Genomic DNA, 222,499 nt, shown 5'->3' on the forward strand with positions numbered 1-222,499 from the left:
TGGGTCGGCGGCCCCGTCATCGTCACGTTCGTGTCGACGCAGATCGGCACCGTCTGGGGCATCATGCTCTCGGTCGCCCTGCTGCTCGGCGGTGGCATCTGGTTCATCCTCTCGCCCGAGCTGGGGCGGGTGCGCATCCCCCGCAGCAAGCGTCGTTTCGGGGTGGTGCTCACGAAGCCGACCGTGCTGCTCGGCACGATCGTCGGCTTCCTGCTCGTCGGCGCCTGCGCGGCGATCGAGGCGGGTGTGGTCTCGGTGTTCGGCGACCACGGACCCGAGGCGGGCATCATCCTCGCCATCTGGTCGATCGGGTCGCTCGTCGGCGGTCTCGCCTTCGGCCACACGCCGATCGGGCCGTGGGCGCTGACCCGGAGACTGCTGCTCGTGACGGTCGGCGTCGCCCTCGCCGCCGTGATGCTCGACTTCTGGTGGCTCGCGATCACGCTCGTCATCTCGGGGCTCGGTCTCGCGCCGGCGCTCGCCGTGATCTTCGCGATGACGTCGTCGAGCGTGAAGTTCAGCGACACGGCCGAGGCGTACGGCTGGATCGGCACCGGTCAGCTGATCGGCGCCGCGATGGGATCCGCCGTCGCCGGCTTCCTGATCGACGGGCAGGGTTCGGTCGGCGCATTCTGGATCGCGATCGCGATGGCCGCCCTGGGCGTGGTCGCCGCGTTCATCGGGCGCCGGTGGACCCCCGATCTGCGGGGCCGCGACGCGAGCCCCATCCCGGACACGGAACCGATCCCGGTCCAACCGAGCTGACCCGCTCCCCCACCCGACAGCCGCCCGCTCGTTGAGCGCAGCGATATGAAGGCGCCCCGCACCGCCCACCCGTTGAGCGAGACACGGACGCACCCCACATCACCCGGGTTGCACTGACCAAATCAAGGAGATTTCGAGTCCAACGGCCTTGGATCCGCATGAACGTGTGACGACGGGCCGATTTCTCCTTGATTCGGTCAGTTCCTCGGGCACGATCGCTCGGTGGCTGACCAAATGCAGGAGATGTTGGTGCTCGAAGGCCCTCAAACCCCCGAAACGCCTCTTCCAGACCAGAATCTCCTGCATTCGGTCGGAGACCGCTGGCCCAACGGCTGAATCGAGACCAGTCGACCCGTTCGGTATCGCTGTGCGCGGCGAGCCGGAGCGCGTCAGAGCTGGGGTCGACTTGCCGAATCAAGAAGATCTCGCACGAAACGGCCCCGGATCCGCATGAACGTGTGGTTAGCGGTCGCTTTTTCCTTGATTCGGTCAGTACCCCGCGGCGTGGGCGCTGGATGGCTGACCAAATGCAGGAGATTTTGTCGCCCGAGGGTTCCTAGAGCCCCGAAACGCCTCTTCCGGAGCAGAATCTCCTGCATTCGGTCAGAGACCGCTGGTTCACCGACTGGATCAAGACCAGTCGACGCGTCTGCGAGCGCTGCGCTTAGCGAGCGCCAGCGCGCAGGGTCAGCGGGCGGCGGCGACCGAGGCGCGCAGCGGCGCGAGAGCGGCGGAGAGCTCCGCGAGTTCGCCGACGGCGCCCGAGAACCGCTCGCGCTGCGAGTCGGTCGGCCGGAAGGCGCCGTCGTCATCGAGCTGGTTGCCCGGGAAGTTGATCTCGACGTTCAGCAGGGTCGGCACCAGCCCGAGTCCTGTGACGACCGGCTTGAGCGCGACGACTCCCCTGGTGCCGGCGGAGACACCGCCGTAGCTCACGAAGGTCACGGGCTTGCGGCGCCACTCGTGGTTCAGGTAGTCGAGGGCGTTCTTCAGCGCGGGCGAGAAGCTGTGGTTGTACTCGGGCGTCACGAAGACGAAGGCGTCGGCCTGCTCGACGCGCTCGCTCCACGCGATGGTGTGATCGAACGTGTAGCGCCGCAGCACCGGGTGGTTGGGCTCGTTCATGAGCGGCAGATCGAGTTCGGCAAGGTCGACGAGGTCGATGTCGATGTCGTCGCGGAGGCCGAGTTCGTCGGTCACCCACTCGGCGATCGGCGGCCCGATCCTGCCGGGACGGACACTTCCGACGATGACCATGATGCGCACGAGTTGTCTCCTTCTTCCGGGCTCCACGGGCCCCGCGACTTCAACACCGACCGGGTTCCGGTATTCCCTCCGCCACCCGCCTCGGCCCCGCCCAGCACCGAGTGCACGGATCAGGACAATGTGCACGGATCAGGAGATCCGCCACGGATCAGGACCGTTTCGGCCGTTCGAGTCGGCGTGTCGCCGTCACAGTCCTGATCCGTGCACCGTCCTGACTCAGCACCGTCCTGATCCGTGCACACAGTCCTGATCGGTGCACACCGTCCTGATCCGTGCACACAGTCCTGATCGGCGCACATCGTCCTGATCCGTGCACACCGTCCTGATCCGTGCACACAGTCCTGATCCGCGCACACCGTCCTGATCGGTGCACATAGTCCTGGTCCGTGCACCGGCGGGATGCCGCCCGTCGGAGATGCTGGCGATAATGGCGTGTGACCTCCTCTCCTCTCCTTCCGATGAACGACGGATTCCTCATCCCGCAGGTCGGCCTCGGCGTCTACAAGGTGGCTGATGACGACGCGGCGGACGTCGTGCGGGAGGCGATCCGCGTGGGCTACCGCCACGTCGACACCGCGAAGCTGTACGACAACGAAGAGGGTGTCGGACGCGGCATCCGCGAGTCGGATGTCCCCCGCGAAGACCTGTTCGTCACGACCAAGGTCTGGAACGACGACCACGCCTACGACCGGACGCTGCGCGCCTTCGACGCGAGTCTCGAGCGGCTCGCCCTCGACTACGTCGACCTCTACCTCATTCACTGGCCGGTGCCGAGCCAGGACCTCTACGTCGAGACCTGGAAGGCCCTCGTGCAGCTGCGCGAGTCGGGGCGGGTGCGGTCCATCGGCGTCTCGAACTTCACCGAGCGCCACATCGACCGGCTCGTCGACGAGACCGGCGTCACTCCCGCCGTCAATCAGATCGAGCTGCACCCGCGGCTGCCGCAGGCGGCGGTGCGCGAGTACGACGCCGCGAACGGCGTGCTCACCGAGGCGTGGTCGCCGCTCGCCAGAGGCGGTGTGCTGACCGACCCGACCCTCATCGAGATCGCGGCGAAGCACGACCGGTCGCCCGCCCAGGTGGTCATCCGCTGGCACATCGAGCTGGGCAACGTGGTCATCCCGAAGTCGGTCACCCCCGACCGCATCGCGTCGAACTTCGACGTGTTCGACTTCGCGCTCGACTCGGACGACCTCGCGAAGATCGCCACCCTCGACTCCGCCTCACGGACCGGGCGCGACCCCGACCTCGACTGAGCGCCCTCGGTCGAGCGAACCGAACCGCGACGTCGCCGAATCCACTCCCCGGCGGCTCCGCCCCTCACCACCGGGGGTGGATGGCCGCCCGGAAGTACTCGTCGTAGATGCGCTCGACGCCCGACCGCACCCCGTCGCCGAGATCGTCGACGCTGCCGGCGACCGCGTTCGACGCCGCCTGCGCGACGTCCCGCGCACCGGGGATCACCGTGCTGACGCCCTCGAGTTGCGCGATCCACGCGATGGCGGTCTGCGCGGGCGACAGCCCCTCGGGGGCGAGAGCGGCGAACTCCTGCGCCGCGGCGACGCCCTTCTCGAACGGCACTCCTGAAAACGTCTCCCCGACGTCGAACGCGTCGCCGGACCGGTTGAAGTTGCGGTGGTCGTCGGCGGCGAACGTGGTCTGCTCGGTGTACTTGCCGCTCAGCAGCCCCGACGCGAGCGGGACCCGCGCGATGATGCCGACACCGGCGTCGAGCGCGGCGGGCAGCACATCGTCGAGCGGCTTCAGACGGAAGGCGTTGAGGATGATCTGCACCGTCGCCGTGCCCGGCCGCGCGATGGCGGTCAGCGCCTGCGCGGTCTCCTCGACGCTCACCCCGTAGTTCTGGATGACGTTCTCGGCGACGAGGGTGTTGAGCGCGTCGAAGACCTCGTCGGACTCGAAGACGGCGGTGGGTGGGCAGTGCAGCTGCACGAGGTCGAGGGTGTCGACACCCAGGTTGCGGCGCGACCGGTCGGTCCACTGCCGGAAGTTCGCGAGCGTGTAGTTGCCGAGCTCCTGGTCGACGCGGCGGCCCATCTTGGTCGCGACCGTCACCTGCGCGCCGGCGTTGTCGCGCAGCCACTCGCCGATGAGCGTCTCGCTGCGGCCGTCGCCGTAGACGTCTGCGGTGTCGAAGAAGGTGACGCCCGCCTCGGCGGAAGCGTCGAGGACGGCCCGCGCGTCGGCGGGATCGACTTCACCCCAGTCGGCGCCGAGCTGCCAGGTGCCGAGGCCGACGACCGAGACCTCGCGTCCGGTGCGTCCGAGAATCCTGTGCTGCACGAGTGCTCCTCCTTGGGCGATGCGGCGCCTCCGTCGGCGCCTTCCTCGATCCTGCCCCACCGCGCCTCTACGAGCGCCGCGAGACCGCGGTAACGATCGCACCACGAAACCCGCGATGGCCTCCGGCGCAGTCGTATCGTTCGAGCATGCGGAGACTCCTCGCAGTGCCAGTGGCGGCCGCGGCCGCGCTCCTCCTGCTCGCCGGCTGCACGAACGGCGCCACCATCTCGGGTTCCGGCGGGATCCCCGCCCCCGACCGGGCGGCCGAGCCGTTCCTGCCCGACGAGGGCGCAGCCGACGGCGGCACGGCCGACGGCGCGATCAGCGGGCGCGACGTCATCACGACCGGTCAGCTCGACATCGTCGTCGATGATCCGATCGACGTGTTCGACGACGCCTCCGACATCGTGACCGAGTCGGGAGGCCGCATCGACGCCTCCTCCACCCAGCCGGCGACGGACTACCAGTCGGCGTCGGCGAGCATCACGGCGCGCATCCCGGCCGACGAACTCGAGGCGACGATCGACGCGGTCAGCGCGCTCGGCGAGGTCCGCGCCCTGTCGACGCAGGCCAGCGACGTGACCGCGCAGACCACCGATCTCGACGCTCGGATCGAGAGCCTCACGGCGTCGGTCGCCCGCCTCCGCGATCTCCTCGCAACGGCCACGAACACCGCCGACCTGATCGCGACCGAAACGGCGCTCAGCCAGCGTGAAGCCGAACTCGAGTCCCTCACCGCGCAACGGGAGTACCTCAGCGACCAGGTCGACTACTCGACCCTGCAGATCACCCTCGCGAGCCCGCAGCCCGCATCCCAGGGCGCGCCGACGGACTTCTGGGGGGCGGTCGTCGCCGGATTCCAGGCCCTGCTCGTGAGTCTCGGAGCGATCGGGATCGCGATCGGAGCCGCGCTGCCGTGGATCGTGTTCCTCGCCGTCGTCGCCGCGATCGTGGTTCTCATCGTCCGCTTCGCGCGCCGTCGCCGCAGCCGCCGCTCGTCAGCGCGCTGACCAGCGCAGAGGCGGCGCGCCCTGCGACGCGGCGTCAGCGGCTCAGCGCGCCGAGTGACGCGGGGCGTGCAGTGCCCGGCGGCGCAGCACGAAGGCTGCGGTGCCGCACCCGACTCCGACCACCGACATGCCGACGATCGCGGCGAGCATGCCGGAGTCCTGCATCGAGGGCACCCCGGAGGAGGAGGCCGCGCCGGTGCCGGCGAGGAGCCGCGGATTCGGGGTGACCGCGACGGGCAGTGACTCGCGAGTGCTTTCGACGGCACGGGTGGCGGCCATCGTGTCGAGCTGAGCCGGAACCGCGCCGACCTCGGCGGGCGCGGTCGATGTGCTGCTCCGAGTGGACGATCGAGTCGACCCACCAGATGAGGTGGAAGCCGACGCTCCCCCAGACCCGTTCGCCGATCCGGAGGTCGTTCCGCTCGGCGCCCCGCCGCTCGGTGCGGCGCCGTTCGAAGTGCCGTTGCTGGGGGCAGAGGTGTTCGTCGGCGAGGGGCTCGGCGTCGTCGATCCGGACGGAGACGGGCTCGGCGAGGGAACGGCGGGCTGGCTCGGCGACGGCTCGGGTTCGGAGGGTTGCGGGGCCGGCTCGCTCGGCTCGGCGGGCGCCGGGGCGACGGCGGGATCGGTAGGCGTCGACGTGCACTCGGTCGTTGCCGGGTCGCACTCGACCGCCTGCACCGCCCCCGCGCCGCCCAGAAGCGCGCCGAAGGCCAGTGCCCCCGCCGCGGCAGCGACCGCGAACGAACGCACCAGAACCCGCATCAATCCCACCCGTCGAACTTCCGACCGGACGATTCACAGTCGTGAAGGCTGTCCATCTTTCCCGCTTTCGCAGGATGACACGCGGGGAGCGCGCGAATTGCCTGGTCATCTCGAGGATGCCCGCCGTGCCCGCCGCGAGACGGCATCCGCCGAAACTGACGTCGCATCGCGACCGCCGTGAACGGCCTCCTCAGCGACCGGATCCGGTCATCGAGGAGGGCCGCCAGGCCCGTCGCGAAATGACAACACCCGCAGATCCCCCACACCGGCGACCCCGCGGACCCCTGTCGCATCGCGACGACCGTGAACGGCCTCGTCAGCGACCGGATCCCACACCGGTCGGCCGTGGACGGCCTCCTCAGCGACCGGATCCTCAGCGCAGCGTCGCGGCTCCGACGACGTGGAGCAGTGCCTCGCCGTAGGCGTCGTCGGCGGTCATGCCGCCGAAGGTGGCGGACTCGCCCCGGAACTCGATGTCGACCTCGAACTGCGGATCCTCGCCGTCGCCGACCACCCGCAGCGACCGGAACGCGCCGCGCAGCAGAGCCCGCAGCTGCCCCTCGCTCGGCAGCCACAGCGCATCGTCGAGCGCCACCGAGTCGAGCGCCCACTCGGTGGTGCCGTTGAAGCCGAGGATGGTGCCCGACGGATAGGTGTGCGCCTCGATCGTCATGTCGCTGACGGTGAACACCGCCTCGCCGACCTCGGCCTCGTCGAGGGCGAACCGGTCGCCCGACTGCGGCTTCCATCGCAGACCGGCTGTCCGAAGGGCGCGCGCGAGCGGTATGGAGATCATCGCGGACATTATGCGTCGCCGAACCTGCACGCGAGCAGGTTCCAGTCCGGCAGAATCGACGCGTGGCCCCTCTCTCCGGCACCCAGACCGCCCTCTCCGCTTCCGGCTACACGGCCGACATCGCCTCCGTGGGGGCGACGTTGCGCACCCTCCGCTTCGACGGACGCGACCTCGTCGCACCGTTCGAGGCCGACGAGGTGAGGCCCGACTACTTCGGCGCGATCCTCGTGCCGTGGCCGAACCGGGTGACCGACGGGCGCTACCGCTTCGACGGCGTCGACTACGAGCTCTCGCTCACCGAGCCCGAGCGCGGTCAGGCGCTGCACGGTCTCGCCGCCTGGCTCGACTTCGCGGTCGTCGAGTCGAGCGACTCGCACGTCCTTCTTCGCGCGCGGATCCCCGCCCAGGTCGGCTACCCGTTCCCGCTCGAGGTCGACGTCCGCTACGCGCTCGACGCGGCCGGCCTGAGCACGACCGTCACCACGACGAACCTCGGCGAGCGCCGCGCGCCCTACGGCGTCGCGCCGCACCCCTACCTCGTCGCCGGAGAGGGCACGGTCGACGAGTGGACGCTCGAACTTCACGCGTCGCGGGTGCTCGAGGTCGACGAACGCCTCACTCCCGGTGATGTCGTCGATGTCGACGACCACTTCGACTTCCGCGCGCCGCGACAGATCGGCGCCCGCGAGATCGACAACGCCTACACCGGCATCGACTGGGATGCCGACGGCACCACCACCCTGAGGCTCACCGTCGACGGTCACGGCACCGCGATGACCTGGAGCCGCGACCTCGGGTGGCTGCAGATCTTCACCGGCGATCTACCCACCCCGGCCCGCCGTCGACGCGCGGTCGCGGTCGAGCCGATGACCTGCCCGCCCGACGCGTTCAACTCGGGCACCGACCTCGTCATCCTCGACCCGGGAGCCTCGCACTCCGCGACGTGGACGATCGCCGCAATCTGACGCCCGCCCGATCCGGGTAGGCGCGGACGGCCCCGATAGCCTGATCCCGTGGAATTCGGGGTCTATGCCGTCTTGGGGATCGCTGTCCTCGTCGCCGTCTCGATCTTCTCCAAGCGACTCGGCGTCGCGGCACCGATCATCCTGGTGGTCGTCGGCGTCATCCTCTCCTACCTGCCGGGCGTCCCGCTCATCGAGGTGCCGTCGGAGCTGGTGCTCGACATCGTGCTGCCGCCCATCCTGTATGCGGCGGCGGTCAACCTGCCGGTGCTGGACTTCCGCCGCAATCTCAGCACCATCTCGAGCCTCTCGGTGTTCCTGGTGCTCGTCTCGGCGTTCGGCACCGGCTTCCTCCTCTACGCCCTGCTGCCCGACCTGAACCTGGCGGCGGCGATCGCGCTCGGCGCCGTCATCAGCCCGCCCGACGCGGTGGCGGCGACCTCCGTCGGGCGCCGACTCGGCCTCCCGCCGCGGCTCGTCACCGTGCTCGAGGGCGAGGGGCTGGTCAATGACGCCACCGCGCTCGTGCTGCTGCGTTCGGCGTCGGCCGTCGCCGCGGGCGCGCTGCTGACCCCGGGCGAGGCGATCCTCGACTTCGTGCAGGCCGTCGGATTCGCCATCGTCATCGGCCTCGCCGTCGGCGCGATCACCGTCTTCGTCCGGTCGAAGCTCGACGACCCCGTGCTCGACGTCTCCGTGTCGATCGTCGTCCCCTTCATCGCCTTCCTGCCCACCGAGCAGATCGAAGCGTCCGGCGTGCTCGCCGTGGTGGTCGCGGGCCTCTACACCGGACACATGGCGCCGCGGCGGTTCTCGGCCCAGGCACGAGCGAGTGACCGGGTCAACTGGCGGACCATCCAGTTCCTGCTCGAGAACGGCGTCTTCCTGTTGATCGGGCTCGAGATCCGCGGCCTCATCGACGCGGTCGACCCCGACGTGCTGTCGCTGCCCGCGACGGTCGGCATCGGCCTGCTCGCCACCGTCGCGCTGATCGCCGTGCGATTCCTCTGGATGGTGCCGGTCATCGCCAGCCTCAAGCGCAACCTCGCGCGCGCGGAGGAGCGGCACGCGCTCATCTCCGACCGGATGCGCGACTTCGTGCGCATCAAACCCCGCGACGAACGGATGGCGCGCCGGCTCGAGAAAGCGAAGGAGGGCTTCGCGCGTCGGGAGCGCGACGTCGAGTATCAGCGACGTGAGGGCATCGACCGCCGCGGCGGCATCGTGCTCGCCTGGTCGGGGATGCGCGGTGTCGTCACCCTGGCGGCCGCGCAGTCGCTGCCCGAGAGCACGCCCTACCGGCCGCAGCTCGTGCTCATCGCCTACACCGTCGCCGTCGTGACTCTGCTGCTGCAGGGCGGCACGCTGCCCGCCCTGATCAGGGCCCTGAAGATCGAGGGAGTCGACCTGCGCGCCGATCAGCGCGAACTCGCGAAGCTGCTCGATGAGATGGGCTACGCGGGACTCGCGGTGCTCGAGAGCCCGGCGGAGGCCATCGGGTACGACGGCGACGTCGATCCCGATGTCGTCGAGCGGGCTCGACAGTCGTCGTTCCTGCGTTCGGAGTCGGCATGGGAGGGCGCGAAGGCCGGCGGCGGCGCCCAGGACGAGACGCCGCACTACGTCTACCGGCAGCTCCGGCTCGCGGTCGTCGACGCCGAGAAGCGGCGTCTGCTCGAGGCTCGCAGCTCCGGCGCGTACTCCTCGCGCGTGCTCGCCCGTGCGCAGACCATGCTCGACCTCGAAGAGACTCGGCTCCGCCCGCCCCGCACCGACCACTGACGCCCGCCCGCCCCGCCCGTTGAGCGAAGCGATACGGGGGACACAACTCGGCACGCCCGCCCGCCCCGCCCCGCGGAGCGATACGAAGGGCGTACCTCTCCGGTCTGCGCCTACTTCTGCCCGTGCAGCGGCGGCGACGCGGGCAGCCCGCGGTGTTCGGCGACAGCGTGGACCACTTCGGCGAGCGCGTCGTGGGCGCTGACCTTCGGCACCCAGCCGAGCTCGGCGCGGGCGCGCGCGGTCGACATGACGGGCACGGTGGTCGCGATGTCGATCCATCCGGGGTCCATCGCGATGATCCGCGTGCGCCAGGCGAACGCGACGAGCGCGCGCAGCACCGCGGCGCGGAACGGTACCGTGCGGGTGCCGAGCACCGAGGCCACCAGCGTCGGGTCGGCCACCGGTTCCGCGGCGAAGTTGAACGCTCCCCCGGCGCGACGGTCGATGGTGCGCCAGATGCCGTCGGCGAGGTCGTCGACGTGGATGACCTGCGACACCGTCGTCGTCGGCATCGGCAGCACGGGGAGCACCCCGTCGTCGAGCCAGCCGAGCGGCAGCCATCCCCGGGCGAACAGGCGCTTCAGCTCGGCGCCGGTGCGGCCGTTCATCACGAGTCCGGGCCGCGCCCTCGTCACCACGATCTCGGGATGCTCGCGTTCGAAGCGGTCGAGCGCGCGCTCGTCCATCGCCTTGTGCCGCGAGTAGTGCGAGCTGGGGATACCGCCGGTCGGCCATGACTCGTCGACGCGGGAACGCTTCGGGCCAGGGCTGTAGGCGCCGACCGACGAGGCGACCACGACCTGCGGCACACCCGCCCGCGCGACGGCCTCCAGCACCTGCACGGTGCCGTCGACGTTGGTGCGACGCAGCTCCGCCTCATCGCGATTGGGCTGCAGCTTCCACGCGAGGTGGATGACGGCATCGGCACCCTCGAAGGACCGCGTCAGCGCGTCGAGGCTGCCCGGCTCTCCGACGGTGATCTCGTCGAAGCGCACCCCCTCGTACTCCGCGACGTCGCGGTGGGGCGCTCTGCGGGCGATGCCGACGATCTCGTCGACTTCGCTCGCGGCGGCCAGGCGCCGCAGCACTCCGAGTCCGACATTGCCCGTCGCTCCGGTGACGATGATCTTCATGTGGACCTGCTCCTTCGCGTCGGTTCACGCTACGCGGCGGCCACCGGGAGCCCGGTGGGAGCGGACCGGACGTTTCATCACCGCCGCCCCGACGCGCTGACCCGCGGCGGACCGTGCCGTGTCGGTGGGTGCCTGCAGCATGAGCGGCGTGGCACTCTCCCGCTCGACCGGGGCGGAGAGACCATCGGAGAGACGAAACGACATGAGAAGGAGCGCATCATGGCTGAGCTCGGCTGCACCCACGACGACTCGATCGACGGCGCGGGCAACTTCCTGTCCTACGAAGACGCGTCGGCCGACTTCGGTGACGGCGCGATCGTCGTCTCCTGCCCCTGCGGAGGATGGATCGTCGAAGACGCCTCGGGAATGGTCATCGCGACCTCCGACCCCGTGGTCGTCGCCCCGGTGCTCGCCCGCGCCGCCTGACCGACGTCGAGAACGGCAGGCCGCAGCCGAGGTGCCCGGTCCTGCGGGTGCCGAAGCATGAATACCCGCAGAAGTGGGCACCTCGCCCCGCTCGCTGAAGCCCTAGTGTGTGGGACATGACGGCGACGAAGCCCGAGACGATCGACGAGTACATCGCCGCCGCGCCGGAACAGGCGCGCGACTCCCTCTCCACGCTGCGCACGATCCTGCACCGTGCCGTCCCGGGTGGAACCGAGAAGGTGCGATACGGGATGCCGGCGATCATGCTGGGCGGTCGCTACGCGATCCACTTCGCGGGGTGGAAGAAGCACATCGGCCTCTATCCGATTCCCACTCTGCCCGAGCCGCTCGAGTCGGAGATCGCGCCGTACCGTCAGGCGAAGGATTCGGTCAATTTCCCCTATTCGAAACCGATTCCGTTCGACCTGATCGAGCGGGTGGCGACGCAGATCGTCGCGTTGCGTGCCGACGCGACGGATCAGACGGAGTAGCCCGTCACGGCTCGCGTCTGCTGACGGTGACGGTGAACTTGTCGTTCCGGCCGGCCACCTCGGTGGGTCCGACGGCGCGGGCGAGCGCGGCGCGGTAGCCGAGGTGCGAGTTGAACACCGTCCATAGTTCGCCGCCCGGCCGCAGGACGCGCGCGGCGTCGCCCAGCAGCCGCAACGCCACCTCGGCGTGCACGGTCGCCCCGGAGTGGAACGGGGGATTGCAGACGATGAGGTCGGCGCTGGCAGGCGGCCGCTCGAACAGCGCGTCCTCGCGGACCGCATGGATGCGATCCGCCAGATCGTTCGCTGTCGCGGTCTCGGAGGTCGACAGCACCGCGGCGCACGACTGATCGATCGCGGTGACCTCGAGGTCGGGGCGGGCGCTCGCAAGAGCTGACGCGAGCACTCCGGTGCCGCTGCCCAGATCGATGGCGTCGCGAGCGGGGCGCATCTCGGGGAGGAAGCCGAGCAGGTAGCGGGTGCCGATGTCGAGGGAGGCGCCGGCGAAGGCGGCTCCGTGCGCGCTGACGAGCAGCTCTCCGCCCGGCAGAGCCCCGTCGCGAAGGGTCGCGATGGTCGGGAAGCGGGGATTACCCACGGGTGTGCGCGCGCCGCTGGCCTGCAAGGTTCGCGACTTCTGCCGAGCCCGGCCGATGTCGAGGCGGTCGAAGGAGCGCAGGAACACGTCGTTCATGGCGAGGGTCATGTGCTTGATGCGGCCGCCCGCGATGACGACGACGTCTGGCGAGGCGTAGCGCGCGATCGCGTCCACCCACTCCTCGAGCTCGGCGAGCGCCCGCGGAAGCTGGAGCAGCACCACGCGTGCGCCCTCGAGCAGCGACGCGCCGAGCGGATGCCACCCGTACTCCCCCGTGCCGCCGAGCGCCTGCGCATTCTGCGCGAGGGCGCGCTCGCCGAGGAGGGCGTCCTGATGCACGCGCACTCCCGACGCCCCGAGGGCGATCGCGCCGAGCGTGAGGGCTCCGTAGCGGTCGCCGATCACTGCGACGTCGGTCGGGGATGCGGCGATCGCCGAGGTGGCCTCGTCGAGGATCAGCCGGTCGCTGGCGTCGACGGCGAACAGGTTCGAGGCTTCGACGTCGGGGCGGCGGCGCAGCTGATCGAAGGGGAACTCGGGCACACTCCCAGTGTCCCAGTCCTCCGGCGCCGAGGTCGCCGCAAGTGATCGAGGCGGACTCGCCCGACGTCCAGAAGGCTTCACGCGGGCACGGCGCTCGGCGACCGAAGTGAAGATCGGCTCCCGTGTCACGTCAGCGGTAGCGACGCGGCACCCTCCAAGGTCGACCGAACTCCGCGTCGAAGCTCGCAGGCTCGAACGGGCTGTCTCCGCCCGCCGGATAGCTGGTGAGCTCGCCGAAGACGATGCGCCCCTCGAGGCTGTACAGGTCGACGCGGACGAAGTCGGTCCCCGCGCCCAACCGCGCGGCGATCGCCAGCATCTCGTCGAGGTGCGGCGGACGAGCGGGGGTCGGCGACGCCCAGCGCGGCCCGCCGCTCATGGCCAGGTGCTCCCAGCGGTCGGTGAAGAAGTCCTGCGTGCGATCGCCGAACCGGCCCCCGTCGACCTGGATGAAGCGGCACTCGCCGTCGTAGGTGAAGAACTTGTAGTCGTCCGGTACGCCGCCGTCCGTCCCGACGAGCATCTCCTCGACGATCACTCGGGGAGGGACCTGCCCGTAGGCCCACTCACGATTGGGACCCTGCCCGTAGAGCTTCGTGCACCACACCTCGGCGATTGCCGCCAACTGCTCACGATCCACGTGCTCGGGACGCACATGCCGGTACACCCACCCGTGCTCGGGTCGGGGCAGTCGCGCGTCCTCGGGCGCATCAGGTGACACGACGATCACCGCTCCGCTGCCGTGCGTCGGCTTGACCACGTACCGGTCGGGCAGATCGAGCGTCAACAGATCGGCGGCGTCGTCGAGCACGGCGATGCATCCCGGGAGCGACGCCTCGCCCACCCGAGCGGCGACGAAATCCCGGACCGCCGCCTTGTCGGCGAACGTCACCAGCAACGGCCGGTGGTCGCGCAGCATCTTGTACCGGACCTTCTGGCGGAACGTCTGCGGATTCATCGTGCGCATCAGCCGCCACCAGCGCACCAGGCGGCTGCGGTTGCGCCAACGGATGCGCGGGGTGCGGGACGGGGTGCGCAGCGAACTGCGGGACGGGGCGAGCACCGAGCGATTCTGCCAGGCGCAGGGGCTCGGATCTTGCAGGCCCACCTTCTTCGGGCTTCTCAATCCTTCAGGTCCACAAACGAGAAGAGCGCCTCCCTAGAGGGCGACGCTCTTCTCCTTGGTGGACCTGAGGGGATTCGACTCCCCACTCGCTCCCCCAACTGCCGCTTCGCGTCAGCCGGGGCCCCTCGCGAGCGTGGGCCCACCTTCTTCGGGCTTCTCAATCCTTCAGGTCCACCAACGAGAAGAGCGCCGCCCTAGAGGGCGACGCTCTTCTCCTTGGTGGACCTGAGGGGATTCGAACCCCTGACCTCTTCATTGCGAACGAAGCGCGCTACCAACTGCGCCACAGGCCCAAGTGCCCGACAACACTATCACCGCGAAGACCCCACCCATGACCACCTCGCCGCTACCGCCGAAGCCGTTCTGGACGCGGATGCGGGCAGGAGGCGACGATCAGACCGCGCGGCGACGGCGCAGCACGTCGTTGAGGTCGGTGATTCCCGGACGGGCCTCCCCGACGATGCCCATCGCCGCGTATCCGGAAGCCTTCGCCGCGGGAGCAGCCGTCTGACGCGACGGCATCGATGCGACCTCGGGCGCGTTCGCCGCCGCGCGCAGCGCCTCCTGCGCCCGTGCCGCCGCGGCGGCCAGATCGAGATCCGGAGCCACGAGGCCGGCGGTCGCCGGCGCCTCACGACGCGACAGGTACAGCGGCTTCGGCAGCGGAACCGGGGTCCACGTGGGACGAGCGGGCTCGCTGCGTTGCCAGTCGACGAAGCTCTGCACCGGGGGCGCGACCGCGACCGTGCGGTCCACCGCCTGCGTCGCCCGGCGCGCAGCGGCGACCGTCGCGACTCGCTGCAGGAAGCCGAGTGCGACGAAGGCGCCGACTGCGCCGACGACGAGCGGAATCCAGTTGCCGACCGCGAAGACCTGGCTGACACCGACCCCGGCGAGCACCACCGAGGCGATGAGCACGAGCGCGGCGATCAGACGCGAACGGCGAAGACGAGCGGCGGTCAGAGCCTGCACGGCCTCCGCCTTCTGACGCGGACCCTTCGGCGCCTCGGGCTTGCGCGCGAGCACCCGAGCGGCGGCCGCCTCGCGGGCGCGGGCGACGGCTTCGGCGCGCTGCGCCTCGATGCGCAGGATGCGGTGCTGCTCGGCGACGCTTTTCGCGGTCGCCTCGGCGCGGACCTCGGCGGGCACCTCGGCGGTCTCGGCGAGGATGCGCAGCGTCTGCTGCAGACGAACGGCGTTGCGCTCGGTCGCGATGTACTGGCGACGGCGCATCCACGTGGGCATCAGATAGACAAGCCAGAGCACTGCGGCGAGCGCAATGACGACACCCCCGCCGACGCCCTCAATACCCATGGGGACAAAAGTAGGGGCGCGCGCATCCCGCGTCCCGGAAGGGGGCGGGTGTGTCTGCCGCCGAACCGCTGAAACTTCGGTCGTGTCCCGTCAGAACGACGGGAAACGGGTCGCCGCCGCCTCGCGATCGCTCTCGGGGATCGCCGCGTTCTCCGCCGGCACCTGCCCGAGCCGCCAGCGGTCGAGCACCCCCTCGGGAACCTCTTCGGAGACCAGGGCGAAGCAGAAGTGATCGCGCCAGTCGCCGTTGATGTGGATGAAGCGACGGCGGAGGCCCTCGTAACGGAATCCGAGCTTCTCGACGACCCGCAACGACTTCGAGTTCTCGGGTCTGATGCAGATCTCGATGCGGTGCAGACCGAGCTGCTGGAAGCAGTAGTCGGTGGCCAGGGCGACCGACGTCGGTGTCGCGCCGGCGCCGGCGAAGCGCTCAGCGATCCAGTATCCGATCGACGCCGACGACGTCGACCCCCATGCGATGCCCGACACGTTGAGCTGGCCGGCGAGTTGCCCGTCGACCTCGATGATGAACGGCAGGCCCTGCCCGCTGCGCGCATGCGCCTGCAACGCGCGGATGCTCGCACGGGTGTCGAAGCTCATCGGGGCGCGGGGGCTCGTCGCCTCCCACTCGCGCAACCACGACCGGTTGTCGAGCAGCTCGCGCTCGAGCGGCCGCGCGTCCTTCAGCCGGATGGGTCGGATGGCGGTGCGCTCGTCGCGCAGCGTCGGAATGATAGCCACCGTGGGCGCCGCTTTCCGCTGATCGGTTACCGGCGGAGATCCCGTCGGGAGAGGAGTGAGACTAGTCGATCGTCTCGACGAAGTCCTTCAGCCACGGCTTCAGTTCGGGGCCGAGGTCGTCTCGTTCGCTCGCGAGCTGCACGATCGCCTTGATGTAGTCGATCTTGTCACCGGTGTCGTAGCGGCGGCCGCGGAACACGACGCCGTACACACCGCCGATGCTCTCGTCGCCGGCCATCTCCTGCAGGGCGTCGGTCAGCTGGATCTCGCCACCCTTGCCCGGCTCGGTGCGCTCGAGGATCTCGAACACCTCGGGGCGGAGCACGTAGCGGCCGATGATCGCGTAGTTGGACGGTGCGTTCTCGCGCGAGGGCTTCTCGACGAGCCCGGTGACGCGCACGACGTCCTCCTCGTCGGTCTCCTCGACGGTGGCGACACCGTAGAGGTGGATCTGCGACGGGTCGACCTCGAGCAGCGCGACGATCGTCGCGTTGCGCTTCAGCTGCTCCTCGATCATGCGGTCGAGCAGCGGGTCGCGCTCGTCGATCAGGTCGTCGCCGAGCAGCACCGCGAAGGGCTCGTCGCCGACGTGCATCTCAGCGCGCAGCACGGCGTGCCCGAGACCCTTGGGGTCGCCCTGGCGGACGTAGTGGATGTCGGCGAGGCCGGTCGACTCGTTGACGCGCTCGAGCTTGGCGAGGTCGCCCTTCGCCTCGAGGGTCGCCTCGAGCTCGGCGACACGATCGAAGTGGTTCTCGAGCGCGTTCTTGTTGCGCCCCGTCACCATGAGCACGTCGTGCAGCCCGGCGTTGACGGCCTCCTCGACGACGTACTGGATCGCCGGCTTGTCGACGACGGGCAGCATCTCCTTCGGCATCGCCTTGGTGGCGGGAAGGAAACGGGTGCCGAGACCGGCAGCGGGGATCACTGCCTTGGTGATATGCGAGGCCATTTGCACAGGTTATAGGGAGATGCCTTCTAAAATCGTCCTCATGCCGGCCGACCTGAGCCTCGAGAAGCGGGCCTTGCGCGCCGAGCTGCGCGAGCGACGACGCAACATGACCTCGACCGAACGCGCGTCGGCGACCGAGGGTCTCACCGCCCGGCTGATCTCGCTGACGGAGGCGACCGGGGCCTCTTCCGTGTCGTGCTACCTGAGCACGAACGACGAGCCGGACACCCGCCCGTTCCTCAAATGGGCTGATCAGCGAGATATTCGCATCCTCCTGCCGATCGCTCGGACCGACGGCCTGCTCGACTGGGCGACCGCCACCGACGAGGACGACGAAGAGGTCGGACTGTTCGGAATGCCCGAGCCCGCGGGAGAGCTTCTCGCCCCCACCGCCATCAACGACGTCGACCTGATCCTGGTTCCGGCGGCGTGCGTCGACCACCACGGCGTGCGCCTCGGATGGGGGCGGGGCTATTTCGACAAAACGCTCGGATCGATGGAGAACTGCCCTCCCGTGTACGCGGTAGTCTTCGACACCGAAGTGCTCGACGAGGTGCCTCGAGAGCGTCACGATCAGCCCGTCGATGGGGCCGTGACCCCGACGCGCACCCTCGATTTCCGTCCCGCGCGCTGACGGGACCGCCGCCTGATCGGCAGAGAGAGACCATGCCTACCTACTCCTACAAGTGCACGAGCTGCGGCAACGCGTTCGACATCGTTCAGTCCTTCACCGACGACGCGTTGACCACGTGCGAGGTGTGCGGCCAACCGCTGCGCAAGGTGTTCAGCCCCGTCGGCGTGACCTTCAACGGGTCCGGGTTCTACCGCACCGACTCGCGCGGCTCGAGCTCCGCGAGCTCGTCGTCGAACGGGTCGAGCTCGTCGGGGTCATCGGGGTCGTCGACGTCGACGTCGACGGGGTCGTCTTCGGGCGGCTCGGGTAGCAGCGGTTCGAGTGGTTCGGCATCGGGAGGGGCAGCGTGAGCGACGAGAAGAAGCACGGCGTGTTGAACGGGTTCAAGGAGTTCATCCTCCGCGGCAACGTCATCGACCTCGCGGTCGCGGTCGTCATCGGAACCGCGTTCACCGCCATCGTGAACACGATCGTCGCGAGCGTGTTCAATCCGGCGATCGGTGCGCTCTTCGACGCATCGACGCTGAACGAGGCGTTCCCCATCGACATCCCAACCACGTCGGGCGGCACCGCCACCCTCCAGTTCGGCGCGGTGCTGGCCGCGGTCATCCAGTTCTTGATCGTCGCGGTGGTCGTCTACTTCGTGCTCGTCGTGCCGATCAATCACCTGAAGAAGGTGGCGTTCGCGAAGCAGCAGAAGGAGGAGGAGGCCGCGACTCCGGCGAACCTCCCGCCGACCGAGGCCGAGCTGCTGACCGAGATCCGCGATCTGCTGGCCGCCCGCGCCGACGCCGAGACGGTGCCGACCACTACGGGCAAGCACGCCGTCATCCGCGGCGACGAGTCCCCCGCCAGCTGACCTCGCTCCACCCGTCGCTCGGGCACTGACCGAATCAAGGAGATCCGGGGCTGAATCGGCCCGGATCCGCATGAACGTGTGACTGACGCCCGCTTTTTCCTTGATTTGGTCAGCGGAGGAGCGGCGGGCGCCTGCTCTCTGACCAAATGCAGGAGATTCTCGCGCCGCACCTTCGATTCGGGCGGAAATCAGGCCCGCAACGCCAAAATCTCCTGCATTTGGTCCTCCACCCGGCGGCCTTCGCGGGTTGAACTGACCGAATCAAGGAGAAGTGCTGCCTCGAGGGGCCCGGATCCGCATGAACGTGTGACTCGACCCTGCTTTTTCCTTGATTCGGTCAGTGGAGCAGCGGCCGGGCATCCGGTCTCCGATCAAATGCAGGAGATTTTCGCGATGACCTGCTCCTCGAGGTCGAAAACGGGCCCTTGCGGCCAAAATCTCCTGCATTTGGTCAGCCACCGCACCCCGGCGACGGCGGTCGACTGATCAAGTCAAGGAAAAGTGCCGCCTTGAGGGGCCCGGATCCGCATGAACGTGTGACTCGACCCCGCTTCTTCCTTGATTCGGTCAGCGGCCGGTGAAGGAGCGGGTCAGTAGTGGGGCGGGACGTCGCGGCGGAGCTGCTCGTCGTTGCCGGAGTCGCGGTCGCCCCACGTCTTCTCGTCGTCTTCCGCGGCTCGCTCGACACGCTTCGGCAACTGCGGGGTGGGGTCGCTGCCGGGGACCGGCTCGGTGCGGACCCGTCGGGACTTGCGCTCGGCCATGTCAGCCGGCGATGACGGGGATCGCCTCGGTCTTCGGCGCCAGGTGGACAGCGCCGAGGGCGATCGCGATCTTGCGGGCCACCGACTCGGGGTCGGCGAACAGTTCGAAGCTGTGCACGCGCAGGTAGTGCCAGCCGAGACGCTTCAGCATGTCGGGCCGCAGGCGCAACGACTCGCGGAGGCTCATGCCGCCGACGATGCCGTCGGTCTCGATGGCGATCGCCTTGCCCTGGTACGAGGCGACGAGCGCGAGCCGTCCGCGGTAGCCGAGCGCGGTGTCGAGGCCGAGGCCTTCGAGACGACGGGACAGGTCGACGAGCATCGCGTCGCTGTCGTCCGGGATCGGCTCCTGCGCGATGCGCGCCTCCGCTTCGGCGAGGATCTCCCCGAGGGCGAGGACGCCATGCGCGACTCGCTCGGTGGCGATGTCCTCCGGCCGGAAGCACGACACGATGACGAGCGAACGACGCGCCCGCGTGACCGCGGAGGCGAGGAGCCGATCGCCGCCGGGCTCGCCGAGCGGACCGAAGTTCGACAGCATCCGCCCGTGCGGGGTGCGGCCGTAGCCGACCGAGAAGATGACGCGGTCGCGGCTGAGCGCGACGGCCTGCTCGAGCGTCACGACCATGAACGGCTCGGACTGCTCGCGCAGGAAGAAGTCGGTGACCTCGGTGCGTCGCGCGACCGCGCGGAGCACCGCCTGCTGCACACGGACGGCGTGGCGCTGGCTCGCGGTGACGACGAGCAGCGACTCCTTCGGGCGGTGGATGGCGTGGTCGAGCACGAGCTCGACGACCCGCGCCACCTCGGCGTCGACGGACTCGACGGTGCCGCTCTCGGGATCGGGCAGCGCTCCCCCGTCGCGGATGTAGTCGAGCACGAGGCTGCCGCGTCCGAGGAAGGTGCCCGCCCACGGCATCGATTGGATCTTGCCGCCGTAGAAACGCCGGTTGACCAGCTCGACGAGGTCCTGCCCGCCCGCGCGGTAGCTGCGGGTCAATTCGAGAGTCGGCAGCAGCTCGCCGAGACGCGCGAGCGCGGAGTCGTTGTGGCGGGCGTCGAGTTCGTTCTGCGCGTGCGGGTGGTGCTCGACTCCCCCGCTCAGGTCCTTCACGCCGATCTCGAAGTCGGTGGGCGTCTGCGTCACCGGGTCGCCGAAGAGCACCGTCTGACGTCCGCGGCGGATCGCGCCGAGGCTCTCGGCGACGCTGACAGCGCCCGCGTCGAGCACGAAGACGGCGTCGAACGGGATCTCGTCGGAGATGGTGTCGACGTCGTACGGGGAGACGAGCCAGACGGGTGCGACGATGCGCGAGAGGTGCGGGGCCGCACGGTGCAGCGTGTTGGCGTCGGCGTGCTCGCTCTTCAGCACCCGCTTCAACGCCTCGGCTTCCTGCGGCCAGTCGACGACGCCGATGCGCCACGCCTCGGCGAGGCTCCACGCCAGCTGCGGCGCGGCGCCGGCGGCGTGCGCCTCGTCGACGAGTCGGAAGTCGGCTTCGAGCCGGTCGAGCACCTGCGTGTTGCCGCCGAGCAGGGCGCGGTCGGTGCGGAGCATGCGCTCGAGCGCCGAGGTCCACCAGGCGAGTTCGAGCTCGATGGCGACCCGCTCCTCGGGCACGTGACGGCGCGCGAGGTCGGCGAGCAGAGGGTCGAGGTCGAGAGCCCGCAGCGTGGTCATGAGCGCGGTGCGCTCCTGCAGGTTGTCGAGCACCTCGGAGTCGGCGGCGAGGGCCTCGAGCTGCGTCTGCAGTTCAGGGATCGGCAGGGCCGCGAGCGAGCGGGGGCTGGCGGTGAGGCCCAACGGCTCGTCGATCGCGTGCAGATCCTTCGAGATGCGGTCGTAGGCGACCTGCACGTCGGCGATGCCGACCGGGATCTCAGGCGTCACTCCCGAGGTGACGAAGCGCTGGTACAGCACCCGCTGCTGCTGGATGCGCACGAGCGCCTCGTGCAGGTCGGCGACGTGGACGCCGGGTCGCACGTATTCGCGGGCGAGTTTGCGCAGGCGGCGACGGTTGCCGCCGCTCATCGCCGCCGAGTCGCGACGCGACCCGGTCGCAGCGATCAGCTCGCCGAGCGAACGGTCGAATACGACGGGCTGGAAACGGTCGAGCGTCTCGCGGATGTCGAGCAGCAGGCGCAGGTAGATGCCGAGCTCGGCGATGCTCTCGAAGGGGCGGAGGCGGGTCTTGCCGACGAGCTCGTTGGCGCGTTCGAGCAGGCGGGGCAGCTCGGTCTCGTGCAGGCGGCGGGCGATGCCGTGCGCTTCGGCGGCCGCGGCGGAGGTCGGGAACGACGCCCCGTACCAGGGCGAGTCGCCCGGACCATAGCGGAACTCGCCGAGCGCGGCGGCGCGGACGAGCGCCTGCGCGGCACCGGCGCGGTCACCGCCAAGGGCTTCGATCGCCCGGTCGGTGAGCCGCGAGTGGGTCTGCGGCGCGTCGGGCAGGAGCGCGAGGCGGGCGAGCTCGGACAGGGCGTCGAGGGCGGAGATGCCGAGCAGCGGATCCTGCTTCGACAGCGCGCCGCGGTAGTCGAGCAGCACCGAGCGCAGACGCAGCAGCGCGTCGTCGACCTCGGTCGTGTTGACCTTGCCGGCCTTCTCGTTGCGGCTGATCGCCTGGATGACGTCGCGCCGCACCGAGCGGGGAGCGATCGCGATGCCCGGCAGTCCGATCTCGGACAGCCGCGAACTGACCGCCTTCAGGGTGGCGTGACGCGCGCTCACCACGAGCACCCGCTTGTGCTGGGCGACGAGGCAGCCGAGCGCGTTGACGATCGTCTGGGTGCCGCCGGTGCCGGGGAGGGTCTTCACGACCACCGAGTTACCGGCTGCGATCTGCGCGATCGCGATCTCCTGCTCCGAGTCGGCGTCGAGCAGCAGGGTGTCGCTCGCGGGCGGCCGGTGGTCCTGATCGACCGGCTCGGCGGCCGTGTACGACTCGGAGATCGTCCAGCGCGCGGTGGGGTTGCCGGCGAGCGCGTCGATGACCGGGTGGTCGAGCTTCTGCGCGTCGGCGAGCATCCGCGGGGCCACCTCGGCGAACGAGGAGGCCACGAGGCGCGGGTGCACGCTGAACCAGCTGATATGCGAGGTGAGTCCGCGCAGACGGTCGATGACGGGCTGCGGCTTGAACTGGTCGTTCGGGCCGGCGAGCGCGACGAACGCCCACGGGTCGAGCGTGATCTGGAACTGCTCGTGCAGGGCGCGCGCCAGCGCGGGGTTGAGGAACGGCGCTCCCTTGAGGCGCAGCTCGAAGTCCTTGCCGTAGCGGCGCAGGGTCATCGGGCGCAGCAGCAGCGGCGCCCGATACTCCTTCTTCTCGAACTTCCACTCGGCGATGCCGATGGCGAGGTGGATGGAGTCGATGCCGCGGGTCGAGCTGAGCTCGATGCCCTTCGCGGTCATGTTGGACGCGGCGATGCTCGCGGTGCGGAAGGCAAGGTCGTCGCGGACGAGGCTCGACAGCAGGGTGGCCTTGCCGGTGATGAACTGAGCGAGCCCGCCGGGGTGCGTGGAGCTCAGCTCGATGCGGGTTCTCGGGGAGTCGACGAGGTGCAGCAGCGGCGAGGTGCCGCCGACCTTGCCGAGTTCGGTGCGCCACTTGTCCCACGCCGGCTCGGCGACGTTCACCGGGGTGAGTCGCGGATCACCGACGCTGAGGGTGTGCGCGGCCGTCACCGCTGCAGTGAGGGGAGCGACCGCTTCGGAGCCGAGCTCCGCGTCGTGGGTTCGCCTGTCTGCACGCCACATAGTGCCACTGTAGGTCGACACCTCGCAGAAACGCCGGAGATCAGAGGGGGTGTCCCGTCGTTTCTTGCGTCGTCATGAATGCGATTCCGCGGTCACCGGAGAAGCGCAGCACCCATTCAGCGTCTCCTCAAACTCGGATGGCTACCGTGTGAGCGTCTTCCTCGCGTTCCACCCCCATCGAAGGATCCCTCCGCATGAATGCACCTCTCTCCGACGCGCCCGCCGAGTCGATCGACCTCCTCGCGACCCAGCCCATCGACCTGTCGGAGATGCGCCAGCTGCTCGCCGACTGAGTACAGGTTCGTTCCCGGGCTTGACCTTGGCAGGACGTCCGTAGGCCCTGAGCATCCGCGCAGTATGGCCGCGAAAAGTGGACGTGCCGCGGGTCGGTGCGGAAGCGTGGCCGACCGCATGCCGTGGGCATGCCCGATGAAAGGAGAGCCATGCTGACACTCACCGACACCGCTTCGACCGTTGTCAAGACGATCGTCTCGCAGACCCCCGACACCGACACCGCGGGGATCCGCATTCAAGGAGGCGGCGACTCCGAATTCGTCCTGGGCATCGCACCCAATCCCGAGGCGTCGGACACCGTCGTCGACAGCGAGGGCGCCCGAGTCTTCCTCGACGAGGACGCAGCCCAGGTGCTCGACGACAAGATCCTCGACGCGCAGGTCGACGACGAGGGCGGAGTGCGATTCGCCATCGCCCAGCAGGCCGTCTGAACCCGGCCGATCCTCGATGAGAGCCGCCGCCCCTCGGGGTCGGCGGCTCTCATCGTCTGTTCGGCCTGCCACGCCTAGCATTCGAGCGTGACCGACGCGCAGACCCTCGAGACGACGGACGCACCCGAGCCCGCGGACGCGGTGAGGACCTTCCGGACGCCGACCGGCGTCTACCGGGCACGCGTCGCCGACGGAGTCGTCCGCGCCCTCGGCATCCGCTACGCGACGGCCGACCGCTTCGCGCCGCCGGTCCCGGTCGCTCCGAGCGACGAGCCGTTCGACGCCTTCGACCCCGCGCCCGCCTGCCCGCAGCGTGTGCCGCGCACGAACGAGGTGATGGGCGACCCGCTGCACACCATCACGTTCTCCGAGGACTGCCAGCGCGTGTCGATCACCCTGCCCGCCGACCTCGCCGAGGGCGAGCGGGTGCCGGTCATGGTGTGGATCCACGGCGGCTCCTACGTCTTCGGCGCGGGCGACCTGCCGCTGTTCGACCCCTCGACCCTGGTCCGGGAGCAGCGCGTCATCGTCGTCGCCGTCACCTACCGGCTCGGCGTGCTCGGCTTCCTCGGCAACGGCGGCGACATCCCCGCGAACCTCGGGCTGCTCGATCTGCGTGAGGCGCTGCGCTGGGTGCACGCGAACATCGACGCGTTCGGCGGCGACGCCACCTCGATCACCCTCTTCGGCCAGTCGGCGGGCGGTGACGCCGTCGCGCACCTGATGATCAGCGACGGGGTCGACGGACTCTTCCGCCGCGTCATCATCCAGAGCGCACCGTTCGGCCTCCGCTCGCGCCGCGCCCGGATGAACCGCATCATGGCGGCGGCGACCGGCCCGCTCGACGCTGACACCCCACTGCCGGTGCTGCAGGAGGCCGAGGCACGCGCCGAGAAGGCGGCGGGACGCTTCGGGCTTCGGGCCGGCATGTCGTTCGGCACCCAGTACGGTTTCGCGCCGCTTCCTCCGGAGAAGGAGGCGCTCGACGCGTGGCGAGCGGTCGCCGACCGTTACGACGTCCTCATCGGATGGACCGCCGAGGAGACGTCGCTGTTCGCCGAGATCCTCCCGCCCCTGCAGAAGCTCTTCGCCCTCCCCCGCCTCGGCCCCGTGTTGCGGTCGATGCTGCTCGACTTCACGACCGACCGCGTGTACCGCTCGTCGGGGCGCCGCTTCGCCTCGCTGCTGGCACGTGGCGGAGCGAAGGTCACCCGTTACGAGTTGGCCTGGCGGCCGCGCGGCAGCCGGATGGGCGCCACCCACACCGTCGAGCTCCCGCTCCTCTTCCCCGGGCCGCTGTGGCGACGCGCAGGCGTGCTCGGCCAGGTGAAGCCGCGGGAGCTGTCGGCGATCGGGCGCGGGTTCCGCGCACTGTGGGCGGACTTCGCGCGCACCGGCGCCCTCCCCGCCGACGCGACCGCCTCGGCCGGGGTGCCGATCACGATCGAACGCGCCCGCATCCGCTGACCCCCTCGACCCGTTCTGGGGGCTCCGAGCCTCTCGCGTCGGCCGCGTCCGGACCGATAGTTTCGCGGAATGGCTCAGGAGCTCACCGTCTCGATCGTCATCCCCGCTTACAACGAAGAGGAGACGATCCGGCACTGCCTGCTCGCGGCGATCGACCAGACCGTTTCCGCCGAGGAGATCGTCGTCGTCGACAACCGCTCGACCGACGGCACCCGCGCGGCCGTCGAGGCGATGCAGGCGGCCTTCCCCGAGGCGAACATCCGCCTCATCTCCCAGACCGAGGAGCAGGGGATCACCCCCACTCGCAACGCGGGATTCGACGCGGCGACGGGCGACATCCTCGGCCGCATCGACTCGGACTCCGCCATCGAGCCCGACTGGGTCGAGCAGGTGAAGAACGCCTTCGCGACGGGCGAGTTCGACGCGGCGAGCGGTCCGGTCGAGTACTACGACATGCCCCTGCGCAAGTTCGGTCATCAGGCCGACGACACGATGCGGCAGATCATGGTGAAGCTCGCCGGCCAGTACGTGTTCCTCTTCGGGAGCAACATGGCGCTCACGAAGAGATCGTGGCTCGCCGTCCGCGACGAGGTCTGCCTCGACCGCGAGGACCTCATGCACGAGGACCTCGACCTCTCGGTGCACCTCGCGCTTAAGGGCTTCAAGGTCGGTTATGTTCCCGCGATGGTCGCCGGGATGTCCGCGCGGCGTCTCGACTCGGCGCCGAAGGACTACCTCTTCTACGTGCAGCGCTTCGAGCGCACCTACGCCCACCACGGCATCCACGACCCCGGCCTGCTGGCTCCGATGGCGGTCTTCCTCGGCATCTATCCCGCGCTGCACCTCGAGCGCAAGGTCGAGGCGCTCCACGACGCACGAGTGTCGTCGAAGACCTCCGCCGTCGACGCGTGACCGGGCCCGCCGACGAGGATCTCGATCAGATCCGCGCCGTCGTGGCGACGAGCGACGGCCGCCGGCTCGTCTCCGCGGCGGTCCGCCTCACCGAACTCGCTCTGAGCCCGTCGAAGGCGAAGGTCGGGCCGCCGTCGCCGATCACCTCGATCTACACCTGGTACGAGGAGATCACGAACGATACCCGTCAGCGGATCCCGTTCGAGCGGCGCCTCGCAGAGCGACGCCCAGAACTGTCGCGTGAGTTCGATGACGTCGCCGACCACCCGGACTGGCCGCGGGTACGGCTTGCCGTGGCGCGCGTCATCGTCGACGGCGGCGCCGCTCAGGTGGCAGCGCTGCTCGACGACTGAGCGCTCCTCTCACTTCCCGGGGTCGGCGGGCCCCTCGAAGTCTTCGGGTTCGACGTGCTCGATGAAGTCGCGGAACTCCTCGACCGCCGAATCGTCGTCCTGCTCCGTCGCGATCAGGGAGCCGGGGATGCCGGCGTCGTCGAAGACCGCGTCCGCGACGAAGAGCGACGCACCGGTGCGCGAGGCGACGGCGATCGCATCGGACGGGCGCGCGTCGAGCACTCGCCTGCCGATCGGGGTCTGCACCGTGATCTCGGCGTAGAAGGTGCCGTCCTCGATGCGCGTCACCTCGACCCGGTCGATCTGGGCGCCGAACGCGTCGACGAGGCTGCGGATCAGGTCGTGCGACAGCGGTCGCGGCGGCACCGCGCCCTCGATGGCGATGAGGATCGAGGTCGCCTCCTGCTCACCGATCCAGATCGGGAGCAGGCGCTCCGCCTCGCCGTCGCCGTCGAGCGGCTTCAACAGGATGATGTGCTGACCGAGCGCGTCGAGGGCGACCCCGGCGATGTTGACCTGGACCATGGCGAGTCACCTTCCGACGCCGTTCGCCGCAATGGTAGAACTCGCAGATGACCGACGGCAGGGTGCGGCGCCGCCTCACTGCACCCACCCAGGGGAGGTCAGCCCGCCAGGTACTCGAAGGGCTTGTCGGTGCTGTTGTCCCACACGAGGACGTCGCCTGACTCGGGACGGATGAACTGCAGGTCCGCCCCCACGGGAGTCGACCAGAGTGCGACCATCGCCGGCTCGATCGCGACGACGGCGGCGTAGTCGAGTTCGATCAGCCTGCCCTCGTCCTCGATGTCGATGTCGCCGTCGAGCGCGCCCGAGTAGAGCCGCCAGCCGGTGTCGCCGGGACCGTCGGGCTCACGTCGGAATGCCCAGCGGATGGGGGCGCCTCCGCTCACGACGTCGGACGACACCAGTGAAGTGACCTGCTCGCTACCCGTCATGCGGCCACGCTAGTGGGCGTCGCACGGCTCGGGAAGGCGCGCACGTCGATCACGTCGAGTCGTCATCCGGAGTCCACCGCAGCACGTCGCCCGGCTGGCAGTCGAGCACGCGGCAGATGGCGTCGAGCGTCGTGAAGCGCACCGCCTTGGCGCGCCCGTTCTTCAGCACGGCGACGTTGGCGGGGGTGATGCCGATCGCGTCGGCGAAGTCGGCGACGGACATCTTGCGGCGGGCGAGCATGACGTCGATGTCGACGATGATCGCCATCAGACGACCTCGGCGAGTTCGTCGCGGAGGTTCGTCGCGCTGCGGAGCAGCCCGCGCATGACCACCATGAGCAGCACGAAGGCGGCGGCGAGGATGACCGCTCCCCCGATGATCACGATCAATCCGGGTGCGTCGAGGCGCGGCTCGACGACCAGCACGATGTGCGCGGCGACGGCGGTGAGCAGCACCGTGGCGACGACGCCGCTCCAGATGATCACGTCGACCCACCGGAAGGCGCCGTCGGTGAAGATCGCGTCGCGGCGCACGCGCGACAGTAGCGCCCACACGGCGACCAGCGCGACCTGCAGGCACACCCCGACTCCGATGCCGGCGACCGCGTAGGCGACGCCGAACTCGTCGAGACCGGCATCGCTCGTGACACCGCGCCCGATGGCGGGGATCGCGAAGACCTGCACCACCAGAATGCCGAAGACGATCGAGACGACGAGGACGCGGAGGCCGGCGATGACGAGACGACTCATCTATCGATTCTCGATAGCTAACGATCGGAAGTCAATAGCCCCTCCCCGGACTCCTCGGCGCTCACGGACCGAATCAAGGAAAAAGCACGCCTCAGTCACAACTCCATGCCGATCCGAGCTCGCGCGACCCGAAATCTCCTTGATTTGGTCAGTCACAGCCCGAGGTGCCGAACCGAATGCAGGAGATTCTCGTCAGAAGGGGCGTATTCGGGCGCGAATCGGGGCTGCTCGGCAGAATCTCCTGCATTTGGTCCGTCACACAGGCGGGAAAGGCGGAGTGCCTGCTGCGCCGGATGTCGCTTCGCGTTCACCCCGGCGTCACCGGGTGGCACTACCGTCGCCGGCATGACGAGCTGCACGCACTGCGGGGCCGGCGTCGTCTACCGCTTCCGCCGCAGCACTGCCTCGGCGACCGCGGGCTACGCGTACGTCTGCATCGCCCGCGACGACCACTTCTGGTTCGAGGCGCGCGCGGACAACGCACGCCTCAGCCGATCGGCGTGAGCACGCCGATCTTCCACTCGCCCGCGTCGCCGACGAGCTGGTAGACGAAGCGCTCCCTCGCCCGGCCGCCGCTGAACCAGGTCACGTCGGCCCAGATGCTGTGCTCGCCGCTCGCGACCACGTCGATCGTGTTCGTGGTTTCGTCGACCCCTTCGTATTGACCCCACGCCGACGCGAAGAACTGTTCGGTCTGGGTCCGATCCGTCACCGCGATCGACTGCCCGGGGAACAGGATGAGCGCCGGCACCGCGTAGAGCTCCGCGACTGCCGCCTCGTCCCGCGCGAGCAGCGCATCACCGTAGCGGCGGAAGAACTCGGACACGACATCATCGATCTCCGTCATGACCGGCAGCGTAGGAAGCGTTGAGGACGACGGCCGTCCGCTTCCGCACAGATGACCTACTTAGGCTGGAACGGTGACCGACTCGACCGCCGCGCTTTCCTCGACCTGGACAGACCGCCTCGGGAGGGTGGGCGTATGGCGGAGCACGCCGGAGATCACCCCGGCGCTCGCCGCATCGATCGAGCAGCTCGGCTACGGGACCCTCTGGTTGGGAGGCTCCCCCGCCTCGGATCTCCGAGCCGCCGAGGAGTTCCTCGACGCAACCGAGAGCCTGCAGGTCGCGACCGGCATCGTCAACATCTGGAAGTCCGACCCCGACGAGCTGGCTCGGTCGTTCCACCGGATCGAGGCGAAGCATCCCGGACGACTGGTGCTCGGCATCGGCACCGGTCACCGGGAGGCGTCGCCTGAGCGGGTGCGTCCGATCGACGCGATGAACCGCTACCTCGATGTCCTCGACCGCGAGGGCGTGCCCGCCGGCGCGCGAGTGCTGTCAGCGCTCGGCCCTCGGATGCTCGAAGTCGCCTCGGAGCGCAGCGCCGGCACCCATCCCTACCTCACCGTTCCGCAGCAGACGCGCGAGGCCCGCGACGTGTTGGGCGAGGACGCACTCGTCGCCCCCGAGCAGACCGTCGTGTTCGGCGAGGACACCGCCGAGGCTCGCATCAGCGCGCGGGCATTCCTGAAGAACTACCTGCGACTCGACAACTACACCCGCAACATGCGCCGCGCAGGCTTCACCGACGCCGATATCGTCGACGGAGGCAGCGACGAGCTCGTCGACGCCCTGGTCGTGCACGGCGACGCCGCAACGATTGCAGCATCGGTCGAGGCTCACCTCGCCGCGGGCGCCGACCACGTGTGCGTGCAGGTGCAGCCGAGCCGGGAGGACATCCTCGGAGGGCTCTCGGCGCTCGCTGACCGGCTCGGGCTGCGTCCCACCGCCTGATCGATCACCAGCCGAGCGCCGTCACGAGCCCGAGCGCAGCGGCTGCCACGAGTCCAGTCCACAGCACGATCGCGACCGCCTGCCACAGGATCACCCAGCCCTTGCTGACGCCGGACGCGACGAAGAACGCGGCGGTCAGGTGGGTCGGCAGCACCAGCGGGGCGAGGATGCTCGTGCCCGGCACTCCGAAGCGCACCATCCAGGTGCGGAGGCGCGCCCGCCCCTTGGAGCGTCGGTTCGGCTTCGCCTCGTCGCCGTCGAGCGTCTCGACGCGCGGCTCGGGCTCGGCGACACCCGCGCCGACGAGGGTCCGCGTCGGGGCGTTCGCCGAAACCTTCGCGGAGCGGCGCGTGACGACGGCGCTTCGCGCACGCGAGCCGAGCAGCACGACACCGATGACGGCGAGCAGGTTGCCGGTGGCGCCAGCGACGGCCGCCACGATCGGGTTGATGCCGGCGAGGATGCCGAGCGCCGCGGATCCTTCGCCCTCGACATACGGGATCATGCCCGCGACGGCGACCGCGAGCGGCTGGATGAACTCCGGCACCTGGTCGACGAAGCCCTGAAGGGCTTCGTAGGGGTTGGAAGCAGACATTGATTTCTTCTCTCTTTCATCGGCCCGGAACCGTCCGGGCGGGTTGACGAAAGAGAGTAGAAACCGTGTTCTCAGAACAGGGTCAAGCGGGTGGATCCGCCGTCGGCGAACGCTCCCCCGAGCTCGGGTTCGCTCCCGGATCCGACGGCGAACGACCGAGGATCTTCCACGCGATGATGCTGGCGCGGATGAGGACGTCGTACTGCGCCGGGTTGAACAGCGCCTCCGCCGCCTTCGCGATGGTGTCGCTCGTCACCTGCGGCGTCCGCGACAGGTGCGCCGTCGGGTCGAGCAGCCACGGGAACGACTCCATGTCGCGGGCGAGTGCGGGAGCGTACTGCTCGGCGAGCTGTTGGCGCGCGTCCTCGTCGGCGTCGGACGGGAGGTTCTCGAGCGCGACGCTCGCGTCGTCGGGCTCCTGCTGGATCATCGCGCGAACGTCGTCCATCGCGCGGTCGTCGTAGAGCTGCTTGTAGATCATCACGAGCGAGCGCTCGGGCTTCGACAGCCGCGACGCCACCTCTTCGAATCCGGAGGGCACCTCGGTCGCGGTCGACCCCTGCAGGATCGCGGCGATCTCGACGCGCGCCCGCTGGAGACGCTCGATGCTCGCGGTGAGCTCGGCGTCGAGCGCGCGCAGTGCCTCTGCGGGGCTCTCGCTGTCGGCGCCGACCTCGTCGATCTGGTCGAGCGGCACCCCCAGGTCGCGTAGCCGGCGGATCTGCAGCAGCCGCACGAGATGCCGCACTCCGTACTGCTTGTACCCGTTCGAGAGCCGGTCGGGCTGCTCGAGCAGGCCGGTGCGGTGGTAGTGCCGGACGGTGTTGACTGTCGTCCCGGCGAGGTCGGCGATCTGCTGAGTGCTCCACGCCATCGCTGCTCCCTGTCGTCGGTGAGACGGGCTGTCGTCGGTGAGACGAGCCTAGGGCGCGAGCGTTTCAGCGTTCGAGGCTCATGACCAGGTCCTTCGCCGTGCGGATGGCACCGCGGTACTGTCCCGCAGAGAACCCGGGACCGCCGGACACCGCGATCGTCGCCGTCTGTCCGGGCAGCAGTGTGACGAGCGCCGAGTCCGCGGTCGCCGCGGGATCGAGCGTGTCCACCAGGATCGTGAGGTCGCGCACCAGAGTGATCGCCGTCACCGTCACGCGGTCGATGTCAGCCACCCGCTCGACCTCCACGTCGAACTTCGCCCCACCGAGATCGCTGTGCCGATAGTCGGCGAAGAACCACTCCGCCCGGACATCGCCTACGGCGGCGGTCACGAGTTCGCGGCTGCCGATGCCCGGCGACGCAAGCGGCGCGGACACCTCCACTCGAGCGGTACCGCGGGGCGGCACCGACAACGCCATCCGCTCGCTAGCGAGCGATCCGCCGTCGTAGTCGACCCGCGCCAGCTCCAACTCCCCCGTCCACTCGTCGGCGGTGTCGTTCACGGCCACGACGACGAGACCGTCACTGTCGGGCTGGATGGTGAGCAGACGCTCGGCGTACGCGAGCCTCAGCGCATGCAGCAGCGGCTTGGCGCGCTCGTATCCGTCGACGGCCGCCCATGAGGTGACCGGCCAGCAGTCGTTGAGCTGCCACACGATCGTGCCGGTGCAGTGCGGAGTCAGCGAACGGAACCATTCGATGCCGGTACGGATGGCGACCGCCTGGTTGAGCGACATCGCCCAATGCCAGTCGGCCATGTCGTTCGGGAGCGGGAAGTGCGCGACGAGACCGTCGATCAGCTTGACATTGCCCTCCGCCGCCTTCTGATGCACCAGCATGCCGGGCGACTCGGGGGTGAGCGGCGAGTCGGAGATCGATGCGGTGAGCGTCGACCAGGTCGGCGGCCCCTGCCACCCGAACTCGGCGACGAAGCGCGGCCGGTGGTCGCGGTAGTGCGGATAGTCCTCGCGGTTCCACAGATCCCAGAGGTGCACCGATCCGGTCGCCGCGTCGTTCTGCGCCGCATCCCGGTCGGGCGAGAACGGGCTACCCGGCGTGTACGCGACGTGAGACGCAAGCTCGGCGACGAGCTGCGGGAAGAGCTCGTAGTAGTAATACGACCCCCACGTGCGGCCGTCGAGCCGCGGCTCCCAGCCCCACTCCTGGAAGCCCCAGATGTTCTCGTTGTTGCCGTTCAGCAGCACGAGCGACGGATGCGCGCCCAGCCGCACGATCGCCTCGCGCGCCTCGGCCTCGATCTCGGAGCGCATCGGCTCCTCCTCCGAGTAGGCGGCGCACGCGAGCAGGAAGTCCTGCCAGACGAGCACGCCCCGCTCGTCGCACTTGGCGTAGAAGTCGTCGGACTCGTAGATGCCGCCGCCCCACACGCGGAGCAGGTTGATGTTCGCGAACCGCGCCTGCTCGATGCGGCGGGCGTAACGGGCTCGGTCGACGCGATGCGGGAAGGCGTCGTCGGGGATCCAGTTCGCCCCGCGCACGAAGATCGGTTCGCCGTTGACGACGATGGTGAAGGGGGCGCCGCTCTCATCGGGTGCCGTATCGATCGTCACGGTCCGGAAGCCGACGCGCTTCGACACCCGGTCGAGCACGCTCTGTCCCGAGCGCAACTCGATCTCGAGGTCGTAGAGCGGCTGCTCACCGTGCCCGACCGGCCACCACAACTCAGCGTCGGGCACCGTGAGAGTCAGCGTGATGGAGCGGGCGTCACCCTCGAGCGTGGTGCGCACCTCCCGTGTGCCGACGGTGGCGATCACCTCGACCGCGTCGTTGCCGGTCCGATCGATCGCGACCGTCAGCTGAGCGGTGGGCACCCCGCCGACGACCGTGGCCACCACCCGCGACTCGGTGATGCGCGCCGTCGACCAGGTCTCGAGCCGCACGCCCCGCCAGAGTCCCGACGTCGAGGTGTCGATGCCCCAGTCCCAGCCGAAGCTGCAGGCCATCTTGCGCACCGCGTTGTACGGGTGGTGGTTGACGTGCGGGCGGTAACCCTGCTCGAGGCTCGCCGCGTCGGCGGCGGGCACAGGCGCCGAGAAGGCGACCTCCAACGCAGCGTCTCCGTGTCCCAGCGCACCGGTCACATCGAACCGGTACGAGCGGTGCATATTGCGGGTCTTGGCGAGCGGCCGGCCGTCGAGCGTGATGCTCGCGATCGTGTCGATGCCGTCGAAGACCAGTTCCTGGCGCTCGCTGCCGTCCGGCTGCCACGCGATCGCGCGCCGGTAGGTCCAGTCGGTGACACCGATCCACTTCTGCGCCGACTCGTTGTCATCGAGATACGGGTCGTCGATGAGGCCCGCGGCGAGCAGGTCGGTGTGCACCGACCCGGGCACCGTCGCCGTGATGGCTCCGGCATAGACGACCGCGTCCGGGGCGGCGGACCTCTCACCGGGGGCGACGGTCCAGCCGTCGTGCAGCTCGACACGCTTCATCGCGCGAGGCCTCTCTACTTCAGTTCAGCGACCGATCGTCGTGGAAAACGGTGGGGCGGAGCACGGTCGAACCCCGCCCCACCTGCTCATCCAGCCGCCGCGGCGGCTGCGTTCTCGGGAGCTCCCTCGGCTGCACCGGCACCGAGCGGCCCGCCCAGATATCCGGCCAACCACTTCGCGCTGGTCTTCGGGGTGCGCACTTGCGTGTCGTAGTCGACGTGCACGATGCCGAAGCGGCGCGAGTAGCCCCACGCCCACTCCCAGTTGTCCATCAACGACCAGACGAAGTAGCCCTGCAACGGCAGGCCGCGCTCGACCGCGTCGGCGCAGGCGGCGAGGTGCTTCTGCAGGTAGTCCGTGCGCTCCAAATCGTCGACGCTTCCGTCCTCCGACACGATGTCGGCGTAGGCCGACCCGTTCTCGGTGATGTAGATCGGCAGCTCCGGCGCGATGTCGTGCACCATCTCGACCACGTCGACGAGACCGTCGGGGTGGATCTCCCAGCCCATCAGCGTCTTGGCGGCGCCGGTGTCGACGAACTCGACGAACTCGCTGCCCGGGTAGGCGCTCGCCTCGTCACGCGGAGTGCCCGCGCGGAGGGTGTGCCGGCTGTAGAAGTTGATGCCCATGAAGTCGATCGGCGCCGAGATCAGCTCGAGATCGGCGGGCGTCGCGTTCTCGGCGAACCACTCCCCGTCACCGAGGTCGTCGAGCACGTCGGCCGGGTAGCTACCGCGCAGCACCGGGTCGAGGAAGAACCGGTTGCCGAGCCCGTCGATGCGGCGGGCCGCATCGACGTCGTCCGCGCTGTCCGTGGCGGCGCGGATCGAGTACAGGTTGAGCGTCGTGCCGACGGTCGCTTCGGGTGCGGCGCGGCGGATCTCGGGAAGGGCGAGGCCGTGGCCGAGCAGCAGGTGGTGCGCAGCGTGCGCCGCGAGCACCCCCTCCTGACGGCCGGGCGCGTGCACACCGCTCGCGTAGCCGAGGAACGACGAGCACCACGGCTCGTTGAGCGTGATCCAGTGGTCGACGACATCGCCGAGCGCCTCGACGGTGAGCGCCGAGTACTCCGCGAAGCGGTAGGCGGTGTCGCGGTTCAACCAGCCGCCCTGCTCTTCGAGCGTCTGCGGCAGATCCCAGTGGTAGAGCGTCGCCCACGGGGTGATGCCGCTCTCGCGTAGCGTCTCGGCGAGCCGGCGGTAGAAGTCGAGTCCCTTCTGGTTCGGCGCTCCAGTCCCGGTCGCCTGGATGCGCGGCCACGCGATCGAGAAGCGGTAGGCGTCGACGCCGAGGTCGGCCATCAGCGCGACGTCTTCGCCGACCCGGTGGTAGTGGTCGTCGGCGACATCACCCGTCGACCCGTCGGCGATCGCGCCGGGACGCAGGGCGAGGGTGTCCCAGATGCTCGCGCCGCGGCCGTCTTCGGTGGTCGCGCCTTCGATCTGGTACGACGCGGTGGCCGTGCCGATGACGAACGATGCGGGCAGCTCGGTGCGGTGCCGATCCGCCATGTTCAGGCCTCCTTCGAGGGAGCGAGCCAGTCGCCGTCGCCGTTCTCGCTGAGCGCGATGAGGATGTCGTCGCGCTTGATGCCGAGGGCCGCGAGGCGGTCGACGATGAGGTTCGCGCCGCGCTGCTTCACCTCGGGCGAGTAGCCGTTGTAGGCGAGGATCTGGATGAAGACGATGTCGCTGCGGTCGGCGTCCGGGAAGGTGCGGCTGTAGAACAGGTCGCCCTTCTCGTGCAGACGGAAGATCTGGAACAGGTCGTCGGCCGGCATCTCCCATCCGTCGACGAGCGCGGTGTGGATGGCTTCGCTCATCTGCGGGCGAAGGTCGGCGAGGTGGTCGTGGAGGTCCACGCGGACGAGGGGCATCGTTGCTTCGTTTCTCTTGTATCGGTTGTGATGGATCGGTCGGTGGGAACGCCGGGTCAGACGGGGTCGGTGTCGAGCCAGTTCTCGGACGCGGGCACGAGGGTTTCGAGCTCGTCCCAGAACTCCTGCGGCAGCTCGGCCGTCGCCGCCGTGACGGTGGTGGCGATGCGCGGGATCTTGCTGATGCCTACGATCGTGCTCGCGATGCGCGGCTCCCGCGTCGAGAACCGGATGGCGGCGGTCGCGAGGTCGGTGTCCCACTTCTCGCAGACCGCGCGCATGCGGGCGATCGAGTCGAGGGTCGCCGCCGACGCGGGCCGGTAGCCGTACTGCGTGTTCGTACCGGTCGTGTCGGCGAGGATCCCGCCGCCCAGCACCGCCGCGTTGACGATGCCGAGACCCATCTCGGTGGCGCGGGCGATGATGTCGCCGGCGCTGCGGTCGACGAGGGTCCACCGGTTGTGCACCAGCAGCACGTCGAAAACGCCGAGCTCGAGGTAGCGCGACATCACGCGCACGTCGCCGCCGGCGAGGCCGATGTGCCCGACCTCGCCGCGCTCGCGCGCCTCGACGAGCGCTTCGACGGCGCCGCCCCTGCCGGTCATCGCGTCGAAGTCGTGGAACTCGGGGTCGTGCAGGTGCACGACCGGCAGCGGCCCGATGCCGAGCCGCTCGCGGCTCTCGTCGAGTGAGCGCTTGACCCGCTCCCCGCTGTAGTCGCCGTCCTTCTGATCGGTCTTCGTGATGACGAGCACGTCATCGGGCAGGCCACCGTGTGCGGCGATGCCCTTACCGATGCGCTCTTCGCTGCGCCCCGCCGAGTAGCCGTTCGAGGTGTCGATCGTGCGGATGTCGCTGTCGAGCACCGCGCCGACGAGCGCGATGGCGTCGTTCTCGGCGACCTCGTAGCCGAAGTTCTCGGGCATGCTGCCGAGCGGAGCGCCGCCGAGGGTGATCGGGCTGACCGTCAGCCCGGTCGCACCGAGCGGCGTCAGCTCCCAGCGGGCCGTCATGCGCTGCGCACCGCGTGCACGAGGCCGTCGGCGTCGGTGTAGAGGTCGAGCCCGGCGGCGGTGCCGACCGGCTGCGCGAGCTCGGGCACCTCACCCTCGAACTCGACGGCGGCGAAGCCGAGCGAGCCGGTCTGCGGTTGGCGGCGGCTCTTCTCGGCGCCGTCGTAGGTGAAGATCTCGAGCGAGGTGTCGCCGTGGCGCAGGAAGTTGATCTCGAATCCGCGCGGGTCGCTCGGCTGGTGGATGCCCGACATCAGCACGTAGCCGAGGCCCGCGAAGTAGTCCTTGGTGGCTTCGATGTCGTGCACCGTCTCGGCGACGTGGTCGAAGCGGGGCCGCTCGGGGTCGCCGAGCCCCCAGTCGGCCTCGACCGCGTCACGGTCGTAGACCTCGTGGTACTGCAGCGGGCCCTCGACGAGTTCGAGCAGGGTGCCGTCGGGGTCGTAGAAAAAGGTGATGCGCACGTCGCCCTCGGCGTGGATGGGCTCGAGCTGGAAGGGGACGTTCGCCTCGTGAAGGGCATCCACTCGCGCGTCGAGGTCGGACACCTTGAAGCCGACGTGACGGAAGCCCGCCTGCAGGTCGTCGGCGATCCAGGTCGACTCGTCGGTCGCGTCGACGCGGACGAGCCGCAGCGTCGCGGTCACCGCGTCGAGCACGGCCTCGTCGTCGCTCGCCTCGACGGTCTCGGTGCCGAGGTAGCGGTTGTAGAACTCAACGGAGCGGGCGACGTCGGAGACATGGATGAGTACGGAGCGAATGGCCACGGGTGCCAGTCCTTTCTTATGGAGATGAGGGCGAAGCGCCCGGTCGCCGCGGCGTCGGTGCCGCCGGCGGAGTTTCTGGTGGTTCGAGGGGAAGGTGCGCTCAGACGCGCACCGGGATCTCGCCGCGCGCGCTCGCCCGTTCCGCCCGCGTGTGCGGGGTGAGGACGTGCTGCAGCGCGAGCGTCGCCGCGCCGACCGCCGAGGTCTCGAGCCCGGGGTCGGAGAGTTCGACGGTAACGCCGTGGATGGTCCTGGTGCGCGCCAGTCGAGTGACGGCGTCGCGGATGGCCCGCACGTAGATCGCGCCCGCATCGGCGAAGCCGGGGCCGGCGAGGTAGATGCGGTCGAGGTCGAGCAGGTTGACGGCCGACAGCATGGCCGCGGCCACGTACCGCGCCGACCGTTCGATGAGGGCGACGCATCGCTCGTCTCCGCGGACGGCGGCGCGGGCGATGGCGTCGTAGTCGGCGCGAAGCCGACCGTCGTCGCCGCCGAGTCCGAGGTCGTCGGCGAGTCCGGGCTCGGCCATCGCACGCGCGATGATGGCGCGGGGCGCGGCGAGCATTTCGAGGCACCCATTCGACCCGCACCAGCAGTCAGGTCCATCGATGTCGACGACCATGTGGCCGATCTCACCGATGTTCGACGAGGCTCCTCGATTGACGCTGCCGCCGATCATGAGGCCGAGACCGAAACCTCGCGACATGTAGAGCGTCGCGAAGTCCTGCGTGGCGGGAATGCGGCCGACCCAGAACTGGCCGAGTGCGGCGCAGGCGGCGTCGTTGTCGCGCACCACCGGAAGGCTGATCAGCGATTCGAGGGCTTCCTGCACGGCGAACGAATCCCACTCGTCGGCGGTGAGCGAGAGCCGTTCGGCGCCCGCGCCGAGGTCGAGACCGGCGCCGGCGACCCCGACACCGACGATGTCCTCAGTAGGGATGTCGAGCTGCTGGAAGACCTGCTGCAGCTCGTCGGCGATGCGCAGGATCTCGGTGCTCGGCGCCGACTGGCCGATGCCGGGCGAGACGAGCTGGCCGACCACGTTGCCGCCGACGTCGGTTACCACATAGGTGAGGCGGGTGTCTTCGAGCGAGATGCCGACCGCGTAGCGGGCCTGCGGGTTGATCTCGAGCAGGCTGCGCCGCTTGCCGCCGGTCGAATCGCCGAAGCCGGTCTCGATGACGAGACGGTCGTCGATCAGCGACTTCACGATGCGGGTGATCGAGGTCGCCGTGAGGCCGGACATCTCGGCGAGCTCGATGCGGCTGACCGTGCCGCTCGAGCGAACCAGGTCGAGGATGGCGCTCCGGGTGTTCTCGGACGACGGTCCGATGCGTCTGACGTTGCTCATGCTGTCTCCCCCACTACGACGAACGGCCTCGGCGCAGGCTCACGGGTGGCTCGTCCGCCGGCGATGGCGCCGAGCATCCGCTCGCCGAGCATCGCGCCGATCTCGCTGCCGCGCCGATCGATCGCGGTGATCGACTTGCTGGCACTCTGGCAGAGCGCGGAGTTCGTCCACGACACGATCGCCACGTCGTCGGGCACCTCGAGCCCCTTCGCGCGGAAGGTGTCGAGCGCGGCGGCGGCGTGCACGTCGCTGTCGAAGACGAGGGTTCCGGCTCCGTCGGCGACGGCGGCCTCCGCGGCGGCGATGGCGGCCTCGTCGCTGTGCTCGACGAGCACCACCTCGAACAGCCCGTCGAGGGCCGCCTTCTCGGTGGCCGCAGCTCGCAGCGAGCCGTTCGACTGCTGGTCGACCGCGCTGATGTAGACGGTGCGGCGCGGCGGACGGGTGGCGAGGAAGGTGCGGAGCACGTCGATGGACGCCTCGAAGTCGATGACCACCGCGGGGAAGTCGACTTCGACGGAGGTGTCGAGGACGGCCGCGATGGGGAAGCCGAGGGTGCGCAGCACATCGACCCGCGCATCCTCGGAGTCGACGCCGAGCAGCGCCACCCCCGACACTCCCCCGACTTCGGCCCAGTGACGGTAGAGCTCGATCTCGGTGTCCTCGTCGGGGACGACCTTGGTGACGAGGCTGACTCCGTTGCGGATCAGCGGGTCGGCCAGCGAGTGCACCAGCGCGACCACGAACCGGTCGTCGTTCCTGCTCGCCGGTATGGCGAGACCGATCGCGTTCATCTCGTCACCTCCTTCCATCGTCTTCTCCTCTATCTCTGTGTCGAGCTCGCGCTACTTGATGGCGCCGGCGGCCATGCCGCGTTCGAACTGCTTCTGCAGCAGCACGTAGGCGACGATCGTCGGGATCGCGGTGATGACCGCGGCGGCGAGGATCTTCGGGGTGTCGTCGTTGTACTGCCGCCGGAAGAACTCGGGCAGCAGGGTCACCACGCCCATGTCCTCGTTGGTGAGGAACACCTTGGGCAGCAGGTACGAGTTCCACGCGTTGATCAGCACGAGCACGATGAGCGCGACCGCCATGGGGCGGGCGAGCGGCACGAGCACCGACCAGAACATGCGCCACGTACTGGCGCCGTCGAGTCGGGCGGCCTCGAACAGGGTGTCGGGGATGCCGTCGACGTAGCCGCGGGTGATGAGCACCGTGAACGGGATCTGCAGGGCGGCGATCGGCAGGATCACCGACCAGAAGGTGCCGAGCATCCCGAGCCGCACCGCGGTGGCGTAGAGCGGGGCGATGAGCACGACCTCGGGCAGCGTGAGGGCGGCCATCATCATCCAGAAGTAGACCTCCTTGCGTCGCACGCGCAGCTTCGAGAAGCCGAACGCGGCCGCCATGGTGGCCAGGTAGATGATGATGATCGAGCCGCCGGCGACGATGGCGGTGTTGAGGAAGAACCGGGCGAAGCCGGGCACCTGGATGACGGCGAGGTAGTTGCCCCAGCCGGCGCCCGAGAACGAGCGGGACAGCATCGCGTAGATCGGGATGAGGAACGGCAGCACCGCGACGGTCACGATGATCTGCAGCAGCACCCGCGAGCGGATGGACCGAGTCTCAAACACGGGGCAGCTCCTCGTTCTTCGCGGCGCGTTCCTTGCTGCGCGACTGGATGACGACCGACGTGGTGACGGCGATGATGAGCAGGATGATCGACAGCGCGGCCGCGTAGCCGAGGTTGCGCGACGAGCCCGCTGTTTCGGCGTAGATCATGGTGCCGAGGAACTCGGACGACTGCGCGGGCCCGCCCTGGGTGATGAGCCACACGTTGTCGAACAGTTTCAGCGCGGTGATGAAGTTGAGGATCGCGAGCGAGATGGTGATGGCCCGCAGGTTGGGCAGCACGATCGAGAACAGGATCCGCAGGTTGCCGGCGCCGTCGATGCGGGCCGCTTCGACCATCTCGGGGTCGATCTGCGCCATTCCGGCGTAGTAGAGGATGAAGCCGAATCCGATCGATCCCCAGCAGCCGACGAGGATGACGACGAGCAGCGACGTGGTCGACTGCCCGAGCCAGCCTTGGGCGAGGAAGCCGAGTCCGATGGATTCGAGGATCTGGTTGAGGGTGCCGTTGGTCTGCCACACCTGGATGTGGGCGGGCGCCAGCGTTGCGGGGGCCACCACCACGGGGATGACGACGATGACCTTGTAGACGTTGGCGAGGAAGAGCTTCGAGTGCATCGCGGCGGCGAAGAGCATTCCGCCGATGACCTGCACGATGAAGACGACGATGAAGTAGACGACGGTGTTGCGCACCGCGGTCCAGAAGACCGGGTTGGTGAGGGCTTCGACGTAGTTGTCGAAGCCGACGGGGGTCATCCGGCCCCGGCCGCCGCCCCATTCGAAGAAGGAGAGGTAGCCGGAGTAGACGATGGAGTAGTAGATCAGCCCGACGGAGATGATGAAGCCGGGCAGGATCCAGACGAAGCCACCGGGGATGAGGCGGGAGGCCCGCTTGGGCCTCCCGCCCCGAGGTGTTTCCCGGGGTGACGTCGCCGGCTTGAGCTCAGGAGCAGCCGTGACGGTCATGAGGGGTTTCCGTTCTGGTGGTGCTGCAGGTCAGATCAGAGGCCGATGTCGGTCGGTTCGGCTGCGGCCTGCTGTTCTGCGGCGATCTCCTCCACGGACTTGTTGATCGTCGGGTCGAGGATCTGCTGGATGGCGAGCACGATCGTGTCGAGCGTGGTCTCGGAGGTCTGCCACTGACGTGACTGGCCCGACGAGGCGCTGTCGGCGATGAGGGCTTCGATGGCGGGGCGCTGCACGTCGGTGTTCACCAGCGTGATGTCGTCCCAGTCGGGGGTGACGCCCTGCAGGGCGGGCAGCAGGTCGAGCGCGTTGGCGACGTTCTGCTGGCCGGTCTCGCTCATGGTCATCCACTGCACGAAGGTCTTCGCGGCACCGATGTTGGGCGAGTCGGCGTTGATGGCGAGGCCGTAGTCGGCTTCACCGAAGTAGGCCGATCCGTTGCCCTTGCCGGCGACGTCGGGGAACGCGGCGGGGAGCTGCACGAAGCAGGTCGGGTCCGTCACACCGGCCGCCTCCATGGCGGTCTTGCACGACTCGGCGCCCGAGTACTGCGTGTACCAGAAGCCCATCTGCACCATGGCGGCGTCGCCCTTCATGAACTCTTCGTTCGCGAGGGGGTACTGGGTGCCGTCGAGGGCGTTGGCCGAGATGATGCCGTCGTCCTTCATGTTCTTGATGATCTGCAGGGTCTCGATGCCCGCCTCGTCATCCCAGTTCGCCTGGCCGGTGGCCGCTTCGATGAAGAAGTCGGGGTCGACCGAGTTCGCGATCGCGTGGTACATCTCGGTCGGGAACGTGTCTTCACCGCCCGCGCCCATGGTGAAGCAGGTCTTACCGATGGCCGTGATCTTCGCGCAGGCGTCGACCCACGAGTCGTAGTCGGTGGGGATCTCGGCACCCGCCTGGTCGAAGATGTCCTGGTTGTACCAGAGGAAGCCCGCCGACATTCCGCCGAGCGGAAGGGAGACGAGGCGGCCTTCGGAGTCGCGGAGCTGCTCGATGTAGCCGTCGCCGATCTTCGACTCCCAGTCGCCGCCGAGGGTCTCTTCGGCGAGCGGGGCGAGGTCGATGGCGTAGGGGCCCCACAGGTCGGGCGATCCGCCGGCGGGCGACAGGTCGTAGACGTCGGGGCCTTCACCGGAGTCGAGCGCCGGGGTGATGGTGGTGCGGAAGTCGACGTTCTCGTAGTTCTTGTAGGTGACCTTGATGTCGGGGTACTCCTCGTTGAACGCCGCGATGTAGCGCTCGGCGACGGGGGTGTCGGGAGTCCAGCCCCACCACACGACCTCACCCGAGTCGGCGGGAGCGGCGTCGGCGTCGCCGGCACCCTCCGTGCTTCCACAGGCGGCCAGTAGCAGGGTCGCGGCAGCGGCGATTCCCGCCGCCGCCATGAGCTTGGACTTCAGCATGGTGGTTCCTCTCATCACTTCATCGTGGTGTGACCCCGAGGGGTCTGCGCGGGGGGTTCGATGCCTCGGATCGACCGTGATGAGGCTTCAGGGATGCGCTGTGGGTTGCGACGCTACAACGCGATCGGGCCGCCGCGCTAGTACTTACACAACATTTGTTACTAAGTATTGTCGAAGGGAGACCCGGCCCGACATCGATTCGGCACAACGTTCCGGACACTGAATCCGGGCGTGTCAGGCCGTGGCCGATGCCGACGAGCGTGCCGAGAACGATTGTTTTCGGCTCGGGTACTGTGGCGCTCACGTCAGGTCCTCGCGGAATGCAAGGCGCTCGCGGATCGAGGGCGTGGGCGAGACGGTGAGAGTTCAGACCTCAAGGAGGCAGTTGCAATGCCGGTGGTACGCAGCCGTTTCGAGTCGAGCGATATCGCCGAGGTGACGGCGCGCTGGGATGTGACATTCCCGGGCGCGAAGCCTTTGCTCTCCGACACCGGGGACGATTTCTGGTACGGGCAGACGTTCGCCGGCGACGAGACGTTGCAGGTGATCGAGCAAGAGGTGCGCGCGAGCATCGCCACGCGGACCGATCAGCTTCCCTTCGTCACGATCGGGTGGGCGTCGCGGGGAGAGACGCAGACCTCGGATGGCCTGACGACGATGCCGATGTCGGATCCCGTGTACTGGTCGGGAGTCCGGCCCTATGACACGGTGGCGCGTCGAGCTGACGTGCACTCGGTGACGATCATGTCGGACGTCTTCGTGGATCGCTCGTCGAAGATGCTCGGGCGGGATTTCGAACTACCGCCGGCGACGATCGCCGGCTCCGGGCCGGGCACCCGTCTCGCACCGTCGCCTCGACGGCTGCTGATGCTCGCCGGGGAGGTCGTCGGTGAGCAGGCGGTCGCGTCGCCTCTGATCCGTGCCGCCGCGCTGGATACCGTCATCGCCGCGATCTTCGTGATCTTCCAGCTGGAGGAGCCGTCCGGGTCACGGCATCGCGCGCCGCGCGCGATCCGCGCCGCGTTGGACTACATGGATCAGCAATCCGGCGAGCCCATCACGGTGAACGACGTCGCCGCGCACGCGGGGCTGTCTCTTCGTTCGTTGCAGGACCAGTTCCGTTCAGTGCTCGAGACGACGCCGGGTGCGTATCTCCGCCGTCTCCGACTCGAGGGTGCGCGAGCCGACCTCCTGATCGGCGACCGCTCGTTCGAAAGCGTCGCTGCCGTGGCTCAGCGCTGGGGATTCCGACACCCTGGCCGGTTCTCCAGCGACTACAGTCGCGCGTTCGGCGAGCTCCCCCGCGAAACGCTCGGCTGACCGTACCCGAAGGGGCCGTGATCCACTGCCGCGACATCGAGTTCCTGGACGACCGGCTATTCGAACGGCACCCGAGGTCTGCAGGATTAATCTCGGACAACCATCGCTATATCGAAGTGCCGACCGGGCGCGCTCCGCTCAGCGCAACGGTGTAGCTCCGTGCACGGGCGCCGAGTCGGCGGGTTGTGGAGAGCACCTTCAGGGTTCAGAAACTGTGCCCCTGGAGGGACTCGAACCCCCAACCCTTTCCTTAGGACGGAACTGCTCTTCCATTGAGCTACAGAGGCTGACCGGTCCATCGTAGCGGCGACCGCTCCCCCGGACCGAAGCACCGGCAGCACCAGAGCGCGCCGGCCAAGCAAGACTTACGAGTCGACGCGGGCGGGTTCGCGGTCGCCGAGGATCTTGCCCGGGTTGAAGATGTTGCCCGGGTCGACCGCGCTGAACATGCCGCGCATGATGGCGACGCCCTCGGACGAGATGTCCTGCTCCATCCACGGCGCATGCTCGCGGCCCACCGCGTGGTGGTGCGACAGGGTGCCGCCGGCGTCGATGAACGCCTGCTGGATCGCCGACTTCACCACGTCGTACTCCGCGATCGGGTCATCCCCGGTCACGAATGCGAACGTGAAGTAGAGGCACGCACCCGAGTGGTACGAGTGCGACAGGTGCGCCATGATCCAGCCCGAACGCCCCAGCGACGCGTACGCGCCGTTCGCCGCGTCGATGACCGTGTCGTAGATGCCCTGCAGCTTCGACCACGGGCCCGCGGTCTCCGACACGTCGGCCGCCGCTCCGCGATCGAGCAGGAAATCGCGGATGTAGGGCGTGTCGAATTTCTTCTGGTCGTAGAGCGCCCCCGGGCCCGAGCCGACACCGAGGCCGCCGTGCTTGCGAACGATCGAGCCGACTATGCGCTTCTGGTAGCGCACGTGCGACGGCGAACCCTCGTAGCCGATGAAGGACAGGGCCAGCTGGTCGAGATCCCAGCCGCGGCGCTTCAGCACCTCGAACAGGCCCGCCTGCACCTTGCCCGAAACACCCTTGCTCTCCTTACGGGTAGCGAACGAGAAGCCCGTCTCCCGCGCATCCGAGACGCGCGTGATCGACGGCGACGCATCCGACTCCGCGATCGCCTGCATCGCCTTCAGCCCGGCCGAGAAGGTCGGGAAGAAGTAGGCCTGCACCTCGCGGCGCTTCGGCCGGCGGTGCACCTGCACGGTCACCTCGGTGATCACGCCGAGACGACCCTCGCTGCCGATGATCATCTCGCGCACGCTCGGCCCCGTGGACGCCGACGGCATCGCGCGGATCTCGGCGATGCCATCCGGGCGAACGAGGCGCATCCCGCGGGCGATATCGGCGATGTCGCCGTACTTGTCGCTCTGCATTCCGGACGACCGGGTCGCGACCCAGCCGCCAAGGGTGGAGTGGGTGAAGCTGTCGGGGAAGTGCCCGAGGGTCCAGCCCTTGGCGTTCAGCTGCGCCTCGAGGTCGGGGCCTTGAGCGCCGGCCTCGATGCGGGCGAGGCCAGAGTCCTCATCGATCGAAAGCACGCGGCGCAGCGCGCCCATGTCGACGGACAGCACCGGGCGGGTCTCTTCGACCTCGGGTTCGAGGCTGCCCGAGATGTTGGTGCCGCCACCAAAGGGGATGACCACGACCCCGCGCTCCGCGGCGAGCGCCACGATGCCCTGCACCTGCGCCTCGTCGGCGGGATAGACCACGGCGTCCGGCACGCGCGGCAGCAGGCCGGCGCGGATGCGCATCAGATCGCGGATGCTCTTGCCGTAGGTGTGCACGACCCGGTCGAGGTCGTCGGTGACCACCCGGTTGGCGCCGACCACTCCGGCGAGCGCCTCGATGAGCTCGGCGGGCGCGGTGGAGGCGGGCACGGTGAGGTCGTCGAACGACGGCGGCGACCCGGCCGGCTGCGACAGATCGAGGCCGACGGCCTTCTTCACGAACGGCGCGAACGCGGGCTTGTCCTCGTGGTGGAAGGCGACGCCCTCGACACCCCAGCCCCACCACTTCATGTGAGCGACGTCGGTCATCGGGCTTCCTCCTGGGTTGATCGTGCGTGCGACCAGGACGAGAGCCTTTCGACCTCGCTCCTCAGACGAACGGTGAAACTCTCCACGTTCTCCCCCTCCTCGGGGAGCAGTGGCGCGCCGAAGACTACCGCGACCGGCTTCCGTCCGCGCACCGGCCAGCTGCGATCGCGCGGCATCGCGACCGCCGCATCCACCAGACCGATCGGCAGCACGGGCACCCCCGACGCCATCGCGAGCGCCGCGGCGCCCGGCTTGAACTTGCGGATGCCCTGCCCCGTCTTCGCGCGACCGCCCTCGGGGAAGATCAGGATGGGCACGTCTGCGGCGAGCAGCGACTTCGACAGGCGCGGGCGCCCGCCGTTGCCGGTGCGGTCGATGGGGAACGCGTTGAAGAACAGCACGGTGAGCCAGGTGCGCCACTTCACGTCGAAGAAGTAGTCGGCGGCGGCCCCGGCGGCGAGGCGACGGGCGAGACGCCACGGCAGAGCCCCGAAGATCAGGGGCGCGTCGAGGTGGCTCGAATGGTGCGCGACGGCGACGAACGGGGCGTTCAATCCGTCGAGATGGTGCTGTCCGGTGATCGTGACGCGGGTGTTCGTCCACACCACCGGCTTCAGAAGCGCGCGCTGAGCCAGGAAGCGCGCCACAAGCATCGGGCGCGACCGGAATCGCTTGGTCGGGTCGCTCACTCGCTCTTTCGCTCCACGTTTGAAGATTCGGAGCCGGCGGTGTCAGCGGATGTCTTCGACTGCGAAGCCCCTTGTCGCGACGACGAGATGAATCCCGAGATGCGGCGGATCGCCGCGCGCGGCAGATGTCGGCAGAACCAGAGCAGCACCTGGAACTTCGCGGTCGGCACCGAGACGACCTTGCCGCGGCGCGCGTCGCGCAGGCCGACCTCGACCAGGTGGTCGACATCGATCCACAGGAAACCGGGGATCGAGCCGGTGCGTATTCCGGCGCGCTCGTGGAACTCGGTGCGCACCCATCCCGGCGTCAGCGCCGTCACCTGCACTCCGCTCCCCCGCAGCTCGACGGCGAGACCCTCGCTGTACGACGCGACCCACGCCTTGATCGCAGAATACGACCCCATCGTGATGTAGCCGGCGACGCTCGACACGTTGATGATCGTGCCGCGGCCGCGAGCCCGCATCGTGCGCGCGGCGGCTACGCCGAGCAGCAGAACGGCGCGGATCATCACGTCGATCCCCCGCTCGTGCTCCGAGGTGTCCTCGGCGGTCAGCTTGGTGTGCACGCCGAACCCGGCGTTGTTGACCAGAAGATCGATGGGATGCTCGGCGTCGGTGAGGCGGGCGGCGACCCGGTCGACCTGCGCCCGGTCGGCGAGATCGGCGGGCAGCGTCTCGACATGGATGCCGTGCTCGGCATGCAGCGATGCGGCGAACGCGTCGAGGCGTCCGACATCACGCGCGACGAGCACCAGGTCGTATCCGTCGCGGGCCAGCGCGGTGGCGAAAGCGGCACCGATGCCTGACGTACCACCGGTGATCAGTGCCATTACCATGGGCCACACCCTACGCTTCGTGCGCCTCATTGAGATGAGCTGGGAATCCGAATCCGCGGTCCGCAACGAACACGTGGATGATGAACGCAACTGGAGCCTGGTCATGACGCAATCAGAAGCGCCGCAGTCGGCCGAGCCCCGAGACGAGACGCCGGACGAACTGGTGCCCGCCGCCGAGTTCAACGTGCGCGACTTCGCCCGCACCGCCGTCGGCAGCCACCGCACCGAGATCGACGCCGCCGTCTACGTCGAGCGTCCCCTCGATCAGGAGACCCTCGACCTCGTCGCCTCCCTCGCCCGCCTCGAGCACTCCACGATGCGGCACCTGCGCAGCGTGCTCGTGACGCCCACCCACAAGGATGCGCGGGTCACCGCGTTCCTCGTCACCTGGGCGTACGAGAAGTACTGGGTCGCCGACGCGCTCGAGACGGTGCTCGCCGCGCACCCCTCCTACGTCGAAGCCGCCACCCACCGCCGTAACCCGCTCGTGCGATTCTGGCTGTCGTTCACTGAACGCGTCGAGCCGATGCACGAGTCGGTCGTCGCCAACGCCATCGGCGAAGACGTTGTCGCCGTGCACACCATGACCGGCGCCGCCGACGAGTGGGTCACCCGCGCCGCGTACGTCGCCCTCGCCGAGCGCACCGAGCATCCGGAGTTCCGTGAGCTGCTCGCCGCACTGCTCGAGGTGAAGGCCCGGCACGAGCTGTTCTGGGCGCTGCAGTCGCGCGACCGGCTGAAGCGCTCCCCCTCCGCCGCCGCGCTCACCCGCCGCCGCCTGGCCCGCGCGCATCTGCCGCTGGGCGTCATCGATGAAGCACCGGATGCCGCCGCCCGCTTCTTCGACGCCCTGATCACGGACGACGCGATCGCCGACATCGACTCCCGTATTGCGGCTCACCCCGGTCTCGACGGCCTGCGCGTGCTGCACACCGCGGCGAGCGCCGCCGGCCGCACCGCGCCCCAGCGGGTGGCGTCGTGGATCGGTCGCACCGGCGCCGACCTCACCGCTGCCCTCCGCAGCACCGGAAAGCGCGCATGAACCCCGACCTCGGCAACGCCCACATCCTGCTCACCGGCGCGACAGGATTCGTGGGGCAGGCCATCCTCGAACGGCTGCTCACCGACCACCCCGGCACCACCATCTCGGTGCTCGTGCGTGCCAAAGGATCGACCCCGGCGCAGACCCGTGTCGACAAGCTGCTGCGCAAGACGGTCTTCGGCCCGTGGCGGGAGGCGGTCGGCGACGAGGAGGCCGCGCGCATCCTCTCCGAACGGGTCCGCGTCGTCGAGGGCGACCTCGACGGCATCCCCGCGCTGCCCGACGACCTCGACATCGTGCTGCACAGCGCGTCGACGGTCAGCTTCGACCCGCCCATCGACAAGGCGTTCGACACGAACGTCGGCGGCGCGATCGGCCTCTACGGGGCGCTCGCCGCGTCGAAGTCCGACCCGCACGTCGTGCACATCTCAACCGCCTACGTGAACGGCGCCCGTAAGGGACTCGTCACCGAGAAGGCCGTCGACCACGACGTCGACTGGAAGCTCGAATACGACATCGCCAAGCAGGCCCGCGAGCGGGTCGAGTTCGACTCCCGCCAGCCCGAGGCGCTGCGCCGCTTCCTGCACACTGCCCGGCAGCAGCACGGCAAGGTCGGCCCCCGCGCCGTCGCCGAGGCCGCCGAGACCCTGCGCCGTGAGTTCGTCGACGCGCAGCTCGTCGACCACGGCCGTACCCGGGCCGAGAGCCTCGGCTGGACCGACGTCTACACGCTCACCAAGGCGCTCGCCGAGCGGGTCGCCGAAGACGAGTGGGCGGGCGGCGGACACCGGCTCTCCGTGGTGCGCCCGTCGATCATCGAGAGCGCGTTGCAGCATCCCTACCCCGGCTGGATCGACGGCTTCAAGGTCGCCGACCCGCTGATCCTCGCCTACGGTCGCGGCCAGCTGCCCGAGTTCCCGGGCGTGCCCGACAGCGTGCTCGACATCATCCCCGTCGACCACGTCGTCAACGCGATCCTCGCCGTCGCCGCGGCCCCGCAGCCTGCGGGTGATGCGCAGTATTTCCACGTCGCGTCCGGCGCCCGTAACCCGCTGCCGTTCCACCGGATGTACGAGAACGTCAACGAGTTCTTCACCGCCAACCCGATCCCCGCCGAAGACGGGCCCGTCGAGGTGCCGAGCTGGCGCTTCCCCGGCGGACGCAAGGTCGAGCGCGAGCTGACCCGACGCATCAGCCGCTCGCGGGCGGCCGAGCGGATCGTGTCACGTCTGCCCGGCGGCCCGCGCACGCGGAAGTGGCTCGACCGCATCGAATCGGGCAAGAACGAGCTCGACATTCTGCGCGGCTACTCGGACCTCTACCGCGCCTACGTGCAGACCGAGATCATCTTCGACGACACCCGCACCCGCGCCCTGCACGCGTCGGTCCCCGCCGACCTGCGCGACGACCGCGGCTTCGACATCGAGGCCGTCGACTGGGAGGCATACCTGCAGGGAGTGCACTTCCCCTCGGTCACCTCGCTGACGAAGGCGTTCGCCAACCGCAGCGCCGGCGCGAAGCGGTCGGCACGGGCACTGCCTCAGCGCACCGACGTCGTCGCGGTGTTCGACCTCGAAGGCACCGTGCTCGAGGCCAACCTCATCGAGCAGTACCTCATGCTGCGCCTCGCCGACCGCGCCGCCGTGCTCTGGCCGCGCGAGGCCGCCCGCCTGCTTGCCACCTTCCCCAAGTACCTCGCCGCCGAGCGTCGTGACCGCGGCGAATTCATCCGCACCCTGCTGCGCCTCTACAAGGGCATGAAGGTCGCCGACATCAAACGCCTCGTCGCCGGCCGGGTCGGCCGCCAGCTGCAGTCGAAGGTGCTGCCCGATGCGCTCGCCCGCGTCGCCGAGCACCGAGCCGCCGGACACCGCACCGTGCTCGTCACCGGCGGCATCGACCTGCTCACCTCCCCCATCGCCGCGCACTTCGACGAGGTCATCGCCGGCCGGATGCACAACCGCGACGGCGTGCTCACCGGCTACCTCGACCGTCCCCCACTCGTCGACGAGTCCCGCGCCGCGTGGCTGCGTCACTACGCCGACGAGCACGGGCTGAACCTCAGCCAGTCGTACGGATACGGCGACAGCATCGCCGACCGCTCCTGGTTGCAGCTCGTCGGTCACGCGACCGCGGTGAATCCGGACGCCGAGTTGTACCGATTCGCGCGCGGAAAGCGCTGGGACATCGCAGAATGGGCCCTGGGAAAGAGCAAACCCTGAGCCTCTGCACACCGAACTTCTTCGAACAGCGGCCGCGACGGAGGATCCATGGCATTCGACATCGATGAGTACACCGAGACGTCTGAGAGCGTCGGGTGGGAAGACCTCGACTTCGACGCGTTCAAGACCGACCCGCTGCCCGAGCAGACGCTGCGGAGCCTGCGCTACATGTGCGACGTCGAGTACCACACGGTCTGCTACCTCCGCGACCTGCTCGTGACGCCCTCGCACAAGGAGCGCGACGTCTCGGCGTTCATGACCATGTGGAACCGTGAGGAGTTCTGGCACGGCGAGGCCCTCGCGCACGTGCTCGGGCTGCACGGCGTCACCGTCGACTTCGACGAGCTGAAGGCCAAGCGGCTGAAGCTCGGGTGGCGCGACAAGCTCGGCCCGCTGCGCCAGTCGATCCTCGGCAACGTCGTCGGCAACGACTTCGTCGCCGTGCACATGAGCTGGGGCGCCGCCAACGAGTGGAGCGCCGTCGCCGCCTATCGCCGCCTCGCGAAGCTCGAGAAGCACCCCACCCTGTCGCCGCTGCTGCAGCGCATCGCGCAGCAGGAGACGCGACACGTCGCGTTCTACGCCTCGCAGGCCCGTGCCCGGCTCGAGAAGAGCAAGGTCGCGCAGAAGCTCACCCGCCTCGCCCTGCAGAACGCGTGGGCGCCGGTCGGCACCTCGATCTCCGACCCCGCCGACGTCACCCACGTGATGGGGCATCTCTTCGGTAGCGAAGAGGGCATGAAGGAGGTCCGCCGCATCGACGCGAATATCGCGAAGCTGCCCGGCATGGAGGGGCTGACGATCGTGGCCGACTCGCTCGCGAAGCGCGGCGTCGCCGCCTGACGCCTCACATGGTGCATCGTCTGTTCTCCTACGGCACGCTCCGGCAGCCCGAGGTGCAGCAGGCGCTGTTCGGGCGGTCGGTGCCGACGTCTGCGGATGCGGTGGTCGGCTATCGGCTGGATGTGGTGACGATCACGGATCCGGTCGTGATCGCGACGTCGGGGTCGGATCGCCACCCAATCCTGCACCGCGGTACCGAGTCCGATGCGGTCGAGGGCGCGGTGCTGGAACTCGACGACGCCGAACTGGCGGCAGCGGACGCCTACGAGGTCGACGACTACATCCGAGTGATCGCCCCTCTGCGCTCCGGCGGCGAGGCCTGGGTCTACGTGGCAGTCACCGAGTAGCCGCTCGCCCCGCGCATCGAAACGGGTCGAGTAAGCGAAGCGCACCGAGACCACGGCGCCGCGCTCTCGACACGCTCGTTCCTCGCTACTCGAGCCGTCTCGATACGGCGCTGGCGCGCCTACTCGACGACCGAATTCCCGGTCGTCGAGTAGCGACGAAGGAGCGTATCGAGACGGGTCGAGTAAGCGAAGCGCATCGAGACCACAGTGCGCATGCTCTCGATTCGCTCGTTCCTCGCTTACTCGAGCCGTCTCGATACGGCGCTGGCGCGCCTACTCGACGACCGGAGTGTGAACTGGTGCCCTCCGTATCGCTTCGCTCAACGAGCGGGCCCACAACCCGGTCGTCGAGTAGCGACGAAGGAGCGTATCGAGACGGGTCGAGTAAGCGAAGCGCACCGAGACCACAGCGCCGGGGTTACGACTGGTCCTCCGTATCGCTCCGCTCAACGGGCGGGCTTATACCCGGTCGTCGAGTAGCGACGAAGGAGCGTATCGAGACGGGTCGAGTAAGCGAAGCGCGTCGAGACCATCCCGCTCTGCTCTCGATGCGCTCGTTCCTCGCTTACTCGAGCCGTCTCGATACGGCGCTGGCGCGCCTACTCGACGAACGGGCGATGTTCGCTGTGGGAACGTCACCAGCAATGGGGGTCGATGGCGTCGGGGCGCATGCGCCAGCATGAGGTGACGGTCCGGTGAAGGATCCGCGCGGGGGCGCGGACATCGGCCGCAACTGGGGGCACAACACTCATGTCAACGACTCTGTCCGAAGAGACGCAGGAGCATCCGACCGGCGACGCCGCCGGCACGCAGCACCAGACCCGCGCAGACAAGCGCGCCGCGAAGAAGGCGAACGGCAAGCACCACACCGGCCGCTACTTCCTGCTCGGCCTCGGAATCTGGCTGGTTCTCGGACTCTTCGTCGTCGTCGGACTGCAGAACCACATCGTCATGGCCTCGTGGGCCGTCATGGGCGCGTTCCTCGTGCCCGGCACCCTCGTCTGGGCGATGGCCGGCCGTCTGCGTCCGGATGACAGCATCACCGTCACCGACCTCTTCAAGTTCATGCTCTTCGGCGGCCTGCTCGCGGTGAGCATCGGCAGCACCATCGACTCGATCATCGGCTGGCTCGCACCCGGCGCCAACGGCGAACCGAGCATGATCTCGTACGCCCTCTCGGGTATCGCCGAGGAGTTCGCGAAGGCGATCATCGTCGTCGTCCTCGCCCGCAAGATGATCAAGTCGGTGCGCAACGGTCTGTTCCTCGGTGGCGCGCTCGGCGCCGGTTTCGCCGGCTTCGAGACGCTCGGCTACATCATCTGGGAGCCGATCCGCACCGGCCAGTTCGACGGCGGACACCCGACGCAGCTCGAAGCGTTCGTCAGCCTGCTCCGCGGCGTCATCGCGCCGATCGGTCACCCGCTGTGGACCGCGCTTCTCGTCGCCGCGATCTTCGCGGCCGCTGCAGCGCACAACAACCGGTACCGCTTCACCCTCGGGGTGCTCGGCGCCTACCTCGCCGTCGCCCTGGTGCACGGACTCAACGACGTCGGCCAGACCTTCGTCGAGGAGGCGCTCGGCAACGGCACCCTCACCAACTGGGCGGGCGATGTCTACAGCGTCGTCCTCGCCATCCCGGTCGTGCTGGTGTGGCGGCACATCGCCCGCACGCACGGTGCGGCGAAGCAGGAGCTTCCGGTCACCGCGTGACCGGACACGACGTACCTTCGGGTGCGGTTGGAGCGCAGTCGGCCCTCTGCGGCTGACGCGAACGAGAAGCGCCCCTCGATCCGTGCGGATCGAGGGGCGCTTCCTCGTTGCGGCGAGTCTCAGCCCTGCGGGGTCGCGAAGCGCAGCACCCACCAGCCCAGCCCGAACGCGACCGCCGCGACCACGAGGAGACTGGCGAACAGGCCCGCCGCGCCGATCGTCGCGACCCAGGTGAAGAGTGCCGGAGCGGTGCCGGTGATCAGCAGAACCGCGATGAACGCGACGACCAGCAGCGCAACGACCGCCCATGCCCAGACCACGCCTGCCGCCCGCCAGCGCACCCAGATGCTCGCGAACAGGGCGCCGATCGCCAGCAACGCAAGCTGCACCGAGAACCAGGACAGGAACACGGCGGGCGCGTCGAGCCCGCCGAACCACATGCTACGGAAGTGCACCAACCCGATGCCGAACCCGTCGCTGACGCCTTCGACCACGTTGAGAAGGGTCCAGGCCAGCGCGAAGCCGGCGGCGACGACCACGAAGGTCAGCAGGGTGCCGATCGCGAACTCGCGACGCGTGATGCTGAATCCCAGCGCGAAGGCGAACGTCGTGCTCGCCGCCTGGATGCCGGCGACGACCAGGTACCAGAGCGGCGACACGACCGCCCAGCTGTAGCTCATCCCCTGCAACGCCTCAGCGCGGTCGCTCGGCGGAACGAAACTGGTGATGAGCAGCGCGATGGTGAGCGAGATCGCGAACGCCACCGCGGTGATGATCCATGGGATGCCGATCAGGATCCATTTGTTGACGAAGTGCAGGCGCATCACACGGGCGATGCGGGTCGCGCTGGCGACATGGAGCGGGGGCGTCGAGGCGGCGACGTCGATGGCGGACATGCTCGTTCGTTCCTTCGATTCTGTCGGATCAGCTGACGCGCTCGGCGACGGGCTGGCTGCTGACGGAGCGGCTGAGGTCGACGATGAGCTGCTGCAGCGACACCGTGGTGACTTCGAGGCCGGCGGCGCTCGCGACGCGGCGGTCCTCGGCGGTCAGCTGACCGGCGAGGGTGACGGTGGCGAGACCGCCAAGGGTGTCGCGGTGCAGCACCTCGCGCCCTTCGGCGAAGCGGTCGATCGCGCCCGCCTGACCGGCGACGGCGGTGGCCCGGCCGCGGAGACTCTCGGCGTCCTGGTCGATGAGGAGCTTGCCCTGTTCGAACACGAGGACGTGTTCGAGCAGGTTGCTCACCTCGTCGATGAGGTGCGTCGACAGCACGATGGTGCGGGGGTGCTCGGCGTAGTCGGCGAGCAGCGTGTCGTAGAAGTACTGACGCGACACCGCATCGAGACCGAGGTAGGGCTCGTCGAAGAAGGTGATCGGCGCCCGGCTCGCCAGCCCGACGGTCACTCCGAGGGCGGAGAGCTGGCCGCGCGAGAGCTTCTTGATGTCGCGCTTCAGCGGCAGCCGGAACTGGGCGACGAGCTCGTCGGCGAAGTCGGCATCCCAGCCCGAGAAGAACCACGGCGCGCTCGCCAGCACGTGGCGGGCCTGGAACGACTCGGGGTACTTCTGGCTCTCCTTGATGAAGCAGAGCTGCTGCAGCACGTCGGTGTTCTCGACCGGGTTGCGGCCGGCGACCCGGATGTCGCCCGAGCTCGGGAACTCCTGCCCGGTGAGCAGCTGCATGAGGGTCGTCTTGCCGGCGCCGTTGCGGCCGAGGAGCCCGCAGATGGTGTTCTCCGCGATCGAGAACGACACGTCGTCGAGCGCGGTGACGTCTTTGTAGGTCCGGGTGACGTGCTGGACGTCGATGACGGGACGGTCGGCGGTGGCCGTATTCATGATGTCTCCTTCTGGATGAGTCCGATGAGCTGCTGCGCGGTGATGCCGAGGCTGCGTGCTTCGACGAGCAGCGGTGCGATGTACTCCGCGACGAAACCGTCGCGGCGGCGGGCCGAGATGCGCTCCTTGGCACCGTCGGCGACGAACATCCCGATCCCGCGGCGCTTGTAGAGGATGCCTTCGTCGACGAGCAGGTTGATGCCCTTGCCCGCCGTCGCTGGGTTGATGCGGTGGAACATGGCGAGCTCGTTGGTCGACGGCACCTGGCTCTCTTCCCGGAGCGCGCCGGAGAGGATGTCGTTCTCGATGCGCTCGGCGATCTGCAGGAAGATCGGCCGTCCCTCGTCCATCGGCATCCCTTCCGCTTCAGTGGTTCGTTACTTGACTAATGAACCACAGAGCCAGACCCTCGTCAACTCACGATCCGATATTGCGGGCACAGACGCACGTTCCGGCGGGCCATTCAAGCCGGAACGTGCGTACTCGGCCAGGCCTCGCCCGTTGAGCGCAGCGATACGAGGAGACCTCCCGAGGCTCGACACTCGCGAGAGGAACGAGGTCGCAGGTATCGAGTCCGGCGACGATCAACTCCTCGCTTCGCGACGGCCCTGGCGGGCCTCCTCAGCGAGCAGGACCCGAACTTCACTCGGTCATTGAGGAGGCCGTCCACGGCCGTCGCGAAATGACATGCGTCCACACAGTGCCAAGTGCCTCGCTTCGCGACGGCCCTGGCAGGCCTCCTCAGCGAGCAGGCGCGTTCACTCGTTCCGGTCATTGAGGAGGCCGTCCACGGCCATCGCGAAATGAAACGAGCCCACACAGCGCCAAGCGCTTCGCTTCGCGACCACCCTGGCGGGCCTCCTCAGCGAGCAGGGGCGCGGAGTGCCTCCGTATCGCTGCGCTCAACGAGCGGCGGCGGGCGTCAGCGGGGAGGGGCGTAGAGAAAGAGGGCGACCGAGCTGGCCGGGATGGTGCGGATCCCGTACTTGTGGGTGCTGCCGTGGTTGTACTCCTCGATGACGACCTGGCCGTCATCGGTCACCGCCTTGACGTAGGCGACGTGGTTGCCGTTGAACCAGGCCACCGAGCCGGGAACGGGCTCAGAGCCGGTGGGCCACCCGTGCGACTTCCAGTTGGATGCCCATGCCGACGCGTTGCCGCCGTTCGGGGTGAGGTTCGACCAGACGTACTTCCACGGCGCGCTCGTCGAGCCCGCGTCGCGGTTCAGCCGCCAGGCGACGAAGTCGACGCACTCGCGGTAGTAGTAGTTGAGCGGGGACAGCCCGCCGCCCTCGTCGTCAGACGCCTCATACGGCCACGGGTAGTCGTCGCCGAGTTCGCGCGCTCCGGACGCGTCGTACTCCTCGACGCGCAGCTCGCGTGCCGGGTCGGCCTTGCGGGCCGCCATCTCCGCGTCGGAGGTCGCCGTGACACCGTCACGGCTGATCGTGGTCGACGCCGCGGTCGCGGCGACGGAAAGGCTCTGTCCGGTGGTCATCGACGACGCGGTCTGCGCGTCGCTCGAGAACGTCGAGGCATACGCGGGCAGAGCCGCGGTCGCCACCAGCCCGGGAACCACCAACACGGTGATGAGCACGCGCAGCGGGTTGACGCTCTTCTTCACCGGAGCGACGGCGGCAGCTGCGGCGACCGGCGCTTCGACAGCCCGAGGGCGGCGGAAGGACGCGCCGGTGCGAGCGTCGCGCGGGCGTGCTCGACGAGGTGAACGGCCGACGGATTCGGCCTCTCGGAGCTGTCGGCGGGTGGGGTTGGACTGGGTTGCGGGTTCGCCTGCGTCTGTCGGCTTGAAGCCCACTTCAGTCACGCGCACCACCCTGAAAAACCTTTGGAACGATCACCTTCATACGAAAGCAACCATCGAAGGGTACGCGAAGATCGTCGTTCTGTCACGGATCGGTAACGGCGAGCCGCCCCCGCCGTTCGTTCCGCGAAGCCCCCGAGCCTCACCGCGAAGCGTGCACGGATCAGGAGATCGGTCCGAAAATCGGGCACCTCGCACACCGATCAGGACCGATTCGGCCGATGTTCCTGATCCGTGCACGAACTCCTGATCCGTGCACCTCGAGTTCGGGTGCCGTCGTATCGGTTCGCTTGGCGGGGCGTGGCAGGGCAGGCGGGCGCCGAGTGGTGGACCGAGCCCGACCACGGAGCAGCCGAGGCCGCGGGTCAGGCGGCGGGGGCCAGGAACTCGGTCCAGTCGTCCTGCGGCTTCTCGACACCACGCACCAGCCACGCGGATCCGTGCGGCGGCCGTGGGGTCGTCCGCAACTGCCAGCCCATCTCGGCCGGCGTGCGGTCGCCCTTCACGTTGTTGCACCGCAGGCAGCAGGCCACGAGGTTCTCCCACGAGTCCGCACCGCCGCGCGAACGCGGCATGACATGGTCGACCGTGGTCGCACCGTGCCCGCAGTATCCGCACCGCTGACCGTCGCGACGCAGCACCCCGCGTCGCGACACCGGCATGCGCCTGCCGCCCGGGATGCGCACGTAGCGCGTCAGCAGGATGACGCTCGGCCGATCCCACTCCCCCGACGCGGCGACCACCGGATTCAGGTCGTCGGCGGCGACGACCGTCGCCTTGCCGCCCATGACGAGCATCAGGGCCCGCTTGAAGGAGATCACCGCGAGCGGTTCATATCCCGCGTTCAGCACCAGTGTGCGCATAGCCGTCCTTTCGAGCTCCCTGCACGGCTTGCAGGTCTGCGATCGCTTCCGACGGGTTCACGGGCACGAAAAAGGGCACCGTCCGAAGACGGTGCCCTTGGTCAGTGGCCGCAGAGATACGACGACCGGTTATCCGGCCGCCAGGCAGTTGTCCGGCGCGCGCGCAGACATCCGTGGAGGGGATGCGGCTGCCGGGTTGCATGACTCTCGCTCTCTGGCGTCAGTGAGGCAACCATAATGCAGGTCTACGCAGTCGTGGCCTGCGCACTCGCCGGAGAGCGCCTCGCGTAACGCGAAGTTCACACGGCGTACCGCTCGAGGATCAGATGCCGAGTCGCACGTAGTAGACGCTGGCCCAGATCGGCTGGACTCGCACCGATGCACCCTCGTAGGGAGCGTGCAGCACGTTGCCGTTGCCCGCGTAGATGCCGTCGTGGCTGCCGTCACTGAAGATGACGAGGTCGCCGGGCTGCGCGTCGGCGGCCGAGATGACGGTTCCGGACGCGGCCTGGCTGCGCACCGAGTGGGCGAGCTGGATGCCGAACTGCGCGTAGACGAACATCACGAAGCCCGAGCAGTCGAAGCCCGACGGGTCGGAGCCGCCGTAGCGGTAGGGAACGCCCTGGTACTGCAGACCCACCTGGTAGACCTGGTCGAGGCTGAAGTTGGGGTACGGCGGGTTGGCGAGGTAGTCGCCGGCGCTCGGACCGCTGTACGAGGCGTAGCTGGCTGCAGCGGCGGCCCGCGCCTCGGCAGCAGCGGCGGCTTCCTGCGCGGCGCGCAGCTCTTCGATGCTGGTCGCCGTGTAGTTGTCGCGCGCGACCGTCGTCTGGGTGGCGTCGGCGGCGACGTCGACCGTCTGCGCCTCGCTGAACTTGAGGGTCTGCAGTTCGGACGCCTCGAACTCGGGCGACGCGTTGGCCACCGGGTCGAACGCGTACGACGGGATCGCGAGCGTGGCGACGAGCCCTGCGGCCAGCGTCATCACCGCGACGCTCAAGAAGTTGCGTCCACGGCTGCGCTTCGTCGCCGCACCCACGGATGCGGCGGGGCGCGACACGGCGACGGCGCGTCCGGCCATCGCGAGACGTGAGCCCATGCCGGGCTTGGCGGCGGTGCGAGACTCCCGGCGGGTGACCGGTGCGGAAGTCGGGGTGGTTTCGGGTGTCGGGTTCGACCGGTCTTGCGACCGCTCGTTGTCACTCGTCAGGGCCAAGAGATTCCTCCTGCGTCTCTTCCCGACTGGGGTGTCGGGACCCGCCCTGTGCGCGTGTTGAACGTGAAGAAATCGCGAGACGGGGGATGGGGAGACGTCGCGACTTCCGCCCCGGGCCGCCGGCCTTTCTGGCGACTAGGGATACCCCAGGGTAGGGCAGGTGCGGGGATCTGTCACTTTCCGACTCGCCGGGAGCAACGAATCGGTAACGTTTTCCCCTGGGGAGGACATGGGAACTCCCCTACCCGGTGCGCCGGGAGTGGGGGCTCAGGGGGTTTCGATGAAGACGTGCCCGGCCACTTCGGTGGGCAACTCGATGCCCTCGCCGAAGCCCTCGACGCGCAGCGAGATGTACTGGCCGGCGTCACCGACGACCGCGACAGCACCGGGCACGACGCCCGCGTCCTTCAGCTGGCGCAGCAGTTCGGGGTCGAACTGCACTGGCTCCCCCAGGCGACGGATCGTCGCAGTGCCGGAGTTGCCGGAGCGCACGTACTCGACCAGGTTGGTGACGCCGTCGAGGAAGGCGACCGCGGGCGACGTGCCGAGGTCGTCGAGGCTGGGAATGGGGTTGCCGTAGGGGGACTCGGTGGGGTTGCCCAGCATGTCGATGAGGCGGCGTTCGACCTGTTCGCTCATGACGTGCTCCCAGCGGCAGGCCTCGTCGTGCACGAACTCCCATTCGAGTCCGATGACGTCGCTGAGGAGCCGCTCGGCGAGGCGATGCTTGCGCATCACGTGCGTCGCCTTGAGCCGGCCGACGCTGGTGAGCTCAAGGTGACGGTCGCCCGAGACGACGACGAGACCGTCCCGCTCCATGCGGGCGACGGTCTGGGACACCGTGGGTCCGGAGTGGCCGAGACGCTCCGAGATGCGCGCGCGAAGGGGGACGATGTCCTCTTCTTCGAGGTCGAGGATGGTGCGCAGATACATCTCGGTGGTGTCCACGAGATCCGTCACGGGCCCTCCCTTTCGCTCGTCATCAAGACAAATGGAAGTCTAGTCCGCGGCCGCTGAACATCGACGGGGCGCTGGGTGACGCGCTCCTAAACTGGTGCGACCATGAGCGAACTCGTCATCCCCAACGACCTCCGCCCTCTCGACGGACGTTTCGGCTGCGGCCCCTCGAAGGTGCGCGAAGAGCAGGTCGCGGCCCTGGTCGCCGCCGGCACCTCTCTCTTCGGCACCTCCCACCGGCAGAAGCCGGTCAAGAACCTCGTCGCGAGCGTGCGCTCGCAGCTGTCCGACCTCTTCTCCCTGCCCGACGGCTACGAGGTGGTCCTCGGCAACGGCGGGTCCAGCGCGTTCTGGGATGCGGCGGCGTTCAGTCTCATCGAACGACGCAGCTCGCACCTCTCCTTCGGCGAGTTCGGCGCGAAGTTCGTGAAGGCGGCGGGCGCTCCGCACCTCGAGGCGCCGGCGGTCACCAAGACCGACGCCGGCACCCGCGGCGAACTCGGTCCCCTCGAGGGCGTCGACGTCTACGCCTGGCCTCACAATGAGACCTCGACCGGAGTGCAGGCCCCCGTCCGCCGTGTGGTCGGCGACGACGGCGCTCTGACGGTGATCGATGCGACGAGCGCCGCTGGCGGCATCGCGGTCGACGCGAACGAGTTCGACGTCTACTACTTCGCCCCGCAGAAGAACTTCGCCTCCGACGGCGGGCTCTGGCTCGCCCTGATGTCCCCTGCCGCGATCGAACGCGTCGAGCGCATCGCCGCGTCGGGCCGGTACATCCCCGACTTCCTCAGCCTGCAACAGGCGGTCGACAACTCGCGTCTGCAGCAGACGCTCAACACCCCCGCGATCGCGACCCTCGTCATGCTCGACAGTCAGCTCGAGTGGATGCTCGGCCTCGGCGGACTCGCCGCCGTCGACGCCCGCACCCGCGAGTCCTCCGGCATCCTCTACGACTGGGCGGAGCGCACCGCCGTCGCGACGCCGTTCGTCGCCGATCCGGCCGACCGGTCGCAGGTGGTCGTCACCATCGACTTCGAGGAGGGCGTCGACGCCGCGGCCATCGCCGCGACGCTGCGCGCCAACGGCATCGTCGACACCGAGCCGTACCGCAAGCTCGGCCGCAATCAGCTGCGAGTCGCGACCTTCGCCGCGATCGAGCCGAGCGATGTCCGCGCGCTCACCGCGTCGATCGACTACGTGCTCGAGCGGATCTGATCGTGAAGCTCTACCTGCGCGCAGAAGACCGTCACCCCGATCCGGCTCCCGTCGAGACGGACGACCGCCGCGCGATCATCGTCGGCACCGCAATCTGGGTGGTGGCCCTCGTGGTCGCACTCGTGGTCACGCCGATGATGACCGACGACCCGTTCCTCATCGCCACCTGCGCCGTCGGGGTGGCCCTGGGGGTCGCAGGTCTCGTTTATACCCAGCTCCGCACCAAAGCGGTCCGCCGACGCTGAAGCGGCTCCCGCTTCCCCCGACGACGCGGTGACCGCGGCGCGGGAGGGAGCGGGAGCCGTTCCCGGCGGTCAGACCCGGTCGCCGCGGTTCTCGTCGTCGAAGTCGACGTCGTCGTCGATGTGCTCGCTCGCGCTGAGTTCCTCGTCGATGGTGGTGAGGCCGTCCTCGACGCCGCCGGCGCTCGAGGCCCCTGACCCGCCGAAACCGGCTCCGCTGCCGCCCTGCTCGTCGAAATCGGAGCTCTCGAAGTCGACACCGTCGATCTCGTCATCGCGATCGAGGACGTCGCTGTCGACCAGGTCGTCGTCATCGTCGTCATCGTCGTCGGAGTCGTCGTCATCCGAGTCGTCGTCCGAGACCTCGAGGTCGTCGTCATCGTCGAGGTCGTCGTCGAGGTCGGACTCGTCGTCATCATCGTCGTCGAGGTCTGCATCGTCGTCGTTCTCGCCGTCGGCGGACTCGGCCTGCGCCGCGCGGTAGTCGGCAAGACGGTCGGCCCAGGGCACCCAGTCGGGTGCGAGCAGCGCGCCGTCCCCCGGAAGGAGTTCCGCTTCGAGCACCGACGGGAACTCGTCACCGTCGATCGTGGAGACGGAGACGTTCCAGCGCCACGACGGGTAGCCCGACATGGTGGAGGCGAAGTAGACGTCGACGACGCCGTCGACCGAGTCGTCGATTCCCGCGACGGCTCCAACGGTCTCCGGGTCGGTGATCTCGAAGAGAGCCTCGCGTGCGGTGTCGATCAACGCACGGTCGGCGTCGGCCGGCTCACGCATCCATCTCGTCCGCAACACGGCGCAACATGGCCGCGATCTTCTTGGCGTGGGGGCCGTCGGGGTAGCGGCCGCGCTTCAGCGATGTGCCGACGCCGTCGAGCAGCTTGACGAGATCCTCGATGATGATCGCCATGTCGTCGGCCGGCTTGCGCTGGGCCTTGCTGAGGCTCGGCGGCGCCTGCAGCACGCGAGCCGAGAGAGCCTGCAGTCCGCGCTTGCCGTCGGCGACGCCGAACTCGAGCTTCGTACCGGGCTTCACGCTCGAGACACCGGCGGGCAGCGCGGAGACGTGCAGGAACACTTCGCTGCCGTCGTCAGCGCTGATGAACCCGAAGCCTTTCTCCTCGTCGAAGAACTTCACTTTGCCGGTGGGCATATCGCCTGCCTACTTCCTGTCGAGCGCGCCTCACGATCTGCGCGGGACGCGGCACCAATTGTAGACGGGGCGCGGTTTCCGCGCGGGTGCCGCATCGCACCGCCACGGCACCAATATCCTGATCGCATGGCCACCGCAGACACCGCGCGCTCCGAACGCATCCTCGCCTACATGGCGATCACGATCTTCGCGCTATCGGTGCTCGCGTTCCTCGCCCTCCTGCTCGCCCCGGTCTGGGGCGTCTTCGACTACACGGTGGGCGTCTGGCCGCTGGTTCTGGTGTTCCCGCTCATCGCTCTGCCGATCGCGTTCGGGCTCATCGTGGCCGTTGTCGTTCTTAATTGGCGACGTCGGCGCTGATCACGCCTCCCGCACGCCCGACTCTCAGACTGTGCCCAGGGTACGTGCAGATAATGGCCACATGGCCGACGGACCCCGCATTCTCGTCGTCGACGACGAGCCCAACATCCGCGATCTCCTGACGACCAGCCTGCGGTTCGCAGGCTTCGCCGTCCGCGCGGTGGGCAACGGCGCCGGCGCTATCTCCGCAGTGCTCGAGGAAGAGCCGGATCTCATAATCCTCGACGTGATGCTGCCCGACATGAACGGGTTCGGCGTCACCAAGCGCCTCCGCTCGTCGGGCTACACCTCCCCCATCCTGTTCCTCACCGCCAAGGACGACACCGAGGACAAGATCACCGGACTCACGGTCGGCGGCGACGACTACGTCACCAAGCCGTTCAGCCTCGACGAGATCGTCGCGCGCATCAAGGCGATCCTGCGCCGCACCATGCACGCCGAAGAGGACGCCATCATCCGCGCCGGCGAGCTCACGATGGATCAGGACACCCACGAGGTGACCATCGGTGCCGAGTCCGTCGAGCTAAGCCCGACCGAGTTCAAGCTGCTGCGCTACCTGATGCTGAACCCGAACCGCGTCCTCTCGAAGGCGCAGATCCTCGATCACGTCTGGGAGTACGACTTCAACGGCGACGCGGGCATCGTCGAGTCGTACATCTCCTACCTGCGTCGCAAGCTCGACCAGTACTCGTCCGAGCCGATGATCCAGACCAAGCGCGGCTTCGGTTATATGTTGAAGGCCAGCAAGGGCTGAGTCCGGGCGCTCGCTCGCACGGGTTCCTCACACTCCTGCATCTACACTCCTCCCCGTGCACGCATCGCTTCTGACCTGGTGGAACAGCATCTCGCTGCGCACCAAGATCACCGGCGTCACCGTGCTCCTGCTGACCTTCGGACTCGCGATCTCGGGCCTCGGCACGATGACCGTGATGCGCAGCTTCTTGTTCCAGGAGGTCGACACCCAGGTCAAGGCGGCGGCGGCGCAGGTGCAGAAGCAGCTCGCCGAGGCCGACGACCAGTCCGACTTCATGGACTACTGGCACGCCAGCCTCAGCAACTACTACCTGGCCATCATCGACACCGACGGCGGGCTGTTCACCGACAACTCCGAGAAGCTCGGATCGTTGTCGACGCCCGACTCGTCGGGGGTGACGCTCGCCTGGACCGAGCAGAACGAGGGGCGCACCTTCACCCTCGAGAGCGACGACGGCGAGAGCCAGTGGCGCACCGCGGCGTTCCCCGTCACCGTCGACGATGAGCCGCACACGCTGATCGTCGGAGTCCCGCTCGACAGCACCAACAACGCGATCGCGCGGATGTTCACGCTCTTCCTGCTGTTCGGCATCGTTGTCGTGGCGCTCGGCGCCATCATCACCCGCCTGCTCGTGACCGGGGCGTTCGGCCCGCTTCGGCGGGTGGAGAAGACCGCGGCCGCCATCGCCGAGGGCGACTTCAGCCAGCGCCTCGAGGGCGCGACCCCGAACACCGAGGTCGGTCGCCTCAACCGTTCGCTGAACCTGATGCTCAACCGCATCGACAAGGCGCTCAACGACCGGGCCCGCACCATCGACCAGATGCGCCGCTTCGTCGGCGACGCGAGCCACGAACTGCGCACCCCTCTCGTGTCTCTGCGCGGCTACGCCGAGCTCTACCGCATGGGCGCGCTGCAGAGCCGCGACGAGGTCGGTCAGGCCATGGAGCGCATCGAGAAGGAGGCGGTGCGCATGAGCGGGCTCGTCGCCGACCTGCTCGAGCTCGCCCGACTCGACGAGACGAAGCCGCTCCAGCTCACCGAGGTCGACCTGCTGCCGCTCGCGAAGGACGCCGCGCTCGACGCGATGGCCTCCTCCCCCGGCCGCGTGGTCAGCGTCGTCACCGACAACGACCTCGAAGGCGAGAGCCTCGGCACCGACGACATCATCCTCGGCTTCGAGGACGAGTTCGGCGGACCGTCCGAGCCGCTCCCCGACCAGCCGACCGCGTCGAGCACGCTTCCGCGCACGAACCTCCGCCGATCGATCCGCAACGCGACCGTCACCGGCCCGATCGCCTTCAGCCGCACCCAGCTCGCGCGCCTGCGACGCCGCGCCCGTGAGCGCGGACCGATGCAGGTCGTCGTCGTCGCCCCCGACACCGCCCCCGAGAACGCGCGAGTCCGCGCCCTCGTGATGGGGGAAGAGAACAAGATCCGTCAGGTCCTCACCAACCTGCTCGGCAACGCGACCCGCTTCACCCCCATCGAGACCCCGATCGAGATCGTCGTCCGTGCCAACGCGGCGAAGGGCACCGCGACCCTCGAGGTCGTCGACCACGGCGAGGGCATCCCGCGCCAGGTGCGGGAGAAGATCTTCCAGCGCTTCTGGCGCGCCGATTCGTCGCGCACCCGCGACACGGGTGGCAGCGGACTCGGACTCGCGATCGTCTCCGCGATCGTCGCCGCACACCGCGGCTCCGTCGAGGTCGATGAGACCCCGGGCGGCGGAGCGACCTTCCGCGTGCGGCTGCCGCTGTTCCTCCCCAGCGACGCCGACGCCACCGCAGCTCCCACGTCCGCCTGAACGCCGTCCACGGCGGGCCGACCCCGGCATAGCGTCTCGATCACACCATCGAGACAGGAGCAATCCATGCCCAAGTTCACCGTCGACAGCGAGGCCGTCTTCGCCGCCCAGGCGTCCGTCGCCGGCACCATCGCCCGCATCCAGGGCGACGCCGCCGCGCTGATGGCGCAGCTCACCGGCCTGCAGGCCTCGTGGGGCGGCGACGCCTCCGTCGCCTTCCAGACGGTCGCCGCCGACTGGCGGTCGGTGCAGCAGCGCGTCGAAGAGAGCATCACCGCCATCAACGCGGCGCTCGGCGCCGCCGGTCGTCAGTACCTCGACGTCGAGCAGGCGAACGCCCGCCTCTTCGCCATCCGCTGACCCGAAGGTCGGCAGCAGCGCCGAAAGGCCGGCTCCCCCGAAGGGGAACCGGCCTTTCGTGTGTGTCCGTCGAACCAGTCGATGGACGGGGGCAGACTCAGGTCTCGATACGCCCCGCTGAACCGCGGGTCACTCGACCTGATCGCTACTGACGCTGGCGCGTCAGTGGGCGATCAAAAGTCCATGCCGCCCGTGGGGTCGCCGACCGGAGCCGGGTTCTTCTCGGGCTTGTCGGCGACGACGGCCTCGGTGGTGAGGAAGAGGCCGGCGATCGACGCTGCGTTGACGAGCGCGGAACGCGTCACCTTGGCGGGGTCGATGATGCCCTGGGCGAAGAGGTCGCCGTACTCACCGGACGCGGCGTTGAGGCCGTGACCGACGGGGAGCGAGCGGACCTTCTCGGCCACGACGCCGGGCTCGAGACCGGCGTTCAGCGCGATCTGCTTGAGCGGGGCGTCAATGGCGACCTTGACGATGTTCGCGCCGGTCGCCTCGTCGCCCGTGAGGCCCGTGATGGCCTCGGACTCGAAGGCAATGGCGCCGGCCTGGATGAGGGCCGAGCCACCACCGGCGACGATGCCCTCTTCGACGGCAGCCTTCGCGTTGCGGACGGCGTCCTCGATGCGGTGCTTGCGCTCCTTCAGCTCGACCTCGGTCGCGGCACCCGCCTTGATGACGGCCACGCCACCGGCGAGCTTCGCGAGACGCTCCTGGAGCTTCTCGCGGTCGTAGTCGCTGTCGGTGTTCTCGATCTCGGCACGGATCTGAGCGACACGACCGGCGATCTGAGCGGCGTCGCCGGCCCCGTCGACGATGGTGGTCTCGTCCTTCGTGACGACGACCTTGCGGGCCTGACCGAGCAGGTCGAGGGTGGCGTTCTCGAGCTTGAGGCCGACCTCCTCGGAGATGACCTGTCCGCCGGTGAGGATCGCGATGTCCTGGAGCTGAGCCTTGCGACGGTCACCGAAGCCGGGAGCCTTGACGGCGACCGACTTGAAGATGCCGCGCACCTTGTTCACGACGAGGGTGGCGAGGGCTTCGCTCTCGACGTCCTCGGCGATGATGAGGAGCTGCTTGCCCGACTGGATCACCTTGTCGACGATGGGGAGCAGGTCCTTGATCGCCGAGATCTTCGAGTTGACGATCAGGATGTAGGGGTCCTCGAAGACCGCTTCCTGACGCTCGGGGTCGGTGACGAAGTACGCCGACAGGTAGCCCTTGTCGAAGCGCATGCCCTCGGTGAGCTCGAGCTCGGTGCCGAAGGTGTTCGACTCCTCGACGGTGACGACGCCTTCCTTGCCCACCTTGTCGATGGCCTCGGCGATGATCGAGCCGATCTCGGGGTCGGCGGCCGAGATCGACGCGGTCGCGGCGATCTGGTCCTTGGTCTCGATCTCCTTGGCGTTGTCGACGAGCGACTTCGAGACGGCCTCGACGGCCTTCTCGATGCCCTTCTTCAGGCTGATCGGGTCGGCACCGGCGGCCACGTTGCGGAGGCCCTCGCGGACCAGCGCCTGCGCGAGCACGGTGGCGGTGGTGGTTCCGTCGCCGGCGACGTCGTCGGTCTTCTTGGCGACCTCCTTGACGAGCTCGGCACCGATCTTCTCGTACGGGTCGTCGAGCTCGATCTCCTTGGCGATGGAGACGCCGTCGTTCGTGATGGTGGGGGCGCCCCACTTCTTCTCGAGAACGACGTTGCGGCCGCGCGGCCCGAGGGTCACCTTGACCGCGTCAGCCAGCGTGTTGAGTCCACGCTCGAGGCCGCGGCGGGCCTCTTCGTTGAAGGCGATGATCTTTGCCATGAGTTGTAGTCGTCCCTCCCGGACGTAACCGACGTGCGATTCGTTGGCACTCAGCAATACCGAGTGCTAAACAATCTTGGCAGTCGACCCTGGAGAGTGCAAGGCGAGACGAGGGGTGCCGATTACGGCGTGAGCGTAACCGCGCCGCTGTCGGGGATCAGCTCGATCCAGGTGTTGCCGGGAGCCAGTCGCACGACGACTCCGCGGTCGTCGACGAGGCGGATCGGGGCACCGCGATCGGCCTTCGACCAGGTGGCGTGCACCGTGCCGCCGCCGGTGGAGATCCAGGCCTCACCGCTGCCGACCATGACGGTCTTCGGCACGTACCCGTAGGTGTCGTCGATGGCGACCCGCATGGCGACCAGGTTCGTCGCCCCCAGCTGCACCCCGGCGGAGTCGAAGTCGGGCTCGCCCTCCTGGAAGCGCAGGTACTGCCCGCGAGCGGCGTCCCACTGCCAGTGCGGGAACCGGGAACTCGAGAACGTCGTGTCGATGCGCGAGGTCGGCGTCCCCTCTTTCGCCGCGGTCGCCGACGCGACGTCGAGCGACCACGCGAACTGCTGCGCGGGCCTGCCCAGGTCGGCGTGCTGCGCGACGACCTCCTGCGCCTTCACGACGACGTCGTGCGGCGAATCCTTCTCGTCGGTGCGGAAGAACGTCTCGTCGGTGTCGCTGTTGCCGTGGATCGCGTTGTAGACGACCGTGTCGCGCATCATGTCGACGAAGATCTCCTGACCGCCGGAGTAGGCGACGATGCCGCCGAACGGGGAGATGATGTCGGGATCCATCGGCCGGATGGAGCGGACCGGGCCGATGAGTTCGGGGACATCCGATTGCCAGACCGCAACGTATCGGGTCAGCCCGCCTTCGACGAGCTCCTCGAAGACGACGTCCGCACGGTCGAGGCCGTACTGCGGGCGCGCTTCCTCGTGGTTGTCGACCTTCGCGGCGATGGAGGGGTTCGCGGCGGTGCCGGCGGCGACCGAGGTGCCGCGCAACGGTGTGAGCTCCGTCACCGGAGCCGGCGCGAACGTCGAGGTGTAGGTGGGTGTCAGCACGGGTGCCGGCGCCGCCTCGACCCGCTCGATCGCGCATCCTCCGAGCAGCAGAGCGGACACGGGCAGCACGATCAACGCAGCCCGACGACGGGCGCCTCCCCCAGGGCGTGTCCTCACGGCCCAAACACTAACGCCGCCCGCATCGCGGACGGCGTTAGGTGTGGGCGTGGGCGGAGAATCCGCTCACGAGTCAAGCGAGCTTGACTGCCTCCGCTTGCGGACCCTTCGCTCCGGTGCCTACCTCGAAGACGACCGCCTGGCCCTCTTCGAGCGACTTGTATCCCGCCATGTCGATGGCGGAGTAGTGGACGAATACGTCCTGCCCTCCGTCGTCGACCGTGATGAAGCCGTAGCCCTTCTCAGCGTTGAACCACTTGACGGTTCCTCGCGCCATTTTCCAACTCCCGATTGCTGTGCTGACCGGGCGGCCGTGCGACCAACCCCCGGTCGGAGCAGACGGGGTGATGTTTGCTGTCCTTCCCGCTCCGTCGACGCAGTGGTGATCGCGGCGACGGGGGCGGAGGGGGACCGACCGTTCCGCGATAGTAGCGGAGCGCCCCACCCCGAAAACAAGCGTGTGGGCACGATTGCCTAAGGAGTCGTCACTTTCGATCGAACATTAAACGCAGCCGAAACATCGGCGACATTTCGCGAGCGGCCGGCACCGACAGGTCGGGGACGAGCGGTCTACTCCTCGGCCGTGTCCGCTTCGGTGTCGCCCTCGGCGGCGGCCGGGGCGCCGAAGTCGGCCCCGATCACCACGACGAGCCGCGGCACCCCTTCGATCACGAACGCGTCCGAGAGCTGGATGCGGCCGGCTCCGAGGGTCTCGACGATGCCCTTCGCCGCCCCCTCCTGCGTGGGGTCGCTGTAGTAGACGGTGGTCGCGTCGACGTCGGAATCGGCGTTGCTGCGCGTGGTGACGTTCCAGCCCGCGGCGACGAGCTGGTCGCCCACCTGGCCCGCGAGGCCGTCGGTCTGGGTCCCGTTCAGCACGACGACGGTCTGAGCGGGGTCGATCGTCGGAGCGATGGTCGGCGTCGCGCTCGGCTCGGGCGTGGGGGTCGACGCCGCGAACGGATTCTCGAAGGAGACGCGATCGTTGATCACGAACATGGCGGTGACGCCCGCCGCGACGATCAGCCCCGTCGCGAGCGCGGCCCAGGCGAAGGTGATCCAGCCGCGCCCGCGCTTCTTCGGCGCTCGGTGCGCCCCGACGCGATGCAGATCCTCGGGCACCTCATCGAAGCGGTCGGGGGCGAAAGTCGGCATGGGTCCTTCAGGGGCAACGGGAACGATCGGATAGACCCTAGCCGTCTCGCGCACCGCGCTCGGCGTGGCCCGCCGAGCGCCACGGAATAGGGTCCGGCGGCTTCCCGTTTTCCTCATAGGACGCGTGCGGTGCGCGTCCGGGGCGCGCACAGGCGCGTCGGCTTAGGATCAACGAGCCCACCACGGAGGTACACATGGCGTACAAGGTCGAGAAGAGCGACAGCGAGTGGCGCGAGAGCCTCTCCGACAACGAGTTCAAGGTTCTGCGCCAGGCGGCGACGGAACGTCCGTGGACGGGCGCGCTACTCGACGAGAAGCGTGAGGGCGTCTACGTCTGCAAGGCGTGCGGTGCCGAGCTGTTCACGAGCACCACCAAGTTCGACTCCGGATCCGGATGGCCGAGCTTCTTCGAGCCGGTCTCCGACGACGCCGTGAAGCTCGAGCGCGACGCGTCGCTCGGCATGGTCCGCACGGAGGTGTTGTGCGCCACCTGCGGCTCGCACCTCGGGCACCTGTTCGACGACGCTCCCCAGACGCCCACCGGCGACCGCTACTGCATGAACTCCATCTCGCTCGACTTCGAGGAGAAGGACTGATCGGCGACTCGCCCGTCCTCCGCGCGGCTCTCGCGCGGAGGTCTCACTCGTCGGTCACCGACTCCGCTCCGACCCGTGAGGAGCTCCTGCCCCTCGTCGCGGCGGCGTCACGCGTGGCCGACCACAGTTCCCTGCGGCCCTGGCGGCTGATCGAGATCCGCGGCAGCGCCCGCGCCAAGCTCGGCAAAGCGCTCGGCAAGGCCGACGGATCCCGCAAGCCGTCCGAGAAGCCGTTCCGCTCGTCGCTGCTCATCGCGGTGGTGGCGTCGCGCAAGAAGTCGAAGGTGCCCGCCTGGGAGCAGGACGCGACCGCCGCCGGCGTCGCCCACACGCTCTCACTCCTGCTCGACGAAGCGGGCTGGGGTGTTTTCTGGCGCACCGGCGAGCTCACTCGCACGAAGCCCGTGCGCAAGGTGCACAAGCTCAAGAAGAACGAAGAACTGCTCGGTTGGCTCTACGTCGGCGGAGTCCGCGAGAAGTATCTCGACGCGCGCGGGAAGCGTCCGGTCGATCCGAACGAGTTCCTCACCATCCTCTGACGCGCCCACTGCGCCTCAGCGGCTCTCGGTCACTGCAGCGAGGTCAGAGAGTCAGGAAGTAGGCCACGAGGCCCGCGAGCCCGGCGGCCAGCACGGCGAACGCAACCCGGTAGAAGACCATCGACGCGCGCCTGGAACGCTGGAAGGTGGTGCGGCGACGACGCGATGACGACGACCCGACTTTGGGCAGCGCGGGCGCGAATACGCTCTCGACGTTCGACTGGCCGAGCGCACTGAGCGGTGCCGCTTCGAACGAGAGAGCCTCTGGTGCCGATCCGCTTTCGACCGGCTGCTGAAGGAAATTGTCTGCGGTCATGGAAGACCCGCGATCTCGGAGGTTAGATGGTCTCCGGTTTCAATAAGGAAGCCCCGTGAGCTTGCGTCGACGAGTGGTCGCCGAGTTGTCTTCGCCCCCGAGGAGTCACATACTTCCGATGGCACACACCCTACGCGCAGGTTCGGACATCACCTAATGTCGAGCACCCGTCATCTTCCGCCGCCGCCGGAGAAGTCCATGGACGACGAATCGCCCCTCCTGGCGGACGGGTGATCCATGGTGCCGAGAGCAGTCGAGCCGACTGCGGGACTTGAACCCGCAACCCCCTAATTACAAGTTAGGTGCGCTACCAATTGCGCCAAGCCGGCCTGCGGCTGGAGCCGCGCGATCAGTCTACGGAGTCGCGGTCGGCGTCGGCGTCGGCGTCGGCGTCGAGGTGCTCGACGACTGCGCCAGCACGAAGGCCGCGAACTCTTCCGGGTCATCGATGGCGCCGGTGTAGCGGGTGCCGTTCACGATGATCGTCGGAGTGCTGCTGACGGCCTCGATGTCGCTGTCCGGGATCGGCCCCGCGAAGGCGCGCTTCGTCGCGTCGCCGACCCAGGTGCGGAACTCCTGGTCGGTGATGCACTGCGCGACGGCCGGGTCGGTGACACCCGCCTCTTCGGTGAACGCGATGATCGCGTCGTCCTCGAGACCGTTGCCCCCCTCGGCGGGCTGCCCCTCGAAAGCGATCTGGTTGAAGTCGAAGAAGTTGTCGGGCGAGTAGTTCGCGACGCAGGCGGCGGCGTTCGCGGCACGGGTCGAGTAGCGGTTGCCCGACGACTGCGCGTCGAGGAACGAGATGGGGTGCACCGCGAGGGTGACGGAGCCGTCCTCGACCCAGCCGCGCAGCTGCTCACCGTTAGCAGCCTCGAAGGCCTGGCAGAAGGGGCACTGGTAGTCCACCCAGACGCGCACGTCGACCACGCCGGGCTCGTTCTCGCTGGGGTCGGCCGGGTCTTCCCCGGGCTGCAGGGCGGGCGTCGTCTCGGCGACGAGACCGGCACCGATCTTGATGCCGTCCGAGGCCATGTTCTCGGGGCCGGGGCCCGCGGGACGGATCGACATGACGATCACGACGGCGATGATCGCGATGACCGCGAGCGCACCGACACCGATGCCGCCACCGATGAGGAAGCGGTTGCGGCGCTCCCTCTTCTTCTGCTCCTCGCGCAGCGCGCGGGCCTTCTCACGGGCAGCCTCACGCCGCTCGTTCTTCGACGGCCTAGGGCCTCCAGGTCCTCCGGTCGACATCAAACGACTCTTCTCTCTCGGCGGATCGGCGCGGTTGCAGCGCCGCGACGAGTTTACGGGGCGCCGCCGCCCATCCATCCGCACACGCTGACGGAGGCCCCGATCGCATGCGTTTTCATATGTATTGCTTATCTTCAGGTTCTCGATGCCATAATCAGCGGGCTGGCCGATGATGGCCCGCGCTTTCATTCACTACGGATCGTCCGGCACGTACCTGCCGGTGAAGGAGAAAGAACCATGGCATCAGTCACTTTCGACCAGGCCACCCGTCTCTACCCGGGATCGACCCGCCCCGCGGTCGACGCTCTGAACCTCGAAGTCGCCGACGGCGAGTTCCTGGTCCTCGTCGGCCCCTCCGGCTGCGGTAAGTCCACCTCGCTGCGCATGCTCGCCGGCCTCGAAGAGGTCAACTCCGGCCGCATCCTCATCGGCGACCGCGATGTCACCGACATCCCGCCGAAGGACCGCGACATCGCGATGGTGTTCCAGAACTACGCGCTCTACCCGCACATGACGGTCGCCGAGAACATGGGCTTCGCGCTCAAGATCGCGGGCGTCGGCAAGGAGGAGCGCGCCACCCGGGTCCTCGAGGCCGCCAAGCTGCTCGACCTCGAGCCCTACCTGAACCGCAAGCCGAAGGCCCTCTCGGGTGGTCAGCGTCAGCGTGTCGCCATGGGTCGCGCGATCGTCCGTCAGCCGCAGGTGTTCCTCATGGACGAGCCGCTGTCGAACCTCGACGCCAAGCTCCGCGTGCAGACCCGTACCCAGATCGCGTCGCTGCAGCGTCGTCTCGGTGTCACCACCGTCTACGTCACGCACGACCAGACCGAGGCCCTCACCATGGGCGACCGCATCGCGGTCCTCAAGGACGGCATCCTGCAGCAGGTCGGTACCCCGCGCGACCTCTACGAGCGTCCGAACAACGTGTTCGTCGCCGGCTTCATCGGAAGCCCCGCGATGAACCTGTTCCCGGCCGACCTCGCAGACGGCGGCGTCAAGTTCGGTTCGCAGCTTGTGAACGTCGAGCGCGACACGCTCGCCGGCACCAGCGGCGCGCAGGTCACCGTGGGCGTCCGCCCCGAGGACCTCGTCGTCTCGACGACGCAGGGCGAGGGCCTCCAGGTCACCGTCGACCTCGTCGAAGAGCTCGGCGCCGACGGCTACCTGTACGGTCACTCCGAGGTCGAGGGTCGCCGCACCGATGTCGTCGCACGCGTCGACGGCCGCACGCACCCGAACGCGGGCGACACCGTGTACCTGACCCCCCAGCCGGGTCACCTGCACGTGTTCGACGTCGAGTCGGGCGACCGCCTCGGCAACAAGGCCATCGTTCACTGATCTAGCCTGGAAGGGGCCCGCCGCGTGTGCGCGGCGGGCCCCTTTCCCATTTCCAGCGAAGGGGTTGCCTCCGATGACCATGTCGGGCTCGCTCAACATCTCCGCGGCGGTCGTCGACCCCGCTCTGCTCGACCTGCCCTGGGACCTTCCGCTCGAGGTCTGGCCCGACGACACGATCGCGGCGCTGCCGAAGGGCATCTCGCGCCACCTCGTCCGCTTCGTGCACCTCTCGGGCTACGTCATCGCGGTCAAGGAGACCACCGACGAGCTGGCTCGCCGCGAGTACGACATGCTGCGCATGCTGCAGCGCCTCGAGGTGCCCTGCGTCGACCCGGTGGCCGTCATCTCGGGCCGCACCGATGAGAACGGCGAGGCCCTCGCCCCGGTGCTCGTCACGCGGCACCTGAAGTTCTCACTCCCCTACCGCGCGCTCTTCTCCCAGGCGCTGCGACCCGACACCGCGACCCGTCTCGTCGACGCTCTCGCCCTGCTGCTCGTGCGCCTGCACATCATCGGCTTCTTCTGGGGCGACGTGTCGCTCTCGAACACCCTGTTCCGTCGCGACGCCGGCGCTTTCGCCGCGTACCTCGTCGACGCCGAGACGGGCAAGCTCTACTCCGGCGGGCTCTCGAACGGTCAGCGCGAGAACGACCTCGAGGTCGCGCGGGTCAACATCGCCGGCGAACTGATGGACCTCGCCGCCGGTGGCCGCGTCGAAGAGGATCTCGACCCGGTCGAGGTCAGCGAGCGCATTGTCGCCCAGTACCGCACGCTCTGGAAGGAGCTGACCGGCTGGGAGACCATCTCGAATCAGGAGCGCTGGCGCATCAACGAGCGGGTCAACCGGCTCAACGACCTCGGCTTCGACATCGAGGAGCTCGCGATCAAGGCGGACGAGGGCGGCACGAACGTGCGCATCCAGCCGAAGGTCGTCGACGCAGGGCACCACCAGCGGCGTCTGCTGCGCCTGACCGGCATCGACGCGCAGGAGAACCAGGCGCGTCGACTCCTCAACGACCTCGACTCCTATGTCGCGACGTTCCCGAAGGATTCGCTCGACGAGGAGGGCATGGCGCACGAGTGGGTCGCGCAGGTCTTCGAGCCGGTCGTCCGGGCAATCCCGCGCGACCTGAAGCGTCGTCTCGAGCCAGCCGAGGTGTTCCACCAGCTGCTCGAGCACCGCTGGTTCATGGCTCAGGAGGAGGGGCGCGACATCCCCCTCGCCGAGGCCCTCGGTTCGTACATCGACAACGTGCTGCGGCACCGCCGCGACGAGGCGACCGTCATCAACCCGCCGACCTCGGCGATCACCCTTCCGGTGCTGACGGATGACGAGGACGACGACTGGCGCTCCCGCGTCTGACGACTCCCGCTGCGGCGAGGTGCCCAGTTCTGCGGGTCGTCGCGCCGGAACACCCGCAGAACTCGGCACCTCGACGGCGCTGCCGTGCTGAGTCGCCCAGTTCACCCCGTCCGGACGGCCGAACACGGGGTGAAGTGGGCGAGTCACCGCTTCGGCGAGGTGCCCAGATCTGCGGGTTCTGACGTCGGAACACCCGCAGAACTGGGCACCTCGGCGGCACAGCCGTGCTGAGTCGCCCACTTCACCCCGTCCGGACGGCCGAACACGGGGTGAAGTGGGCGAGTCACCTACTTGGCGGCGCGGAGCTTCGAGATCTCGTACAGGGCGACGCTCGCGGCGATGCCCGCGTTCAGCGACTCCGTGACGGCGCTGATCGGGATCGAGACGACCGCGTCGCAGGTCTCGGTCACGAGGCGCGACAGGCCCTTGCCCTCGCTGCCGACGACGACCACCAGCGGGCGGCCCGCCAGGTCGAGGCCCGGGAGCGAGACGTCGCCGTCACCGTCGAGACCGACGACGAACAAACCGCGCTCCTTGAGCGCCTTGAGCGTCTGCGTCAGGTTCGCCGCCATCGCGACCGGGACGCGCGCCGCGGCGCCCGCCGACGTCTTCCACGCCGACGCAGTGAGGCCGACCGAACGGCGCTGCGGCACGATGACCGCCTGACCGCCGAAGGCGCCGACGGAGCGGATGATCGCTCCGAGGTTGCGGGGGTCGGTGATGCCGTCGAGCGCCACGAACAGCGGCGTCGTGCCCGCCCGCTCGACCTGGTCGAGGATCTCGAGCGGGTGCGAGTACTCGTAGGCCGGCACCTTCAAAGCAAGGCCCTGGTGCACCCCGCCTTCGCCGGCGAGCCGGTCGACCTCGGGGCGGGTGACCTCGAGCAGCGGGATGCCGCGGTTGTTCGCGATGGCGAGCACCTCGCGGACGCGCTCGTCGACGTCGATGCGGGTCGCGACGTACAGCGCGGTGGCGGGGATGCGCGCACGCAGCGCCTCGAGCACCGAGTTGCGCCCGGTGACGTACTCGGCGTCGTCGCTGCGAGGGCGACGCGGCGCCCGGGTGGGCTGGCCGCTGCCGGCCTTCGCTCCCCCGGTCTTCGCCGCGAGACGCTCGCGGGCGATCTTGCGCTTGCCGGCGGGGTGGTACTCGCGGTCCTCCGCCTTCGGGGTCGGGCCCTTGCCCTCGAGCGCACGGCGGCCGTTGCCGCCCGTGCCGACGCTCGGCCCCTTCTTCGTCTTCCGGACTGCTCCCGGACGTGGCTTACCGGCCATCGATACTCCAATGTGTCGCACCCGCCGAATCCTCGAGGGTGATGCCCGCGGCGGCGAGATCCGAACGGATCCCGTCTGCGCGCGCGAAGTCCTTCGTCGCCCTCGCCTGCTGCCGGTCGTCGATGAGCCGCTCGACGAGAGCGGTCAGCACGACGTGCACCGACGAGTGGTCGGCGCCGCGCCACTCGGCGGAGGTGGGGTCGATGCCGAGCACCGCCGTCATCGCGTGCACCGCGGCGCGGTGAGCGGCTGCCGCGGGCAGGTCTTCGGCGTCGAGCGCGGCGTTGCCCGCTCGCACCGTCTCGTGCAGCACGGCGAGGGCCTCGGGCACGGAGAGGTCGTCGTCCATCGCGGCGGCGAACGCCTCGGGCACGACCGGAGCACCGGCGCCCGCGAAGCGGGTGTCGGCGAGACGGCGTTGCACCCGCAGGAGGAACGTCTCGATGCGCTCGAGCGCGGCCTCCGCTTCGAGCAGCGCGCCGTCGTGGTAGTCGAGCACCGAACGGTAGTGGGCGGAGGCGAGGTAGTAGCGCACCACGATGGGGCGGGCGGCGCCGAGCAGGTCGGCGGCGAAGATGGAGTTGCCGAGCGACTTGGACATCTTCTGGCCCTCGACGTTGACGAGTCCGTTGTGCACCCAGTAGCTCGCGAACGGGTCGCCGGCCGCGGTGGTCTGCGCCAGCTCGTTCTCGTGGTGAGGGAAGCGCAGGTCGAGGCCGCCGCCGTGGATGTCGAACGCGGGCCCCAGATAGCGCGCCGACATCGCGGAGCATTCGATGTGCCATCCGGGGCGTCCAGCACCCCACGGGGAGTCCCATGATGCCGAGACGGGCTCGCCGTCCTTCCGCCCCTTCCAGAGCGCGAAGTCGCGGGGATCGCGCTTGCCGCGAGGGTCCGCGTCGCTCGCCGCGACCATGTCGTCGGTCTTCTGCCGGGTGAGCAGACCGTACGCGGGCCAGCTCCCGGTGTCGAAGTACACGTCGCCGGAGCCGTCGGGCGCCGGGTATGCGTGACCGCGATCGATCAGTCGGGCGATGATCTCCTGCATCTGCGCGACGCTCGCGGTGGCGCGGGGCTCGTAGGTCGGAGGCTGGATGCCGAGGGTGTTGTACGACGCGGTGAACTCGAGCTCGAACCGGTAGGCGAGCGCCCACCACTCTTCCGGCGTTCCCGCGTCGGCGGCCCGCGCGGCATTGTCGAGGATCTTGTCGTCGATGTCGGTGACGTTGCGCACCAGGGTGACGCGGTAGCCGCGGTGGGAGAACCAGCGGCGCCACAGGTCGTAGACGAGCGCCGACCGGAGGTGCCCGATGTGCGGGCTCGACTGCACCGTCGGGCCGCAGACGTAGATGCCGACCTCGCCGTCGACGAGGGGCTCGAAGTCGGTCAGCTGCGCGCTGAGCGAGTCGTACAGACGGATTCCCACTGCGACAGCCTACTGAGCGCGGGCGCCGACGGCCCTGACGAGCGCGGTTGCGAGCACGGCGACGCCTTCGTCGCGACCCGTGAAGCCCAGTCCGTCGCTGGTCGTCGCGGCGAGGCTGACGGGGACGCCGAGGATCTCCGCGAGCAGCTGCTCGGCGTCGAGGCGGCGGGCGGAGAACCGCGGACGCGCGCCGATGATCTGGACGGCCACGTTGACCGGCTCGATCCCGTTCTCGCGCAGCAGCGACAGCGTGGCGGAGAGGAACACCTCCCCCGCAGCGCCGGAGTAGCGCGGATCGGAGGTGCCGAACCGGCCGCCGATGTCGCCGAGCTTCGCCGCCGAGAGCAGCGCGTCGCAGATGGCGTGCGCGACCGCGTCCCCGTCGCTGTGCCCGTCGAGTGCGGGATAGTCGGGCCACACCAGCCCCGCGAGACGCAACTCGCGCGTGTCGCCGAAGGCGTGGACGTCGACGCCGATCCCGGTGCGCAGCGACGCCTCGCCGGCGAGCATCCGCTCGGCGCGGACGAGATCGTCGGCGGTGGTGATCTTGAACGCCGCCGGGCTGCCCGGGACGGTGATCACGGTGTGACCCGCGGCCGCGAAGACCGCGGTGTCGTCGGTGTGCTCGGACTCGACGCTGTCGTAGGCGGCACGAAGCTCGGCGAAGGGGAAGCCCTGGGGCGTCTGCACAGCGGCGAGGCTCGACCGGTCGACGGTCTCGAGGACGCGTTCCTCGTCGACCCGCTTGACGGTGTCGACGACGGGCAGCGCCGGCACCACGCCGTTACCGGTGAGCTCGACCGCGTCGACGACCGCGTCGATCAGCGAGGCGGGGGTGAGCGCACGGGCTGCGTCGTGCACGAGCACGCGACGGGTGTTCGGAGACAAGACCCCGAGTCCACGGCGCACGGACTCATGGCGCGACGCCCCGCCTGCGACCACTCGGACCGCGGGGACGGCCCCGATCATCACGCCGACACGCTCGACCAGGTCTCCGGGTACGACGAGCACGGCCTCGAACGCGCGCTCCGCCGCCGCGACGGTGTCGAACGCGCGCTGCAGCATCGTCGACCCCGCGACGGGAACGAACGCCTTGGGAAGGCCGTAACCGAGGCGGGTGCCTTCACCCGCTGCGACGATCACGACCGCGTCGGGAGAACCGAGAGCCAGCGTCATGGCGCAATCCCCTCGATCGACCTGTCCTGTCCGGCCGTATCCGCGCACCGACGAGCGATGGCGGGGCCTCGGTCAGATCAGGAGGCGAGAACCTCGTCGAGGACGGTCGACGCCTGCTCCTCGTCGGTCTTCTCGGCCAGCGCGAGTTCGGAGATGAGGATCTGGCGTGCCTTCGCGAGCATGCGCTTCTCACCGGCGGAGAGGCCACGGTCCTGGTCACGACGCCAGAGGTCGCGGACGACCTCGGAGACCTTGATGACGTCACCCGAGGCGAGCTTCTCGAGGTTCGCCTTGTACCGGCGCGACCAGTTGGTCGGCTCCTCGACGAACGGGGCTCGCAGGACCTCGAACACACGGTCGAGGCCCTCCTTGCCGATGACGTCGCGGACGCCGACGAGGTCGACGTTGTCGGCCGGGACTTCGATGGTCAGATCACCCTGGGTGACGTTGAGCTTGAGATAGACCTTCTCTTCACCTCGAACCATCCGCTTCTTCACTTCAGTGATGGTTGCTGCCCCGTGATGGGGGTAAACGACAGTCTCGCCGACCTCGAAAAGCATGGGTGATGAGTCCTTTCGACCGGCCACAAGCTTAGCACAGCGGGGCTTTCGGCTCTCCGGCCGGGGGCGCCGCCCCCGCGCGCGCACGCCGAGACAGGTATCGGGAGCATCCGTAGAATAGGGTCGGGCTCGACCCCGGACCGGCCGAGCGCGCGGCGACTGCGCCCGCACGAAAGCCGCCCGCGCTTTGATTTCTCGTGCATCGAAAGGACCCGTCGTGAAGATCCGCGCCGCCGCCTCCATCCTGCTGGCGGCCTCGCTGGCCGCCGGCCTCTCGGGGTGCAACTTCTTCAGCCCGCAGGCCACGCTCAAGAAGTACGACCCGAGCGACGGCGTGGGCGCGAACCTCGGCGACGTCGACGTGCGCAACGTGCTGCTCGTCACCGAGGACGGCTCACGGGCGACCCTCGTGATGTCGGTCGTCAACACCGGCACCGACGCGAAGTCGCTCGAGGTCGAGTACGTGAGCGAGGCCGCCGACGCGATCGCGGGCCGGGTCAGCTTCGACGTCGAGGTGCCCGGTCAGTCGATCATCACCACCAGCGCGACCGAGAACGACGAGCAGATCGTGCTCGAGGACATCGACGCCCCAGCCGGCTCGCTCTTCTCCGTCTTCCTGCAGTCCGGCACGAGCGAGGGCACCGAGCTCCGCGTGCCCGTGCTCGACGGGTCGCTCGCCGAGTACGACGGCCTCCTTCCGAGCCCGTCGCCCACGCCGACCCCCACCCCGACGGTCATCGTCGAGCCGACGCCGATCCCGACGACCACGCCGGGCACCGAACCCGAGGCGCCGCTGACCGAGCCGGAGACCGGCCCCGAGGTCGACACCGCCGAGTGATGTCCGCGCCCGACGCCGGTCGCGACTAGCTGGGTTCGACGTCCTCGATGCGATAGCCGAGGCCGCGCACCGTCACGAGCAGCGTCGGCTCCGACGGCGACTCCTCGATCTTCGCGCGGATGCGCTTGATGTGGACGTCGAGCGTCTTGGTGTCGCCGAAGTAGTCGGATCCCCACACGCGGTCGATCAGCTGACCGCGCGTCAGGACGCGTCCCGCGTTGCGCAGCAGCATCTCGAGCAGGTCGAACTCCTTGAGCGGCATCGGCGTCTCGCGACCCCCGACGAGCACGATGTGGCGCTCGACGTCCATCGTGACTGGGCCGACGCGCAGCAGCGGCTCTTCGTCGACGGGTTCCTGCTTGCGCCGCAGCACGGCGCGGACCCGGGCGATCAGCTCGCGCGTCGAATACGGCTTGGTGACGTAGTCGTCGGCGCCGAGTTCGAGGCCCACGACGATGTCGACCTCGGAGTCCTTGGCGGTGAGCATGATGATCGGCACCGACGAGCGGGTGCGCAGCTCGCGGCAGACCTCGGTGCCGGACAGGCCGGGCAGCATGAGGTCGAGGAGCACGAGGTCGGCGCCGTTCGCGTCGAACTCGGCGAGCGCCTTGCGGCCGTCGTCGGCCACGGTGACCTCGTAGCCCTCGCGCTGAAGCAGGAAGGCGAGGGGCTCGCTGAGGGCGGGCTCATCCTCGACCAGCAGGATGTGGGTCATTCTCTCTCCAATCCGAGAGCCGCCGATCGCGACTCGGACGCTTCGGGGATGCGGATGGTGAACGTCGATCCGCGTCCGCGGCGCGACCACACCTTCACCTCTCCCCCGTGGTTCTGCACGACGTGTTTGACGATGCTGAGGCCCAGCCCGGTGCCGCCGGTGTTGCGCGAACGGGCGGGGTCGACGCGGTAGAAGCGCTCGAAGACGCGACCCAGGTCGGCTTCGTCGATGCCGACGCCCTGGTCGGTGACCGCGATCTCGGCCAGCTCGTCGGCGAGACGGACCCCGACCCCCACCCGGGAGCCGTCGGGCGAGTACTGGATCGCGTTCGAGATGAGGTTGTGCACGGCGACGGTCAGCAGGGCCTGGTCGCCCAGGACCTTGACCTTCTTCGTGCCGCCCTTGGCGACCTCGATGCGGCGCGCGTCGGCGACGACGGCGCTCTGCTCGATGGCGCTCGCGATGACGTGGTCGAGGTCGACGATCTCGGGGGAGGCGATGGCGTTGCCCGCCTGCAGACGGGAGAGCTCGATGATCTCGGCGGTGATGTTGCTGAGCCGGACCGCCTCGGTCATCATCCGGCTCGCGAACCGCTCGACCTGCTCGCGGTCGTCGGCGGCCGACACGAGGGCCTCGGAGAGCAGGCCGATGGCGCCGATCGGGGTCTTCAGCTCGTGGCTGATGTTCGCCATGAAGTCGCGGCGCACGTCCTCGAGGCGGTGGGCCTCGGTGTCGTCGTCGACGAGGAGCAGCACGTAGCGCACGCCGAGGCGGGCGGCCCTGGCCGTCACCAGGAGGCTCTCGTCGCCGAACGGTCCACGTGACAGCGCGAGCTCCTGCTCGAGCGAGTCCTCCGACCGGCGGGCGTCGTCGACGAGGGTCACGAGGGACGGATGCACCAGCTGACGATCGCGGACGAGGCCGAGCGCCACGGCACTCGGCGAGTGGGTGACGACCGTGTTCGACGGGTCGATGACCATGCCGGCGGACGGGAGCACGAGGAGCGTCTCCTCGATGCCGTCGGGCACCTCCTGGTTTACGAGCGCCATCGCCCGGTCCCCGCTGCGCAGCGCGAGCACCACCGCGGTCGAGAAGGCGACGCCGACAGCCAGGCCCAACAGCATGGCCAGGAGCACCAGCCATGCCGATTCCATGTGAAATACACTAATGACCGCCATCGCGCCGACCGCACCATCGACGCTTGGATGGCCCGCTTTCGGGCGAAGTTAACCCACAGGGCACCCGATGTTCACCTGGTGTGGCAAGACTGGCTGGCCGGGTCGCGCTGAGCGTCCCGTTCCGGGTGGAAGTTCATAAGGAGTCGTACGCATATGCGCGAAGTGTTCCAGCAGGAGCTCGCCGAGGTCCGGGAGCGTCTGGTGACGATCGCCGAGCTCGTCGCGATCTCGATCGAGCACGCGACCCGCGCGTTCAACGAGTCCGACGTAGCCCTCGCCGAGTCGGTCATCGCCGATGACCACCGCATCGACGAGCAGGCCGTCAGCCTCGACGAGCTCGCCATCAACATCCTCGCCCGTCAGCAGCCGGTCGCCCGCGATCTGCGCATCGTCGTCAGCGCACTGCGCATCAGCGCGTCGCTCGAACGCATGGGCGACATGAGCTCGCACATCGCCCAGCTGGCGCGCTACCGCTACCCGGACAAGGTGATCGCGAAGGGCCTGCGCTCGACCTTCGTCGAGATGGGCCGCCTCGACGTCGAGATCGCCAGCAAGCTCGTCACGCTGCTGCGCACCGAGGACGTCGCCGTCGCCGAGGACATCCGCAACCAGGACGACGAGATCGACGAGCTGCACCTCAGCGTCTTCGACAAGGTGCTCGGCGAGACCTGGAAGGGCGCCGCGGTCGACACCGTCGACGCGACCCTCGCCAGCCGCTACCACGAGCGTTTCGCCGACCACGCGGTCTCGATCGCGAAGAAGGTCCAGTACCTCGCCACCGGCGACTGGACCGATGCGGGCAGCAGCGCCCACGTCGCGACCGCCTGACGCGCTACAGACAGAGGAAGGGCCCCGCTACCGACGGTAGCGGGGCCCTTCTCATCCGACGGGAGTCGGTGAGGACTACTTCTTGCCCTGGCTGGCGACGGCTGCGGCACCGGCGGCGGCGGCCTCGGGGTCGAGGTACTCGCCGCCCGCGACGAGGGGCGTGAGCGTCTCGTCGAGACGGTAGACGAGCGGGATGCCGGTCGGCAGATTCAGCTCGGCGATCGCCTCGTCCGAGATGCCGTCGAGGTGCTTCACCAGCGCGCGCAGCGAGTTGCCGTGCGCGACGACGATGACGGTGCGGCCGGCGCGCAGCTGCGGCTTGATCTCGATCTCCCAGTACGGGAGCATCCGCTCGATCACATTGAGGAGCGCCTCGGTCTTCGGCAGGTCGGGGCCGAGGTCGGCGTAGCGCGGGTCGTTCGCCTGCGAGTACGGGTTGTCGTCGCCGATCGGGGGCGGCGGCACGTCGAACGACCGGCGCCAGGTCATGAACTGCTCGGGGCCGTACTCCTCGAGGGTGGCCGCCTTGTCCTTGCCCTGCAGGTCGCCGTAGTGGCGCTCGTTGAGCCGCCAGGTGCGCTTGGTCTCGATCCAGAGGCGGTCGGCCTCACCGAGGGCGAGGTTCGCGGTGTCGATCGCGCGCGTCAGCAGCGAGGTGTACAGGATGTCGGGTTCGATGCCCGACTCGCGCAGGAGCTGACCCGCGCGGGTCGCTTCGGCGCGGCCCTTGTCGGTGAGGCCCGCATCGACCCAGCCGGTGAACAGTCCCTTCTCGTTCCACTCGCTGTGGCCGTGACGGACGAGGACGAGCGTGTATGGAGCAGCCATGGCATTAGCTTATTGGCCATGCCAGAAGGCCGGATCACCCGCGGGACGACGGGCACCAACCGTCTGCGGCGGGTCGACCGGTGGATCGCCGCGAGCCCGTCGTTCCTCGCCCCGCAGCGCCCCCTCGTCGTCGATCTCGGCTACGGCGCCGCGCCGTGGACCGCGTCGGAGCTGTTCGATCGTCTGCGCCGCATCCGGCCGGAGACCCGGGTGGTCGGCATCGAGATCGACCCGGAGCGCGTCGCGGCGGGAGCCTCCTACGCCCGGCCGGGACTCGAGTTCGTGCGGGGCGGATTCGAGGTTCCGCTCCCCACGGGCCGCCGGGCGGACGTCATCCGGGCGATGAACGTGCTGCGCCAGTACGACGAGGGCGAAGTCGACGCGGCGTGGGCGCTCATGCGCTCCCGTCTCGCCTCGGGCGGTGTGCTCGTCGACGGCACGAGCAACGAGGTCGGACGCGTGGCGAGCTGGGTGGCGGTCGGCTCCGCCGGCCCCCAGACCTTCACGGTGTCGCTCCGGCTGAAGGAGTTGGAGCGGCCGGGCATCGTCGAGGAGCGGCTGCCGAAGGCGCTGATCCACCGCAACGTCGACGGCGAGCGCGTGCACGACCTGCTCGTCGACCTCGACCGCTTCTGGGCGCACGCCGCGCCCTACGGTCAGTTCGGCGAGGTGCAGCGCTGGCTCAACACGGTCGAGCGGCTGGCCGACGCAGGCTGGCCGGTACGCGACGGGCGCCGACGGTGGCGTCTCGGCGAGCTCACCCTCGACTGGGCAAGCGTGGCCCCGCGCTGAGGATCAGCCCGCCGGTGGCGACAGACCGGGCAGCAGCTCACGAGCGTCGTCCTCGTCCATGCCCGCGGCGCCGAGCAGATCGACGGTGAGGGTTCGCAGCAGGATGACGATCGTCCCGTCCGCGACGCTCGCTCCCTCGGCGAGTTGCGCGGGATCGAGCCGCGGAGCCAGCACGACCAGGCGATCGCGCACCGCCTGCGCACTCGACGGATCGTCGATCGTCGCGGCGAGCAAGGCGATCGCGCTCGAGATCTCCGCCATCAGCGCTCCGAGCTCCGGGCGGCGGACACCGTCGCGGACCAGGAAGTCGACGCGGCGTGCGATGACCCGCAGGTTGCGCGAGGCGAGGTCCATGCCCCTGTGGATGCGACGCTGCTCGGCGAGCGCACGGCGGCGTCGCCAGAGGAAGGGCGAGACGCGGGAGACGGCGATCGCGGTCTCGAGCGACCCGGCCCAGGCATCGAGCAGCGGCTGGGTGGTGCGCAGCCGCTCGAGCGCCCGACCCGCGGTCGGTTCGTCGCCGGTGCGCAGTGCCGCCGCGATGTCGACCACCGCGTCGGTGCACTCGGCGAACACCCGGTGCGCTTCACGGAGTACCTCGCGCAGGGGGTCGCGCGGGACCAGAGCCGTGAACAGCAGCGCCACGACGCCACCGACGACACCGTCGATCGCTCGTCCCAACTCCTCTCCCCCGGTCGCCGGGAAGAGGGTGACGAGCGACGACTGGACCCCGGCCGCCGCGGCGAAGCCGGGACTCGCCGACAGCAGGCGCGCGACGGCGAAGGTGACGACGAGCACCACGAACAGCTGCCACCAGCCGCGGCCGATGCCGAGCAGCAGCAGGTCGGCGAGCACGATGCCGAGGGTGATGGCGAGCGCCGACTCGGCGACCCGCACCGGCCGTGCGTCACGACTGAAACCGAGCGAGTTGATGGCGACCGCCGCCGCGAAGATCGGTGCCGCGTGCCCGAGGACGGAGAACGAGAAGGCGTAGGCCGCCGTCGCGGCAGCGGCGATCTGCAGGACCGCGGGAAGCGACGCGGCGGACCGTTCGGCGGACTCGCGCAGCCGCGCGCTCACGTGCCCGACGAATCGGGCTCCGGCAGGCACCGGGGTCAGCCCCGCGAAGGCGAACCGACTCGCGGGAGACGGGGGACCTCGACGGCGCGGCCGGCGTCTGCCGCCACGATGATCTCCTGCCCGGCGGCGATCTCGATGTCCTCGGCGACGACGAGCACATCGGCGTCGCTCGGCACCGAGCGCTTGACGACCGCGAGGGCGATGGGGCCGCGCTCGTAGTGCACCGCCGACGAGGTCACCTGTCCCACCTCGACGCGCTCGCCGCGGCGCTCGGCGAAGACCGGCGATCCGGGAGCGGGGAGGACGGCGTCGGACCCGTCGAGGTCGAGCAGCACGACCCGCCGCGGCGGATGTCCGAGGTTGTGCACCTTCGCCACCGTCTCCTGGCCGCGGTAGCAGCCCTTGGCGAGGTGCACGGCGCTGCGGAGCCAGTCGAGCTCGTGCGGGATGCTGCGCTCGTCGGTCTCGGCGCCGAGCCGGGGACGCCAGGCCGCGATGCGGAGGGCGTCGACCGCGGCACTGCCCGCGATGGCGATCTCGCCTGAGCGCACCCTGTCGACGACCGACGGCAGGACGGTCGTGGAGACGATCGCCTCGTGCCAGGTCCACTCGGTTCCGGGATGCTCGGCTACGGTCGCGTAGGAGACGCCGCCGACCGCGACCGAGGTCCACGGGTCATCCCAGACTACGGCGGTGTCGATGCTCTCGAGGACCGCGCGGTCGAGTGTGCCGAGGACCGCCCAGTCGTCGCTCACGTCGGCGACCTCGACGCGCAGCATGAAGCGCATGCGGTCGAGGAACGCGGCGAGCGTCCCGCTGCTGCTGCGCTCCGTGATGATCCAGGACGTCTCGCCGTCGTCGACCACGCGCAGGTCGTGCTCGATGTGTCCGTTGGGGTCGAGCAGCAGCGACTCGGCGGAGGCGCCGACCGGGAGTCCGATCAAGCGTTGCGAGGTCAGCGAGTCGAGCCAGCTCAACCGATCCGGTCCGGTGACGGTGACGACTCCGCGCGCGAGGTGCGCGAGCGCACCGTCGTCGACGAGGCGCCGCTGTTCCGCGATCGGGTTGCCGTAGTGCGCGGGGACGCCGGCGTCAAGCCCGGCGCCGTCGACGGCGCCGGGGAGGGCGAGGAACGGGTCAGTCGACACGCGTGAGCCGCCCGGAGGAGTGGGTGCGCAGGCTCTGGCCGAGGGCGGCGATGTCCCACGCCCACAGCAGGTCGCCCTCGACGAGACCGTAGATGCGCGTCGCGGCCGAGTAGTCCTTGGCCCCCTCGGTGCGCACGACGGCGTCGGTCGACAGATCGATCCGGCCGTTCTTCACCTGACCGAGGTAGAGCTCGCTCACCCCGGTCGGGTGCACGAGCGCGACCTGCACCTCGAATCCTCCCGACGAGCTCCGCAGCGCCTCGACCGACTCGGTGGTGTTGAACGGGCGCACCGCGGTGGGCGGCAGCATCCCGGGGCCCGGATCGCCCTCGATGAACTTGCGGGCGAGGCGCCAGTAGCCGGTCTCGGCGGCGAGCGGCTGCGGAAGCTCCTCTGTCGACGCCCCCGCGGCGGGCGCGTCGTCCCCCACCGCCTCGCCGTCGGCCGACACGTCATCGGCGGACTGCGGCGAGGCCGGGATCCAGCTCTGCGACGAGTAGTTGAGATACGGCTGGTTGTCGTGACTGAAGCTCACCCGCTGCCGGAACGGCTGGCGGACCGTCTCGTCACCGACCTGGTACTCGACGAGTCCCTCGCCCTCCCACACGCCGACGAGCCACGAGAGCGGAACGAGTTCCGAGGGCAGACCGACGGGCAGATCGAGCAAGGGTTCCTCCTTGTAGGAGACGAGAAACGTCGTTCGCGCCGTCGCGAAAAGGCGGAGGCGACGTCAGCGGACCGTCAGGTCAGCGCTGGCCTCGGAACAGGTTGTAGACGACCACGAGCGACACCCAGCCGATCGCGACGGACGCGAGCGCGAGGAGTCCGAGATAGAACAGTTCCAGCGCGAGAAGCATGGGACGAGTCTAGTGCCGACCACCGCGGCCACGGCCAGGCACGACGGGCGGCCCGTCAGGGCAGGGCGAGCACCACGAGTGCCGCGACGAGCAGCACCCCGAAGGCGCCGACCAGCGAGGCCATCAGGCGCGTGACGAAGCCGTCCTTCTGCGGGAAGGCGAGCTGGATCGCGAACGTCAGCAGCGCGCATGCCGCGAGCGTGATGGAGAGGCCCCGGTAGCGCTCGTCGCCGCTCAGGACGAGGAGGGAGACGACTCCTCCGACGGCGGCGGCGATCCAGACGAGGAGGATGCCTGCATGCCGCGGTCGCATGCCCCCGATTCTCGCATCCGGCGGCGGGATGCCCCAATCGAGCCCGGAACCCGCGTTTTCAGGTGCCCGAGCGCTTCGGACTATCATTGCGGCAAGCATCGGTCGGGAGGGTCTGTGGCGCAGCTTCTGATCTTGACCCCTGCCGTCGACTCAGAGGTGCTCCCCGCTCTCGGCCTGCTCAGCCACCGCACGCGCCAGATCCCCGCCGAACCGGCCCAGCTGATCAGCGCGCCTCCGTCGGATCTGATCATGATCGACGCGCGTCAGGATCTGCAGAGCGCGAAGGCCCTCTGCAAGATCCTGCAGACGACCGGCGTCACCGTGCCGCTCGTGCTGATCCTCACCGAGGGCGGTCTCACCGCGGTCTCCGCCGACTGGGGCGCGGGAGATGTGATCCTCGAATCGGCGGGTCCCGCCGAGGTCGATGCCCGCATCCGGCTCGTCATCGGCCGGTCGGCGCAGGAGCAGTCGGCGTCGAAGATCCAGGCCTCCGGCGTCGTCATCGACGAGGCCAGCTACTCGGCGAAGGTGCACGGTCGTCCCCTCGATCTCACCTTCAAGGAGTTCGAGCTGCTGCGCTTCTTCGCAACGCACCCCTCGCGCGTCTTCACCCGCGAGCAGCTCCTCAGCGAGGTGTGGGGCTACGACTACTTCGGCGGTACCCGCACCGTCGACGTGCACGTGCGGCGCCTGCGGGCGAAGCTCGGCGACCTCGAATCGCTCATCGGCACGGTGCGCAACGTGGGGTACCGCTTCAACGTCTACGAGGACGACCCCGAGCCTCGCGTTCCGGCCGCAGCGACCTGATCCCCGCGCGGGTCCGGTCTTCCACAGGACGTGCGCGGCGGACGCCACAAATCCTGTAACTCTTTGTTCACCGACGCAATGACATCATTGTCGAATGGACAGCGAGACGCTGCTGGGTGATGCCGCTCTGGCGGCCGACGTGATCGACGAATTCGACGAGCCTTCGGTCGTCGACGACGGGACTCTGCCCCCCGATCGCTACCTCGACCGCGAGCTCAGCTGGCTCGCCTTCAACCAGCGGGTGCTCGAGCTCGCCGAAGACCCGAAGGTGCCGCTGCTCGAGCGCACCAACTTCCTCGCCATCTTCGCGAGCAACCTCGACGAGTTCTTCATGGTGCGCGTCGCCGGCCTCCAGCGCCGCATCGCGACCGGGATCGCCGTGCCGACGAACGTCGGCCGAGCCCCGATCGACGTGCTCGCCGACATCAGCGCGAAGGCGCACGAGCTGCAGGCCCGCCACGCCGCCGCCTTCCAGAACCTGATCAAGCCGGCGCTCGACGAGGCCGACATCCACATCGAGGTGTGGAGCGACCTCAACGAAGAGGACCGCGCCCGAGTCCGCGAGCTCTTCGTCAGCCGCATCTTCCCGGTGCTGATGCCCCTCGCGGTCGACCCCGCGCACCCGTTCCCCTATATCTCCGGCCTGTCGCTGAACCTGTCGGTGCGCGTGCGCAACCCGAAGACCGAGAAGGTCGAGTTCGCCCGCGTGAAGGTGCCGCCGCTGCTTTCGCGCTTCGTGCAGCTCCCCGACGACGGCAGCGGACGTCTGCGGTTCATCCCGCTCGAGGACCTCATCTCGAACCACCTCGAGCACCTCTTCCCGGGCATGGAGATCCTCGAGCACCACGAGTTCCGCCTCACCCGCAACGAAGACGTCAATATCGACGAGGACGAGTCCGAGAACCTCATCCAGGCGCTCGAGAAGGAGCTGCTGCGTCGCCGTTTCGGCCCGCCGATCCGTCTCGAGATCACGGACGACATGGACCCGGTGACCCTCGACCTGCTCGTGCGCGAGCTCGGCATCACCGAGCAGGAGGTCTACCGGCTGCCCGCGCCGCTCGACCTCGCCGGACTGTTCGAGCTCGGCAAGATCGACCGCCCCGCGCTCAAGTACCCGACGCACCTGCCGACCACGTCGGCTCGGCTGCTGCCGAGCGAGCCGAACCAGACCCCCGACATCTTCGCGTCGATCAACCGGGGCGACGTGCTGCTGCACCACCCGTACGAGTCGTTCGCGACGAGCGTCCAGGCGTTCCTCGAGCAGGCGGCGGCCGACCCGCAGGTGCTCGCCATCAAGCAGACCCTCTACCGCACCTCCGGCGACAGCCCCATCATCGAGGCGCTCATCGACGCCGCGCAGGCCGGCAAGGCCGTGCTCGCTCTCGTCGAGGTGAAGGCGCGCTTCGACGAGGAGGCGAACATCTCCTGGGCGCGCAAGCTCGAGAAGGCGGGCGTGCACGTCGTCTACGGCCTCGTCGGCCTCAAGACCCACTGCAAGCTCGCGCTCGTGGTGCGTCAGGAGAAGGACGGGTCGCTGCGCCACTACACGCACATCGGCACCGGCAACTACAACCCCAAGACCAGCCGTATCTACGAGGACTTCGGTCTGCTGACCGCCGACGCCCAGGTCGGCAAGGAGGTCACCCGGCTCTTCAACGAGTTGTCGGGATACGCGATCGAGAAGAAGTTCGACCGTCTGCTGGTCGCCCCCCGCTACCTCCGCAAGGGCCTGCTGCGTCGCATCGACGCCGAGACCCGGAACGCGCTGGCGGGCAAGCCGTCGGGCATCCGCATCAAGGTCAACTCGATCGTGGACGAGGCCGTGATCGACGCGCTCTACCGCGCCAGCAACGCCGGGGTCCCCGTCGAGGTGTGGGTGCGCGGCATCTGCGGCATCATGCCCGGCGTCCCCGGACTCAGCGAGAACATCACGGTGCGCTCCGTGCTCGGCCGTTTCCTCGAGCACTCGCGCATCTTCTGGTTCGCGAACGAGGACGACCCGCAGGTCTACATCGGCAGCGCCGACATGATGCACCGCAACCTCGACCGCCGCGTCGAGGTGCTCGTCCGCCTCACCGACCGCACCCATCTGCGCGAGATCGGCAAGCTGTTCGACACCGCCATGGCCGACACCACCCAGTCGTGGCACCTCACCGGAGAAGGCGAGTGGATCCGTCATTCGGTGTCCGACAAGGGCACCGCACTCGTCGACCTGCAGGCGAAGACCATCCGCGACACGGCCGTGCGCCGGAGAGGCCGTTGAGCACCAGCGTCACCACTCCCGTCCTCGCCGCCGGAGCCGTGTGCTGGCGCGAGGGAAGGAACGGCGTCGAGGTGCTGCTCATCGGCCGCAGTCGGCGCGGTGACGTGAGCCTGCCGAAGGGCAAGGTCGACCCCGGTGAGAGCTTCCCCGTCACCGCGGTGCGCGAGGTCAAGGAGGAGACCGGCTTCAGCGTTGCGCTCGGACTCCCCCTCGGCACCACCGAGTACTCGTTGCCCGGCGGCCGGGACAAGATCGTCTACTACTGGGCGGCCGAGGTCACCCGCGAGCAGCTGCTGCGCGGACGGTTCCGGCCGAACGACGAGGTCGACTCCGTCGACTGGGTGCCGATCGCCAAGGCCCGCAAGAAGCTGACCTACTCCCGCGACGTCGACCTGGTCGACCGCTTCGCCGAACTCGTCGATCGCGGAGAGCACAGGACGTTCGCGCTCATCGCCCTGCGTCACGCGAAGGCCGAGAGCGACTCCCCCGACGGCACCGATGCCGCCCGGCCACTCGCGCCGCGCGGCAAGCGGCAGGCCCAGGACGTCGGCAGGACCCTGCCGGCGTGGGCGCCCACCGCGATCCTCAGCAGCCCGGCGACCCGCTGCATGGACACCGTCGCCCCGCTCGCGAAGAACACCGGGCTCACTGTGAAGCCGAAGCGCTCGCTGAGCCAAGACCTGTGGGAGAGCGACCCGACCGCCGCCCCTCGCCTGCGCGAGCACCTGCAGCGCCGCATCGACCGCCGCAGCACCGTCGTCCTCTGCACCCACTCACCGGTGCTGCCACCGCTGATCGACGGAATCGCCGACATCGTCGGCGGCGAACGCGACGGTCGACTGACCCGCGCCGCGATCCTCACCACCGCCGAGTTCACGCTCGTGCACCTCTCGTCGGCCGACCCCGCACGCGGCATCCTCGCGCTCGAGTCGCACCAGCCCGTCGACTGACCGGTCGGTCTTCCGCCCTCGGCGACCGCGTTCCGTTAACGCAGTCTTACCCACTGATATCGATCCGGTCACGGGGCCGCTGAAAACGCGCTCGTTCACCTCCCGTTCACCCCTCGGCGTCACGCTCGTCACCATCGGGACTTAGCGTGCTCCAGGCGCTACGGTCCAGCGCGCACCACGCGGACGACCGGACTGCGTCACTCCTGCATTCACTACGAAGGGAAACCCCTTGATCTCGAAGCGTTACGCGGGCCTCGTCGGCCTGGCGGTCGTCGGCGCACTCGCGCTGTCCTCCTGTGCTGCGAACGAAGGCGGCACCCCCGCCGAGACCGACGGCGCCACCGAAGGCCTCTCCGGCACCCTCGTCGGCGCCGGCGCCTCCAGCCAGGGCAGCGCCCAGGAAGCCTGGATCGCCGCGTTCCAGACCGAGAACCCCGACGTCACCGTCACCTACGACCCCAGCGGTTCGGGTGCGGGCCGCGAGGCCTTCCTCGAGGGCGGCGTGAACTTCGCCGGCTCCGACCGCGCGTTCAACGATGAGGAGCTCGCCGCCGGCGGCTGGGCCGCCTGCGCCCCCGACACCGGCATCATCGAGCTGCCGCTCTACGTCTCGCCGATCGCGGTCATCTTCAACCTCGAGGGCGTCGACTCGCTGAACATGGACGCGGCCACCATCGCGGGCATCTTCCTCGGCACCATCACCAACTGGAACGACCCGGCGATCGCCGCGCTCAACGAGGGCGTCACCCTGCCCGACCTGGCGATCACCCCCGTCCACCGTTCGGACGACTCGGGCACCACCGAGAACTTCACCGAGTACCTCAACGCCGTCGCTCCCGACGTGTGGACCGCTGAGCCCGACGGCGTCTGGCCGATCGACTCCGGCGAGGCCGCCCAGGGCACCACCGGCCTGGTCGACGCCGTCACCGGCGGAAACGGAACCATCGGCTACGCCGACGCCTCGCGCGCCGGTGACCTCGGCACCGTTGCGCTCCAGGTCGGCGACGAGTTCGTCGAGTACTCGCCCGAGGCCGCTGCGGCCATCGTCGACGCCTCGCCCGAGGCCGAGGGTCGCGAGGACGGCGACATCGCCATCGAGATCGACCGCACCTCGACCGAGGCCGGCGTCTACCCGCTCGTCCTCATCAGCTACCTGATCGGCTGCGCCGAGTACCAGGACGCCGAGGTCGGCTCGCTCGTCAAGGGCTACTTCTCCTACCTCGCGAGCACCGAGGGCCAGGACGAGGCCGCTGCTGAGGCCGGCTCCGCCCCCATCTCGGACACGCTCCGCGGTGAGGTCGAGGCTGCCATCGAGCTCATCAAGTAATAACAACTGAACAAATCGGACTGGCCGCTCGCGCACTCGCGCGAGCGGCCAGACTGAGCAGGAGAGCGGATCCCTCGCCGGATCCGAGCCCCCGCTGAGTCTCGTTCCGCGAGAGAGGACTTCCCCCCGAAATGACCACCGCGTCAGCACAGCCCACCCCCATCAAGGCGAAGCAGCGACCCGGCGATCGTGCCTTCAGCGGCGGCGCCCTCTTCGCGGGGTCGCTGATCCTCGTCATCCTCGCCGCGGTCACGATCTTCCTCATCGCACAGGGCATCCCCGCGCTCACCGCGAACCCCGAGGACGTCACCATCCTCGGCGGCAAGAACTTCTGGGAGTACGTTGGCCCGCTGGTCTTCGGAACCCTCTGGGCGGCGTTCCTGGCACTGCTGATCGCCACGCCCATCTCCATCGGCATCGCGCTGTTCATCTCGCACTACGCGCCCCGCCGCCTGGCGCAGGGCCTCGGCTACATCGTCGACCTCCTCGCCGCGGTCCCCTCGGTCGTCTACGGCCTGTGGGGAGGCCTCGTGCTCGCCCGCCTCGTGCAGCCGGTGTACGCCTGGCTCGCCGAGTACCTCGGCTGGTTCCCGCTGTTCGCCTCGCCCGCGTCGGCGACCGGCCGCACCATCCTCACCGCATCGCTGGTGCTCGCCGTCATGATCCTGCCGATCATGACCGCCATCTGCCGCGAGATCTTCCTGCAGGCGCCTCGCCTGCACGAGGAGGCCGCGCTCGCGCTCGGCTCGACCCGCTGGGAGATGATCCGGATGGCGGTGCTGCCCTTCGGTCGCTCCGGCATCGTGTCCGCGATGATGCTCGGCCTCGGCCGCGCCCTCGGGGAGACGATGGCCGTCGCCATGGTGCTCTCCCCCGCCGCGGTCGTCACCTTCGCCGTGCTGCAGTCGACCAACCCGAACACCATCGCCGCGAACATCGCGCTGAGCTTCCCCGAGTCGTACGGGCTCGGCGTGAACACACTCATCGCGACCGGCCTCGTACTCTTCGTGATCACGTTCCTCGTGAACGCGCTCGCGCGCTACATCGTCAACCGTCGCAAGGACTTCTCGGGAGCCAACTGATGACCGAAGCGATCTCCGCCCCCGCCGGCGGCAATGCCCTCACCCACGGTCGGCTCCCCAAGCCGACCCCCTGGGTGCTGCTCGGAGCCTCGATGGTCGTCTCCGCGGCGATCTTCCTGCTCGTCCTCCTCGCCGGCGGCACCGCCGACTTCAACATCGCCGGCACGGTGATCGTCGGCGCCATCCTCTACGTGATCGCCATCACGGTCTTCGCGACGATCGTCGAGGGGCGCCGTCAGGCGGTCGACCGTTTCGTCACCGCGCTCGTCGTCGGCGCGTTCGTGATCGCGCTGCTGCCGCTGTTCTCGCTGATCTTCACGGTCGTCTCGAACGGCCTGGCCCGCTTCGACGTGGCCTTCTTCACCCAGTCGCAGCGCAACATCGTCGGCGCCGGTGGCGGCGCCCTGCACGCGATCGTCGGAACGCTCGAGATCACCGCGGTCGCCGCCCTCATCTCGGTGCCGATCGGACTCATGACCGCCATCTACCTCGTCGAGTACGGCCGTGGCGCCCTGGCCCGCGGAATCACCTTCCTCGTCGACGTCATGACCGGCATCCCCTCGATCGTCGCCGGCCTGTTCGCCTACTCGCTGTTCGCGATCTTCTTCGGCCCCGGCGTGCGCATGGGCTTCGCCGGCTCCGTCGCCCTGTCGGTGCTGATGATCCCCGTCGTCGTCCGCTCCTGCGAGGAGCTGCTGCGCATCGTGCCGAACGAACTCCGCGAGGCCTCGTATGCGCTCGGTGTGCCCAAGTGGCTCACCATCACGAAGGTGGTCCTGCCCACCTCGATCGCCGGCATCACGACGGGTGTCATGCTCGCCATCGCCCGTGTCATCGGTGAGACCGCGCCGCTGCTGCTCGTCGCCGGATTCGCGACCAGCATGAACTACGACCTCTTCGGCGACCGCATGCAGAGCCTGCCGGTGTTCGTCTACGACTCGTACGCGAACCAGGGCACCGACGGCGCCGCCGACATCCAGCGCGCCTGGACCGGTGCCCTCACCCTGATCCTCATCGTCATGGCGCTCAACCTCATCGCGCGCCTCATCGCCCGCTTCTTCGCCCCCAAGACCGGCCGCTGACCGGCGCCCACCGAGAAGGAACCCACGTGTCAAAGCGAATCGTCGTCAACGACCTCGACGTCTACTACGGCAAGTTCAAGGCCGTCGAGGGCGTCTCCCTCACGATCGAGCCCCGCACCGTCACCGCATTCATCGGTCCGTCCGGCTGCGGCAAGTCGACCTTCCTGCGCACCCTCAATCGCATGCACGAGGTCATCCCGGGGGCCCACGTCGACGGCGAGGTCCTGATCGACGGCAACAACCTGTACGGCCCCGGCGTCGACCCGGTGCTCGTGCGCCGCCAGGTGGGCATGGTCTTCCAGCGGCCGAACCCCTTCCCGACGATGAGCATCCGCGACAACGTGCTCGCCGGCGTAAAGCTCAACAACCGCCGCATGGCGAAGTCCGAGGCCGACGACCTTGTCGAGAAGTCGCTGCGCGGCGCGAACCTCTGGAACGAGGTCAAGGACCGCCTGAACCTCCCCGGCTCGGGCCTCTCGGGTGGTCAGCAGCAGCGTCTGTGCATCGCCCGCGCGATCGCCGTGCAGCCCGACGTGGTCCTCATGGACGAGCCCTGCTCGGCTCTCGACCCGATCTCGACGCTCGCGATCGAGGACCTCATCGAGGAGCTCAAGCAGGAGTACACGATCGTGATCGTGACCCACAACATGCAGCAGGCGAGCCGCGTCTCGGACAAGACCGCGTTCTTCAACATCGCGGGCACCGGCAAGCCCGGCAAGCTCATCGAGTACGACGAGACGTCGACGATGTTCTCGAACCCGTCCGTGCAGGCGACCGAGGACTACGTCTCCGGAAAGTTCGGTTGATCCGTCAGCCCACGTGAACGCCCGAGCCCGGTGACCTCGTTGTCGCCGGGCTCGAGTGTTCTCGGGCGAGGGTGCAACTCGCGTTGGCGATGCTAGCCCGCCTGCTGCGCTCTCGACGGGATGGAGACCGAACCGAGACCTTCCGCGCCGCGGGGCCCGGCTCACACAGCGGCGTCGGGCGCCGCGGAGGCGAAGACGAGCGGATCGGTGGTGGGCTGCGGGGATCCGCCGTCGGGTTCGCGGGTGATCGCGACGACATCGTCGGCGCCGTACTCGCCGTCGAGCATGCGGTAGTACTCCCCCGCGCCATCGAAGTCGAGCAGCCCGGCGCTGATCGCAGCACCGTCGCGCACGTACCAGGCCTGATACGTCTCATCGTCGGGGAGAGCCGCCGCGTCGTCGAGGACGATGGCCGAGGCGGCCAGTTCGGTGGACGCCACCAGCGACGCGCGCCCTCCTGCAGGGAGCTCGATCGAGATGCGCTGCACGTCGTCCGCCGCGCTGAGGGCTGCGAACTCGGCGCTGCGATCGTCGCCCACCGTGCCGATCACCCCGCCGACCAGGATGCCGCCGGTGAACACCGCGATTCCCGCCGCTGCGGCGGCCATGCCCGTGACGATGCGACGTCGGAGGGACCGCCGGCGACGGCTCACCACATGGGTGCCGGGCGGGAGGGGCGACGTCACGACAGGGACGACGGGAGGCGCAGCGACGGCGGACGCGGCGCCTTCTCGCTCACCCGAGACTTCATCTCCAGTCGCGGGGGCGTCGGCGGGGAGCTGCGGCACGGAGTCGAGCATCGCCATGATGTCGGCCTTCAACCGTGGGGGCGGCGCGACCGGCTCGGCCGTCGCCGCGAGTTCCACGGCGGTGTCTTCGAATCCGGCGACCTCTGCTCGGAGTTCTTCCGACTCGGCCAACCGCTCGCGGAACGCCGTCTCCTCGCTCGCCGACAGGGCGCCGAGCGCGTAGGCACCGCTGTCCGCCCCCGGGGTGCCCGGCTCGGCGGTCGGCTCGCCTGCGTCAGTGGGATCGTGGGGGTTGAGCGGGGTCGTGTCGTTCATGCGGATTCCGTGGCGATGCGAGGAGGCATCGGGCTACCCGGAGGATACCGCTGTTGCGCACGCTCGTGGCGCGCGGAGAGGTCGGAGAGAGATCAGTCTGCGCCGAGCAGACCGTCGACGGCACCGAGGGTTCCGTCCACGGTCCGGCCGACGCCGTCGAGGGTTCCGTCGACCGCTCCGAGCGTGTCGTCGACGACCTCACCGGTGCCGTCGGAGAGGGTCTCCACTCCGGAGACGACGCCCTCGGTCACGTCGGGCAGCCGCAACGCATCGGGCAGCGCCGCCACCCCGTCGGCGAGATCGGCGACCGCTCCCCCAAGAGATTCACCCGAACGGCTGTCCGTCGGAGAAACGGGAACGGGCGCCCCGATGCCGTGCCCGACATCGGTCGCGCCCGCGGGAGACGTGCGGTCGGCTTGGTCGGGCGGTGTCGCGGGAGCCGCGATCGACGGGGCGTCACCCGCCGCGGCGGCGGGTGACCCGGCGAAGACGATCGGGTCGGTCGTCGGCTGGGCGGATCCGCCGGCCGGCTCCACGGTGAGGGCGACGACCGCGTCGGCGTCGTAGTCGCCGTCGAGGATGCGATATCCGTCGGACGCGGCGGCGACGAGGCCCGCGCTGACCGGGCCGTCCTCGCGCACGAACCAGGCCTGGTAGACCTCGTCGTCGGGCAGCGACGCGACGTCGTGCATCACCACGGCGGAGAGCTCGAGGTCGGCGGACGCGAGCAGCGATGCGCTTCCGCCCGCGGGCAGGTCGACATCGATGCGGCGCATGTCGGAGGCCGCGCTGATCGATGCGAGCTGTTCCGCCTCGTTCGGCGCGGTGGTCGTCGCGCCGAGCGCGATGCCGCCGACGAAGAGCGCAACGGCGGCCGCTGCCGACGTCACGGCGAACATCAGGCGACCGCGGGGCCGGCGACGACGCCGCGAGGCGAGGTCGGTGACCGTCGCATCGCTCGTCGTCTCGGGGCCACGCGAGTCAGTGCGCACCGGTTCTGCCACCGCCCCGACCAGCATCGGGGAGGCGTCGTCGGCGGGGAGCTGCAGCGTGGAATCCAGGCGGTCGAGCAGTGCGCTCTTCAGGCCGACCGGCGGGGCGACCGGCGCGGTGGCCGCGGCGAGGAGCGCTGCCGTGTCGACGAAGCCGGCGACCTCGGCGCGGAGCTCCTCGGATCCGCGGAGCTGCTCTTCGAACGCCAGCCGTTCGAGTTCGGAGAGGGCATCGAGGGCGTAGGCGCCGCTGAGGTTCTCGTGAGCGTGCGAGCCGAAGCGCGTGGTCATGACGTCACCCCCATTGCGTCGCGCAGACGGATCATGCCGTCGCGGAGGCGCGTCTTCACGGTTCCGATCGGAATGTGCAGGATCTCGGCGACCTCGCTGTGGGTGTGGCCGCCGTAGTAGGCGAGAGTGATGGCTTCACGCTGCAGGTCGGTGAGCTGTCGCATCGCCTGACGGACGCGTTCACCCTCGAGCGTGACCTCGACGTGCTCGGAGACGGAGTCGAATTCGCGCTCGTAGTCGCGGATGCCGATCTTCATGTCCCGGTCGCGGCCGGACTGCGAGGCGCGGATGCGGTCGACGGCGCGACGGTGGGTCATGGTGAGGATCCACGTCATCGCGGAGCCCTTGTCGGCGGAGTACCGCGAGGCGGTCTGCCAGATCTCGAGGAAGATCTCCTGCGTGACCTCTTCCGACTGGGCGTCGTCGATGAGGATGCGGCGGACGAGTCCGAAGACGCGGGCGGCGACCTGATCGTAAAGGTCCGCGAACGCGGCGCGATCGCCCGTTCCGATCCGGGTCAAGAGATCTTCGCGGGCGACGACGGCATCAGGTGTCGAGCCTTCGTCGCGTTCGGTCACGAGCATCAGCATTACAGATCACCACCTGACTTCTCCTGAGAGGCGCCCCGTCGGGAAGCGCCTTCTGACAGGTGGTTCGGTCTCGCCATTACTTCGGATTGGAGCGCGCGACGGCGGCGGCGGCGACGACGACGACGAGCGCATCGACATCGGTCGCCGAATGGCTGACGAGCATCCTTTGAGAGAGGCCGGAACAGGCCACCGCTGAGAAGGATGGCGCCGGACCGCAGTTAACGCCTCTCGGCGCGAGGCCGCTCGGAGCGGCGAATATTGGAGCCCGGGGTTACTGCGGCCCGGCATGGCTCCGAAGAGCCGCGACTAGTCTAAGCCGCCCGAGCGCCACAGTGTGGAGGAGGCACTCAGGTCGGCCGCGATCTCGGTGAGCCTCAGGGCGCGGGCCGTCAGGGCGGTGGATCGTTCCGGCTCGGTGCCTTCGAGGTCGTCGGCCACAGACGTCGAACCGGCGGCGGAGACGCGACAGAACGCGGCGGCCCGATCGAGCGCGATCGCCAGGTCGCCCGAGAAGACACCGCGGAGGATCTGGTCGGCCAGGTCGAGCACCTCATCGGGTCCCGCAGGGTCGGGCGCGCCGGCCACGACCGGGTCGATGGTCCGCGAGACCTCGATGCCGCGCTGGAAGTAGAGGCTGCCGGACACGGCATCCGCCCGGATCATGGTGCGCAGCAGGTAAATGCGCCACAGAGTGCCGGGCAGGCTGCGGGCGGTGGCGCGCGACCATAGTTCGGCGATCGCGTCGATGCCGTTCTCGTCGGTGAAGCGCACGAGCCGGTCGACGATCTCGGGGTCGGGTTCGGCGCGCACGCGGGCGAGGAGCGCGTTCGCCGTCTCGTGGGCGAGGCGCGAGATGGCGGCCGGATCTTGTCCGCCCTGCATTGCCTCGAACTGGTAGCCGGCGAACTTCACGGGTCGCGGGTGCCGATCGGTCATCGATCAAGGCTACGCCGCGCCGCGGTGTCCCCCACTGTCTGACGTTTTGCCGACAATCAGGCTTCGCCCATGTTGCTCACAGTTACGGTTGTGGTGTGGGTCTACTAGTTGCATTGCTCGTGGTGTGGGTCGCCCTCGCGATCCTCGGACTGCTGATCGACGCCATCAAGTGGCTGCTGTGGATCGCGATCATCCTGATCGTGATCACACTGGCGGTCGGCGCCGTCAGACGGTTCGGCAAGGGGCGCTCTTCGCGGTCCTGACTCCATCGTTTCGAGCTCTGCACGATGAAAGGAATGTGTCAATGAACCTCGTCTTCATCATCATCGTCGTCGTCGCCATCGTTCTCGCGATCGTCGGCGGATTGAACACCGCGCTCAACTGGCTGCTCTGGGTCGGCATCATCATCGCCGTTCTCGCGCTCATCGCCTTCCTGCTGCGCACGATCAGCGGTCGCAAGCGGGTCTGACCCGCTGACCCCTAGAGGCCCGTCACACCGGAGCGTTCACGCTAATCTGGTGCGGCGGGCCTCTAGCTCAGTTGGCAGAGCAGCGGACTTTTAATCCGCGGGTCGTGGGTTCGAGCCCCACGGGGCCCACAAGAAAGATGGCGGCCCCAGGCCGCCATTTTGCTTGTGGGCCCCGTGTAGAAGAACTCACTCCTGTGGTGGGCCCCTGCCGCCGGTACCGGCGCGACGCGAAGCGGCGTGACGGCCGAGCGGGAGGGATCGAGCCACACGGGGCCCACAAGAAAGATGGCGGCCCCAGGCCGCCACTTCACTTGGGGGCAGGCCGCCACTTTACTTGGGGGCCACGTGTAGAAGAACGCGCTCCCGTCGCGGTGCTCCGAGTCAGCCCCGATGCTGTCGCGAACCATGATCACGACCACTGCGGCAGCCGCGGCGACAGCGATCGCCCCGGCCACGATGTAGAACAGACGCTCCCCCGCCGCTGCCGTCATCGGGAGCGAAACTCGCCGCGCTCGCCCCTTCCGCACTGGTTGAGGGGTGCTCAGAGACGGTGGGGCCGAGACGGAGGGAGCCTGTCCGGTCTGATAGATCCGTCGTGCTTCTCGACGTTGATCCGCGTCGACCAGTTCTGGTTCAGCAGTCACGATGCCTGCATTCCGGGGTCGGCGATCGGCCCCCGTCGACAGACCGAGTTCGCAGCCCACCGGCATCGACCGAGTAGCCGATTCATCCAAGGAGCAGCGTGTTTGATCCCGCTCTGTTCGAGAAAGGTATCCACCGATTCGCGGGGTGTCGAATGAACAGCAGCTGTGACACTCAGTCCTCGTGCCGGGGATCCACCGCGAAGTCCGGCCCCGAGAGTGATTGGAACACCGCGAGCGGCATGTGATCGGGCCCGATCATGCGGGCACTGATCGAGTGTCCGGCGGACGGCTCCTCCTTGTCGAGCCTCTCCGCTCCACCTTCTTCGAGCGCGGCGATGGTGGACTTCACATCCTGGGTCTGGAACACCAGCCGCACCTTCGGTGCCGGAGGATCGGACAACGCCCCGCTTCCATCCAGTTCGGGGTGGACGAGCTCGATCGTCGCTCGTCCGACATCGAGCACGAGCTGCGCTCCATTCGCGTTCCGGTAGCCCATGAGCTGATCGAGCCCCAGCGCGTCACGGTAGAACGCGGTTGCGGCGTCGAAATCGGGAGCCTCGATCACGACCCTCAGCTGCGAGACGTGCGGCGCATCGCTCTGATCGTTCGATTCGATGGGTCGTTGGGAGGTTTCTGTCATCGCGTCACCGTATCCGCCGGGACCATGGGGAACCGGGGCTTCGGGCGGATTGACAGCGAGGAATACTCAATAACCCGCCGAGGTCACTTTACGATGGGCGGCGCGACGCCGAGCCGGAGGCCGACGCAGTGCGGTGCCGATCACCCGGTGCGACTGTCCCCCAAGGCGCCGACACGGCGCGTCCCGCGAACGGGCACTGTCAGGGAGAAGCGTCCGACGTTCAAATATCCATAGCTCGGGATTCACTCTTCCCGGCTCGGACCGCCCATCAGGCGCGCTCGAAACTCAGGGCACGCCACACGCGAGCCCGTGTCGCATCGAAAGCTGCACCGTGCCCGACCGTCTCAACGAAGTCTCGGATCTCACCGACCTGATCGGATCGTGGGTGCTCCACGCTTCGACCAGTGAGTTCTTCGCCGCCCATCCGCGAGTCACCCAAGGCCGCGTCACCTACGAGTCCAGCGAGCGTGAGCGCGTCGCGTTCCGAGTCGAGCTCATGATCCGGAATCGCACGCTGCGCATTCGAGGACGAGCTCGAAGCAGTCAAGTGGGGAAGGCGCACAACGGGCGCGGTCACGGTGCGCGCTTCATCGCGTCGCGGATGCAGTGGCGAATCCTCATGAGCGCCGACGGGCGGATCCTTTCAACGGGAAGCGCGGCCTCGATGATGACGAACGCAGGCACTCTGATCATGGCTCGCGACGGCGTCAGTCGAGCCGAGGTCCTCGACCACATCCATCGCCGCTACGCCGAACACGGACTCTCACAGCCCGACCTCCGCGACATGCATTGGCGGGAGCCGAGTGATCATACGACCCCCCTTCCGCCCGCCGCGCGGACGTGGCGGGGGAACCGGCTTGCGAGACACCGACCGGTGATAGATAGTTAGAACGTCTAGCGAAAGGTCGGCTCATGAATCTCTCTCCCGCCCCCCGCCCGCTCAGGGGCCAATACACCGGAGACTCGCGTCAGGGCAGCGTGATCGCCGGCTGGTTCCGCGGCGGAGAGGTGCGAGGACCGCGACGCACTCGGAAGGGCTCGCCGGTTCCGACTTCCACCTCGGGGCATGTGACAGGCCGCGCAGCCTGACCTCGACGGCAACCTCGACTCGCAGCCAGCGGCGTGCAGCTTCCCGACTCGATTCGCGTCCCGCCTGCCGGCCTCGGGCCGTGCATCTAGGTCTCCATGACTGTCAACCCTTAGCCCCCGTTCGGGGGCGGCCGTAGCCTCGACGCAGCGGTGAGAGACCACGCACCCGGGTATCGAAGACGAATCGGCGACTTGTCGATGCTCGTACTCGGGCTGCTCCCGCTCGACACCGGAGAAGTCCGACCTCCGAGATTGCGCGCGCCCCGTGACCACTGTCAGCTACCTCCGCGCGACCGTCAACGGCCGCCCCGTCGATCGCCGATTCACGCTCGCATCGCAGCTGCCCTTCACTGCGACGACCCCGGTCCTCGCCAAGGATGCGGTCGACTCCGTGTCGGAAACGCCCCTCTCTCCGACCAGCTCGCGCGCACGCCGCAGCACATACCATCGACCTCGGAAGCTGTTCGGTTTTCTGTTCTACTCGGTCACGAGTTCTGTGATCGCCGCGTCGACCATCGGCATCGTCGCCATCCTGACAGACCTGTGACGGCAGCGGTCATCGGGGCGAATCAGTCGTCGAGCCCTTGATCGAGACAACGCACTCTGATGGCGCGCAGCGCGATGGGAAACTCGCTGTAGATGTTCCAGCCGCGCCCGCCGGCGAGCCAGGTGACCCGATAGCACTCGCGTCGAGCTTCGATGAAGGCGAGCAGACGCATCGCGTCCGACGGGTCCCGCCGGGAGTCGCAGACGGTCCACGAATGGTCGTCCAACTTCGTGACTTCGAGCAGTTCCCCGGCCGGGCTCACCCGGCGCGGACGACGTGCGTGATCGACCGTCCCCATGGATCCACCGAAACACTCTGCACACGGCGCGGAAAGGGGTTGACTACTCAGCGTGCCGAGACCCCGCGCGGGGGCTCGTCCCGTTGATCACTGCGGCTGGCAGTGCGGGCACCACCAGGTGCGTCGCTGCTCCGGATCTCCGGCCACCTCGGCTTTCGCGCGGATAGGGGTTCCGCACCGCAAGCACGGCCGTCCGGCGCGACCGACTACCCAATGCCGCTCCCCGCGTCGGGTGTTGCCGGTGGTGGTCTGGAACATCCCCGACACGGTGACCGAGGAGCGCAGACCGCGCGCCGCCGTCATCACCAGACCAGGTACGTCCACGTCGCCGATCGGCCGCCACGGCCACAGCCCACGGAGGAAGCAGACCTCGTTCGCCCACAGGTTGCCGAGCCCCGCGAGAAGACGCTGATCGAGTAACGCGGCGACCACCGGTCGGGAGCCATCCGCACTGAGACGGGCGACCGCGGCCCTCTCGTCCCAGTCGCCGCGCAACGGATCGGGGCCGAGATGCCCGACAACCGTCCTCTCGTCCGGGGTGCGCACCAGATCCACGACCGGCATCTCGATACCCCAGACGGTGCGGCCGTCCTGGAGGCGCATGCGGATACGCACCAACTCCTGACGCGACCGCGGCAGGGTCCTGCCGTTCGCGGTGATCGTCCACGAGCCCTGCATCAACAGGTGCGTGTGCAGGGTCCACCCGGTGTCGAAGCGTGTGAGCAGATGCTTGCCGTGCGTGTCGTAGTCGTCAATCCGCGCGCCACCGAGGGATGCCCCCGCCGCGGGCCCCGATCGGACCTCGCCCGAGGCGACCTCGGCGCCGAGGGCAGCCGCACGCAGTCGTGCCGCGAGGCGGTAGACGCTGTCACCCTCGGGCATCGCGCCACCCTAGCCTCTCCGAGCCGAGCGACGCCCAGCGTTCTGGGGCCGGAACCCCAGACGCCGCCTCTACGGTGTCCCCGAGCCGGCCTCCCGAGTCGGACCCCACCCCGGAAGGACCTCCGCATGGCCGAGATCACCGCGCACCACGGCATCGTCAAGGACACCAATCTGCACGTCGACGACACCGGCGGCAGCGGCCGTCCCCTCGTCCTCATCCACGGCTGGCCGCTCTCGGGGGCGTCGTGGAGCGAACAGGTTCCCGCGTTCGAGGCCGCCGGCTACCGCGTGATCACCTACGACCGCCGCGGCTTCGGTCACAGCGACAAGCCGCTCACCGGATACGGCTACGACGCCCTGACCGAAGACCTGCACACCCTCCTCGAGGCCCTCGACCTGACCGACGTCACGCTCGTCGGCTTCTCGATGGGCGGCGGCGAGGTCGCCCGGTACTTCTCCGAGTACGGTGCCGAGCGGATCCGCAGCGTCGTCTTCGCGTCGGCGGTGCCACCGTTCCTGCTGCACACCCCCGGCAACCCCGAGGGACCGCTGACCGCCGGTCAGGCCGCGAAGATGGCCGCTCAGCTCACCGCGAACCAGGAGAAGTTCTACGACGGCTTCGTCACCGACTTCTTCTCGGCCAACGGAGCACTCGTCGTCACCGAGGAGCAGCGCCAGCGGGCCCTCGCGCTCACGACGCTCGCGAAGAAGGAGGCGGCCCTCGCGACCATGACCTCGTTCGGGTCGACCGACTTCCGCGACGACCTCCCGAAGGTCTCGGTTCCGACGCTCGTCATCCACGGCGACGCGGACGCCACGGTGCCCTTCGAAGGCTCCGGCAAGCGGATCCACGAGGCCATCCCCGGCAGCGAACTCCACGTGGTCGCCGGCGGGCCGCACGGCGTCAATGTGAGCCACGCGGAAGAATGGAACCGCGTCGTGCTCAACTTCGTCAGCCGCTGAGCGACCGAGAGGGGTTGGGAGCCCCCGGCCCCTCTCGATCATCCGAGATCGGATCGCCCGGTCCGATGCCCTGGGAATCCCGAAGCAACTGTGAGGCGGGTTCCCAGACTCCGTCGCGTAAGTTCGTACCGCAAGACAGGAGGGAGCCCCGGTCGACTAGCTCCCGGGGATCCCGTACCTCCTGATCGCCCGTCGAGGAGCCCCCAATGCAGGGGGCTCCTGTCGGTTAACGACGAGGCGGCGAGAAGGCGCGTCAGGGGACGCCGATCAGTTCAGCCGGCGGATTCCCCAGGTCGCGAGCCACTCCTCGCCGGGCTCGAGGAAGCGCAGGCCCTCCCCCGTGTTGAGCGCGTTCGCGGGCGCCGTCATCGGCTCGATCGCGACAGCGAGTTCCTCGCCGTCGGGGCCCGGGAAACCGGGGCGGGTGAACACCTGGGTGTACGCGAAGTCCTCCTCCGCCCACAGCTCGGTGGTCACACCGTCGGGCGCTGCGAGGCGGTGCCGGTAGCGGCCGTCGATGAGCGCGAGGTCGGTGAGGCAGACGTCGATCGCGAGGTCGCCGGCGCGCGCTCCCGACCGGAGGTCCACGTCGGTTCCGTCGACGGGGCGGGTGACGGTGGGGATGTGGCGCTCGTCCATCTCGAAGCGGGTGTCGGCCGCGACGACGATCTGCAGGTCGTCGACCGACGAGGCACCGGCCCGCAGGTAGGGGTGCGCGCCGATCGCGACCGGCGCCCGCCCGTCGCCGGCGTTGACGATGCCGTGCGTGACGGTGAGCCCCTCGTCGTCGAGCTCGTACCGCACCGACGTCTGCAGGAGGAACGGGTAGCCGTGCTGCGGGAACACCGTCGCCGACAGGGTGATCGCATGCTCTTCACGGTCGGTCACCGAGTATCCGGTGTTGCGGAGCAGACCGTGCGAGGCGTTGCCGGTCGCCGGCTCCGTCACGTCGAGGCGCTGGGTCGCGCCGTCGAGGGTCCAGGTCGCGTCGGCCACGCGATTGGGCCAGGGCACCAGCACGATCCCGGCGGCGTACGGCGCGATCCGGTCGTCGGGGTAGCGCTGCACGAGGTCGGGCCCGCCGACGCTCAATGACCGCAACCCGGCGGCCAGTTCGGCGACGACCGCCTTCACCTCGCCGAGGGCGCCGTCACGACGGAGGAGGTGCTGTTCACCGGTGGGAAGCATGCCGCCAGCCTATGACTCGACCGGTTTCGTCGGCCTCGCCCGCCCGTCGAGGCGGCAGGACGAACCGGATCGTCGTACCCCGCGCGACCCGCCGACGCAGCGGATGAAGTCCCCATTTCTTCGGACCGGATGTCGTTTTCGGGGGACATCGCGCTTGGAGAATCCTGGCTTTGTCCCCCGAAAGGGTTGACTCCGTGAAAAAAGCGGGCGTAGCGTGCTCTGCACCAACGCGCGGGGGCGCGGTGATCACCGGGGAGGGGTGAGCACGATGGACGAATCCGTCAAGACGTCGATCCCATCGTGGTTGCGCGCCGCTCTCGCGGGCACCGGTCTCGCCATCGCCGCCGTCGGTCTCGGAGTCCTGGTCGGCGGCTCTCCCGCCCAAGCGGACGACGCCTCGCTGTCCGGCGTCGTCGGCGGACTCGCCGACACCGTACAGGGCACGACCGGCGCGGTCGACGGACTCCTGGGCCAGGAGATCGTCGCTCAGACGCTCACCCCGGTCTCGAGCACGGTAGACCAGCTCGTCGGCTCGACCGTCGCGGCCGTCCCCGTACTCGGCGACGACCTTTCCGCTGCTACCGACGGGCTCGTCGGCGACATCCTGGTCCCTGTGTCGGAGTCCGCCGACTCGCTGCTCGGTGCCAGTGGCGATGTGGTCTCGTCATCCGGCGGAGTGGTCGGCGGCCTGCTCGACAGGACCGGCGGCGCGATCGACGGGGTCCTCGACTCGGTCGACCCGGCTCACGCCCTGCCGACGACTCCCGCGATCCCGGTTCCGGGTCCGGCGACGCCGCAGGCAGCCGCGGCGGCGAGCGCCTCGACCTCTCCCACCGCGCCTGCCACCGAGACGCTCTCCGACGGGATCTCGACGACCGCGCCATCGAGCGTCCTCTTCGCATCTCGCCCGGACTTGGTCATCGACGTCCCGGGGCGACCGGACGGGCGCAGCGGGCCAAGCCAGGACGGCCTCGGAACGGTGGCGCCGGCCGCCTCCGCCGCGTCAGCCCCGGCCGGCAGCGATGTGGCCGCGTACTCCGCGCTGCCCTTCCTCGACCGCGCGCTGCGCGGGCCGGGCGGGAGCTCCGTGCTGCCCGGCTCCGTCACCCACGACACCGACGCCTCGCCCGACTGAGTGGATCGCGGCCGTCCTTTCGAGGCGGCCATCTGCATCCTGCGCCATCGGCGCACCTTTTCCACTCACGTAATCAAGCGAATCAAGGAGATGTGTTCGTCATGTCACGAATCACCACGCGAGTGCTCTACGGAGTGCTCTTCGCCGGCGGCATCACGCTGCTCGGCGCGACGGCCGCCAATGCGGCCGAGACCAGCGGCGAGGACTCGATCCTCGGCGGCACGCAGGCGGTGCCCGTCATCACCGCACCCATTCAGGTCGACGGGCTCTCGCTGAGCCTGTTCGGCGACAGCGCGACCTCGGGTTCGGGGGCTACGGCCCCGGTCGAGGCGCCGGTATCGGCACCGGTGACCGGCGGAGCCGACGGCATCGCCTCCGGCAGCCAGGTCGCTCCCGTCGTCACCGTACCGGTCGACATCAGCGATGTCGCCGTCTCGGTGTTCGGCGACAGCAGCGCCTCGTCGACCGGAGCGTCGAGTACTTCCGGTGAGGCCGCATCGTCGGCCCCCACCACGGAAGGCACCGATTCGGTCGCCGGGGGCACGCAGGTCGCGCCCGTGGTGACCGCTCCGATCGACGTCAGCGGCGTGGCCGTGTCGCTTCTCGGCGACAGCAGCACCACGTCGGTCGGGAACGCCGGAGCGGTGAACGCTCCGGTCGGGGGCGCCGCGACCGCACCGTCCACCACCGGGAACGACTCGGTGGCGGGCGGATCGCAGATCGGCGGTGCCGTCACCGCCCCGATCTCGGTCGGCGGCGTCGCGCTGGCTCCGTTCGGCGACGCGACGACCACCGGCTCGACCGGCTCGGGCGCCGCGCTTCCGAGCGGCGGCTCTGCGGGTGGGGCGACCACCGAGGGTGAGGACTCTCTCGGAGGCGGCACGCAGGTCGTCCCCGTCATCACCGCACCGATCGATCTCGGCGGCATCGCCGTCTCCCTCACCGGCGACAGCGAGGTGACCGGCGGCGGCTCCGATGGCGCCACGGTTCCCGTCACCGGCGGGTCCGAGGCCACGACTTCCGGGAATGACGGCATCCTCGGCGGCACCCAGATCGCACCCATCGTGACTCTGCCGATCTCGATCGGCGACATCGCGATCAGCGTGACCGGAGACAGTGAAACCGGCACCCCGGGAGGCGGCAGCACCGACCCGGGCACCGATCCGGGTACCGAGGGTCCTGGAACGGGCGAGCAGCCCGACGACACCGTCGCTCCGGGCGCGACCGCGGTCGCCTCGGGGATCAGCCTCGCGGTCCTCGACACCCGTCCCGTCGCCGGCTCGCAGCTGGCCTGGACGGGAGCCGACGTCTCCGGCCTCCTGGCGGCAGCGGGAATGGTGCTGCTGCTCGGAGCGGCGCTGCTCGTCTCGAGGCGGCTCGCGCGGAACTCGCGAGGCTGACCTTCGAGCTGACCGAGTAGGGACGCCGTCCCTCTGCCCGTCGCACCGGGTGGAGGGACGGCGTCATGCCCGCGATGAGCGGACTCCTCCACTCACTAGGCTTGGGGCGCGATGGAACTGACATCAGGCATCACGGCGCACCGAAGCACCATGGCGGACGGGCGCGAGCTGATCTACTACGACGACGCCGACACGACCCTCGGCAGCGAGCGCGCCGCCGACGCCCGCGATCTGCCGCCCCGACCGCCGACCGCCTCGATGCGCCAGGACGTGCTCACCGGCGAGTGGATCTCGGTTGCCGCCGCCCGGCAGAATCGCGCGTTCCTGCCGCCCGCCGAACTCGACCCGCTGTCGCCGCAGACGCCGACGAACCCGTCCGAGGTCCCGAGCCTCTATGACGTCGTCGTCTTCGAGAACCGTTCGCCGTCATTCGGCCCGCTGCTCGAAGACGAGAACGCCCCGCGCGGCCTCGCCGACCTTGCCGAGATCGGGTTCGGCCGCACCCGGACCTCGGTGGGTCGCTGCGAGGTGGTCTGCTTCTCCCCCGAACACGAGGGTTCGTTCAGCGGCCTCAGCCGCGCGCGGGCGCGCACGGTCATCGAGGCGTGGGCGCATCGCACCGCCGAACTGTCGGCGCTTCCCGGCGTCGAGCAGGTCTTCCCGTTCGAGAACCGCGGCCAGGACATCGGCGTCACCCTGCATCACCCGCACGGGCAGATCTACTCCTATCCCTACGTCACCCCGCGCACCGGCCGCCTGATCCAGTCGATCGAGACCTACGGCCCCGGCCTCTTCGAGGGCATCCTCGAGACCGAGCTCGCCTCCGATCGGGTACTGCTGCGCGGCGAGCACTGGAGCGCGTTCGTGCCGTTCGCGGCGCGCTGGCCGATCGAGGTGCACATGCTCCCCCACCGTCACGTGCCCGACTTCGCCGAGACCACGGTCGAGGAGCGCGACGAGCTCTCGCACCTCTACCTGCGGCTCCTCAAGGGCATCGACGCGCTCTACCCCACCCCCACGCCGTACATCGCGGCATGGCACCAGGCGCCCGTGCACACGCATCGCGACGAGATCCGGCTCATGCTGCAGCTGACCTCACCGCGGCGCGCGGAGTCGAAACTCAAATACCTCGCCGGATCGGAGGCTGCCATGGGCGCCTGGATCGGCGACGTCCCGCCCGAGACTTCCGCGGCGATGATCAGAGAGGCGCTCGAGCGCGTATGACCGACGTCCGTTCCGACACGCTGTCCGGCTTCGCCGAGCGGTACGGCCACACCGCCCTGTCGCTCTGGTCGGGGCCCGGTCGGGTCAACCTGATCGGCGAGCACACCGACTACAACGAGGGCTTCGTCTTACCCTTCGCGATCGACCGTCGCACCTTCGTGGCGATGCGTCCGCGCCAGGACTCCCTCGCCCGCGTCGGCTCGTCCTTCGCCCCCGAGACCGTTGAGATCGACCTCGCCGACCTCCGCGCCGAGAACGTGGACGGCTGGTCCGCCTACCCGCTGGGCGTCGCCTGGGCCATCGGTCAGTTCACCGGCGGCAGTGTTCCGACGCGCGGCTTCGACCTGTACGTACACTCCGACGTCCCGGTCGGGGCCGGTCTCTCGTCATCCGCGGCGATCGAGAGCGCGACGGCCCTCGCGCTGAACGACCTGTGGGAGACCGATCTCGACCGCCGGACGCTCGCTCGCGTGGGACAGCTCGCCGAGAACAAGGCCGTCGGGGCCCCCACCGGGATCATGGACCAGTCGGCGTCGCTGCTCGGCGAGACCGACGCGGGAGTCTTCCTCGACTGCCGCTCGCTCGACGCCGAGGTCATCGGCCTCGGCTTCGAGCCGGCCGGCCTCGCCGTCGTGGTCATCGACACCCGCGTCTCGCACGCGCACGCCACCGGCGGATACGCCTCGCGTCGCGCGTCCTGCGAGGCCGGAGCCCGCACCCTCGGAGTGGAAGCCCTGCGCGATGTCGGCATCGCGAGGCTCGACGAGGCGCGCGAAATGCTCGACGACGAGACCTTCCGTCGCGTCCGCCACGTCGTCACCGAAGACCAGCGCGTGCTCGACACGGTGCGGACCCTGCGCGAGAAGGGGGCCGACGCCATCGGCGAGCTGCTCGTCGCCTCGCATGTGTCGATGCGCGACGACTTCGAGATCTCGGTGCCCGAGCTCGACCTCGCCGTGGAGTCGGCGCTGGGTGCCGGCGCGATGGGCGCCCGCATGACCGGCGGCGGCTTCGGCGGCGCCGCGATCGCGCTGACCCCGATCGACCGGGTCGAAGCGGTGCGCGCGGCCGCGACGCGCGCGTTCGCCGACGCCTCGTTCCGCGAGCCGATCAGCTTCACCGTCGTCCCCTCGGCCGGCGCCCGTCGCGAGGACTGACCAGGAGCACGCCCGATGCCGCGCGTCGACCTCAACTGCGATCTCGGTGAGGAGGTCGGCGACGACGCGGCCCTGTTCGCGGTGGTGACGAGCGCGAACGTCGCCTGCGGGTTCCACGCCGGCGACGCGGAGACGATGCGTCGTTCGTGCGAGCTCGCCGCCCGCCATGGCGTGGTGGTCGGGGCGCATCCGTCGTACCGCGACCGTGAGGGCTTCGGCCGCCGTGAGGTCGAGATCGACGCCGCTTCCCTCACCGACGAGGTGGTCGAGCAGACGACGGCGCTGCGCTCCGCCGCCCACGGCACCGACGTCGAGGTGCGTTACCTGAAGCCGCACGGGGCGCTCTACAACCGCATCGTGCACGACGAGCGTCAGGCCACCGCCGTCGCGCGGGCGGCGGCTCAGTTGGGGCTTCCGTTGCTCGGCCTCGCGGGGTCCGCGATCGAGGCGGCCGCCGCCCACACGGATGTGCCCTTCTTCCGTGAAGCCTTCGCCGACCGCGGCTACCTCCCCTCCGGCGCGCTCGCACCGCGCGGGACGCCGGGGTCACTGCTCACCGACCCGGATGTCGTGGCCGCGCGAGTGGTCCGGATGGTGACCGACGGCACCGTCCTCGCGGTCGACGGGTCGACGATCCGCGTCGAGGTCGACTCGGTCTGCCTGCATGGCGACACGCCCTCTGCTGCCGCGATGGCGGAATCCGTGCGACGCGCGCTCACTGCGCACGACGTCGAGCTGACGGCATTCCGATGAGACTCCTGCCGTTCGGCGACGCCGCCCTCCTCGTCGAGTTCGACGGGCTCGAGCAGACCCTCGCCGCCTATCGCGGTCTCGTCGTCGATCGCATCGACGGGGTCGAGGCGCTCGTCCCCGCCGCCAGGACGGTGCTCGTCCGCATCGACACCAGCGTCCTCTCCCTCACGGGGGCCGAGCGTTGGATCCGCGGCTCGTCCCCGCGCGCAGCCGATGACGGGACGGGTTCGCTGGTGCGCATCCCCGTTCGATACGACGGCGCCGACCTCGCCGACACCGCGCGACACCTCGGCCTCTCGGTCGCGGACCTCATCGCGCGGCACACCGGCCATGAATGGGTCTGCGCCTTCATCGGCTTCGCCCCCGGATTCGGCTACCTCACGAGCGACGCCGGGCTGAACGTGCCGCGCCTCGAGACCTCGCGTCCGGTCGTCCCCGCGGGCGCGGTCGGTCTCGCCGGCGAGTTCAGCGGTGTCTACCCGCGGTCCTCGCCCGGCGGCTGGCGACTCATCGGAACGACCGACGCGCGCCTGTGGGATCCGGACCGGCCCGAGCCGTCGCTGCTCGCGCCGGGAACGCGGGTGCGTTTCGAGGAGGTCCGGTCGTGAATCGGCTGACCGTTCTCGAGCCCGGCGCCCTCCTCGTGGTGCAGGACGTCGGTCGCCCCGGCCTCGCCCATCTCGGCGTCGGTACGTCGGGCGCGTTCGACCGCGCCGCGCACGCACTCGGCAACCGTCTCGTCGGCAACGCCGCCGACGCGGCGTCGCTGGAGTCGCTGCTCGGCGGGGCGGCTCTGGTCTTCGACGAGCCGACCTGGGTGGCGATCACCGGGGCCTGGGGCGAGATCACCGCGGGCGGGATGCCGGTCGAACCGCACACGGCGACGCTCATCCCCGCCCGCACTCCTCTGTCGATCGCAACGGTCGGTCAGGGCATCCGGTACACGATCGCGGTCCGCGGCGGCGTCGACGTCGCCCCGGTGCTCGGCTCGCGCTCATGGGATTCGCTCGCACAGCTCGGGCCGGCGCCTCTGGTCGCTGGACAGTCGGTTCCCGTGGGCGCAGAGCCGGCGATCCCGGTGCCGGCGGCGGACCTCATCCCGATCGACCCGCCCGGCGACGGCACCATCGAGCTCGAGCTGCGTCCGGGTCCGCGACGCGAGTGGTTCGATGACGCAGCGTGGTCGCTGCTCACTTCCGACACCTGGGAGGTGTCGCCACGATCGGATCGCACCGGCATCCGGTTGATCGGTGCGACGCTCGAACGCCGCCGGCTCGGTGAGCTGCCGAGCGAGGGCATGGTTCCCGGCGCGATCCAGGTCTCCCCCGACGGTGCGCCGACGATACTCGGTGTCGACGCTCCGGTGACCGGCGGCTACCCGGTGATCGCGGTCGTCACGGACGCGACGCTCGACCGCCTCGCTCAGCTGCGCCCGGGTCAGCGGGTTCGATTCCGCGTGGCGACGGGCCACAGCTGAGCGCTGGGTTGAGCGATCAGAGCGCGCGCTCGGCGGCCTCCACGACGTTCTGCACGAGCAGCGCGCGAGTCATCGGTCCGACTCCCCCGGGGTTCGGCGAGAGCCACCCGGCCACCTCGTCGACGCCCGGCGCGATGTCGCCCGTGAGCTTCGCCTTGCCGGTCTCGTGGTCGACGACCCGGGTCACTCCGACATCGAGTACGGCGGCACCCGGCTTCACCCAGTCGGGCTGGACCAGGTGCGGCACGCCGACCGCGGCGATGACGACGTCGGCCCGGCGCACCTCGGCGGCGAGATCGGGCGTGCGCGAGTGAGTCAACGTGACCGTCGCGTCGATGCCCTTGCGAGTCAGCAGCAGGCCGACGGGACGACCGACGGTGAGCCCTCGGCCGATCACGGTGACGTGCTTGCCGGGCAGCTCGTATCCTGCGCGGTGCAGCAGTTCGACGATGCCCGCGGGCGTGCAGGGCAGCGGCGAGTCGAGGTCGCCGTCGACGCCGAGCACGAGCCGACCGAGGTTGGTCGGGTGCAGACCGTCGGCGTCCTTCGCCGGGTCGATGAGCTCGAGCGCGGCGTTCTCGTCCATGTGCGCGGGCAGCGGCAGCTGCACGATGTACCCGGTGACGGTCGGGTCGGCGTTGAGGGCACGGATCGCGTCGTGCACGTGCTCCTCGGTGGCGTCCTCGGGCAGGTCGACGCGGATCGACTCGACTCCGACCTCGGCGCAATCGCGGTGCTTGCCCGCGACGTACGCGCGCGACGCCGGGTCGTCACCGACGAGGAGCGTGCCGAGTCCCGGCACGATCCCCTTCTCGCGGAGCACGGTCACCCGGTCGCGCAGCTCGGCCTTGATCGCCGCCGCGGTCGCGGTGCCGTCGAGACGGACCGCGCTCACGCGCCGGCCGAGATCGACGAGGGCAGCTCGGTCTGCTCGAGGGGCTGACCGCTCGGACCGAGTCCCGCGTACAGCGGGAACCGATCGGCGAGCACCGTGACGCGTTCGCGCAGCGCCGGGATGTCGGCTCCGGGCGTCAGGGCGAGGGCGATGATGTCGGACACCTCGGTGAACTCGGTGTCGCCGAAGCCGCGGGTCGCGAGTGCCGGCGTGCCGATGCGGACACCCGAGGTGACCATCGGCGGGCGCGGATCGAAGGGCACCGAGTTGCGGTTCACGGTGATGCCCGCCTGGTGCAGCAGGTCTTCGGCCTGCTTGCCGTCGATCTCGGAGTTGCGGAGGTCGGTGAGCACGAGGTGCACGTCGGTACCGCCGGTCAGCACGTCGAGTCCGGCCGCCTTCGAGTCGGCGGAGGTGAGGCGCTCGGCGAGGATGCGCGCGCCGCTCAGGGTGCGCGCCTGGCGGTCGACGAACTCGGGCTCCCCGGCCAGCTTGAACGCGGTCGCCTTCGCGGCGATGACGTGCATGAGCGGGCCGCCCTGCTGTCCCGGGAAGACGGCGGAGTTGAGCTTCTTCGCGAGGTCGGCGTCGTTGGTGAGGATGAAGCCGGAACGCGGTCCGCCGATGGTCTTGTGCACAGTGCTCGACACGACGTGCGCGTGCGGCATCGGCGAGGGGTGCAGGCCCGCCGCGACGAGTCCGGCGAAGTGCGCCATGTCGACCCACAGCTTGGCGCCGACCTCGTCGGCGATCGCGCGGAACGCGGCGAAGTCGAGCTGACGGGCGTACGCGGACCATCCGGCGATGATGACGGCGGGGCGGTGCTCGAGAGCCTTCTCGCGGACGACGTCCATGTCGACGCGGAAGGTCTCGGGGTCGACACCGTAGGCGACGGCGTTGTAGAGGCGGCCTGAGAAGTTGAGCTTCATGCCGTGGGTGAGGTGACCGCCGTGGGCGAGCTCGAGACCGAGGATGGTGTCGCCGGGAGTCGCGATGGCGTGCAGCACGGCGGCGTTCGCAGAGGCTCCCGAGTGGGGCTGGACGTTCGCGAACTCGGCGCCGAACAGCTTCTTGGCGCGGGCGATGGCGAGCTCTTCCGCGATGTCCACGAACTCGCAGCCGCCGTAGTAGCGGCGTCCCGGGTAGCCCTCGGCGTACTTGTTGGTGAGCACGGAGCCCTGCGCTTCGAGGATCGCGCGGGGCACGAAGTTCTCGCTCGCGATCATCTCGAGCGTCGACTGCTGGCGGCCGAGCTCCTTCGCGAGGACGTCGGCGATCTCGGGGTCGACGACCGAGAGCGACTCGAGGAAGGTCGAGGGCATCGACGACTGGGGGGTTGCTTGGTTGGGCACGAGGTCTCCTTCAACTGACGGCCTGGATCGACGAGGGGCCCAGGCGTACGGCCCCGTCGGTGTCAGTCGTTCCCCGGTGGTGCACCACCCTGGAGAGGCTTATGGAGCCTCCGCCACGCCAGTCGCGACGCCGGTCAGCTTAGCAAAGCGAGCCGGGAGGGGAAGCCCTCGGGCGCGTCCCTCGCGACGCTTCGACCCGGTCCCGAACTTCGCTTCAAGTATTGGTCGAAGGTTGGGCTGATCAGGGTCTCTTGCGGCCTGGCGATGTCGGTGGCTGCTGGAAGAGTTCAGTCATGGGAACGGACATGATGGCACCGCTGGCCGAGCAGGCCGCGCTGCTGTCCGCCCGCTCCCAAACCCTCAGCGCCGGTGACCCGTCCACGCTCGTCGAGTCGTTGATGGGGTCGACCGATACCGATCTGCTCGCGTTCGCCGAGCACGCCGCGCGCGTGGTGCGCCTGGCGGAGGCAGCGTTCATCGCGGCCGCCGGTGAGGTGGCTCGGCGCAGTGAGCGCTCCGTTCCCGATCCGCTGTCACGCCGGCTGGGTGAGAAGAGCGCGGCGGCGCTGCTGGCCAAGCGCACCGGTGCTGCGGAGGCCGACGTGGCGGTGCAGGCGCGGCTCGGGTTGGCCTTGTCGCCGCGGGAAGGGCTGACCGGGGAGATCCTCCCGTCCTACTACCCCGCAGTGGCTCAGGCACTGGCCGACGGCGAGTTATCGGCCCGATCGGCGGCGGTGATCGTGCGGACACTGGTCGCCATCGCCCCGAACGCCTCCCTCGATCAGCTCGAGGGTGTCGAGGGTTTCCTCGTAGAGGGCGCGTTGAACGAGTGGGACGCGGTCATGCTCGCCGATGTCTGCCGGGCGTTGCCGGGCCGTTTCGACCCCGACGGCGTCGAACCACGCGAGGCAGCCCGCCGGGCGCGCCGGTTCTGGCGGGAGCGGGAACTCGAGGACGGCAGCGTCCGGTTCACTGGCGAAGCGCCGCCCGAGCAGGCCGCGTTCGTGCGCGCCGCGCTCGATGCGCGCACCGCGCCGCGAAGGCAGGTCCGTTTCACCGAGGCGGGTGAGGAGGAGGGCGACCTCGAGAACGCGCCCGAGTACGACTCCCGCAGCTGGGAGCAGAAACGGCTCGACGCGTTCGTCGACATCATGCGCGAAAGTCTCAGCGCCGATGACGGCGAGATGGGCGGGGTGGACACCACCCTCGTCCTGCACATGACCGGTGAGGCGTATTCGACCGGGGTCGGCGAGGCGTGGGTCGAGGGCGTCGACGGTCTGATCTCCGCCCGCACCGGCCAGCACCTGGGCTCCACCGCGAACGTCGTCACCGTGGCCCTCGACTGCGAGGGCCAGCCGTTGCGGCTCGGGACCACCCGCCGGTTTTTCACGAGGGCGCAGCGGCGGGCGTTGGCCGCCCGGGACGGCGGCTGCCAATGGCCCGGCTGCACCGCCCCGCCCCGCTGGTGCGACGCCGCCCACATCATCCCCTGGTCGCACGGTGGGCGCACCGACATCGAGAACGGCATCCTGCTCTGCCATTTCCACCACCGACGCTTCGATGAAGACGGGTGGACGCTCAGCATGAAGAATGGCGTCCCGTGGTTCACCCCACCTCGACACCTCGACGCCTCCCGCACACCCCGACGCGGCGGACGATCACGACCACCGGCCGACCTCGTGGCGCGGGGCTCGTCAGGCGCGGGCTGAGGTACCGACGCGTCCGATGCGGATGGTCGGCACGAGCGAGCGCGGCGCCACTCGGGCGACCACGCGCGTGAACCGGGTGCGGCTGCGCCGCAGGGCGCGCAGGATCGACGTCGCTTCCGCTCGGGTGACGCCCGCGTCGACCGTCGCGTCTCGAGCGAATCGGGCGCGCTCCGTCGCAGCACGCCAGCGCACCAACGCGGCCGCCGCATCGGCGTCCAGGACGACGTTCGACGACACCAGCTCCGCGAGCATCCGCGGGGTCAGGCCCGATGTGGCGAGTCCGAGATCGACTGCGGTGTCGTGCAACTCGTCCCAGCCCGCTGAGGGCGAACCCCGGCCGAGGAGAACGAGTCGTCGACGCGTGCGCAGCAGCCGGACCACCGCCGGCACCGCGAGAAGCGCGACGACGCCCACCGGGATCAGCACCCCGAGTCCCATTCCCACGCCGGTGTCCGTGCCGGGAGTCGCGCCCGAATCCAGGTTCTCATCCCGAGCGGCGGCCGTCGACGTGGAGGTCGGAGCGGGAGAGGGCGCTGCCTCCTCCTCGGTCTGCGGCCGGGTGTTCGAGGTGTAAGCGGGGACGTCGCCACGGCCGGGAGTCGGCTCGAACCGGGTCCAGCCTGCACCCTCGAAGTAGAGCTCGGGCCACGCATGCAGGTCGTGCGAGGTCACCTCGAACGTCGTCGGGTCGTCGATCTGACGCTCGCCCGGCTGGTAACCGACCGCGATGCGCGCCGGGATACCGAGCTCTCGCGCCATCACCGTCATCGCCGAGGCGAAGTGGACGCAGTATCCGCTCTTGTCGGTGAGGAAGGTCGAGATGACGTCGAAACTGTCGCCGTCCCCGTCGGCCTCCTCGGGAGTGTCCTCGTCGTAGCGGAACTCGCTCGAACGCAGGTAGCGCTGCAGCGCGAGCGCACGGTCGTAGTCGGTGGACAGCCCCTCCGTGACCGCGACGGCCGTTTCGCCGATGATCGCGGGCACATCGTCGGGCAGCTGCAGGTAGCGTTCCAACCCCGAGGAGGGCGGGGCGCTCCTCAGTTGATCGGCGGTCGGCACCAGCTCGAGGCTGGTCACTTCGAACTCGCCGGTGCGTCGGGGGTCGCCGATCGTCCCGGCCGCGAGGCTCTGCGGATCCCAGGCCCACTCGCCCTCGTCACCGAGGTCCGTCACACCGACGGCCGGGTAAGGCAGCGGCAGCCAGCGCCGCTCCGCGAACGAGTCGTCGATCTGCGTCACCACTTCGGTGCGCTCCACCTCGTCGGCGAGCCCCGGCGGTGCGGGGAACGACGCGAGCGGCCGGTCGCCGGGCAGTGTCTCTTCCAGCGGGGTCGTGCGCCACTCCTCCCCCGTGAGATCGTCGATCACCACGACGCGCAGGTAGATCGGATCGCTCGCGGACGTCGTGTAGCGCAGCGCCGTCACGTCGGCGCCGCGACGCAGATGATCGCCGAGCCGCACGAGCGGCTCGGCACCCGATGCGAAGACCGGCCGCAACGTCGTCCCGGACGCCGTGCTCTCCTCGAACGCGGGCGCCAGCGCCTGCCCGACCACTCCACCGGTCACCGCGAGAGCGGTGACGGCGAGCGCCGCGACCACCGGAGGCCGTGCCGCGAGCCGCTGCCGGTCGAGCCAGATCATCAGCAGCACCGCGGCGATCGTCACCGTGATGCCGAACAACTCCGGCTCCTCGGAGGCCGCCCTGCCCGGCACGATGGCGAGCACCAGCAACGGGATACCGGCGAGCAGCGGCCTGCGCGCGGACACGGCGATCGTCTCGACGAGGATCGCGACGGCGACGATGCCCGCCACCAGCACCAGGTCGAGTCCGTCGTTCTGCACTGCCGGCATGCTCTCGGCCGCGATGTGGGCGACCGCTTCGCCGACCAGCTGCCGAAGTCGTTCGATCGTGTCGCCGGTCGGGATCACGCCGAACGCGAGGGTACTGGGTGCGAAGAGAACGACGATCGTCAGTCCGCTCGCCACCACGGCCGCGGCCAGCGGCACCAGCCAGAAGCGGAGGCGTCGACGCACGAGGGCGGCGGCGGCGAGTCCCACCGCTCCGGCGAGCGCCGAGAGCCACCACCACGACGAGCCCGATGCGACGGCGCCCAGGTTGCCCGCGCCCGCGAGCGTCGCGACCAGGGCGGCCGCCGTCACCCCCGCTCCGGGAGTCGGCGTGGCCCGGCGAGTGTCGTGGTTGCGCTCAGACACGGGATGCTCCCGTCGACGCCGAACGCCACACCGCCGCCATGTCCGCACCCGGATCGCCGACGGCCACGCAACGCCACCCGGCGGCCCACAACAGCTCCGGCGCTTCCGCGGCGTCGACGATGATGGCCGCTCCGTGACTGTGCGGCGCGCGATGAATCGCGAGCTCGCGCCACTCGGCCTCGTCCATCGAGCCGGTGATCACGAAGAGGGGCGATGGCCCATCGGTCTGCAGCTCGGCGACCCGGAGGTGGTAGTCGAGCGCCGACGTCGCCGCCGACCGGCGCCCGATCGTCGCGAGCCGCAGCAGGGCCTCCCTCGCGGATCCGTCAGACACCGCCCCCATCTCGTGCGCGGCGCCATCGTGATCGGGCACCGTCGTGACGAGCGCGACTCCTGTGCCCTCGGCCGACAGGTGGTTGATGATCGACGCGGCGAAGCTCACCGCCCACTCGAACGCTCCGGCGCTGCGCCAGTGCTCGCGGCGGTTGTCGAGGATCAGCACGGCACGGGCGTCGTCGTGCCGCTGCTCCTGCCGCACCATCAGCTCGCCGCGGTGCGCGGTCGCGCGCCAGTGCACGTGCCGCAGCGCGTCGCCCGGCCGGTAGTCGCGGGCGATCACGTCGTCCTGTCCGCGCCCCATCATGGCCGCCCGGATGGTGGCGTCGGAGAGGGCGACGGGCGCGGCGAGCGCTCCTTCGAGCGTGAGGATGCGGGGCAGCACGATAAGTTCGTCGACGCCGCCGGTCGCTCGTTCGAGAAGGCAGAGGCCGAACGCATCGGAGCCGCGCACCGAGAGAGGCCCGATCGTGAAACGTCCACGCTGCTGCGCGACGGCGCGATAGACGACGGTGGACGAGTCGCCGCTCCAGCCGCGCCCCGACAGGGCCGGAAGCTCGCGGAAGTCGTGGCTCACCGAGAAGGGCACCTCGTCGCGCCAGCTGGCGGGCGGGCTCGGAATGAGGCTCTCGTTGCGGATCGTGACCGAGACGGTGGCGACCTGACCGACGCTCAGCGCATCGGGCGCCACCTGGCGCTGCACGGTGAGGAACACCCCGCGGGTCCCGACGAAGAGCAGGGAGGCGAGCACCAGGACGAGCAGCACCAGCCCGACGTAGAGCAGGGCCCGCCAGCCCGTGGCATAGGCGACGATGACGCCGACGGACCCGAGCGCGAGCGCGGCCCATCCGCGCACGGTCAGGGCAGGGAGACCTGCCGTGCGATGCGGACGCGCGCCGTCGGTCATGGTCAGCCTCGAGGCATCGGGACCGACGCGAGGACCGACTCGATGATCTCGGTCGCCGTGCGCGCCTCGCCGAGCCCCTGCCCGAGCGACTGCCGAGTGGGCAGCACGCGATGCGCGAGAACGGGCACGGCGAGTGCGGCGACGTCGTCGGGCAGCACGAAGTCGCGTCCGTCGATCAACGCCCGAGCGCGGGCGGCGCGAGCGAGTTGCAGGGTCGCGCGCGGACTCGCACCCAACCGAAGCGACGGGTGCGTCCGCGTCCTGCGGATCAGCTCCAAGAGGAACGCCTCGACCGGTGGCGACAGGTACACCGCGCGGGCGGCGGCGATCAGCGCGCGGACGCCCTCGGTGTCGAGCACCGGCTGCAACGAGTCGATCGGGCTGTGCCGTTCTCGTGAGCGCAGCATCGCGAGCTCCGCGGCCTCGTCGGGGTAGCCCATCGAGATGGTGGCCATGAAGCGGTCGCGCTGCGCCTCGGGCAGCGCGTAGGTGCCGTCCATCTCGATCGGGTTCTGCGTGGCGACCACCATGAACGGCGACGGCAGCGGCCACGTGCGACCATCGACCGACACCTGGCGCTCCTCCATGCTCTCGAGCAGCGCGGACTGGGTCTTGGGCGAGGCGCGGTTGATCTCGTCGCCGATGACGATGTTCGCGAACACGGCGCCCGGCTTGAACTCGAACGCGCGGGAGCCCTGGTCGTAGATGGAGACGCCGGTGACGTCGGAGGGCAGCAGGTCGGGGGTGAACTGGATGCGGCTCACCGATCCGCCCATCGTCCGGGCGACGGCGCGCGCCAGCATGGTCTTGCCGACGCCGGGGACGTCCTCGATCAGCAGGTGGCCTTCGGCGATGAGCACGGTCAGCGCCATGCGCGCGGCGTCGGGCTTGCCGTCGATCACCGTCTCGACCGCGGCGAGAGCGTCGGAGGCGGTGCTCGGCCGGTTCACCTCGGTGTCGGTCACGCGCGTGCCTTCCGGTTGCGTGCCTTGTAGCCCGCGAACACGATGCAGCCGAGCCCGAACACGAAGGACCACGGCCCCGCGCCGTAGACGAATTGCTGCAGGCTCCAAAGCCAATCGATCCCGCCATTGAAGGCAGTCGCAAAGTTGATGCTCTGCTGAATGAATCCGACGATCGCGAGGGCGGCGAGCGACCCCACTGCGAGGCCGATCCCCCAGTTGCGCACGAAGCGGATCGCCTCCGGATTGACTTCTGCCGGATCCGTGCTCTCCGAGACCTGCGGCGGCTGGTCCTGCGCCGAGCCGTCGGAGTCGAGCTCGGCGGCGATCTCGTCGAGACCGGCGAGCGCCCACGGATCGGAAGGCGGCCGGGATTCGGCTCTGGCAGGCGTTACGGGCTCGCCTCCTCGTTGGAAGGAGCTGCTGTAACGGGGATCGAAGGAACGGCCGGACTCGAGAGTTCCCATGGCTTCCTCACAGCGACGTCGGGTGGGTGGCGTTCACCCTAGTCGACCGGCCTTGTCGCTTGGCTGAACGGGTCAGCGTCGGACGTGTGAGGCGATGAAGGACGATGACCGCGACGATGCCGAGCAGCATCACACCGGCGGCCGCGTACGGCAGTGCGAGCAGGCCGGCGGACTCGAGCAGGCCGGCGCCGACGAGCGCGCCGCCGCCGATGCCGATGTTGAACGAGGTGGTCATCCATGCAGAGGCGAGGTCCCGGATCCGCGGTGACGCGATCTGCATCATCCGCGTCTGGAAGAGGGGCGCGAGCGAGCCCTGCACCAGGCCCCAGAGGACGAGCAGGACGACCACGATCCACGGCACGTCGGCGGTGAGCGCGAGCAGCACCAGGGCGAGCGCCGAGACGCCGACGGCGGTGACGATCGCCTGCACCGGGTACTTGCCGGCCACCATCCCCGACACCACGAGACCGATGGCGCCGGCGCCGCCGTAGAGGAACAGGAGAGGGCTGACCCAGGTCGGGTCGAAGCCGACCGGGCCGATGATGAACGGCGCCACGTAGGTGTAGAAGATGTTCTGGCCGCCGACCGCGAGCACGATCAGCACGCAGGTGCCGAGCACGACCACCAGCGTCGGGTCGCGTCTCGTGGGAAGCGGGATCTCGCCCGTCGCGAGCGAGACGCGGTGGTCGACGGGAGGCAGGAAGAACAGCAGCAGCGCCGCGAGCACCAGCATCGCGGCGGCGATCGCGGTGAAGGCGAGACGCCAGCCGAGCGCGTGACCGAGCGCCGTGCCGAGCGGGACACCGAGCACGAACGCGGCCGATCCTCCCGCCGCCGTGATGGCGACCGCGCGGGGCAGGAGGTGTTTCGGCACGAGGTGCGCGGAGTAGGAGCCCACGATGGCCCAGAACAGACCGTGGGCGAGCCCGCCGACGATGCGCGCACCGATGAGCAGCTCGTAGCTCGGCGCGATCGCGGCACCGATCGTGGCGAGAGCGTTCAACCCGAGCACCACGACGACGAGCCGTTTGCGCGAGTAGTTGCGGGTGAGGGCCGCGAGCGGCGCGGTCGCGACGACGACGGTCGCGGCGAACACGGAGACGAGCAGCCCGATCTGCGCCTCGGACACGCCGAGGTCGCGCGCCATGTCGGGGAGGAGACCGGTGGGCAGGAATTCTCCGGTCACCGAGACGAAGATGGCACCGGCGAGGACCGCGAGGCCGACGGTGGGGAAACGGGTCGGCGCGGAGGTCTGCATGTCGAACCTCATTTTAGTCGGCCACTACGCTTGACCCTCGTGACCACGAGCCTCCTCGCCCCCGAGACCGCGCACACGGGTGCGGGCAACTGGGTGCTCACCCTCGTCTGCCGCGACCAGCCCGGCATCGTGCACGCGGTGAGCGGCGCGATCGTGGAGGCGCGGGGCAACATCCTCGAGTCGCAGCAGTTCTCGAGCCACGACACGGGCCGCTTCTTCATGCGCCTGCAGCTCGAGACGGACGCGACCCGGGACGAGGTCGCCGCCGCGCTCGAGCCGGTGATCGCCCGATTCGGCATGGCATGGCAGCTCGACCGTGCCGGCCGCCCGAAGCGCACCCTGGTTCTCGTCTCGACGGCGGCGCACTGCCTCAACGACTTGCTGTTCCGTCAGCGCTCCGGTCAGATGCCGATCGACATCCCGCTGGTCCTGAGCAACCACGGCACTCTGCGCTCGCTCGCCGAATTCAACGGTGTGCCGTTCGAGTCGCTGCCCGTCGTCGACGCCGACAGCAAGGCGGCGTTCGAGCAGCGGGTGCTCGACGCGGTCGACGAGCACGACATCGAACTCGTGGTGCTGGCCCGCTACATGCAGATCCTCTCCCCCGAGCTGTGCGAGAAGCTGCGCGGCCGGGTCATCAACATCCACCACTCGTTCCTGCCCGGCTTCAAGGGGGCGAATCCGTACCGCCAGGCGCACGCCCGCGGGGTGAAGCTGATCGGTGCGACCGCGCACTTCGTCACGAGCGATCTCGACGAGGGCCCGATCATCGAGCAGAACGTGGTGCGGGTCGACCATTCCCGTACCCCCGAGGAGCTCGTCTCGATCGGTCAGGACGAGGAGAGCCGCACTCTGCGCCAGGCCGTCACCTGGTTCGCCGAGGACCGCGTCCTCCTCGACGGCGCCCGCACCATCATCTTCCGCTGACCCCGGTAGGGCGTTCCGGGCGAGCGCGCACGTTTCGGCGGGCCGCGTGCGCCGCAACGCACTCGCACCATCGGATATTGCGGGGATTAACGCACGTTTCGGCGGGCGCACAAGCCCGGAACGTGCGTTCTCGCGGGGTCACCCCAGCGTCCGGTCGCCCCTCGTCGATAGCGTGGAGCGATGAGCTCCTTCGATCCGCGCGCATTGCCCCTCGACAAGACCTCCGAATCGCGGCTGCGACAGGCGGGACTGACCTACCGTCTGGTCGACACGTCGGACGCCGACTGGTTCGGGACGTGGTTGCGTTCGGACGCTCGAGGCTTCCACGACGTCGACCCCGAGGACGCGGTGCTCGCGGATACCCGCGCCGCACTCGCCTACCGCCGCACCACCGAGGTCGTCGACCCGACTTCGTCGACCCCCGACGCCGCGATCGCGACCGTCAGCTCGTGGCCGGCCGAACTCACCGTCTCTCCGGGGCGGCTCGTCGAGGCGTGGGCGATCAGCGCCGTGACCGTGAGTCCCACCCATTCCGGCCGGGGCGTTGCCCGCGCACTCCTCGAAAGCGAGCTGCGCACCGCGGCGGCGGCCGGCCTGCCGCTCGCGGCGCTCACCGTGTCGGAGTCGACCCTCTACGGCCGTTACGGTTTCGCGCCGGCCGCGATGACGGCCGACTGGCGGATTCGCACCGCCCGCGCGAAGTGGACCGGGCCGATCCCGGACGGGATCGTCGAACTCATCAGCCGACACGAGTGGCGCGATCAGATCGACGACCTGTACGAGCGGGTCCGACTTCAGAACCCGGGACACATCGACGCGTGGGCGCGTCGCTTCGATCAAAAGGCGGGCCTCACCGGCGAGAGCCCCGAGCACGAGTCGCGCCGCCTCCGCGCCGCCCGGTACCTCGATGAGACCGGCGAGGTGCGCGGCCTGATGCTCTACCGGGTCTCGGCCGCCGACGACGCCGAGTTCACCGACCATAAGCTCACCGTCGACTCGCTGATCACCGAGACCGACGACGCCGAGACGGCCCTCTGGCGGCTCGCTCTCACAACGCCTCTGGTCAGCGAGGTGATCGCGCCGCTTCGCCGCCTCGACGAACCCGTGCGCTGGCAGATCGCCGACTGGCGGGCGGCGCTGGTGTCGCCGCGCGACAACCTGTGGCTGCGGATCCTCGATGTCCCCGCGACGCTGACCTCGCGTCGGTACGACTCCCCGGGCGCGGTGACCCTGCAGGTCTCCGATCCCCTCGGTCATGCCGAGGGCACCTGGATCCTTGGCGTCGGCTCCGACGGCAGGGCGACGGTCGAACCTGCCAGTGGCGCCGATGCCGCCACGATCTCGCTCGACATCGCCACGCTCTCGGCGATCTTCCTCGGCGCGGTGTCCGTCGACACTCTCGCTCGCGCGGGCCGGATCACCGGCGACGCGGAGTCGATCCGCCGAGCCGATGCGCTCTTCCACACCGCGACCGAGCCGTGGTTGCCCTTCTGGTTCTGACGCAGATCCTGCGTTCGCGGACGGCGATCGAGAGGGGCTGGCACTCGGCATACGAGAGTGCTAATTTCTGTTTCTAGAAGTTGAGTCACCCCGACTCAACTCGACTACTTCGACAGAAAGGAACATTCCGATGGCTATGAACTTCGACCCGTTCCGCGAGCTCGACCGCGTCGCCGGTTCGCTGCTCGACAACCGGAGCCCTCGCGTGATGCCGATGGATCTGTACCGCGACGGCGACACCTACGTGCTCTCCGCCGACATGCCGGGCATCGACCCCGGCTCGGTCGACATCGACGTCGACGGTCAGCTGCTGACCATCCGCGCCGAGCGCACCCTCACCAGCGGTGAGGGCGTCAAGTGGATCGCCCGCGAGCGCCAGTCCGGCTCGTTCCTGCGCCAGCTGAACCTCGGCCAGGGCGTCGACACCGAGCGCATCGCCGCCTCCTACGAGAACGGCGTGCTCTCGGTCACCATCCCGGTGAGCGAGAAGGCGAAGCCGCGCAAGATCGAGGTCGCGACCTCCGCTCAGGTCCTCGAGACCCACCCCGCCGCCTGACCTCAGGCCGCACGAGAAGAAGGGCCCCTCCCGGAAATCGGAAGGGGCCCTTCTTCGTGTCGAGCGAGAGACTCAGCCGAGGCGCGCCTTCAGGTTCTCGGCGAGCGCGTCGAGGAACTCGTCGGTCGTCTGGAACGGCTGCTCGGGTCCGACGAGCAGCGCCAGGTCCTTCGTCATCTTGCCGCTTTCGACGGTCTTGATGACGACGTCCTCGAGCTCGTGGGTGAAGTCGATGAGCTCCTGGTTGCCGTCGAGCTTGCCGCGGTGCGCGAGACCGCGCGTCCAGGCGTAGATCGAGGCGATCGGGTTCGTCGAGGTGGGCTTGCCGGCCTGGTACTGGCGGTAGTGGCGGGTCACGGTGCCGTGCGCCGCCTCGGCCTCGACGATCTTGCCGTCGGGAGTGGTGAGCACGCTGGTCATGAGGCCGAGCGAGCCGAAGCCCTGCGCGACGGTGTCGGACTGCACATCACCGTCGTAGTTCTTCGCGGCCCACACGTAGCCGCCCTCCCACTTGAGCGCCGCGGCGACCATGTCGTCGATGAGGCGGTGCTCGTAGGTGAGGCCGGCCTCGGCGAACCTGTCGGCGAATTCGGCGTCGAAGACCTCCTGGAAGAGATCCTTGAAGCGGCCGTCGTAGGCCTTGAGGATGGTGTTCTTCGTCGAGAGGTACACCGGGTAGTTGCGGGCGAGACCGTAGTTGAGGCTCGCGCGGGCGAAGTCGCGGATGGAGTCGTCGAGGTTGTACATCGCCATGGCGACACCGCTCGACGGAGCTTCGAAGACCTCGAACGACTGCGCTTCGGAGCCGTCGGCGGGCTGGAAGCTGACGCTCAGAGTGCCGGGGCCGTCGAAGCGGAAGTCGGTCGCCTTGTACTGGTCGCCGAACGCGTGGCGGCCGACGATGATCGGCTTGTTCCAGCCGGGCACGAGGCGCGGGATGTTCGAGATGATGATCGGCTCGCGGAAGATGACGCCGCCGAGGATGTTGCGGATGGTGCCGTTCGGGCTGCGCCACATCTTCTTCAGGCCGAACTCCTCGACGCGCGCCTCGTCGGGGGTGATGGTCGCGCACTTCACGCCGACGCCGTGCTTCTGGATGGCGTGCGCCGCATCGACGGTGACCTGGTCGTCGGTCGCGTCGCGGTTCTCCATACCGAGGTCGTAGTACTCGAGGTCCACGTCGAGATACGGGTGGATCAGCGTGTCCTTGATGCGCTGCCAGATGATGCGGGTCATCTCGTCGCCGTCGAGTTCGACGACCGTTCCCTCGACCTTGATCTTCGCCACGTGCGTCATGCTCCTTCGCTTGTGCGCGCCCGTCCGGGGCACCGCCGACGAGTTTACCCGCCGGGCCGGATATCTCGACATCGAGATACTTCCGCCTCGACGGATGCGGCGCCGTCGTGTCCGATTTCCGCTAGGTCGACGGCCCGAGGGCGACGAGGATGGACGGCATGCAGTTCGACGAGCGCTACCGGGCCATCCAGTCCCGGGACAGTCGCTTCGACGGCCAGTTCTTCACCGCGGTGCACTCGACCGGGATCTACTGCCGCCCCTCCTGCCCGGCCCGCACCCCGAAACCGGCGAACGTCACCTTCTTCAGCACCAGCGCCGCTGCGCACGAAGCGGGATTCCGTGCGTGCAAGCGCTGCCTGCCCGAAGCGACGCCCGGCACCCCTCAGTGGAACCTGCGCGACGACCTTTCCGCCCGCGCCATGCGTCTCATCGGCGACGGCGTCGTCGAGCGCGAAGGCGTGCCCGGTCTCGCGAGCCGCCTCGGTTACTCCAGCCGGCATCTCACCCGCGTGCTCACCGACGAACTCGGCGCAGGTCCCCTCGCCCTCAGCCGCGCGCACCGCGCCCAGACCGCGCGGACACTGCTCACCTCGACCGATCTCCCCGTGGGCGAGGTCGCGTACGCGTCGGGCTTCGCCAGCGTGCGCGCCTTCAACGACACGATCGCCGAGGTGTTCGCGCTCACCCCGCGCGAGATCCGCGCCCGCCGCACCGCCTCGATGCCTGCGCCCGGCACGATCGACCTGACCTTGCCCGTACGCGCGCCGTTCGACCCGACGGGCACCTTCCTGTGGCTCGCCGCCCGCGCGGTGACGGGCGTGGAGGTGGCGACCTCGTCGTCGTACAGCCGCACCCTCGCCCTCGCCGGCGGCCCCGCCTGGTTCACGGTCACCCCGGCACCGGGCGGCGTGCGACTCGTCGCGAGTCTCGCCGAGCTGCGCGACCTCCCCTCACTGGTCACCCGGGTCCGGCGCCTGTTCGATCTCGACGCCGACCCGGTCGGCATCGACGCCGCCCTCCGAACCGATCCGCTCATCGCCCCTCTCGTCGACGCGAGTCCCGGCATCCGCCTGCCCGGCACGGTCGATCCCGACGAGATGGTGTTCCGCGCGATCATCGGCCAGCAGATCACGGTCGCCGCGGCCCGCACCCAGCTCGGCCGGCTCGCCGCGACGGCGGGCACCCCGATCGCCGACGCCCCGGACGGCCTCACCACCCTCTTCCCCGCTCCGGCGCAGATCGCCCTCCGCGGACGTGAGGCGATGGTCGGCCCTCGGGCGAAGATCGATACCGTCATGACGGTCGCGGCAGCGCTCGCCGAGGGCAGCCTCTCGATCGGTTTCGGCGACGACCGCGCCGCGCTCCACTCTCGATTCACCGCCGTGCGCGGCATCGGCGACTGGACCGCCGGCTACCTCGCGATGCGCGTACTCGGCAACCCGGACGTGCTGCTCACCGGCGACGTCGCCCTGCGCGCCGGCGCCCGTCGCCTGGGCTTCGCGGACACGGTCCCCGAACTGGTCGCCCGCTCGGCGCCCCTGTCCCCCTGGCGCTCGTACCTCTCGCTGCATCTCTGGGCGGCGAGCGCCGCCCCCACTCCCCCACCGACGAGGAAGGACCCATCATGACGACGCAGACGACGCAGACGACGAGCGAAGTCGTAGAGAACGCAGTCGCGAAGAGCGCGGTCGTGGAGATCATCGACACCCCCGACGGCCCGTTCGGCATCATCGAGGGCGAGCGCGGTGTGCTCGCGTCGGGGTGGACGTCCGATGTCGACGCACTGCTCGCCCGGATCCCCGTCGCGCTGCGGCCCGACGACGTCGCGACGGGCACGACTCGCGCGGCCGCCGCGGCGCTCGCCTACTACGACGGCGATCTCGCCGCCATCGACACCGTCCCGGTCGAGCAGCTCGGCGGAGTCTTCCGCACGGCGGCGTGGCAGGCCCTTCGCCGAATCGCTCCCGGGGCTCCGCTCACCTACACCGCTTTCGCCGAGCTGACGGGCTCCCCCCGCGCGGTGCGCGCTGCGGCGAGCGCCTGCGCGACGAACGCGCCCGCGCTCTTCGTCCCCTGCCACCGAGTGCTGCGCACCGATGGCAGCATGGGCGGTTTCGCGTGGGGAGTCGATGTCAAACGCTCACTGCTCGTCCGCGAGGAGCGCCGAACGGCGTGAAGGCCGGGATCGGCTGAGATCGATCGGGCGGATGATGCCGCCGTCGCGGCGGGGCAGTAGCCTGTGCGCATGGCTGACCTGCGCTTGGAAGAACTGAACGCCGGCAACATCGTGGCCGCGAACACCCTGACTCTGAAGCCCGGTCAGGAGCAGTTCGTCGCCCCTGTGTCGCATTCGATCGCGGAGGCGTACGTCAATCCCACGACCGCTTGGCCGCGCGTCGTGCTCGACGGCGACGAGGTCGTCGGCTTCATCATGGGCAACTTCGACCCCGACGCCGACCAGCCCGAGTTCCGCAGCTGCATCTGGCGCATCAACGTCGCCGCCGACGCCCAGGGGCGCGGCGTCGGAACCTTCGGGGTGAAGGCGCTCGCCGCCGAGGCGCGCACCCGCGGTTTCCACCGCCTCACGGTCATCTGGGAGTCGGGCGAGGCGGGGCCCGAGGAGTTCTTCCTGCACGTCGGCTTCGTCCCGATCGGCGAGACCCAGTACGGCGAGGTCATCGGCGCCCTCGAGATCTGACGCGTGGCGGTCTTCGAACGCTCGGGCGAGTACACCGAGCAGGTGCTGGACCTCGTCGCGCAGATCCCGCCCGGTCGGGTGATGACCTACGGCGATGTCGCGTGGGCGTTCGGTCGTCCCGGTGCGCGGGCGGTCGGGATGGTCATGCGCTACCACGGTTCCGGGGTCGCCTGGTGGCGGGTGCTCCGCGCGGGCGGCCACCCGCCGACCGGTCACGAGGACAGCGCCAGGGCCCACTACGAGGAGGAGGGCACTCCCGTCGTTCCCGCCGACACTCCCGCCGGGTACCGCGTCGACCTCGGGCGGGCGGCCTGGTCGCCCGACGACTGACGTCCGGCGATCCTGGGGCCCCGTCCGAAGACGGAGCCCCAGAAAGATCGCTCAGACCAGCGAGTCCCGCCAGGCGGCGTGCAGCGAGGCGAACTTGCCGGTGCCGGCGATCAGCGCGTCGGGGCTGCCGTCCTCGATGATCCGCCCGTGCTCCATGACGAGCACGCGGTCGGCGATGGCGACGGTCGACAGTCGGTGGGCGATGATGACCGCGGTGCGGTCGGACAGCAGGGTCTGCAGCGCCTCCTGCACCGCACGTTCGCTCGGGATGTCGAGCGACGCGGTCGCCTCGTCGAGGATCAGCACCGCCGGGTCGGCGATGAACGCCCGCGCGAACGACAGCAGCTGACGCTGCCCCGCCGACACCCGGCCGCCGCGCTTGTTGACGTCGGTGTCGTACCCGTCGGGCAGCGCCTCGATGAACGCGTGGGCGCCGACCGCGGTCGCCGCGCGCACGATCTCCTCACGGGTCGCGTCGGGCTTGCCGAGTGCGATGTTGTCGGCGACGCTGCCCGAGAAGAGGTACGCCTCTTGCGTGACCATGACGATCGCCCGACGCAGATCGGCGGGCGCGAGGGCGCGCAGATCGACGCCGTCGAGGTCGATCTCGCCTTCCGACGGGTCGTAGAACCGCGACAGCAGCTTCGCGAGCGTCGACTTGCCCGCACCGGTCGATCCTACGAGCGCGATGGTCTGACCGGCGGGGACGTCGAGGTCGAAGCGCGGCAGGATCACGGGTCCCACGCCGTAGCCGAACTGCACGTCGTCGAAGCGGACGTGTCCGCGCGGCGCGACGAGCGCGACGGGTCGAGCCGGATCGGGAACGGTGGGAGCCTCGTCGAGCACCCCCGAGATCTTCTCCAGCGCGGCCGAGGCCGACTGGTAGCCGTTGTAGAACATCGCGAGTTCCTCGAGCGGGTCGAAGAACCGGCGCACGTAGAGCACGACGGCGAGCAGGACGCCGATCGCGAGGAACCCGTCAGCGACCCGGAACCCGCCGACCAGCAGCACGACGGCGACGGTGATGTTGCCGATCAGCACCAGACCCGGGTCGAAGGTGCCGAACAGCCGGAACACGCTCGCGTTCGCCTCGCGGTTGTCCTCGACGAGTTCACCGAACCGTTCCGCCCCTCTCCGCTCCTTGCGGAAAGCCTTCACCGCGCGGATTCCCGTCATCGTCTCGACGAACTGCACGATGAGCCTCGCCGAGGTGACGCGGGTGCGGCGGAACAGCCGCTGAGACCGCTTCTGGAACCACCTCGTGAGGAACCACAGCGGGATCAGCGCGCCCGCGAGCACGAGACCGCTCAGCGGATCGAGCCAGATGAGGGCGATGGCGGTGAACAGCGTGTAGAAGACACCCGAGACGAGATTGCTGAGCCCCTCGTCGAGGAGCTCGCGGATCGAATCGAGGTCGCTCGTCTGACGCGAGATGATGCGACCCGACGTGTACGACTCGTGGAACTCGAGGCTGAGCCGCTGCGTCTGCCGGAACACGCGACGGCGCAGTTCGAACAGGATCTCCTGCCCGATCCGCGCCTGCAGCACCCGGTACCAGCCGATCAGCAGGCCGCCGGCGATGCTCGCCAGCACGAACCCGCCGCCGGCGAGCACGAGCGGGGTCGCGTCGCCTTCGGCGAGCGCCGGCACCCCGCTGTCGATGCCGATGGCGACGAGGGCGGGACCGGCGACCTGCAGCGCGGTGCTGACGATGACGACGGCGAGGGTCAGCGCGATCTGCCGGCGCAACGGCGTGAGGAGCGAGCCGAGCAGCCGGACCGAGCGCCGGCGCAGCGCCTGCGATTCGGCGCGGTCGAGGTCGTCGCGGTCCTCCTCGTGCACGCTGGTGCTCATCGGGCCACCTCCTCGGTGAGGTCGTCGACGTCGGGTTCGCCGACGTCGGACTCGTCGGGATCCTCGCCCACCGGGTTCTGGGGGGCGGAGTCGATGTCTCCCATCGACGCGTCGGGGCGCTCGTCGGAGTCGAGGCTGGAGATCACGTAGCGGTACCGCTCGCTGGTCGCGAGCAGCTCGGAGTGCGTTCCGACCGCGATCACGCGCCCATGGTCGAGCAGCGCGACGCGGTCGGCGAGCATCACCGTCGACGGACGGTGCGCGACGATCAGCGCCGTCACGTCGCTGAGCACGCGCCGGAGGCCCGCTTCGACCCGCGCCTCGGTCTCGACGTCGAGGGCCGACAGCGGGTCGTCGAGCACCAGCACCCGCGGCCTGGCCGCGACGGCTCGAGCGAGGGCGAGACGTTGACGTTGACCGCCCGACAGGCTGAGTCCCTCTTCGCCGATGACGGTGTCGACCCCGTCGGGGAGCGCCGCGACGAAGTCGGCTTGGGCGACCTCCAGCGCTTCGGCGAGCGCCGCATCGGTCGCCTCCGACGCGCCGAGGAGCACGTTCGCGCGCACCGTGTCGGAGAACAGGGTGGCGTCCTCGAACGCCATGGCGACGTGGCGGCGCAGCTCGTCGAGGCGGAGCGAGCGGATGTCGACGCCGTCGAGGAGGATCGCGCCGTCGGTCACGTCGTAGAGGCGCGGCACGAGCGAGGTCATCGTCGACTTGCCCGACCCGGTGATGCCGACGAGCGCCATAGTCTCCCCCGGCTCGATCACGAGATCGATGCCGTCGAGCAGCGGCGCCGCCGTGGGCGGCGCGTCCGGGTAGCGGAACACGGTGCCGACGAACTCGAGCCGGCCGCGCGGCACGGCGATGGTCTCCGGGTGCTCGGGGTCGGCGATGGAGACCGGCTCGTCGAGCACCTCGAAGTACCGATCGGTGGCGTTGCGGGTGTCGAGGGTGAAGCCGAGCAGGAAGCCGATCGACTCCAACGGGAAGCGCAGCACCGTCGCAGTGGCGAAGAAGGCGACGAGCGACCCGGCGGTGAGCGCGCCGTTCGCGGCGAGGACCACCCCTCCGATCAGGCACACCGCGAGGGTGCCGTCGGGGATGAGGGTCAGCCAGCGCCAGATGAACGCCTCGGCGCGCGCCTTCTCCATCTCGGTGCCGTAGAGCTCCTCGGCCTGGCGTTCGAACTTCTCCTGCGCGAAGCCGCCGCGACCGAACGCCTTCAGCACCCGGATGCCGTGCACCGACTCCTCGACCGCGGTCGCGAGGTCGCCGGCCTGGTCCTGGCTGCGCCTCGCGACCACCGAGTAGTCCTTCTCGAACCGCACGCCGATGAACCACACCGGGATCGACCCGATGAGGAAGATGAGGCCGAGCAGCGGCTGGATGCTGAACAGCAGCACCGCGCCGACGACGATGGTCACGGTGTTCACGACGAGGAGCACGACCCCGAAGGCGAGCCAGCGGCGGATCAAGCTGAGGTCGCTCACCGCACGGGAGAGCAACTGCCCGCTCGGCCAGCGGTCGTGGAACGCGACGGGCAGCACCTGCAGGCGTTCGTACAGCGCGCGCCGCATCGCCGCCTCGACCTTGGTGTTCGGGGTGAGGATCAGCGAGCGCCGCACGAAGATCGCGGCGGCCTCGACGATGCCGAGCGCGACGATGACGAGCACCGCGGGCAGCACCGCGTCGCGGGCGCCCTCCCCGAGCGCCGAGTCGACGAGCACCTCCAGCACCTGCGGGATCGCGAGGGCGACGAGGCCGGCGACGACGCCGGCGACCATGCCGACGGCGATGCGGGGTAACGCCGGGCGCACGAACGGCGACAGGCGGCGAAGAGCGGGAATCAGAGGAAGCCGAGGAGCGGCGGACATGCGTGTCCCTTGGGAATTGCGAAGCGATGTGCGAGCTCTGGGCTCGCGGAATCAGGAGGGGAAGGGCTCGGGAGGAGGACTCAACCGAGCGGCGAGGACGTGCGGGTCGTCCGCCCGCGGAAGATGACTGAGCGATACATCTCGTCCTCCGATCGCCGCCTGCATGTTCGGGGATGCCCCGAGGCAGCTTTGTAGCCTAGCCACGCCGTCGCGCGACACGCAAGAGGAGGAGTCAGGCGATCCGGACGGAGAGGCAGGTGACTCCGGCCTCGAGCTTGGTGAACTCGGAGATCGGCACCGCGATGACGCGGTAGCCGAGCGAGCGGATCAGGTCCGCGGAGGCCGGGGCCGCATCGGAGATCAGGACGACGTCGTCGCCGAGCACCACGATCTGGGACCCTTCCGCCTCGGGCACGGGGAGGTAGTGGGGGAAGAGCGACGAGTCGACGAAGTCGCCGTGGCCGAGCACCGTTCCGTCGGGCAGAGCGGTCACGACCGACTTCAGATGCAGTGCACCCGAGACCGGAACCGCGACGACCTGGCGCCCGGTGGGGCGCAGCAGATCCCGCAGCTGACGGATGCCGTCGGCGTTCGTGCGTCCGCCGCGACCGACGTAGACGGTGTCGCCGACCTGCAGCACGTCGCCGCCGTCGAGGGTGGCCGGTTCGGTGATGCGCGCGATGCTGAGGCCGAGCCGCCGCACGGTCGCCTCGACGTCGTCGACCTCGTCGCGACGGTGCTCGGCGCCCGAGCGGGCGAGGATGGCGAGGTCGCCGACGATGACGACCGCGTCCTCGACGAAGACGGAATCGGCGAGGCCGTCGGCGAGCGGCACCTCGACGATCGACCAGCCCTCGCCACGAAGCGCATCGACGTAGGCGGCCCACTGGTCGTCGGCGACCTCGGTGTCCACCTCGGACCGTTCGATGTTCGTCACGGCACCGGCCGCGAGGGTGCGGCTCGGCAGACGCACCAGTGCGATCTTGCCGGATCGCACGCGTGAGGGCCGCGACGACAGCCACAGGTCGTAGCCTCGCGGCGCGAGCGCGAGGGTCGACACGAGCGCCGCGACCTCGAAGCTCAGGTTGACGCCGCCGAGACTCGCGAGGACCCCGCTGCCGAGGTCGCCGCCGAACGGCGATCCGGCGAGCACGGCGCCGAGGAAGGTGCCGAGGAACGCGCCGACCACCGCGGCGAGCACTCCGACGAGGAGCGTGAGGTACCAGCGCGAGAATTCGGTGAGGTAGGCGCCCGCCGCGACGAGCACGAAGACGAAGAGCGAGGAGAAGCCGAAGAACCCGTTCGCGACGCCGATCACCGACGCGTCGAAGCCGTTGCCCACGAAGAACACGAACAGCGTCGCCAGGTGCGTGACGAGCGCGGTCGCGCCTCCCGCGATCAGCGAGGCGGCGAGACGGCGTGTGGCGGGAACGGTGATCATCCGCTCCACCCTAGCCGCGAGGCCGTGGGCGCGGTCGCAGCAGACCAAGAGCCGCCTATGGGCCGCGGCCGCGGCTCGGCGGAACGGCTCAGTGGTAGAAGTGGCGCTCGCCGGTGAAGTACATGGCGACGCCGGCCTTCTTGGCCGCCTCGACGACCTCGTCGTCGCGCACCGACCCGCCCGGCTGGACGACAGCCTTCACCCCGGCCTGCAGCAGCACCTCGAGGCCGTCGGCGAAGGGGAAGAACGCGTCGGATGCGGCGACGGCGCCCGCAGCCCTGTCGCCCGCGCGGTCGACGGCGAGGTGGCACGAGTCCACCCGGTTGACCTGACCCATCCCGACGCCGACGGACGCGCCGCCGGAGGCGAGCAGGATGGCGTTCGACTTCACCGCGCGGCACGCGCGCCAGGCGAATTCGAGGTCGGCGCGCATCGCGGCGTCGACCTCGTCGCCCGAGACGAGCGACCACTGCGCGGACGAGGTCGCGGCCGACCCGGGGGTTCCGTCGAACCGATCGGCGGTCTGCAGGAGCGCTCCCCCGCTGATCGGACGCAGTTCGGTCGCCGGGCGCGAGTAGCCGTCGGGCAGGTGCAGCAGGCGGATGTTCTTCTTCGCGGTGAGCACGGCGAGCGCGTCGTCGTCGAAGGCCGGAGCGACCAGCACCTCGGTGAAGACGTCGGCGACCTGCTCGGCCATCGCGAGGGTGACGGGACGGTTCGCGGCGATCACTCCCCCGAACGCCGACACCGGGTCGCACTCATGCGCCTTGTGGTGCGCGGAGGCGATCGGGTCGACGGCCTTGGGCGAGGCGATCGCGATACCGCAGGGGTTCGCGTGCTTGATGATCGCGACCGCCGGGGAGTCGAAGTCGTACGCCGCGCGCACGGCGGCGTCGGCGTCGACGTAGTTGTTGTAGCTCATCTCCTTGCCGTGCAGCTGCTCGGCCTGAGCGATGCCGGTCGACCCGGCACTCGTGTACAGCGCGGCGCGCTGGTGGGAGTTCTCGCCGTAGCGCAGCGGGTGGGCGAGGGAGACGTCGAAGTGCAGCTCGGGGCTCCACTCGTCGCCGGTCGTCGACGCCGCGGTCGCAGCCGCGTCGGCGTCCGCGCCGACGACAGCGGAGGCGAACCAGGCGGCCACGCCCGTGTCGTAGGCGGCGGTGTGCGCGAATGCGGTCGCGGCGAGCTCCCGACGGAGTGCGAGGGTGCTCGAACCCGAGCGCACCGCGTCGATGACCCGGGGGTAGTCGCCGGGCGACACGACGACGGTGACGTTGGCGTGGTTCTTCGCCGAGGCGCGCACGAGCGCGGGCCCGCCGATGTCGATCTGCTCGATGATCTCGGCCGCGGGCGCCCCCGAGGCGACGGTGTCGGCGAACGGATACAGGTTCACGACGGCGAGGTCGAACGAGGCGATGCCGAGGTCGCGCAGCTGCTGCTCGTGGTGTTCGAGGCGCAGGTCGGCGAGCAGCCCCGCGTGCACGCCGGGGTGCAGGGTCTTCACCCGTCCGTCGAGGGACTCCGGGAAGCCGGTGACGGATGCTACCTCGGTGACGGGGTGTCCGGCGCTCGCGATGAGGGCCGCGGTCGATCCGGTGGAGACGATCTCGACGCCGGCGGCGACCAGCGCGTCGACGAGCTCCTCGAGCCCGGTCTTGTCGCTCACCGAGATGAGGGCGCGACGGAAGGGGACGGCGTCGCGCTCACGGTAGAGGGAGGGGTCGATGCGGGGACCGCTCATGAGTTGAACTCCTCGAGTCTGATGGTTCCGGTCGCGATGTCGCGGACCGTGTCGGCGAGCAGTCGGCGTTCGACGAGCTTGATGCGATCGTGCAGCTCGTCCTCGTCGATGCCGGGCGGGATCGGGATGCGCTCGCGAGCGAGGACCGGACCGCTGTCGACGCCGGTGTCGACGACGATGACGCTCGCGCCCGTCTGGTCGGCCCCCGCGGCGATCGCGTCGCGGACCGCGTGCGCGCCGGGGAACTCGGGCAGATACGCCGGGTGGGTGTTGATGATGCGCGGCGCGTACGCCTCGACCACCCGGGCGGGGAGGAGGCGCATGAGACCGCTCAGCACCACGAGGTCGGGCTGCCACTCGTGCAGGTGCTCGAGCAGAGCGTCGCCCCACTGCTCCCGTGTCTCGTACGAGGTGAACGGCACGGTGAAGGTCGGAACCCGGAAGTCCTGAGCGTGGAAGAGCCCGAGTGCGTCGCGGTCGGCGCCGACGGCGACGATGCGTGCCGGGTAGTCCGGATGCTCCGCCTCGTCGAGCAGAGCACGCAGGTTCGATCCCCCGCCGGAGATGAGCACGACGACGGAGAGCACGCGACCAGCCTACCGGCGGGCGTCCACCCCATCGATCTCGGATCCGACGTCCGCGCCCGCTCGCCGACTGCGTCCCGCGAGGAGCCCCAGCACGATCGCGATCGTCAGCAGGACGCCGCCGGCGAGCGCGACTGCGACCGGCGATGCGCCGACGTCCTGCAGTCGTCCGGGCCCGGCGGACCCCGACGCCATCCACGTCAGCAGGCCGAGGACGAGGCCCGCGAAGACGCCGGCACCCACGCCGATGCCGACGAGACGACCGACACCCGGGCGGCCTCCGAACTCGTCATCGACTCGACCGCGCGAGATCGCCGCGGCGACGAAGCCCACGACCACCGGCACCGCCAGACCGACGAACGCGAACGGCATGTCCCCCGTCGGCAGCGCGCCGAGCACCGGCAGTGACGGGACGGGGCCGAGCGAGGTCTCGAGCGGCGACACCGACGACCCGGTGCCGATCGAGAAGCCGGGTCCGGTGAGCCACGCCACCGCCCAGATCACGAGGTTCGGCAGCACGGCGAGCTGCGCCAGGGTCAACGCGAGGCCGCCCAGCACTCCCGCCTGCAACGACTCGTAGATGGTGATCACCGTCGTGTATCCGGTGACGATGAGCACCGCGACGAGGATTGCGGCGACGGCGACGAGTCCCGCGGTGGCCATGCCGCCGAGGCGGAGGGCGCAGGCGATGGAGGTGGCCGTGTCGGGCGGGATCCGGTCGACCGCGGCCTCCCATGCTCGGGAGACAGGGCCCCTCCGGGAGGAGACGGGGCGTCGAGCGCCCGGTCCGGGCAGCACGGCGCCGAGCAGGACGCCGAGGCAGAAGGCGAGGGTCGGCAGCAGCACGCCCTGCCACCGGGAGGGCTGCGCCTCGGGAGCACCCGCGGTGAGCACGAGTCCCGCGGCGAGGGCGACGAAGGTGACGATCGACGCGCCGAGTGCGACGACGGGGTGGTCGGTCTCGAGCAGCCGTCGTCCGGCCCGGACGCCGAGCAGGACGGTGAGAAGCGCGAACCCGAGTGCCGCGGCGGTGACGACGAACGGCTCGGCGGCCGACGTCGCGCCGGGGAAGGTCAGCGCGAAACGCACATCGACGCCGTGACCGAGGAGCCAGACGTCGACTGCGGCGCGGTAGAACACGGCCCAGTCGATCTGGAGGTCGTACTGGAACGCCCAGAGCGCCGTCAACGGCGCCAACGCGAGCCCCACCCCGATGCCCACGACGAGCACCGCTTCGAGAGCAGCGAAGAGCGCGGTGAGGGGGCGGTTCATGGCCTCGGAAGCCTAACCGTCGGCTTCGGCCCGCTCAGGAGGGCGCGCCCGGATGCGGCGCTCGCCCAGGTCGGTTGGGGCGCCGACGACGGACCGAGCGCCAGTGGCCGAGAGCGCTAGTGGACGAGGTAGTCGAGCAGCACGATCATGAGACCGAGCAGCACCGCTCCGATGGTGCCGAGCACGGCGCTCCACCATGGGGCGCGACGCACGATGAACGCGACGGCGCTCGTCACGGCGAGCACGGCGAGGCCGGTGAGGATGGACCAGTCGGTGGCGTCGTCGACATCGAGCACGCCCGCGACCGACAGCGCGAGCGGGATGCCGGGGAGGACGACCGCTCCGAGCAGTCCGAGGTGATGCCGCGCGGCCGTGCGGATGGGGTGCCGGACCTCTCGATGGAGCGCGTAGCCCGCGAGGGTCGCCGCGTAGACGTGCGCGATCCAGAAGACGACCATCGTGACGACGCCCCACGTCAGCGCGTCGGCGGCCGAGGTGTCCTCCTCGTCGGAGGTGGCCATGACGAGCGCCATGAAGACGATGGTGCCGTAGACCAGCTCGGCGCTGAGAAGACGTTCGAGGCCGAGCCGACGCGAGGATCCCGGGCGCACGACGCCCGTCTCGCCCGGCCCGGCCTCGGTGCTCACGCGGAGGCGAAGACCTCGCGCATGAGCGCGGCGGTCTCACTCGGGGTCTTGCCGACCTTGACGCCGGCGGCCTCGAGGGCCTCCTTCTTCGCCTGGGCGGTACCCGACGAGCCGGACACGATGGCGCCCGCGTGACCCATGGTCTTGCCCTCGGGGGCGGTGAAGCCCGCGACGTAGGCGACGACCGGCTTGGTGACGTTCGCCTTGATGAACTCGGCCGCGCGCTCTTCGGCGTCGCCGCCGATCTCGCCGATCATCACGATCGCCGTCGTCTCGGGGTCGGCCTCGAACGCGGCGAGCGCGTCGATGTGGGTGGTGCCGATGATCGGGTCGCCGCCGATGCCGACCGCGGTCGAGATGCCGATGTCGCGCAGCTCGAACATCATCTGGTACGTCAGGGTGCCCGACTTCGACACGAGCCCGATCGGGCCGGGGCCGGTGATCGTGGCGGGGATGATGCCGGCGTTGGACTTGCCGGGGCTGATCACGCCGGGGCAGTTCGGCCCGATGATGCGGGTACGGCCGCCCTTGGTCTTGGCGTGCGACCAGAACTCGGCCGAGTCCTTCACCGGGATGCCCTCGGTGATGACGACGGCGAGCGGGATCTCGGCGTCGACGGCCTCGACGACCGCGGCCTTCGCGAACGCCGGCGGGACGAAGATGACCGAGACGTTCGCGCCGGTGCGGGCGATCGCCTCGTTGACGGAGCCGAAGATCGGCAGCGTCACGCCCTCGATCTCGACCTCGGTGCCCGCCTTGCGCGGGTTCACGCCGCCGACGATCTGTGCGCCCGACTTGAGCATGCGCCCGGCGTGCTTGGTGCCCTCGGAGCCGGTCAGGCCCTGGACGATGATCTTGGAGTTCTCATCGAGAAGGATCGACATGTCGTTTTCTTTTCCTTAGTTCTCTTCGCTTCTCGGGACGCTCAGGCCGCGGCCAGCTCGGCGGCCTTGTCGGCGGCGTCATCCATGGTGTCGACGACGGTGACGAGCGGGTGCGCCGCGTCGGCGAGGATCTGACGCCCCTCCTCGACGTTGTTGCCGTCGAGACGCACGACGAGCGGCTTGGTCGCGGAGTCGCCCAGCTTGCCGAGGGCACCGACGATGCCGTTCGCGACGGCGTCGCACGCGGTGATGCCGCCGAAGACGTTGACGAAGACGCTCTTCACCTGCGGGTCGCCGAGGATCACGTCGAGACCCGCGGCCATCACCTCGGCGGAGGCGCCGCCGCCGATGTCGAGGAAGTTGGCGGGCTTCACGCCGCCGTGCTTCTCACCGGCGTAGGAGACGACGTCGAGGGTCGACATGACGAGCCCTGCCCCGTTTCCGATGATGCCGACCTCGCCGTCGAGCTTCACGTAGTTGAGGTCGCTCTCCTTGGCCTTCGCCTCGAGCGGGTCGATGTCGCCGGCCTCGGCGAGCGCGGCGTGGTTCTCGTGACGGAACTCGGCGTTCTCGTCGAGGGTGATCTTGCCGTCGAGCGCGATGATCTCGCCCGATTCGGTGAGCACGAGCGGGTTGACCTCGACGAGCGTGGCGTCCTCGTCGCGATAGACCCACCAGAGACGCTCGATGACCGGCGAAACGCGGTCGAGGAGGTCCTCGGGGAAGCCGGCGGCGGTCGCGATCTCGCGGGCCTTCTCGGCGTCGATACCGGCCACCGGGTCGATCTCGATGCGGGCGAGGGCTTCGGGCTTCTCCACGGCGAGCTGCTCGATCTCCATGCCGCCCTCGACGCTCGCGAGCGAGAGGTAGGAGCGGTTGGCGCGGTCGAGCAGCACCGAGAAGTAGAACTCCTGGGCGATGCGGGCGCCGGCGGCGACCATCACGCGGCGCACGATGTGGCCCTTGATGTCGAGGCCGAGGATCGCTTCGGCGGCCTGCGCGGCATCGGTCGGGTTGTGGGCGACCTTCACGCCGCCGGCCTTGCCGCGGCCACCGGTCTTGACCTGCGCCTTGACGACGACCGTCCCGCCGAGCTTCTCAGCGGCCGCGCGGACCTCGTCGGGGTTGTCGGCGACGATGCCGGGGAGTACGGGAACCCCGTAACTCTCGAACATGTCACGGGCCTGGTACTCGTAAAGATCCACGATCCTCTTCCGGGTTCTTGCTGGCTCGGCGTCGAGTGATCTTCGGCCGAGAAACGGGCAATCGCATCCTACTCCGCGCGGCTCCGGGCCCGTTGCCAGCCCGATGGGCGGCCCGCACACCGTCCTGCGACGCCTTCGTCCGAAAATGCGAAATCATGAATTGTCAATGGGTGATGACACTAATTCGCTTTTCCTACCGCCGCCGCACTACTGTTTTGCGAAGCGCATTTCTCTTGCGCGGCGAATACAGGAAGGCTCAACAGTCATGGCTCAGAAAGTGACAGTTCAGGTCATCGACGATCTCGACGGTGCCGTCATCACCGACGGAACGGGCGGAACCATCGGTTTCACGATCGAGGGCAAGTCCTACGAGATCGACCTGTCCGGCGAGAACACCGAAAAGCTCTATGCGGCTCTCGAGCCGTACATCGAGAAAGCACGTTCCGTGCATTCCGCTCCGCGTCCCCGTGTGCGCTCCAGCTCATCGTCGTCGAACAGCCGCGACAAGCTGCAGGACATCCGCGAATGGGCGAAGGCGCACGGACACGACGTCGCCACCCGCGGCCGCATCTCCAAGGAGATCCAAGAGGCGTACGCCCGCGCGAACGGCTGACCAGGTCAGTCGTCCGGCCGGCTCAGTCGTCGACGAGTCGGCGTCCGAGCGACGCCGACGCGTCGGCCGTGTAGCCGAGACGCGACCAGAATTCGGCCGCGGCGACATTTCCGTCGCGGACGAGGATGTTGATCTTCGGGCAGCCGAGCGCGAGTAATTTCGCCTCCGCGTCGAAGACCAAGGCGCGACCTATTCCGCGACCGCTCGCGTCGGGCTTCACCGCCACGTAATAGAGCCAGCCGCGGTGGCCGTCGTATCCCGCCATCGCGGTGCCGACGAGCCGGTCGCCCTCGACCGCCACGAGGAAGAGCTCGGGTTGCACCGACGCCTTGCGTGCGATGTCCTTTCGCGGATCGTTCCACGGGCGCACCAGGCCGCACTCGGTCCACAGCGCGACGACCTCGTCGGTCTCGGCCGCCCGGAACGGCCTGATCTCGACGGTCGACGCCATCAGACCTTCTCGATGGGCGCGACCTTGATCAGCAGACGCTTGCGTCCCGCCGTGTCGAACTGCACCTCTGCGATGCGCTTCGCCCCTTCGCCGGTGACGGCGAGCACGTTGCCGTCGCCGAAGTCGACGTGCCGGATGCGGTCGCCGGCCGCCAGCTCCAGCGACGAGTTGTCGCGCATCTGACCGGTGACCCGGTTGGCCCACTCGGTCTTCGGCTTGTCGCGCTGCGTTCCCCGCGACGCCGGCACGCTGTACGAGCCGCCGTACCCGTCGCGTCTCGCGTTGAGCGCGCGCGGCTGGGTGCCGCCACGGCTCGTCGCCATGCCGGGCGACTGCTTCCAATCGATCAGCTCGGCGGGGATCTCCTGGAGGTACCGACTCGGCAGCGCCACCGACACGTCGCCGTATTGTGCACGCGTCATGGCCAGCGAGATGAACAAGCGCTTGCGGGCGCGGGTGATGCCGACGTAGAAGAGTCGCCGCTCCTCGGCGGGACCGCCCGGCTCCCCCGCGGACATGCGGTGCGGCAGCAGGTCCTCTTCAACGCCGGTCAGGAAGACGGCGTCGAACTCGAGGCCCTTCGCGGTATGCAGCGTCATCAGCGAGACGGAGCCGGAGTTGTCGTCGAGCTCGTCGGCGGCGGCGACGAGGGAGACCTCGGTCAGGAAGTCGAGCAGGGTGCCCTCGGGGTTGCTCCGCTGGAACTCCTTCGTCACGGCGATGAGCTCTTCGATGTTCTCGGCGCGCGCCTCGTCCTGCGGGTCGCGCGAGGCCCGGAGAGCGTCGATGTAGCCGCTCTTCGTGAGCAGCAGCCCCAGCACCTCGGGCACCCCCGATCCGTCGGCGCGGGTCTCGGAGAGCACGGTCGCCTCGTCGAGGAGGTCGGACAGCTCGGCGATCGATCCCCGCACCTTCGGGCCGAGACCCAGCTCGGTCGCGTACCGCAGCGCCTCGCGGAAGGTCATTCCGTTGTTCTCGGCGAAGGTCGCGATGGAGGTCTCGGTGGCGGGGCCGATGCCGCGCTTCGGGGTGTTGAGGATGCGGCGCACGGCGAGGGTGTCGGCGGGGTTCGCGACCGAGACGAGGTACGCCATGGCGTCCTTGATCTCGGCGCGCTCGTAGAACTTCGTGCCGCCGACGACGCGGTAGGGGATGGCGGAGCGGATGAAGATTTCTTCGAGCGCACGGGTCTGCGAATTGGTGCGGTAGAAGACGGCCATGTCCTGGTAGGCGGTTCCGCCTTCGCGCAGACGCTGGATCTCGTCGGCCACGAATTGCGCCTCGTCGTGCCCCGTGTATCCGGTGTAGCCGACGATCTTCTCGCCGTCGCCGACGGCGGTCCACAGATTCTTGGCCTTGCGATCGAAATTGTTCGAGATGACCGCGTTGGCCGCACTGAGGATGTTCTGGGTCGACCGGTAGTTCTGCTCGAGCAGCACCACTCGGGCCCCCGGGAAATCGCGTTCGAATTCGACGATGTTGCGGATGTCGGCGCCGCGGAAGGCGTAGATCGACTGGTCGGAGTCGCCGACGACCGTCAGCGACGCGCCCTCGGTCGAGGCGAACAGACCGGCGTCGACGTCCTGCGGCGGTTTCGTGAGTTCGCGGATCAGGGAGTACTGGGCGTGGTTGGTGTCCTGGTACTCGTCGACGAGGATGTGCCGGAACCGCTTCTGGTATTCGGCCGCCACGTGGGGGAAGGCGCGGAACAGGAACACCGTCTGCGCGATCAGGTCGTCGAAGTCGAAGGCGTTCGCCGCCGAGAGCTCCCGCGCGTAGTCGCGGAAGATCTGCACGAACATGACCTCGTTGGGGTCGTTGAAGTTCGCCTGCCGCGAGTAGCTGTCGGCGTCGGCGAGCTCGTTCTTGAGCTTCGAGATCTTCGCCGCGGTCGACGGAACGGTGAAGCCGAGGACATCGGCTTCGCGCTGCTTGATGATGCGCTTCAGCAGGGCCCGCGAGTCGCCCGAGTCGTAGATGGTGAAGTTCTTGCTGTAGCCGAACTGCTCGGCTTCGCGGCGGAGGATGCGCACGCACGCGGAGTGGAAGGTCGAGATCCACATGCCGTCGGCGGCCCGGCCGACGAGGTGCTTCACGCGCTCGCGCATCTCGGCGGCGGCCTTGTTGGTGAAGGTGATGGCGAGGATCTGGCTCGGATACGCCTCACGACTCTCGAGCAGTCCGGCGACCCGACGGGTGAGCACACTCGTCTTGCCGGACCCGGCACCCGCGACGATCAGCAACGCCTGGCCCCGGTAGAGCACGGCCTCGCGCTGCTGCGGATTGAGTCCGTCGAGGAGGGGGGAATCGGTCTCGACAGTGTTGCTCATGAGGGGTACGAGTCTAAGACGAACCTCGGACATCGGCCCCGTGCGCGGGCCGGATACGGTGATCGGGTGACACCTCCCCCGCCGCCGGTCTGGCGCGAGCCGACGCTCCGCCTCCCGCTGCGCTGGGGCGGCTACCGGTCACGACTCGTCGCGGGCGGGATCCTGCTCGCGGTCGGTGCGCTGCTCATCGTGCAGACCACGGCCTACACGACGACGCTCGGATGGCTCGGCGCGGTCGTCCACTTCTCGGGTTGGGTGATCCTCCCCGCCCGCGGCGGTCGGCGGAGCATCGCCGCACCCGCGAGCCTGCTGTCGTTCGTGCTGATGCTCATCGGCCCGCCACTGGTGTGGCTGACCGCGATCCCTCTCGCCCTCTGGTTGCTCGTCCGCGAGCGGCCCGGCATCACCTACGTCCTCGTGCCGCTGCCTGCCCTCTGCACCGCCGTCGCCCTCGTCCTGTTCGGCGCCTTCGTGCCCAAACTCGGGTTGTTCATCGGCGTCTTCGCGGTCGCCGTGCTCTGCGCGTGGGCGGCGCGGTCTATCGCTCTGAGAGAACGCAGCAGCTCGGAGCCGGTGTCATAGCCAAATACAAGCTGGATATCGCTAAATTGGAACCGTTGTCATTCTCGCTCGGCGGGAGAGTCCCGCGAGAGAATAAGAGGAGTCATGGCCCTGTCCAACCCGGCATTCGCCAACAGCCCCGCCTTCAACGGCCGCGGCGTCGACGGAGCGGTGAACGCGTCGGCGCAGGAGCTCGACGAGCTCTATGCGCGCCCGTCGGCCACCCCCGACCAGACCGACCGCATGAGCTACGAGGACACGATCGTCAAGACGGTCGGCCTCTTCGCCGTCCTGCTCGTCACCGCCGCCGTCGGCTGGTTCATCCCCGCCCTGATGATCCTCGGCCTCATCGGCGGACTCGTCCTCGGCCTGGTGAACAGCTTCAAGAAGCAGCCGTCGGCCGGCCTGATCTTCGCTTACGCGGCCTTCGAGGGTCTCTTCGTCGGAGGCATCTCGGCGATGTTCGATCTCATCTGGCCGGGCGTCGTCGTCCAGGCCGTGATCGCGACCCTCGTCACCGTGGGCGTCGTGCTCGCTCTGTTCGCGAGCGGCAAGGTCCGCGCCTCGGCGAAGGCGACGAAGATCTTCCTCGTCGCGATCGTCGCCTATGGCGCCTTCTCGCTGATCAACCTCGGCATGATGCTCTTCAACGCGCCCATCGCGGGCGGCCCCTTCGGCATCCTCTCGAACGAAGTGTTCGGCATCCCGTTGGGCGTCATCATCGGTGCTCTCGCGGTGCTGCTCGCCTCCTACTCGCTGGTCCTCGACTTCGATTTCGTGAAGCGCGGCGTCGAGTCGGGCGCCCCTCGCAAGTTCGGCTGGCAGGCGGGCTTCGGCATCATGGTCACCGTCGTGTGGCTGTATGTCGAGTTCCTGCGCATCTTCGCCCTCACGCGCGAGTGAGCGCGGAGTGAGAGAAGGGGCGGCCCTCGGGCCGCCCCTTCTTTTCGCGTCCTGACCCCTTTTCCGCGTCATACCGCGCGTTCGGCGCGACCGCGGCGGCGAACCGAGCCGCGACACGCGCAGTGGAGTCCCGTCGTTCACCGACCGTATCGGTCTCATTCACACCATTGCGCGGCACGAGGGCGTTGGCTGGGGATCACCCACTCACTGGGTGGGGCCCCCCAAACCGAAGGACTTCCTTTCATGAAGCACTCCATCAAGCTCGCTGCTGCGGGCGCGGGTGTGGCGATCCTGTTCTCAGGAATCACCGCGCCGGCCGCCTTCGCCGCCCCCGACGAGGTCGGCGGGTCGACCCGTCACGACGAGTCGCAGGCCGAGCAGCTACTCCTCGACTCCATCCAGACCGGCCCGGCCAAGAACGTCATCCTCCTGATCGGCGACGGCATGGGCGACTCCGAGATCACCATCGCCCGCAACTACCAGTACGGCGCGGGCGGCGAGCTGCCCGGCATCGACGCGCTGCCGCTGACCGGCCAGTACACGACGTACTCCCTCTACCGCGACGGCACCCCGAATGCCGGCAAGGCCGACTACGTGCCCGACTCCGCGGCAACGGGCACGGGCTGGGCGACCGGCACGAAGACGTTCGACAACGCAGTGGGTGTCGACATCCGCAACGCCGCACGCGACAACATCGTCGAGATCGCCAAGGCCAACGGGATGCGCACCGGCAACGTGACGACCTCGGAGATCCAGGACGCCACCCCCGCGGTGATGGGTGCACACGTCGCGGCCCGCTCCTGCTACGGACCCGACAGCACCTCCTGCGGCAGCGACGCGCTCGAGGCCGGCGGTCTGGGCTCGATCAGCGAGCAGCTGCTCGACACCCGCGCCGACCTGACGATGGGTGGCGGCGCCGCGTCGTTCGCCCAGCTTGCCAAGGCCGGTCCGTGGCAGGGCGACTCGTTGCTCGACCAGGCGGCCGACCGGGGCTTCCAGGTCGTGGACGACGCGGCCGGGCTCGCCGCCGTGACGACCGCCAGCCAGGATCAGCCGGTGCTCGGCCTGTTCGCCGATGGCAACTTCCCGACCCGTTTCGCGTCGACCACCGCGACCGTGGGCGGCGCGGACACGCCGACCACATGCTCGCCCAACCCTGACGCGCTCAGCTCGGACCTCAACCTCGCGAACCTCACGACCAAGGCCATCGATCTTCTCGACGACCCGGCATCCGAGAACGGCTTCTTCCTTCAGGTCGAAGGCGCGAGCATCGACAAGCGCGACCACGGCGCCGACGCGTGCGGCCAGATCGGTGAGACCCTCGACCTGGACGAGGCGGTTCAGGCCGCCCTCGACTTCGCGCAGGCCGACGGCGAGACCCTCGTCATCGTGACCGCCGACCACTCGCACACGAGCCAGATCGTCGACTCGACGCCTCCCGGACTGTCGACCGCGCTGACCACCGTCGGCGACGGCACCGTCATGAAGATCTCGTACGGCACCGCGGCACCCGGCGGATCGCAGCAGCACACCGGATCCCAGCTGCGCATCGCCGGATACGGGCCGGGCGCGGCGAACATCGTCGGGCTCACCGACCAGACGGACAACTTCTTCACGATCACCGGGGCCCTCGAGCTCAACCGCGACGTCGCCGCCCTGAGCGCCGCCGCGTCCGGCACGCTCGTCGGGAACAGCGGTGACAGTTCACCGACCGTGCTCGCCCCGGGCGAGGCGTTCGAGATCGACGCCGCAGGATTCGCCGGAGACCGTCAGCTGAGCCCGACGACCAGCACCGGAGGAACCGTCGCCCCGGCGAAGGCGGACCTGATCTACGGGACGACGACGCTGACCGGCACCGCGCCGACGACGCCCGGCGACTACACCGTCACTCTCACCCCCAACCGCACAGGCAAGGTCATCACGGTCGCCTACTCCGTGACGGCCGACGGCGCTCCCGTCTCGGGCGGCACCATCCCGACCGGCAACGGCTCGCCCACCGGTAGCGGTTCGCCGGCGTCGGACATCGCCAGCACCGGGCTTGCGGCGCTGCCCTACCTCGCCATCGCGCTCGTGCTGATGGCTGCGGGAGCCGCGGCGGTCATCGTGCGCCGCCGCCAGCACGCCTAAGCGGTCACAGAACGGAAGGGGCGGTTCGCCAGAACCGCCCCTTCTCCTTCCCAGTCCGAGATCGGATATTGCGGGCAGGAACGCACGTTGCGGCGGGACCACATGCCCGGAACGCACGTTCTCGCCCGAACGGCTCAGTTCGCCAGGTCGATGCGCAGATTGACGACATCGCCGAGTTCGAGACCCTCGGCCGTGCGGATGGCCTTCTTCACAGGCAACACATAGCAGGCGCGACCCGAGTCGGGGAAGACTGAGGTCGACCACGTGTGCGCGCCGAGACCGACAACGACCTTCACCGACCCGAAACCGCCCTTGACCACCGCCGCCGCGTCGATCTCATCGGAGACCTGCTGAGGCAACGCGGCGAACACCCATGCCGTGTGGGTCGCATCCCATGGAACGAGTTCCGCACGGCAATCCCAGGACCGCGGGGGTGAGGTCATCGGGAGCGGATCACTCCCACTCGATGGTTCCCGGCGGCTTCGACGTCACGTCGAGCACGACGCGGTTGACGCCCGACACCTCGTTCGTGATGCGGTTCGAGACCTTCGCCAACACGTCGTAGGGCAGACGGGTCCAATCGGCGGTCATGGCGTCCTCGCTCGACACCGGACGCAGCACGATCGGGTGGCCGTAGGTGCGACCGTCGCCCTGCACGCCCACACTGCGCACATCGGCGAGCAGCACGACGGGGCACTGCCAGATCTCGGTGTCGAGCCCCGCCGCGGTGAGCTCCTCACGGGCGATGGCGTCGGCGTCGCGCAGCAGGTCGAGACGCTCGCGCGTCACCTCGCCGACGATGCGGATGCCGAGACCGGGGCCTGGGAACGGCTGGCGGGCGACGATGACCTCGGGCAGACCGAGCTCGCGTCCGATCGCGCGGACCTCGTCCTTGAACAGGGTGCGCAGCGGCTCGACGAGCTCGAACATGAGGTCGTCGGGGAGCCCGCCCACGTTGTGGTGGCTCTTGATGTTCGCCGTGCCGGTGCCGCCGCCCGACTCGACCACGTCCGGGTAGAGGGTGCCCTGCACGAGGAACTTGATGCTCTCGCCCTCGGACTTCGCCTCGAGCACGAGCGCTTCGGCCGCGTTCTCGAACGTGCGGATGAACTCGCGTCCGATGATCTTGCGCTTCTGCTCCGGGTCGGAGACTCCGGCGAGCGCATCGAGGAACTGGTCGGCGGCGTCGACGGTGACGAGCCGGACACCGGTCGCGGCGACGTAGTCCTCTTCGACCTGACGCGCCTCGTCCTTGCGGAGCAGGCCGTGGTCGACGAAGACGCAGGTGAGCTGGTCGCCGACGGCGCGCTGCACGAGCGCGGCCGCGACGGCGGAGTCGACTCCGCCCGAAAGTCCGCAGATGACCTTCGCATCGCCGATCTGGGCGCGGATGCGCTCGACCTGCTCGGCGATGACGTTGCCCGGGTTCCAGTCGTCGGGGATGCCTGCGGCGCGGTGCAGGAAGTTCTCGAGCACCTGCTGTCCGAAGGACGAGTGCTTCACCTCGGGGTGCCACTGCACGCCGTAGAGCTTGCGCTCGTCGCTCGCGAACGCCGCGACGGGGGTCGATCCGCTGCTCGCGAGCACGTCGAAACCGGCGGGGGCCTTCGCGACCGAATCGCCGTGGCTCATCCACACGGTCTGCTCGGCCGGCTGCCCGTCGAGGAGCACTCCGCCGGCGCCGCTCACCGTGAGGTCGGTGGAGCCGTACTCGCGCTTGCCGGTGTGGGCGACCTCGCCGCCGAGCTGCTGCGCCATGACCTGGAAGCCGTAGCAGATGCCGAGCACCGGTACTCCGAGTTCGAGGATGCCGGGGTCGAGGTTCGGCGATCCCTCTTCGTAGACGGAGGAGGGGCCGCCGCTCAGCACGATGCCGACCGGGTTCTTCGCCGCGATCTCGGCGGCGGTGACGCTGTGCGGCACGATCTCGGAGTACACGTTCGCCTCGCGGACACGGCGCGCGATGAGCTGCGCGTACTGGGCGCCGAAGTCGACGACGAGCACCGGGCGGGCATCGGTGCCGGAGGCCGCACTCTCGGTGGGGGCGAGATCCGCCGCCGAGTCGTTCGTCGAGATGCCGTCGCTGGGATTACTGATGGGATGCCTCCGAAGCCGTGGGGACAGAAGATGCCGACGCCGGGCCGGCCTCGCGCGCGGCGAGGTAGCCCTTCACCTCGCGGTGCACGCGACGCTCGACGAAGAACGACAGCAGCGGCACGACGCCGCCGAGCGCGATGACGATGAAGCGGGTGATCGGCCAGCGCATGAAGGTGATCAGCACGAAGTCGCTCACGAGGTACGCCAGGTACAGGTAGCCGTGGGTGATCTGGATGATGAGGCTCGCATTGACCGCGTTCGCCGTGTCGATCGACCCCGCGGGCACGAAGGACAGGAACGCTCCTCCCCCGCCCTGCAGCTCGAGCCCGTAGATGTACTTGAGGACGATCTCGACGACGAGGACGAGGAGGAAGACACCGGTCGCATAGGCGAGGACCCGGTAGACGGCGAGCGTTCCGCGGATCTTCGGGAAGTCGGCGCTCCGCGGCTCTCTCGGCATGGCAGCAATTCTAGGCCCGGTCGAACGCCTCGTCGGTCGGGGCGTCGCTGCGCGCATCCTGCCCTGAAGCGGCCGACTCGGGCCCTGCCCGCTCGCTCTCCCGTTCTGTCTCGCGCTCGGCGATGTCGCGCATGTGGCGGTACCAGATGTACAGCGCGATGACGGCGAAGACGATCCATTCGATCGTGTAGAAGAGGTTGAGGAAGTTCAGCTGCACCTGACGCTCGGGGGCGGGCGAGTAGATCGGCGTCAGCCCGTCGGGCGCCTCAAGCAGGGTGAGATAGCCGGCGTACACCGGTCCGGCGTCCGTCCATTCGTTGACGAGCGCGGGCACCGCCATCTGCGTCACCGGGTCGGACGGCTCCGCCTCCTCATCGACACTCGGCTGCTCGCTCTGCTGGTAGCGGCCGTCGAGGGAGGTCGGAAGGGTCGAGGGGTCGGCGGCGAAGCGTGCCAACTCGTCGACTGCCACGTCCTCGTCGTCGGTCCAACCGAGTCCGACCGCGAGCGAGTTGCCGTTCTCGACGAGGAAGTGTCCGATGACCCACCAGCCCGACGCGCCGTCGTTGAGCCGCCCTTCGAGCAGGGCGAAGTCATCGGCGACCCACTCGCCGTCGGCGGCGATCAGCTGACCCACCGCATCCGACGGGGTCTGCACCTGCGGTTCGAGGATGCTCTCGATCGCGATCGGATGCTCCGACTCGCTCTCGACGACGGCGCCGTTCTCGAACGCGCGGGCCAGCTGCCACTGGCCGAGCAACGAGAAGCCGACCGCGAGCACGATGGCGAGCAGCAGCAGGAGCAGGGAGGAGGGCCTCCGCATCACCCCGAGGAGGGTGCGTCGGAAGCCCTCGTCGCGCAGCCGGGGCCGCGGCAGGTCCTGCTCGCTCAACGGCTCACGCCGTCGCGACGATGTCGGGCGCCTCGAGACGCACCCGGTCGGCCGACTCGTCGTCCGGCTGCAGCTGGCTCTCGCGCTCGGCCTGCACGCGCTTCAGGTACGTGTTGACCTCGCGCTCGGTCTGCGCCTCGTCCCAGCCGAGCACTTCGGCCATGAGGGCCGCGGCGACCGGGGCGGCGGAGACACCGCGGTCCCACGCCTCGATGGAGATTCGGGTGCGGCGCGCGAGGACGTCTTCGAGGTGCAGGGCGCCCTCGTGCGTCGCCGCGTAGACGACCTCGGCCTTGATGTAGTCGTCAGCGTCGGGCAGCGGCTCCGCGAGCTCGGGACGCGCCTTGATGAGGTCGAGGATCTCGTCGGTGAGCACGCCGTACCGATTCAGCAGGTGCTCGATGCGCACGGTGTGCACTCCGAAGGCGCGGGCGATCTTGCGGCGCTTGTTCCACGCCGCCTGGTAGCCCTCGGCGCCGAGCAGCGCGATGTCCTGCGTCGTCGACTCGGGGATCTTGCCGTCGAGCGCCGACACGGCCGCGTCGATGGCGTCCTTCGCCATCACGCGGTACGTCGTCCACTTGCCGCCCGCGATCACCACGAGTCCCGGCACCGAGTGGGCGACGAGGTGCTCGCGCGACAGCTTCGACGTCTGCTCCGACTCACCGGCGAGCAGGGGGCGGAGGCCCGCGTAGACGCCCTCGACGTCCTCACGGGTGAGGGGCACGGCGAGGATCTTGTTGACGTGCTCGAGCACGTAGTCGATGTCCGCGGCGGTGGCGGCGGGGTGCGCCTTGTCGAGGTGCCAGTCGGTGTCGGTCGTGCCGATGATCCAGTGACGGCCCCAAGGGATGACGAAGAGGACGCTCTTCTCGGTGCGCAGGATCACGCCGGTCGTCGACTGGAAGCGGTCGCGCGGGACGACGAGGTGGATGCCCTTCGAGGCGCGGACCTTGAACTGGCCGCGCTCGCCGACCATCGCCTGCGTCTCGTCGGTCCAGACGCCGGTCGCGTTGACGACCTGCTTGGCGCGGACGTCGAACTTCTCGCCGGTCTCGAGGTCGTGGGCGTGCACGCCGACGACGCGCTCCCCGACCTTGATGAAGCCCTCGACGCGGACGCGACTCGCCACGTGCGCACCGTACGAGGAGGCGGTGCGGGCGAGCATCGCGACGTAGCGGGCGTCGTCGACCTGGGCGTCGTAGTAGGTGAGCCCGCCGACGAAGGCGTCGCCCGCGAGGCTCGGCATGGCGCGCAGCATCTGGCGCTTGCTGAGGTGTCGGTGGTGCGGAACGCCGGGCGGGCGTCCGCCGGACCAGCTGAAGATGTCATAGAGCAGCATGCCGGCGCCGATGTACGCGCGCTCCCACACCCGGTGGTTGAGCGGGTAGAGGAAGCGCACCGGCTTGACGAGGTGCGGTGCGAGGCGCTGGAGCAGCAGGCCTCGCTCGATCAGCGCCTCGCGGACGAGGCGGAAGTCGAGCTGCTCGAGGTAGCGGATGCCGCCGTGCACGAGCTTCGACGAGCGGCTCGAGGTGCCCGACGCCCAGTCGCGGGCTTCGAGGAGTCCGGTGCTGAGGCCGCGGGTGGCCGCGTCGAGGGCGGCTCCGCTGCCGACGATGCCGCCGCCAACGACGAGGACGTCGAGCTCGCGCTCCTTGAGCCGGGCGATCGCGGCTGCTCGCTCCTCAGGTCCGAGCTTCGACGAGAGCGATACTGAGTTTCCCTGTGCCATCTCTTCCTCCTGCGATCCGAACGCTGGTGAACCGGGTCAGTCCACGCGGTACGGCGCGACGACGACCTCGACGCGCTGGAACTCCTTGATGTCCGAGTACCCGGTCGTCGCCATCGATCTCTTCAACGCGCCGATCAGGTTCGCTGTTCCGTCGGCGACGGGCGCCGGGCCGAACAGGACCTGCTCGAGCGGCGCGACCTGGTCGACGCGGACTCGGTTGCCGCGGGGCAGCTCCGTGTGGTGCGCTTCGGCACCCCAATGCCATCCGCCACCGGGAGCCTCCGTGGAGCGGGCGAGTGCGGTGCCGAGCATGACGGCGTCGGCGCCGACCGCGACGGCCTTGATGATGTCGCCCGCGGTGCCGAGGCCGCCGTCGGCGATCACGTGCACGTAGCGTCCGCCCGACTCGTCGAGGTAGTCGCGGCGAGCGCCCGCGACGTCGGCGACGGCGGTCGCCATGGGGGCGTGGATGCCGAGCGCGGTGCGGGTGGTCGATGCCGCTCCCCCGCCGAAGCCGACGAGCACGCCGGCCGCGCCGGTGCGCATGAGGTGCAGCGCCGCGGTGTAGGTGGCGGCGCCGCCGACGACGACGGGCACGTCGAGTTCGTAGATGAACTTCTTGAGGTTCAGCGGTTCGACGGTCTTCGAGACGTGCTCGGCCGACACGGTCGTGCCGCGGATGACGAAGAGGTCGACCCCGGCGTTGACGACGGTCTGGTAGTGCTCCTGGGTGCGCTGCGGGCTGAGCGCTCCGGCGACGGGTACACCCGACGCTCGGATCTCGGCCAGGCGACTCGTGATGAGCTCGGGCTGGATGGGGGCCGCGTAGATCTCCTGCATCCGCCGGGTCGCGTCGGCGGGCTCGAGCGACCGGACCTCGGCGAGCTTCGCCTCTGCGTCCTCGTACCGGGTCCAGAGGCCCTCGAGGTCGAGGACGCCGAGACCGCCGAGCTTGCCGATGGCGATCGCCGTCGCCGGCGAGACCACCGAGTCCATCGGGGCGGCGAGCACCGGGATGCCGAAGGTGAAGGCGTCGATCGACCAGCTGGTCGACACGTCCTCGGGGTCACGGGTGCGCCTCGACGGGACGACCGCGATGTCGTCGAACGCGTAGGCGCGACGGGCGCGCTTGGCGCGACCGATCTCGAAGTCCATACTCACGCCACAACCCTACCCACCCGCCCTGACCGAGGTCGGGCGTTCCGGGCGAACGCGCACGTTCCGGCGGGCCACAGACGCCGGAACGTGCGCGTCAACGCTGCGTAGGGAGACCGGCCGACGAGAGAAGGCGACCTAGTTCACGCATGTCTTCGGCCAGCGACCAGTTCCAGCGGATCATGCCTGCACCGGTTGCACGCATCCGGTCTTCGCGCACCTTCTCGACCAGAACCACTTCAGCAGCGGTCCTGCCTTGGAGGTAGTCGTCGCGCACGTACTTCGCCCGTCCGTCGAACTCGCCGATCAGGTTGTGATCACGCCAGTAGAAGTCGACGATCCCGATCCGCCCGCGGTCGTCGCTGATCGGAACCTGAAGTTCCGGGATCGGGAAGCCGAGGAGAAACATCCTCGCGCGGCTCAACGACTCCCCGGGGGAACCACTGCGGGCGTCGGCGAAGCCGAGCGCCGCCATGGCCGCCTTCGCCCTCGTCGGCGGATTCATCCGCTCCAGCTCCATCTGAAGAAGGCTGCGCTCGAAACCGTTTGCGAGCCCCCAGTCGACGGATGCGACCGCCGATTCGAACGAGGTCGTCAGTGCGAGGTCGATCAGCGTCCGCTCGACGCTGGTCACCAGAACGCCGTCGACCCGGTCGATCTCGTAGGGTTCGAGGCCGAGCGAGTGGCTTCGAATCCCGGATTGGGCTCGCCGCCTCGTTCCTCGCTCGATCGTCACGTGGACGTCGACTGGCAGCGACCCGAGGACCGGGATCCCGTGGAGCGCCGCCGCGGAGAAGTGACTGAAGATCGGCTCGATTCGCGCGTTCGCCGCCACCGCATGGACACGGGCGCGATGTCGGCCCTCGCCGTCGAGCTCGTTCCACTCGTGCGCCGGCATGTACGAGCCGCGGCGCACCTGGATGAGTTCGCCTGCGTCTCGCTGCCTGCGCAGGTCTCGATCATCCCCACCGAAGCGCTCGAGGTCGCGGACCAGTATGAGGTTGTGCCGGACGTTTGTCGGAAGGTCGCTCATCCCGAGAGCATGCGCCCGATCCGTCACCGCCCGTTCCGTGGATCGGCGAATGGTGCAGAAGGGCAGTTCGCCGCTCGCTGTGGAGGAGACGGCACCGATCGAGCGGATCCTCGGGCGCGCGCGCGTTACGGCGCCCGTGGCCCGCCGGAACGTGCGCGCTCGCCCGGAACGCCCTACCTAGCGGCGGTAGTTGGGGGCTTCCACGACCATCTGGACGTCGTGGGGGTGGCTCTCCTTCAGGCCGGCCGCCGTGATGCGCACGAAGCGGCCCTTCTCCTTCAGCTCCTCGATGGTGCGCGCGCCGGTGTAGAACATCGACTGGCGGAGGCCGCCGGTGAGCTGGTAGACGACCGACGCGACCGGGCCGCGGTACGGGACCTGGCCCTCGATGCCCTCGGCGATGAGCTGCTCGTCGCTCGGCACGTCGGCCTGGAAGTAGCGGTCGCGCGAGTACGAGGTCTTCTTGCCGCGGGTCTGCAGCGCGCCGAGCGAGCCCATGCCGCGGTAGTTCTTGAACTGCTTGCCGTTGATGAAGACGAGGTCTCCGGGGCTCTCGTCGGTGCCGGCGAGCAGCGAGCCGAGCATCACGGTGTCCGCGCCCGCGACGAGCGCCTTCGCGATGTCGCCCGAGTACTGGAGTCCGCCGTCGGCGATGACCGGGATGCCGGTCTCGCGCGCGGCGAGCGACGCCTCGTAGACCGCGGTGACCTGCGGCACGCCGACACCGGCGACGACGCGCGTGGTGCAGATGGAGCCCGGGCCGACGCCGACCTTGATGGCGTCGGCGCCCGCGTCGACGAGCGCCTGCGCGCCGCTGCGGGTCGCGACGTTGCCGCCGATCACGTCGATGCCGCCGAAGGCCGAGTCGGACTTCAGACGGCGGATGATCTCGAGCACGCCCGCGGAGTCGCCGTTCGCGGTGTCCACGACGATGACGTCGACCCCGGCGTCGCGCAGCGCCCCGGCACGCTGCCAGGCGTCGCCGAAGAAGCCGATCGCGGCGCCGACGCGGAGGCGCCCCTCGGAGTCCTTCGTGGCGTTCGGGTACTTCTCGCTCTTGTCGAAGTCCTTGACCGTGATGAGGCCGCGCAGCTTGCCGGCGCCGTCGACGATCGGCAGCTTCTCGATGCGGTGCTGGGCGAGCAGCGCGACGGCGCCGTCGGAGTCGATGCCGACCGGCGCCGTGATGAGGTCCTTCGAGGTCATGACGTCGCGGACGAGCGTCGTCGCCTTCTCGAACGGCGAGACGAAGCGCATGTCGCGGTTGGTGATGATGCCGACCAGGGTCCCGTCGCCCTCGACGACGGGGAGACCGGAGACGCGGTACTGACCGCACAGCGCGTCGACTTCGGCCACCGTGGCGTCGGGCGTCGTGGTCACCGGGTTGGTGATCATGCCCGACTCGCTGCGCTTGACCTTGTCGACCTGCTCGGCCTGCTCCTGGATGGACAGGTTGCGGTGGAGGATGCCGATGCCGCCCTGGCGGGCCATCGCGATCGCCATGCGGGACTCGGTGACCGTGTCCATGGCGCTCGAGAGCAGCGGCGCCGCGACCTGGATGCGCCGCGTCAGCCAGGAGGTCGTGTCGGCCTCGCTCGGGATGACGTCGGTGTGCCCGGGCAGGAGCATGACGTCGTCGTAGGTGAGGCCGATGAAGCCGAACGGGTCGTGACCGCTCAATGGGGTACCTTTCGCGCGTTGCCGGGGGCCCGGAAGAGAACCGAAGATCCCCGGCGGTTGTGCCGGATCCGGGCGACGCTGCTGACCGGTTCTTCATCTTAACCGCGTGGGAGAGGATTACTTCCCTGTAGCGTTGCTAACAAGTCGATGCATTATTGCTACCGGAAACACGTCGGCAATAATCGGCCCGTATGGTCGGACATCGCCGTTCGACCAGTCCGGCGTTCCACAGCCGCCGGTCCAGCCAGGAGGAACTGTGTCCAATCCAGGACTCGCCCGCTCGCGCACGCTCCGCGTGACCATCGCGCTCGGGGCTCTGCTCCTCGCGATCGCCGCGCTCATCGGGTTAGCACCCGCGGCGGCGAACGCGACGACGACGCCCGAACCCACCCCGACGCCCACCGGCGACTTCACCAACACGTACACCATCGGTGGCGTCATCAAGAGCGGCGACGAGCTGCTCGAAGGAGTCGAGGTCCTGGTCGAGGGCGACGGCTTCGAGGAGACCGGTGTGACCGGCCCCGACGGCCGCTGGAGCGTCAGCGTGCCGCAGCCGGGCGACTACACGGCGCAGCTCGTGGTCGAGAGCCTCCCCGAGGGCGTCGCACCGCGCGACCCCGACAACATCACCCGCGAGGTGAGCATCGGCACGACCAACACGGTGAACGTCCTCTTCCCCACGGGCGAGGGCACGGTGTCGACGACGACGATCTGGGACACGATCTTCACCCGCCTCGTCTACGGCCTGAACTTCGGCCTGCTGCTGGCGCTCGCCGCGATCGGCATCTCGCTGATCTTTGGCACGACCGGCGTCAACAACTTCGCGCACGGCGAGATGCTCACCTTCGGCGCCATCTTCTTCTACCTCTTCAGCACGCAGCTGGGGCTCAACGTCATCGTCGCACTGCTGCTCACCCTCGGCCTGTCGGCAGCGTTCGGCTGGGCGCAGGACACGGTGCTGTTCAAACCATTGAGGCGCAAGGGCGTCGGACTCGTCCAAGTGCTCATCGTGACGATCGGTCTCTCGATCGTCGTGCGCTACCTCTACCTCTACTTCTTCGGCGGAGGAACGCAGAACCTCAACATCGGCATGACCGAGACGGTCTCGTTCGGTCCGGTGACGATCACGCTCGTGTCCGTCATCAGCATGGCGGTCAGCATCGTGATGCTGATCCTCGTCGGCCTGTTCCTCACCCGCACCCGCATCGGCAAGGCGACCCGCGCGGTCAGCGACAACCCGTCGCTCGCCGCCGCGTCGGGCATCAACGTCGACCGCGTCATCCGCATCGTGTGGGTGCTCGCCGCCACGCTCACCGGCCTGTCGGGTGTGCTGTACGGCCTGTACCGCGGTGTCACCTGGGACATGGGCTTCGCGATCCTGCTGCTGCTGTTCGCCGCGGTCACCCTCGGCGGTCTCGGCAGCGCGTTCGGCGCGCTCGTCGGTTCGCTGATCATCGGCATCTTCACCGAGCTCTCGACCGTATGGATTCCGCCGGACCTCCGGTACGCGGTCGCCCTCGTGGTGCTGATCCTTGTCCTGCTCGTGCGACCGCAGGGTGTCCTGGGTCGCAAGGAACGCATCGGCTGACGGGAGAGTAAGAAATGGACTGGGGAACAATCCTCGGCAATGCGGCCGGCGAGCTGATCAGCCCGACCACCGCTGCCTACGCTCTCGCCGCCATCGGCCTCAGCGTGCACTTCGGCTACGCCGGCCTGCTGAACTTCGGGCAGGCGGGCTTCATGGCGATCGGCGCCTACGCGTTCGCGATCACCACCCTCGAGCTCGGCTTCCCGGTGTGGCTGTCGATCCTCTTCGCGATCCTCGCGTCGGTGATCTTCGCCTTCATCCTCGGTATCCCGACACTGCGGTTGCGGGCGGATTACCTGGCGATCGTGACCATCGCGGCGGCCGAGATCGTCCGCTACGTGGTCTCGACCGTCGGCTTGACCGATATCACCGGCGGCTCGCAGGGCCTCAGCGGTTTCAACCGCGGCTTCCAGGACCTCAACCCCATCCCGGACGGCACGTACGGGTTCGGTCCGTGGGTGTACTCGGCCGACCAGTGGTGGGTGCGCATCTTCGGCTGGGGTCTCGTCATCATCGCGACGGTCATCGTGTGGGCGCTCATGCGCAGCCCGTGGGGTCGCGTCGTGAAGGGCATCCGCGAGGACGAGGACGCGGTGCGCAGCCTCGGCAAGAACGTCTACTCCTACAAGATGCAGGCGCTGGTGCTCGGCGGGATCTTCGGCTCGCTCGCCGGTGTCGTCTTCATCCTGCCCCGCGCCGTGCAGCCGGGTAACTACGGCACCGCGTTGACGTTCTTCATCTGGACCGCGCTGCTGCTCGGCGGCGCCGCCACCGTGCTCGGCCCGATCGTCGGCGCCATGGCGTTCTGGGCGGTGCTGTCGCTCACGAACGGTGTGATCGTCGGCCTGCGCGACACGGGGATCCTCCCCTTCATCTCGACGACGCAGGCGGGTCAGATCCGATTCATCCTCGTCGGGCTCGCCCTCGTGCTGCTCGTGATCTTCAGACCACAGGGCATCTTCGGAAACAAGAAGGAGCTGTCGTTCAATGTCTGATGCACAGCTGACGGCCACCCACCCGTTCGTCAAGGGCGAGGTCCGCCCCGGATGCGAGAAGGTCGACCCGATCGTCGTCGCCGACAACGTGACCCGCCAGTTCGGCGGCCTGAAGGCGGTCGACGTCGAGCACCTCGAGATCCCGCGGGGCGCCATCACCGCGCTGATCGGCCCCAACGGCGCCGGCAAGACGACGTTCTTCAACCTGCTGACCGGCTTCGACAAGCCGAACACCGGCCGGTGGAGCTTCGAGGGGTCGAACCTCGCCGGCGTGCCCGCCTTCAAGGTGGCGCGCCGGGGCATGGTCCGCACCTTCCAGCTGACGAAGTCGCTCGGTCGTCTGTCGGTGCTGCAGAACATGCTGCTGGGTGCCACGAAGCAGTCGGGCGAGAACATCTTCCGCGCGCTGATCCCGGGTCTGTGGCGCAAGCAGGAGCAGGAGATCACGGCCCGTGCCGACGACCTGCTCGGCCGGTTCAAGCTCGACGCCAAGCGCGAGGACTACGCGGCGTCGCTGTCGGGCGGTCAGCGCAAGCTCCTCGAGATGGCGCGGGCGCTGATGAGCGACCCGAAGCTGGTCATGCTCGACGAGCCGATGGCGGGCGTCAACCCGGCGCTCACGCAGAGCCTGCTCGGCCACATCCTCGACCTGAAGAAGCAGGGCATGTCCGTGCTGTTCGTCGAGCACGACATGCACATGGTGCGCCACATCTCCGACTGGGTCGTCGTGATGGCCGAAGGTCGCGTCGTCGCAGAGGGCCCGCCCGAGACCGTGATGTCCGACCAGGCCGTCATCGACGCCTACCTCGGCGCCCACCACGACACCGACCTCGGCGACATGACCGCGGCCGAGGTCGAAGCCGTGCACCAGGAGTTCGAAGCCGAAGACGAAGCGGACTTCGAGGACGACCAGAAGGGCGCACGCTCATGACCGACGCATCCCCCGCCGCCGTCGCACCCCGGTCCGCGGCCGACGCGGTGCTGCGCACCGACGACCTCGTCGCCGGCTACCTGCCCGGCGTCAACATCCTGAACGGCTGCACGGTCGACGCCTACCAGGGCGACCTCATCGGCATCATCGGCCCGAACGGCGCCGGCAAGTCGACGCTGCTGAAGGCCATCTTCGGCCAGGTCAAGATCCGCGGCGGCGGCATCTACCTGAAGGGCGAGGAGATCACCGGCCTCAAGGCCGACAGGCTCGTCGGCAAGGGCGTCGGCATGGTGCCGCAGAACAACAACGTCTTCCCGAGCCTCTCGATCGAAGAGAACCTGCAGATGGGGCTCTTCCAGAAGCCGAAGCTATTCAACGAGCGTTTCGAGTTCGTCTCGACCCTGTTCCCCGAGCTCGGCAAGCGTCGCCGTCAGCGCGCCGGATCCCTGTCGGGCGGTGAGCGGCAGATGGTCGCGATGAGCCGAGCGCTGATGATGGACCCGTCGGTGCTGCTGCTCGACGAGCCGTCGGCCGGCCTCTCCCCCGTTCGTCAGGACGAGACGTTCCTGCGCGTGGCCGAGATCAACCGGGCGGGTGTCACGATCATCATGGTCGAGCAGAACGCGCGTCGCTGCCTACAGATCTGCCACCGCGCGTACGTGCTCGACCAGGGCAAGGACGCGTACACCGGCACCGGTCGGGAGCTGCTCAACGACCCTCGCGTGATCGAGCTCTACCTCGGCACCCTGGCCGCCGACGAGGACGCCAAGCGCAAGGGCGCTCCTCCCGCCTGACGGACACGAGCATGACGCCGCCGGCCTCCCGATCGCGCTCCCGCGCGTGGGCGGCACGGCGGCGTTCTGCGCTGCGGGCGCTGCTCTTCAGCCTCGGAGGGGCGCTCGTTCTGGCAGGGTGCTCGAGCCCTTCCGCCCCGGTCCCATCGGACTCCCTCGCTCAGGGCCCTCCCCCGGCAGAGCTCGGCATCTCGGTGATCCAGCTCCGCGGGGACATCAGCGTCGGCCGGATCCAGCTGCGGCTGGTCAACGAGGCGGACTCGACGATCGAGGTGACCTCGGCCCGCCTGGTGTCACCCCTGCTCGGCGGCGAGGTCCGCTGGACGAAAGCGCCGGCGCGGATCGCGGCCGGCGCGACCGTCGACCTGCCGTTCCTGCTGCCCGTACTCGACTGCATCGAGGACGCGGAGCCGCTCAGCGCCGTTCTGCAGACCGGAACGGAGGGCGGCGACCCTCGAGCGTTCACCGTGATCCCCGACGATCCTCTCGGCGCTCTGGCCCGGCTCGAAGGCGAGACGTGCCTCAAGCAGCGCGTGGCCGAGACGGTCGAGATGACCGGATCGTCGGTGGAGGTGACCGGGTCAGGATCCGATGCCGTCGCGCGCCTCACGGTGTCGGTGAGGCCCACAGGGGGTGGCGCGGCGGTCGTGCTCGACTCGATCCGTTCGACGGTACTGCTGACCCCGCGAGGCGGCGAGCAGTGGCCGTTGGGGCTCGTGATCGACGCGTCGTCCGAGGAGCAGGAGGTCGTGCTCGACATCGTCCCGCGGCGGTGCGATGCACACGCGCTCGGCGAGGACAAGGTGGGTACCGTCTTCCCCGTCGTGGTGGACGGCGACGGCTCGTTCCCCCTGCCTCTCGCCGACGGCGTGAAGAACCAGTTGCTCGACTTCGTCTCGCTGCACTGCGGGCTCGGCGCCGACTAGCGCACCTGAGACACGCAGAAGGGCCCGACGCCTTCGCGCCGGGCCCTTCCGTGGTGCAGCCGGAGCTGCGTACCGCGGGGACTTACTCGTTGAGCGAGCCGAACTCCGCGTTCAGCAGCGTGTACTTGTTGTCCTCGCCGTACTGGTAGATACCGATGTAGGCCTCGGTCGGGTCGCCGTTCTCGTCGAACTCGATGGGGCCCGAGATGCCGTTGTAGTCGATGTCTTCGCCCTCGTTGATGAGCGCGAGGCAGTCGGCGAACGTGGTGCACTCGGTGCCCTCGGTCGTGACGGACATCAGGTTGTCGCGGATCGAGGCACCCGAGTCGTCACCGGCCTGAGCGGCGGCGAGCGCGGCGACGATCACGGCGTCGTACGACTCCGGCGCGTAGCTGAAGTCGGTGAGCGCCGGGTCGATCTCGAGCAGCTTCGCCTGGAAGGTCTCGTCGGCCGGGTTTCCGGGCAGCGTGCCCTTCGCGCCGGCGAGGGTGCCGGGCTGGAACTCGTAGCTGTTCGAGAGGTTGCCGTCGACGAAGTAGACGCCCGATCCCGGGAAGCCCTGCGTGTTGACGAGCTCGGGGATGATCGAGGCGGTCTCCTCGAACGCGATCACGGCGACCGCGTCGGGCTGGGTCGCGAGGACCTCGTCCACCTGCGAGGTGAACACCGTGTCACCCGGGTTGTAGGGCACCGCCGCGGTGACGGTGCCACCGGCGGACTCGATGGCCTCGGTCGCGTTGTCGGTGAGGCCGATGCCGTACGGGTCGTTGATGTAGATGATGCCGACGTTCTCAGCGCCGTCGCCGACGATGAGGTTGCCCAGCACGCGACCCTGCAGCACGTCGGAGGGGGCGGTGCGCCAGTAGTAGCCGTCGTCCTCGTAGGTGGTGAAGTCGGGCGAGGTGTTCGCCGGCGAGATCTGCACGATGCCCGCGTCGACCAGCTGGTCGATGAAGGTGAACGAGACACCCGAGGACGCGGCACCCACGACGATGTCGGCACCGACGTCGACGAGCTCACCCGCGGACTGGGTCGCGATGTCGGTGGTGGTGTCACCGGAGTCGCGCTCGTTGAGCTCGACCGTGAAGGGGAACTCCTCGCCGGTGGCCTCGATGTCGGCGATGGCGGCCTTGACACCGGCGACCTCGGGCGGACCGAGGAACGCGAGGTTTCCCGTCGCGGGAAGGATGGTGCCGACGGAGAAGACGCCGTCGCCGGTCGCGCCCTCGGTCGACGTGGTCTCCTCGGTCTCTGCGGGCGAGCTCGCGCAGGATGCGAGCAGAAGCAGGCCGGCGCCGAATGCGGCGACCTTCGCTCCGCGAGAGATCAGAGTCGAGCCTTCAGAAGCGGTGCTCCTGAGGAATGCGCTCATGGTGCTCCTCGTATGTGTGATTGAGAACTGACGCGTGTGCACGCGACTTCATCACGCTAGGTGGCGAGGTGGCGGGAAACAATACAACGGTGTTACGACCGTGTAACACAGCTAAATCGTTACAGTCCGTGACCTACATGGACGACGCGGCACGTACGAGGACGGCGCGCTCGTAGACCGGCCGACCGTCGGCTGCCACAGTGAACAGGGGCAGCGCCGCACTCGAGGCGCGGCCCTGCTCGTCGAAGTCGAACGGGCCGGAGACGCCCTGGTAGTCGATGTCGTCCTCGGTCTGCAGGACGGACAGGCACTCGGCGTAGCTTGCGCACGGAATCCACGTCGTCGAGGCGGCGGGGAGCGCGGCGACGACGGACTCTCCGCCGTCGTCGCCGGCGGTGACGGCGGCGAGCGCCGCGAGGACGGTGGCGTCGTACGCCTCCGCCGCGAGCGCGGTCGAGGTCACCGCAATCGAGGACAGCGCAGACGAGGACAGCGCGGGATCCATGGCCAGCAGGGTCGCACCGAAGGCGTCGTTCGGCACCGATCCCGAGCCGAGGATCCGCACCCCCTCCGCCGCCGCGGCGACGGCGGTGAGATCGGGCACCGCGCCGGCGATCAGGATGCGCGACGACGGGACCCCTGCGGCGAGGAGGGATGCGACGGCACCCGCGATGTCGTCGGCAGCGTCCCCGGCGACGACGACGGTGTCGGCGTCGGCCGACTGCGACGCGATCCGGGCGGGCCCGCGAGTCATCTCGACAACGGTCGAAGCGTCGGCGTCGACTCCGAGCGCACCGCGGGCGGTGACCGCACCTTCGACCAATTCCGCGCCACGATCATCAACGGGCACGAGCACCGCGGTGTCGTCCCCCAGCTCGACGGCCACGGCGTCGCCGGCCACGGATGGGCCCGGCAGGACACGGACCACAGGTGCCGACGGGTCCGCCTCGTCGTCCGTCTCGGCGGCGGAGGTGAGCGACAGCACGGCGACGCGCGCCGCGGCCGCGAGCGGCAGGGTTCGGGCGAGCAGGCTCGCGTCGGCGGGTCCGATGACGACGTCGACGCCCTTGGCGGTCAGCTCGGCGAACGAGGTTTCGAGCGTCGCCGTCGCCGGATCGCCGACATCGCGATGGAAGACCCGCACCGCGCTGCCGGCCACACCGCCGGCCTCGTTGATGGCCCGCACCGCCGCTTCGACACCGGCGATCTGCGCCGCCCCGTCGGCGGCGAGCGCGCCGGTCGTCGAGGTGAGCGTCCCGATGGTGAGCACACCGTCGCCGTACGGGACGACCGCGGTGCGGGTCGGCGTCGGCTCAGGAGCCGCCGCGACGGGCGCGTAGCAGGCGGTCAGCGCCGCGATGACGCCGAGCACGAGGAAGGGCAGAGCATGAGCACTGCGCGATTGCCTCATCCGATCCCCCGACCCCTCGCGGCAGGAACCTCCGCGCGTCATGACCGTAGCGGCGCACCTCCCGCTCGCAGGGCACCGCGGCGGCGCGTCGCACGGCCGCGGATCAGGGCGTGGGTTCGGTGGGCGGGCGGCGTGCGCGGCGGCCCGCGGTGATCGCGTCGGTCGAGAGCAGGATGAGGGCGACCCACACGAGCGCGAAGCCGAACAGCCGCTCGGGCGGCATGTCCTCTCCGAGGAGGAGCGTGCCGATGAGGAACTGCAGGACGGGGGTGACGTACTGCACGAGGCCCATGTAGGTGAGCGGCAGCCGCGACGCGGCGCTCGCGAAGAGCAGGAGCGGCACCGCCGTCACCGCGCCGGCCGCCAGGATCGCCACCGTGTTGAACGCCCCGGCGCTGCCGAACACCAGGCCGCTCGTGCTCGCCACGATGGCGAGCACCACCGCGGCGAGCGGCGACACCCACGCCGTCTCGAGCGTCAGCCCGCTGACGGCGTCGACGGTGCCGCCGACCCGGTTCTTGACGAGGCCGTACAGGCCGAACGTGAAGGCGAGAGCCAACGCGATCCACGGCACGGTGCCGTGCCCGATGGCGAGGACGAGGACCGCGACGACGCTGATCCCGACGGCGACCCATTGCAGGGGCCGCAGCCGTTCGCGCAGCACGACCACCCCGAGGAACACCGTCACGATGGGGTTGATGAAGTAGCCGAGCGATGCTTCGACGACCTGCCCGGTGAGGGTCGCGTAGAGGTAGATCAGCCAGTTGAAGAAGATGAGCACGCCCGCGGCACCCATGATCAGCACGGTGCGGGGGCGGCGCACGATCGCGATCAACCGCGACCACGACCGGGTGACGGTGAGCAGGATGACGCAGAAGGCGAGTGCGAAGAGCACCCGCCATCCGACGATCTCGAACGGCCCGGCCGGAGTCAGTGCGAGGAAGTAGAGGGGGAAGAGACCCCAGAGGGAGTGGGCGCCGAAGGCGGCGAGAAGGCCCGCGGTGCGCGAGGGGTGCGCCTTGACGGACGGGGTCGGCGCACTGCTCACCGACCCGATCCTAGGGCGTCGGCGACGCTCTCCCGGGAACGGCGAAGGCCCGCACGCCGGAGCGTGCGGGCCTTCGGTCGATCAGACCTGATCGGTGCGTCAGCGGACGACGACCGCGAGCACGTCGCGGGCCGACAGGACGAGGAAGTCGTCTCCGCCGAACTTGACCTCGGTGCCACCGTACTTGGAGTAGATCACGCGGTCGCCGACGGCGACGTCGAGCGGGACGCGGTTGCCGTTGTCGTCGATGCGACCGGGGCCGACCGCCACGACCTCGCCCTCCTGGGGCTTCTCCTTGGCGGTGTCGGGGATCACGAGGCCCGAGGCAGTGGTCTGCTCGGCTTCGACCTGCTTGATGACGATGCGATCTTCGAGCGGCTTGATGGAAACCGACACGGGTGACCTCTTCTTTCTTGACCGGAAGCTAGGTGGTTGGCACACGCCAGTGCGGAGTGCCAACGACGAGTCTAGAACGCGCGCTGGCACTCATGCAATGCGAGTGCCAGCGCACGGGAGCCTGATTAGTGTTGTCGGGATGCTGGCCGACGAAGCGCGTGAACTGCTCTCCACCGACGGGTTGCGACTGCTCGACCAGGTCGGGCCGTACCGTTCCGGCGCGGACGTGTTGCGCGAGAGCGCGCGACTGCGCAAGGCGGGGCACTCTCCCGCGCTCGTCGCGGCCGTGCTCACCCAGGCGCGACTGCGCGAGCGCGCCGCCGCGAAGTTCGGGCCGTTCGCAACCCGGATGCTGTTCACCGAGGCGGGGCTCGAGCAGGCCACCCGTCTGCAGTTGGCGGCGCTGCACGCGGGCCGGTTCCGCTCGATCGGCGCGCAGCGGGTCGCGGACCTCGGGTGCGGTATCGGCGGCGACGCGATGGCACTCGCCGCGCTCGACCTCGCGGTGACCGCTGTCGACCGCGACGAGGTGACGGCCGCGTTCGCCGCGTACAACCTCGCCCCGTTCCCGAACGCGGAGGTCCGGTGCGAGAGCGCGGAGAGCACCGATCTCGACGCGGTGGACGCCGTCTTCCTCGACCCTGCCCGCCGCTCCGCGGGCCACTCCTCGAGTACCCGCCTGAAGCCCACCGACTGGTCGCCGTCGCTCGACTTCGCCTTCCAGCTCGGCGACCGCCTGCCGGTTGGCGTGAAGCTCGGGCCCGGCATGGACCGCGACCTCATCCCGCCCATCAGCGAGGCGCAATGGATCACGGTCGACGGCGACACCGCTGAGCTCGTGGTCTGGCTGGGTGGCGCGGCCCGACCGGGCATCGGCCGATCCGCGCTGGTGATCGCGAACGGCGAGTCGATCGAGCTGGTCGCCCCCGCCGACAGCGAGGACCCCGACACGGTCCCTCTCGGCGCCTACCTGCACGAACCCGCCGGATCGGTGATCCGCGCACGTCTGATCGGCGATCTCGCGCGTCGACTGGACGCCGGGCGGGTGCATCCCGAGATCGCCTATCTCACCGGCGACCGGCCGAGTCCCGACCCGCTCGCCGCCAGCTTCGCCGTGCGCGAGGTCTGGCCGATCGACGAGCGCAGCATCGCGCGGGAGCTGCGCCGCCTCGAGATCGGCACCCTCGAGATCAAGAAGCGCGGAGTCGACATCGATCCGGCCCAGTTCCGCAAGCGGCTCGGTCTCCGCGGCCCCGAGAAGGCGGTCCTGATCCTCACCCGGGTCGGCGAGCGCCGGGTCGCGATCCTCGCCGACCGGCTGCAACCGGCACCCGCTCAGTAGGTCGCGCTCCCCGCGGCGACCCCGCCGAGGATGAGGAACGGGATCACGAAGGAGGCGACCAGAACGATGGCGCCGATCACACCGAAGGCGATTCCGATGTACCCGGTGACGAGTCCCGTCACGGCGAACGGACGCCCGGCCGGTTCGCGGCGCAGACCCATGTGACCGAGGATCACTCCAACGATCGACGGAACGCCGAGCAGGAACCAGCCGGCGACCAGCCCGACGATGCCGAGCACCATCGACGCGATGCTGAGACCGCGCGGCGGCTGGTACTGCGGCTGGCCGTACTGCGAATACTGCGGCTGCGGGTACGGCGCAGCCTGATATTGCGGCTGCGGGGACGGTGCTGCCTGGTACTGGAGCGGCGGAGTCTGGGCCTGCCCTGCCGGTGCGGGCTGCGCGCCGTGGCCTTCGGGAACGGTGCCGGACATCGGGTCTCCTCCTTCGTACCGGTTCTTCCCACCGGCGCCATCACGGACGGCGCCCAGGCTATCGGCCCGGCGGCTATCGGCGCGCGAGTTCCGCTGCGGAGGCTCAGCCCGGCAGGGTCACCGCCGGTGCGAGCACCGCGAAGTAGAGGATCCAGAAGACGACCGAGACAGCGAGTCCCGCCCATCCGAGGATGACGGCCGCTCGAGCGAGCCGCGCCCCACCCGAGTCGCGCCGGCGGATGCGGGCGTTCGCCCAGTAGCCGAGCACGAGGGCGGCGACGCTGAGAAGCAGCACACCCGCGATGAGGGCGAGCACCGCGACCGGGTCGGCGGGCTTCCTCGGCGGGGCGGCGGGCGGGTCGACGACGGGCGGTTCAGCGCCGAGCGCGGGGGCCTCATCCGCGTTCGCGGAGTCCTCGGTGTCCGGCGGCGGGGCGGGAAACGCCGACGGGGCGGTCGGCCACTGCTGACCGGCCGCCCCGTCTGGCGATGCGGGATCGCTCAATACTCGTAGTTGTACGAGCCGTCGTAGCTCGAGATGGTGACGAAGAAGAAGACGGTGATCAGGATTCCGATCAGGAACAGCAGGAGTCCGACGAAGCCGGTGATGATGCCGGTGAGCCAGAAGCCCTTGGCCTGCGGTTCCTTGCGCTTGCCGAGGAAGCCGAGCACAACGGCGGCGGCCGGGAACCACAGCTGCAGGATGGGGCCGGCCACCGGGATCCAGAAGACGCCGAGCCCGCCGACGACACCGAGGATGCCGCCGATCATCGACAGGATGCTGAGGATCGGGGTCTTGGCGGGCGCAGCCGGCGTACCCGAGTAGGGCTGCTGGGCGTACGGCTGCTGCGAGTAGGCCGGGCTGCTCGGCGCGGCGTACGGGTCTTCCGGCGGCGGCGGAGGCGGGGTCTGGTCAGACACGGATCGTCCTTTCGAAACGGATGCTCACAGCAAGTATGGCGTGAGCACTTCGGAGTGCGTCTCTGAAGTAGCGCGTCGGGCTCAGTAACTCGTCGGGGCGTACTGGGCGCTCGCGATGATGAGCGGCACGATGATGGCGACGGCGATGATGCCGAGGACCAGGGTCACGTATCCGATGATGAGCGCCGCGATACCGAAGCCGCGGCCCTGCTGACCGGTCTTCTTGATCTGCGACAGTCCAATGTGGCCGAGGATGATCGCGACCACGGTGAAGCCGAGCAGCGACAGCACGAAGGCGACGATGCTGAGCACGTTCCAGGGTGCCGGGGCGGGGGCCGAGCTGTACGAGGTCGGCTGCGCCGAGTAACCCGGATCGGTCATGGATGGGCCTTCTTCCGTGAGTCATATGCGGCGTCCAGGAACGGCCGCCTCCGCAATCGTGGCAAGCCCGTCCGCGCCCTGTCAACGTCCGAGACGCGCGGAGTAACCCCGGTCCACGGGCGCGTGCCGGGCGCGCGGCGGCGGTCAGGCGACGAGGACCTCGGTCACGGGCAGCGTCGAGTCGGCGCCGAAACCGGGCCCCGACGGAACGCGACCCGCCTCGACCAGCTGCGCCCCGACGGCGGCGATCATCGCCCCGTTGTCGGTGCAGAGCGGCAGCGGCGGGATGCGCAACGCGACCCCCGCCGCCGCGGAGCGCTCCTCGGCGAGCGCGCGGATGCGCGCGTTGGCGACGACTCCACCGCCGAGGAGGAGGCGTGGGATGCCGGTGTCGGCGCAGGCGGCGAGCGCCTTGGTGAGGAGGACGTCGGCGACCGCCTCGCGGAAGCTCGCGGCGACGTCTGCGACCGGGACCGGCGTCCCCTCATCGGCGGTGCGCTCCACCCACCGGGCCACGGCGGTCTTCAGCCCCGAGAAGGAGAAGTCGTAGCGGTGCCGCTCGAGATCGGCGGGCTTGGTGAGTCCGCGCGGGAAGCGGATCGCCCGCGGGTCGCCGAGAGCGGCGGCGCGATCGATCTCGGGTCCGCCGGGATAGGGCAGCCCGAGCAGGCGCGCGACCTTGTCGAACGCTTCCCCCGCGGCGTCGTCGATGGTCTCGCCGAGCAGTTCGACGTCGTCGATGAGGTCGCGCACGAGCAGCAGCGAGGTGTGCCCGCCCGAGACGAGCAGCGCGATGGTCGGCTCGTCGACGGCCTCGCTCGGAGCCTCGCCGGGTGCGCGGAGGCTGTCCGCCCCGACGTGGCCCACCAGGTGGTTGACGCCGTAGAGCGGCAGCCCCGTCGCGTTCGCCAACCCCTTCGCGGCGCCGATGCCGACCATGAGGGCGCCGGAGAGACCAGGCCCGGCGGTCACCGCGAGGGCGTCGAGCTCGTCGAGGCCGACCCCTGCGTCGTCGAGGGCGAGGCGCAGGGTGGGTTCGATGGCCTCCAGGTGGGCGCGGGCGGCGACCTCGGGCACGACGCCGCCGTACCGCGCGTGCTCCTCCATCGAGGAGGAGATGCGGTTGGCGAGCACGGTCCGCCCGCGCACGATGCCGACACCGGTCTCGTCGCACGAGGTCTCGATGCCGAGGACGAGCGGTTCACTCATGCGCGTCTCCTGCGGGTGCGGTGCGGGGCGCGGTGGCGACGCGGCGCATGACGACCGCGTCGACCCCGTCGGGCTGGTAGTACCGGGGGCGGACGCCGATCGCCTCGAAGCCGTTGGCCTCGTAGAGGGCCCGAGCGGGAGGGTTGTCGGCGCGGACCTCGAGGAACACCTGCTGCGCTCCCCTGCGCCCCGCTTCGGCGATGAGCGCCAGCAGCAGCGTGCGTCCGAGCCCGGCGCGGCGGACATCGCCGCGCACCGCAAGGGTCTGCACGTCGGCGTCGCCACTGCCGTGCGGCGCCATCAGGCCCGCGTACGCGACGATCTCGTGGGGCGCATCGACCGTCTCGGCGACGAGGTAGTACGAATGCGCTCCCGCGAGTTCCTGTCGCATGAGGGTCTCCGACCAGGCGTCGGTCGGGAACGTCGCCGTCTCGATCGCCATGATCGCGTCGAGGTCGCCCTCCCCCGCGCGACGCAGCTGCCAGGTCATGACACCCGCTTCGGTGCGGAGAGGGTGACATCGGGTGACCGCAGGTAGAGCGGCTCGACCGGGGTCGCCCGTCCCGATCGGCGGAGCCGCTCGGCGAGCACACCGAGACTCGCCGCCGAGACGGAGGTCGCATCGATCCGGCGCGCGGCGGCGGGGAGGTCGTCCGGTCGCGCCAGCGCGGGGCCCTCGACGCGTCGCGGCAGTCCCGCCTCGTCGAGTCCGGCGTAGCGCGACCAGTAGCGCTCGCGGCGGCGGGCGTCGGTGACGACGAGCACGTCGCCCCATCCGCCCGCGGAGTAGTGGGCCGCCGCGATGGCGTCGTGGCTGACGACGCCGATGAGCGGGGTGCCGGCGCCGAACGCGAAGGCGCGCCCGGCGGCCATCCCGACCCGCAGGCCGGTGAACGGCCCGGGCCCGGTGCCGATCGCCACGGCCGAGAGCGCGGCGGGCGACGCGCCCGATTCGGCGAGGACGGCGGCGATCAGTTCGCCGACCACCTCGGCGTGGCGCATGGGGTCGGGTTCGGTGCGCTCGGCGAGGATCCCGAACTCGTGGTCGACGACGGCGACACTCGTGCCGGCCGAACTGTCGATCGCGAGAAGCACCGGATCAGTGTAGAGCGCCGATCTCCTCGGCACTCCACCGCGGCTCCGAGGCGTCGATGCGCAGGAGGCGGGTCTCGACCGGTTCGTCGGCCGCGTCGTCGTCCGCTCCGCCGTCCGCGCCGCGCTCGTCCCCGGTGGCCGCGGAGCCGGCGCCCAGCGGACGCTCGATGGTGATCGCGAGGACGGAGCCGGCATCATCGGGCGCGTAGTCTGCGGCCCACTCGGCGACGACGACCGAACCGGCGTAGTCGAGGTCGAGATCGTCGAGCTCGACCGCCGAGCCCAGCCGGTAGGCGTCGACGTGCACGAGGGCGGGCCCCCCGACGAGCGAGGGGTGGGTGCGCGCGAGCACGAAGGTGGGGCTCGTCACCGGACCGCGCACGCCCATGCCCTCGCCGATGCCGCGCGTGAGGGTGGTCTTGCCCGCGCCGAGCGGCCCGGTGAGCAGCACCAGGTCGCCGGCGCGCAGCATCCGGCCGAGCCGCACCCCGATCTCGTGCATGTCGTCCGGCGTCGAGACCTCGATGACGCTTCTCATGAGCCGACCCTGCTCATGATCTGCGGGCGACCCGCGGACCGACGCGGGTGACGACCTCGTAGTTGATGCTGTCGCTCCACGCGGCCCAGTCGTCGGCGCTCGGGTAGCCCTCGGCGGGGTCGCCGAAGACGACGACCGGGTCGCCGACCGCGACCTCGGCGTCGCCGATGTCGACGACGAACTGGTCCATCGCGATGCGCCCGCGCACCGGGTGTCGGCGTCCGCCGATCCACACCTCTCCCCGACCGGAGGCGGCGCGGGGGATCCCGTCGGCGTACCCCAGCGGGACGAGCACCAGTCGCGTGGGCTGCTCGGCGCGCCAGGTGAGGTCGTACGAGACGCCCGCGCCGGGCTCGACCTCGCGGACGAGCGCGACGCGGCTGCGCAGCGTCATGGCGGGGCGCAGCCCGAGATCGGCGCCGGACGCGTCCCCGAACGGGGAGAGCCCGTAGCAGCCGATGCCGATGCGGACCAGGTCGAAGCGGGCGTCGGGGCGTCGCAGCGCTCCGGCGGTGCTCGCCAGGTGCCGCAATGGGACCTCGAGTCCCGCACCGCGCGCGGCGGCGAGTGCGCGCTCGAACGCCTGCACGGCGCGGGCGTCGTCGGCGTCGGAGGCGTTGGAGAGGTGCGAGAACACGCCGCGGACCCGCAGCGCACCGTCGCGCTGGAGCCGGGCGGCGCGGGCGAACACCTCGTCCCAGTCGTACTCGGCGAAGCCGTTGCGGTTGAGTCCCGTCTCGACCTTCAGCTGGATCGACGCGGCGCCGGACGGCGACGCGGCGATGCGTTCCAGTTGCTCCCGCGTCGAGATGCCGAGGTCGAGACCCGCGGCGACGGCCGGTTCGAAGTCGGCGAAAGGGTCGTGCAACCAGGCGAGGATGGGCGCGTCGATTCCGGCGGCCCGCAGCTCGAGGCCCTCGGCGATGTCGGCGACCCCGAGCCAGTCGGCGCCCCCGGCGAGCGCGGCCCGCGCGGCGGTGACCGCACCGTGCCCGTACCCGTCGGCCTTCACGACCGCCATGGTGTGCGCCGTTCCGACCGCGGCACGGATGGCGGCGACATTGTGCGCGATCGCGCTCGCGTCGATCACCGCCTCGCGGATGCCGCTCACGGGCGCTCCCCCTCGGCGACGAGGAACGCGCAGGCCATGCCGCCGTCGTGCGACAGGGACAGGTGCAGCGACGTGATGCCGCGCGCGGCGATGGCGTCGGCGGAGCCTCCGCTCACCGTGATCGAGGGATTGCGGTGCAGGTCCGACTCGACGACGATCTCGTGCCAGGACAGCCCGGTCGCCTCCCCGACCGCCTTCACCAGCGCCTCCTTCGCCGCGAACCGCGCCGCCAGCGACGCGACAGGGCGGCCCAGCTCGCTGTCGACGAAGAGCCGGGCGGCGAGGGACGGGGTGCGCGCGAGCGACCGCTCGAAGCGTCCGACGTCGACGATGTCGACGCCCACTCCGATGATCACGTCGCTACTCGACCGTCACGGACTTCGCCAGGTTGCGCGGCTGGTCGACGTCGAGGCCCTTGGCCGCGGCGAGCTCCATCGCGAAGATCTGCAGCGGCGCGACCGCGAGCAGCGGTTCGAACAGCGGACCCGCGAGGGGGATGCGCAGCACGTCGTCGGCGAACGGCAGCACGGCGACGTCGCCCTCTTCGGCGATCGCGATGACGTGGGCGCCACGGGCGCGGATCTCCTGGATGTTCGAGACCACCTTCGGGTGCAGCGAGTTGCTGTCACGCGGGCTCGGCACGACGACGAAGACACGCTGACCCGGCTCGATGAGCGAGATGGGCCCATGCTTCAGCTCGCCGGCGGCGAAGCCCTCGGCGTGGATGTACGCGATCTCCTTGAGCTTCAGCGCACCCTCGAGCGCGATCGGGTAGCCGACGTTGCGGCCGAGGAACAGCACCGAGCGGGTGTCGGACATGCCGCGGGCGAGGTCGGCGATGCGCTCGCCGGATTCGAGCACCTTCGACAGCTTCGCGGGCAGAGCCTGCAGCTGGTCGAGGTCGTCGGCGATCTCCTCGGGGCTGCGGCTGCCGCGCAGCTCGGCGAGGTGCAGGGCGACGAGGTAGAGGGCGACGACCTGGGCGACGAACGCCTTCGTGCTCGCCACCGCGACCTCGGGGCCGGCGTGGGTGAACAGCGCGGCCGAGGACTCGCGGGCGATGGTGGCGCCCTGCGTGTTGCAGATCGAGAGGGTGGTCGCGCCGCGTTCCTTGGCGTACTTGACCGCCATCAGCGTGTCCATGGTCTCGCCCGACTGGCTGACCGAGATCACGAGCGTTCCGGGCGAGAGCACCGGGTCGCGATAGCGGAACTCGTGCGCGAGCTCCACATCCGCGGGCACGCCGGCCCACTTCTCGATCGCGTACTTGCCGAGCAGGCCCGAGTAGTACGCGGTGCCGCAGGCGAGGATCAGCACCCGATCCGCGTCCTTCAGGGCGGCGGCGATCGAGTCGAGCTCGCTGAGGTCGGTGACGCCGTCGCCGATGCGGCCGCGGAGGGTGTTCGCGATCGCGTCGGGCTCCTCGCTGATCTCCTTCGCCATGAAGCTCGACCAGCCGCCCTTCTCGGCGGCGGACGCGTCCCACGCGACCTCGAACTCGCGGGTCTCGACCGGCTCCCCGTCGAAGTCGGTGACGGTGACCGAGTCGGGACGGATGGTGACGATCTGGTCCTGCCCGATCTCCATCGCGCGGCGGGTGTGCTCGACGAACGCGGCGACATCGGAGCCGAGGAAGTTCTCCCCCTCCCCGAGGCCGATGACGAGCGGCGAGTTGCGGCGGGCGCCGACGACGACGCCGGGCTCGTCCTGGTGCACGGCGAGCAGCGTGAACGCGCCGTGCAGGCGGGCGACGACGTCGCGGAACGCGACGGTGAGGTTGCCGGTGCGGCGGTACTCGTCGCCGAGCAGCAGGGCGGCGACCTCGGTGTCGGTCTCGCTGGTGAACTCGTGGCCGCGCGCGAGCAGCTCGGCCTTCAGCTCGGAGAAGTTCTCGATGATGCCGTTGTGGATGAGCGCCAGTTTGCCGTCGTCACCGAGGTGCGGGTGGGCGTTGCCGTCGGTCGGGCCGCCGTGGGTCGCCCAGCGGGTGTGGCCGATGCCCGTCGTGCCGTCGTGCAGCGCGTCCGCGGCGAGGTCGTCCGTCAGCCGGTTGAGCTTGCCCGCCCGCTTGCGCGTGTTGAGGGAGCCGTCGGGGGCGATGACCGCCACACCTGCCGAGTCGTATCCGCGGTATTCGAGGCGCTTGAGCCCCCCGATGAGCACATCGAGGCTCGGCTTGTTTCCGACGTATCCGACGATTCCACACATGGGGTCGATTCTATGGGCGACCAGGGATACGGCCCTCCCCAGTGCGAGGGACTGCTCACCCGAGGGCGCCGCCCGCCCGTGCGTGGTCGCGACGCGCGAGGGACTAGCCTGGGGGCGATGACCGACACCGGGGCCGTGAGCACGCAACCGTCCCCGTTCCGCGAAGTCGGTCGGGACCGCTGGGCCGAACTCGCGCCGAGCACGACGCTACCGCTCACCGAGGCGGACCTCGTCCGGCTCCGCGGCCTCGGGGAGCCGCTCGACGCCGCCGAGGTGCGCGAGGTGTACACCCCGCTCAGCCGCCTGCTGAACCTCTACGCCACCGGCGCCGCCGCACTGCAGCGCAGCACCAGCGCCTTCCTCGGAGACCCGGGCACGAAGGTGCCGTTCGTCATCGGCATCGCCGGATCCGTCGCGGTCGGCAAGTCGACCGTCGCGCGTCTGCTGCGGGAGCTGCTGTCGAAGTGGGAGGGCACGCCGCGCGTCGAGCTCGTCACGACCGACGGCTTCCTCTTCCCGAACGCCGAGCTGGAGCGTCGGGGGCTGATGGCGCGCAAGGGATTCCCGGAGTCGTACGACCGACGGTCGCTGCTGCGGTTCGTCAGCCGGGTGAAGAGCGGCGTCGACGAGGTGCGGGCGCCGTTCTACTCGCATCTGAACTACGACATCGTCCCCGGCGCCGAGATCGTGGTGCGCCAGCCCGACGTGCTCATCGTCGAGGGCCTCACGGTGCTGCAGCCGCCCTCGTCGAGGTCGGGTCTCGCCCTGTCGGACCTGTTCGACTTCGGCATCTACGTCGACGCGCGCACCTCGGACATCGCCCGCTGGTACGAGGAGCGCTTCCTGCGCTTGCAGCGCGGCGCGTTCACCGACCCGAAGTCCTACTTCCACCGGTACGCGTCGCTGACCGAGGACGAGGCCCGCGCCAGAGCCCGCTCGCTGTGGACGCAGATCAACGAGCCGAATCTGGTCGAGAACATCCTGCCGACGCGTTCACGGGCGACGCTGGTGCTCCGCAAGGCGAGCGATCACGCCGTCAAGGACGTGCTCCTCCGCAAACTCTGACCCCAGGGAACTTCCTCCCCTGGCGAGCTGGGCCCACCGCGCGTTTCAGCGCGGGGGAGGTGTGTTGTTGCGAGCGCGCCTGTCTGAACACCCGCGGTCGGAGCAACACACCGCGCTCGCGGGGGTGACGTCGCCAGAGCCGGAGTTGGTGCCGGCTAGCGGGCGAGGCGCTCGCGCACGATGTCGGCGAGCGAGTTCGCGATGCGGTCGGCGGACACCTGGTCGGCCGCCTCGACCATCACGCGCACCATCGGCTCGGTGCCGGACGGGCGCAGCAGCACCCGACCCGAGTCGCCGAGCTCGGACTCCGCGTCCTTCACGGCGCCGGCGATGACGTCGTCGTCGGCCAGCCGGTGGTGGTCGATGTCCTTCACGTTGACGAGGATCTGCGGGTAGACCGTCATCGCGGCGGCCAGCTCGCGCAGCGGACGTCCGGTGCGCGCCACCTCTGCAGCGAGGTGGAGGCCGGTCAGCAGCCCGTCGCCGGTCGTGGCGAAGTCGCTCATGATGACGTGCCCCGACTGCTCGCCGCCGAGCGAGAGCCCGCGGGCGTTGAGCTCTTCGAGCACGTAACGGTCGCCGACGCGGGTCTGGATGGTCGAGATGCCGCGGGCTTCGAGCGCGAGCTTCAGGCCGAGATTGCTCATCACCGTGGTGACGAGGGTGTTCTGCCGGAGGACCCCGCGCTCGGCCATCGAGATCGCGAGGATCGCCATGATCTGGTCGCCGTCGACGATGTTGCCGTCGGCGTCGACCGCGAGGCACCGGTCTGCGTCGCCGTCGTGGGCGATTCCGAGGTCGGCGCCGTTGACGCGGACCGCTTCCTGAAGGGGGCCGAGGTGCGTCGATCCGACGCCGTCGTTGATGTTAATGCCGTCGGGATCGTTGCCGATGACCGTGACACGAGCGCCCGCATCGGCGAAGAGCTCGGGCGAGATCCCGGCGGCGGCGCCGTTGGCGCAGTCGATCACCACGTGCAGCCCGTCGAGACGGTGCGGCAGGGTGGACAGGAGGTGGAGGACGTAGCGGTCCTCGGCGTCGGCGAAGCGGCGGATGCGGCCGACGTCGCTGCCGACGGGCACGAGCTTCTCGCCATCGATGGCCTGCTCGATGCGGTCTTCGACCTCGTCGGGCAGCTTGACGCCGCCACGGGCGAAGATCTTGATGCCGTTGTCCGGCGCCGCGTTGTGGGACGCCGAGATCATGACGCCGAAGTCGGCGTCGATGTCGGCGATCAGGTACGCCGCCGCGGGGGTCGGGATGACCCCCGCGTCGAGTACGTCGACCCCGGAACTGGCGAGCCCCGCCGCGACGGCGGACGTGAGGAACTCGCCGGAGATCCGGGGGTCGCGGGCGACGACCGCTGAGGGTCGCCGGCCCGCGGCCCGCCGTGCTTCGGCACTACGACCGGTGCCGAACACGACCGCCGTCGCTTGCGCGACGGACAGCGCGAGTCCGACGGAGACGTCGCGGTTCGCGAGTCCCCGGATGCCGTCGGTGCCGAAGAGGCGGGGCACAGCTGCCGATCCCTCGGATCAGCGCTTCGAGAACTGAGGAGCCTTGCGGGCCTTCTTGAGACCGGCCTTCTTGCGCTCCTTGACTCGGGCGTCGCGGCTCAGGAAGCCGGCCTTCTTCAGCTCGGGGCGGTTGTTCTCGGCGTCGACCTCGTTGAGGGCGCGCGCGATGCCGAGACGCAGGGCGCCGGCCTGACCGGAGGGGCCACCGCCGGTGATGCGGGCGATGACGTCGTAGCTGCCGAGCAGGTCGAGCACCTTGAACGGGTCGTTGATCAGCTGCTGGTGCAGCTTGTTCGGGAAGTACTCCGCGAACTCACGGCCGTTGACGGTGATGGTGCCCGAGCCGGGGACGATGCGCACGCGGGCGATGGCCTGCTTGCGGCGACCCACGGCGGCGCCCGGGACGTTCAGCACGGCACGCGGGGTGCTGGGTGCCGACGACGCGGGGGTCTCGGTGGAGAAGCTCTCGGGAGCGGTGTCGATGGAGTCTGCGATTCTCGCCATGATGAAGTCCTAGTATCCGGTCGGCGCTTACTGGGCGACCTGGTTGAGGGTGTACGTCGTGGGCTGCTGTGCAGCGTGGGGGTGCTCGGCGCCGGCGTAGACCTTCAGCTTCTTCAGCTGGGCGCGACCGAGCGAGTTCTTCGGCAGCATGCCGCGGACGGCCTTCTCGACGGCGCGCGTCGGGTGCTTCTCGAGCAGCTCGGTGTAGCTGGTGGCGGTGAGTCCGCCCGGGTAGCCCGAGTGACGGTAGGCCTTCTTCTGCTCGTGCTTCGAGCCGGTGAGCGCGACCTTCTCGGCGTTGACGATGATGACGAAGTCACCGGTGTCGACGTGGTTCGCGAAGATCGGCTTGTGCTTGCCGCGCAGGAGGGCGGCGGTGTGGCTGGCGAGGCGGCCCAGCACGATGTCGGTGGCGTCGATGACGACCCAGTTGCGCTGGATGTCACCTTCTCTGGGCGTGAATGTACGCGTCACAGGAATGTCCTTCGATCGAGGTGTTCGTGAATCCCGCTCCGATGGGAGTTCGTCGATACGAACGCCGCGGTGGAGGGCTCGGTCGCGCGCGGAGGTACCGTGCGCAACCTGAACAGATTAGTGCAGACTCCGATGCGGGTCAATCGAGCACCCGCACCGCGCTCCCGCCGATCCGATCAGTCGTCGAGGGATCGGCGGGCGCGGGTCTGCTCGGCCCGCGCTTCGAGCTGGTCGTCGGGCGGATACCCGACCTCCATGAGGGTGAGGCCCTTGGCGGCCTGCACGACGAACTCGCTGCTGCGTCCGTCGGCACCGAGCAGCGCGGCGAGCCGATCGCTCGGGAGCCGCCCCTCCCCCACCGCGATGGCGGCGCCGATCAGTGAGCGCACCATCGAGTGGCAGAACGCGTCGGCTTGAAGGTCGGCGACGAGCACGCCGTCGCCGTCGCGGCTCCAGTCGAAGCGCTGCAGGGTGCGGATCGTGGTGGCCTCCTCGCGAGGCCGGCAGTAGGCGGCGAAGTCGCCGAGCCCGAGGAGCCCCTGCGAGGCGAGCGCCATCCGCTCGTCGTCGAGCTCGGCGGGATACCAGAGGGTCCGGTGCCTCTGCAGCGGGTCCCGACGGGCGCGGGCGTCGGCGATGCGGTACTGGTAGCGACGCCACACCGCGCCGAACCGGGCGTCGAATCCGACCGGCGCCTCGGCGCCCGCCAGGATGACGACGTCCGAGTCGGAGCCGAGGACGCCGGTGAGCCGGCGGGTGAGCGCCGCGGCACGGCCTGCCGCCGGTGACGGTGTCCTCGCCCGGTCGAGGATCGCGAGGTGCTCGTCGCCGAGATCGAGGTGGGCGACCTGGCCGAGCGCGTGCACGCCGGCGTCGGTGCGCCCGGCGACGGTCAAGGCCGGCACGGTCGTCGTGCGCCGGAAGAGCGTCGCGAGCGCCTCGTCGAGCACGCCCTGAACGGTCCGCAGGCCCGGCTGCTTGCCCCACCCCCGGAAACCGGTCCCGTCGTAGGCGATGTCGAGCCGGAAGCGGACGGGGGAACTCACCGGACGAGTCTAGGAGCGACGGGTCCGCTCGGACCCCTGCCCCTTCCCGGTCGGAGCAAGCAAGATGGTGCCATGGAGATCCCCGAGCCGATGCTGGCCAAAGCGGTTCCGACCGTCCCCGACACCGCGCGGGGCGGAGGCGCGCTCGGCTACGAGCCGAAGTGGGACGGATTCCGCGCGATCGTCCGCGTGGACGACGCGGGGATCGAGATCGGCAGCCGCGGGGCGAAGACGCTCACCCGGTACTTCCCGGAGCTCGTCGACACGATCCGCGCACAGGTGCCGGCGGGCACCATGCTCGACGGCGAGGTCGTCGTGCGACGGCCCCGCGGGGCAGGTGAGCGTCTCGACTGGGAGGCCCTCTCGCAGCGCATCCACCCGGCCGAGAGCCGCATCCGCAAGCTCGCCGCCGAGACTCCCGCATCCTTCATCGCCTTCGACCTGCTGGCCGAGGGCGGTGTCTCCCTCCTCGACACCCCGTTCTCCGAGCGGCGCAGCGCCCTCGAGCGGGTGGCCGCATCGTTCGACGCCCCTCTGCACGTCACGAGGCTGACCACCGACGTGGACCTCGCCCGCACCTGGCTCGTCGAGTTCGAGGGCGCAGGGCTCGACGGCGTCGTCGCGAAACCCCTCGACGGCGTCTACCAGCCGGGGAAACGGACGATGCTGAAGATCAAGCATTCGCGCACGGCGGACTGCGTCGTCACCGGGTACCGCACTCACAAGAGCGGCAGCGGTGTCGGCTCGCTGCTGCTCGGTCTGTACGGCGACGACGGCGAGCTGCACGGGGTCGGCGGCATCTCCGCATTCACCGACGCCCGCAGGCAGAGCCTCGTCGACGAGCTCGCCCCGCTCGTCGCCCGAGACGACTCGGGCGAGGCGGTGCGCGGCGAGGGGGAACGCAACCGGTTCTCGTCGTCGAAGGACACCTCGTTCACCGTGCTCGAACCCCGCCTGGTCGTCGAGGTGAAGTACGACCAGATGGAGGGCGACCGTTTCCGGCACACCGTGCAGTTCCTGCGCTGGCGGCCCGACCGCGACGCCTCGTCGTGCACCTACGACCAACTCGAGGTGCCGAACGACTACGACCTCGGCAAGGTGCTGGCGCGATGACCGAGGAGTCTCAGGCCGAATGGCGGCGACGGGTCGACCGTCTCTGGTCGTCGTTCGATCCCGACGAGGCGGGTCCCTTCGTCGCAGCCATGACCGCTCTCGCCGAGGAGCGCCCGGACGACCCGGTGGCGCTGTTCGAGCTCGGCGGCGCCCACGATTCGACCGGCTCGACGCCCCGCGCCGTCGAGCTCTACCGCCGAGCCCTCGCGCTCGGCCTGTCCGGTCCCGAGCGGCGGCAGGCCGTCATCCAGCTCGCGAGCTCGTTGCGCGCGATCGGGCAGCCGGACGAGGCGGTCGCTCTGCTCGAGCCCGAACTCGCGGCCGAGCACGACGAGTTCGACGATGCGGTCCGCGCGTTCCTGGCGCTGGCACTGCACGACGTCGGCCGCGCCGGCGAGGGGCTGGCGTTGACCATCGACGCGCTCGTGCCGCACCTGCCGCGATACGGTCGCTCGCTCTCGTTCTACGCCCGCGACCTCCGCACCCCCTCGGTGTAGCGCGTCAGTCGGCGGCGGGCTTGCGGGCCTTCGACGGCTGCACGCGAGGCGGCTCCCCCGGCATCTTCGGATAGTCGGGCGGGTACGGCATCTCGCCCTGACCGTTCGCGACGTCCCGCTCCCACCACTCGAGCAGCACGTCGAGCACACCGGGGCTCACCTCGTCGCCCCAGGCGTCGCCGCGTTCCGCGAGCAGCCCCGGCACGGAGCGCACCGTGAAGTCGAGCGGGCTGAGGTCGTCGAGGTCCTCCCAGCGGAACGGCATCGAGACCGTCGCGGCCGCCGTGGCGCGGGGGCTGTACGCGCCGGCGATGGTGCGGTCGCGGGCCGCCTGATTGAAGTCGACGAAGACCTTCTCGCCGCGCTCCTCCTTCCACCAGGCCGTCGTGACCTCGTCGGGCATCCGCCGTTCGAGCTCGCGGGCGGCCGCGATGACGGCGTGCCGGACGTCGATGAAGTCCCATCGGGGCTCGATCGGCGCGAACACGTGGATGCCGCGGTTGCCCGACGTCTTCGCCATCGCGGTGAGCCCCGCCTCCGACAGCACGTCGCGGAGGACGTGGGCGGCGCGGACGGCGTCCTCGAACCCTCTGCCCGGCTGCGGGTCGAGGTCGAGACGCATCTGGTCGGGGTGGTCGATGTCTCCGGCGCGCGAGGGCCACGGGTGGAACACGACGGTGTTCATCTGCGCCATCCAGACGAGGGCGGCGGGCTCGTCGATGACGAGCTGGGGGTGGGCGCGTGCGCTCGGGTAGGTGACCATCACCTCGCGGATGAACTCGGGCTTGCCTCGAGGCGGGTTCTTCGAGAAGAACATCTCGCCGTCGATGTCGGCGGGGTAGCGCTGAAGGGCGACGGGACGGTCGCCGTTGGCGCGCACGAACGGCTCTCCGACGGCGACGAGGTACTCGACGAGCTCGAGCTTGGTGACGCCGGGCTCTGGCCACACCACCCGTGACGGGCTGGACACCCGCATCTCGCGGGGGCCGTCGGGCCCGTCGACCTCGAGGGTGATCGCTTCGCTCGCCACGTCCGGCCTCCTCGTCGGCCCCTGCGGGGCGCCTGTTCCTCACGCTAGCGGCGACGCTCGACACGCGCACCGGCTCCGGGCGCGCGCGGAGCGCCGGGCGGACAATCACATCTACACCCCTCCCCCGAGACTTCCCCGAAGAAGAGCCCTCAGACGATGCCGATGACAAGCGGCGCACCCCGCGATCGGTCGGCGCACCTGCCCGGCCTCGATGGTCTGCGCGCGCTCGCGGTCGGCGCCGTCGTGCTCTTCCACGTGGCGCCCGCTGCGCTGCCGGGCGGATACCTCGGCGTCGACGTGTTCTTCGTCATCAGCGGGTTCCTCATCACGACCCTGCTGATGCGCGAACGCGACGGCGACGGGATCCGCCTCGGCCGGTTCCTCCTGCGTCGGGCACGCCGTCTGCTGCCCGCCCTCGCCGTCGTGGTGATCGGCTGCGCCGCCCTGGCCGCGGTCATCGGCGGGGACGTCCTCGTCGGCATCGGCGCGGAACTTCTCGGGGCGCTGACGTTCTCGAGCAACTGGGTGGCGGTGGCGCAGGGCGACGACTACTTCGCCGCGGCAGCCCCCCAGCTGTTGCGCAACCTGTGGTCGCTCGGCGTCGAGGAGCAGTACTACCTGCTGTGGCCGATCCTGCTCGCCGTCGTCTGCCTTCTCCGGCCACCGGCGCGTCGCGGGACCGTCGTGCTCGCCGCGGCGGCACTGTCGGCTCTCGCGATGGCGCTCCTCGCCCTGCTGTCCGGCCCGGCCCGGGCCTACTACGGCACCGACACCCATGTGTTCGGCCTGCTCGCCGGGTCGGCTCTCGCGCTCGGGGTGCTGCCCGCCGGCGGCATCGGTGTGGGCACCGCCGTGGAGCGGCTGCGCGGAGCGGCCGGTCACTGGATCGGCGGCGCAGCTCTGGTGGGACTCGTCGCCGCGGCGTTCCTGCTCGACGAGCACTCCCTCACCCCCTACCTGGGCGGCCTCGCCATCGTGGCGGCGCTCGCGACGACCGTCGTCTGGGCGGCGACCGCCCCCGGCTCGTGGCTCGGCCGTGTGCTCGACATGCGCCCGCTGCGCTATCTGGGCGAGCGCTCCTACGGCATCTACCTCTGGCACTGGCCGCTGCTCGTGCTCGTCGGCGCGATCGTCCCCACGTGGCGTCAGGACCCCGCCGCGTCATGGCTCGTGCCCCTGCTCGTCGTCGGTCTGACCCTGCTCCTCGCCGCGCTCTCGTACCGGTTCCTCGAGCAGCCGGTGCGTCGCCTCGGCTTCGGCGGTGCGGCCCGCGCTCTGCTGCCGCGGCGCGTCCCGCTCGCCGTCGTCGCCGCTCTCGCGCTGGTCGCCGTCTCGCTGTCGGTCGTGGGAGTGGTCCGCGCTCCGGCGAGCACCGAGGCGGAGGGCCTGATCGCCGCAGGCAGCGCGGCGATCGAGGAGACGACGCCGGAGCACCCCGTCGCTCCGGTGGAGGACGACGGCCCCACCGCCGCCGACGCGATGGGGAACGGCGACGGCGCGACGGAAGGCGCGCCGACGGACAGCGCCGATGAGGCGGCGGCGCCGCTTTCGGGGGATCGGATCACCGCCATCGGCGACTCGGTGATGCTCGCCGCCGCTCCCGCCCTGCAGGCGGAGCTGCCCGACATCAGCATCGACGCCGCCGTGTCGCGTCAGCTGGCCGAGGCGCCGGCGCTCCTCGCGAGAGCGGAGGCGGCCGGGACCCTGCGGCCCGTTGTCGTCATCGGACTCGCGACCAACGGCCCCACGGGGTGGCGCTACCTGGAGCAGGTGCGGGACTCCGCAGCCGGCCGCAAGCTCGTGTTCGTCAACGCGTACGGTCCGATGGAGTGGACGGGCTCGGTCAATCAGACCCTCGCCGACTTCGTGGCGCAGACGCCTGGCGCCGTGGTGGCCGACTGGAACTCCGCGGCGGCCGCGCACCCCGAGCTCCTCGCCTCCGACCAGACACATCCCGGGGCGGACGCGGCGGTGCTGTACGCCGACTGCGTGACGGCCGCGATCCGCCGCCTCTAGCAGCTCGAGGCAGCACAGCGCAGCCCGGGGCAGCACGAGCAGGAACGAGAACAGCCCGCGGAGCCATCGGCTCCACGGGCTGTTCTTCGTTACGGGTGCGACTACTTCGCGTCGTCCTTCGACACGTCTGCGGCGTCGGCCTCGACCTCGGCGGCGGCCTCGGTGGGCTCCTCCGCGGTCGTGGGCTCGGACGTCTCGACGGCGTCGGTCGACTCGACGGGCACGTCGGCGCCGCCGGCGGCCTCATCCACGGTCGTCTCCTCGTCGGTCACGACGGTCTCCTCGGCGGCGGGAGCGGCGGCCGGGGCGGCCTTGCTGCTCGCGGTGCTGCGGGTCGACGCCGCACGCTTCGGGGTGACGGGCTCGAGAACGAGCTCGATCACGGCGAGCGGCGCGTTGTCGCCCTTGCGGAAGCCGGTCTTGGTGATGCGGGTGTAACCACCGGGACGCTCGGCGACGAGGGGAGCGATCTCGGCGAAGAGCTCGTGCACGGCGCTCTTGTCGCGGATGATCTGCTGCACCCGGCGACGGGCGTGCAGGTCGCCGCGCTTGCCGAAGGTGATCAGACGCTCGGCGAGAGGCTGAAGGCGCTTGGCCTTCGTCTCGGTCGTGGTGATCGACTTGTGCGTGAACAGCGCGGTCGCGAGGTTCGCGAGGAGCAGGCGCTCGTGCGCCGGCCCGCCACCGAGACGGGGACCCTTGGACGGTCTAGGCATTTCTTCTCTTCCTCAATGTTGCGAAAGGTCTTCGATTCGTCGACGGACGAACTCAGGACTCTTCGTCGTCGTAGCTGTAGTAGTGGGCGCCGTCGAAGCCGGGGACGGCGTCCTTCAGCGACAGGCCGAGCTCGACGAGCTTGTCCTTGACCTCGTCGACCGACTTCTGGCCGAAGTTGCGGATGTTCATCAGCTGGGTCTCCGAGAGCGAGACGAGCTCGCTGACCGTGTTGATGCCCTCGCGCTTGAGGCAGTTGTAGGAGCGGACCGACAGGTCGAGGTCCTCGATCGGCATGGAGAGCTCGCTCGAGAGCACGGCGTCGACGGGCGCGGGGCCGATCTCGATGCCCTCGGCCTGGTTGTTCAGCTCGCGGGCGAGTCCGAACAGCTCGACGAGGGTGCGACCGGCCGACGCGATGGCGTCGCGCGGGCTGATCGCCGGCTTGGTCTCGACGTCGACGACGAGGCGGTCGAAGTCGGTGCGCTCACCGGCACGCGTCGCCTCGACGCGGTAGGTGACCTTCAGCACGGGCGAGTAGATCGAGTCGATCGGGATCTGACCCGACTCGCTGAACTCGCTGCGGTTCTGCGACGCGGAGACGTAGCCGCGGCCACGCTCGATGGTCAGCTCGAGGTCGAACTTCGCCTTGTCGTTGAGCGTCGCGATGACGAGCTCGGGGTTGTGGATCTCCACACCGGCGGGAGCCGAGATGTCGGCCGCGGTGACGGGGCCCGCGCTCTGCTTGCGCAGGTAGGCGGTGATGGGCTCGTCGTGCTCGCTGGAGACGACGAGGCCCTTGATGTTGAGGATGATCTCGGTGACGTCTTCCTTCACGCCCGGCACGGTCGAGAACTCGTGCTGGACGCCCTCGAGACGGATGCTGGTGACAGCGGCGCCCGGGATGGAGGACAGGAGGGTGCGGCGGAGCGAGTTGCCCAGGGTGTAACCGAAGCCGGGCTCGAGCGGCTCGATGACGAACCGCGAACGGAACTCCGAGATGTTTTCTTCAACGAGCGTCGGGCGCTGTGCGATGAGCACTTATTGGTTTCCTTTCGAAAGAGTGTCCGCTATATGACACTTCCGAGTGATGTGGAGATGAAAAGGACGGGTCCGCGTCGGGCGCGCGGAAGCCGTCCGGGCGGAGAACCCGGACGGCGACAGCGTCAGACGCGGCGGCGCTTCGGCGGACGAACACCGTTGTGCGCCTGCGGCGTCACATCGTTGATCGAACCGACCTCGAGGCCCGCGGCCTGAAGCGAACGGATGGCCGTCTCGCGACCCGATCCCGGGCCCTTCACGAAGACGTCGACCTTCTTCATGCCGTGCTCCTGCGCCTGACGCGCGGCCGACTCGGCGGCGAGCTGGGCGGCGAACGGGGTCGACTTGCGGCTTCCCTTGAAGCCGACGCCGCCCGATGAGGCCCAGCTGATCACGGCACCGGTGGTGTCGGTGATCGAAACGATCGTGTTGTTGAACGTCGACTTGATGTGGGCCTGGCCCACGGCGATGTTCTTCTTCTCCTTGCGGCGCGGCTTGCGGCCCGCTCCCGCCTTCGGTGCTGCCATGTCGGCTTTCTCCTAAATCCTGAAATCTGTACGGCGCTGTGGTCCTGTGGCCCTGAGGGCGACGGACTACTTGCGGCCGGCCTTCTTCTTGCCGGCGACGGTGCGCTTGGGGCCCTTGCGGGTACGCGCGTTGGTCTTGGTGCGCTGACCGTGCACGGGCAGACCGCGACGGTGGCGAAGACCCTGGTAGCTGCCGATCTCGACCTTGCGGCGGATGTCGGCGGCGACCTCGCGGCGGAGGTCACCCTCGACCTTGTAGGTCCCCTCGATGTGGTCGCGGAGCGCGACCAGCTGGTCGTCGGTCAGGTCCTTGACCCGGATCTCGCCGCTGATGCCGGTCTGCTTCAGCGTGTCGAGTGCGCGGGTACGGCCGACGCCGTAGATGTAGGTGAGTGCGACTTCCACGCGCTTGTCGCGGGGGATGTCGACACCGGCGAGACGTGCCATGTCTGGCTTCTCCTCTGGAGTATCAGGAGGTGTGAACCAGCGTCGGTGCCCGGGCCTCCTGACCCGAGGTGTCCCCCGCCGCGGAGTGCGCGACGGGTTCTGATGCTGGCGTTGGTGTTATTCAGTTATGAGTACTGCGTTCTGAGTGCTGCGATGCCGGCGGCGAGTCGATCGCCGCGCGTCATCAGCCCTGACGCTGCTTGTGGCGCGGGTTGTCGCAGATGACCATCACGTTGCCGTGACGACGGATCACCTTGCACTTGTCGCAGATGCGCTTGACGCTGGGGTTGACCTTCATGTTCTTTCTTCCTTCGCTGGCGTCGTACCCGATGCGGGCCGTTCCTTATCCAGCAGTTCGCTCACTTGTAGCGGTAGACGATCCGGCCGCGGGTCAGGTCGTAAGGGCTCAGCTCCACGATCACCCGGTCCTCGGGGAGGATTCGGATGTAGTGCTGTCGCATCTTGCCCGAGATGTGGGCGAGCACTTTGTGTCCGTTGGTCAGCTCGACGCGGAACATCGCGTTGGGCAGAGCCTCGAGCACAGAGCCCTCGATCTCGATTACGCCGTCCTTCTTGGCCATATCCTCACTTCACTACACGCAGCGTTCTGCGGGTCTCGCGGTTAGAGTCGGTGCACGTGCTCGTACCCATGACCGGGAGACCGGTCGGGAGAGAAGCGGCCAACGAAGTCAGCCAGCGCACCAACGGGATATCCTATGCGAACTTCGGGCGCGCCGCCACCCGGCGTGTCTGCTCACGGCGTAGGGTTCCCGCTCCTCGCGGTCCGCGTGAAGTCGGCTGCGCGATCCGCCGCCTCGGCGAGGTTCTGCGCGTGCGTGCGCCCGCTGATCTTCGCCCGCGGCTTCAGCTCGTGCTCACCGTCGGGCAGGAAGCGCAGTTCGATCGAGTCCGACAGCGTGTAGCCGCCGACCTCGACCTCGGTGCCGAACGGATCGCGGGTGCCCTGGCAGATCAGCGTCGGGGTGCGCAGGGTCTCGAGGTGCGCGGTCCGAAGCTTCCCGGGTGCCCCCGGCGGGTGGAACGGGTACCCGAAGCAGACGACCGCGCTCACCGACCCCGCGTCTCGGAGCTCGTCGGCGACCATGGTCGCCACCCGGCCGCCCATCGACTTGCCGCCGATCACGACGGGGCTGCTCGATGCGGCGGCCACCTCGGCGACGACCTCGCGGTAGTCGTCCATGAGCGTCTCCGCCTTGGGCGCCGGCCTGCGCACGCCCGCCCGTCTTCCCGCCATGTAGGGGAACTCGAACCGGACGACGCGCACTCCGCGATCGACGAGGAGGCCGGTCATCCGCTCCATCCAGTCGGAGTCCATCGGCGCACCGGCACCGTGCGCGAGAACGAGCACGGGGGCGTCGCCGGCTCCCGACGACATCAGTTCGGCGGCCATGCGCGTAAGCCTAGGGACGACTCAGCGATGCGGCACCGGGTCGAGCTGGAGCCGCTCCCCCATCACCCGGACCGCGTCGGGGCTCTCGTCGACGAGGACGAAGCGGCGGCCGAGCTCGCGCGCGGCGGCCCCGGTGGTGCCGCTGCCGCCGAAGAAGTCGAGCACCCAGTCGCCGCGCTCGCTGCTCGCGGCGACGATGCGGCGCAGCACCCCGAGGGGCTTCTGAGTCGGATATCCGGTCTTCTCCCGCCCGGTCGGCGACACGATGGTGTGCCACCAGACGTCGGTCGGCAGCTTGCCGAGCGCCGCCTTCTCGGCGGTGACGAGGCCGGGCGCCATGTACGGCTCCCGGTCGACCTCGGCCGAATCGAAGACGTAATTCGTCGGGTCCTTCACGTAGACGAGGATGTTGTCGTGCTTGGCGGGCCAGCGGCCCTTCGCGCGTCCGCCGTAGTCGTAGGCCCAGATGATCTCGTTGAGGAAGCTGTCGCGGCCGAAGAGCGCGTCGAGCAGCACCTTCGCGTAATGCACCTCGCGGTAGTCGAGGTGCAGGTAGAGGGTGCCGTCGGGGGCGAGCAGGCGCCACGCTTCCTCGAGCCGGGGCTCGAGGAAGTCCCAGTACTCGGCGAACGAGTCGGCGTAGCGGAGGGTCGCGCCGCGCACGGTCTCGTAGCTGCGGCCCTTGAAGCCGACCCTGGTGCCCTCCTCGGAGCGCACCGCGGTGATCGATCGCCGCGTCTGCTGCTTGCCCGTGTTGAACGGCGGGTCGATGTAGATGAGCCGGAAGCTCTCGTCCGGCAGGGTGCGCAGGAACCCGAGGTTCTCGGAGTGCACGACGAGGTCGGGGCCGTCGGGTGACCACACCGAGCCCTGCGGTTCCGGACTCGGCTGGGGAAGGCTCACGGGCTCAAGATTAAGGCCGACCCTCGCAGCCGATCGGTGCAGGCGAGCGTGTCGCCTCACCGGGGCTGCGAGGGCCGGCCTCGCGGAAGTGCCGCCCTACCGGTGCGCGCGGGCCGATCCGATGGCGGTGGCGATCGGGGCGATGAGCGGGTTCGACGCGTCGAGGCCGGTCAGCCGGACGGCGAGCTCCTGCGCCGGTGCGTCCCCTGCCAGCAGTGCCTGCAGCTCGACGCTCTCCGGGTCCTCCGGCACGTCGAAGCGCAGGGCCGCGGCGACGGCGCGCACCAGCGCGTCGGCGGGCAGGCCACGCTCGACGAGTTCGGCGGCGGGACCGATGAAGCGCTCGTGCCGACTCAGTTTGCGCAGCGGGGCGCGCCCGACTCGCACCGGGGTGTCGGAGAGGTACGGGTTCGCGAACCGGGTGAGGTTCTTCTCGAGGTACTTCTCCTGCTGCTCCATCGGGAAGCCATACTTGGCGACGAGCAGCGTCTTGGTCTCCTCGAGCACCGCCTTGACCTCCTCGAACACCTCGGGCAGCTCGAGCGCGTCGGCGAGACGGTCGGCGCCGTGCACGAAGCCGTGGTAGGCGAGGGTCGCGTGGCCGGTGTTCACCGTGAAGAGCTTGCGCTCGATGTACGGCGCGAGCTCGGGCACGAAGGTGGCGTCGGGGATCTCGGGGACGGCGTCGCCGAACGGGGTCGATTCGACGACCCACTCGAAGAAGTCCTCGACGGTGACGTCGAGCCCGGCGTCCGCGGCCTGCCCCGGCACGATGCGGTCGACGGCGGTGTTGGCGAAGATCGCGCGGGCGAGGACCTCGTCGCGTTCGTCGTCGCCGAGCAGCGCCTCGATCTCGCCGCGGAGGATGTCGGTCGCGCCGATGGCATTCTCGCACGCCATCACGGCGACCGGTGTTCCATCGGCGCGGGCGCGCAGACCGGCGGCGATCACGGGGGCGATGAACTTGAGGATGTTGGGTCCGACCGCGGTCGTGACCACATCGGCTCCCGCGATCTCGGCGACGACCGCCGCCTCGTCGGCCCTGCTGTTCAGGGCGCGGTACCCGTCGACGGTGAGGTCGCGGGGGCTGTCGCCGACCTCGTGAACGACGTAGGAGTCGCTCGCGGCGAGCGCATCGATGAGTTCGGCGTTGACGTCGGCGAAGACGACCTCGTACCCGGCGTCGTGGAGGATGAGTCCGACGAACCCACGGCCGATGTTGCCCGCACCGAAGTGGACGGCGGTCTTGCCCATACGGCTCAGGCCTCGTTCACGTCGCCGAGGAGGGTCTGGATCTCCTCGGGGGTCTTCGCGGCGAGGAGCTTCGCGACCTCGTCGTCCTCGCTGAACACGAGGGCGATCTTCGACAGGATCTCGAGGTGCTCGTTCTCGATGCCGGCGATGGCGATCACGAAGCGCACCTCGTTGCCGTCCCAGTCGATCGCGTCGTCGTAGCGGACGATCGCGAGAGCCGAACGGACGATCTCGTCCTTGGCGTCGTTGGTGCCGTGCGGGATGGCGAGGTAGTTGCCCATGTAGGTCGACACGGCGTTCTCGCGGTCGAACATCGCGTCGACGTAGGCCTGCTGGACGGCACCGGCGGAGACGAGCAGCGCCCCCGCCTCACGGATGGCGTCGTCGCGGGTGCGTGCCGTGCCGCCGACGATGATGCGGTCGAGGTCGAGGATGGCCATGGTGCTCCTTAGGTCCTGTCTACTTCGCGGGTGAGTCCACTGAACAGGTGGTTGCTGGGAAAGAGGGAACAGCGGAAGGGAACGGCAATGGGGTGGGGAACCTCACGGCTCCCCACCCCATCATCGTCACTTGTTCTGGTCTGCCACCAGCGCGACGACCTCGTCGTAGCGCGGGCTGTTCATGAAGTTGTCGACCGAGACGTGCTGCGCGGTCGGCGCCTTCTGCTCGGCGCGGGCGGTGAGCTCGCGCTGGGTGATGACCAGGTCGGCGCTGTCGTCGAGGTTCGCGATGGCCTTGTTGGTCACTGTCACACCCTCGATGCCCGCCTTCTTGATCTTGTTGCGGAGGACGGTCGCGCCCATCGCGCTCGAGCCCATGCCGGCGTCGCAGGCGAACACGATGTTCTGCACCTTCGACGCGAGCGCGGTGCCACCCTCGGCGGTGGTGCCGGTGGTTCCGCCGAGCCCGGCGAGCACGCTGCTCTCCTTGCCCTTGTTCGCCTGCGTCTGCGCGATCGCGGCGTTGAAGGTGTCCTCTTCGGCGGCGAGGTCGCGCTTGCGGCTCGCCCGCAGGATGACCGCGGAGATGAGGAAGGTGACGGCGGCCGACAGGATGACCGAGAGGATCACGCCGACGTAGCTGTCGGGAGCGGTGAACGCGAGGATCGCGAAGATGCTGCCGGGCGACGCGGGAGCGACGAGACCGGAGCCGGCGATCGCGTTGGTCGCGACGCCGGTGGCGCCACCGGCGATGAGCGCGAGCAGCAGGATCGGCTTCATCAGCGCGTAAGGGAAGTAGATCTCGTGGATGCCGCCGAGGAACTGGATGATGATCGCGCCGGGAGCGGTCGCGCGGGCGGCGCCGATGCCGAAGATCGAGAACGCGACCAGCAGACCGAGGCCGGGGCCGGGGTTCGCCTCGAGCAGGAACAGGATCGACTTGCCGGTCTCCTCGGCCTGCTGCAGACCCAGCGGGGTCAGCACACCGTGGTTGATGGCGTTGTTGAGGAACAGCACCTTCGCGGGCTCGATGAAGATGCTCGCGAGCGGGAGCAGACCCGCGTTGAGGAGCCACTCCACACCGAGGCCGAGGCCGGTGCTGATGAGCTTCAGCAGCGGGGCGAGGCCGAAGAAGCCCGCCATCGCGAGCAGGAAGCCCGCGATACCCGCCGAGAAGTTGTTCACGAGCATCTCGAAGCCGGCACGGATCTTGCCGTCCCACAGCTTGTCGAGCTGCTTGATCACCCACGCGCCGAGGGGGCCGCAGATGAGCGCGCCGAGCAGCATGGGGCTGCCGGCGGCGCCGATGATCACACCGAAGGTCATGATCGACCCGACCACGCCACCGCGCACGTCGTAGACCATGCGACCACCGGTGTAGGCGATCAGCAGCGGGAGCAGGTAGGTGATCATCGGGCCGACGATGCCGACGTAGGCGTTGCCGTCGGCGTCCTCGCCGAAGCCGCCGAGCGCCGGCACCGGCAGCCAGCCGGTCTCGATGAAGAGGGCGGTGATGATGCCCCACGCGATGAAGGCGGGGATGTTCGGCATGACCATGCCGCTGAGGAAGGTACCGAAGCGCTGCACGTGGACGCGTGCGTTGCGCTTCTCACCGACTGACGTCGTCGTCATTGTTCTTCTCGTCTCCTTGACTGTGTTTCTTTGTGAGGGTTCGGTTGTTCGTTGGCGGATCGGGATGGCGGAAAGGATCAGGTCTGCGGGACCAGCAGCGCGTTCACCGCGTCGCGGGCGCCGCGGGCGTCGTCGGCGCCGAGGGCGGCGTCAGCGAGGCGGACAGCCTGCTCGCGGGTGTGCTGCAGCAGTTCGGCACGGACGTCGCCGATGGCCGACGGCGACATCGACAGGCTCGTCGCGCCGAGGCCGACGAGCACGACGGCGAGCAGCGGGTCGGCGGCGGCCTCACCGCAGATGCCGACCGACTTGCCGAGCGCCGCGCCCGCCTTGCCGACCTCGGCCACCAGCTTCAGCACCGCCGGGTGCCAGGGGTCCTGGAACGAGGCGACGCTGCCGAGCAGACGGTCGGCGGCGAGGGTGTACTGGGTCAGGTCGTTGGTGCCGATGCTGGCGAACGCGGCCTCGCCGAGGATGCGGTCGGCGAGAAGCGCCGACGAGGGCACCTCGACCATGACGCCCGCCGTCTTGATGCCGAGCTCGGTGGCGAGTTCGACGAAGTAGCGGGTCTCCTCGACGGTCGAGACCATAGGCGCCATGACCCAGAGGTCGGCGTCGGTCTCGGCGTCGGCGCGCGCGAGTGCGGTGAGCTGGTCACGGAGGATCTGCTCGTTGGCGCGGAGGGCGCGCAGGCCGCGCAGGCCGAGCGCCGGGTTCTCCTCCGCGGCGTCGTTGAGGAACGCGAGCGGCTTGTCGGCCCCCGCGTCGAGCGCGCGCACGACGACCTTCTTGCCGGCGAATCCGCGCAGCAGCTTCGAGTACTGCGCGTACTGCGACGACACGCTCGGCGCCTGCGTCGCGTCGAGGAAGAGGAACTCGGTGCGGAACAGCCCGACTCCCTCTGCGCCGGCGGCGACCGCCTTGTCGATGGCGTCGACCGACCCGAGGTTCGCGAGGAGCGGCACCGCGGTGCCGTCGGCGAGGGCGCCGGGGCCGATCGGGACGCTGCCGCGTCGTGCGTTCTCGGCGATGGCGTGCTCGGCGGCGGCGAGGTCGTCGGCGCTGGGGTCGCGGGTGACCGCTCCGGCGCCGGCGTCGACGATGACCACATCGCCGTCGTTCAGGTCGAGGGCTCCGACGACGCCGACCACCGCGGTGATCGACTTCTCGCGCGCGAGAATCGCGGTGTGCGAGGTCGGTCCCCCGTCGCTCGTGACGACCGCGAGCACCTTGTCGAGGTCGAGCAGGGCGGTGTCGGCCGGGGCGAGATCCCGGGCCACCAGCACGAACGGGGTGTCGCTCTCGGGCACACCGGGAGCGGCGACGCCGTTCAGGCGCGCGATGATGCGCTGGGAGACGTCATCGAGGTCCGCGGCGCGCTCGGCCATGTACCCGCCGATGCCGATCAGCATCTCTTTGAAGCCGGCGAACGCCTCGAACACGGCCCGCTCCGCGGTGGCGCCGTTGTCGATGCGCGAGTCGACGTCGCTGCGCAGCGTCGGGTCGTCGACCATGAGCACCTGCGCCTCGAGCACCTCCTGCGCCTTCCCGCCGGCGCGTTCCCCGCGCTCACGGATGTCCGCGCCCGTCGAGGCGAGCGCGCCGGTGACGCGCTCCTTCTCGGAGTCGGGGCCGATGGTGCTGGGCGTGGTGGCGGGGTCGGGCAGCGGGTCGGGCATCCGCAGGACGGATCCGATCGCGATGCCTCGACCGATGCCGGTGCCGACGAGCGCGCTCATGATGCGTCGTGGTCGGTGGTGAGGAGGCCGGTGAGCTCGTCGAGCAGTTCGTCGGCGCCCTCGCCGTCGACCGCCAGCACGACCTCGTCGCCGTGGTCGATTCCGAGCGAGATGACACCGAGGATGCTCGCCGCGTTGACGCTGCGACCACCCTTGGCGATCGTGACGGGCACTCCGGCGCGCGCCGCGGCCTGCGTGAAGAGGGCGGCGGGGCGGGCGTGCAGTCCGTGGGCGGATGCGACGACGACGTTGCGTTCTGGCACTGTTACTCCTTCGTGTTGGCGGGTTCGCTTCGACGGTAGGCCGATCCGGCCGCGTCGAGCAGATCATGGACAGTACGCACAGCCTCATCGGCGCCGGCGGGGCTGTACGCATCGGGCGGGAGAACGGCGACGCGGACGGGGTTCGCCACCCGGGCGATGTGCTCGAGCGAGGAGGCGAGCTGCGGGGCGACCAGCACGAGGTCCGCGCCGCTGACGGAAGCCAGCGAATCGGCGCTCTCGACCGTGACGGTCAATGCCGGGTCGAGGGCGCGCATGCGGCGCGCGAGGAACGTGCCGGATACGCCGGCCACGCACACGAGCGTGACGTTCACCATGGAGCGCCTCCTTGCGACCCAGTCGATCCAGCACCTACTCCGCCGAGTCTGCGCCTGCTCGGCCAGCATGACCAACGAACTGTCTTCCGCGGGTTAGGAAACGCGGGGAAGATCTTCCGGCTCGCCCCTCGGAGAGGTCGCTTAGGGTTTTCAGTGCCATGGCCGACAAGATCCCGCAGCTCCTCGAGCACCTCAGCCGAAGCGACGGCTGGGTGTCCGCGGGCGAGCTCGCCGACCGGATCGGGGTCTCCACCCGCACCGTGCGCAGCTACGTGACGGCCGTGAAGACGGCGGCGAGCCCGCTCGAGGTGATCGCCTCGTCGACGAGCGGGTACCGGCTCAACCCCGACGAGTACGCGCGCTACCTCGCCGACGGCCCCGACGCGGAAGCGTCGCCCGAGCGGCCGCGGGAGCGGGCCAACTACCTCATCACCCGTCTCGCCCAGGCGAGCGACGGGCTCGACGTCTACGGTCTGGCGGCGGCGCTCTTCGTGAGCGACTCGACGCTCGAGGCCGACCTGCGACGGGTACGGGCGGTCGCGCGCGACTGCGGCGTCGAGCTGGTGCGCGAGGGTTCCGTCGTCCGACTCGCCGGCGCCGAGGACACCCTGCGCCGGCTCATGAGCCAGGTGTTCCGAGAGGAGACCGCACGCGGCCCTCTCGGGTTGCGGCAGGTGCAGGACGCGTTCGGGATCGGGGACCTCTCCGGCTTCAAGACCGACCTCGTTTCTCTGCTCCAGGACGAGGGCTACGCGGTCAACGAGTTCGGGCTCGACGGCGTGCTCGTGCACACCGCGATCGCGCTCGAGCGCTCCCGCACCGGCCATGCACGCACGGAGCCCGCGGCCGGCACCGACGACCTCGAAGCGGCGCTCGCTCCGCTCGTCGTCAAGCACTTCGGCGCCGAGCTGCCGCCCGGGGAGCTCCGGGCCCTCGCCGATCTGCTCACGACCCGCGTGGGCACCCGACGACCTCCCGCCGGGCGCGACGGCGATGACGACGCCACCGCTCGGGTCCCGGCCGACGACCTCACCTTCGTCCGCACCCTCCTCGAACGTGCGGGGAAGGAGTTCCTCGTCGACCTCGACGACGAGGGCTTCCTCGTGCGACTCACCATGCACGTCGGCAACCTCGCACGGCGCGCCCGCTCCGGCGGGGCGACCAGGAACCCGCTCACGCGGTCGATCAAGACCTCGTACCCGCTGACGTACGAGCTCGCCGTCTTCCTCGCGAGCGAGATCCAGCGCCGCTACGACATCACGGTGAGCGACGACGAGATCGCGTTCATCGCGTTGCACGTCGGCGCGCACCTCGAACGCAACGCCTCGCCGGCCGACGCGGTGTCGTGCACGATCGTCAGCCCCGGCTACCACGACCTCGGCGAGCTGCTGCGCAAACGTCTCGAGAGCGCTTTCGGGTCGGAGCTGCGCATCGAACGCGTCATCGCGCGCACCGACCCCGACCCGCCCGAGCTCACGAGCGACCTCATCGTGTCGTCCACGCCGTCGATCCCGCGCACCGAGAACGTCGTGCTCGTGCAGCCGTTCCCCACCGACGCCGACGTCGACGCCGTGCGCGCCGCCCTGTCGCGGGTCCGGCGCCACCGCCGACGTGCCCGGCTGAAGGACGAGCTGCTGCTCTACTTCGACGAGTCGCTGTTCCTCCGCGACGTCTCGGTCCCCGACCCGGACACCATGATCAGAGCGCTCGGCGAGCGGTTGATGCTGCTCGGGGTGGCCGACCAGGCGTACGTCGACGGCGTCATCGAGCGAGAGAGACTCTCGTCGACCGCGTTCACCGAGCACCTCGCGGTGCCGCACTCGATGACGATGAGCGCCTCACGCACGGCGATCGCGATCGCCCTCAACGACACCCCAATGCCGTGGGGCGACAACCGCGTGAACGTCGTCGCGCTCGCCGCGTTCAGCGACGCGGACCGCGCCGCGTTCCAGACCGTGTTCGAGCAGTTCGTCGAGGTCTTCGCCAACCACGCGGATGTGCAGCGGCTGCTGCGCGGCTCCGAGGACTTCCGCTCGTTCATCGACGAGCTCGTCCGCCTCATCGACGCCTGACGGCGACGGTCAGGCGGCGGTGACGCCCTTCGCCGCGAGGGCGGCGGCGATGCGCTCGGTGACCTCGTCCACCGCCCCGAGACCGTCGACCTGGACGAGCAGCCCGCGCTCCTCGTAGAGGTCGAGCAGCGGAGCGGTCTGACGCGCGTACACCTCGAGGCGGTGACGGATCACCTCTTCGGTGTCGTCGCTGCGCCCCTGCTCCGACGCCCGCTTCAGCAGACGCTGCACGGTCTCGTCGGGGTCGGCCACGAGTTCTATGACCGCGTTGAGGTGGTGGCCGTGACCGTCGAGGATCCCGTCGAGGAACGCCGCCTGCGCGGTGGTCCTCGGGAATCCGTCGAGCAGGAACCCGCCGTCGGCGTCGGCCCAGGTGAGGCGGTCGGCGACGAGGTCGTTCGTCACCTCGTCGGGAACGTACTCGCCGCGGTCCATGAACGACTTGGCGAGCACGCCCAGCTCGGTCTCGGACCGGACGTTCTCGCGGAAGATGTCCCCCGTCGAGATGGCCGGGATCGCGTACGTGTCGGCGATCCGCGACGCCTGGGTGCCCTTGCCCGCCCCGGGTGGTCCGACGATCAGCAGTCGGGCGCTGGTGTCGGGGTCGGTCAACGCAGAAGCCCCTCGTAGTGCCGCTGCTGCAGTTGCGAGTCGATCTGCTTCACGGTCTCGAGCCCGACACCGACGATGATCAGGATCGAGGCGCCGCCGAACGGGAAGTTCTGGTTGGCACCGATCCAGACGAACGCGATCAGCGGGATCAGCGCGATGAGGCCCAGGTAGATGGAGCCGGGCAGCGTCACGCGGGTGAGCACGTAGTCGAGGTACTCGGCCGTCGGGCGGCCCGCACGGATACCGGGGATGAACCCGCCGTACTTCTTCATGTTGTCGGCGACCTCTTCGGGGTTGAAGGTGATCGCGACGTAGAAGTAGGTGAAGCCGACGATGAGCAGGAAGTACAGCGCCATGTAGAGCGGGTGGTCGCCCTGCACGAGGTAGTTGTTGATCCAGGTCACCCACGGCTGCGGCTCCTCGCCGGCGGCGGGCTGGTTGAACTGGGCGACGAGCGCGGGCAGGTACAGCAGCGACGAGGCGAAGATGACCGGCACGACGCCCGCCATGTTGACCTTGATCGGGATGTAGGTGTTGTTGCCGCCGTAGGTGCGACGCCCGACCATGCGCTTCGCGTACTGCACCGGGATGCGCCGTTGCGACTGCTCGACGAAGACGACCGCGGCGACGATCAGCAGGCCGATCGCGATGACGATGAGGAAGATCTCGAAGCTCTGCGACTGCGCGATCGACCAGAGCGAGGTCGGGAAGGTCGCGGCGATCGAGGTGAAGATGAGCAGCGACATGCCGTTGCCGACGCCGCGCTCGGTGATCAGCTCGCCGAGCCACATGATGAGGCCGGTACCGGCGGTCATGGTGATGACCATGAGCAGGATCGCGTACCAGGCGTCGTTGGTGATGAGGGCGGTACAGGCGGGCGAGCTGTTCTGCGGGAACAGGGCGCCGCTGCGCGCGACCGTGATCAGGGTCGTCGACTGCAGGACACCGAGCGCGATGGTGAGGTAGCGGGTGTACTGCGTCAGCTTCGCCTGGCCGGCCTGACCCTCCTTGTAGAGGGTCTCGAAGTGCGGGATGACCACACGCAGCAGCTGAGTGATGATCGACGCGGTGATGTACGGCATGATGCCGAGCGCGAAGATCGACAGCTGCAGCAGCGCACCGCCGCTGAAGAGGTTGACGAGCTCGTAGAGGCCCGAGGTGCCCTGGTTCTGGGCGAGGCACTCCTGCACGTTCGAGAAGTCCACGAACGGGGCCGGGATGAACGACCCGAGGCGGAAGAGCGCCACGATACCGAGCGTGAAAGCGATCTTCCGGCGCAGATCCGGCGTGCGGAAGATGCGTCCTATTGCCTTGAACACTCGGTTGTTCCTGCTTTCCTTCGTGTAACCGACGACGTGGCCGGGCGGTGCCCGGCCACGTCGTCAGAGGAACCTGACCGCACTCCTGTCACCCTTCGGTGGAGGAGAGGCGGCGACTCCGTGAACCCGACGGATCCCGTCGGATCCGTTCCTTAGTTGATGGAACCGCCTGCGGCGAGGATCTTCTGCTCAGCGGAGCCGGAGACCTTGTCGACAGCAACGTTCAGCTTAACCGCAATGTCGCCGGTGCCGAGCACCTTGACCTTCTCGTTCTTGCGAACGGCGCCCTTGGCGACGAGGCCCTCGACCGTGACGTCGCCGCCCTGCGGGTAGAGCTCGGCCAGCTTGTCGAGGTTCACGACCTGGTACTCGACGCGGAACGGGTTCTTGAACCCGCGCAGCTTCGGGGTGCGCATGTGCAGCGGCATCTGCCCACCCTCGAACCCGGCCTTCACCTGGTAGCGGGCCTTGGTTCCCTTGGTACCGCGGCCGGCGGTCTTACCCTTCGACCCCTCACCGCGTCCGACGCGGGTGCGGTCCTTCTTGGAACCGGCAGCGGGGCGCAGGTGGTGGACCTTCAGCACGCGCTCGCGGGCAACCACGTCGTCCGAGGACGAGGCAGCGGGCTTGCGGGCGGCGGGCTTCGCGGTGGCGGGAGCCTCCGCAGGAGCCGGGGCGGCGGCCTCGGCGGCCGCCTTCTTCGCCGCGGCGTTGCGGGCGCGCGTCGCCGCGGCCTTCTGAGCCGGGGTCAGCTCTTCGTTCTTGGCTTCGTCAGCCATCAGTCGATCTCCTCAACCTTCACGAGGTGAGCAACCGTGCGAACGTAGCCGCGGTTCTGCTGGTTGTCCTCGCGCACGACGACATCGCCGATCCGCTTGAGGCCCAGGCTGCGCAGCGTGTCGCGCTGGTTCTGCTTCTCACTCACCTTGGACTTGATCTGGGTCACCTTGATCCGGGCGGCCATCAGGCACCAACCTTCGCCTCGGCGGCAGCGTGCTCACGGGCCTGCTGCTCGGCGCGCTGGAGCTGCGCCGGGATGACGTCCTCGATGTCGAGTCCGCGGCGGGCGGCCACGGCGCGAGGCTCCTCGAGGCTCTTCAGGGCCTCGACGGTCGCGTGCACGATGTTGATCGTGTTGCTCGAACCGAGCGACTTGGAGAGCACGTCGTGGATACCGGCGCACTCGAGGACGGCGCGCACCGGGCCACCGGCGATGACGCCGGTACCGGCGGCGGCCGGACGGAGGAGGACGACGCCGGCAGCGGCCTCACCCTGCACGGGGTGCGGGATGGTGCTCGCGATGCGGGGGACGCGGAAGAAGTTCTTCTTCGCCTCTTCGACACCCTTCGAGATCGCGGTCGGGACCTCGCGCGCCTTGCCGTAGCCGACGCCGACGAGGCCGTTGCCGTCTCCGACGATCACGAGGGCGGTGAAGCTGAAGCGACGACCACCCTTCACGACCTTGGAGACGCGGTTGATCGTGACGACGCGCTCGAGGAACTGGCTGTCACGGCCGCCGTCGCGTCCGCCGTCACGGCCACCACGGCCCGGCTGACGCTCACGGCTGCCGCGGCGCTGCTCTCGGGGCTCGCCCCGGGCATCCCCGCGGTTGTTGCTCTCACTCGACGCCGCGGTCTCGACCGGCGCGCCGCCCTCTGTCGTGGCTGCTGTGTCGCTCACAGGTCCAGCCCTCCTTCACGAGCTCCTTCGGCGATAGCCGCGACGCGGCCCGCGTACTTGTTTCCACCGCGGTCGAAGACGACCGCGTCGATTCCTGCGTTCTTCGCACGCTCGGCGACCAGCTCGCCGACCCGACGGGCCTTGGCGGTCTTGTCACCGTCGAACGAGCGGAGGTCGGCCTCGAGAGTCGACGCCGAGGCGAGGGTGTGACCCTTCGAGTCGTCGACGATCTGCACGAAGACGTGGCGGGCCGAACGGTTGACGACGAGGCGCGGGCGAAGGGCGGTGCCTTCGACCTTCTTGCGCAGGCGGCTGTGGCGACGGTCGCGCGCAGCCGACTTGCTCTTGCCACGGATGACGGTGGCCATGATTACCTACCTGACTTTCCGGCCTTGCGGCGAACGTTCTCGCCCGCGTAGCGGACACCCTTGCCCTTGTAGGGCTCGGGCTTGCGGATCTTGCGGATGTTGGCGGCGACCTCACCGACGGCCTGCTTGTCGATACCCGAGACCGTGAGCTTGTTGTTGCCCTCGACCTGGAACGAGATGCCGGCCGGCGGCTCGACGGTCACCGGGTGCGAGAAGCCGAGCGCGAACTCGACGGCGCTGCCCTTGGCGGTGACGCGGTAACCGGTTCCGACGACCTCGAGGCCCTTGGAGTATCCCTGGGTGACGCCGATGACGTTGTTGGCGATGAGGGTGCGGGTGAGGCCGTGCAGCGAACGCGACGCGCGCTCGTCGTCGGGACGGGAGACGACGACCTGGTCGCCCTCGACGTTGACCGCGATGGGGGCGGCGACCACGTGGGTCAGCTCGCCCTTCGGGCCCTTGACGGTGACGGCGCTGCCGTCGACCGAGACGGTGACACCCGCGGGGATGTCGATGGGAGCTCTACCGATACGTGACATGGATGATCACCACACGTAGGCGAGGACTTCTCCGCCTACGCCCTTCTTGGTCGCCTGACGGTCAGTGAGCAGACCCGACGAGGTGGACAGGATGGCGACGCCCAGGCCACCGAGGACCTTGGGGATCTCGGTCGACTTCGCGTAGACGCGGAGGCCGGGCTTCGAGACGCGCTTGATGCCCGCGATGCTGCGCTCGCGGTTGGGGCCGTACTTCAGGTCGAGCGTGAGCGTCTTGCCGACGCGCGCGTCTTCGACCTTCCAGTCGGCGATGTAACCCTCGGTCTTGAGGATCTCGGCGATGTGGCCCTTGAGCTTCGAGTGGGGAAGCGAGACCGTGTCGTGGAACGCCGAGTTGGCGTTGCGGAGCCTCGTGAGGAGGTCCGCGACCGGATCGGTCATGGTCATGGATGTACTGCTTTCATGTCACCAGGTTTCCTGCTCCGGTACACCGGGGAAGGACCTGTGGTGGGCAGCGACGGGTTCGCCGCTACATGGGAGTGCTCTCCCGGGCGAGAAAATCGCCCGGGAGAGCTTACTTCACATCTGTGTTCAGTTGCGAGGCGTGTCGAGTCGCTCAGGCGCCCGGGTTGTTCGAGGTGAACGGGAACCCGAGTGCACGCAGCAGGGCGCGGCCCTCGTCGTCGGTCTTCGCGGTGGTGACGACGGTGATGTCGAAGCCGCGGACGCGATCGATCCGGTCCTGGTCGATCTCGTGGAAGACGCTCTGCTCCTGGAGACCGAAGGTGTAGTTGCCGTTGCCGTCGAACTGCTTGTCCGAGAGGCCGCGGAAGTCGCGGATTCGGGGCAGCGCCAGCGAGATGAGACGGTCGAGGAACTCCCAGGCACGGTCTCCGCGGAGGGTGACGTGGGCGCCGATCGGCTGTCCCTCGCGCAGCTTGAACTGCGCGATCGACTTGCGGGCCTTGGTGACCTGCGGCTTCTGACCGGTGATCTTGGTGAGATCGGCGATCGCGCCGTCGATGATCTTGCCGTCGCGGGCGGCCTCGCCGACACCGGTGTTCACGACGACCTTGACGAGGCCGGGAACCTGGTGGACGTTGCCGAAGCCGAACTGCTCGGTGAGAGCAGGGACGATCTCGCTCTTGTACTTCTGCTTGAGCCTCGGCTGGATTTTGCCAGCCGGGGCAACAGTCGTGTCGGTCATCAGAGGTCCTTACCTGACTTCTTCGCGTAGCGGACGCGGACGTTCTTCGTGACGCCGTCCTTGGTCACCTGCTCCACGCGGTGTCCCACGCGGGTCGGCTTCTTGGTCTCGGGGTCGACGAGCGCCACGTTCGAGATGTGGATGGGGGCCTCGTGGGTCTCGATGCCACCGGTCTTGGTGCCGCGCTGAGTCTGACCGACGCGGACGTGCTTGGTGACGAAGTTGACACCTTCCACGACGACGCGGTTCTGCTCGACGAGCACCTCGATGACGCGACCCTGCTTGCCGCGGTCTCCGCCGCGGGTCTGGCTCGCGCCGGTGATCACCTGGACGAGGTCGCCCTTCTTGATGTTGGCCATTCTCAGATCACCTCGGGTGCGAGAGAAACGATCTTCATGAAGCGCTTGTCGCGGAGTTCGCGACCGACGGGTCCGAAGATGCGGGTTCCACGGGGGTCGCCGTCGTTCTTGAGGATGACGGCGGCGTTCTCGTCGAACTTGATGTACGAGCCGTCGGGACGACGGGTCTCCTTGACGGTGCGGACGATGACCGCCTTGACAACGTCGCCCTTCTTGACGTTGCCGCCGGGGATCGCGTCCTTGACGGTGGCGACGATGACGTCGCCGAGGCCGGCGTAACGACGACCGGAACCGCCGAGCACACGGATGGTGAGCAGCTCCTTGGCGCCGGTGTTGTCGGCGACCTTGAGCCGGGACTCCTGCTGGATCACTGGTTTATCTCCTGTATTCCGAGCCGGGGCCTACTTGGCCTTCTCGAGGATCTCGACGAGACGCCAGCGCTTCGAAGCCGAAAGCGGACGGGTCTCGCTGATCACCACGAGGTCGCCGATGCCGGCGCTTCCCTGCTCGTCGTGCGCCTTCACCTTGGAGGTGCGGCGGATGACCTTGCCGTAGAGGGGGTGCTTCACGCGGTCCTCGACCTCGACGACGATGGTCTTCTCCATCTTGTCGCTGACGACGTAGCCGCGGCGGACCTTGCGGTAGCCGCGCTCGCCCTCGACGCGGACGTCGTGCTCGGCGGACTCGTGTCCGGCGGCCTTCTCCTGAACCTTGGCCATTACTTGGTCTCCTCAGCGGTGTCAGCCGCGTCGGACGCCGGGGCGTCCGACTTCTTGGCACGGCTGCTCTTCTTCTCCGCCTTCGCGGGAGCCTCGACGGGCGCCGGGGTGGCGCGGATGCCGAGCTCACGCTCGCGGATGACGGTGTAGATGCGAGCGATGTCGCGCTTCACGGCGCGCAGGCGGCCGTGGCTCTCGAGCTGACCGGTGGCCGACTGGAAGCGCAGGTTGAACAGCTCCTCCTTGGCCTTCTTCAGCTCGTCGACGAGACGCTCGTCCTCGAAGGTGTCGAGCTCGGCGGGAGCGAGCTCCTTGGATCCGATCGCCATCAGGCGTCTCCCTCCTCGCGCTTGATGATGCGTGCCTTGAGCGGCAGCTTGTGGATGGCACGGGTGAGGGCTTCGCGAGCGAGCTGCTCGTCGACGCCCGCGACCTCGAAGAGGACGCGACCCGGCTTGACGTTGGCGACCCACCACTCGGGCGAACCCTTACCGGAACCCATGCGGGTTTCGGCCGGCTTCTTCGTGAGCGGACGGTCGGGGTAGATGTTGATCCACACCTTTCCACCACGCTTGATGTGACGCGTCATGGCGATACGAGCGGACTCGATCTGACGGTTGGTCACGTACGCGGGGGTGATGGCCTGGATGCCGAACTCGCCGAAGCTGACCTTGGTGCCGCCGGTGGCCTGGCCACTGCGACCCGGGTGGTGCTGCTTGCGGAACTTGACCTTACGGGGGATAAGCATGATTAAGCGCTCGCTCCTTCTGCGACCGGAGCCTGTGCGCCGTCACGCGGACCACGGCCGCGGGGGCCGCCGTCGCGGCGCTCGGGGCGCTGCGACTTCTGGTTCGCCTGCTCGCGGGCGAGCTCCCGGTTGGTGATGTCGCCCTTGTAGATCCAGACCTTCACACCGATGCGGCCGAACGTCGTCTTGGCCTCGTAGAAGCCGTAGTCGATGTTGGCGCGGAGGGTGTGCAGCGGCACTCGACCTTCGCGGTAGAACTCGGAACGGCTCATCTCGGCGCCGCCGAGACGGCCGGAGACCTGCACGCGGACGCCCTTGGCGCCGGCGCGCTGAGCGCCCTGCAGGCCCTTGCGCATGGCGCGACGGAACGCGACACGGGCGGAGAGCTGCTCGGCGATGCCCTGCGCGACGAGCTGGGCCTCGGCCTCGGGGTTCTTGACCTCGAGGATGTTCAGCTGGATCTGCTTGCCGGTGAGCTTCTCGAGGTCGGCGCGGATGCGCTCGGCCTCGGCGCCGCGGCGACCGATCACGATGCCCGGACGGGCGGTGTGGATGTCGACGCGGACGCGGTCACGGGTGCGCTCGATCTCGATCTTCGCGACACCGGCGCGGTCGAGCTGCTTGAGCAGCAGCTGGCGGACCTTGACGTCCTCGGCGACGTAGTCGCTGTAACGCTGGCCCTTCTTGGTGCTGTCCGAGAACCAACGCGACACGTGGTCGGTGGTGATCCCGAGACGGAAACCGTACGGGTTGACCTTCTGTCCCATTACTTGCTCGCCTTCCGTTGGGCTGAGCCCGTCGAAGTCTTGCGCGCGCCGCGTCCGTTCTCGATGAGATCGGGCGTGGCCAGGACCACGGTGATGTGGCTGGTGCGCTTGTTGATGCGGAACGCGCGTCCCTGTGCACGGGGCTGGAAGCGCTTGAGCGTGGTGCCCTCATCGACGAACGCCTTGGCGATGACCAGGTCGTTCTCGTCGAGGTAGCTGTTCTCGGCGTCCGCCTTGACCCGCGCGTTCGCGATGGCCGCGGCCACCAGCTTGTACACCGGCTCGCTCGCGCTCTGCGGCGCGAACTTCAGGATCGCGAGAGCCTCGGTGGCCTGCTTGCCACGGACGAGGTCAACGACACGGCGGGCCTTCTGGGGGGTCACGCGGATGTGTCGCACGCGTGCGATCGACTCAACCATCTCTCTCCTCCTTCTCTGGTCGCCGCGTCAGCGGCGACGGCCCTTCTTGTCGTCCTTCTCGTGGCCGCGGAAGGTGCGGGTCGGCGCGAACTCGCCGAGCTTGTGGCCCACCATCGTCTCGGTGACGAACACCGGGATGTGCTTGCGTCCGTCGTGCACCGCGATGGTGTGACCGAGCATGGCGGGGATGATCATCGAGCGACGCGACCACGTCTTGATGACGTTCTTGCTGCCGGCTTCGTTCTGCACCTGGACCTTGCGGAGCAGGTGGTCGTCGACGAAGGGGCCCTTCTTCAGACTGCGGGGCATTTACCTATTCCTACTTACGCTTCTTGCCGACGTTGCGACGACGAACGATGAGCTTGTCGCTTTCCTTGCCGGGGCGACGGGTACGGCCTTCGGGCTTACCCCACGGGCTGACCGGGTGACGTCCACCGGAGGTCTTGCCCTCACCACCACCGTGCGGGTGGTCGATCGGGTTCATCGCGACACCGCGGACGGTCGGGCGGACGCCCTTCCAGCGCTTGCGGCCGGCCTTGCCCCAGTTGATGTTCGACTGCTCGGCGTTGCCGACCTCGCCGATCGTCGCGCGGCAGCGGGCGTCGACGTTGCGGACCTCGCCGCTCGGCAGACGCAGCTGCGCGTAGGGGCCGTCCTTGGCGACGAGTCGCACGCTGGCACCGGCGGAGCGGGCCATCTTCGCGCCGCCGCCGGGGCGGAGCTCGATCGCGTGGATCACGGTACCGACGGGGATGTTGCGCAGCGGCAGGTTGTTGCCGGGCTTGATGTCGGCGGCGGGACCGGACTCGACGATGTCGCCCTGGTTCAGCTTGTTCGGCGCGAGGATGTAGCGCTTGGTGCCGTCCACGAAGTGCAGCAGCGCGATGCGCGCGGTGCGGTTCGGGTCGTACTCGATGTGCGCGACCTTGGCGTTGACGCCGTCCTTGTCGTTGCGACGGAAGTCGATGACGCGGTACTGGCGCTTGTGGCCTCCACCGATGTGGCGCGTGGTGATGCGGCCCTGGTTGTTGCGGCCGCCCGACTTCGAGAGGGGCTTGAGCAGCGACTTCTCAGGAGTCGAACGCGTGATCTCGGCGAAGTCCGCGACCGAGGAGCCGCGGCGGCCCGGGGTCGTGGGCTTGTAGTTGCGAATAGCCATTGTTCTGTCTCTCCCCTGACTCAGCCGACAGCCGTGAAGATGTCGATCGAGCCGGACTTCAGCGTGACGATGGCGCGCTTGGTGTCCTTGCGCTTGCCGATGCCGAACCTGGTGCGGCGGGTCTTGCCGTTGCGGTTGAGGGTGTTCACCGAGGCGACCTCGACCTGGAAGATCTTCTCGATGGCGAGCTTGATCTCGGTCTTGTTCGCGCGGGGGTCGACGACGAAGGTGTACTTGCCTTCGTCGATCAGGCCGTAGCTCTTCTCGGAGACCACCGGGGCGACGATGATGTCGCGCGGGTCCTTGTTGTAGCCGCTCATGCGGTCACCTCGTTCTTGCTCTTGGACGCCACGAAGGAGTCGAAGGCCTGCTTGGTGAAGACGATGTCGTCTGAGACGAGCACGTCGTAGGCGTTCAGCTGGTCCCAGGTGAGCACGTGCAGGTTCTGCAGGTTGCGCACGCTCTTCCAGCTGAGCTCGTCGGCGCGGTCGAGGACCACGAGGACGTTCTTGCCGGCGATGTCGGCGAGCAGCTCGGCCGCGACCTTGGTCGAGGGCGCGTCGCCGTTCGACAGGGTCTCGACGACCTGGAGGCGGTCGCCGCGCGCACGGTCGGAGAGGGCGCCGAGCAGAGCAGCGGCGATCATCTTCTTGGGGGTGCGCTGCGAGTAGTCGCGCGGCACGGGTCCGTGCACGACGCCACCACCGCGGTGCTCGGGCTGACGGACCGAACCCTGACGGCTGCGGCCGGTGCCCTTCTGCTTGAACGGCTTGACACCGGAACCGGACACCTCGCCGCGGTTCTTGGTCTTGTGGGTTCCCTGACGCGCGGCGGCCAGCTGGGCCACGACGACCTGGTGCAGCAGCGGCACGTTGGTCTGCACGTCGAAGAGGTCGGCGGGCAGCTCGACGCTGCCGTTACCGCCCTTGATGCTCAGAGTCTGAGGCGAAGCCATTGCGGTCAGGCTCCCTTCACAGCGTTGCGGACGAACACGGTGCGACCGGCCGCACCGGGAACGGCGCCGCTGACGAGCAGCAGACCCTTCTCGGCGTCGACGGCCTGGACCGTGAGGTTGAGGACGGTGGTGCGGTCGCCACCCATGCGGCCCGCCATGCGCATGCCCTTGAAGACACGGCTGGGGGTCGAGGAGGCGCCGATCGAGCCGGGCTTGCGGTGGTTGCGGTGCGAACCATGCGACGCGGAGACGCCCTTGAAGTTGTGACGCTTCATGACACCGGCGAAGCCCTTGCCCTTGCTGGTGCCGACGACGTCGATCTTCGCGCCGACCTCGAACGCGTCGACCGCGATCTCCTGGCCGAGCGAGTAGTTCGCGGCGTCGGAGGTGCGGACCTCGGTGAGGTGGCGGCGCGGCGTGACGCCGGCCTTGTCGAAGTGACCGGCGGAAGGCTTGTTCACCTTGCGGGGGTCGATGGCACCGGCGGCGATCTGGATGGCCGAGTAGCCATCGACCTCGGGGGTGCGGATCTGGGTGACGACGTTGGGCGTGATCTGGATGACGGTGACGGGGACGAGCTTGCCGTCGGCGTTCCACACCTGGGTCATGCCGAGCTTGGTGCCCAGCAGTCCCGTGAATGCCCGTGTAGCGGTAGACATGCGCGGTTCCTTAGAGCTTGATCTCGATGTTGACGTCGGCCGGGAGGTCGAGTCGCATCAGGGAGTCGACGGCCTTGGGAGTGGGGTCGACGATGTCGATGAGGCGCTTGTGCGTGCGCATCTCGAAGTGCTCCCGGCTGTCCTTGTACTTGTGCGGCGAGCGGATGACACACACCACGTTCTTCTCGGTGGGCAGCGGCACCGGGCCGACGACGCTGGCGCCCGCGCGGGTCACCGTGTCGACGATCTTGCGTGCCGAGGTGTCGATGACCTCGTGGTCGTACGACTTGAGGCGGATGCGGATCTTCTGTCCGGCCATCTGTCACTCACTTCCTTCGTGTTGTTTGTCTCGTTCTCACGAGACGTGTGTCCCGCGGGCCTTCCGTGTCGAAACACTTCCGCACGCGTGTTCTCGCAGCACTGTTCTTCTGTCAATGGGCCATCCGTCCGCACGCTCTCGCGCACACGCCTTCCCGCGCAGCCCGCATGGACTTCTCGAAGAGGTGGAGCTGGATGGCTGGCACTCGCGGTGCCGGCGTTCTCCCGCCTGCGGCCTAACCCTCGTCTTCACTTTCGAAGGGAGTTATGCACTGCCTGGCAGTGATCCGGAATCGGGCGCTGAGCACACCGGCCGGAATGTGGAACTAGAAGAGTTTGCCATACCCCCAAGTGCCGTGCAACCCGGGCGTGTCGCACTTGCTGACCCCCTGCCGGACCGCGCAGCGGGGCCCGGCTCATGACCGGATCACCGCGACGGCGGGGCTGACCCAGCCATCGATGCCCGCGACGGTGTATCGGATCCGGTAGTGATAGGTGATCGTAGGCGAGAGAGAACAGCTGCCGTTCTCCATCCGTGCTTGAGAGGCGCAGGTGAGCTCTCCGATGGCGAAGGTGCGCGAGGGGGTCTTCGCTCCCGCGGGCGCTGAGCGGGCCGGATCGGTGACGGGGTCGCTGCTCATCCCTGAGCTGCCATTGCCCCACACCTCGCGTTGCGTCCACCACCTCGATCCGCAGTAGGTCAGACCATCGGGACGGGACCCGCAGACGGTCCATCCCGCCCCCGAGCTCAGGGTGAGGTGCCCCGCGCCCAGCGACAGGACGCGGACGAGACTCGAGGAGGTGCTGGAGTAGCTTCCGCAGTAGACGTCACCGGCTCTCTCGACGCAGATTCCGCCGCCATAGACGGCGGCCAACTGGTCGCTCCCTCGGAGGCGGTCCATGCCGTCGGGCCACGATGAGATGTCGAGGACTGTCGGCGTCCACCGCAGATAGGCCGAGCCGACGCCCCCGACGTTCGCTCCCCAGCAGTGGAGCTGAGGGGCGACCACCACGCAGGCAGTCTGCTGTTCGACGAAGAGTTCGGAGATCGCGCCTGAAGGAAGGCCGGTCACCTTGGCGGGATAGTCGGCTCTTTCTCTCGTCACCTGCCCGCGCCCGACGAAGCTCGGTCCTGCGTCGGTGGACGAGTAGGCCCCGATCGCAGGGTGCCAACACCACACCTCGCTGCCGTTCGATCCGTCACGGAGGACACAGGCGTTACCGGAGGTTCCGGTGCGGATGTCGGTGACACGGTCGATGGGTGCACCGCTCTGGTCTCGCACGGCCTTCGGCGTGCTGCCGCGGGTCTCTGCCGGTGCCCCGGTGCCCCAGCAGAAGAGCTGGCCGCCGCTCACAGCGCACAGCCCGGCCGACGTCCCGAAATTGACCACCTGTGTCACGGGCCCGCCTGAGGGCAGCGTGATCTGCACGAAGTCCGCGGTCGAGGTGTAGCCGTTCGTTCCCTTGCAGTGGAGGGTGTCGTCCACCGCGACGACGCAGAGCACGTTCCAGCCGACGGAGACCGATTTGAGAGTCCGCGATGCGATCGACCCGGTCGCAAGGCGAGTCGGACTCGGTGAGGCGCTTCCGCCCCAGCAGTACAGGCCGCCGTCCGAGATGCCGCACACGCTGAGGTCGAGGCTGAGGCTCCCGTTCGCTCCGGCTGTCGTTCCGGCGTCGACCTCGGAGAACGGCATCCCGCCGACATTGCGGATGGCGCTGCGGTCTGTCAGCGAGGAGTCCGTCAGATCGACGGCTGCGGTCGCCGTGCCTGCGTACACCGTCTGGACGTCGGAGAAGTCGGAGTTGGCGGACCGCTCCACGGTGTAGGTCGGCGCGCCGGTGATCCCTCGGTCGGCGAGTGAGGCGGAGACATCGCTCCACGACAAGCTGGTTTGCGTGCCGACCGGCGCCCCTGCGCGCGTCGCGGTGAGGCTTCCTTTCGGAAGGGAGCCCGCGGCCACCGAATTGCCGGTCGTTCGAGTGGCGTCGACGAAGTAGGCCCCGGTCGACGGGACGGCCACCGCGGCGAAGGCGACAGCCGCGAGGGTCGCGGCGAGCGCCGTCCGTGACAGCACCCGCGGCACCCATCGGCGTCGCGGACCACGAGCGGTCGAGTCTCTTCTTTTCCCCATGTGTCTATCCCCCATGCGTCGGGCGTGCAGACGCAGCCCCAGTGTCCTGGGAACGCCGGCCGGCCGCATCCGCTCACCCAGGCTGATGTTCGGTACGCGCACATTCCGTCCGGTGCGCCTCATGACACCGGCGCACCGGCTCTCCGTTGGCGTCAGCGACTGGCCGTCACGACGGGGCTGACCCAGCCGGGCACCCCGGCGACCGTGTAGCTCAGCCGGTAGTAGTAGGTCCCGTTCTCCTGCAGGCTGCACTTGCCGGATGCGAGTTCGACGGAGCCGGTGGCGCACACGGTCGTCCCGTCGAGGCTGCGAATGAATTCCATCGGCGCAGTGTTCGAGGTGCCGAGCTGGGCGGTCATCGCCGCGCCGGTGTAGCCCGCAGCGCCCCAACAGGCCACGCGGCCGTCGGTCGTGATGACGCAGGCGCCGGGGAACGCGGAGCTGGAATTGAGGCGGATCGACGCGATGCTCGCAGTGGCCGCGACGCCCGCCACCGGGGTCGGCGTGTTGTAGAGCTTGTTGGTGTCGCCGCCGTCGCCGACGATGCCCTGGTAGTCACCGCCCCAGCAGTACGCTTTGGCGTTCGCCAGAGCGCACAGGCCCGCGGTCGTGGCGACGATGTCGGTCGCTCCGGACACGGAGGACATCTTGGTCATCGTCTGCCCCATGTCCTTCCAGGTGACCTCCGACGGCGCCCAGGGGGCTCCCATCCACCCCCAGCACCAGATGTCCGACTTGCTGGTGAGGATGCAGGAGGACTGGGATCCCGACGTCAGCTTGCGGATCGTGGCTCCGTTCAGTGCCGGCGTGAGGGCGCGGATCGGGTTGAAGGCCTCGACCATCGGAGCGGTGCTCGCGCCGAGCTCGCCCATCATGTTGATGCCCCAGCAGTGGACCGTGTTGTCCGTCGCGAGCGCGCAGGTGTGGGTGCCGCCGACGGACAGTTGGCTGACCGTCTTGCCCTGCAGGCTGCCGAGGTTCATGCCGACCGCGGTGGTCGACCCGCCGCCCCACCCGATCGCGCTCGACTGGGGGTAGCGTCCGGTGACGTTGCCGTAGCCCCAGCAGCCGATGGTGCCGTCGGTGGCCATCGCGCAGGTCCCGCCGCCGGAGATCACACCGAACTGACTGACCTTCTTTCCGAGGAGGACTCCCGCGTTGGCGAGGACGGGGAGCAGCGACTTGGTCGTGCCGTTGCCCGGGTAGTCGCCCCAGCAGTAGAGCTCGCCGGCGTCGGTGAGCGCGCACGAATGCCCGAGGGCGGCGTCGACCTTCACGGCCCGCTTGTTCTGCAGCCCGCCGGTGACCTGCGTGATCGTCGTCTTCGTGTCGGTGGAGTACGCCCCGCCGTCTCCCGGGTAGCCCTGCCCCGAGCAGTAGACGGCGCCCTGCGCGGTGACGACGCACCCCTGGAAGCCGTCGGTGGAGACATCGACGTAGCGCCCGGTGGCCGGTGTGCTGCGAGCGACCTCTCCGCTGTCCGCAGCGGCGGCGCCCGTGCCGGAGTAGACGGTCTGCGGGTTCGAGAAGTCGGCGGACGCGGACCGTTCGACGGTGTAGGTCGGGGTTCCGGTGATCCCCGCGGCGCGCAGCGCGGGTGCCACGTCGGTCCAGCGGAGATCGGTCGTCGTGCCGGAGGGAACCCCCGCCCTGTTCGCTGTCAGTGACAGGGCTGTGGAGGGCATCCCTCCGGATCCGTTCTGGATCGCGTTGATGAAGACGAGGAAGCTGGCGGCGGATTCCTGGAACTGGTTCTCGGAGTCCGTCGACAGCCACATGCGGATCTCGATCTTCGACTGGCCGCCGGCGGCGAGCCCGCGGCCCTTGGTGAGAGCGCCGTCCGGGATCGCCGTCGCGGGGCGTGAGCCCAGCGTGAGCACATCGGTCAGCGGAGCGCGCTGCTCGTCGTAGAGCCGGAACCGGAAGTTCGAGAGCTGCTGCTGGGTGATCTTCAGGGTGGCCCTGGGATCGACGATCTGCAGCTCCCAGTCGAGCCCGATCGTGCCGGTGTTGCGTACCGTGATCCACTCCGACCGCGCCGAGGCACCGTGCGTCGACGTGGACGCCGCCTGCTCATCGGTCATCGGGTAGACGCCCGACACCGCGATCGAGGTCTGGTCGGAAGTCTTGCCGATCTCGCCGATCGTGAGCAGCGCACCCGACACGCTCGCCCGCGCCGTGGTCGACGCGGTGAACCAGGCACCGCTCAGGCTGGTGCTCACGCCGGCGAATGCGGTCGCGAGTACCAGGATGGATGCGGCCAGCGCCCTCCGGCGCTTGGTGGATGTCGGTGTCATGGTCGGTGCTTCCCCTCGAGCGTCCCGCACAGGTCACGCCCCCCGGCGGATGCGAGAACGCAGCTGTCATCTCAGTGTGTTCGATCGCGTCCGTCGCCGTCATCCCGCCGGGGGCGCCGAGCTTCGCCTCGCGAACATCGGCACCTGAACAGGTATTTCTCCCCCGACCGACCGGGCATCGGTGCGGGTTCTCGAGGGACGACGAACGCCCTCCCCGCGATGCGTGGGAGGGCGTCGCCCGAGGTGTGGCGGTCGAGGAGCTGAGCCGATCAGCGCGGTCGGACGGCGGCGGTCGTGGGCGAGTGCCCCGCTGCGAGCCCTGCGCCGGTGTAGCTGACGCGGTAGTGGTACTCCGTGCCGGGTTCGAGCGAGCACGACGCGGCGCCCGCGACTGCCCCGCCGGCGCACCCGACCTGGTCGAGCCCGGCGACGGACGCCGGGGTCGAGACGGTGGTGACGGCAGTCGTCGGCGCGGCGCCCGTGATCGCCTTGCTTGCGTTGTTCCCGAAGCACTGCACCGCCCCCGAGCGCAGCAGCGCACAGGTCGTGTCGTAGCCGGCGCTCATCGCGACGACCTGCCCGCTTCCGAGCGCGGTGACCGCGCGCGGGCTCGCGTTGACGGTCGTCGTGTCGCCGGCCCCCAGCTGCCCGTACCGACCCCAGCCCCAACACGATGCGGAGGTCTCGTTCCAGCCGCAGACGTGGCTCTGCCCGGAGACGACGTGGTCGTACTGGCCGGTCGCGGTGCCGGACGAGCCGGTTCCGCCGGTGCCGATGTCGCCGTTGCCGAACGACCCGTGGTTGTAGTGCCCGGCGCAGCGCACCGACTTCGCGGCCGTCACGGCGCAGATGCTCTGCCAGCCGACGGACGCGTCGGTCACTCCGGCGTCGGTGCCCGGGAACCGTGTCGGGGTGTTCAGCGCGGCGGAGTAGTTCGGACTCGGCGTGTATGTGGCCGACAGCTGACCGAACGCGGTGGAGCCCCAGCAGATGAGGCCGTCGGTCTTGACGGCGCAGAAGTTGCTTCCTCCGCCGACGATGGCGGTGGTGCGTCCCGATGTCAGCAGGGAATAGCGCTCCCCCGAGGACGTGGCGACGAGAGTCGGTGTGGCGCGCTGGCTGGGTCTCGTCTCCCAGAGCCCGAGCTGCAGGGAACGGTTGTCGCCCCAGCACGCGATGTCGGCGTCAGCGGCGAGGACGCAGGTGCTGTTCTCGGAGGCGGCGATGTCGACGAGGTCCTTGCCGGAGAGGACCGCGGTCGCGGCGATCTCCGTGGCTCCCGCGGTCGTCGGCCCTCCGGCGACCCCGTCGCCGCGTTGACCGTAGTTGTCGTCGCCGGCGCAGAAGACGCGATCGGAGGCGGTGATGGCGCACAGGTGGCGTGATCCGGCGGCGATCTTCACCACGTCGGAGGGGAAGCCGGCGATCGCGGTCACCGACGACCCGGTGCCACCGGTGATGAGCTTGCCCCAGCCGTAGACGCTGCCGCCGATGACGACGTAGGTCGAATCGTTGCCGAATCCTGCGTTGCTGGTGGCGATGTCGGTCGCGGTGCCGAGCGCCGCCCCGGTGGTGTCGATGTTCGTGCGGGCCGGTCCGGTGTAGACGACCGTCGCGTCGGAGAAGTCCGCGTTCCGCGACCGCTCGACGGTGTAGGTGACGGAGTTCGGGTCGATCGCGAGGTCGGGCGAGCTCGCCTCGGTCCACGCGAGCTGCGTCGCGGAGCCGTCCGGGGTTCCGGCACGGTCGGCGGTCAGTTGCACGGGGGCGAGGGTCGGCACGCGGGGCGCACCCGACTGCATGCCGTTCACGATGGCGGTGAAGGTCACGCTTCCGCCCTGGAAGCGGTCGGTGCTCTCGGGGGTCAGCCACACGGCGAGGCGCAGCCGCGTCTCGGATCGGGCCGGGATCACGTCGCCCCGATACAGTTGCCCCGACGTTCCGTCCCTCTGCGCGACGGCATCGAAGGTCGACGGGGAGGTGACCGGGGTTCCGCCGTCATCGGTGAGGACGTACCGGAAGTTCGCGAGGTCCGCCTGCTCCAACGGCGCGATCGCGGCTGCGCGCGCCAGGTCGAGAGTCCACGCGAGCGGAATGGTGCCCGTGTTCCGCACGGTGATCCACTGCCATGCCGCGCCTCCCGACAGCGCCTGCGAGTCGGTCATCGGGTAGACGCCGTCGACGTGGACGGTCTCCTCGTCGGACTCGACGCCGATCTCCCCGATCGACAGGGTCGCCCCCTCGACGGAGGCCGACGCGGTGGTCGTCGCGGTGAACCAGGCGCCGGACGTCGCGACGGACACTCCGGCGAGGGCCAGGGCGATGACGGTGACCGCGGCTGCCGCCGAGCGGCGGGCGAGTGGGGTGAGAGGCATGGCGTTCGATTCGGTTCAGGAGGCCCTGCGGCGCCCATGGCGGGACCGCGCGCGGCGGCCGCGCTCGGGCGAGAAGGAAAGAGGAGGGATCACGCCGGCGGTGACATGCTCGGCGCCGGCGCTGCGCGGCACGACCGCGACGGGCGCGGCGGTCGGCGCGACCGAGCGGTCCACCGGGCCGGGAGCGGCGACGGCGAGCGCGGCGGCGAGAGCGAGGGAGTCGAGGTCGACGCTGATGCGGACGCGCGGCTGCCCGTCCGGGCCGTCGACCACGGTGATGGCGTAGCCCGGCAGTGCGCCGGGCACGACGTTCGCGACATCGTCGACCGCGTCGACGTCATCGACCTCGTCGATGGTGACCGCGGGCAGAGCGGTGGTGGCGGGCCGCGCACCGACGACGGCGGCGACCGGTGCGAACAGCGCCGCGTCCAGCGCGGCCACGACCGGCGCGGAGGCGGAGACGGTGGCCGCGACCGGGACGGGCTCGGATGCGGCCCATCGCATGGGGTCGGTCGCACGATCGGCGACGGTGTCGATCACCGTCGTGGCCGCGGGAGCGGAGTAGGTGGAGCGGAAGACGGGCGCTTCGTCGCCGGCGGCGTCGGCAGCACGCGCGGCGGTACGCGCCCGGCGGCGCAGTTCGGAGCGCGAGGCGGCGTGCGACCCGGCCGGGGCGGTCTTCGCAGCGCGGGCGGCGCGCTGGGCACGCCGACGTCCTGACCGCGTCTCCGCCGGAGGCGTCGTGGTGACGGGCTCGGGAGCCGCGATCGGCGACGGCGCTGCAGCGGGCCCGGCGCTCCGGGTGCGCGCGAGCGGGATGAGAGCCAGCCCGAGGATGACGGCGAGCAGGCAGATCCGCAGCGGCCACTGCTGGAGCTGCAGGATGAGGGCCGCCCACGGCTGGCCCAGATGGAGTTCGACGACGCCCCGGAGGTTCTCGAGCCCCACGGTGCCCGGGTCCGCGGCGCTGTTGCCGTCGCCCTGGAGTTTGACGGTGCCGTCGGCGTTCAGCTCGATGATGCGGTGCGTGTACATGTCGCCGTTGCCGTCGACCGCGGTGACCACGGCTCCGACCTGCAGGTCGGTCTCGGCCGGCTCGCGGATCAGGATGAGGTCGCCCACCTGGTAGGTCGGGGTCATCGACTCGCCGTCGACCTCGACGATCATGCGGCCGCCGATGGTCGTGGCGAGCGCCGGTGTCGCGAGGACGACGACGATCGCGGCGACCAGGATCCAACGGATCGCGGAGATGAATCGCATGGCAGGCTCCTCCCCCGGTTCACCGAGGTGTCGGCGTCGGACACGACGCGTTGGGGGGTCGGAAAGAAAAGAGGGGGAGGACGGCCAGGCTAACGAGCGGGGCCGCCCTCCCGGGAGCCCCTGATCGGGTGCCGCGCGCGACAACCGATCAGGGGCGGGGGTTCCGCGGGGGATCACGGAACCGGCTGGGAGACGATCAGCGGTTGACCTGGATGGCCTCGGCCTTGGCGTCGAAGCCCACGGTCGCGCCCTGGTACTCGTTGCCCGCGTTCTCGCCGAAGAAGACGCGCAGCTTGATCTCGCGCGTGGCGTTCGGTGCGACCTCGAGGTTCGCGAACTGGGTGGTCGAGCTCGACACGAACGCGTCGAGGGTGACCGGGGTGCCCCAGGTGTTGCTCGCCGCGTTGTAGGTGGAGACCTTCACGAGCGATTTGCTCGGCGTGCCCGTGGCGATGTTCGTCGTCGACTTGGCGATGGTCGCGTTGGTGAGCGCGACGGTCGCCTTGAGCGGCAGCGAGCCGGTGTTGCGCACCTTGATGACCGTCTCGGGGGCGTCGCTCACAAGGGCGGTGGCCTGCGCGTCGGTCATCGGGTACGAGTTGGTCGACTGGATGAGGCCGTTGGTCCCGTCGCCCAGGTTCCCGAGGCTCAGCGTGCCGGCGGTGACGGTGTTGAGGTTCGAGGTCTTCGAGTCGGTGAACCAGGCTCCGGTCGACTGGAACGCGGCGCCCGCGAGACCGGCGGTGAGGACGGCGGCGGCGAGGCCGACGACGATGGCGCGCTTGCGCTTGCTGGGCTGCTGGGCGGTGGTGATGCTGGTCATGTCGTTCTTCTTTCGTGTGATGGTGCGTTCGGTGATAGTGGTGGAACTGCTGGTGGTGATGGATTCGTGTCGCGACGGTGTGGTGCGCGGCAACGTCGTGGGGAGCGTCATGACGCTCCGGTCTGGATGGCCTCGAGCAGCGTGGTGAACTGCGCGGTGGCTCCTTGCGCCTCGTTGGTGACGGTGGGGTCGAACCAGAAGCGCACCGTGACGGTGACGCGGTTCGAGCCCGTCGTGGAGGGCAGGTTCTGGCCGCTCACCGGCGCGAGGGATGCGAGCTTCGTCGGGGCACTCCACGCGCCGGTCCCGATCCGGTAGCTCACGTTGGTGATCGCGCCGAGGTCGACGGCGCCGCCGGTCTTCGCGACGTCCTTCAGCGACAGGGTCCAGTTGATGGGGACCGAGCCGGTGTTGCGGACGACGAGGTCGAGGCTCTGCGCCTTGTTCTGCGCGAGCGCCGCGTCGGAGGTCATCGGCAGGATGTTCGCTACCTGGAGCTTCGCCGTCGGGTCGAGGTCCGGTCCGACGCCGCCGACCTTGACGACGGCGCTGGTCACCTGGTTCGCCACGGTCTCCTGCTTGGCGGTGAACCAGGCGGCGGTGCGCTGGACGTCGGTCGCGGTGAGCCCCGTGCCGAGGACGGCGACGGCGAGCACGGCGGCGATCACGGAGCCGAGACGCACCGTCGCCGGTGTGCGGCGCGATCCGACTGCCGCACGCTTCCGCTCGCGATGGTTGCGCGGCTCCGCGGCGGCGGCGGCCGTGGCGGCGAGGGCGATCGCGGGGATCTGCTCGGCGATCGCCGAGGGCGCCACCCGGAGACGGGAGTCTCGTCGGGCGACAGCGCGGCCCGCACGCTCGGCGTCGCGGAGCGCCTTGCGCATGCGGGAGCGCTGGAGCTGCTGGGTGCGTTCGCCGGTCATGC

Annotated in this window: 234 protein-coding genes, 4 tRNA genes, 1 pseudogene and 1 riboswitch (2 of these 240 cut by a window edge); of the genes and pseudogenes, 79 read left to right on the forward strand and 160 right to left on the reverse strand. The window is 69.4% G+C overall.

Annotated elements, in window-relative coordinates; genetic code table 11:
* Positions 1–765, forward strand: partial view of an MFS transporter gene (locus NGH83_RS12220; RefSeq protein ID WP_251856528.1) — the 3' portion only. 444 nt of this gene lie to the left of the window's left edge; the window shows 765 of its 1,209 coding nt (coding positions 445–1,209); its start codon lies off the left edge, out of view; it ends in the stop codon at positions 763–765.
* A 687-nt stretch (positions 766–1,452) separates the two neighbouring features.
* On the opposite strand, the gene NGH83_RS12225 is transcribed toward NGH83_RS12220, so the two are convergent.
* On the reverse strand, positions 1,453–2,022 hold the full coding sequence (locus NGH83_RS12225; protein WP_251858531.1) for an NADPH-dependent FMN reductase: 570 nt from the start codon (positions 2,020–2,022) through the stop codon (positions 1,453–1,455).
* 467 nt (positions 2,023–2,489) lie between these two features.
* Between NGH83_RS12225 and NGH83_RS12230 the strand changes: the two genes are divergently transcribed.
* Entirely contained in the window at positions 2,490–3,287 is a 798-nt protein-coding gene (locus NGH83_RS12230; RefSeq protein WP_251856529.1) for an aldo/keto reductase, read from the forward strand.
* 64 nt (positions 3,288–3,351) lie between these two features.
* On the opposite strand, the gene NGH83_RS12235 is transcribed toward NGH83_RS12230, so the two are convergent.
* A complete protein-coding gene (locus tag NGH83_RS12235; RefSeq protein ID WP_251856531.1) occupies positions 3,352–4,335 on the reverse strand; it encodes an aldo/keto reductase in 984 nt (327 codons plus the stop codon).
* 146 nt (positions 4,336–4,481) lie between these two features.
* On the opposite strand from NGH83_RS12235, the gene NGH83_RS12240 reads away from it, so the two are divergent.
* The gene (locus tag NGH83_RS12240; protein WP_251856532.1) at positions 4,482–5,345 is read left to right on the forward strand and encodes a DUF4349 domain-containing protein; all 864 of its coding nucleotides are present in this window, start codon (positions 4,482–4,484) and stop codon (positions 5,343–5,345) included.
* A 42-nt stretch (positions 5,346–5,387) separates the two neighbouring features.
* On the opposite strand, the gene NGH83_RS12245 is transcribed toward NGH83_RS12240, so the two are convergent.
* Positions 5,388–5,624, reverse strand: a complete 237-nt coding sequence (locus tag NGH83_RS12245) for a hypothetical protein (protein ID WP_251856533.1) — start codon at positions 5,622–5,624, stop codon at positions 5,388–5,390.
* A 61-nt stretch (positions 5,625–5,685) separates the two neighbouring features.
* Here NGH83_RS12245 and NGH83_RS12250 point away from each other — a divergent pair, with 61 nt between their 5' ends.
* Positions 5,686–6,291 (forward strand): hypothetical protein, encoded by a 606-nt coding sequence (locus NGH83_RS12250; protein ID WP_251856534.1) that lies wholly within the window; start codon positions 5,686–5,688, stop codon positions 6,289–6,291.
* A 192-nt stretch (positions 6,292–6,483) separates the two neighbouring features.
* On the opposite strand, the gene NGH83_RS12255 is transcribed toward NGH83_RS12250, so the two are convergent.
* Positions 6,484–6,906 (reverse strand): pilus assembly protein CpaE, encoded by a 423-nt coding sequence (locus tag NGH83_RS12255; RefSeq protein ID WP_251856535.1) that lies wholly within the window; start codon positions 6,904–6,906, stop codon positions 6,484–6,486.
* A 62-nt stretch (positions 6,907–6,968) separates the two neighbouring features.
* On the opposite strand from NGH83_RS12255, the gene NGH83_RS12260 reads away from it, so the two are divergent.
* Complete coding sequence (locus NGH83_RS12260) at positions 6,969–7,871, forward strand: aldose 1-epimerase family protein (RefSeq protein WP_251856536.1); 903 nt, start codon at positions 6,969–6,971, stop codon at positions 7,869–7,871.
* A 48-nt stretch (positions 7,872–7,919) separates the two neighbouring features.
* Positions 7,920–9,650: a sodium:proton antiporter gene (locus tag NGH83_RS12265; protein ID WP_251856537.1), complete on the forward strand. Its 1,731-nt coding sequence runs from the start codon at positions 7,920–7,922 to the stop codon at positions 9,648–9,650.
* A gap of 110 nt (positions 9,651–9,760) precedes the next feature.
* On the opposite strand, the gene NGH83_RS12270 is transcribed toward NGH83_RS12265, so the two are convergent.
* A complete protein-coding gene (locus NGH83_RS12270; protein ID WP_251856538.1) occupies positions 9,761–10,783 on the reverse strand; it encodes an NAD-dependent epimerase/dehydratase family protein in 1,023 nt (340 codons plus the stop codon).
* A gap of 219 nt (positions 10,784–11,002) precedes the next feature.
* On the opposite strand from NGH83_RS12270, the gene NGH83_RS12275 reads away from it, so the two are divergent.
* On the forward strand, positions 11,003–11,209 hold the full coding sequence (locus NGH83_RS12275; RefSeq protein ID WP_251856539.1) for a hypothetical protein: 207 nt from the start codon (positions 11,003–11,005) through the stop codon (positions 11,207–11,209).
* Positions 11,210–11,325: 116 nt separating this feature from the next.
* Positions 11,326–11,700, forward strand: coding sequence for an iron chaperone (locus NGH83_RS12280; RefSeq protein WP_251856540.1), 375 nt, complete (start codon positions 11,326–11,328; stop codon positions 11,698–11,700).
* 4 nt (positions 11,701–11,704) lie between these two features.
* Here NGH83_RS12280 and NGH83_RS12285 read toward each other — a convergent pair whose 3' ends face one another.
* The 6 genes from NGH83_RS12285 to galU all read right to left on the reverse strand — a co-directional run bounded on the left by NGH83_RS12285 (position 11,705) and on the right by galU (position 16,974).
* Positions 11,705–12,841: a class I SAM-dependent methyltransferase gene (locus NGH83_RS12285; RefSeq protein WP_251856541.1), complete on the reverse strand. Its 1,137-nt coding sequence runs from the start codon at positions 12,839–12,841 to the stop codon at positions 11,705–11,707.
* A gap of 130 nt (positions 12,842–12,971) precedes the next feature.
* Positions 12,972–13,904 carry an ATP-grasp fold amidoligase family protein gene (locus NGH83_RS12290; RefSeq protein ID WP_251856542.1) on the reverse strand — a complete coding sequence of 311 codons (933 nt, stop codon included), beginning with the start codon at positions 13,902–13,904 and terminating at the stop codon, positions 12,972–12,974.
* Between the two features lie 280 nt (positions 13,905–14,184).
* A tRNA-Ala gene (locus NGH83_RS12295) sits at positions 14,185–14,260 on the reverse strand.
* A gap of 100 nt (positions 14,261–14,360) precedes the next feature.
* Positions 14,361–15,281, reverse strand: a complete 921-nt coding sequence (locus tag NGH83_RS12300) for a hypothetical protein (RefSeq protein WP_251856544.1) — start codon at positions 15,279–15,281, stop codon at positions 14,361–14,363.
* A gap of 90 nt (positions 15,282–15,371) precedes the next feature.
* A complete protein-coding gene (locus NGH83_RS12305) occupies positions 15,372–16,022 on the reverse strand; it encodes a GNAT family N-acetyltransferase (protein WP_251856545.1) in 651 nt (216 codons plus the stop codon).
* Positions 16,023–16,083: 61 nt separating this feature from the next.
* Positions 16,084–16,974, reverse strand: a complete 891-nt coding sequence (gene galU / locus NGH83_RS12310; RefSeq protein WP_251856546.1) for a UTP--glucose-1-phosphate uridylyltransferase GalU — start codon at positions 16,972–16,974, stop codon at positions 16,084–16,086.
* A 40-nt stretch (positions 16,975–17,014) separates the two neighbouring features.
* On the opposite strand from galU, the gene NGH83_RS12315 reads away from it, so the two are divergent.
* Together NGH83_RS12315 and NGH83_RS12320 are read left to right on the forward strand one after the other, a co-directional pair.
* Complete coding sequence (locus tag NGH83_RS12315; protein WP_251856547.1) at positions 17,015–17,608, forward strand: 5-formyltetrahydrofolate cyclo-ligase; 594 nt, start codon at positions 17,015–17,017, stop codon at positions 17,606–17,608.
* A 32-nt stretch (positions 17,609–17,640) separates the two neighbouring features.
* A pseudogene (locus NGH83_RS12320) lies at positions 17,641–17,781 on the forward strand (FmdB family zinc ribbon protein); the annotation flags it as partial.
* Positions 17,782–17,795: 14 nt separating this feature from the next.
* Here NGH83_RS12320 and NGH83_RS12325 read toward each other — a convergent pair.
* The gene (locus tag NGH83_RS12325) at positions 17,796–17,975 is read right to left on the reverse strand and encodes a hypothetical protein (protein ID WP_251858575.1); all 180 of its coding nucleotides are present in this window, start codon (positions 17,973–17,975) and stop codon (positions 17,796–17,798) included.
* A 6-nt stretch (positions 17,976–17,981) separates the two neighbouring features.
* On the opposite strand from NGH83_RS12325, the gene mscL reads away from it, so the two are divergent.
* A complete protein-coding gene (gene mscL / locus NGH83_RS12330) occupies positions 17,982–18,467 on the forward strand; it encodes a large conductance mechanosensitive channel protein MscL (RefSeq protein WP_251858532.1) in 486 nt (161 codons plus the stop codon).
* Between the two features lie 590 nt (positions 18,468–19,057).
* On the opposite strand, the gene NGH83_RS12335 is transcribed toward mscL, so the two are convergent.
* Complete coding sequence (locus NGH83_RS12335) at positions 19,058–19,231, reverse strand: hypothetical protein (protein ID WP_251856549.1); 174 nt, start codon at positions 19,229–19,231, stop codon at positions 19,058–19,060.
* A gap of 1 nt (position 19,232) precedes the next feature.
* The gene (locus NGH83_RS12340) at positions 19,233–22,988 is read right to left on the reverse strand and encodes a DUF4011 domain-containing protein (RefSeq protein WP_251856552.1); all 3,756 of its coding nucleotides are present in this window, start codon (positions 22,986–22,988) and stop codon (positions 19,233–19,235) included.
* 443 nt (positions 22,989–23,431) lie between these two features.
* Between NGH83_RS12340 and NGH83_RS12345 the strand changes: the two genes are divergently transcribed.
* The 4 genes from NGH83_RS12345 to NGH83_RS12360 all read left to right on the forward strand — a co-directional run bounded on the left by NGH83_RS12345 (position 23,432) and on the right by NGH83_RS12360 (position 26,445).
* A complete protein-coding gene (locus NGH83_RS12345; RefSeq protein ID WP_251856553.1) occupies positions 23,432–23,713 on the forward strand; it encodes a Fe-S cluster assembly protein HesB in 282 nt (93 codons plus the stop codon).
* Between the two features lie 87 nt (positions 23,714–23,800).
* A complete protein-coding gene (locus tag NGH83_RS12350) occupies positions 23,801–25,180 on the forward strand; it encodes a carboxylesterase family protein (RefSeq protein WP_251856555.1) in 1,380 nt (459 codons plus the stop codon).
* Positions 25,181–25,249: 69 nt separating this feature from the next.
* On the forward strand, positions 25,250–26,092 hold the full coding sequence (locus tag NGH83_RS12355) for a glycosyltransferase family 2 protein (protein ID WP_251856556.1): 843 nt from the start codon (positions 25,250–25,252) through the stop codon (positions 26,090–26,092).
* The gene (locus NGH83_RS12360; protein ID WP_251856557.1) at positions 26,089–26,445 is read left to right on the forward strand and encodes a hypothetical protein; all 357 of its coding nucleotides are present in this window, start codon (positions 26,089–26,091) and stop codon (positions 26,443–26,445) included. The genes NGH83_RS12355 and NGH83_RS12360 overlap by 4 nt, the downstream gene beginning before the upstream one ends.
* 9 nt (positions 26,446–26,454) lie before the next feature.
* Here the strand turns inward: NGH83_RS12360 and NGH83_RS12365 are convergent, their stop codons facing one another.
* The 4 genes from NGH83_RS12365 to NGH83_RS12380 all read right to left on the reverse strand — a co-directional run bounded on the left by NGH83_RS12365 (position 26,455) and on the right by NGH83_RS12380 (position 28,151).
* Entirely contained in the window at positions 26,455–26,970 is a 516-nt protein-coding gene (locus NGH83_RS12365) for a bifunctional nuclease family protein (RefSeq protein ID WP_251856558.1), read from the reverse strand.
* Positions 26,971–27,068: 98 nt separating this feature from the next.
* On the reverse strand, positions 27,069–27,401 hold the full coding sequence (locus NGH83_RS12370) for a DUF2185 domain-containing protein (RefSeq protein ID WP_251856559.1): 333 nt from the start codon (positions 27,399–27,401) through the stop codon (positions 27,069–27,071).
* 49 nt (positions 27,402–27,450) lie between these two features.
* Positions 27,451–27,669 carry a helix-turn-helix transcriptional regulator gene (locus NGH83_RS12375; protein ID WP_251856560.1) on the reverse strand — a complete coding sequence of 73 codons (219 nt, stop codon included), beginning with the start codon at positions 27,667–27,669 and terminating at the stop codon, positions 27,451–27,453.
* Positions 27,669–28,151: a DUF2975 domain-containing protein gene (locus tag NGH83_RS12380; protein WP_251856561.1), complete on the reverse strand. Its 483-nt coding sequence runs from the start codon at positions 28,149–28,151 to the stop codon at positions 27,669–27,671. The genes NGH83_RS12375 and NGH83_RS12380 overlap by 1 nt, the downstream gene beginning before the upstream one ends.
* Before the next feature lie 345 nt (positions 28,152–28,496).
* On the opposite strand from NGH83_RS12380, the gene NGH83_RS12385 reads away from it, so the two are divergent.
* The gene (locus NGH83_RS12385; RefSeq protein ID WP_251856562.1) at positions 28,497–28,655 is read left to right on the forward strand and encodes a hypothetical protein; all 159 of its coding nucleotides are present in this window, start codon (positions 28,497–28,499) and stop codon (positions 28,653–28,655) included.
* Here the strand turns inward: NGH83_RS12385 and NGH83_RS12390 are convergent.
* Entirely contained in the window at positions 28,639–28,998 is a 360-nt protein-coding gene (locus NGH83_RS12390; RefSeq protein WP_251856563.1) for a DUF4440 domain-containing protein, read from the reverse strand. The genes NGH83_RS12385 and NGH83_RS12390 overlap by 17 nt on opposite strands.
* 73 nt (positions 28,999–29,071) lie before the next feature.
* Between NGH83_RS12390 and NGH83_RS12395 the strand changes: the two genes are divergently transcribed.
* Entirely contained in the window at positions 29,072–29,947 is an 876-nt protein-coding gene (locus NGH83_RS12395; RefSeq protein WP_251856564.1) for an LLM class F420-dependent oxidoreductase, read from the forward strand.
* Between the two features lie 4 nt (positions 29,948–29,951).
* Here NGH83_RS12395 and NGH83_RS12400 read toward each other — a convergent pair whose 3' ends face one another.
* The 12 genes from NGH83_RS12400 to NGH83_RS12455 form a co-directional block, all read right to left on the reverse strand.
* A complete protein-coding gene (locus NGH83_RS12400) occupies positions 29,952–30,542 on the reverse strand; it encodes a small multidrug efflux protein (protein WP_251856565.1) in 591 nt (196 codons plus the stop codon).
* A gap of 82 nt (positions 30,543–30,624) precedes the next feature.
* Complete coding sequence (locus NGH83_RS12405) at positions 30,625–31,416, reverse strand: MerR family transcriptional regulator (RefSeq protein ID WP_251856566.1); 792 nt, start codon at positions 31,414–31,416, stop codon at positions 30,625–30,627.
* Positions 31,417–31,480: 64 nt separating this feature from the next.
* Positions 31,481–33,928, reverse strand: coding sequence for a glycoside hydrolase family 2 protein (locus tag NGH83_RS12410; RefSeq protein WP_251856567.1), 2,448 nt, complete (start codon positions 33,926–33,928; stop codon positions 31,481–31,483).
* An 86-nt stretch (positions 33,929–34,014) separates the two neighbouring features.
* The gene (locus NGH83_RS12415) at positions 34,015–35,439 is read right to left on the reverse strand and encodes a GH1 family beta-glucosidase (RefSeq protein WP_251856568.1); all 1,425 of its coding nucleotides are present in this window, start codon (positions 35,437–35,439) and stop codon (positions 34,015–34,017) included.
* Positions 35,440–35,441: 2 nt separating this feature from the next.
* The gene (locus NGH83_RS12420; protein WP_251856569.1) at positions 35,442–35,804 is read right to left on the reverse strand and encodes a tautomerase family protein; all 363 of its coding nucleotides are present in this window, start codon (positions 35,802–35,804) and stop codon (positions 35,442–35,444) included.
* Positions 35,805–35,860: 56 nt separating this feature from the next.
* Entirely contained in the window at positions 35,861–36,817 is a 957-nt protein-coding gene (locus NGH83_RS12425) for an aldo/keto reductase (RefSeq protein ID WP_251856570.1), read from the reverse strand.
* Positions 36,814–37,584, reverse strand: a complete 771-nt coding sequence (locus NGH83_RS12430) for a VOC family protein (protein ID WP_251856571.1) — start codon at positions 37,582–37,584, stop codon at positions 36,814–36,816. The genes NGH83_RS12425 and NGH83_RS12430 overlap by 4 nt, the downstream gene beginning before the upstream one ends.
* A gap of 100 nt (positions 37,585–37,684) precedes the next feature.
* Complete coding sequence (locus tag NGH83_RS12435) at positions 37,685–38,935, reverse strand: ROK family transcriptional regulator (protein WP_251856572.1); 1,251 nt, start codon at positions 38,933–38,935, stop codon at positions 37,685–37,687.
* The gene (locus tag NGH83_RS12440; RefSeq protein ID WP_251856573.1) at positions 38,932–39,747 is read right to left on the reverse strand and encodes a substrate-binding domain-containing protein; all 816 of its coding nucleotides are present in this window, start codon (positions 39,745–39,747) and stop codon (positions 38,932–38,934) included. Before NGH83_RS12440 ends, NGH83_RS12435 begins: the two co-directional genes overlap by 4 nt.
* A gap of 33 nt (positions 39,748–39,780) precedes the next feature.
* Positions 39,781–40,569, reverse strand: coding sequence for a carbohydrate ABC transporter permease (locus NGH83_RS12445; RefSeq protein ID WP_251856574.1), 789 nt, complete (start codon positions 40,567–40,569; stop codon positions 39,781–39,783).
* Positions 40,562–41,533, reverse strand: coding sequence for a carbohydrate ABC transporter permease (locus NGH83_RS12450; RefSeq protein ID WP_251856575.1), 972 nt, complete (start codon positions 41,531–41,533; stop codon positions 40,562–40,564). Before NGH83_RS12450 ends, NGH83_RS12445 begins: the two co-directional genes overlap by 8 nt.
* A gap of 35 nt (positions 41,534–41,568) precedes the next feature.
* Positions 41,569–42,942: an ABC transporter substrate-binding protein gene (locus NGH83_RS12455; protein WP_251856576.1), complete on the reverse strand. Its 1,374-nt coding sequence runs from the start codon at positions 42,940–42,942 to the stop codon at positions 41,569–41,571.
* A gap of 390 nt (positions 42,943–43,332) precedes the next feature.
* Between NGH83_RS12455 and NGH83_RS12460 the strand changes: the two genes are divergently transcribed.
* The gene (locus NGH83_RS12460; protein ID WP_251856577.1) at positions 43,333–44,262 is read left to right on the forward strand and encodes a helix-turn-helix transcriptional regulator; all 930 of its coding nucleotides are present in this window, start codon (positions 43,333–43,335) and stop codon (positions 44,260–44,262) included.
* A 215-nt stretch (positions 44,263–44,477) separates the two neighbouring features.
* On the opposite strand, the gene NGH83_RS12465 is transcribed toward NGH83_RS12460, so the two are convergent.
* From NGH83_RS12465 to NGH83_RS12480, 4 genes are all read right to left on the reverse strand, one after another.
* Positions 44,478–44,549 (reverse strand) — tRNA-Arg (locus NGH83_RS12465).
* A 78-nt stretch (positions 44,550–44,627) separates the two neighbouring features.
* A complete protein-coding gene (locus tag NGH83_RS12470; protein WP_251856578.1) occupies positions 44,628–46,316 on the reverse strand; it encodes an FAD-binding oxidoreductase in 1,689 nt (562 codons plus the stop codon).
* Positions 46,313–47,005, reverse strand: coding sequence for a 1-acyl-sn-glycerol-3-phosphate acyltransferase (locus NGH83_RS12475; protein ID WP_251856579.1), 693 nt, complete (start codon positions 47,003–47,005; stop codon positions 46,313–46,315). The genes NGH83_RS12470 and NGH83_RS12475 overlap by 4 nt, the downstream gene beginning before the upstream one ends.
* A complete protein-coding gene (locus tag NGH83_RS12480; RefSeq protein ID WP_251856580.1) occupies positions 47,002–47,841 on the reverse strand; it encodes an SDR family oxidoreductase in 840 nt (279 codons plus the stop codon). Before NGH83_RS12480 ends, NGH83_RS12475 begins: the two co-directional genes overlap by 4 nt.
* Positions 47,842–47,944: 103 nt before the next feature.
* On the opposite strand from NGH83_RS12480, the gene NGH83_RS12485 reads away from it, so the two are divergent.
* From NGH83_RS12485 to NGH83_RS12505, 5 genes are all read left to right on the forward strand, one after another.
* Entirely contained in the window at positions 47,945–48,883 is a 939-nt protein-coding gene (locus NGH83_RS12485) for a hypothetical protein (protein WP_251856581.1), read from the forward strand.
* Positions 48,880–51,105: an HAD-IB family hydrolase gene (locus NGH83_RS12490; protein ID WP_251856582.1), complete on the forward strand. Its 2,226-nt coding sequence runs from the start codon at positions 48,880–48,882 to the stop codon at positions 51,103–51,105. Before NGH83_RS12485 ends, NGH83_RS12490 begins: the two co-directional genes overlap by 4 nt.
* 48 nt (positions 51,106–51,153) lie before the next feature.
* The gene (locus NGH83_RS12495) at positions 51,154–51,948 is read left to right on the forward strand and encodes a ferritin-like domain-containing protein (RefSeq protein WP_251856583.1); all 795 of its coding nucleotides are present in this window, start codon (positions 51,154–51,156) and stop codon (positions 51,946–51,948) included.
* Positions 51,949–51,956: 8 nt separating this feature from the next.
* The gene (locus tag NGH83_RS12500; protein WP_251856584.1) at positions 51,957–52,295 is read left to right on the forward strand and encodes a gamma-glutamylcyclotransferase family protein; all 339 of its coding nucleotides are present in this window, start codon (positions 51,957–51,959) and stop codon (positions 52,293–52,295) included.
* 750 nt (positions 52,296–53,045) lie between these two features.
* Positions 53,046–54,005, forward strand: a complete 960-nt coding sequence (locus NGH83_RS12505) for a PrsW family glutamic-type intramembrane protease (protein ID WP_251856585.1) — start codon at positions 53,046–53,048, stop codon at positions 54,003–54,005.
* 119 nt (positions 54,006–54,124) lie between these two features.
* On the opposite strand, the gene NGH83_RS12510 is transcribed toward NGH83_RS12505, so the two are convergent.
* The 7 genes from NGH83_RS12510 to NGH83_RS12540 all read right to left on the reverse strand — a co-directional run bounded on the left by NGH83_RS12510 (position 54,125) and on the right by NGH83_RS12540 (position 60,708).
* Complete coding sequence (locus NGH83_RS12510; protein ID WP_251856586.1) at positions 54,125–54,901, reverse strand: hypothetical protein; 777 nt, start codon at positions 54,899–54,901, stop codon at positions 54,125–54,127.
* Positions 54,902–54,929: 28 nt separating this feature from the next.
* A complete protein-coding gene (locus tag NGH83_RS12515) occupies positions 54,930–55,847 on the reverse strand; it encodes an ABC transporter ATP-binding protein (RefSeq protein ID WP_251856587.1) in 918 nt (305 codons plus the stop codon).
* Entirely contained in the window at positions 55,844–56,197 is a 354-nt protein-coding gene (locus NGH83_RS12520; RefSeq protein ID WP_251856588.1) for a GntR family transcriptional regulator, read from the reverse strand. Before NGH83_RS12520 ends, NGH83_RS12515 begins: the two co-directional genes overlap by 4 nt.
* A gap of 572 nt (positions 56,198–56,769) precedes the next feature.
* On the reverse strand, positions 56,770–57,471 hold the full coding sequence (locus NGH83_RS12525; RefSeq protein ID WP_251856589.1) for a CHAP domain-containing protein: 702 nt from the start codon (positions 57,469–57,471) through the stop codon (positions 56,770–56,772).
* Positions 57,472–58,034: 563 nt separating this feature from the next.
* Positions 58,035–58,532 (reverse strand): HNH endonuclease, encoded by a 498-nt coding sequence (locus NGH83_RS12530; protein ID WP_251856590.1) that lies wholly within the window; start codon positions 58,530–58,532, stop codon positions 58,035–58,037.
* 322 nt (positions 58,533–58,854) lie between these two features.
* Entirely contained in the window at positions 58,855–59,748 is an 894-nt protein-coding gene (locus NGH83_RS12535; RefSeq protein ID WP_251856591.1) for a C40 family peptidase, read from the reverse strand.
* Between the two features lie 267 nt (positions 59,749–60,015).
* Positions 60,016–60,708: a metal-dependent transcriptional regulator gene (locus tag NGH83_RS12540; protein WP_251856592.1), complete on the reverse strand. Its 693-nt coding sequence runs from the start codon at positions 60,706–60,708 to the stop codon at positions 60,016–60,018.
* A gap of 102 nt (positions 60,709–60,810) precedes the next feature.
* Between NGH83_RS12540 and serC the strand changes: the two genes are divergently transcribed.
* A complete protein-coding gene (gene serC, locus NGH83_RS12545; RefSeq protein ID WP_251856593.1) occupies positions 60,811–61,923 on the forward strand; it encodes a phosphoserine transaminase in 1,113 nt (370 codons plus the stop codon).
* A gap of 2 nt (positions 61,924–61,925) precedes the next feature.
* On the forward strand, positions 61,926–62,168 hold the full coding sequence (locus NGH83_RS12550) for a DUF2530 domain-containing protein (protein ID WP_251856594.1): 243 nt from the start codon (positions 61,926–61,928) through the stop codon (positions 62,166–62,168).
* A gap of 69 nt (positions 62,169–62,237) precedes the next feature.
* On the opposite strand, the gene NGH83_RS12555 is transcribed toward NGH83_RS12550, so the two are convergent.
* A complete protein-coding gene (locus NGH83_RS12555) occupies positions 62,238–62,945 on the reverse strand; it encodes a DUF3027 domain-containing protein (RefSeq protein ID WP_251856595.1) in 708 nt (235 codons plus the stop codon).
* Complete coding sequence (locus NGH83_RS12560) at positions 62,938–63,321, reverse strand: cold-shock protein (protein WP_251856596.1); 384 nt, start codon at positions 63,319–63,321, stop codon at positions 62,938–62,940. Before NGH83_RS12560 ends, NGH83_RS12555 begins: the two co-directional genes overlap by 8 nt.
* 126 nt (positions 63,322–63,447) lie before the next feature.
* Between NGH83_RS12560 and NGH83_RS12565 the strand changes: the two genes are divergently transcribed.
* The 4 genes from NGH83_RS12565 to NGH83_RS12580 all read left to right on the forward strand — a co-directional run bounded on the left by NGH83_RS12565 (position 63,448) and on the right by NGH83_RS12580 (position 66,599).
* Positions 63,448–63,681: a hypothetical protein gene (locus NGH83_RS12565; protein WP_251856597.1), complete on the forward strand. Its 234-nt coding sequence runs from the start codon at positions 63,448–63,450 to the stop codon at positions 63,679–63,681.
* Between the two features lie 61 nt (positions 63,682–63,742).
* Positions 63,743–64,435, forward strand: a complete 693-nt coding sequence (locus tag NGH83_RS12570) for a response regulator transcription factor (RefSeq protein ID WP_251856598.1) — start codon at positions 63,743–63,745, stop codon at positions 64,433–64,435.
* A gap of 55 nt (positions 64,436–64,490) precedes the next feature.
* Positions 64,491–66,239 carry a HAMP domain-containing sensor histidine kinase gene (locus tag NGH83_RS12575; RefSeq protein ID WP_251856599.1) on the forward strand — a complete coding sequence of 583 codons (1,749 nt, stop codon included), beginning with the start codon at positions 64,491–64,493 and terminating at the stop codon, positions 66,237–66,239.
* A 66-nt stretch (positions 66,240–66,305) separates the two neighbouring features.
* Complete coding sequence (locus NGH83_RS12580) at positions 66,306–66,599, forward strand: WXG100 family type VII secretion target (RefSeq protein ID WP_251856600.1); 294 nt, start codon at positions 66,306–66,308, stop codon at positions 66,597–66,599.
* A gap of 173 nt (positions 66,600–66,772) precedes the next feature.
* Here NGH83_RS12580 and groL read toward each other — a convergent pair whose 3' ends face one another.
* The 4 genes from groL to NGH83_RS12600 form a co-directional block, all read right to left on the reverse strand.
* On the reverse strand, positions 66,773–68,401 hold the full coding sequence (gene groL / locus NGH83_RS12585; RefSeq protein WP_251856601.1) for a chaperonin GroEL: 1,629 nt from the start codon (positions 68,399–68,401) through the stop codon (positions 66,773–66,775).
* Between the two features lie 122 nt (positions 68,402–68,523).
* Positions 68,524–69,576, reverse strand: coding sequence for a DUF3048 domain-containing protein (locus tag NGH83_RS12590; RefSeq protein WP_251856602.1), 1,053 nt, complete (start codon positions 69,574–69,576; stop codon positions 68,524–68,526).
* Between the two features lie 73 nt (positions 69,577–69,649).
* Positions 69,650–69,853, reverse strand: coding sequence for a cold-shock protein (locus NGH83_RS12595; RefSeq protein WP_251856603.1), 204 nt, complete (start codon positions 69,851–69,853; stop codon positions 69,650–69,652).
* A 293-nt stretch (positions 69,854–70,146) separates the two neighbouring features.
* The gene (locus tag NGH83_RS12600) at positions 70,147–70,731 is read right to left on the reverse strand and encodes a LytR C-terminal domain-containing protein (RefSeq protein WP_251856604.1); all 585 of its coding nucleotides are present in this window, start codon (positions 70,729–70,731) and stop codon (positions 70,147–70,149) included.
* 194 nt (positions 70,732–70,925) lie between these two features.
* Here NGH83_RS12600 and msrB point away from each other — a divergent pair, with 194 nt between their 5' ends.
* Both msrB and NGH83_RS12610 read left to right on the forward strand, forming a co-directional pair.
* Positions 70,926–71,327, forward strand: coding sequence for a peptide-methionine (R)-S-oxide reductase MsrB (gene msrB / locus NGH83_RS12605; RefSeq protein ID WP_251856605.1), 402 nt, complete (start codon positions 70,926–70,928; stop codon positions 71,325–71,327).
* Positions 71,324–71,866: a nitroreductase family protein gene (locus NGH83_RS12610; protein ID WP_251858533.1), complete on the forward strand. Its 543-nt coding sequence runs from the start codon at positions 71,324–71,326 to the stop codon at positions 71,864–71,866. The genes msrB and NGH83_RS12610 overlap by 4 nt, the downstream gene beginning before the upstream one ends.
* Before the next feature lie 43 nt (positions 71,867–71,909).
* Here the strand turns inward: NGH83_RS12610 and NGH83_RS12615 are convergent, their stop codons facing one another.
* From NGH83_RS12615 to NGH83_RS12625, 3 genes are all read right to left on the reverse strand, one after another.
* Positions 71,910–72,182, reverse strand: a complete 273-nt coding sequence (locus NGH83_RS12615; RefSeq protein ID WP_251856606.1) for a hypothetical protein — start codon at positions 72,180–72,182, stop codon at positions 71,910–71,912.
* A 256-nt stretch (positions 72,183–72,438) separates the two neighbouring features.
* A tRNA-Thr gene (locus NGH83_RS12620) sits at positions 72,439–72,511 on the reverse strand.
* A 25-nt stretch (positions 72,512–72,536) separates the two neighbouring features.
* Positions 72,537–73,439 carry a thioredoxin domain-containing protein gene (locus tag NGH83_RS12625; RefSeq protein WP_251856607.1) on the reverse strand — a complete coding sequence of 301 codons (903 nt, stop codon included), beginning with the start codon at positions 73,437–73,439 and terminating at the stop codon, positions 72,537–72,539.
* A gap of 237 nt (positions 73,440–73,676) precedes the next feature.
* On the opposite strand from NGH83_RS12625, the gene NGH83_RS12630 reads away from it, so the two are divergent.
* Positions 73,677–74,777, forward strand: a complete 1,101-nt coding sequence (locus NGH83_RS12630; RefSeq protein ID WP_251856608.1) for an ABC transporter ATP-binding protein — start codon at positions 73,677–73,679, stop codon at positions 74,775–74,777.
* A 79-nt stretch (positions 74,778–74,856) separates the two neighbouring features.
* Complete coding sequence (locus NGH83_RS12635; protein ID WP_251858534.1) at positions 74,857–76,140, forward strand: DUF4032 domain-containing protein; 1,284 nt, start codon at positions 74,857–74,859, stop codon at positions 76,138–76,140.
* Positions 76,141–76,427: 287 nt separating this feature from the next.
* Here the strand turns inward: NGH83_RS12635 and rlmB are convergent, their stop codons facing one another.
* The 4 genes from rlmB to NGH83_RS12655 form a co-directional block, all read right to left on the reverse strand.
* Positions 76,428–77,414, reverse strand: a complete 987-nt coding sequence (rlmB, locus tag NGH83_RS12640) for a 23S rRNA (guanosine(2251)-2'-O)-methyltransferase RlmB (RefSeq protein WP_251856609.1) — start codon at positions 77,412–77,414, stop codon at positions 76,428–76,430.
* Positions 77,404–78,840: a cysteine--tRNA ligase gene (gene cysS / locus NGH83_RS12645; protein ID WP_251856610.1), complete on the reverse strand. Its 1,437-nt coding sequence runs from the start codon at positions 78,838–78,840 to the stop codon at positions 77,404–77,406. The genes rlmB and cysS overlap by 11 nt, the downstream gene beginning before the upstream one ends.
* A gap of 9 nt (positions 78,841–78,849) precedes the next feature.
* Positions 78,850–80,016: a 2-C-methyl-D-erythritol 4-phosphate cytidylyltransferase gene (gene ispD, locus NGH83_RS12650; protein WP_251856611.1), complete on the reverse strand. Its 1,167-nt coding sequence runs from the start codon at positions 80,014–80,016 to the stop codon at positions 78,850–78,852.
* Positions 80,017–80,093: 77 nt separating this feature from the next.
* Positions 80,094–80,576: a CarD family transcriptional regulator gene (locus tag NGH83_RS12655; protein WP_251856612.1), complete on the reverse strand. Its 483-nt coding sequence runs from the start codon at positions 80,574–80,576 to the stop codon at positions 80,094–80,096.
* 217 nt (positions 80,577–80,793) lie between these two features.
* Between NGH83_RS12655 and NGH83_RS12660 the strand changes: the two genes are divergently transcribed.
* Positions 80,794–81,414, forward strand: coding sequence for a DNA modification methylase (locus NGH83_RS12660; RefSeq protein ID WP_251856613.1), 621 nt, complete (start codon positions 80,794–80,796; stop codon positions 81,412–81,414).
* A gap of 25 nt (positions 81,415–81,439) precedes the next feature.
* Here the strand turns inward: NGH83_RS12660 and NGH83_RS12665 are convergent, their stop codons facing one another.
* Both NGH83_RS12665 and NGH83_RS12670 read right to left on the reverse strand, forming a co-directional pair.
* Positions 81,440–82,129, reverse strand: a complete 690-nt coding sequence (locus NGH83_RS12665; RefSeq protein WP_251856614.1) for a response regulator transcription factor — start codon at positions 82,127–82,129, stop codon at positions 81,440–81,442.
* Positions 82,126–83,283, reverse strand: coding sequence for a cell wall metabolism sensor histidine kinase WalK (locus tag NGH83_RS12670; RefSeq protein WP_251856615.1), 1,158 nt, complete (start codon positions 83,281–83,283; stop codon positions 82,126–82,128). The genes NGH83_RS12665 and NGH83_RS12670 overlap by 4 nt, the downstream gene beginning before the upstream one ends.
* Before the next feature lie 177 nt (positions 83,284–83,460).
* Here NGH83_RS12670 and phoU point away from each other — a divergent pair, with 177 nt between their 5' ends.
* Positions 83,461–84,135, forward strand: a complete 675-nt coding sequence (gene phoU, locus NGH83_RS12675) for a phosphate signaling complex protein PhoU (protein ID WP_251856616.1) — start codon at positions 83,461–83,463, stop codon at positions 84,133–84,135.
* A 75-nt stretch (positions 84,136–84,210) separates the two neighbouring features.
* On the opposite strand, the gene NGH83_RS12680 is transcribed toward phoU, so the two are convergent.
* Entirely contained in the window at positions 84,211–84,963 is a 753-nt protein-coding gene (locus NGH83_RS12680; RefSeq protein ID WP_251856617.1) for a phosphoglyceromutase, read from the reverse strand.
* An 18-nt stretch (positions 84,964–84,981) separates the two neighbouring features.
* Here NGH83_RS12680 and NGH83_RS12685 point away from each other — a divergent pair, with 18 nt between their 5' ends.
* Positions 84,982–85,755 carry a class I SAM-dependent methyltransferase gene (locus NGH83_RS12685; RefSeq protein WP_251856618.1) on the forward strand — a complete coding sequence of 258 codons (774 nt, stop codon included), beginning with the start codon at positions 84,982–84,984 and terminating at the stop codon, positions 85,753–85,755.
* Between the two features lie 3 nt (positions 85,756–85,758).
* Here the strand turns inward: NGH83_RS12685 and NGH83_RS12690 are convergent, their stop codons facing one another.
* From NGH83_RS12690 to NGH83_RS12705, 4 genes are all read right to left on the reverse strand, one after another.
* Positions 85,759–86,835, reverse strand: a complete 1,077-nt coding sequence (locus NGH83_RS12690) for an aromatic acid exporter family protein (protein WP_251856619.1) — start codon at positions 86,833–86,835, stop codon at positions 85,759–85,761.
* 35 nt (positions 86,836–86,870) lie between these two features.
* Positions 86,871–87,983, reverse strand: a complete 1,113-nt coding sequence (locus tag NGH83_RS12695) for a folate-binding protein YgfZ (protein WP_251856620.1) — start codon at positions 87,981–87,983, stop codon at positions 86,871–86,873.
* Positions 87,973–88,650 carry an FABP family protein gene (locus NGH83_RS12700; RefSeq protein ID WP_251856621.1) on the reverse strand — a complete coding sequence of 226 codons (678 nt, stop codon included), beginning with the start codon at positions 88,648–88,650 and terminating at the stop codon, positions 87,973–87,975. Before NGH83_RS12700 ends, NGH83_RS12695 begins: the two co-directional genes overlap by 11 nt.
* Positions 88,651–88,895: 245 nt before the next feature.
* Entirely contained in the window at positions 88,896–89,153 is a 258-nt protein-coding gene (locus NGH83_RS12705) for a hypothetical protein (RefSeq protein ID WP_251856622.1), read from the reverse strand.
* 114 nt (positions 89,154–89,267) lie between these two features.
* Between NGH83_RS12705 and NGH83_RS12710 the strand changes: the two genes are divergently transcribed.
* The 7 genes from NGH83_RS12710 (at position 89,268) to pstB (ending at position 97,470) form a co-directional block, all read left to right on the forward strand.
* Complete coding sequence (locus NGH83_RS12710) at positions 89,268–89,960, forward strand: winged helix-turn-helix domain-containing protein (RefSeq protein ID WP_251856623.1); 693 nt, start codon at positions 89,268–89,270, stop codon at positions 89,958–89,960.
* Between the two features lie 94 nt (positions 89,961–90,054).
* Positions 90,055–92,223 (forward strand): RNA degradosome polyphosphate kinase, encoded by a 2,169-nt coding sequence (locus NGH83_RS12715; protein ID WP_251856624.1) that lies wholly within the window; start codon positions 90,055–90,057, stop codon positions 92,221–92,223.
* Entirely contained in the window at positions 92,220–93,173 is a 954-nt protein-coding gene (locus tag NGH83_RS12720; RefSeq protein WP_251856625.1) for an NUDIX domain-containing protein, read from the forward strand. Before NGH83_RS12715 ends, NGH83_RS12720 begins: the two co-directional genes overlap by 4 nt.
* 229 nt (positions 93,174–93,402) lie before the next feature.
* The gene (locus NGH83_RS12725; protein ID WP_251856626.1) at positions 93,403–94,500 is read left to right on the forward strand and encodes a phosphate ABC transporter substrate-binding protein PstS; all 1,098 of its coding nucleotides are present in this window, start codon (positions 93,403–93,405) and stop codon (positions 94,498–94,500) included.
* A gap of 131 nt (positions 94,501–94,631) precedes the next feature.
* Entirely contained in the window at positions 94,632–95,582 is a 951-nt protein-coding gene (gene pstC / locus NGH83_RS12730; RefSeq protein ID WP_251856627.1) for a phosphate ABC transporter permease subunit PstC, read from the forward strand.
* Positions 95,582–96,664: a phosphate ABC transporter permease PstA gene (gene pstA, locus NGH83_RS12735; protein WP_251856628.1), complete on the forward strand. Its 1,083-nt coding sequence runs from the start codon at positions 95,582–95,584 to the stop codon at positions 96,662–96,664. The genes pstC and pstA overlap by 1 nt, the downstream gene beginning before the upstream one ends.
* A 26-nt stretch (positions 96,665–96,690) precedes the next feature.
* Positions 96,691–97,470, forward strand: a complete 780-nt coding sequence (gene pstB, locus NGH83_RS12740) for a phosphate ABC transporter ATP-binding protein PstB (protein WP_251856629.1) — start codon at positions 96,691–96,693, stop codon at positions 97,468–97,470.
* 161 nt (positions 97,471–97,631) lie between these two features.
* Here the strand turns inward: pstB and NGH83_RS12745 are convergent, their stop codons facing one another.
* The 4 genes from NGH83_RS12745 to NGH83_RS12760 form a co-directional block, all read right to left on the reverse strand.
* Positions 97,632–98,534, reverse strand: a complete 903-nt coding sequence (locus NGH83_RS12745) for an anti-sigma factor domain-containing protein (protein ID WP_251856630.1) — start codon at positions 98,532–98,534, stop codon at positions 97,632–97,634.
* Positions 98,535–98,626: 92 nt separating this feature from the next.
* On the reverse strand, positions 98,627–99,817 hold the full coding sequence (locus tag NGH83_RS12750; RefSeq protein WP_251856631.1) for an anti-sigma factor: 1,191 nt from the start codon (positions 99,815–99,817) through the stop codon (positions 98,627–98,629).
* Positions 99,814–100,401 carry an ECF RNA polymerase sigma factor SigK gene (gene sigK / locus NGH83_RS12755; protein ID WP_251858535.1) on the reverse strand — a complete coding sequence of 196 codons (588 nt, stop codon included), beginning with the start codon at positions 100,399–100,401 and terminating at the stop codon, positions 99,814–99,816. Before sigK ends, NGH83_RS12750 begins: the two co-directional genes overlap by 4 nt.
* A gap of 312 nt (positions 100,402–100,713) precedes the next feature.
* On the reverse strand, positions 100,714–101,343 hold the full coding sequence (locus NGH83_RS12760) for a DNA-directed RNA polymerase subunit beta (RefSeq protein ID WP_251856632.1): 630 nt from the start codon (positions 101,341–101,343) through the stop codon (positions 100,714–100,716).
* Between the two features lie 95 nt (positions 101,344–101,438).
* Between NGH83_RS12760 and NGH83_RS12765 the strand changes: the two genes are divergently transcribed.
* The 3 genes from NGH83_RS12765 to NGH83_RS12775 all read left to right on the forward strand — a co-directional run bounded on the left by NGH83_RS12765 (position 101,439) and on the right by NGH83_RS12775 (position 101,941).
* Entirely contained in the window at positions 101,439–101,606 is a 168-nt protein-coding gene (locus NGH83_RS12765; RefSeq protein WP_251856633.1) for a hypothetical protein, read from the forward strand.
* Between the two features lie 41 nt (positions 101,607–101,647).
* Positions 101,648–101,812 (forward strand): hypothetical protein, encoded by a 165-nt coding sequence (locus NGH83_RS12770; protein WP_251856634.1) that lies wholly within the window; start codon positions 101,648–101,650, stop codon positions 101,810–101,812.
* A 56-nt stretch (positions 101,813–101,868) separates the two neighbouring features.
* A tRNA-Lys gene (locus NGH83_RS12775) sits at positions 101,869–101,941 on the forward strand.
* 687 nt (positions 101,942–102,628) lie between these two features.
* On the opposite strand, the gene NGH83_RS12780 is transcribed toward NGH83_RS12775, so the two are convergent.
* Entirely contained in the window at positions 102,629–103,096 is a 468-nt protein-coding gene (locus tag NGH83_RS12780) for a VOC family protein (protein WP_251856635.1), read from the reverse strand.
* A 331-nt stretch (positions 103,097–103,427) separates the two neighbouring features.
* Between NGH83_RS12780 and NGH83_RS12785 the strand changes: the two genes are divergently transcribed.
* Positions 103,428–103,985 (forward strand): hypothetical protein, encoded by a 558-nt coding sequence (locus NGH83_RS12785; RefSeq protein ID WP_251856636.1) that lies wholly within the window; start codon positions 103,428–103,430, stop codon positions 103,983–103,985.
* A 465-nt stretch (positions 103,986–104,450) separates the two neighbouring features.
* Positions 104,451–104,732, forward strand: a complete 282-nt coding sequence (locus NGH83_RS12790; protein ID WP_251856637.1) for a hypothetical protein — start codon at positions 104,451–104,453, stop codon at positions 104,730–104,732.
* A 22-nt stretch (positions 104,733–104,754) separates the two neighbouring features.
* Here NGH83_RS12790 and NGH83_RS12795 read toward each other — a convergent pair whose 3' ends face one another.
* Together NGH83_RS12795 and NGH83_RS12800 are read right to left on the reverse strand one after the other, a co-directional pair.
* The gene (locus tag NGH83_RS12795; RefSeq protein WP_251856638.1) at positions 104,755–105,030 is read right to left on the reverse strand and encodes a hypothetical protein; all 276 of its coding nucleotides are present in this window, start codon (positions 105,028–105,030) and stop codon (positions 104,755–104,757) included.
* Between the two features lie 87 nt (positions 105,031–105,117).
* Positions 105,118–105,912 carry a DNA-formamidopyrimidine glycosylase family protein gene (locus NGH83_RS12800; protein WP_251856639.1) on the reverse strand — a complete coding sequence of 265 codons (795 nt, stop codon included), beginning with the start codon at positions 105,910–105,912 and terminating at the stop codon, positions 105,118–105,120.
* A gap of 126 nt (positions 105,913–106,038) precedes the next feature.
* Here NGH83_RS12800 and NGH83_RS12805 point away from each other — a divergent pair, with 126 nt between their 5' ends.
* Positions 106,039–106,875 (forward strand): alpha/beta fold hydrolase, encoded by an 837-nt coding sequence (locus NGH83_RS12805; RefSeq protein WP_251856640.1) that lies wholly within the window; start codon positions 106,039–106,041, stop codon positions 106,873–106,875.
* A gap of 267 nt (positions 106,876–107,142) precedes the next feature.
* Here NGH83_RS12805 and NGH83_RS12810 read toward each other — a convergent pair whose 3' ends face one another.
* Entirely contained in the window at positions 107,143–108,063 is a 921-nt protein-coding gene (locus NGH83_RS12810; protein WP_251856641.1) for an aldose 1-epimerase family protein, read from the reverse strand.
* 268 nt (positions 108,064–108,331) lie between these two features.
* Between NGH83_RS12810 and NGH83_RS12815 the strand changes: the two genes are divergently transcribed.
* From NGH83_RS12815 to NGH83_RS12845, 7 genes are all read left to right on the forward strand, one after another.
* Complete coding sequence (locus NGH83_RS12815; protein WP_251856642.1) at positions 108,332–109,198, forward strand: hypothetical protein; 867 nt, start codon at positions 108,332–108,334, stop codon at positions 109,196–109,198.
* Positions 109,199–109,299: 101 nt separating this feature from the next.
* Positions 109,300–110,598: a hypothetical protein gene (locus NGH83_RS12820; protein WP_251856643.1), complete on the forward strand. Its 1,299-nt coding sequence runs from the start codon at positions 109,300–109,302 to the stop codon at positions 110,596–110,598.
* A 111-nt stretch (positions 110,599–110,709) separates the two neighbouring features.
* On the forward strand, positions 110,710–111,822 hold the full coding sequence (gene galT, locus NGH83_RS12825; RefSeq protein ID WP_251856644.1) for a galactose-1-phosphate uridylyltransferase: 1,113 nt from the start codon (positions 110,710–110,712) through the stop codon (positions 111,820–111,822).
* On the forward strand, positions 111,819–112,979 hold the full coding sequence (gene galK, locus NGH83_RS12830) for a galactokinase (RefSeq protein WP_251856645.1): 1,161 nt from the start codon (positions 111,819–111,821) through the stop codon (positions 112,977–112,979). The genes galT and galK overlap by 4 nt, the downstream gene beginning before the upstream one ends.
* A 15-nt stretch (positions 112,980–112,994) precedes the next feature.
* Complete coding sequence (pxpA, locus tag NGH83_RS12835) at positions 112,995–113,732, forward strand: 5-oxoprolinase subunit PxpA (RefSeq protein ID WP_251856646.1); 738 nt, start codon at positions 112,995–112,997, stop codon at positions 113,730–113,732.
* Positions 113,729–114,340, forward strand: coding sequence for an allophanate hydrolase subunit 1 (locus NGH83_RS12840; RefSeq protein ID WP_251856647.1), 612 nt, complete (start codon positions 113,729–113,731; stop codon positions 114,338–114,340). Before pxpA ends, NGH83_RS12840 begins: the two co-directional genes overlap by 4 nt.
* Entirely contained in the window at positions 114,337–115,209 is an 873-nt protein-coding gene (locus NGH83_RS12845; protein ID WP_251856648.1) for a biotin-dependent carboxyltransferase family protein, read from the forward strand. The genes NGH83_RS12840 and NGH83_RS12845 overlap by 4 nt, the downstream gene beginning before the upstream one ends.
* A gap of 16 nt (positions 115,210–115,225) precedes the next feature.
* Here the strand turns inward: NGH83_RS12845 and NGH83_RS12850 are convergent, their stop codons facing one another.
* The gene (locus NGH83_RS12850; protein WP_251856649.1) at positions 115,226–116,104 is read right to left on the reverse strand and encodes a bifunctional methylenetetrahydrofolate dehydrogenase/methenyltetrahydrofolate cyclohydrolase; all 879 of its coding nucleotides are present in this window, start codon (positions 116,102–116,104) and stop codon (positions 115,226–115,228) included.
* Positions 116,101–117,426, reverse strand: a complete 1,326-nt coding sequence (glyA, locus tag NGH83_RS12855) for a serine hydroxymethyltransferase (RefSeq protein WP_251858536.1) — start codon at positions 117,424–117,426, stop codon at positions 116,101–116,103. Before glyA ends, NGH83_RS12850 begins: the two co-directional genes overlap by 4 nt.
* A gap of 60 nt (positions 117,427–117,486) precedes the next feature.
* Positions 117,487–117,591, reverse strand: a riboswitch (ZMP/ZTP riboswitch).
* A gap of 158 nt (positions 117,592–117,749) precedes the next feature.
* Here glyA and NGH83_RS12860 point away from each other — a divergent pair.
* A complete protein-coding gene (locus NGH83_RS12860) occupies positions 117,750–119,165 on the forward strand; it encodes an HNH endonuclease signature motif containing protein (RefSeq protein ID WP_251856650.1) in 1,416 nt (471 codons plus the stop codon).
* On the opposite strand, the gene NGH83_RS12865 is transcribed toward NGH83_RS12860, so the two are convergent.
* Genes NGH83_RS12865 through NGH83_RS12885 form a run of 5 tightly spaced genes read right to left on the reverse strand, consistent with a single transcriptional unit; the run spans position 119,151 to position 125,309 of the window.
* Complete coding sequence (locus NGH83_RS12865) at positions 119,151–121,379, reverse strand: DUF3488 and transglutaminase-like domain-containing protein (protein ID WP_251856651.1); 2,229 nt, start codon at positions 121,377–121,379, stop codon at positions 119,151–119,153. The two genes, NGH83_RS12860 and NGH83_RS12865, sit on opposite strands and share 15 nt — an antisense overlap.
* A complete protein-coding gene (locus NGH83_RS12870; RefSeq protein ID WP_251856652.1) occupies positions 121,372–122,622 on the reverse strand; it encodes a DUF58 domain-containing protein in 1,251 nt (416 codons plus the stop codon). The genes NGH83_RS12865 and NGH83_RS12870 overlap by 8 nt, the downstream gene beginning before the upstream one ends.
* 2 nt (positions 122,623–122,624) lie before the next feature.
* Positions 122,625–123,587: a MoxR family ATPase gene (locus NGH83_RS12875; protein WP_251856653.1), complete on the reverse strand. Its 963-nt coding sequence runs from the start codon at positions 123,585–123,587 to the stop codon at positions 122,625–122,627.
* The gene (locus NGH83_RS12880) at positions 123,584–124,051 is read right to left on the reverse strand and encodes a hypothetical protein (RefSeq protein WP_251856654.1); all 468 of its coding nucleotides are present in this window, start codon (positions 124,049–124,051) and stop codon (positions 123,584–123,586) included. Before NGH83_RS12880 ends, NGH83_RS12875 begins: the two co-directional genes overlap by 4 nt.
* Positions 124,052–124,058: 7 nt before the next feature.
* Positions 124,059–125,309, reverse strand: a complete 1,251-nt coding sequence (locus NGH83_RS12885) for an MFS transporter (RefSeq protein WP_251856655.1) — start codon at positions 125,307–125,309, stop codon at positions 124,059–124,061.
* 39 nt (positions 125,310–125,348) lie between these two features.
* Here NGH83_RS12885 and purU point away from each other — a divergent pair, with 39 nt between their 5' ends.
* From purU to NGH83_RS12900, 3 genes are all read left to right on the forward strand, one after another.
* Positions 125,349–126,236: a formyltetrahydrofolate deformylase gene (purU, locus tag NGH83_RS12890; RefSeq protein WP_251856656.1), complete on the forward strand. Its 888-nt coding sequence runs from the start codon at positions 125,349–125,351 to the stop codon at positions 126,234–126,236.
* A gap of 180 nt (positions 126,237–126,416) precedes the next feature.
* Positions 126,417–127,736, forward strand: a complete 1,320-nt coding sequence (locus tag NGH83_RS12895) for a GNAT family N-acetyltransferase (protein WP_251856657.1) — start codon at positions 126,417–126,419, stop codon at positions 127,734–127,736.
* Between the two features lie 130 nt (positions 127,737–127,866).
* Positions 127,867–128,292 carry an Hsp20/alpha crystallin family protein gene (locus NGH83_RS12900; RefSeq protein ID WP_251856658.1) on the forward strand — a complete coding sequence of 142 codons (426 nt, stop codon included), beginning with the start codon at positions 127,867–127,869 and terminating at the stop codon, positions 128,290–128,292.
* A gap of 72 nt (positions 128,293–128,364) precedes the next feature.
* On the opposite strand, the gene NGH83_RS12905 is transcribed toward NGH83_RS12900, so the two are convergent.
* The gene (locus tag NGH83_RS12905; RefSeq protein WP_251856659.1) at positions 128,365–129,579 is read right to left on the reverse strand and encodes an NADP-dependent isocitrate dehydrogenase; all 1,215 of its coding nucleotides are present in this window, start codon (positions 129,577–129,579) and stop codon (positions 128,365–128,367) included.
* Positions 129,580–129,746: 167 nt separating this feature from the next.
* Here NGH83_RS12905 and NGH83_RS12910 point away from each other — a divergent pair, with 167 nt between their 5' ends.
* The 4 genes from NGH83_RS12910 (at position 129,747) to NGH83_RS12925 (ending at position 132,616) form a co-directional block, all read left to right on the forward strand.
* On the forward strand, positions 129,747–131,216 hold the full coding sequence (locus NGH83_RS12910) for an AlkA N-terminal domain-containing protein (RefSeq protein ID WP_251856660.1): 1,470 nt from the start codon (positions 129,747–129,749) through the stop codon (positions 131,214–131,216).
* A complete protein-coding gene (locus NGH83_RS12915; protein WP_251856661.1) occupies positions 131,213–131,764 on the forward strand; it encodes a methylated-DNA--[protein]-cysteine S-methyltransferase in 552 nt (183 codons plus the stop codon). The genes NGH83_RS12910 and NGH83_RS12915 overlap by 4 nt, the downstream gene beginning before the upstream one ends.
* A gap of 69 nt (positions 131,765–131,833) precedes the next feature.
* Complete coding sequence (locus tag NGH83_RS12920; RefSeq protein ID WP_251856662.1) at positions 131,834–132,286, forward strand: GNAT family N-acetyltransferase; 453 nt, start codon at positions 131,834–131,836, stop codon at positions 132,284–132,286.
* 3 nt (positions 132,287–132,289) lie between these two features.
* The gene (locus NGH83_RS12925) at positions 132,290–132,616 is read left to right on the forward strand and encodes an MGMT family protein (protein WP_251856663.1); all 327 of its coding nucleotides are present in this window, start codon (positions 132,290–132,292) and stop codon (positions 132,614–132,616) included.
* A 51-nt stretch (positions 132,617–132,667) separates the two neighbouring features.
* Here the strand turns inward: NGH83_RS12925 and NGH83_RS12930 are convergent, their stop codons facing one another.
* The 9 genes from NGH83_RS12930 to sucC all read right to left on the reverse strand — a co-directional run bounded on the left by NGH83_RS12930 (position 132,668) and on the right by sucC (position 144,121).
* Positions 132,668–134,470 carry an ABC transporter ATP-binding protein gene (locus NGH83_RS12930; RefSeq protein WP_251856664.1) on the reverse strand — a complete coding sequence of 601 codons (1,803 nt, stop codon included), beginning with the start codon at positions 134,468–134,470 and terminating at the stop codon, positions 132,668–132,670.
* Positions 134,467–136,347: an ABC transporter ATP-binding protein gene (locus NGH83_RS12935; RefSeq protein WP_251856665.1), complete on the reverse strand. Its 1,881-nt coding sequence runs from the start codon at positions 136,345–136,347 to the stop codon at positions 134,467–134,469. Before NGH83_RS12935 ends, NGH83_RS12930 begins: the two co-directional genes overlap by 4 nt.
* A gap of 232 nt (positions 136,348–136,579) precedes the next feature.
* Positions 136,580–137,788, reverse strand: a complete 1,209-nt coding sequence (gene ddaH, locus NGH83_RS15295; protein WP_305881784.1) for a dimethylargininase — start codon at positions 137,786–137,788, stop codon at positions 136,580–136,582.
* A gap of 88 nt (positions 137,789–137,876) precedes the next feature.
* Positions 137,877–139,529, reverse strand: a complete 1,653-nt coding sequence (purH, locus tag NGH83_RS12945) for a bifunctional phosphoribosylaminoimidazolecarboxamide formyltransferase/IMP cyclohydrolase (protein ID WP_251856666.1) — start codon at positions 139,527–139,529, stop codon at positions 137,877–137,879.
* Positions 139,526–140,116 (reverse strand): phosphoribosylglycinamide formyltransferase, encoded by a 591-nt coding sequence (gene purN / locus NGH83_RS12950; protein ID WP_251856667.1) that lies wholly within the window; start codon positions 140,114–140,116, stop codon positions 139,526–139,528. Before purN ends, purH begins: the two co-directional genes overlap by 4 nt.
* Positions 140,117–140,125: 9 nt before the next feature.
* Positions 140,126–141,385, reverse strand: a complete 1,260-nt coding sequence (locus NGH83_RS12955; protein WP_251856668.1) for a DUF6350 family protein — start codon at positions 141,383–141,385, stop codon at positions 140,126–140,128.
* A 116-nt stretch (positions 141,386–141,501) separates the two neighbouring features.
* A complete protein-coding gene (locus tag NGH83_RS12960) occupies positions 141,502–142,032 on the reverse strand; it encodes a hypothetical protein (RefSeq protein ID WP_251856669.1) in 531 nt (176 codons plus the stop codon).
* Complete coding sequence (gene sucD / locus NGH83_RS12965; RefSeq protein WP_251856670.1) at positions 142,029–142,916, reverse strand: succinate--CoA ligase subunit alpha; 888 nt, start codon at positions 142,914–142,916, stop codon at positions 142,029–142,031. Before sucD ends, NGH83_RS12960 begins: the two co-directional genes overlap by 4 nt.
* A 41-nt stretch (positions 142,917–142,957) precedes the next feature.
* On the reverse strand, positions 142,958–144,121 hold the full coding sequence (gene sucC / locus NGH83_RS12970) for an ADP-forming succinate--CoA ligase subunit beta (protein WP_251856671.1): 1,164 nt from the start codon (positions 144,119–144,121) through the stop codon (positions 142,958–142,960).
* A 265-nt stretch (positions 144,122–144,386) separates the two neighbouring features.
* Between sucC and NGH83_RS12975 the strand changes: the two genes are divergently transcribed.
* Complete coding sequence (locus NGH83_RS12975; RefSeq protein ID WP_251856672.1) at positions 144,387–144,734, forward strand: Lsr2 family protein; 348 nt, start codon at positions 144,387–144,389, stop codon at positions 144,732–144,734.
* Between the two features lie 22 nt (positions 144,735–144,756).
* Here the strand turns inward: NGH83_RS12975 and NGH83_RS12980 are convergent, their stop codons facing one another.
* Positions 144,757–145,185 (reverse strand): GNAT family acetyltransferase, encoded by a 429-nt coding sequence (locus NGH83_RS12980; RefSeq protein WP_251856673.1) that lies wholly within the window; start codon positions 145,183–145,185, stop codon positions 144,757–144,759.
* Positions 145,185–147,515 (reverse strand): ATP-dependent helicase, encoded by a 2,331-nt coding sequence (locus tag NGH83_RS12985; RefSeq protein WP_251856674.1) that lies wholly within the window; start codon positions 147,513–147,515, stop codon positions 145,185–145,187. The genes NGH83_RS12980 and NGH83_RS12985 overlap by 1 nt, the downstream gene beginning before the upstream one ends.
* A 66-nt stretch (positions 147,516–147,581) precedes the next feature.
* Here NGH83_RS12985 and NGH83_RS12990 point away from each other — a divergent pair, with 66 nt between their 5' ends.
* The 3 genes from NGH83_RS12990 to phoA all read left to right on the forward strand — a co-directional run bounded on the left by NGH83_RS12990 (position 147,582) and on the right by phoA (position 151,106).
* Positions 147,582–148,097, forward strand: coding sequence for a hypothetical protein (locus NGH83_RS12990; RefSeq protein ID WP_251856675.1), 516 nt, complete (start codon positions 147,582–147,584; stop codon positions 148,095–148,097).
* Between the two features lie 84 nt (positions 148,098–148,181).
* On the forward strand, positions 148,182–148,979 hold the full coding sequence (locus tag NGH83_RS12995) for a Bax inhibitor-1/YccA family protein (RefSeq protein WP_251856676.1): 798 nt from the start codon (positions 148,182–148,184) through the stop codon (positions 148,977–148,979).
* A gap of 243 nt (positions 148,980–149,222) precedes the next feature.
* On the forward strand, positions 149,223–151,106 hold the full coding sequence (phoA, locus tag NGH83_RS13000; RefSeq protein ID WP_251856677.1) for an alkaline phosphatase: 1,884 nt from the start codon (positions 149,223–149,225) through the stop codon (positions 151,104–151,106).
* A gap of 134 nt (positions 151,107–151,240) precedes the next feature.
* On the opposite strand, the gene NGH83_RS13005 is transcribed toward phoA, so the two are convergent.
* From NGH83_RS13005 to guaB, 8 genes are all read right to left on the reverse strand, one after another.
* Positions 151,241–151,549 carry a DUF1905 domain-containing protein gene (locus NGH83_RS13005; RefSeq protein ID WP_251856678.1) on the reverse strand — a complete coding sequence of 103 codons (309 nt, stop codon included), beginning with the start codon at positions 151,547–151,549 and terminating at the stop codon, positions 151,241–151,243.
* 10 nt (positions 151,550–151,559) lie between these two features.
* The gene (gene guaA / locus NGH83_RS13010; protein WP_371872801.1) at positions 151,560–153,182 is read right to left on the reverse strand and encodes a glutamine-hydrolyzing GMP synthase; all 1,623 of its coding nucleotides are present in this window, start codon (positions 153,180–153,182) and stop codon (positions 151,560–151,562) included.
* A 13-nt stretch (positions 153,183–153,195) separates the two neighbouring features.
* On the reverse strand, positions 153,196–153,663 hold the full coding sequence (locus NGH83_RS13015) for a DUF3817 domain-containing protein (protein ID WP_251856680.1): 468 nt from the start codon (positions 153,661–153,663) through the stop codon (positions 153,196–153,198).
* A gap of 10 nt (positions 153,664–153,673) precedes the next feature.
* Positions 153,674–154,555 (reverse strand): SURF1 family protein, encoded by an 882-nt coding sequence (locus NGH83_RS13020; protein WP_251856681.1) that lies wholly within the window; start codon positions 154,553–154,555, stop codon positions 153,674–153,676.
* A gap of 4 nt (positions 154,556–154,559) precedes the next feature.
* Positions 154,560–156,290, reverse strand: coding sequence for a glycerol-3-phosphate dehydrogenase/oxidase (locus tag NGH83_RS13025; protein WP_251856682.1), 1,731 nt, complete (start codon positions 156,288–156,290; stop codon positions 154,560–154,562).
* Between the two features lie 36 nt (positions 156,291–156,326).
* Positions 156,327–157,445: a GuaB3 family IMP dehydrogenase-related protein gene (locus NGH83_RS13030; protein ID WP_251858538.1), complete on the reverse strand. Its 1,119-nt coding sequence runs from the start codon at positions 157,443–157,445 to the stop codon at positions 156,327–156,329.
* Positions 157,446–157,542: 97 nt separating this feature from the next.
* Positions 157,543–158,478 (reverse strand): hypothetical protein, encoded by a 936-nt coding sequence (locus tag NGH83_RS13035; protein WP_251856683.1) that lies wholly within the window; start codon positions 158,476–158,478, stop codon positions 157,543–157,545.
* A gap of 177 nt (positions 158,479–158,655) precedes the next feature.
* Complete coding sequence (gene guaB / locus NGH83_RS13040; RefSeq protein WP_251856684.1) at positions 158,656–160,158, reverse strand: IMP dehydrogenase; 1,503 nt, start codon at positions 160,156–160,158, stop codon at positions 158,656–158,658.
* A 256-nt stretch (positions 160,159–160,414) separates the two neighbouring features.
* Between guaB and NGH83_RS13045 the strand changes: the two genes are divergently transcribed.
* The 5 genes from NGH83_RS13045 (at position 160,415) to NGH83_RS13065 (ending at position 165,392) form a co-directional block, all read left to right on the forward strand.
* Positions 160,415–161,746 carry a branched-chain amino acid ABC transporter permease gene (locus tag NGH83_RS13045; protein ID WP_251856685.1) on the forward strand — a complete coding sequence of 444 codons (1,332 nt, stop codon included), beginning with the start codon at positions 160,415–160,417 and terminating at the stop codon, positions 161,744–161,746.
* Between the two features lie 14 nt (positions 161,747–161,760).
* Positions 161,761–162,741: a branched-chain amino acid ABC transporter permease gene (locus tag NGH83_RS13050; protein ID WP_251856686.1), complete on the forward strand. Its 981-nt coding sequence runs from the start codon at positions 161,761–161,763 to the stop codon at positions 162,739–162,741.
* A complete protein-coding gene (locus tag NGH83_RS13055; protein WP_251856687.1) occupies positions 162,734–163,672 on the forward strand; it encodes an ABC transporter ATP-binding protein in 939 nt (312 codons plus the stop codon). Before NGH83_RS13050 ends, NGH83_RS13055 begins: the two co-directional genes overlap by 8 nt.
* On the forward strand, positions 163,669–164,466 hold the full coding sequence (locus NGH83_RS13060; protein ID WP_251856688.1) for an ABC transporter ATP-binding protein: 798 nt from the start codon (positions 163,669–163,671) through the stop codon (positions 164,464–164,466). Before NGH83_RS13055 ends, NGH83_RS13060 begins: the two co-directional genes overlap by 4 nt.
* Positions 164,467–164,660: 194 nt before the next feature.
* The gene (locus NGH83_RS13065) at positions 164,661–165,392 is read left to right on the forward strand and encodes a hypothetical protein (RefSeq protein WP_251856689.1); all 732 of its coding nucleotides are present in this window, start codon (positions 164,661–164,663) and stop codon (positions 165,390–165,392) included.
* Positions 165,393–165,474: 82 nt separating this feature from the next.
* On the opposite strand, the gene NGH83_RS13070 is transcribed toward NGH83_RS13065, so the two are convergent.
* The 4 genes from NGH83_RS13070 to groES form a co-directional block, all read right to left on the reverse strand.
* Positions 165,475–166,764 (reverse strand): ABC transporter substrate-binding protein, encoded by a 1,290-nt coding sequence (locus NGH83_RS13070; protein ID WP_251856690.1) that lies wholly within the window; start codon positions 166,762–166,764, stop codon positions 165,475–165,477.
* Positions 166,765–166,897: 133 nt separating this feature from the next.
* Positions 166,898–168,175, reverse strand: coding sequence for an ABC transporter substrate-binding protein (locus NGH83_RS13075; RefSeq protein ID WP_251856691.1), 1,278 nt, complete (start codon positions 168,173–168,175; stop codon positions 166,898–166,900).
* Positions 168,176–168,278: 103 nt separating this feature from the next.
* The gene (gene rarD / locus NGH83_RS13080) at positions 168,279–169,223 is read right to left on the reverse strand and encodes an EamA family transporter RarD (protein WP_251856692.1); all 945 of its coding nucleotides are present in this window, start codon (positions 169,221–169,223) and stop codon (positions 168,279–168,281) included.
* Between the two features lie 99 nt (positions 169,224–169,322).
* Positions 169,323–169,619 carry a co-chaperone GroES gene (groES, locus tag NGH83_RS13085; RefSeq protein ID WP_251856693.1) on the reverse strand — a complete coding sequence of 99 codons (297 nt, stop codon included), beginning with the start codon at positions 169,617–169,619 and terminating at the stop codon, positions 169,323–169,325.
* A gap of 139 nt (positions 169,620–169,758) precedes the next feature.
* Between groES and NGH83_RS13090 the strand changes: the two genes are divergently transcribed.
* Positions 169,759–170,961: a class I SAM-dependent methyltransferase gene (locus tag NGH83_RS13090; RefSeq protein WP_251856694.1), complete on the forward strand. Its 1,203-nt coding sequence runs from the start codon at positions 169,759–169,761 to the stop codon at positions 170,959–170,961.
* Here the strand turns inward: NGH83_RS13090 and NGH83_RS13095 are convergent.
* From NGH83_RS13095 to glmS, 11 genes are all read right to left on the reverse strand, one after another.
* Positions 170,955–171,395, reverse strand: coding sequence for a DUF4190 domain-containing protein (locus tag NGH83_RS13095; protein ID WP_251856695.1), 441 nt, complete (start codon positions 171,393–171,395; stop codon positions 170,955–170,957). The genes NGH83_RS13090 and NGH83_RS13095 overlap by 7 nt on opposite strands.
* A 103-nt stretch (positions 171,396–171,498) precedes the next feature.
* Positions 171,499–171,900, reverse strand: a complete 402-nt coding sequence (locus tag NGH83_RS13100; RefSeq protein WP_251856696.1) for a DUF4190 domain-containing protein — start codon at positions 171,898–171,900, stop codon at positions 171,499–171,501.
* Complete coding sequence (locus tag NGH83_RS13105; protein ID WP_251856697.1) at positions 171,897–172,316, reverse strand: DUF4190 domain-containing protein; 420 nt, start codon at positions 172,314–172,316, stop codon at positions 171,897–171,899. The genes NGH83_RS13100 and NGH83_RS13105 overlap by 4 nt, the downstream gene beginning before the upstream one ends.
* 81 nt (positions 172,317–172,397) lie before the next feature.
* A complete protein-coding gene (locus tag NGH83_RS13110) occupies positions 172,398–172,697 on the reverse strand; it encodes a DUF4190 domain-containing protein (RefSeq protein WP_251856698.1) in 300 nt (99 codons plus the stop codon).
* A 144-nt stretch (positions 172,698–172,841) separates the two neighbouring features.
* The gene (tsaD, locus tag NGH83_RS13115) at positions 172,842–173,906 is read right to left on the reverse strand and encodes a tRNA (adenosine(37)-N6)-threonylcarbamoyltransferase complex transferase subunit TsaD (protein WP_251856699.1); all 1,065 of its coding nucleotides are present in this window, start codon (positions 173,904–173,906) and stop codon (positions 172,842–172,844) included.
* Positions 173,899–174,396, reverse strand: a complete 498-nt coding sequence (gene rimI, locus NGH83_RS13120; RefSeq protein WP_251856700.1) for a ribosomal protein S18-alanine N-acetyltransferase — start codon at positions 174,394–174,396, stop codon at positions 173,899–173,901. Before rimI ends, tsaD begins: the two co-directional genes overlap by 8 nt.
* On the reverse strand, positions 174,393–175,001 hold the full coding sequence (gene tsaB, locus NGH83_RS13125) for a tRNA (adenosine(37)-N6)-threonylcarbamoyltransferase complex dimerization subunit type 1 TsaB (protein WP_251856701.1): 609 nt from the start codon (positions 174,999–175,001) through the stop codon (positions 174,393–174,395). Before tsaB ends, rimI begins: the two co-directional genes overlap by 4 nt.
* A 4-nt stretch (positions 175,002–175,005) precedes the next feature.
* On the reverse strand, positions 175,006–175,539 hold the full coding sequence (gene tsaE / locus NGH83_RS13130; RefSeq protein WP_251856702.1) for a tRNA (adenosine(37)-N6)-threonylcarbamoyltransferase complex ATPase subunit type 1 TsaE: 534 nt from the start codon (positions 175,537–175,539) through the stop codon (positions 175,006–175,008).
* 13 nt (positions 175,540–175,552) lie between these two features.
* Complete coding sequence (gene alr / locus NGH83_RS13135) at positions 175,553–176,650, reverse strand: alanine racemase (RefSeq protein ID WP_251856703.1); 1,098 nt, start codon at positions 176,648–176,650, stop codon at positions 175,553–175,555.
* Entirely contained in the window at positions 176,647–177,006 is a 360-nt protein-coding gene (locus tag NGH83_RS13140; protein WP_251856704.1) for a holo-ACP synthase, read from the reverse strand. The genes alr and NGH83_RS13140 overlap by 4 nt, the downstream gene beginning before the upstream one ends.
* A gap of 4 nt (positions 177,007–177,010) precedes the next feature.
* Complete coding sequence (glmS, locus tag NGH83_RS13145) at positions 177,011–178,858, reverse strand: glutamine--fructose-6-phosphate transaminase (isomerizing) (RefSeq protein WP_251856705.1); 1,848 nt, start codon at positions 178,856–178,858, stop codon at positions 177,011–177,013.
* 117 nt (positions 178,859–178,975) lie between these two features.
* Between glmS and coaA the strand changes: the two genes are divergently transcribed.
* The gene (gene coaA / locus NGH83_RS13150; RefSeq protein WP_251856706.1) at positions 178,976–179,923 is read left to right on the forward strand and encodes a type I pantothenate kinase; all 948 of its coding nucleotides are present in this window, start codon (positions 178,976–178,978) and stop codon (positions 179,921–179,923) included.
* Between the two features lie 155 nt (positions 179,924–180,078).
* Here the strand turns inward: coaA and glmM are convergent, their stop codons facing one another.
* From glmM to NGH83_RS13170, 4 genes are all read right to left on the reverse strand, one after another.
* Positions 180,079–181,440 carry a phosphoglucosamine mutase gene (glmM, locus tag NGH83_RS13155; RefSeq protein WP_251856707.1) on the reverse strand — a complete coding sequence of 454 codons (1,362 nt, stop codon included), beginning with the start codon at positions 181,438–181,440 and terminating at the stop codon, positions 180,079–180,081.
* Positions 181,441–181,458: 18 nt separating this feature from the next.
* Positions 181,459–181,944: a 30S ribosomal protein S9 gene (gene rpsI, locus NGH83_RS13160; RefSeq protein WP_251856708.1), complete on the reverse strand. Its 486-nt coding sequence runs from the start codon at positions 181,942–181,944 to the stop codon at positions 181,459–181,461.
* Between the two features lie 27 nt (positions 181,945–181,971).
* A complete protein-coding gene (rplM, locus tag NGH83_RS13165; RefSeq protein WP_251856709.1) occupies positions 181,972–182,418 on the reverse strand; it encodes a 50S ribosomal protein L13 in 447 nt (148 codons plus the stop codon).
* A gap of 176 nt (positions 182,419–182,594) precedes the next feature.
* The gene (locus NGH83_RS13170) at positions 182,595–183,464 is read right to left on the reverse strand and encodes a tRNA pseudouridine(38-40) synthase TruA (RefSeq protein ID WP_251856710.1); all 870 of its coding nucleotides are present in this window, start codon (positions 183,462–183,464) and stop codon (positions 182,595–182,597) included.
* Positions 183,465–183,536: 72 nt separating this feature from the next.
* On the opposite strand from NGH83_RS13170, the gene NGH83_RS13175 reads away from it, so the two are divergent.
* Positions 183,537–184,577 (forward strand): ATP-dependent DNA ligase, encoded by a 1,041-nt coding sequence (locus NGH83_RS13175; RefSeq protein WP_251856711.1) that lies wholly within the window; start codon positions 183,537–183,539, stop codon positions 184,575–184,577.
* Complete coding sequence (locus tag NGH83_RS13180) at positions 184,574–185,074, forward strand: tetratricopeptide repeat protein (RefSeq protein WP_251856712.1); 501 nt, start codon at positions 184,574–184,576, stop codon at positions 185,072–185,074. Before NGH83_RS13175 ends, NGH83_RS13180 begins: the two co-directional genes overlap by 4 nt.
* Before the next feature lie 4 nt (positions 185,075–185,078).
* On the opposite strand, the gene ligD is transcribed toward NGH83_RS13180, so the two are convergent.
* Positions 185,079–186,104 (reverse strand): non-homologous end-joining DNA ligase, encoded by a 1,026-nt coding sequence (gene ligD, locus NGH83_RS13185; RefSeq protein WP_251856713.1) that lies wholly within the window; start codon positions 186,102–186,104, stop codon positions 185,079–185,081.
* A 162-nt stretch (positions 186,105–186,266) separates the two neighbouring features.
* On the opposite strand from ligD, the gene NGH83_RS13190 reads away from it, so the two are divergent.
* Positions 186,267–188,120: an acyltransferase family protein gene (locus NGH83_RS13190; protein WP_251856714.1), complete on the forward strand. Its 1,854-nt coding sequence runs from the start codon at positions 186,267–186,269 to the stop codon at positions 188,118–188,120.
* Between the two features lie 101 nt (positions 188,121–188,221).
* On the opposite strand, the gene rplQ is transcribed toward NGH83_RS13190, so the two are convergent.
* The 14 genes from rplQ to NGH83_RS13255 form a co-directional block, all read right to left on the reverse strand.
* Positions 188,222–188,836, reverse strand: a complete 615-nt coding sequence (gene rplQ / locus NGH83_RS13195) for a 50S ribosomal protein L17 (RefSeq protein WP_251856715.1) — start codon at positions 188,834–188,836, stop codon at positions 188,222–188,224.
* Between the two features lie 52 nt (positions 188,837–188,888).
* Positions 188,889–189,875: a DNA-directed RNA polymerase subunit alpha gene (locus NGH83_RS13200; protein WP_251856716.1), complete on the reverse strand. Its 987-nt coding sequence runs from the start codon at positions 189,873–189,875 to the stop codon at positions 188,889–188,891.
* Between the two features lie 125 nt (positions 189,876–190,000).
* Positions 190,001–190,402 (reverse strand): 30S ribosomal protein S11, encoded by a 402-nt coding sequence (gene rpsK / locus NGH83_RS13205; protein ID WP_251856717.1) that lies wholly within the window; start codon positions 190,400–190,402, stop codon positions 190,001–190,003.
* A 66-nt stretch (positions 190,403–190,468) separates the two neighbouring features.
* Positions 190,469–190,849 (reverse strand): 30S ribosomal protein S13, encoded by a 381-nt coding sequence (rpsM, locus tag NGH83_RS13210; protein WP_251856718.1) that lies wholly within the window; start codon positions 190,847–190,849, stop codon positions 190,469–190,471.
* 184 nt (positions 190,850–191,033) lie between these two features.
* A complete protein-coding gene (gene rpmJ / locus NGH83_RS13215) occupies positions 191,034–191,147 on the reverse strand; it encodes a 50S ribosomal protein L36 (RefSeq protein ID WP_116754812.1) in 114 nt (37 codons plus the stop codon).
* A 61-nt stretch (positions 191,148–191,208) separates the two neighbouring features.
* A complete protein-coding gene (infA, locus tag NGH83_RS13220) occupies positions 191,209–191,430 on the reverse strand; it encodes a translation initiation factor IF-1 (protein ID WP_017885509.1) in 222 nt (73 codons plus the stop codon).
* Positions 191,431–191,603: 173 nt separating this feature from the next.
* Complete coding sequence (locus tag NGH83_RS13225; RefSeq protein WP_251856719.1) at positions 191,604–192,260, reverse strand: alpha/beta fold hydrolase; 657 nt, start codon at positions 192,258–192,260, stop codon at positions 191,604–191,606.
* Positions 192,261–192,281: 21 nt separating this feature from the next.
* On the reverse strand, positions 192,282–193,163 hold the full coding sequence (locus NGH83_RS13230) for a site-specific DNA-methyltransferase (RefSeq protein WP_251856720.1): 882 nt from the start codon (positions 193,161–193,163) through the stop codon (positions 192,282–192,284).
* A gap of 96 nt (positions 193,164–193,259) precedes the next feature.
* A complete protein-coding gene (locus tag NGH83_RS13235; protein ID WP_251856721.1) occupies positions 193,260–194,417 on the reverse strand; it encodes a mannitol-1-phosphate 5-dehydrogenase in 1,158 nt (385 codons plus the stop codon).
* Positions 194,418–194,422: 5 nt separating this feature from the next.
* Entirely contained in the window at positions 194,423–194,857 is a 435-nt protein-coding gene (locus NGH83_RS15355) for a PTS sugar transporter subunit IIA (protein WP_371872681.1), read from the reverse strand.
* Between the two features lie 126 nt (positions 194,858–194,983).
* A complete protein-coding gene (locus NGH83_RS13240; RefSeq protein ID WP_371872683.1) occupies positions 194,984–196,489 on the reverse strand; it encodes a PTS mannitol transporter subunit IICB in 1,506 nt (501 codons plus the stop codon).
* A 77-nt stretch (positions 196,490–196,566) separates the two neighbouring features.
* A complete protein-coding gene (gene ptsP / locus NGH83_RS13245; RefSeq protein ID WP_251856722.1) occupies positions 196,567–198,228 on the reverse strand; it encodes a phosphoenolpyruvate--protein phosphotransferase in 1,662 nt (553 codons plus the stop codon).
* A complete protein-coding gene (locus NGH83_RS13250) occupies positions 198,225–198,491 on the reverse strand; it encodes an HPr family phosphocarrier protein (protein ID WP_251856723.1) in 267 nt (88 codons plus the stop codon). The genes ptsP and NGH83_RS13250 overlap by 4 nt, the downstream gene beginning before the upstream one ends.
* Positions 198,492–198,493: 2 nt before the next feature.
* Entirely contained in the window at positions 198,494–198,826 is a 333-nt protein-coding gene (locus NGH83_RS13255) for a PTS sugar transporter subunit IIB (protein WP_251856724.1), read from the reverse strand.
* 158 nt (positions 198,827–198,984) lie between these two features.
* Here NGH83_RS13255 and NGH83_RS13260 point away from each other — a divergent pair, with 158 nt between their 5' ends.
* On the forward strand, positions 198,985–200,898 hold the full coding sequence (locus NGH83_RS13260) for a transcription antiterminator (protein WP_251856725.1): 1,914 nt from the start codon (positions 198,985–198,987) through the stop codon (positions 200,896–200,898).
* Positions 200,899–200,907: 9 nt separating this feature from the next.
* Here NGH83_RS13260 and NGH83_RS13265 read toward each other — a convergent pair whose 3' ends face one another.
* The 29 genes from NGH83_RS13265 to NGH83_RS13405 all read right to left on the reverse strand — a co-directional run.
* Positions 200,908–201,510: an adenylate kinase gene (locus NGH83_RS13265; RefSeq protein WP_251856726.1), complete on the reverse strand. Its 603-nt coding sequence runs from the start codon at positions 201,508–201,510 to the stop codon at positions 200,908–200,910.
* Complete coding sequence (secY, locus tag NGH83_RS13270) at positions 201,507–202,829, reverse strand: preprotein translocase subunit SecY (RefSeq protein WP_251856727.1); 1,323 nt, start codon at positions 202,827–202,829, stop codon at positions 201,507–201,509. The genes NGH83_RS13265 and secY overlap by 4 nt, the downstream gene beginning before the upstream one ends.
* A 152-nt stretch (positions 202,830–202,981) precedes the next feature.
* Complete coding sequence (rplO, locus tag NGH83_RS13275; protein WP_251856728.1) at positions 202,982–203,608, reverse strand: 50S ribosomal protein L15; 627 nt, start codon at positions 203,606–203,608, stop codon at positions 202,982–202,984.
* Positions 203,608–203,793: a 50S ribosomal protein L30 gene (gene rpmD / locus NGH83_RS13280; protein WP_251856729.1), complete on the reverse strand. Its 186-nt coding sequence runs from the start codon at positions 203,791–203,793 to the stop codon at positions 203,608–203,610. The genes rplO and rpmD overlap by 1 nt, the downstream gene beginning before the upstream one ends.
* Positions 203,793–204,509, reverse strand: a complete 717-nt coding sequence (gene rpsE / locus NGH83_RS13285) for a 30S ribosomal protein S5 (RefSeq protein WP_251856730.1) — start codon at positions 204,507–204,509, stop codon at positions 203,793–203,795. Before rpsE ends, rpmD begins: the two co-directional genes overlap by 1 nt.
* Positions 204,506–204,877 carry a 50S ribosomal protein L18 gene (rplR, locus tag NGH83_RS13290; RefSeq protein ID WP_251856731.1) on the reverse strand — a complete coding sequence of 124 codons (372 nt, stop codon included), beginning with the start codon at positions 204,875–204,877 and terminating at the stop codon, positions 204,506–204,508. Before rplR ends, rpsE begins: the two co-directional genes overlap by 4 nt.
* A 2-nt stretch (positions 204,878–204,879) precedes the next feature.
* Positions 204,880–205,416, reverse strand: coding sequence for a 50S ribosomal protein L6 (gene rplF / locus NGH83_RS13295; RefSeq protein WP_251856732.1), 537 nt, complete (start codon positions 205,414–205,416; stop codon positions 204,880–204,882).
* A 6-nt stretch (positions 205,417–205,422) separates the two neighbouring features.
* Positions 205,423–205,821 (reverse strand): 30S ribosomal protein S8, encoded by a 399-nt coding sequence (gene rpsH / locus NGH83_RS13300; RefSeq protein ID WP_251856733.1) that lies wholly within the window; start codon positions 205,819–205,821, stop codon positions 205,423–205,425.
* 169 nt (positions 205,822–205,990) lie between these two features.
* Complete coding sequence (rplE, locus tag NGH83_RS13305; protein WP_251856734.1) at positions 205,991–206,581, reverse strand: 50S ribosomal protein L5; 591 nt, start codon at positions 206,579–206,581, stop codon at positions 205,991–205,993.
* Positions 206,581–206,940, reverse strand: coding sequence for a 50S ribosomal protein L24 (gene rplX, locus NGH83_RS13310; protein WP_251856735.1), 360 nt, complete (start codon positions 206,938–206,940; stop codon positions 206,581–206,583). Before rplX ends, rplE begins: the two co-directional genes overlap by 1 nt.
* Before the next feature lie 2 nt (positions 206,941–206,942).
* A complete protein-coding gene (rplN, locus tag NGH83_RS13315; protein WP_251856736.1) occupies positions 206,943–207,311 on the reverse strand; it encodes a 50S ribosomal protein L14 in 369 nt (122 codons plus the stop codon).
* Between the two features lie 30 nt (positions 207,312–207,341).
* Positions 207,342–207,659, reverse strand: a complete 318-nt coding sequence (gene rpsQ, locus NGH83_RS13320; RefSeq protein ID WP_251856737.1) for a 30S ribosomal protein S17 — start codon at positions 207,657–207,659, stop codon at positions 207,342–207,344.
* Complete coding sequence (rpmC, locus tag NGH83_RS15300; protein WP_305881785.1) at positions 207,659–207,988, reverse strand: 50S ribosomal protein L29; 330 nt, start codon at positions 207,986–207,988, stop codon at positions 207,659–207,661. The genes rpsQ and rpmC overlap by 1 nt, the downstream gene beginning before the upstream one ends.
* Entirely contained in the window at positions 207,988–208,407 is a 420-nt protein-coding gene (gene rplP, locus NGH83_RS13330; protein ID WP_251856738.1) for a 50S ribosomal protein L16, read from the reverse strand. The genes rpmC and rplP overlap by 1 nt, the downstream gene beginning before the upstream one ends.
* Before the next feature lie 2 nt (positions 208,408–208,409).
* Positions 208,410–209,174 carry a 30S ribosomal protein S3 gene (gene rpsC / locus NGH83_RS13335; protein WP_251856739.1) on the reverse strand — a complete coding sequence of 255 codons (765 nt, stop codon included), beginning with the start codon at positions 209,172–209,174 and terminating at the stop codon, positions 208,410–208,412.
* Positions 209,174–209,593, reverse strand: coding sequence for a 50S ribosomal protein L22 (gene rplV / locus NGH83_RS13340; protein ID WP_251856740.1), 420 nt, complete (start codon positions 209,591–209,593; stop codon positions 209,174–209,176). The genes rpsC and rplV overlap by 1 nt, the downstream gene beginning before the upstream one ends.
* 27 nt (positions 209,594–209,620) lie before the next feature.
* On the reverse strand, positions 209,621–209,902 hold the full coding sequence (rpsS, locus tag NGH83_RS13345) for a 30S ribosomal protein S19 (protein WP_251856741.1): 282 nt from the start codon (positions 209,900–209,902) through the stop codon (positions 209,621–209,623).
* Positions 209,903–209,912: 10 nt separating this feature from the next.
* Entirely contained in the window at positions 209,913–210,752 is an 840-nt protein-coding gene (gene rplB / locus NGH83_RS13350; protein ID WP_251856742.1) for a 50S ribosomal protein L2, read from the reverse strand.
* A gap of 20 nt (positions 210,753–210,772) precedes the next feature.
* Entirely contained in the window at positions 210,773–211,072 is a 300-nt protein-coding gene (gene rplW / locus NGH83_RS13355; protein ID WP_251856743.1) for a 50S ribosomal protein L23, read from the reverse strand.
* The gene (gene rplD, locus NGH83_RS13360; RefSeq protein ID WP_251856744.1) at positions 211,069–211,707 is read right to left on the reverse strand and encodes a 50S ribosomal protein L4; all 639 of its coding nucleotides are present in this window, start codon (positions 211,705–211,707) and stop codon (positions 211,069–211,071) included. The genes rplW and rplD overlap by 4 nt, the downstream gene beginning before the upstream one ends.
* 5 nt (positions 211,708–211,712) lie before the next feature.
* Positions 211,713–212,366, reverse strand: a complete 654-nt coding sequence (rplC, locus tag NGH83_RS13365; RefSeq protein ID WP_251856745.1) for a 50S ribosomal protein L3 — start codon at positions 212,364–212,366, stop codon at positions 211,713–211,715.
* Positions 212,367–212,376: 10 nt separating this feature from the next.
* Entirely contained in the window at positions 212,377–212,685 is a 309-nt protein-coding gene (gene rpsJ, locus NGH83_RS13370; protein WP_251856746.1) for a 30S ribosomal protein S10, read from the reverse strand.
* Between the two features lie 415 nt (positions 212,686–213,100).
* The gene (locus NGH83_RS13375) at positions 213,101–214,762 is read right to left on the reverse strand and encodes a hypothetical protein (protein WP_251856747.1); all 1,662 of its coding nucleotides are present in this window, start codon (positions 214,760–214,762) and stop codon (positions 213,101–213,103) included.
* Between the two features lie 209 nt (positions 214,763–214,971).
* Positions 214,972–217,116, reverse strand: a complete 2,145-nt coding sequence (locus NGH83_RS13380; protein ID WP_251856748.1) for a hypothetical protein — start codon at positions 217,114–217,116, stop codon at positions 214,972–214,974.
* A gap of 269 nt (positions 217,117–217,385) precedes the next feature.
* Entirely contained in the window at positions 217,386–219,491 is a 2,106-nt protein-coding gene (locus NGH83_RS13385) for a hypothetical protein (protein ID WP_251856749.1), read from the reverse strand.
* Between the two features lie 15 nt (positions 219,492–219,506).
* Positions 219,507–220,751 (reverse strand): signal peptidase I, encoded by a 1,245-nt coding sequence (locus NGH83_RS13390; RefSeq protein ID WP_251856750.1) that lies wholly within the window; start codon positions 220,749–220,751, stop codon positions 219,507–219,509.
* 196 nt (positions 220,752–220,947) lie between these two features.
* Entirely contained in the window at positions 220,948–221,574 is a 627-nt protein-coding gene (locus tag NGH83_RS13395) for a CalY family protein (protein WP_251856751.1), read from the reverse strand.
* 107 nt (positions 221,575–221,681) lie between these two features.
* Positions 221,682–222,497 (reverse strand): hypothetical protein, encoded by an 816-nt coding sequence (locus NGH83_RS13400; RefSeq protein WP_251856752.1) that lies wholly within the window; start codon positions 222,495–222,497, stop codon positions 221,682–221,684.
* Positions 222,494–222,499: the end of a hypothetical protein gene (locus tag NGH83_RS13405; RefSeq protein ID WP_251856753.1), read on the reverse strand. 684 nt of this gene lie beyond the right edge of the window; the window shows 6 of its 690 coding nt (coding positions 685–690); the start codon falls outside the window, past its right edge; its stop codon occupies positions 222,494–222,496. The genes NGH83_RS13400 and NGH83_RS13405 overlap by 4 nt, the downstream gene beginning before the upstream one ends.

This window comes from Herbiconiux sp. L3-i23, from assembly GCF_023734115.1.
GTDB lineage: Bacteria > Actinomycetota > Actinomycetes > Actinomycetales > Microbacteriaceae > Naasia.

Excerpts from the sequence above, each read along its gene's own strand:
- rlmB (WP_251856609.1), bottom strand. The coding sequence starts at position 77,414 with ATGGCCGGTAAGCCACGTCCGGGAGCAGTCCGGAAGACGAAGAAGGGG.
- rimI (WP_251856700.1), bottom strand. The coding sequence starts at position 174,396 with ATGACCTGGCAGCTGCGTCGCGCGGGGGAGGGCGACCTCGACGCGATC.
- rpsH (WP_251856733.1), bottom strand. The coding sequence starts at position 205,821 with ATGACCATGACCGATCCGGTCGCGGACCTCCTCACGAGGCTCCGCAAC.
- phoU (WP_251856616.1), top strand. The coding sequence starts at position 83,461 with ATGCGCGAAGTGTTCCAGCAGGAGCTCGCCGAGGTCCGGGAGCGTCTG.
- NGH83_RS12410 (WP_251856567.1), bottom strand. The coding sequence starts at position 33,928 with ATGAAGCGTGTCGAGCTGCACGACGGCTGGACCGTCGCCCCCGGTGAG.
- NGH83_RS12530 (WP_251856590.1), bottom strand. The coding sequence starts at position 58,532 with ATGCGCACACTGGTGCTGAACGCGGGATATGAACCGCTCGCGGTGATC.
- NGH83_RS12630 (WP_251856608.1), top strand. The coding sequence starts at position 73,677 with ATGGCATCAGTCACTTTCGACCAGGCCACCCGTCTCTACCCGGGATCG.
- phoA (WP_251856677.1), top strand. The coding sequence starts at position 149,223 with ATGAAGCACTCCATCAAGCTCGCTGCTGCGGGCGCGGGTGTGGCGATC.
- NGH83_RS12345 (WP_251856553.1), top strand. The coding sequence starts at position 23,432 with ATGCTGACACTCACCGACACCGCTTCGACCGTTGTCAAGACGATCGTC.
- NGH83_RS12240 (WP_251856532.1), top strand. The coding sequence starts at position 4,482 with ATGCGGAGACTCCTCGCAGTGCCAGTGGCGGCCGCGGCCGCGCTCCTC.
- NGH83_RS12980 (WP_251856673.1), bottom strand. The coding sequence starts at position 145,185 with ATGGCGTCGACCGTCGAGATCAGGCCGTTCCGGGCGGCCGAGACCGAC.
- NGH83_RS12555 (WP_251856595.1), bottom strand. The coding sequence starts at position 62,945 with ATGCGTGAGCCGGCCGACGCCGACCGTGCGTTGATCGACACCGCACGC.
- NGH83_RS12435 (WP_251856572.1), bottom strand. The coding sequence starts at position 38,935 with ATGAGCAACGTCAGACGCATCGGACCGTCGTCCGAGAACACCCGGAGC.
- sucD (WP_251856670.1), bottom strand. The coding sequence starts at position 142,916 with ATGTCGATCCTTCTCGATGAGAACTCCAAGATCATCGTCCAGGGCCTG.
- galU (WP_251856546.1), bottom strand. The coding sequence starts at position 16,974 with ATGGCCTCGCATATCACCAAGGCAGTGATCCCCGCTGCCGGTCTCGGC.
- NGH83_RS12355 (WP_251856556.1), top strand. The coding sequence starts at position 25,250 with ATGGCTCAGGAGCTCACCGTCTCGATCGTCATCCCCGCTTACAACGAA.
- NGH83_RS12995 (WP_251856676.1), top strand. The coding sequence starts at position 148,182 with ATGGCCCTGTCCAACCCGGCATTCGCCAACAGCCCCGCCTTCAACGGC.
- NGH83_RS12930 (WP_251856664.1), bottom strand. The coding sequence starts at position 134,470 with ATGAGCACCAGCGTGCACGAGGAGGACCGCGACGACCTCGACCGCGCC.
- NGH83_RS12230 (WP_251856529.1), top strand. The coding sequence starts at position 2,490 with ATGAACGACGGATTCCTCATCCCGCAGGTCGGCCTCGGCGTCTACAAG.
- rplO (WP_251856728.1), bottom strand. The coding sequence starts at position 203,608 with ATGGCTGACGAAGCCAAGAACGAAGAGCTGACCCCGGCTCAGAAGGCC.
- rpsS (WP_251856741.1), bottom strand. The coding sequence starts at position 209,902 with ATGCCCCGCAGTCTGAAGAAGGGCCCCTTCGTCGACGACCACCTGCTC.
- NGH83_RS13190 (WP_251856714.1), top strand. The coding sequence starts at position 186,267 with ATGACAAGCGGCGCACCCCGCGATCGGTCGGCGCACCTGCCCGGCCTC.
- NGH83_RS13015 (WP_251856680.1), bottom strand. The coding sequence starts at position 153,663 with ATGCCGAGAGAGCCGCGGAGCGCCGACTTCCCGAAGATCCGCGGAACG.
- NGH83_RS13225 (WP_251856719.1), bottom strand. The coding sequence starts at position 192,260 with ATGGCCGCCGAACTGATGTCGTCGGGAGCCGGCGACGCCCCCGTGCTC.
- pstC (WP_251856627.1), top strand. The coding sequence starts at position 94,632 with ATGACCACCGCGTCAGCACAGCCCACCCCCATCAAGGCGAAGCAGCGA.
- NGH83_RS13090 (WP_251856694.1), top strand. The coding sequence starts at position 169,759 with ATGCTGGCCGACGAAGCGCGTGAACTGCTCTCCACCGACGGGTTGCGA.
- NGH83_RS13395 (WP_251856751.1), bottom strand. The coding sequence starts at position 221,574 with ATGACCAGCATCACCACCGCCCAGCAGCCCAGCAAGCGCAAGCGCGCC.
- NGH83_RS12400 (WP_251856565.1), bottom strand. The coding sequence starts at position 30,542 with ATGTCTGCTTCCAACCCCTACGAAGCCCTTCAGGGCTTCGTCGACCAG.
- NGH83_RS12820 (WP_251856643.1), top strand. The coding sequence starts at position 109,300 with ATGTCACGAATCACCACGCGAGTGCTCTACGGAGTGCTCTTCGCCGGC.
- NGH83_RS13005 (WP_251856678.1), bottom strand. The coding sequence starts at position 151,549 with ATGACCTCACCCCCGCGGTCCTGGGATTGCCGTGCGGAACTCGTTCCA.
- ddaH (WP_305881784.1), bottom strand. The coding sequence starts at position 137,788 with ATGATCACCGTTCCCGCCACACGCCGTCTCGCCGCCTCGCTGATCGCG.
- NGH83_RS12915 (WP_251856661.1), top strand. The coding sequence starts at position 131,213 with ATGACGACGCAGACGACGCAGACGACGAGCGAAGTCGTAGAGAACGCA.
- NGH83_RS13075 (WP_251856691.1), bottom strand. The coding sequence starts at position 168,175 with ATGAGGCAATCGCGCAGTGCTCATGCTCTGCCCTTCCTCGTGCTCGGC.
- NGH83_RS13110 (WP_251856698.1), bottom strand. The coding sequence starts at position 172,697 with ATGACCGATCCGGGTTACTCGGCGCAGCCGACCTCGTACAGCTCGGCC.
- NGH83_RS12900 (WP_251856658.1), top strand. The coding sequence starts at position 127,867 with ATGGCTATGAACTTCGACCCGTTCCGCGAGCTCGACCGCGTCGCCGGT.
- rplB (WP_251856742.1), bottom strand. The coding sequence starts at position 210,752 with ATGGCTATTCGCAACTACAAGCCCACGACCCCGGGCCGCCGCGGCTCC.
- NGH83_RS12810 (WP_251856641.1), bottom strand. The coding sequence starts at position 108,063 with ATGCTTCCCACCGGTGAACAGCACCTCCTCCGTCGTGACGGCGCCCTC.
- ispD (WP_251856611.1), bottom strand. The coding sequence starts at position 80,016 with ATGACGCTGGCTCTCGGTTCTCCCGACGCGGTCGTGATCGTCGCAGCG.
- galT (WP_251856644.1), top strand. The coding sequence starts at position 110,710 with ATGGAACTGACATCAGGCATCACGGCGCACCGAAGCACCATGGCGGAC.
- rpmD (WP_251856729.1), bottom strand. The coding sequence starts at position 203,793 with ATGGCCGCCCGGATCAAGGTGACCCAGATCAAGTCCAAGGTGAGTGAG.
- NGH83_RS12280 (WP_251856540.1), top strand. The coding sequence starts at position 11,326 with ATGACGGCGACGAAGCCCGAGACGATCGACGAGTACATCGCCGCCGCG.
- rpsJ (WP_251856746.1), bottom strand. The coding sequence starts at position 212,685 with ATGGCCGGACAGAAGATCCGCATCCGCCTCAAGTCGTACGACCACGAG.
- pxpA (WP_251856646.1), top strand. The coding sequence starts at position 112,995 with ATGCCGCGCGTCGACCTCAACTGCGATCTCGGTGAGGAGGTCGGCGAC.
- NGH83_RS12470 (WP_251856578.1), bottom strand. The coding sequence starts at position 46,316 with ATGACCGACGTCGCTCACATGAAGTGGTGGGGCTGGGGTGTCGAGGGC.
- NGH83_RS12795 (WP_251856638.1), bottom strand. The coding sequence starts at position 105,030 with ATGGGGACGGTCGATCACGCACGTCGTCCGCGCCGGGTGAGCCCGGCC.
- NGH83_RS12460 (WP_251856577.1), top strand. The coding sequence starts at position 43,333 with ATGCCGGTGGTACGCAGCCGTTTCGAGTCGAGCGATATCGCCGAGGTG.
- NGH83_RS12860 (WP_251856650.1), top strand. The coding sequence starts at position 117,750 with ATGGGAACGGACATGATGGCACCGCTGGCCGAGCAGGCCGCGCTGCTG.
- rpsM (WP_251856718.1), bottom strand. The coding sequence starts at position 190,849 with ATGGCACGTCTCGCCGGTGTCGACATCCCCCGCGACAAGCGCGTGGAA.
- NGH83_RS12225 (WP_251858531.1), bottom strand. The coding sequence starts at position 2,022 with ATGGTCATCGTCGGAAGTGTCCGTCCCGGCAGGATCGGGCCGCCGATC.
- NGH83_RS12750 (WP_251856631.1), bottom strand. The coding sequence starts at position 99,817 with ATGACCACGCGCTTCGGCTCGCACGCTCACGAGAACCTCAGCGGCGCC.
- NGH83_RS12635 (WP_251858534.1), top strand. The coding sequence starts at position 74,857 with ATGTCGGGCTCGCTCAACATCTCCGCGGCGGTCGTCGACCCCGCTCTG.
- NGH83_RS13380 (WP_251856748.1), bottom strand. The coding sequence starts at position 217,116 with ATGACACCGACATCCACCAAGCGCCGGAGGGCGCTGGCCGCATCCATC.
- NGH83_RS13255 (WP_251856724.1), bottom strand. The coding sequence starts at position 198,826 with ATGGTGAACGTCACGCTCGTGTGCGTGGCCGGCGTATCCGGCACGTTC.
- NGH83_RS12685 (WP_251856618.1), top strand. The coding sequence starts at position 84,982 with ATGCCAGAAGGCCGGATCACCCGCGGGACGACGGGCACCAACCGTCTG.
- rplX (WP_251856735.1), bottom strand. The coding sequence starts at position 206,940 with ATGGCCAACATCAAGAAGGGCGACCTCGTCCAGGTGATCACCGGCGCG.
- NGH83_RS13060 (WP_251856688.1), top strand. The coding sequence starts at position 163,669 with ATGACCGACGCATCCCCCGCCGCCGTCGCACCCCGGTCCGCGGCCGAC.
- NGH83_RS12615 (WP_251856606.1), bottom strand. The coding sequence starts at position 72,182 with ATGACCGCAGACAATTTCCTTCAGCAGCCGGTCGAAAGCGGATCGGCA.
- NGH83_RS13025 (WP_251856682.1), bottom strand. The coding sequence starts at position 156,290 with ATGGCACAGGGAAACTCAGTATCGCTCTCGTCGAAGCTCGGACCTGAG.
- NGH83_RS12655 (WP_251856612.1), bottom strand. The coding sequence starts at position 80,576 with ATGCTTTTCGAGGTCGGCGAGACTGTCGTTTACCCCCATCACGGGGCA.
- serC (WP_251856593.1), top strand. The coding sequence starts at position 60,811 with ATGAGCGAACTCGTCATCCCCAACGACCTCCGCCCTCTCGACGGACGT.
- NGH83_RS12840 (WP_251856647.1), top strand. The coding sequence starts at position 113,729 with ATGAGACTCCTGCCGTTCGGCGACGCCGCCCTCCTCGTCGAGTTCGAC.
- rplP (WP_251856738.1), bottom strand. The coding sequence starts at position 208,407 with ATGCTTATCCCCCGTAAGGTCAAGTTCCGCAAGCAGCACCACCCGGGT.
- NGH83_RS12920 (WP_251856662.1), top strand. The coding sequence starts at position 131,834 with ATGGCTGACCTGCGCTTGGAAGAACTGAACGCCGGCAACATCGTGGCC.
- NGH83_RS12885 (WP_251856655.1), bottom strand. The coding sequence starts at position 125,309 with ATGCAGACCTCCGCGCCGACCCGTTTCCCCACCGTCGGCCTCGCGGTC.
- rpsI (WP_251856708.1), bottom strand. The coding sequence starts at position 181,944 with ATGGCGAGAATCGCAGACTCCATCGACACCGCTCCCGAGAGCTTCTCC.
- NGH83_RS12745 (WP_251856630.1), bottom strand. The coding sequence starts at position 98,534 with ATGAACGACACGACCCCGCTCAACCCCCACGATCCCACTGACGCAGGC.
- NGH83_RS12270 (WP_251856538.1), bottom strand. The coding sequence starts at position 10,783 with ATGAAGATCATCGTCACCGGAGCGACGGGCAATGTCGGACTCGGAGTG.
- rplD (WP_251856744.1), bottom strand. The coding sequence starts at position 211,707 with ATGGCTTCGCCTCAGACTCTGAGCATCAAGGGCGGTAACGGCAGCGTC.
- NGH83_RS12760 (WP_251856632.1), bottom strand. The coding sequence starts at position 101,343 with ATGACCGATCGGCACCCGCGACCCGTGAAGTTCGCCGGCTACCAGTTC.
- NGH83_RS12800 (WP_251856639.1), bottom strand. The coding sequence starts at position 105,912 with ATGCCCGAGGGTGACAGCGTCTACCGCCTCGCGGCACGACTGCGTGCG.
- NGH83_RS12565 (WP_251856597.1), top strand. The coding sequence starts at position 63,448 with ATGGCCACCGCAGACACCGCGCGCTCCGAACGCATCCTCGCCTACATG.
- NGH83_RS13035 (WP_251856683.1), bottom strand. The coding sequence starts at position 158,478 with ATGAGCGACCTTCCGACAAACGTCCGGCACAACCTCATACTGGTCCGC.
- NGH83_RS12370 (WP_251856559.1), bottom strand. The coding sequence starts at position 27,401 with ATGACGGGTAGCGAGCAGGTCACTTCACTGGTGTCGTCCGACGTCGTG.
- tsaE (WP_251856702.1), bottom strand. The coding sequence starts at position 175,539 with ATGAGAAGCGTCATCGAGGTCTCGACGCCGGACGACATGCACGAGATC.
- rplE (WP_251856734.1), bottom strand. The coding sequence starts at position 206,581 with ATGACCGACACGACTGTTGCCCCGGCTGGCAAAATCCAGCCGAGGCTC.
- NGH83_RS12365 (WP_251856558.1), bottom strand. The coding sequence starts at position 26,970 with ATGGTCCAGGTCAACATCGCCGGGGTCGCCCTCGACGCGCTCGGTCAG.
- NGH83_RS12880 (WP_251856654.1), bottom strand. The coding sequence starts at position 124,051 with ATGGGAACTCTCGAGTCCGGCCGTTCCTTCGATCCCCGTTACAGCAGC.
- NGH83_RS13095 (WP_251856695.1), bottom strand. The coding sequence starts at position 171,395 with ATGTCCGGCACCGTTCCCGAAGGCCACGGCGCGCAGCCCGCACCGGCA.
- NGH83_RS12455 (WP_251856576.1), bottom strand. The coding sequence starts at position 42,942 with ATGCTGAAGTCCAAGCTCATGGCGGCGGCGGGAATCGCCGCTGCCGCG.
- NGH83_RS12600 (WP_251856604.1), bottom strand. The coding sequence starts at position 70,731 with ATGCCGACTTTCGCCCCCGACCGCTTCGATGAGGTGCCCGAGGATCTG.
- NGH83_RS12595 (WP_251856603.1), bottom strand. The coding sequence starts at position 69,853 with ATGGCGCGAGGAACCGTCAAGTGGTTCAACGCTGAGAAGGGCTACGGC.
- NGH83_RS12425 (WP_251856570.1), bottom strand. The coding sequence starts at position 36,817 with ATGACGGCCCGCTGGGAGCTGACGCCGCTCGGTGCGACCGGGCTGACG.
- ptsP (WP_251856722.1), bottom strand. The coding sequence starts at position 198,228 with ATGAGCGCGCTCGTCGGCACCGGCATCGGTCGAGGCATCGCGATCGGA.
- NGH83_RS12480 (WP_251856580.1), bottom strand. The coding sequence starts at position 47,841 with ATGGTAATGGCACTGATCACCGGTGGTACGTCAGGCATCGGTGCCGCT.
- NGH83_RS12955 (WP_251856668.1), bottom strand. The coding sequence starts at position 141,385 with ATGAACCGCCCCCTCACCGCGCTCTTCGCTGCTCTCGAAGCGGTGCTC.
- NGH83_RS12625 (WP_251856607.1), bottom strand. The coding sequence starts at position 73,439 with ATGTCGACCGGAGGACCTGGAGGCCCTAGGCCGTCGAAGAACGAGCGG.
- rplR (WP_251856731.1), bottom strand. The coding sequence starts at position 204,877 with ATGGCCACCGTCATCCGTGGCAAGAGCAAGTCGGCTGCGCGCGACCGT.
- NGH83_RS12505 (WP_251856585.1), top strand. The coding sequence starts at position 53,046 with ATGTCAACGACTCTGTCCGAAGAGACGCAGGAGCATCCGACCGGCGAC.
- galK (WP_251856645.1), top strand. The coding sequence starts at position 111,819 with ATGACCGACGTCCGTTCCGACACGCTGTCCGGCTTCGCCGAGCGGTAC.
- rplQ (WP_251856715.1), bottom strand. The coding sequence starts at position 188,836 with ATGCCTAGACCGTCCAAGGGTCCCCGTCTCGGTGGCGGGCCGGCGCAC.
- rpsQ (WP_251856737.1), bottom strand. The coding sequence starts at position 207,659 with ATGGCCAAGGTTCAGGAGAAGGCCGCCGGACACGAGTCCGCCGAGCAC.
- NGH83_RS13070 (WP_251856690.1), bottom strand. The coding sequence starts at position 166,764 with ATGAGCGCATTCCTCAGGAGCACCGCTTCTGAAGGCTCGACTCTGATC.
- NGH83_RS12380 (WP_251856561.1), bottom strand. The coding sequence starts at position 28,151 with ATGAGTCGTCTCGTCATCGCCGGCCTCCGCGTCCTCGTCGTCTCGATC.
- NGH83_RS12315 (WP_251856547.1), top strand. The coding sequence starts at position 17,015 with ATGCCGGCCGACCTGAGCCTCGAGAAGCGGGCCTTGCGCGCCGAGCTG.
- NGH83_RS13385 (WP_251856749.1), bottom strand. The coding sequence starts at position 219,491 with ATGCCTCTCACCCCACTCGCCCGCCGCTCGGCGGCAGCCGCGGTCACC.
- NGH83_RS12375 (WP_251856560.1), bottom strand. The coding sequence starts at position 27,669 with ATGGCGATCATCGTCGACATCGACGTCATGCTCGCCCGCCGCAAGATG.
- NGH83_RS12275 (WP_251856539.1), top strand. The coding sequence starts at position 11,003 with ATGGCTGAGCTCGGCTGCACCCACGACGACTCGATCGACGGCGCGGGC.
- NGH83_RS13055 (WP_251856687.1), top strand. The coding sequence starts at position 162,734 with ATGTCTGATGCACAGCTGACGGCCACCCACCCGTTCGTCAAGGGCGAG.
- NGH83_RS12385 (WP_251856562.1), top strand. The coding sequence starts at position 28,497 with ATGACGAGCTGCACGCACTGCGGGGCCGGCGTCGTCTACCGCTTCCGC.
- NGH83_RS12870 (WP_251856652.1), bottom strand. The coding sequence starts at position 122,622 with ATGACCGACGGCGCGCGTCCGCATCGCACGGCAGGTCTCCCTGCCCTG.
- rplW (WP_251856743.1), bottom strand. The coding sequence starts at position 211,072 with ATGAGCGGCTACAACAAGGACCCGCGCGACATCATCGTCGCCCCGGTG.
- NGH83_RS12910 (WP_251856660.1), top strand. The coding sequence starts at position 129,747 with ATGCAGTTCGACGAGCGCTACCGGGCCATCCAGTCCCGGGACAGTCGC.
- NGH83_RS12485 (WP_251856581.1), top strand. The coding sequence starts at position 47,945 with ATGACGCAATCAGAAGCGCCGCAGTCGGCCGAGCCCCGAGACGAGACG.
- NGH83_RS12665 (WP_251856614.1), bottom strand. The coding sequence starts at position 82,129 with ATGACCCACATCCTGCTGGTCGAGGATGAGCCCGCCCTCAGCGAGCCC.
- NGH83_RS13030 (WP_251858538.1), bottom strand. The coding sequence starts at position 157,445 with ATGGACTTCGAGATCGGTCGCGCCAAGCGCGCCCGTCGCGCCTACGCG.
- NGH83_RS13175 (WP_251856711.1), top strand. The coding sequence starts at position 183,537 with ATGGAGATCCCCGAGCCGATGCTGGCCAAAGCGGTTCCGACCGTCCCC.
- NGH83_RS12520 (WP_251856588.1), bottom strand. The coding sequence starts at position 56,197 with ATGGACGAGGGACGGCCGATCTTCCTGCAGATCGCCGAGCGCATCGAG.
- groL (WP_251856601.1), bottom strand. The coding sequence starts at position 68,401 with ATGGCAAAGATCATCGCCTTCAACGAAGAGGCCCGCCGCGGCCTCGAG.
- NGH83_RS13400 (WP_251856752.1), bottom strand. The coding sequence starts at position 222,497 with ATGACCGGCGAACGCACCCAGCAGCTCCAGCGCTCCCGCATGCGCAAG.
- rplF (WP_251856732.1), bottom strand. The coding sequence starts at position 205,416 with ATGTCACGTATCGGTAGAGCTCCCATCGACATCCCCGCGGGTGTCACC.
- NGH83_RS13050 (WP_251856686.1), top strand. The coding sequence starts at position 161,761 with ATGGACTGGGGAACAATCCTCGGCAATGCGGCCGGCGAGCTGATCAGC.
- NGH83_RS12415 (WP_251856568.1), bottom strand. The coding sequence starts at position 35,439 with ATGGCGGATCGGCACCGCACCGAGCTGCCCGCATCGTTCGTCATCGGC.
- msrB (WP_251856605.1), top strand. The coding sequence starts at position 70,926 with ATGGCGTACAAGGTCGAGAAGAGCGACAGCGAGTGGCGCGAGAGCCTC.
- glyA (WP_251858536.1), bottom strand. The coding sequence starts at position 117,426 with ATGCCCTCGACCTTCCTCGAGTCGCTCTCGGTCGTCGACCCCGAGATC.
- NGH83_RS12670 (WP_251856615.1), bottom strand. The coding sequence starts at position 83,283 with ATGGAATCGGCATGGCTGGTGCTCCTGGCCATGCTGTTGGGCCTGGCT.
- NGH83_RS12440 (WP_251856573.1), bottom strand. The coding sequence starts at position 39,747 with ATGGAAGGAGGTGACGAGATGAACGCGATCGGTCTCGCCATACCGGCG.
- NGH83_RS12340 (WP_251856552.1), bottom strand. The coding sequence starts at position 22,988 with ATGTGGCGTGCAGACAGGCGAACCCACGACGCGGAGCTCGGCTCCGAA.
- pstA (WP_251856628.1), top strand. The coding sequence starts at position 95,582 with ATGACCGAAGCGATCTCCGCCCCCGCCGGCGGCAATGCCCTCACCCAC.
- rpsK (WP_251856717.1), bottom strand. The coding sequence starts at position 190,402 with ATGGCAGCACCGAAGGCGGGAGCGGGCCGCAAGCCGCGCCGCAAGGAG.
- NGH83_RS12495 (WP_251856583.1), top strand. The coding sequence starts at position 51,154 with ATGGCATTCGACATCGATGAGTACACCGAGACGTCTGAGAGCGTCGGG.
- NGH83_RS12560 (WP_251856596.1), bottom strand. The coding sequence starts at position 63,321 with ATGCCCACCGGCAAAGTGAAGTTCTTCGACGAGGAGAAAGGCTTCGGG.
- NGH83_RS12405 (WP_251856566.1), bottom strand. The coding sequence starts at position 31,416 with ATGGCGTGGAGCACTCAGCAGATCGCCGACCTCGCCGGGACGACAGTC.
- NGH83_RS12580 (WP_251856600.1), top strand. The coding sequence starts at position 66,306 with ATGCCCAAGTTCACCGTCGACAGCGAGGCCGTCTTCGCCGCCCAGGCG.
- NGH83_RS13390 (WP_251856750.1), bottom strand. The coding sequence starts at position 220,751 with ATGCGATTCATCTCCGCGATCCGTTGGATCCTGGTCGCCGCGATCGTC.
- rplV (WP_251856740.1), bottom strand. The coding sequence starts at position 209,593 with ATGGTTGAGTCGATCGCACGCGTGCGACACATCCGCGTGACCCCCCAG.
- NGH83_RS12705 (WP_251856622.1), bottom strand. The coding sequence starts at position 89,153 with ATGCGACCGCGGCATGCAGGCATCCTCCTCGTCTGGATCGCCGCCGCC.
- NGH83_RS12680 (WP_251856617.1), bottom strand. The coding sequence starts at position 84,963 with ATGGCTGCTCCATACACGCTCGTCCTCGTCCGTCACGGCCACAGCGAG.
- rpsC (WP_251856739.1), bottom strand. The coding sequence starts at position 209,174 with ATGGGACAGAAGGTCAACCCGTACGGTTTCCGTCTCGGGATCACCACC.
- NGH83_RS12450 (WP_251856575.1), bottom strand. The coding sequence starts at position 41,533 with ATGACCGTCACGGCTGCTCCTGAGCTCAAGCCGGCGACGTCACCCCGG.
- NGH83_RS15355 (WP_371872681.1), bottom strand. The coding sequence starts at position 194,857 with ATGGCCATCCTCGACCTCGACCGCATCATCGTCGGCGGCACGGCACGC.
- NGH83_RS13180 (WP_251856712.1), top strand. The coding sequence starts at position 184,574 with ATGACCGAGGAGTCTCAGGCCGAATGGCGGCGACGGGTCGACCGTCTC.
- NGH83_RS12895 (WP_251856657.1), top strand. The coding sequence starts at position 126,417 with ATGAGCTCCTTCGATCCGCGCGCATTGCCCCTCGACAAGACCTCCGAA.
- NGH83_RS12245 (WP_251856533.1), bottom strand. The coding sequence starts at position 5,624 with ATGGCCGCCACCCGTGCCGTCGAAAGCACTCGCGAGTCACTGCCCGTC.
- NGH83_RS13235 (WP_251856721.1), bottom strand. The coding sequence starts at position 194,417 with ATGGGCAAGACCGCCGTCCACTTCGGTGCGGGCAACATCGGCCGTGGG.
- tsaD (WP_251856699.1), bottom strand. The coding sequence starts at position 173,906 with ATGAGTGAACCGCTCGTCCTCGGCATCGAGACCTCGTGCGACGAGACC.
- NGH83_RS12300 (WP_251856544.1), bottom strand. The coding sequence starts at position 15,281 with ATGGGTATTGAGGGCGTCGGCGGGGGTGTCGTCATTGCGCTCGCCGCA.
- rpmJ (WP_116754812.1), bottom strand. The coding sequence starts at position 191,147 with ATGAAGGTCAACCCCAGCGTCAAGCGCATCTGCGACAAGTGCAAGGTG.
- NGH83_RS12770 (WP_251856634.1), top strand. The coding sequence starts at position 101,648 with ATGAACCTCGTCTTCATCATCATCGTCGTCGTCGCCATCGTTCTCGCG.
- NGH83_RS12500 (WP_251856584.1), top strand. The coding sequence starts at position 51,957 with ATGGTGCATCGTCTGTTCTCCTACGGCACGCTCCGGCAGCCCGAGGTG.
- NGH83_RS12390 (WP_251856563.1), bottom strand. The coding sequence starts at position 28,998 with ATGACGGAGATCGATGATGTCGTGTCCGAGTTCTTCCGCCGCTACGGT.
- NGH83_RS12255 (WP_251856535.1), bottom strand. The coding sequence starts at position 6,906 with ATGATCTCCATACCGCTCGCGCGCGCCCTTCGGACAGCCGGTCTGCGA.
- NGH83_RS13240 (WP_371872683.1), bottom strand. The coding sequence starts at position 196,489 with ATGACGACGACGTCAGTCGGTGAGAAGCGCAACGCACGCGTCCACGTG.
- NGH83_RS12935 (WP_251856665.1), bottom strand. The coding sequence starts at position 136,347 with ATGTCCGCCGCTCCTCGGCTTCCTCTGATTCCCGCTCTTCGCCGCCTG.
- purH (WP_251856666.1), bottom strand. The coding sequence starts at position 139,529 with ATGAGCGGTCCCCGCATCGACCCCTCCCTCTACCGTGAGCGCGACGCC.
- NGH83_RS12985 (WP_251856674.1), bottom strand. The coding sequence starts at position 147,515 with ATGAGCAACACTGTCGAGACCGATTCCCCCCTCCTCGACGGACTCAAT.
- sigK (WP_251858535.1), bottom strand. The coding sequence starts at position 100,401 with ATGCTCGTGACCGAACGCGACGAAGGCTCGACACCTGATGCCGTCGTC.
- NGH83_RS12420 (WP_251856569.1), bottom strand. The coding sequence starts at position 35,804 with ATGCCCCTCGTCCGCGTGGACCTCCACGACCACCTCGCCGACCTTCGC.
- NGH83_RS12780 (WP_251856635.1), bottom strand. The coding sequence starts at position 103,096 with ATGACAGAAACCTCCCAACGACCCATCGAATCGAACGATCAGAGCGAT.
- NGH83_RS12815 (WP_251856642.1), top strand. The coding sequence starts at position 108,332 with ATGGACGAATCCGTCAAGACGTCGATCCCATCGTGGTTGCGCGCCGCT.
- NGH83_RS12715 (WP_251856624.1), top strand. The coding sequence starts at position 90,055 with ATGGACAGCGAGACGCTGCTGGGTGATGCCGCTCTGGCGGCCGACGTG.
- infA (WP_017885509.1), bottom strand. The coding sequence starts at position 191,430 with ATGGCCAAGAAGGACGGCGTAATCGAGATCGAGGGCTCTGTGCTCGAG.
- NGH83_RS12515 (WP_251856587.1), bottom strand. The coding sequence starts at position 55,847 with ATGAATACGGCCACCGCCGACCGTCCCGTCATCGACGTCCAGCACGTC.
- NGH83_RS12570 (WP_251856598.1), top strand. The coding sequence starts at position 63,743 with ATGGCCGACGGACCCCGCATTCTCGTCGTCGACGACGAGCCCAACATC.
- rplC (WP_251856745.1), bottom strand. The coding sequence starts at position 212,366 with ATGTCTACCGCTACACGGGCATTCACGGGACTGCTGGGCACCAAGCTC.
- coaA (WP_251856706.1), top strand. The coding sequence starts at position 178,976 with ATGACCGACACCGGGGCCGTGAGCACGCAACCGTCCCCGTTCCGCGAA.
- NGH83_RS13260 (WP_251856725.1), top strand. The coding sequence starts at position 198,985 with ATGGCCGACAAGATCCCGCAGCTCCTCGAGCACCTCAGCCGAAGCGAC.
- glmS (WP_251856705.1), bottom strand. The coding sequence starts at position 178,858 with ATGTGTGGAATCGTCGGATACGTCGGAAACAAGCCGAGCCTCGATGTG.
- NGH83_RS12510 (WP_251856586.1), bottom strand. The coding sequence starts at position 54,901 with ATGTCCGCCATCGACGTCGCCGCCTCGACGCCCCCGCTCCATGTCGCC.
- NGH83_RS12335 (WP_251856549.1), bottom strand. The coding sequence starts at position 19,231 with ATGGCCGAGCGCAAGTCCCGACGGGTCCGCACCGAGCCGGTCCCCGGC.
- NGH83_RS12805 (WP_251856640.1), top strand. The coding sequence starts at position 106,039 with ATGGCCGAGATCACCGCGCACCACGGCATCGTCAAGGACACCAATCTG.
- NGH83_RS12490 (WP_251856582.1), top strand. The coding sequence starts at position 48,880 with ATGAACCCCGACCTCGGCAACGCCCACATCCTGCTCACCGGCGCGACA.
- rpmC (WP_305881785.1), bottom strand. The coding sequence starts at position 207,988 with ATGGCGATCGGATCCAAGGAGCTCGCTCCCGCCGAGCTCGACACCTTC.
- NGH83_RS12975 (WP_251856672.1), top strand. The coding sequence starts at position 144,387 with ATGGCTCAGAAAGTGACAGTTCAGGTCATCGACGATCTCGACGGTGCC.